General features: G+C 53.1%; 233 protein-coding genes, 11 tRNA genes, 2 pseudogenes and 2 riboswitches (2 of these 248 only partly in view). Of the genes and pseudogenes, 104 read left to right on the top strand and 142 right to left on the bottom strand.

What is annotated here, in order from left to right; all coding sequences use genetic code 11:
• Together KGP26_RS08575 and KGP26_RS08570 are read right to left on the bottom strand one after the other, a co-directional pair.
• Window positions 1-728, bottom strand: partial view of an efflux RND transporter periplasmic adaptor subunit gene (locus KGP26_RS08575; protein ID WP_223501504.1) — the 5' portion only. It extends 361 nt beyond the left edge of the window; the window shows 728 of its 1089 coding nt (coding positions 1-728); it begins with the start codon at window positions 726-728; its stop codon lies off the left edge, out of view.
• Window positions 729-887: 159 nt separating this feature from the next.
• Window positions 888-1640: an SDR family NAD(P)-dependent oxidoreductase gene (locus KGP26_RS08570; protein ID WP_223665280.1), complete on the bottom strand. Its 753-nt coding sequence runs from the start codon at window positions 1638-1640 to the stop codon at window positions 888-890.
• A 975-nt stretch (window positions 1641-2615) separates the two neighbouring features.
• Here KGP26_RS08570 and KGP26_RS08565 point away from each other — a divergent pair.
• Window positions 2616-3377 (top strand): arylamine N-acetyltransferase, encoded by a 762-nt coding sequence (locus KGP26_RS08565; protein ID WP_059201991.1) that lies wholly within the window; start codon window positions 2616-2618, stop codon window positions 3375-3377.
• On the opposite strand, the gene dusC is transcribed toward KGP26_RS08565, so the two are convergent.
• From dusC to rhlE, 4 genes are all read right to left on the bottom strand, one after another.
• Window positions 3374-4303 (bottom strand): tRNA dihydrouridine(16) synthase DusC, encoded by a 930-nt coding sequence (gene dusC, locus KGP26_RS08560; RefSeq protein WP_209523517.1) that lies wholly within the window; start codon window positions 4301-4303, stop codon window positions 3374-3376. The two genes, KGP26_RS08565 and dusC, sit on opposite strands and share 4 nt — an antisense overlap.
• Window positions 4304-4377: 74 nt before the next feature.
• Window positions 4378-5337 carry a D-2-hydroxyacid dehydrogenase family protein gene (locus KGP26_RS08555; protein ID WP_223499126.1) on the bottom strand — a complete coding sequence of 320 codons (960 nt, stop codon included), beginning with the start codon at window positions 5335-5337 and terminating at the stop codon, window positions 4378-4380.
• Between the two features lie 50 nt (window positions 5338-5387).
• Complete coding sequence (locus KGP26_RS08550) at window positions 5388-5993, bottom strand: hypothetical protein (protein WP_223665279.1); 606 nt, start codon at window positions 5991-5993, stop codon at window positions 5388-5390.
• A gap of 122 nt (window positions 5994-6115) precedes the next feature.
• Window positions 6116-7489, bottom strand: a complete 1374-nt coding sequence (rhlE, locus tag KGP26_RS08545; RefSeq protein WP_021180406.1) for an ATP-dependent RNA helicase RhlE — start codon at window positions 7487-7489, stop codon at window positions 6116-6118.
• 323 nt (window positions 7490-7812) lie between these two features.
• Between rhlE and cecR the strand changes: the two genes are divergently transcribed.
• From cecR to dinQ, 6 genes are all read left to right on the top strand, one after another.
• Window positions 7813-8511, top strand: a complete 699-nt coding sequence (gene cecR, locus KGP26_RS08540; RefSeq protein ID WP_223665278.1) for a transcriptional regulator CecR — start codon at window positions 7813-7815, stop codon at window positions 8509-8511.
• A 27-nt stretch (window positions 8512-8538) separates the two neighbouring features.
• The gene (gene hlyD / locus KGP26_RS08535; RefSeq protein WP_021805220.1) at window positions 8539-9525 is read left to right on the top strand and encodes a secretion protein HlyD; all 987 of its coding nucleotides are present in this window, start codon (window positions 8539-8541) and stop codon (window positions 9523-9525) included.
• 9 nt (window positions 9526-9534) lie between these two features.
• Window positions 9535-11271, top strand: coding sequence for an ATP-binding cassette domain-containing protein (locus KGP26_RS08530; RefSeq protein WP_021805221.1), 1737 nt, complete (start codon window positions 9535-9537; stop codon window positions 11269-11271).
• The gene (locus tag KGP26_RS08525; protein WP_223665277.1) at window positions 11268-12404 is read left to right on the top strand and encodes an ABC transporter permease; all 1137 of its coding nucleotides are present in this window, start codon (window positions 11268-11270) and stop codon (window positions 12402-12404) included. The genes KGP26_RS08530 and KGP26_RS08525 overlap by 4 nt, the downstream gene beginning before the upstream one ends.
• A 9-nt stretch (window positions 12405-12413) precedes the next feature.
• Window positions 12414-13520, top strand: a complete 1107-nt coding sequence (locus KGP26_RS08520) for an ABC transporter permease (protein ID WP_021805223.1) — start codon at window positions 12414-12416, stop codon at window positions 13518-13520.
• Window positions 13521-13907: 387 nt separating this feature from the next.
• Window positions 13908-13991 carry a damage-inducible type I toxin DinQ gene (dinQ, locus tag KGP26_RS30400; RefSeq protein WP_368458589.1) on the top strand — a complete coding sequence of 28 codons (84 nt, stop codon included), beginning with the start codon at window positions 13908-13910 and terminating at the stop codon, window positions 13989-13991.
• 238 nt (window positions 13992-14229) lie between these two features.
• On the opposite strand, the gene KGP26_RS08515 is transcribed toward dinQ, so the two are convergent.
• The 6 genes from KGP26_RS08515 to moaA form a co-directional block, all read right to left on the bottom strand.
• Window positions 14230-14937: a Bax inhibitor-1/YccA family protein gene (locus KGP26_RS08515; RefSeq protein WP_021180400.1), complete on the bottom strand. Its 708-nt coding sequence runs from the start codon at window positions 14935-14937 to the stop codon at window positions 14230-14232.
• 125 nt (window positions 14938-15062) lie between these two features.
• Window positions 15063-15515, bottom strand: a complete 453-nt coding sequence (gene moaE, locus KGP26_RS08510) for a molybdopterin synthase catalytic subunit MoaE (protein ID WP_021805225.1) — start codon at window positions 15513-15515, stop codon at window positions 15063-15065.
• 2 nt (window positions 15516-15517) lie between these two features.
• Window positions 15518-15763: a molybdopterin synthase sulfur carrier subunit gene (gene moaD, locus KGP26_RS08505; RefSeq protein ID WP_223665276.1), complete on the bottom strand. Its 246-nt coding sequence runs from the start codon at window positions 15761-15763 to the stop codon at window positions 15518-15520.
• Entirely contained in the window at window positions 15760-16239 is a 480-nt protein-coding gene (gene moaC / locus KGP26_RS08500) for a cyclic pyranopterin monophosphate synthase MoaC (protein ID WP_021180397.1), read from the bottom strand. The genes moaD and moaC overlap by 4 nt, the downstream gene beginning before the upstream one ends.
• 3 nt (window positions 16240-16242) lie before the next feature.
• Window positions 16243-16755, bottom strand: coding sequence for a molybdenum cofactor biosynthesis protein B (moaB, locus tag KGP26_RS08495; protein ID WP_115159163.1), 513 nt, complete (start codon window positions 16753-16755; stop codon window positions 16243-16245).
• A 138-nt stretch (window positions 16756-16893) separates the two neighbouring features.
• Entirely contained in the window at window positions 16894-17877 is a 984-nt protein-coding gene (gene moaA / locus KGP26_RS08490; protein ID WP_021180395.1) for a GTP 3',8-cyclase MoaA, read from the bottom strand.
• Window positions 17868-18010, bottom strand: a riboswitch (molybdenum cofactor riboswitch). It overlaps the preceding gene by 10 nt.
• Window positions 18011-18273: 263 nt before the next feature.
• Here moaA and yvcK point away from each other — a divergent pair.
• Window positions 18274-19191: a uridine diphosphate-N-acetylglucosamine-binding protein YvcK gene (yvcK, locus tag KGP26_RS08485; protein WP_024483111.1), complete on the top strand. Its 918-nt coding sequence runs from the start codon at window positions 18274-18276 to the stop codon at window positions 19189-19191.
• Here yvcK and KGP26_RS08480 read toward each other — a convergent pair.
• Both KGP26_RS08480 and uvrB read right to left on the bottom strand, forming a co-directional pair.
• Window positions 19188-19433: a VF530 family DNA-binding protein gene (locus tag KGP26_RS08480; protein WP_021180393.1), complete on the bottom strand. Its 246-nt coding sequence runs from the start codon at window positions 19431-19433 to the stop codon at window positions 19188-19190. The two genes, yvcK and KGP26_RS08480, sit on opposite strands and share 4 nt — an antisense overlap.
• A 102-nt stretch (window positions 19434-19535) precedes the next feature.
• Window positions 19536-21548: an excinuclease ABC subunit UvrB gene (gene uvrB / locus KGP26_RS08475; RefSeq protein ID WP_021805232.1), complete on the bottom strand. Its 2013-nt coding sequence runs from the start codon at window positions 21546-21548 to the stop codon at window positions 19536-19538.
• A gap of 1062 nt (window positions 21549-22610) precedes the next feature.
• On the opposite strand from uvrB, the gene KGP26_RS08470 reads away from it, so the two are divergent.
• The gene (locus KGP26_RS08470) at window positions 22611-23321 is read left to right on the top strand and encodes an ABC transporter ATP-binding protein (protein WP_094982706.1); all 711 of its coding nucleotides are present in this window, start codon (window positions 22611-22613) and stop codon (window positions 23319-23321) included.
• A gap of 25 nt (window positions 23322-23346) precedes the next feature.
• Here the strand turns inward: KGP26_RS08470 and bioD are convergent, their stop codons facing one another.
• From bioD to bioB, 4 genes are read right to left on the bottom strand one after another with little or no spacing between them, the layout of a single operon-like run.
• Window positions 23347-24027 carry a dethiobiotin synthase gene (gene bioD / locus KGP26_RS08465; protein ID WP_209523521.1) on the bottom strand — a complete coding sequence of 227 codons (681 nt, stop codon included), beginning with the start codon at window positions 24025-24027 and terminating at the stop codon, window positions 23347-23349.
• Window positions 24020-24787, bottom strand: a complete 768-nt coding sequence (bioC, locus tag KGP26_RS08460) for a malonyl-ACP O-methyltransferase BioC (protein ID WP_223665275.1) — start codon at window positions 24785-24787, stop codon at window positions 24020-24022. The genes bioD and bioC overlap by 8 nt, the downstream gene beginning before the upstream one ends.
• Window positions 24771-25922, bottom strand: coding sequence for an 8-amino-7-oxononanoate synthase (gene bioF, locus KGP26_RS08455; protein ID WP_223665274.1), 1152 nt, complete (start codon window positions 25920-25922; stop codon window positions 24771-24773). The genes bioC and bioF overlap by 17 nt, the downstream gene beginning before the upstream one ends.
• A complete protein-coding gene (gene bioB / locus KGP26_RS08450; protein ID WP_223665273.1) occupies window positions 25922-26959 on the bottom strand; it encodes a biotin synthase BioB in 1038 nt (345 codons plus the stop codon). Before bioB ends, bioF begins: the two co-directional genes overlap by 1 nt.
• A 91-nt stretch (window positions 26960-27050) precedes the next feature.
• Here bioB and bioA point away from each other — a divergent pair, with 91 nt between their 5' ends.
• Both bioA and KGP26_RS08440 read left to right on the top strand, forming a co-directional pair.
• Window positions 27051-28325 carry an adenosylmethionine--8-amino-7-oxononanoate transaminase gene (gene bioA / locus KGP26_RS08445; RefSeq protein WP_021805238.1) on the top strand — a complete coding sequence of 425 codons (1275 nt, stop codon included), beginning with the start codon at window positions 27051-27053 and terminating at the stop codon, window positions 28323-28325.
• A gap of 75 nt (window positions 28326-28400) precedes the next feature.
• Entirely contained in the window at window positions 28401-28883 is a 483-nt protein-coding gene (locus KGP26_RS08440; RefSeq protein WP_021805239.1) for a kinase inhibitor, read from the top strand.
• Window positions 28884-28925: 42 nt separating this feature from the next.
• Here KGP26_RS08440 and pgl read toward each other — a convergent pair whose 3' ends face one another.
• Window positions 28926-29921, bottom strand: a complete 996-nt coding sequence (gene pgl, locus KGP26_RS08435; RefSeq protein WP_059200183.1) for a 6-phosphogluconolactonase — start codon at window positions 29919-29921, stop codon at window positions 28926-28928.
• Between the two features lie 303 nt (window positions 29922-30224).
• Between pgl and KGP26_RS08430 the strand changes: the two genes are divergently transcribed.
• Window positions 30225-31319, top strand: a complete 1095-nt coding sequence (locus KGP26_RS08430) for a site-specific integrase (protein WP_223665272.1) — start codon at window positions 30225-30227, stop codon at window positions 31317-31319.
• 206 nt (window positions 31320-31525) lie between these two features.
• Here KGP26_RS08430 and KGP26_RS08425 read toward each other — a convergent pair whose 3' ends face one another.
• Window positions 31526-32017 (bottom strand): hypothetical protein, encoded by a 492-nt coding sequence (locus KGP26_RS08425; protein WP_223665271.1) that lies wholly within the window; start codon window positions 32015-32017, stop codon window positions 31526-31528.
• 2 nt (window positions 32018-32019) lie between these two features.
• Window positions 32020-33432, bottom strand: coding sequence for an AAA family ATPase (locus KGP26_RS08420; protein WP_094982698.1), 1413 nt, complete (start codon window positions 33430-33432; stop codon window positions 32020-32022).
• A gap of 231 nt (window positions 33433-33663) precedes the next feature.
• Between KGP26_RS08420 and KGP26_RS30260 the strand changes: the two are divergent.
• A pseudogene (locus KGP26_RS30260) lies at window positions 33664-33726 on the top strand (DNA damage-inducible protein I); the annotation flags it as partial.
• 417 nt (window positions 33727-34143) lie between these two features.
• Here KGP26_RS30260 and KGP26_RS08410 read toward each other — a convergent pair.
• From KGP26_RS08410 to KGP26_RS08400, 3 genes are all read right to left on the bottom strand, one after another.
• On the bottom strand, window positions 34144-34500 hold the full coding sequence (locus tag KGP26_RS08410; protein ID WP_094982697.1) for a hypothetical protein: 357 nt from the start codon (window positions 34498-34500) through the stop codon (window positions 34144-34146).
• Window positions 34501-34783: 283 nt separating this feature from the next.
• Window positions 34784-35140 carry a hypothetical protein gene (locus KGP26_RS08405; RefSeq protein WP_223665270.1) on the bottom strand — a complete coding sequence of 119 codons (357 nt, stop codon included), beginning with the start codon at window positions 35138-35140 and terminating at the stop codon, window positions 34784-34786.
• A gap of 294 nt (window positions 35141-35434) precedes the next feature.
• On the bottom strand, window positions 35435-35914 hold the full coding sequence (locus KGP26_RS08400) for a hypothetical protein (RefSeq protein ID WP_094982695.1): 480 nt from the start codon (window positions 35912-35914) through the stop codon (window positions 35435-35437).
• Window positions 35915-36146: 232 nt separating this feature from the next.
• On the opposite strand from KGP26_RS08400, the gene KGP26_RS08395 reads away from it, so the two are divergent.
• The 4 genes from KGP26_RS08395 (at window position 36147) to KGP26_RS08380 (ending at window position 38345) form a co-directional block, all read left to right on the top strand.
• Window positions 36147-36770, top strand: a complete 624-nt coding sequence (locus KGP26_RS08395; protein WP_223665269.1) for a 3'-5' exonuclease — start codon at window positions 36147-36149, stop codon at window positions 36768-36770.
• A complete protein-coding gene (locus tag KGP26_RS08390) occupies window positions 36763-37098 on the top strand; it encodes a hypothetical protein (protein WP_094982693.1) in 336 nt (111 codons plus the stop codon). The genes KGP26_RS08395 and KGP26_RS08390 overlap by 8 nt, the downstream gene beginning before the upstream one ends.
• A 45-nt stretch (window positions 37099-37143) precedes the next feature.
• A complete protein-coding gene (locus tag KGP26_RS08385; RefSeq protein WP_094982730.1) occupies window positions 37144-37395 on the top strand; it encodes a pyocin activator PrtN family protein in 252 nt (83 codons plus the stop codon).
• 128 nt (window positions 37396-37523) lie between these two features.
• On the top strand, window positions 37524-38345 hold the full coding sequence (locus KGP26_RS08380) for a pyridoxal phosphatase (protein WP_059200182.1): 822 nt from the start codon (window positions 37524-37526) through the stop codon (window positions 38343-38345).
• Between the two features lie 217 nt (window positions 38346-38562).
• Here KGP26_RS08380 and modC read toward each other — a convergent pair whose 3' ends face one another.
• From modC to KGP26_RS08360, 4 genes are all read right to left on the bottom strand, one after another.
• Window positions 38563-39666, bottom strand: coding sequence for a molybdenum ABC transporter ATP-binding protein ModC (gene modC, locus KGP26_RS08375; RefSeq protein WP_059200181.1), 1104 nt, complete (start codon window positions 39664-39666; stop codon window positions 38563-38565).
• A complete protein-coding gene (modB, locus tag KGP26_RS08370; RefSeq protein ID WP_021180337.1) occupies window positions 39667-40356 on the bottom strand; it encodes a molybdate ABC transporter permease subunit in 690 nt (229 codons plus the stop codon).
• Window positions 40353-41126, bottom strand: coding sequence for a molybdate ABC transporter substrate-binding protein (gene modA, locus KGP26_RS08365; protein ID WP_021805243.1), 774 nt, complete (start codon window positions 41124-41126; stop codon window positions 40353-40355). The genes modB and modA overlap by 4 nt, the downstream gene beginning before the upstream one ends.
• A 149-nt stretch (window positions 41127-41275) precedes the next feature.
• On the bottom strand, window positions 41276-41419 hold the full coding sequence (locus tag KGP26_RS08360; RefSeq protein WP_021180335.1) for an AcrZ family multidrug efflux pump-associated protein: 144 nt from the start codon (window positions 41417-41419) through the stop codon (window positions 41276-41278).
• Window positions 41420-41598: 179 nt separating this feature from the next.
• On the opposite strand from KGP26_RS08360, the gene modE reads away from it, so the two are divergent.
• The 9 genes from modE (at window position 41599) to gpmA (ending at window position 50741) form a co-directional block, all read left to right on the top strand.
• On the top strand, window positions 41599-42390 hold the full coding sequence (gene modE, locus KGP26_RS08355; protein WP_209528013.1) for a molybdenum-dependent transcriptional regulator: 792 nt from the start codon (window positions 41599-41601) through the stop codon (window positions 42388-42390).
• Between the two features lie 90 nt (window positions 42391-42480).
• Window positions 42481-43950, top strand: a complete 1470-nt coding sequence (modF, locus tag KGP26_RS08350) for a molybdate ABC transporter ATP-binding protein ModF (protein WP_021805245.1) — start codon at window positions 42481-42483, stop codon at window positions 43948-43950.
• 120 nt (window positions 43951-44070) lie between these two features.
• Window positions 44071-44643: a cysteine hydrolase family protein gene (locus KGP26_RS08345; RefSeq protein WP_094982690.1), complete on the top strand. Its 573-nt coding sequence runs from the start codon at window positions 44071-44073 to the stop codon at window positions 44641-44643.
• 216 nt (window positions 44644-44859) lie between these two features.
• Window positions 44860-45678 carry a CPBP family intramembrane glutamic endopeptidase gene (locus KGP26_RS08340; RefSeq protein WP_021180331.1) on the top strand — a complete coding sequence of 273 codons (819 nt, stop codon included), beginning with the start codon at window positions 44860-44862 and terminating at the stop codon, window positions 45676-45678.
• Window positions 45679-45942: 264 nt separating this feature from the next.
• Window positions 45943-46992 carry a galactose-1-phosphate uridylyltransferase gene (gene galT, locus KGP26_RS08335; RefSeq protein WP_021180330.1) on the top strand — a complete coding sequence of 350 codons (1050 nt, stop codon included), beginning with the start codon at window positions 45943-45945 and terminating at the stop codon, window positions 46990-46992.
• Window positions 46992-48143, top strand: coding sequence for a galactokinase (gene galK, locus KGP26_RS08330; protein WP_223665268.1), 1152 nt, complete (start codon window positions 46992-46994; stop codon window positions 48141-48143). The genes galT and galK overlap by 1 nt, the downstream gene beginning before the upstream one ends.
• Complete coding sequence (gene galM / locus KGP26_RS08325) at window positions 48137-49180, top strand: galactose-1-epimerase (RefSeq protein ID WP_223665267.1); 1044 nt, start codon at window positions 48137-48139, stop codon at window positions 49178-49180. Before galK ends, galM begins: the two co-directional genes overlap by 7 nt.
• Before the next feature lie 187 nt (window positions 49181-49367).
• Window positions 49368-49706 carry a PsiF family protein gene (locus KGP26_RS08320; protein WP_021805250.1) on the top strand — a complete coding sequence of 113 codons (339 nt, stop codon included), beginning with the start codon at window positions 49368-49370 and terminating at the stop codon, window positions 49704-49706.
• Between the two features lie 282 nt (window positions 49707-49988).
• Window positions 49989-50741: a 2,3-diphosphoglycerate-dependent phosphoglycerate mutase gene (gpmA, locus tag KGP26_RS08315; protein WP_021180326.1), complete on the top strand. Its 753-nt coding sequence runs from the start codon at window positions 49989-49991 to the stop codon at window positions 50739-50741.
• A 52-nt stretch (window positions 50742-50793) separates the two neighbouring features.
• Here gpmA and KGP26_RS08310 read toward each other — a convergent pair whose 3' ends face one another.
• The 3 genes from KGP26_RS08310 to aroG all read right to left on the bottom strand — a co-directional run bounded on the left by KGP26_RS08310 (window position 50794) and on the right by aroG (window position 54440).
• Complete coding sequence (locus tag KGP26_RS08310; protein ID WP_223665266.1) at window positions 50794-51828, bottom strand: M48 family metallopeptidase; 1035 nt, start codon at window positions 51826-51828, stop codon at window positions 50794-50796.
• Window positions 51829-51838: 10 nt separating this feature from the next.
• Entirely contained in the window at window positions 51839-53017 is a 1179-nt protein-coding gene (locus KGP26_RS08305; RefSeq protein WP_094982684.1) for a YjgN family protein, read from the bottom strand.
• Between the two features lie 367 nt (window positions 53018-53384).
• The gene (gene aroG, locus KGP26_RS08300) at window positions 53385-54440 is read right to left on the bottom strand and encodes a 3-deoxy-7-phosphoheptulonate synthase AroG (RefSeq protein WP_094982683.1); all 1056 of its coding nucleotides are present in this window, start codon (window positions 54438-54440) and stop codon (window positions 53385-53387) included.
• A 209-nt stretch (window positions 54441-54649) separates the two neighbouring features.
• Between aroG and zitB the strand changes: the two genes are divergently transcribed.
• Window positions 54650-55588, top strand: a complete 939-nt coding sequence (gene zitB / locus KGP26_RS08295; RefSeq protein ID WP_218519682.1) for a CDF family zinc transporter ZitB — start codon at window positions 54650-54652, stop codon at window positions 55586-55588.
• 32 nt (window positions 55589-55620) lie between these two features.
• Here zitB and pnuC (KGP26_RS08290) read toward each other — a convergent pair whose 3' ends face one another.
• The 26 genes from pnuC (KGP26_RS08290) to sdhC form a co-directional block, all read right to left on the bottom strand.
• On the bottom strand, window positions 55621-56346 hold the full coding sequence (gene pnuC, locus KGP26_RS08290; protein WP_115158778.1) for a nicotinamide riboside transporter PnuC: 726 nt from the start codon (window positions 56344-56346) through the stop codon (window positions 55621-55623).
• Window positions 56347-56376: 30 nt separating this feature from the next.
• Window positions 56377-57438 (bottom strand): quinolinate synthase NadA, encoded by a 1062-nt coding sequence (gene nadA / locus KGP26_RS08285; protein WP_094982682.1) that lies wholly within the window; start codon window positions 57436-57438, stop codon window positions 56377-56379.
• A gap of 495 nt (window positions 57439-57933) precedes the next feature.
• Window positions 57934-58009, bottom strand: a tRNA-Lys gene (locus KGP26_RS08280).
• A gap of 30 nt (window positions 58010-58039) precedes the next feature.
• A tRNA-Lys gene (locus KGP26_RS08275) sits at window positions 58040-58115 on the bottom strand.
• A gap of 128 nt (window positions 58116-58243) precedes the next feature.
• Window positions 58244-58319: transfer RNA gene (locus KGP26_RS08270), tRNA-Lys, on the bottom strand.
• 7 nt (window positions 58320-58326) lie between these two features.
• Window positions 58327-58402: transfer RNA gene (locus KGP26_RS08265), tRNA-Val, on the bottom strand.
• Window positions 58403-58428: 26 nt separating this feature from the next.
• Window positions 58429-58504, bottom strand: a tRNA-Lys gene (locus KGP26_RS08260).
• Between the two features lie 193 nt (window positions 58505-58697).
• A complete protein-coding gene (gene cpoB / locus KGP26_RS08255; protein WP_094982681.1) occupies window positions 58698-59501 on the bottom strand; it encodes a cell division protein CpoB in 804 nt (267 codons plus the stop codon).
• 9 nt (window positions 59502-59510) lie between these two features.
• Window positions 59511-60020 carry a peptidoglycan-associated lipoprotein Pal gene (pal, locus tag KGP26_RS08250; RefSeq protein WP_021805257.1) on the bottom strand — a complete coding sequence of 170 codons (510 nt, stop codon included), beginning with the start codon at window positions 60018-60020 and terminating at the stop codon, window positions 59511-59513.
• A 47-nt stretch (window positions 60021-60067) separates the two neighbouring features.
• A complete protein-coding gene (tolB, locus tag KGP26_RS08245; protein ID WP_021805258.1) occupies window positions 60068-61360 on the bottom strand; it encodes a Tol-Pal system beta propeller repeat protein TolB in 1293 nt (430 codons plus the stop codon).
• 133 nt (window positions 61361-61493) lie between these two features.
• A complete protein-coding gene (gene tolA / locus KGP26_RS08240) occupies window positions 61494-62699 on the bottom strand; it encodes a cell envelope integrity protein TolA (RefSeq protein WP_024483138.1) in 1206 nt (401 codons plus the stop codon).
• A gap of 78 nt (window positions 62700-62777) precedes the next feature.
• Window positions 62778-63206, bottom strand: a complete 429-nt coding sequence (gene tolR, locus KGP26_RS08235) for a colicin uptake protein TolR (protein ID WP_021805261.1) — start codon at window positions 63204-63206, stop codon at window positions 62778-62780.
• Between the two features lie 16 nt (window positions 63207-63222).
• Window positions 63223-63906, bottom strand: coding sequence for a Tol-Pal system protein TolQ (gene tolQ / locus KGP26_RS08230; protein WP_024483139.1), 684 nt, complete (start codon window positions 63904-63906; stop codon window positions 63223-63225).
• Entirely contained in the window at window positions 63903-64310 is a 408-nt protein-coding gene (gene ybgC / locus KGP26_RS08225; protein WP_021805263.1) for a tol-pal system-associated acyl-CoA thioesterase, read from the bottom strand. The genes tolQ and ybgC overlap by 4 nt, the downstream gene beginning before the upstream one ends.
• 133 nt (window positions 64311-64443) lie before the next feature.
• A complete protein-coding gene (gene ybgE, locus KGP26_RS08220) occupies window positions 64444-64740 on the bottom strand; it encodes a cyd operon protein YbgE (protein WP_021805264.1) in 297 nt (98 codons plus the stop codon).
• Window positions 64740-64853 carry a cytochrome bd-I oxidase subunit CydX gene (cydX, locus tag KGP26_RS08215; RefSeq protein WP_021805265.1) on the bottom strand — a complete coding sequence of 38 codons (114 nt, stop codon included), beginning with the start codon at window positions 64851-64853 and terminating at the stop codon, window positions 64740-64742. Before cydX ends, ybgE begins: the two co-directional genes overlap by 1 nt.
• 17 nt (window positions 64854-64870) lie before the next feature.
• Window positions 64871-66010, bottom strand: coding sequence for a cytochrome d ubiquinol oxidase subunit II (cydB, locus tag KGP26_RS08210; RefSeq protein ID WP_021805266.1), 1140 nt, complete (start codon window positions 66008-66010; stop codon window positions 64871-64873).
• A 15-nt stretch (window positions 66011-66025) separates the two neighbouring features.
• On the bottom strand, window positions 66026-67594 hold the full coding sequence (gene cydA / locus KGP26_RS08205; RefSeq protein WP_021805267.1) for a cytochrome ubiquinol oxidase subunit I: 1569 nt from the start codon (window positions 67592-67594) through the stop codon (window positions 66026-66028).
• Between the two features lie 762 nt (window positions 67595-68356).
• Entirely contained in the window at window positions 68357-69229 is an 873-nt protein-coding gene (sucD, locus tag KGP26_RS08200; protein ID WP_021805268.1) for a succinate--CoA ligase subunit alpha, read from the bottom strand.
• On the bottom strand, window positions 69229-70395 hold the full coding sequence (sucC, locus tag KGP26_RS08195; RefSeq protein ID WP_020825677.1) for an ADP-forming succinate--CoA ligase subunit beta: 1167 nt from the start codon (window positions 70393-70395) through the stop codon (window positions 69229-69231). The genes sucD and sucC overlap by 1 nt, the downstream gene beginning before the upstream one ends.
• 119 nt (window positions 70396-70514) lie before the next feature.
• The gene (gene odhB, locus KGP26_RS08190) at window positions 70515-71732 is read right to left on the bottom strand and encodes a 2-oxoglutarate dehydrogenase complex dihydrolipoyllysine-residue succinyltransferase (RefSeq protein ID WP_021805269.1); all 1218 of its coding nucleotides are present in this window, start codon (window positions 71730-71732) and stop codon (window positions 70515-70517) included.
• A 10-nt stretch (window positions 71733-71742) separates the two neighbouring features.
• Complete coding sequence (gene sucA / locus KGP26_RS08185; protein ID WP_021805270.1) at window positions 71743-74559, bottom strand: 2-oxoglutarate dehydrogenase E1 component; 2817 nt, start codon at window positions 74557-74559, stop codon at window positions 71743-71745.
• A 254-nt stretch (window positions 74560-74813) separates the two neighbouring features.
• Window positions 74814-75530 carry a succinate dehydrogenase iron-sulfur subunit gene (locus KGP26_RS08180; protein ID WP_021805271.1) on the bottom strand — a complete coding sequence of 239 codons (717 nt, stop codon included), beginning with the start codon at window positions 75528-75530 and terminating at the stop codon, window positions 74814-74816.
• A gap of 16 nt (window positions 75531-75546) precedes the next feature.
• Complete coding sequence (sdhA, locus tag KGP26_RS08175) at window positions 75547-77313, bottom strand: succinate dehydrogenase flavoprotein subunit (protein ID WP_024529344.1); 1767 nt, start codon at window positions 77311-77313, stop codon at window positions 75547-75549.
• Complete coding sequence (gene sdhD, locus KGP26_RS08170; RefSeq protein WP_021805273.1) at window positions 77314-77661, bottom strand: succinate dehydrogenase membrane anchor subunit; 348 nt, start codon at window positions 77659-77661, stop codon at window positions 77314-77316.
• Window positions 77655-78044 (bottom strand): succinate dehydrogenase cytochrome b556 subunit, encoded by a 390-nt coding sequence (gene sdhC, locus KGP26_RS08165; protein ID WP_024483149.1) that lies wholly within the window; start codon window positions 78042-78044, stop codon window positions 77655-77657. The genes sdhD and sdhC overlap by 7 nt, the downstream gene beginning before the upstream one ends.
• A 646-nt stretch (window positions 78045-78690) precedes the next feature.
• Between sdhC and KGP26_RS08160 the strand changes: the two genes are divergently transcribed.
• The gene (locus KGP26_RS08160; RefSeq protein ID WP_223665265.1) at window positions 78691-79980 is read left to right on the top strand and encodes a citrate synthase; all 1290 of its coding nucleotides are present in this window, start codon (window positions 78691-78693) and stop codon (window positions 79978-79980) included.
• Between the two features lie 85 nt (window positions 79981-80065).
• Here KGP26_RS08160 and nei read toward each other — a convergent pair whose 3' ends face one another.
• The 12 genes and pseudogenes from nei to KGP26_RS08100 form a co-directional block, all read right to left on the bottom strand.
• Window positions 80066-80857, bottom strand: coding sequence for an endonuclease VIII (nei, locus tag KGP26_RS08155; RefSeq protein ID WP_223499116.1), 792 nt, complete (start codon window positions 80855-80857; stop codon window positions 80066-80068).
• 72 nt (window positions 80858-80929) lie between these two features.
• Entirely contained in the window at window positions 80930-81574 is a 645-nt protein-coding gene (pcp, locus tag KGP26_RS08150; protein WP_021805277.1) for a pyroglutamyl-peptidase I, read from the bottom strand.
• A gap of 8 nt (window positions 81575-81582) precedes the next feature.
• A complete protein-coding gene (locus tag KGP26_RS08145) occupies window positions 81583-82590 on the bottom strand; it encodes a DUF979 domain-containing protein (RefSeq protein WP_021805278.1) in 1008 nt (335 codons plus the stop codon).
• Window positions 82587-83318, bottom strand: a complete 732-nt coding sequence (locus tag KGP26_RS08140; RefSeq protein ID WP_021805279.1) for a DUF969 domain-containing protein — start codon at window positions 83316-83318, stop codon at window positions 82587-82589. The genes KGP26_RS08145 and KGP26_RS08140 overlap by 4 nt, the downstream gene beginning before the upstream one ends.
• 66 nt (window positions 83319-83384) lie before the next feature.
• Window positions 83385-84122, bottom strand: a complete 738-nt coding sequence (pxpA, locus tag KGP26_RS08135) for a 5-oxoprolinase subunit PxpA (RefSeq protein WP_115158774.1) — start codon at window positions 84120-84122, stop codon at window positions 83385-83387.
• Window positions 84119-85045, bottom strand: a complete 927-nt coding sequence (pxpC, locus tag KGP26_RS08130) for a 5-oxoprolinase subunit PxpC (protein WP_223537990.1) — start codon at window positions 85043-85045, stop codon at window positions 84119-84121. The genes pxpA and pxpC overlap by 4 nt, the downstream gene beginning before the upstream one ends.
• The gene (gene pxpB, locus KGP26_RS08125) at window positions 85039-85695 is read right to left on the bottom strand and encodes a 5-oxoprolinase subunit PxpB (RefSeq protein ID WP_024483155.1); all 657 of its coding nucleotides are present in this window, start codon (window positions 85693-85695) and stop codon (window positions 85039-85041) included. Before pxpB ends, pxpC begins: the two co-directional genes overlap by 7 nt.
• A gap of 224 nt (window positions 85696-85919) precedes the next feature.
• Complete coding sequence (locus KGP26_RS08120; protein ID WP_059201989.1) at window positions 85920-86663, bottom strand: type 2 GTP cyclohydrolase I; 744 nt, start codon at window positions 86661-86663, stop codon at window positions 85920-85922.
• A gap of 17 nt (window positions 86664-86680) precedes the next feature.
• Window positions 86681-87661, bottom strand: a complete 981-nt coding sequence (locus KGP26_RS08115; RefSeq protein ID WP_223665264.1) for an MBL fold metallo-hydrolase — start codon at window positions 87659-87661, stop codon at window positions 86681-86683.
• Window positions 87662-87683: 22 nt separating this feature from the next.
• Entirely contained in the window at window positions 87684-89105 is a 1422-nt protein-coding gene (gene phrB, locus KGP26_RS08110) for a deoxyribodipyrimidine photo-lyase (protein ID WP_223665263.1), read from the bottom strand.
• A 15-nt stretch (window positions 89106-89120) separates the two neighbouring features.
• A pseudogene (locus tag KGP26_RS08105) lies at window positions 89121-89295 on the bottom strand (DUF1722 domain-containing protein); the annotation flags it as partial.
• Window positions 89296-89423: 128 nt separating this feature from the next.
• Window positions 89424-89630, bottom strand: a complete 207-nt coding sequence (locus KGP26_RS08100; RefSeq protein ID WP_021805287.1) for a YbfA family protein — start codon at window positions 89628-89630, stop codon at window positions 89424-89426.
• A gap of 431 nt (window positions 89631-90061) precedes the next feature.
• On the opposite strand from KGP26_RS08100, the gene KGP26_RS08095 reads away from it, so the two are divergent.
• From KGP26_RS08095 to kdpE, 6 genes are all read left to right on the top strand, one after another.
• Window positions 90062-90151 (top strand): K(+)-transporting ATPase subunit F, encoded by a 90-nt coding sequence (locus tag KGP26_RS08095; RefSeq protein ID WP_037375124.1) that lies wholly within the window; start codon window positions 90062-90064, stop codon window positions 90149-90151.
• A complete protein-coding gene (gene kdpA / locus KGP26_RS08090; RefSeq protein ID WP_024483161.1) occupies window positions 90151-91839 on the top strand; it encodes a potassium-transporting ATPase subunit KdpA in 1689 nt (562 codons plus the stop codon). The genes KGP26_RS08095 and kdpA overlap by 1 nt, the downstream gene beginning before the upstream one ends.
• 25 nt (window positions 91840-91864) lie before the next feature.
• Window positions 91865-93934, top strand: a complete 2070-nt coding sequence (kdpB, locus tag KGP26_RS08085; protein ID WP_021805289.1) for a potassium-transporting ATPase subunit KdpB — start codon at window positions 91865-91867, stop codon at window positions 93932-93934.
• An 18-nt stretch (window positions 93935-93952) separates the two neighbouring features.
• Window positions 93953-94522 carry a potassium-transporting ATPase subunit KdpC gene (kdpC, locus tag KGP26_RS08080; RefSeq protein ID WP_094982674.1) on the top strand — a complete coding sequence of 190 codons (570 nt, stop codon included), beginning with the start codon at window positions 93953-93955 and terminating at the stop codon, window positions 94520-94522.
• A gap of 76 nt (window positions 94523-94598) precedes the next feature.
• Window positions 94599-97292: a two-component system sensor histidine kinase KdpD gene (gene kdpD, locus KGP26_RS08075; RefSeq protein WP_223665262.1), complete on the top strand. Its 2694-nt coding sequence runs from the start codon at window positions 94599-94601 to the stop codon at window positions 97290-97292.
• Window positions 97293-97310: 18 nt separating this feature from the next.
• Complete coding sequence (gene kdpE / locus KGP26_RS08070; RefSeq protein ID WP_021805292.1) at window positions 97311-98000, top strand: two-component system response regulator KdpE; 690 nt, start codon at window positions 97311-97313, stop codon at window positions 97998-98000.
• Here kdpE and KGP26_RS08065 read toward each other — a convergent pair.
• The 6 genes from KGP26_RS08065 to KGP26_RS08040 all read right to left on the bottom strand — a co-directional run bounded on the left by KGP26_RS08065 (window position 97997) and on the right by KGP26_RS08040 (window position 105968).
• A complete protein-coding gene (locus tag KGP26_RS08065) occupies window positions 97997-98305 on the bottom strand; it encodes a DUF3861 domain-containing protein (RefSeq protein ID WP_021805293.1) in 309 nt (102 codons plus the stop codon). The two genes, kdpE and KGP26_RS08065, sit on opposite strands and share 4 nt — an antisense overlap.
• A complete protein-coding gene (locus KGP26_RS08060; protein ID WP_037375215.1) occupies window positions 98305-98958 on the bottom strand; it encodes a PadR family transcriptional regulator in 654 nt (217 codons plus the stop codon). The genes KGP26_RS08065 and KGP26_RS08060 overlap by 1 nt, the downstream gene beginning before the upstream one ends.
• 177 nt (window positions 98959-99135) lie before the next feature.
• A complete protein-coding gene (locus KGP26_RS08055) occupies window positions 99136-102210 on the bottom strand; it encodes an efflux RND transporter permease subunit (protein ID WP_166734451.1) in 3075 nt (1024 codons plus the stop codon).
• A 2-nt stretch (window positions 102211-102212) separates the two neighbouring features.
• On the bottom strand, window positions 102213-103352 hold the full coding sequence (locus tag KGP26_RS08050; protein WP_209530138.1) for an efflux RND transporter periplasmic adaptor subunit: 1140 nt from the start codon (window positions 103350-103352) through the stop codon (window positions 102213-102215).
• A 139-nt stretch (window positions 103353-103491) separates the two neighbouring features.
• On the bottom strand, window positions 103492-104628 hold the full coding sequence (locus KGP26_RS08045; RefSeq protein ID WP_218519690.1) for a LuxR C-terminal-related transcriptional regulator: 1137 nt from the start codon (window positions 104626-104628) through the stop codon (window positions 103492-103494).
• A gap of 122 nt (window positions 104629-104750) precedes the next feature.
• Complete coding sequence (locus KGP26_RS08040; protein WP_235784797.1) at window positions 104751-105968, bottom strand: MFS transporter; 1218 nt, start codon at window positions 105966-105968, stop codon at window positions 104751-104753.
• A 342-nt stretch (window positions 105969-106310) separates the two neighbouring features.
• Here KGP26_RS08040 and KGP26_RS08035 point away from each other — a divergent pair, with 342 nt between their 5' ends.
• The 7 genes from KGP26_RS08035 to KGP26_RS08005 all read left to right on the top strand — a co-directional run bounded on the left by KGP26_RS08035 (window position 106311) and on the right by KGP26_RS08005 (window position 111266).
• Window positions 106311-107150 (top strand): AMP-binding protein, encoded by an 840-nt coding sequence (locus tag KGP26_RS08035; RefSeq protein ID WP_223665261.1) that lies wholly within the window; start codon window positions 106311-106313, stop codon window positions 107148-107150.
• Between the two features lie 46 nt (window positions 107151-107196).
• Window positions 107197-107679 (top strand): hypothetical protein, encoded by a 483-nt coding sequence (locus tag KGP26_RS08030; protein ID WP_223665260.1) that lies wholly within the window; start codon window positions 107197-107199, stop codon window positions 107677-107679.
• Window positions 107676-108416, top strand: a complete 741-nt coding sequence (locus tag KGP26_RS08025; protein ID WP_223665259.1) for an SDR family NAD(P)-dependent oxidoreductase — start codon at window positions 107676-107678, stop codon at window positions 108414-108416. Before KGP26_RS08030 ends, KGP26_RS08025 begins: the two co-directional genes overlap by 4 nt.
• Window positions 108410-108673 (top strand): hypothetical protein, encoded by a 264-nt coding sequence (locus KGP26_RS08020; RefSeq protein WP_094982668.1) that lies wholly within the window; start codon window positions 108410-108412, stop codon window positions 108671-108673. Before KGP26_RS08025 ends, KGP26_RS08020 begins: the two co-directional genes overlap by 7 nt.
• Before the next feature lie 3 nt (window positions 108674-108676).
• Window positions 108677-109669, top strand: a complete 993-nt coding sequence (locus KGP26_RS08015; protein WP_094982667.1) for an AvrD family protein — start codon at window positions 108677-108679, stop codon at window positions 109667-109669.
• 24 nt (window positions 109670-109693) lie between these two features.
• On the top strand, window positions 109694-110392 hold the full coding sequence (locus KGP26_RS08010) for an AAA family ATPase (protein ID WP_094982666.1): 699 nt from the start codon (window positions 109694-109696) through the stop codon (window positions 110390-110392).
• A 64-nt stretch (window positions 110393-110456) separates the two neighbouring features.
• Window positions 110457-111266: a methyltransferase domain-containing protein gene (locus KGP26_RS08005; RefSeq protein ID WP_094982665.1), complete on the top strand. Its 810-nt coding sequence runs from the start codon at window positions 110457-110459 to the stop codon at window positions 111264-111266.
• An 80-nt stretch (window positions 111267-111346) separates the two neighbouring features.
• Here KGP26_RS08005 and pgm read toward each other — a convergent pair whose 3' ends face one another.
• Both pgm and seqA read right to left on the bottom strand, forming a co-directional pair.
• Window positions 111347-112990 carry a phosphoglucomutase (alpha-D-glucose-1,6-bisphosphate-dependent) gene (pgm, locus tag KGP26_RS08000; RefSeq protein ID WP_071682262.1) on the bottom strand — a complete coding sequence of 548 codons (1644 nt, stop codon included), beginning with the start codon at window positions 112988-112990 and terminating at the stop codon, window positions 111347-111349.
• 77 nt (window positions 112991-113067) lie between these two features.
• A complete protein-coding gene (seqA, locus tag KGP26_RS07995; RefSeq protein ID WP_021805296.1) occupies window positions 113068-113610 on the bottom strand; it encodes a replication initiation negative regulator SeqA in 543 nt (180 codons plus the stop codon).
• 241 nt (window positions 113611-113851) lie between these two features.
• On the opposite strand from seqA, the gene ybfF reads away from it, so the two are divergent.
• From ybfF to fur, 4 genes are all read left to right on the top strand, one after another.
• Window positions 113852-114634, top strand: a complete 783-nt coding sequence (gene ybfF, locus KGP26_RS07990; RefSeq protein WP_179248205.1) for an esterase — start codon at window positions 113852-113854, stop codon at window positions 114632-114634.
• Window positions 114635-114881: 247 nt separating this feature from the next.
• Window positions 114882-115169: a LexA regulated protein gene (ybfE, locus tag KGP26_RS07985; RefSeq protein ID WP_021805298.1), complete on the top strand. Its 288-nt coding sequence runs from the start codon at window positions 114882-114884 to the stop codon at window positions 115167-115169.
• A gap of 203 nt (window positions 115170-115372) precedes the next feature.
• On the top strand, window positions 115373-115912 hold the full coding sequence (gene fldA, locus KGP26_RS07980) for a flavodoxin FldA (protein WP_021805299.1): 540 nt from the start codon (window positions 115373-115375) through the stop codon (window positions 115910-115912).
• Window positions 115913-116237: 325 nt separating this feature from the next.
• Window positions 116238-116684: a ferric iron uptake transcriptional regulator gene (gene fur, locus KGP26_RS07975; protein WP_021805300.1), complete on the top strand. Its 447-nt coding sequence runs from the start codon at window positions 116238-116240 to the stop codon at window positions 116682-116684.
• 182 nt (window positions 116685-116866) lie between these two features.
• Here the strand turns inward: fur and KGP26_RS07970 are convergent, their stop codons facing one another.
• The 16 genes from KGP26_RS07970 to nagE all read right to left on the bottom strand — a co-directional run bounded on the left by KGP26_RS07970 (window position 116867) and on the right by nagE (window position 138049).
• Window positions 116867-119530, bottom strand: a complete 2664-nt coding sequence (locus KGP26_RS07970) for a beta-N-acetylhexosaminidase (protein WP_223665258.1) — start codon at window positions 119528-119530, stop codon at window positions 116867-116869.
• A gap of 18 nt (window positions 119531-119548) precedes the next feature.
• Window positions 119549-119875, bottom strand: a complete 327-nt coding sequence (gene chiQ / locus KGP26_RS07965; protein ID WP_021805302.1) for a ChiQ/YbfN family lipoprotein — start codon at window positions 119873-119875, stop codon at window positions 119549-119551.
• Between the two features lie 51 nt (window positions 119876-119926).
• Entirely contained in the window at window positions 119927-121315 is a 1389-nt protein-coding gene (locus tag KGP26_RS07960; protein WP_094982660.1) for an OprD family outer membrane porin, read from the bottom strand.
• Between the two features lie 597 nt (window positions 121316-121912).
• Window positions 121913-122647, bottom strand: a complete 735-nt coding sequence (locus KGP26_RS07955; protein ID WP_223665257.1) for an SDR family oxidoreductase — start codon at window positions 122645-122647, stop codon at window positions 121913-121915.
• 4 nt (window positions 122648-122651) lie between these two features.
• Window positions 122652-122900: an acyl carrier protein gene (locus KGP26_RS07950; protein WP_021805305.1), complete on the bottom strand. Its 249-nt coding sequence runs from the start codon at window positions 122898-122900 to the stop codon at window positions 122652-122654.
• Window positions 122901-122917: 17 nt separating this feature from the next.
• Window positions 122918-123709 (bottom strand): MaoC/PaaZ C-terminal domain-containing protein, encoded by a 792-nt coding sequence (locus KGP26_RS07945; RefSeq protein ID WP_223537970.1) that lies wholly within the window; start codon window positions 123707-123709, stop codon window positions 122918-122920.
• Between the two features lie 2 nt (window positions 123710-123711).
• The gene (locus KGP26_RS07940; RefSeq protein ID WP_223537968.1) at window positions 123712-124962 is read right to left on the bottom strand and encodes a beta-ketoacyl-[acyl-carrier-protein] synthase family protein; all 1251 of its coding nucleotides are present in this window, start codon (window positions 124960-124962) and stop codon (window positions 123712-123714) included.
• Window positions 124955-126358 carry an efflux transporter outer membrane subunit gene (locus tag KGP26_RS07935; protein WP_371824860.1) on the bottom strand — a complete coding sequence of 468 codons (1404 nt, stop codon included), beginning with the start codon at window positions 126356-126358 and terminating at the stop codon, window positions 124955-124957. Before KGP26_RS07935 ends, KGP26_RS07940 begins: the two co-directional genes overlap by 8 nt.
• Window positions 126358-128313 carry an ABC transporter permease gene (locus tag KGP26_RS07930; RefSeq protein ID WP_223665256.1) on the bottom strand — a complete coding sequence of 652 codons (1956 nt, stop codon included), beginning with the start codon at window positions 128311-128313 and terminating at the stop codon, window positions 126358-126360. The genes KGP26_RS07935 and KGP26_RS07930 overlap by 1 nt, the downstream gene beginning before the upstream one ends.
• The gene (locus tag KGP26_RS07925; RefSeq protein ID WP_371824939.1) at window positions 128306-129457 is read right to left on the bottom strand and encodes an efflux RND transporter periplasmic adaptor subunit; all 1152 of its coding nucleotides are present in this window, start codon (window positions 129455-129457) and stop codon (window positions 128306-128308) included. The genes KGP26_RS07930 and KGP26_RS07925 overlap by 8 nt, the downstream gene beginning before the upstream one ends.
• Before the next feature lie 8 nt (window positions 129458-129465).
• A complete protein-coding gene (locus tag KGP26_RS07920; RefSeq protein WP_223665255.1) occupies window positions 129466-131604 on the bottom strand; it encodes a peptidase domain-containing ABC transporter in 2139 nt (712 codons plus the stop codon).
• Between the two features lie 24 nt (window positions 131605-131628).
• Window positions 131629-132576, bottom strand: a complete 948-nt coding sequence (locus KGP26_RS07915; protein WP_209523547.1) for an ABC transporter — start codon at window positions 132574-132576, stop codon at window positions 131629-131631.
• Window positions 132576-133244 carry a thioredoxin domain-containing protein gene (locus KGP26_RS07910; RefSeq protein WP_094982653.1) on the bottom strand — a complete coding sequence of 223 codons (669 nt, stop codon included), beginning with the start codon at window positions 133242-133244 and terminating at the stop codon, window positions 132576-132578. Before KGP26_RS07910 ends, KGP26_RS07915 begins: the two co-directional genes overlap by 1 nt.
• Before the next feature lie 208 nt (window positions 133245-133452).
• Window positions 133453-133641 (bottom strand): DUF4762 family protein, encoded by a 189-nt coding sequence (locus tag KGP26_RS07905; RefSeq protein WP_021805314.1) that lies wholly within the window; start codon window positions 133639-133641, stop codon window positions 133453-133455.
• Between the two features lie 517 nt (window positions 133642-134158).
• Entirely contained in the window at window positions 134159-135823 is a 1665-nt protein-coding gene (gene glnS, locus KGP26_RS07900; protein ID WP_021805315.1) for a glutamine--tRNA ligase, read from the bottom strand.
• A 192-nt stretch (window positions 135824-136015) separates the two neighbouring features.
• Window positions 136016-138049 (bottom strand): N-acetylglucosamine-specific PTS transporter subunit IIBC, encoded by a 2034-nt coding sequence (gene nagE / locus KGP26_RS07895; RefSeq protein WP_037375135.1) that lies wholly within the window; start codon window positions 138047-138049, stop codon window positions 136016-136018.
• 336 nt (window positions 138050-138385) lie between these two features.
• Here nagE and nagB point away from each other — a divergent pair, with 336 nt between their 5' ends.
• The 11 genes from nagB to KGP26_RS07840 all read left to right on the top strand — a co-directional run bounded on the left by nagB (window position 138386) and on the right by KGP26_RS07840 (window position 145358).
• Window positions 138386-139186: a glucosamine-6-phosphate deaminase gene (gene nagB, locus KGP26_RS07890; RefSeq protein ID WP_021805317.1), complete on the top strand. Its 801-nt coding sequence runs from the start codon at window positions 138386-138388 to the stop codon at window positions 139184-139186.
• A gap of 18 nt (window positions 139187-139204) precedes the next feature.
• A complete protein-coding gene (nagA, locus tag KGP26_RS07885) occupies window positions 139205-140344 on the top strand; it encodes an N-acetylglucosamine-6-phosphate deacetylase (protein WP_094982651.1) in 1140 nt (379 codons plus the stop codon).
• 26 nt (window positions 140345-140370) lie between these two features.
• Window positions 140371-141591 carry an N-acetylglucosamine repressor gene (locus KGP26_RS07880; protein ID WP_059200140.1) on the top strand — a complete coding sequence of 407 codons (1221 nt, stop codon included), beginning with the start codon at window positions 140371-140373 and terminating at the stop codon, window positions 141589-141591.
• Window positions 141592-141658: 67 nt separating this feature from the next.
• Window positions 141659-142411, top strand: a complete 753-nt coding sequence (locus tag KGP26_RS07875; RefSeq protein ID WP_021805320.1) for an HAD-IIA family hydrolase — start codon at window positions 141659-141661, stop codon at window positions 142409-142411.
• A gap of 468 nt (window positions 142412-142879) precedes the next feature.
• The gene (asnB, locus tag KGP26_RS07870) at window positions 142880-144544 is read left to right on the top strand and encodes an asparagine synthase B (RefSeq protein WP_021179986.1); all 1665 of its coding nucleotides are present in this window, start codon (window positions 142880-142882) and stop codon (window positions 144542-144544) included.
• 217 nt (window positions 144545-144761) lie between these two features.
• Window positions 144762-144838, top strand: a tRNA-Met gene (locus KGP26_RS07865).
• A 9-nt stretch (window positions 144839-144847) separates the two neighbouring features.
• Window positions 144848-144932: transfer RNA gene (locus KGP26_RS07860), tRNA-Leu, on the top strand.
• 29 nt (window positions 144933-144961) lie between these two features.
• Window positions 144962-145036: transfer RNA gene (locus KGP26_RS07855), tRNA-Gln, on the top strand.
• 42 nt (window positions 145037-145078) lie between these two features.
• Window positions 145079-145153 (top strand) — tRNA-Gln (locus KGP26_RS07850).
• Between the two features lie 35 nt (window positions 145154-145188).
• Window positions 145189-145265, top strand: a tRNA-Met gene (locus tag KGP26_RS07845).
• Window positions 145266-145283: 18 nt separating this feature from the next.
• Window positions 145284-145358, top strand: a tRNA-Gln gene (locus KGP26_RS07840).
• Between the two features lie 89 nt (window positions 145359-145447).
• Here KGP26_RS07840 and ubiF read toward each other — a convergent pair.
• Window positions 145448-146629, bottom strand: coding sequence for a 3-demethoxyubiquinol 3-hydroxylase (gene ubiF, locus KGP26_RS07835; RefSeq protein ID WP_223665254.1), 1182 nt, complete (start codon window positions 146627-146629; stop codon window positions 145448-145450).
• Between the two features lie 176 nt (window positions 146630-146805).
• Here ubiF and miaB point away from each other — a divergent pair, with 176 nt between their 5' ends.
• From miaB to KGP26_RS07770, 13 genes are all read left to right on the top strand, one after another.
• Window positions 146806-148230 carry a tRNA (N6-isopentenyl adenosine(37)-C2)-methylthiotransferase MiaB gene (gene miaB / locus KGP26_RS07830; protein WP_021805323.1) on the top strand — a complete coding sequence of 475 codons (1425 nt, stop codon included), beginning with the start codon at window positions 146806-146808 and terminating at the stop codon, window positions 148228-148230.
• 94 nt (window positions 148231-148324) lie between these two features.
• The gene (locus KGP26_RS07825; RefSeq protein ID WP_021179990.1) at window positions 148325-148660 is read left to right on the top strand and encodes a zinc ribbon domain-containing protein YjdM; all 336 of its coding nucleotides are present in this window, start codon (window positions 148325-148327) and stop codon (window positions 148658-148660) included.
• Window positions 148661-148884: 224 nt separating this feature from the next.
• Window positions 148885-149940: a PhoH family protein gene (locus KGP26_RS07820; RefSeq protein WP_021805324.1), complete on the top strand. Its 1056-nt coding sequence runs from the start codon at window positions 148885-148887 to the stop codon at window positions 149938-149940.
• On the top strand, window positions 149937-150410 hold the full coding sequence (gene ybeY / locus KGP26_RS07815; RefSeq protein WP_021179992.1) for an rRNA maturation RNase YbeY: 474 nt from the start codon (window positions 149937-149939) through the stop codon (window positions 150408-150410). The genes KGP26_RS07820 and ybeY overlap by 4 nt, the downstream gene beginning before the upstream one ends.
• A gap of 81 nt (window positions 150411-150491) precedes the next feature.
• Window positions 150492-151370: a CNNM family magnesium/cobalt transport protein CorC gene (corC, locus tag KGP26_RS07810; protein ID WP_021179993.1), complete on the top strand. Its 879-nt coding sequence runs from the start codon at window positions 150492-150494 to the stop codon at window positions 151368-151370.
• A 7-nt stretch (window positions 151371-151377) separates the two neighbouring features.
• Window positions 151378-152907 carry an apolipoprotein N-acyltransferase gene (lnt, locus tag KGP26_RS07805; RefSeq protein WP_223665253.1) on the top strand — a complete coding sequence of 510 codons (1530 nt, stop codon included), beginning with the start codon at window positions 151378-151380 and terminating at the stop codon, window positions 152905-152907.
• 363 nt (window positions 152908-153270) lie between these two features.
• Window positions 153271-154167 carry an amino acid ABC transporter substrate-binding protein gene (locus KGP26_RS07800; RefSeq protein ID WP_021179995.1) on the top strand — a complete coding sequence of 299 codons (897 nt, stop codon included), beginning with the start codon at window positions 153271-153273 and terminating at the stop codon, window positions 154165-154167.
• 208 nt (window positions 154168-154375) lie between these two features.
• The gene (locus KGP26_RS07795; protein WP_021179996.1) at window positions 154376-155116 is read left to right on the top strand and encodes an amino acid ABC transporter permease; all 741 of its coding nucleotides are present in this window, start codon (window positions 154376-154378) and stop codon (window positions 155114-155116) included.
• Window positions 155116-155790 carry a glutamate/aspartate ABC transporter permease GltK gene (gene gltK, locus KGP26_RS07790; protein ID WP_059200136.1) on the top strand — a complete coding sequence of 225 codons (675 nt, stop codon included), beginning with the start codon at window positions 155116-155118 and terminating at the stop codon, window positions 155788-155790. Before KGP26_RS07795 ends, gltK begins: the two co-directional genes overlap by 1 nt.
• Window positions 155790-156515, top strand: a complete 726-nt coding sequence (locus KGP26_RS07785; protein WP_021179998.1) for an amino acid ABC transporter ATP-binding protein — start codon at window positions 155790-155792, stop codon at window positions 156513-156515. The genes gltK and KGP26_RS07785 overlap by 1 nt, the downstream gene beginning before the upstream one ends.
• Window positions 156516-156619: 104 nt before the next feature.
• Window positions 156620-157552 carry a pyrimidine-specific ribonucleoside hydrolase RihA gene (rihA, locus tag KGP26_RS07780; RefSeq protein WP_218519705.1) on the top strand — a complete coding sequence of 311 codons (933 nt, stop codon included), beginning with the start codon at window positions 156620-156622 and terminating at the stop codon, window positions 157550-157552.
• A gap of 248 nt (window positions 157553-157800) precedes the next feature.
• Entirely contained in the window at window positions 157801-158760 is a 960-nt protein-coding gene (locus KGP26_RS07775; RefSeq protein WP_059199085.1) for an IS110 family transposase, read from the top strand.
• A gap of 561 nt (window positions 158761-159321) precedes the next feature.
• The gene (locus tag KGP26_RS07770; RefSeq protein WP_094983090.1) at window positions 159322-159717 is read left to right on the top strand and encodes a hypothetical protein; all 396 of its coding nucleotides are present in this window, start codon (window positions 159322-159324) and stop codon (window positions 159715-159717) included.
• Window positions 159718-159770: 53 nt separating this feature from the next.
• Here the strand turns inward: KGP26_RS07770 and KGP26_RS07765 are convergent, their stop codons facing one another.
• The gene (locus tag KGP26_RS07765; RefSeq protein ID WP_021180000.1) at window positions 159771-160253 is read right to left on the bottom strand and encodes a zinc ribbon-containing protein; all 483 of its coding nucleotides are present in this window, start codon (window positions 160251-160253) and stop codon (window positions 159771-159773) included.
• A gap of 268 nt (window positions 160254-160521) precedes the next feature.
• Between KGP26_RS07765 and leuS the strand changes: the two genes are divergently transcribed.
• The 12 genes from leuS (at window position 160522) to lipB (ending at window position 173054) form a co-directional block, all read left to right on the top strand.
• A complete protein-coding gene (gene leuS, locus KGP26_RS07760; RefSeq protein WP_059200133.1) occupies window positions 160522-163104 on the top strand; it encodes a leucine--tRNA ligase in 2583 nt (860 codons plus the stop codon).
• Window positions 163105-163118: 14 nt separating this feature from the next.
• Complete coding sequence (lptE, locus tag KGP26_RS07755; protein WP_021805330.1) at window positions 163119-163682, top strand: LPS assembly lipoprotein LptE; 564 nt, start codon at window positions 163119-163121, stop codon at window positions 163680-163682.
• The gene (gene holA, locus KGP26_RS07750; protein WP_218519706.1) at window positions 163679-164713 is read left to right on the top strand and encodes a DNA polymerase III subunit delta; all 1035 of its coding nucleotides are present in this window, start codon (window positions 163679-163681) and stop codon (window positions 164711-164713) included. Before lptE ends, holA begins: the two co-directional genes overlap by 4 nt.
• On the top strand, window positions 164703-165365 hold the full coding sequence (gene nadD, locus KGP26_RS07745) for a nicotinate-nucleotide adenylyltransferase (RefSeq protein ID WP_223665252.1): 663 nt from the start codon (window positions 164703-164705) through the stop codon (window positions 165363-165365). The genes holA and nadD overlap by 11 nt, the downstream gene beginning before the upstream one ends.
• 183 nt (window positions 165366-165548) lie before the next feature.
• Complete coding sequence (gene rsfS / locus KGP26_RS07740; RefSeq protein WP_021180005.1) at window positions 165549-165866, top strand: ribosome silencing factor; 318 nt, start codon at window positions 165549-165551, stop codon at window positions 165864-165866.
• A gap of 3 nt (window positions 165867-165869) precedes the next feature.
• On the top strand, window positions 165870-166340 hold the full coding sequence (gene rlmH, locus KGP26_RS07735) for a 23S rRNA (pseudouridine(1915)-N(3))-methyltransferase RlmH (protein ID WP_004949595.1): 471 nt from the start codon (window positions 165870-165872) through the stop codon (window positions 166338-166340).
• Between the two features lie 38 nt (window positions 166341-166378).
• Window positions 166379-168274 carry a peptidoglycan DD-transpeptidase MrdA gene (mrdA, locus tag KGP26_RS07730; RefSeq protein ID WP_037375141.1) on the top strand — a complete coding sequence of 632 codons (1896 nt, stop codon included), beginning with the start codon at window positions 166379-166381 and terminating at the stop codon, window positions 168272-168274.
• An 8-nt stretch (window positions 168275-168282) separates the two neighbouring features.
• Window positions 168283-169395, top strand: a complete 1113-nt coding sequence (gene mrdB, locus KGP26_RS07725; RefSeq protein ID WP_021805334.1) for a peptidoglycan glycosyltransferase MrdB — start codon at window positions 168283-168285, stop codon at window positions 169393-169395.
• A 10-nt stretch (window positions 169396-169405) separates the two neighbouring features.
• The gene (gene rlpA / locus KGP26_RS07720; protein WP_223665251.1) at window positions 169406-170485 is read left to right on the top strand and encodes an endolytic peptidoglycan transglycosylase RlpA; all 1080 of its coding nucleotides are present in this window, start codon (window positions 169406-169408) and stop codon (window positions 170483-170485) included.
• Between the two features lie 184 nt (window positions 170486-170669).
• On the top strand, window positions 170670-171881 hold the full coding sequence (dacA, locus tag KGP26_RS07715; RefSeq protein WP_021805336.1) for a D-alanyl-D-alanine carboxypeptidase DacA: 1212 nt from the start codon (window positions 170670-170672) through the stop codon (window positions 171879-171881).
• Window positions 171882-171983: 102 nt separating this feature from the next.
• A complete protein-coding gene (gene ybeD, locus KGP26_RS07710) occupies window positions 171984-172250 on the top strand; it encodes a DUF493 family protein YbeD (protein ID WP_021180010.1) in 267 nt (88 codons plus the stop codon).
• Between the two features lie 135 nt (window positions 172251-172385).
• The gene (gene lipB / locus KGP26_RS07705) at window positions 172386-173054 is read left to right on the top strand and encodes a lipoyl(octanoyl) transferase LipB (protein WP_223665250.1); all 669 of its coding nucleotides are present in this window, start codon (window positions 172386-172388) and stop codon (window positions 173052-173054) included.
• 329 nt (window positions 173055-173383) lie between these two features.
• On the opposite strand, the gene KGP26_RS07700 is transcribed toward lipB, so the two are convergent.
• Both KGP26_RS07700 and KGP26_RS07695 read right to left on the bottom strand, forming a co-directional pair.
• Complete coding sequence (locus KGP26_RS07700; protein WP_223665249.1) at window positions 173384-173779, bottom strand: hypothetical protein; 396 nt, start codon at window positions 173777-173779, stop codon at window positions 173384-173386.
• A 16-nt stretch (window positions 173780-173795) separates the two neighbouring features.
• Entirely contained in the window at window positions 173796-176045 is a 2250-nt protein-coding gene (locus KGP26_RS07695) for a hypothetical protein (RefSeq protein WP_223665248.1), read from the bottom strand.
• Window positions 176046-176332: 287 nt separating this feature from the next.
• Between KGP26_RS07695 and KGP26_RS07690 the strand changes: the two genes are divergently transcribed.
• Window positions 176333-177349 carry an acyltransferase gene (locus KGP26_RS07690; protein WP_223665247.1) on the top strand — a complete coding sequence of 339 codons (1017 nt, stop codon included), beginning with the start codon at window positions 176333-176335 and terminating at the stop codon, window positions 177347-177349.
• Between the two features lie 25 nt (window positions 177350-177374).
• Here the strand turns inward: KGP26_RS07690 and KGP26_RS07685 are convergent, their stop codons facing one another.
• From KGP26_RS07685 to KGP26_RS07480, 42 genes are all read right to left on the bottom strand, one after another.
• Window positions 177375-178253, bottom strand: coding sequence for a phage tail protein (locus KGP26_RS07685; RefSeq protein ID WP_223665246.1), 879 nt, complete (start codon window positions 178251-178253; stop codon window positions 177375-177377).
• A 30-nt stretch (window positions 178254-178283) separates the two neighbouring features.
• The gene (locus KGP26_RS07680) at window positions 178284-178958 is read right to left on the bottom strand and encodes a YmfQ family protein (RefSeq protein WP_223665245.1); all 675 of its coding nucleotides are present in this window, start codon (window positions 178956-178958) and stop codon (window positions 178284-178286) included.
• On the bottom strand, window positions 178955-180103 hold the full coding sequence (locus KGP26_RS07675) for a baseplate J/gp47 family protein (protein WP_223665244.1): 1149 nt from the start codon (window positions 180101-180103) through the stop codon (window positions 178955-178957). Before KGP26_RS07675 ends, KGP26_RS07680 begins: the two co-directional genes overlap by 4 nt.
• Window positions 180104-180106: 3 nt before the next feature.
• The gene (locus tag KGP26_RS07670) at window positions 180107-180544 is read right to left on the bottom strand and encodes a phage GP46 family protein (protein ID WP_223665243.1); all 438 of its coding nucleotides are present in this window, start codon (window positions 180542-180544) and stop codon (window positions 180107-180109) included.
• Window positions 180544-181137 (bottom strand): phage baseplate assembly protein, encoded by a 594-nt coding sequence (locus tag KGP26_RS07665; protein ID WP_223665242.1) that lies wholly within the window; start codon window positions 181135-181137, stop codon window positions 180544-180546. Before KGP26_RS07665 ends, KGP26_RS07670 begins: the two co-directional genes overlap by 1 nt.
• Window positions 181137-182204, bottom strand: a complete 1068-nt coding sequence (locus tag KGP26_RS07660) for a phage baseplate assembly protein (RefSeq protein WP_223665241.1) — start codon at window positions 182202-182204, stop codon at window positions 181137-181139. Before KGP26_RS07660 ends, KGP26_RS07665 begins: the two co-directional genes overlap by 1 nt.
• Window positions 182201-183604 carry a DNA circularization protein gene (locus KGP26_RS07655; protein WP_223665240.1) on the bottom strand — a complete coding sequence of 468 codons (1404 nt, stop codon included), beginning with the start codon at window positions 183602-183604 and terminating at the stop codon, window positions 182201-182203. Before KGP26_RS07655 ends, KGP26_RS07660 begins: the two co-directional genes overlap by 4 nt.
• Before the next feature lie 54 nt (window positions 183605-183658).
• The gene (locus KGP26_RS07650; RefSeq protein ID WP_223665239.1) at window positions 183659-184411 is read right to left on the bottom strand and encodes a hypothetical protein; all 753 of its coding nucleotides are present in this window, start codon (window positions 184409-184411) and stop codon (window positions 183659-183661) included.
• Window positions 184412-184434: 23 nt separating this feature from the next.
• Window positions 184435-186354 carry a hypothetical protein gene (locus KGP26_RS07645; protein WP_223665238.1) on the bottom strand — a complete coding sequence of 640 codons (1920 nt, stop codon included), beginning with the start codon at window positions 186352-186354 and terminating at the stop codon, window positions 184435-184437.
• Window positions 186355-186474: 120 nt separating this feature from the next.
• Window positions 186475-186765, bottom strand: coding sequence for a phage tail assembly protein (locus tag KGP26_RS07640; RefSeq protein WP_223665237.1), 291 nt, complete (start codon window positions 186763-186765; stop codon window positions 186475-186477).
• A 2-nt stretch (window positions 186766-186767) separates the two neighbouring features.
• The gene (locus tag KGP26_RS07635) at window positions 186768-187136 is read right to left on the bottom strand and encodes a phage tail tube protein (RefSeq protein ID WP_223665058.1); all 369 of its coding nucleotides are present in this window, start codon (window positions 187134-187136) and stop codon (window positions 186768-186770) included.
• A 9-nt stretch (window positions 187137-187145) separates the two neighbouring features.
• Window positions 187146-188651, bottom strand: coding sequence for a phage tail sheath subtilisin-like domain-containing protein (locus tag KGP26_RS07630; protein ID WP_223665236.1), 1506 nt, complete (start codon window positions 188649-188651; stop codon window positions 187146-187148).
• Complete coding sequence (locus KGP26_RS07625) at window positions 188648-188842, bottom strand: DUF2635 domain-containing protein (protein WP_223665235.1); 195 nt, start codon at window positions 188840-188842, stop codon at window positions 188648-188650. The genes KGP26_RS07630 and KGP26_RS07625 overlap by 4 nt, the downstream gene beginning before the upstream one ends.
• Before the next feature lie 4 nt (window positions 188843-188846).
• Window positions 188847-189389: an ATP-binding protein gene (locus tag KGP26_RS07620; protein WP_223665234.1), complete on the bottom strand. Its 543-nt coding sequence runs from the start codon at window positions 189387-189389 to the stop codon at window positions 188847-188849.
• Complete coding sequence (locus tag KGP26_RS07615) at window positions 189386-189733, bottom strand: hypothetical protein (protein ID WP_209528065.1); 348 nt, start codon at window positions 189731-189733, stop codon at window positions 189386-189388. Before KGP26_RS07615 ends, KGP26_RS07620 begins: the two co-directional genes overlap by 4 nt.
• Window positions 189733-190131, bottom strand: a complete 399-nt coding sequence (locus KGP26_RS07610; RefSeq protein ID WP_223665233.1) for a hypothetical protein — start codon at window positions 190129-190131, stop codon at window positions 189733-189735. The genes KGP26_RS07615 and KGP26_RS07610 overlap by 1 nt, the downstream gene beginning before the upstream one ends.
• Before the next feature lies 1 nt (window position 190132).
• On the bottom strand, window positions 190133-191182 hold the full coding sequence (locus tag KGP26_RS07605) for a major capsid protein (RefSeq protein WP_223665232.1): 1050 nt from the start codon (window positions 191180-191182) through the stop codon (window positions 190133-190135).
• Window positions 191183-191284: 102 nt separating this feature from the next.
• Window positions 191285-191686 carry a head decoration protein gene (locus KGP26_RS07600; protein ID WP_209527019.1) on the bottom strand — a complete coding sequence of 134 codons (402 nt, stop codon included), beginning with the start codon at window positions 191684-191686 and terminating at the stop codon, window positions 191285-191287.
• Window positions 191686-192231: a hypothetical protein gene (locus KGP26_RS07595; RefSeq protein WP_223665231.1), complete on the bottom strand. Its 546-nt coding sequence runs from the start codon at window positions 192229-192231 to the stop codon at window positions 191686-191688. Before KGP26_RS07595 ends, KGP26_RS07600 begins: the two co-directional genes overlap by 1 nt.
• Before the next feature lie 3 nt (window positions 192232-192234).
• Window positions 192235-193095 (bottom strand): S49 family peptidase, encoded by an 861-nt coding sequence (locus KGP26_RS07590; RefSeq protein WP_209552353.1) that lies wholly within the window; start codon window positions 193093-193095, stop codon window positions 192235-192237.
• Window positions 193092-194738, bottom strand: a complete 1647-nt coding sequence (locus KGP26_RS07585; RefSeq protein WP_127031117.1) for a phage portal protein — start codon at window positions 194736-194738, stop codon at window positions 193092-193094. The genes KGP26_RS07590 and KGP26_RS07585 overlap by 4 nt, the downstream gene beginning before the upstream one ends.
• Window positions 194738-195001, bottom strand: a complete 264-nt coding sequence (locus KGP26_RS07580) for a gpW family protein (protein ID WP_223665230.1) — start codon at window positions 194999-195001, stop codon at window positions 194738-194740. The genes KGP26_RS07585 and KGP26_RS07580 overlap by 1 nt, the downstream gene beginning before the upstream one ends.
• 8 nt (window positions 195002-195009) lie before the next feature.
• Complete coding sequence (locus KGP26_RS07575) at window positions 195010-197118, bottom strand: phage terminase large subunit family protein (RefSeq protein WP_223665229.1); 2109 nt, start codon at window positions 197116-197118, stop codon at window positions 195010-195012.
• On the bottom strand, window positions 197060-197629 hold the full coding sequence (locus KGP26_RS07570) for a hypothetical protein (RefSeq protein WP_223665228.1): 570 nt from the start codon (window positions 197627-197629) through the stop codon (window positions 197060-197062). The genes KGP26_RS07575 and KGP26_RS07570 overlap by 59 nt, the downstream gene beginning before the upstream one ends.
• A 233-nt stretch (window positions 197630-197862) precedes the next feature.
• Window positions 197863-198177 (bottom strand): hypothetical protein, encoded by a 315-nt coding sequence (locus KGP26_RS07565; protein ID WP_223665048.1) that lies wholly within the window; start codon window positions 198175-198177, stop codon window positions 197863-197865.
• A gap of 15 nt (window positions 198178-198192) precedes the next feature.
• On the bottom strand, window positions 198193-198837 hold the full coding sequence (locus KGP26_RS07560; protein WP_223665047.1) for a hypothetical protein: 645 nt from the start codon (window positions 198835-198837) through the stop codon (window positions 198193-198195).
• 17 nt (window positions 198838-198854) lie between these two features.
• A complete protein-coding gene (locus tag KGP26_RS30395) occupies window positions 198855-199082 on the bottom strand; it encodes a hypothetical protein (RefSeq protein WP_371824946.1) in 228 nt (75 codons plus the stop codon).
• Window positions 199051-199389 carry a DUF2570 family protein gene (locus tag KGP26_RS07550; RefSeq protein WP_223665045.1) on the bottom strand — a complete coding sequence of 113 codons (339 nt, stop codon included), beginning with the start codon at window positions 199387-199389 and terminating at the stop codon, window positions 199051-199053. The genes KGP26_RS30395 and KGP26_RS07550 overlap by 32 nt, the downstream gene beginning before the upstream one ends.
• Complete coding sequence (locus KGP26_RS07545) at window positions 199386-199916, bottom strand: lysozyme (RefSeq protein ID WP_059199676.1); 531 nt, start codon at window positions 199914-199916, stop codon at window positions 199386-199388. Before KGP26_RS07545 ends, KGP26_RS07550 begins: the two co-directional genes overlap by 4 nt.
• Complete coding sequence (locus KGP26_RS07540) at window positions 199916-200170, bottom strand: phage holin (protein ID WP_059199675.1); 255 nt, start codon at window positions 200168-200170, stop codon at window positions 199916-199918. Before KGP26_RS07540 ends, KGP26_RS07545 begins: the two co-directional genes overlap by 1 nt.
• A gap of 197 nt (window positions 200171-200367) precedes the next feature.
• Window positions 200368-200886: a Rha family transcriptional regulator gene (locus tag KGP26_RS07535; protein WP_223665044.1), complete on the bottom strand. Its 519-nt coding sequence runs from the start codon at window positions 200884-200886 to the stop codon at window positions 200368-200370.
• A gap of 626 nt (window positions 200887-201512) precedes the next feature.
• Entirely contained in the window at window positions 201513-202181 is a 669-nt protein-coding gene (locus KGP26_RS07530) for a bacteriophage antitermination protein Q (protein ID WP_223665043.1), read from the bottom strand.
• Window positions 202178-203212: a DUF968 domain-containing protein gene (locus KGP26_RS07525; protein ID WP_223665042.1), complete on the bottom strand. Its 1035-nt coding sequence runs from the start codon at window positions 203210-203212 to the stop codon at window positions 202178-202180. The genes KGP26_RS07530 and KGP26_RS07525 overlap by 4 nt, the downstream gene beginning before the upstream one ends.
• A complete protein-coding gene (locus KGP26_RS07520) occupies window positions 203209-203934 on the bottom strand; it encodes a phage antirepressor KilAC domain-containing protein (RefSeq protein WP_371824933.1) in 726 nt (241 codons plus the stop codon). The genes KGP26_RS07525 and KGP26_RS07520 overlap by 4 nt, the downstream gene beginning before the upstream one ends.
• Window positions 203935-204076: 142 nt before the next feature.
• A complete protein-coding gene (locus tag KGP26_RS07515) occupies window positions 204077-204448 on the bottom strand; it encodes a RusA family crossover junction endodeoxyribonuclease (RefSeq protein ID WP_223665041.1) in 372 nt (123 codons plus the stop codon).
• Window positions 204445-205668: a site-specific DNA-methyltransferase gene (locus KGP26_RS07510; protein ID WP_223665040.1), complete on the bottom strand. Its 1224-nt coding sequence runs from the start codon at window positions 205666-205668 to the stop codon at window positions 204445-204447. The genes KGP26_RS07515 and KGP26_RS07510 overlap by 4 nt, the downstream gene beginning before the upstream one ends.
• A complete protein-coding gene (locus tag KGP26_RS07505) occupies window positions 205665-205907 on the bottom strand; it encodes a hypothetical protein (RefSeq protein ID WP_209526991.1) in 243 nt (80 codons plus the stop codon). The genes KGP26_RS07510 and KGP26_RS07505 overlap by 4 nt, the downstream gene beginning before the upstream one ends.
• Window positions 205904-207031 carry a conserved phage C-terminal domain-containing protein gene (locus KGP26_RS07500; RefSeq protein WP_223665039.1) on the bottom strand — a complete coding sequence of 376 codons (1128 nt, stop codon included), beginning with the start codon at window positions 207029-207031 and terminating at the stop codon, window positions 205904-205906. Before KGP26_RS07500 ends, KGP26_RS07505 begins: the two co-directional genes overlap by 4 nt.
• Window positions 207028-207207: a DUF4222 domain-containing protein gene (locus KGP26_RS07495; RefSeq protein ID WP_223665038.1), complete on the bottom strand. Its 180-nt coding sequence runs from the start codon at window positions 207205-207207 to the stop codon at window positions 207028-207030. The genes KGP26_RS07500 and KGP26_RS07495 overlap by 4 nt, the downstream gene beginning before the upstream one ends.
• Complete coding sequence (locus KGP26_RS07490) at window positions 207207-207395, bottom strand: hypothetical protein (protein ID WP_059199667.1); 189 nt, start codon at window positions 207393-207395, stop codon at window positions 207207-207209. Before KGP26_RS07490 ends, KGP26_RS07495 begins: the two co-directional genes overlap by 1 nt.
• A 63-nt stretch (window positions 207396-207458) precedes the next feature.
• A complete protein-coding gene (locus KGP26_RS07485) occupies window positions 207459-207932 on the bottom strand; it encodes a YmfL family putative regulatory protein (RefSeq protein WP_223665037.1) in 474 nt (157 codons plus the stop codon).
• A 37-nt stretch (window positions 207933-207969) separates the two neighbouring features.
• The gene (locus KGP26_RS07480) at window positions 207970-208215 is read right to left on the bottom strand and encodes a YdaS family helix-turn-helix protein (RefSeq protein ID WP_223665036.1); all 246 of its coding nucleotides are present in this window, start codon (window positions 208213-208215) and stop codon (window positions 207970-207972) included.
• 108 nt (window positions 208216-208323) lie between these two features.
• On the opposite strand from KGP26_RS07480, the gene KGP26_RS07475 reads away from it, so the two are divergent.
• From KGP26_RS07475 to lipA, 14 genes are all read left to right on the top strand, one after another.
• On the top strand, window positions 208324-209007 hold the full coding sequence (locus KGP26_RS07475; protein WP_223665035.1) for a S24 family peptidase: 684 nt from the start codon (window positions 208324-208326) through the stop codon (window positions 209005-209007).
• A 241-nt stretch (window positions 209008-209248) separates the two neighbouring features.
• Window positions 209249-209644, top strand: coding sequence for a hypothetical protein (locus KGP26_RS07470; protein WP_209526976.1), 396 nt, complete (start codon window positions 209249-209251; stop codon window positions 209642-209644).
• A 952-nt stretch (window positions 209645-210596) separates the two neighbouring features.
• Window positions 210597-210968 (top strand): hypothetical protein, encoded by a 372-nt coding sequence (locus tag KGP26_RS07465; protein WP_223537310.1) that lies wholly within the window; start codon window positions 210597-210599, stop codon window positions 210966-210968.
• A gap of 43 nt (window positions 210969-211011) precedes the next feature.
• On the top strand, window positions 211012-211839 hold the full coding sequence (locus tag KGP26_RS07460; protein ID WP_223665034.1) for a YfdQ family protein: 828 nt from the start codon (window positions 211012-211014) through the stop codon (window positions 211837-211839).
• Between the two features lie 84 nt (window positions 211840-211923).
• Window positions 211924-212457: an HD family hydrolase gene (locus KGP26_RS07455; RefSeq protein WP_223665033.1), complete on the top strand. Its 534-nt coding sequence runs from the start codon at window positions 211924-211926 to the stop codon at window positions 212455-212457.
• On the top strand, window positions 212457-212648 hold the full coding sequence (locus tag KGP26_RS07450) for a DUF1482 family protein (RefSeq protein WP_223665032.1): 192 nt from the start codon (window positions 212457-212459) through the stop codon (window positions 212646-212648). The genes KGP26_RS07455 and KGP26_RS07450 overlap by 1 nt, the downstream gene beginning before the upstream one ends.
• On the top strand, window positions 212645-213334 hold the full coding sequence (locus tag KGP26_RS07445) for a hypothetical protein (protein WP_223665227.1): 690 nt from the start codon (window positions 212645-212647) through the stop codon (window positions 213332-213334). Before KGP26_RS07450 ends, KGP26_RS07445 begins: the two co-directional genes overlap by 4 nt.
• Window positions 213327-213638: a hypothetical protein gene (locus tag KGP26_RS07440; RefSeq protein WP_223665226.1), complete on the top strand. Its 312-nt coding sequence runs from the start codon at window positions 213327-213329 to the stop codon at window positions 213636-213638. The genes KGP26_RS07445 and KGP26_RS07440 overlap by 8 nt, the downstream gene beginning before the upstream one ends.
• Window positions 213638-214477 (top strand): hypothetical protein, encoded by an 840-nt coding sequence (locus tag KGP26_RS07435; RefSeq protein WP_223665225.1) that lies wholly within the window; start codon window positions 213638-213640, stop codon window positions 214475-214477. Before KGP26_RS07440 ends, KGP26_RS07435 begins: the two co-directional genes overlap by 1 nt.
• A complete protein-coding gene (locus KGP26_RS07430; RefSeq protein WP_223665224.1) occupies window positions 214452-214691 on the top strand; it encodes a hypothetical protein in 240 nt (79 codons plus the stop codon). The genes KGP26_RS07435 and KGP26_RS07430 overlap by 26 nt, the downstream gene beginning before the upstream one ends.
• The gene (locus tag KGP26_RS07425) at window positions 214684-215262 is read left to right on the top strand and encodes a 3'-5' exonuclease (protein ID WP_223665223.1); all 579 of its coding nucleotides are present in this window, start codon (window positions 214684-214686) and stop codon (window positions 215260-215262) included. The genes KGP26_RS07430 and KGP26_RS07425 overlap by 8 nt, the downstream gene beginning before the upstream one ends.
• Window positions 215263-215308: 46 nt before the next feature.
• Window positions 215309-215557: an excisionase gene (locus KGP26_RS07420; RefSeq protein WP_197823224.1), complete on the top strand. Its 249-nt coding sequence runs from the start codon at window positions 215309-215311 to the stop codon at window positions 215555-215557.
• Entirely contained in the window at window positions 215535-216620 is a 1086-nt protein-coding gene (locus KGP26_RS07415; RefSeq protein WP_223665222.1) for a tyrosine-type recombinase/integrase, read from the top strand. Before KGP26_RS07420 ends, KGP26_RS07415 begins: the two co-directional genes overlap by 23 nt.
• A gap of 101 nt (window positions 216621-216721) precedes the next feature.
• Entirely contained in the window at window positions 216722-217687 is a 966-nt protein-coding gene (gene lipA, locus KGP26_RS07410) for a lipoyl synthase (RefSeq protein WP_021805338.1), read from the top strand.
• Between the two features lie 95 nt (window positions 217688-217782).
• On the opposite strand, the gene tatA is transcribed toward lipA, so the two are convergent.
• Window positions 217783-217989, bottom strand: coding sequence for a Sec-independent protein translocase subunit TatA (gene tatA / locus KGP26_RS07405; RefSeq protein ID WP_021180013.1), 207 nt, complete (start codon window positions 217987-217989; stop codon window positions 217783-217785).
• A gap of 219 nt (window positions 217990-218208) precedes the next feature.
• On the opposite strand from tatA, the gene adrA reads away from it, so the two are divergent.
• A complete protein-coding gene (gene adrA / locus KGP26_RS07400; RefSeq protein WP_021805339.1) occupies window positions 218209-219273 on the top strand; it encodes a diguanylate cyclase AdrA in 1065 nt (354 codons plus the stop codon).
• 187 nt (window positions 219274-219460) lie between these two features.
• Window positions 219461-219524: riboswitch (Fluoride riboswitch) on the top strand.
• A gap of 72 nt (window positions 219525-219596) precedes the next feature.
• Entirely contained in the window at window positions 219597-219980 is a 384-nt protein-coding gene (crcB, locus tag KGP26_RS07395; RefSeq protein ID WP_021805340.1) for a fluoride efflux transporter CrcB, read from the top strand.
• Window positions 219981-220227: 247 nt separating this feature from the next.
• Here crcB and cspE read toward each other — a convergent pair whose 3' ends face one another.
• Window positions 220228-220437: a transcription antiterminator/RNA stability regulator CspE gene (gene cspE, locus KGP26_RS07390; RefSeq protein ID WP_002210315.1), complete on the bottom strand. Its 210-nt coding sequence runs from the start codon at window positions 220435-220437 to the stop codon at window positions 220228-220230.
• 347 nt (window positions 220438-220784) lie between these two features.
• On the opposite strand from cspE, the gene KGP26_RS07385 reads away from it, so the two are divergent.
• Window positions 220785-221267 (top strand): cold-shock protein, encoded by a 483-nt coding sequence (locus KGP26_RS07385; RefSeq protein ID WP_021180015.1) that lies wholly within the window; start codon window positions 220785-220787, stop codon window positions 221265-221267.
• Between the two features lie 73 nt (window positions 221268-221340).
• The gene (locus KGP26_RS07380; RefSeq protein ID WP_021180016.1) at window positions 221341-221502 is read left to right on the top strand and encodes a YnfU family zinc-binding protein; all 162 of its coding nucleotides are present in this window, start codon (window positions 221341-221343) and stop codon (window positions 221500-221502) included.
• A 4-nt stretch (window positions 221503-221506) separates the two neighbouring features.
• Here KGP26_RS07380 and KGP26_RS07375 read toward each other — a convergent pair whose 3' ends face one another.
• Window positions 221507-222946 carry a GGDEF domain-containing protein gene (locus tag KGP26_RS07375; protein WP_021805341.1) on the bottom strand — a complete coding sequence of 480 codons (1440 nt, stop codon included), beginning with the start codon at window positions 222944-222946 and terminating at the stop codon, window positions 221507-221509.
• Window positions 222947-224052: 1106 nt separating this feature from the next.
• Between KGP26_RS07375 and KGP26_RS07370 the strand changes: the two genes are divergently transcribed.
• The 4 genes from KGP26_RS07370 to pnuC (KGP26_RS07355) all read left to right on the top strand — a co-directional run.
• Window positions 224053-224721, top strand: coding sequence for a DUF3313 domain-containing protein (locus KGP26_RS07370; protein ID WP_021805342.1), 669 nt, complete (start codon window positions 224053-224055; stop codon window positions 224719-224721).
• Between the two features lie 232 nt (window positions 224722-224953).
• A complete protein-coding gene (locus tag KGP26_RS07365; RefSeq protein WP_179248223.1) occupies window positions 224954-225655 on the top strand; it encodes a Crp/Fnr family transcriptional regulator in 702 nt (233 codons plus the stop codon).
• A gap of 44 nt (window positions 225656-225699) precedes the next feature.
• A complete protein-coding gene (locus KGP26_RS07360; RefSeq protein ID WP_021805343.1) occupies window positions 225700-226452 on the top strand; it encodes a nucleoside phosphorylase in 753 nt (250 codons plus the stop codon).
• Window positions 226452-226698: the beginning of a nicotinamide riboside transporter PnuC gene (gene pnuC / locus KGP26_RS07355; RefSeq protein WP_059200125.1), read on the top strand. The gene runs 497 nt beyond the window's last position; the window shows 247 of its 744 coding nt (coding positions 1-247); its start codon is at window positions 226452-226454; its stop codon lies beyond the right edge, outside the window. Before KGP26_RS07360 ends, pnuC (KGP26_RS07355) begins: the two co-directional genes overlap by 1 nt.

The following is a 226698-nucleotide window of genomic DNA, read 5'->3' as shown; positions in this document are numbered from 1 at the left end:
TCTACCGATTCAAAAGTGCCCGGCTCCGGGTAGGATTTGCCGTTGGCCAGTTCAAGACGGGCAGAAAACTGCCCTTCGGCAAGCTTGCCCTCCCCATTCTGACGCTGATAGGCGGCGGTAATATAGTCCCGTTCATTGATGGAGATCGCCACGCGGATCGGATCGAGCTGAATAATGTTGACCAGTGTGCCACTCGCCGCGTTGACCAGGCTGCCCACATGAAAACGGCTGTGGCCGATGCGCCCGGCAATCGGCGCATAAATTCGGGTATAGCTGAGTTGTAACTGCTGCGTATTAAGCAGTGCCCGCGCCTGGGCGACCGCCGCCCTGCTGGTATCACGCTCGGCTGCCGCGGCATCAATATCTGCTCTGCTAACCGCGCGGTTATTGCCTAACTGCTGCAAGCGCGTCAGGTTTACCTGAGCCAGGTTAGCTGTGGCCGTCGCGCTATCCAACTGAGCCTGAGCCTGTGCCACGGCAGAATGGTGTAATGCAGGCTCGATCTCGTACAGTAAATCCCCTGCCTTGACCATTTGCCCTTCGGTAAACGGCCGCTTGGCGATAAACCCTTCGGTACGGGTCTTCACCTCCACGGTTTGTATCGCCTCGATGCGGCCAAGATAGTGCAATGCGCGTTCGGGTTGGCTTTGTTCAATCAGCGCCACGGTCACCGCTGGCAGCGGTGCAGCAACGATCGGTGTGGCTATGGCCAGCAGCCACAGTGCCATAAAACGGGAGAACAGAGATTTTGTCATCGGCAGCAAGATCGCTCATCAATTAATCTAACTTGATGAAAATTATAGTTCACCCATAGCAAGTCAGAATGAGCTCTGCTGACGATTTCTTGCCAAGACGCAAGCTCGCTTACGCCTTAGCCTACCAACGGTTTACTGTGCCGTATAACCACCATCAATGCTGTAAAAGGCCCCGGTGGTGAAACTGCTGTCTATAGAAAGCAAAAAAACCACCGTTTTCGCTACCTCTTCACGCGTAGCCATTCGCCCCATTGGATGAGAGGCCGCCATTTTCTCCCGCACCAAGGCGGGTAATTTGGCCATCGATGGCGTATCGACATAGCCAGGCCCGACGGCGTTGATGCGTATCCCCCGATCGGCAAACTCCAGAGCGGCGGCCCGTGTCAAACCGATAATGCCATGCTTGGCCGCGGTATAAGGTGCAATGCCTGCAATGCCGACCATGCCATTGACGGCGGAGAGATTCACTACCGCGCCACCGCCTGCCGCTGCGATAGCGGGTAATCCGTACTTCATCCCATAGAAGGTGCCACTGAGATCGGTTTCAATCACCGCGTGCCAATCTTCGATGCGGTATTCATTCAGCGGCACATCATGCGGCCCGGTGATACCGGCATTATTGACCAGCAGATGCAATTGCCCACCAAGGGCTAGCGTTTGCGCTACCGCACTACGCACCGATTCAGGATCGCGAGCATCCATAACCAACGGAAATACCGATTTGCCTGTCGGATCTATACGTTGCGCCGTTGCTGCCAGTCTTTCGCTATTTCTGGCGGTGATCGCTACCTTCGCACCGCGATCGACCAACTCTTGAGCAATAGCCTCACCAATCCCGGTGGAAGCACCGGTCACCAGTGCCACTTTACCCGTAAAATCTTGCATAACGCCTCCCGATCGCTTTGAGTTAGGCGTTCAGGCTAAGGCTTGAGCATGACAGTTTCTGGCAGTGGCGTTCCTCCAAAAATGCTGAAGCATCACCCCATTGGCAAAAGGATAAAACGAAAAAGCCCTGACAATATTTGCCAGGGCTTTTAGGTTACTGCATATTTAAAATTCAACATTAATCAACTTACTAACTGGGTACTACTTTCGATACTATTTAAAATGTACTTGTTTATCACAGATAATATTGGGTATTAAAAAGCTAACTACATCCTCCCCTATACTGGCTGATTTACAAATTTTGACTTACCTACCTCATAATAATTAGCCGAGGCAAAGCAAGCTAAACTGGTACATTCCCCCTCGCGATATAAACTATTGACGCATGGCTTTACTTTCATTGCAACAAACTTACAGGATAAAATTAACAAGTTGCAACATTAACACTTGAGAAACAGAGCCTTACATCATCGCGTTATGGTACACACCCTGCGATCGTCGGTACTGACTACGTGGCCTTAAAACATTGTCCTTGAGTCCGAATTGGCTACTCAACGACGACTTCCCCATACAACAGAACTTCGTGGCCTTTATCGCAATATCACTAAACAACTTATTAAAAGTAATCTTTTAATCTGTTATTTAGCTAAGCAGCTAACTATCAATTTCCTGCTGCTGGATACTAATCTACGACTTTTTCAAACTATGTCAATACTGTTTTTAACAACATACGTTTATTCGCTAAATCGCTAATTTTAAACGGACTGAAATCGATACGCATTTGTCTTTCTGGTTAATTACAGACGGCGTTCACATGCTCGCAAGCCAGGTGGCCACGACCTGTCAGGAAGACGAGTGTATTGCATTGGCACAAGCGGCTTTACGCCAGCGATTTTCAGCACCGCACATATTGCTTCCCCGACTGCCGCAATTCCCGCTAATTTATGCAAAATTTCCCGTCTAGCGAGAATTCTGGTGGACATACCACGCTATCTGCAACACATCGGCTTCACAGGCACACCACAGGCCGATCTGCAAACTCTGCAACAGCTGCATCGCTGCCATATGCTGGCGGTACCCTTCGAGAATTTGAGCATTATCTATCATCAGGGAATCGATCTCAGCGAGGCCGGGCTGTTCAGCAAAATCGTCGAGCATAATCGCGGTGGGTTTTGCTATGAATTGAACCGGATATTCGCCCTGCTGTTGCAGCAGATCGGCTTTAAGGTGACGTTTATATCCGGGGAAATCCACGCCAGAGACGGCTCTTTTGGTCCGCCATTTGACCATATGGCGCTGGTGGTGACCCTGGATCAGCCGTATCTGGTCGATGTAGGGTTTGGTGATTCTTTCCTCGCCCCGCTGAAAATCACCACCACCGAACAACAACCGCAGGCCAGCGGCACCTTTCATCTTGAGCAAGACGGTGAGTGGTATCATCTCGAGCGCCGCAACGGCGATCGGACCTCCCACGCCAAGACGCTTTATCGCTTTACCCTGCAACCCCGGCAGCCGGAAGAGTTTAGCGACATGTGTCACTATCACAGCACTTCGCCACAGTCGCATTTTACCCAAAAGCTGGTGTGCTCCCGCCCCACAGAGGATGGCCGCATCACCCTCAGCGAGTTAAAGCTGATCGTGACCCAAAACCATCATCGTAAGGAGTCTACGCTGCATTCGGAGGAAGAACGGTTGGAGGCGCTGCGACACTATTTCGCCATTGAAATAAGGAGTTAGCGGCAAATCACCCGTGCAATATCCTTGGAGTTGTTTAACGTGCGGATCTCGGTAAACAGCTCCGTGGCTTCCTGATACTCTTTGCGCAGGTAGCTGAGCCACTGTTTGATGCGGGCGACGTGATATAAACCGGTATCGCCCTGCTTTTCCAGATGCACGTACTTTTGCAATAGCTGCACCACCTGCGGCCAAGGCATACGCGGTTCGTTATATTTCACCACCCGGCTCAGGTTGGGGATGTTCAACGCTCCACGCCCCAGCATTACTGCGTCGCAGCCGGTGGCCTGCATACAGGCCTGCGCACTTTGATAGTCCCAGATTTCCCCGTTGGCAATCACTGGGATGGTCAAACGCTGGCGGATCTCACCGATCGCCTGCCAGTTGATGCGATCGGCTTTATAACCGTCCTCTTTGGTACGGCCATGAATGGTGATTTCGGTCGCCCCCGCTTGCTGCACCGCATCGGCAATTTCAAAGCTGCGGGAATCCGAATCCCAACCCAAGCGCACTTTAACCGTCACCGGCAGATGCGCAGGCACCGCGGTGCGCATCGCTTTGGCACCCTGATAAATCAATTCGGGATCTTTGAGCAAGGTGGCCCCACCGCCGCTGCCGTTGACATGTTTGGACGGGCAACCGCAATTCAGATCGACACCGTAAGAACCCAGTTCAACCGCCTGAGCGGCGTTTTCCGCCAGCCATTCGGGATACTGGCCCAGCAGTTGCACCCGCACCTGGGTGCCGGATGGCGTTCTGCTGGCATGGTGCAGTTCCGGGCATAGCCGGTAGAAGGATTTGGCCGGCAGCCGCTGATCGATCACCCGCAGGAATTCGGTGATGCAGAGATCGTAATCGTTCACCTCGGTGAGCAATTCCCGCACCAGAGAGTCGAGTACCCCCTCCATTGGAGCCAATAATACGCGCATGCCTACCCCTGCTATCTAAGAGGGCGCAATGATACGGGCGAAAGAGGGAGCCAACAAGCCTCCCGCCGATAAAATTAGCCTAGCTTGCGCAGCGGCTCACCGGCAATAAAGGCCTGGATATCGGCAATCGCTTCCCGGAAATAGGTGCGGTAGTTATCATCCGCGACATAACCCACATGCGGCGTAGCCAGCACGTTGGGCAAACGGCGCAATGGATGATCGGCTGGCAGTGGCTCTACTTCAAACACGTCCAGCCCGGCACCGGCGATCTGCCCTGTTTGCAGCGCCTCAACCAACGCTTGTTGATCGACAATTGCCGCGCGTGAGGTGTTGATCAGGAATGCACTGGTTTTCATCTGCGCCAGCGCCTGGCGGTCGATCAGCCCACGGCTGCGATCGCTTAACACCAGATGGACCGAAACAAAGTCACTCGCTGCCAACAGCACCTGTTTTGACTCGGCAAGTTGCACACCGAATTCCTGTGCCCTTTCAGCCGTCAGATTTTGGCTCCAGGCCACGACGTTCATACCAAACGCCTGTGCCACCTTTGCCATCTGGCCGCCGATCTTGCCCAGCCCCAGTAAGCCTAACGTTTTCCCATGCAAAGTGATGCCAACATGTTGCTGCCAAGGCCCGTTGGCACGCAATCCGCTGCTTTCAGCCACCAGATGCTTGGCCAAGCCGAGGATCAGCGCCCAGGTCAGTTCCATCGGCGCTTCAGAACCGCTGGCGGTGCCACAAACGGTAATCCCTTGCCGGGTTGCCGCTGGCAGATCGATCGAAGCGTTGCGCATGCCTGAGGTGATCAGCAATTGCAGTTTTGGCAAACGGGCAAGCAATGCGGCGGTGAACGGCGTGCGCTCTCGCATAATCACCACGATCTCGCAGTCGTTGATGCGGCTCACCAGTTGGTCTTCATCATCAATATGCTCGCGCAGGGAGAAGACCTCAACCTGCTCGCCAAGGACGGACCAATCCGCCATCGTCAGCGCTACCCCTTGGTAATCATCAAGAATTGCACACTTCAATTTCATCGGTAACTCCTGGAAGATGAGGATTTTTTGACCTGCCAATGCCGTAATGCTTATCTGCGCGCGTATTCCTCGGCGACTTCTACAATCGCCACTGACCAACTTACGCAATAAATCGCCGGCGCTGTCATAAGAAAATTAATATACCAGAGCCAGGCTGGAATGCTGCTCGGTGCCAATAATATTGCCAGTAATACTACCAAGCCATAAAATGCGGTAAACACAGCCACCGTCGAAACGGTTATAACCTTACTATTCACATCAGCAATGTTTAACTTCCTTTTACTTAGGGCTGTATTATTTTCTTTTTGCACCACTTTTTTTAATGCTATGCAAGACAGCCAGATATTCCCAGCCGCGATCACCGCGCCCCCCAAGATAACAAAGGGTAGTACATCACCAGAGATAAACGACATATCCTTACGGATCCAGGCCACCCAAGCATAGATCAATGTGGCTAGGAGCAACCCTCCAACCTGAAGATTTACCAACCGAGAAATCGAGTTAAAAGTCTCTTTCCCCTCAGCCGTCAACCGGGACGATATTCTTTTTTGAAAATAGGGAACAAGTAAAAACACCGTGCTAAACATTACAGAAATGGTCACAGCTTTTATTTTGCTATCCGATAGGAAAACAGATAGATCAAACATAGAATTCAATTTTATCTCCTAAATATAACCGCCACCCTAAATAATATCGGCACAAGTATAGCAATACCTTAATATTTTACGAAAAAAAACCGCCAATCAATGGCGGTTCAGTATAGATCACTAATCGAGGATCACTCAGAGGGTTTATGGCTACGCGGACGGCGCGATGGAGCACCTGAACGTGGTTTGCCGTCACCCTGCGGGCGAGCACTGCCGCCGCCGCGATTTTCACGCTGACCGCCGCCATTGCCACTACGCTGGCCGCCACCGTTACCGGTACGCGGAGCGCCGCCGCCGTTGCCACGCGGAGCACCACGGCCACCACCAGCCTGACGGCCATTGATGATCGGTTCGGCTTTGATGCTTGGGTCCGGCTCATAGCCTGGCAGCGCAATACGTGGAATTTCACGCTTGAGCAGGCGCTCAATATCACGCAACAGTTTGTGTTCATCCACGCAGACCAACGAGATCGCCTCACCGGTACGTTCGGCACGGCCAGTACGGCCAATGCGGTGGACGTAATCTTCCGGTACGTTTGGCAGTTCGTAGTTCACCACGTGTGGCAACTGATCGATATCCAGGCCGCGCGCAGCGATGTCGGTAGCTACCAGCACACGGATTTTGCCGTCTTTAAAGTCGGCAAGTGCGCGGGTACGTGCGCCCTGGCTTTTATTGCCGTGGATAGCCGCAGCGGTGATGCCATCTTTATTCAGTTGTTCAGCCAAATGGTTGGCACCGTGCTTGGTACGGTTAAATACCAGCACCTGCTTCCAGTCACCTTCGCCGATCATCTGGGAAAGCAGTTCACGCTTACGCTTCTTATCGACAAAGTGAACGCTCTGTTCAATTTGCTCAGATGCGGTGTTGCGGCGAGCCACTTCTACCGAGGCCGGGTTGGTCAGCAGTTTACTGGCCAGCCCTTTGATCTCATCGGAGAAGGTCGCGGAGAACAGCAGGTTCTGACGCTTGGCAGGCAGCTTGGACAGCACACGGCGGATATCATGGATAAAGCCCATATCCAGCATGCGGTCGGCTTCGTCCAGCACCAGAATTTCAATTTTGGACAGATCAACCGCGTTCTGATGTTCCAGATCCAGCAGGCGACCCGGCGTTGCCACCAGGATGTCGACGCCGCCGCGCAGCTTCATCATCTGCGGGTTGATGCTCACACCACCAAACACCACCAGCGAACGCAGGCGCAGGTGTTTGCTGTAAGCCTCAACGTTTTCACCGATTTGTGCAGCCAGTTCACGGGTTGGCGTCAGGATCAACGCGCGCACCGGGCGGCGGCCTTTGATTGGGTGATCGTGTTTGCTCAGCAGCTGTAATAGCGGCAAGGTAAAACCAGCTGTTTTACCGGTGCCGGTCTGGGCGCTGGCCATCAGGTCACGGCCTGCCAATACCACCGGGATTGCCTGGCGTTGAATTGGCGTAGGTTCGCGATAGCCCTGTTCTTCAACAGCGCGCAGAATTTCAGCACTTAAGCCGAGGGTTTCAAATGACATAGTAGAGAAAAACTCCAGATCCCCCCTAACCTAAACAAATGTTCGGTGCAGTTTCCGGGAGGATGATCAGACGGGGCATAAGGAGGTACTCGCACTTTTTTGCGGCACATCCTCGGCATGACCTCGAGGGATTGGCACAAACTGCAGTGCACCAAGCGCGAGAGTGTAGCAGAAATCGAACAAGAAAAGGCAATTTTACGTGTTCACAGCACTTTTCGCCGAGCAAGCTCACGGAAAAGCAAAATGTTCTGGCCTGTGGTTTACATTTTAGCCCGCCCGGCCTAAAGTTAATCATATGATTGATTAACTTTTTGGGTCAACCTATGTCCTCTGCAGAAAACCCGCCGCTAAGCCCTCTCAAACGGGGTGAGCAAGCGCGCCAACAACTGCTCACCGCCGCGATTGAAGTGTTCGGCGAATATGGCCTTTCGGGTGCCACCACGCGGCAAATCGCCCAGCGTGCCGGGCAGAACATCGCCGCTATCACCTATTATTTCAACTCGAAAGAGGGGTTATACCTGGCGGTAGCCCAGTGGATTGCCGACTTTATCCAGCAAAGCTTCCGCCCACTGAGCGAAGAAATCGAACGTTTCTATCAACTACCCGCGGAGCAACGCCAGCCGGAGCGTTATCTCTACCATCTCAAAAGCGGGTTGCTGGCCTTCAGCCAACTGATGACCGAGCCCCACACGCTCAACCTGAGCAAGATTATGTCTCGCGAACAGCTTTCGCCAACCGATGCTTATCCGCTGATCCACCAGCAAGTGATAGCCCCGTTGCATCACTTACTGTGTCGCCTGTTAGCCGGCTACACCGGCATCGATGAGCGTTCCACCAAAATCGTCTTGCATACCCATGCGCTGATCGGTGAGGTTCTGGCATTCCGCGTTGGCCGGGAAACTTTGCTACGCCAGGCAAGCTGGCATCAGATCGCGGCAGAAGAAGCCGAGCAAATTAGCGAGGTGCTGGCCGAACATATCGACATTCTGGTTAACGGGCTACGCCAGCGTTACGCCGTCTAACTTTCCGTCTTGCAGTCAAGGAACATTATGAACAAGAAAAGAGTTGCCATTGTGGGTATAGCGATCGTGCTGATCGCCGCTGCGGCCTACGGTTTCTGGTCTTACCAACGCCAGCAGGACAAGCCTTTGACGCTGTATGGCAATGTAGATATCCGCACGGTCAACCTGGGTTTCCGCGTTAATGGCCGGTTGGCCTCACTGGCGGTAGACGAAGGGGACAGCGTGCAACAGGGGCAGCTGCTGGGCAAACTGGACGATGCCCCTTACCAGAACGCGTTGCTACAGGCACAGGCCAACGTTGCCAGCGCCAAAGCCAAACTGGATTTATTGCAGGCAGGCTACCGCAACGAGGAGATTGCTCAGGTACGATCCGAAGTGGCGCAACGGCAGTCGGCCTTCAGTTATGCCGACAGCTTCTTCCAACGTCAGCAGGGGCTATGGGCGAAAAAGGCCACCTCTGCCAACGCCCTGGAAGATGCCCGCACCGCGCGTAATCAGGCGCAGGCAAATTTGCAGGCGTCGAAAGACAAACTGTCGCAATACCTGACCGGTAACCGCCCACAGGAAATCGAACAGGCCAAAGCCAATCTGGCATTAGCCGAGGCAGCACTGGCGCAAGCCCAGTTGGATCTGCATGACACCACCCTGCTCTCACCGTCCGTTGGTACGGTAATGACGCGAGCCGTGGAGCCAGGCACCATGCTCAGCGCTGGCAGCACAGTGTTTACCCTATCGTTGACGCGGCCGGTATGGGTTCGTGCCTACATCAATGAAGCCAGCCTGGGTAGCGCTACGCCAGGTACCGAAGTCTTGATCGAGACCGACAGCCGCCCTGGCAAGCCTTATCACGGCAAGATCGGCTTTGTTTCCCCCACCGCGGAGTTCACTCCCAAAAGCGTAGAAACGCCAGATTTGCGTACCGATCTGGTCTACCGCCTGCGGATCATCGTCAACGATGCCGATGATGCCTTGCGTCAGGGGATGCCGGTTACCGTCCATTTCACACAACCGTAAGGAACCGTGATGGCACAGGCACATACGATTGAACTGGTGGCGTTGGAAAAACGCTTTCCATCACTCGATAAACCAGCGGTAGCCAGCCTGACGACCACGTTGCGCAGTGGCGCGGTGACCGGGCTGGTTGGCCCCGATGGCGCGGGCAAAACTACCCTGCTGCGCATGTTGGCAGGTTTGCTGCTCCCCAGCAGCGGCAAGCTGACCGTCGCCGGGTTGGATCCGATCGCACAGGATCGCCAGTTGCACGCCATTCTCGGTTACATGCCGCAAAAGTTTGGGCTGTATGAAGATCTGACGGTGATGGAAAATCTCACGCTTTATGCCGATCTGCGCGGAGTCACCGGCGATCTGCGTAAGCAAACCTTTGAGCGGTTGCTGACGTTTACCGATCTGACCCGCTTTACCGAACGTCTGGCGGGTAAGCTTTCCGGCGGGATGAAGCAAAAGCTAGGGCTGGCCTGTACGCTGCTTGGTCAACCTCAGGTGCTGCTGCTGGATGAGCCCGGCGTCGGCGTCGATCCCATTTCACGTCGTGAACTGTGGCGAATGGTGCATGAGCTGGCCAACGACGGCATGCTGATCCTGTGGAGTACCTCCTATCTAGACGAAGCTGAGCAGTGCCGCGAAGTGCTGCTGATGAACGAAGGTGAGTTGCTGTTCAGCGGCGCGCCACAGGATCTTACCCAGCGCATGGCTGGCCGTACCATTTTGATCGACACCCCAGCCGGTAGCCACCGATCGCTGTTGCAGAGGGCGATCTGCCTGCCTGCGGTTAGCGACGGTGTGATCCAGGGGAAATATCTGCGGCTGATCCTCAAGCCGGGTGAAGATCACCAGCAGGTATTGCGGGATCTGGATCTGCCACAGGCCGAATTAACCGAGGCCGATCCGCGTTTTGAGGATGCGTTTATCGATCTGCTGGGCGGCGGCCCGAACAGCAAATCCGCCCTGGCCGAGATCATGCCTACGGTAACGGGCGACAACTCGGAAACGGTGATCGAAGCACAGGGGTTGACCAAAAAATTCGGCGACTTTGCGGCCACCGATCATGTGGATTTCAAGGTGCAGCGCGGCGAGATTTTTGGCCTGCTTGGCCCCAACGGCGCGGGCAAATCCACCACCTTCAAGATGATGTGTGGCCTGCTGGTACCTAGCGATGGCAAAGCGCTGGTGCTCGGTATGGATCTAAAAACCAGCTCCGGCAAAGCGCGCCAGCATCTGGGCTATATGGCGCAGAAATTTTCGCTGTATGGCAACCTGACGGTGGCCCAGAACCTGAAGTTTTTCTCTGGCGTTTATGGGCTAAGCGGTAAGAGCCAGCGCGATAAAATCGAGGAGATGTCTCGCGCCTTCAACTTCGCCCCGATCCTCAACCAAACGCCGGATTCGCTGCCGCTCGGTTTCAAACAGCGGCTGGCGCTGGCCTGCGCGCTGATGCATGAGCCAGATATTCTGTTTCTTGATGAGCCCACCTCGGGCGTCGATCCCCTGACCCGGCGCGAGTTCTGGCTGCACATCAACGGCATGGTGGATAAAGGCGTGACGGTGATGGTCACCACCCACTTTATGGATGAAGCGGAATACTGCGATCGTATCGGCCTGGTGTATCGCGGCAAAATCATCGCCGCCGGTACGCCGGACGATCTCAAACAGCAGATAGCCAGCGAGCAAAACCCCAACCCTTCGATGGAAGAGGCGTTTATCGAACTGGTGCAGGGTTACGATCGGGAGGAGACAGCATGAGCAGCGACAACGGCTTTTCCTGGCGGCGGCTGCGGGCATTGTGCCTGAAAGAAACCCGGCAGATATTGCGCGATCCCAGCAGCGGACTGATTGCCTTCGTCATTCCGTTGATGCTGCTGTTTATCTTTGGCTACGGCATCAATCTGGATTCCAGCAAGCTACGGCTGGGGATCCTGATGGAGCAGCAAAGCGAAGAGGCTCGCGATCTGGCCAATGCTTTTATCGGCTCGCCCTATATTGAACCGACCGTCAGCGATAACCGCCAGCAGCTGATCCAGATGATGCAGGCTGGCAGCATCCGCGGCCTGGTAGTGATCCCCAGCGATTTTGCCGAGCATTTGGCAAGGCCCAACGACCGCGCTCCGTTGCAGGTCATTACTGACGGCAGCGAGCCCAATACCGCCAACTTTGTGCAAGGCTATACCCAAGGGATCTGGCAAATCTGGCAGCAACAGCGCGCCACCGATCTGGGGCGTGATGACAAGCCACTGATTGAAGTCCAGATGCGCTACTGGTTTAACCCGGCGGCCATCAGCCAGCACTTTATTATTCCGGGAGCCATCACCATTATCATGACGGTGATCGGTGCCATTCTGACCTCGTTGGTGATCGCCCGCGAATGGGAGCGTGGCACCATGGAGGCACTGCTTTCCACCCAGGTCACACGCAGCGAGCTGCTGCTGTCCAAGCTGGTGCCGTACTATTTCCTGGGCATGATCGCCATGGTGCTGTGTATGGTGGTTTCGGTATTTGTACTCGGCGTGCCCTACCGTGGCTCCCTGCTGCTGCTGTTCGTGATCAGTAGCCTGTTCCTGGCCAGCACGCTCGGCATGGGGCTGTTAATCTCGACCATCACCCGCAACCAGTTTAACGCGGCAATGGTAGCCCTGAACGCCGCCTTTTTACCTTCAATTATGCTGTCTGGATTTATCTTCCAGATCGACAGTATGCCCGCCGTGGTGCGTGCGGTGACCTATATCATTCCGGCGCGCTACTTTGTCAGTACGCTGCAAACACTGTTCCTGGCGGGCAACATCAGCACCGTGTTGGTGATTAACCTGCTGTTTTTGATCGCCTCGGCGGTGGTGTTTATCGGCCTGACGGCCTGGAAAACCCAGCGGCGGCTGGATTAAGGGGAAGCCATGTTTCACCGTCTCTGGACGTTGATCGTTAAAGAAATGCAGTCGTTGCTGCGCGATCCGCAGACCCGCGCGATCCTGATTATGCCGGTGTTGTTGCAGGTGGTGTTGTTCCCGTTCGCCGCCACGCTGGAAGTCACCAACGCCACCATCGCGGTGTACAGTGAGGACAGCGGCCAGCACTCCATTGAGCTGACTCAGCGCCTCGCCAAAGCCAAAGCCTTTTCTCACGTGCTGTTGTTACGCAGCCCGCAGGAGATTAGAACCACCATTGATAATCAGAAGGCGCTGCTGCTGGTCCGCTTCCCGGCCAACTTCTCACGGGATATCGCCAGCGGTAATACCGCGCCGTTGCAGTTGATCCTCGATGGTCGTAACTCCAATAGCGCGCAGATCGCCGCCAACTATGTGCAACAGATCGTGCAGGACTACCAGAATGAGTTGATTGGGCAGCGTACCAAGCCCAACAACAGCGAACTGGTGGTGCGTAACTGGTATAACCCGAATCTGGATTACAAATGGTTCGTGGTGCCTTCGCTGATCGCGATGATCACCACCATCGGCGTACTGATCGTTACCTCACTTTCCGTCGCGCGTGAACGTGAGCAAGGCACGTTAGAGCAGTTATTGGTTTCGCCTTTAACCACCTGGCAGATCTTTATCGGCAAGGCGGTACCGGCCCTGATCATTGCCACCTTCCAGGCTTCGATCGTGTTGTTTATCGGTATCTTTGCCTATCAGATCCCGTTTGCCGGTTCGCTGCTGCTGTTCTATGGCACCATGCTGGTTTACGGGCTGTCTTTGGTGGGCTTCGGGCTGCTGATTTCTTCGCTGTGCGCGACGCAGCAGCAGGCATTTATCGGGGTGTTTGTGTTTATGATGCCGGCGATACTGCTTTCCGGCTATGTCTCGCCAGTGGAGAATATGCCGGTTTGGCTACAGCATCTTACCTGGGCCAACCCTATCCGCCATTTCACCGATATCACCAAGCAGATCTACCTCAAGGATGCCGGTTTCGGCATTATCTGGCACAGCCTGTGGCCATTACTGGTGATCACCGCCACCACCGGCAGCGCGGCCTATGCCATGTTCAGACGGAAGATTGCCTGAATTTCGGGCGTAAAAAAACCGACGGGTGAGGTCGGTTTTTTTACTTTCCGGCACTGAGTTGGTGGCTCTAGCCGGAGTGAGGCCCTCCACATCTAACGCCTTTATGATATGCCAAATATCTCTTTGCGTCAAAAATCGATCATATTTTAGGCTGCCCATTGCTAGGGTTGTTGATATAATCAACAGGTTAGCTATGAAGACCACCTTACTCCTGCTATCTACAGCGCATTATGAACTTACAAGTCCTGGCTGAATTACGGGTGGTGCCGGGTCCAGTGCTCTGGCAGGAGTGAGGTCCTCTACATCTAACAATGAAGAGATAACCGTTGTGACAGGCAGTGTAAGGGTAAGCGGCGGTGATCTCACTCCATTTAATGGAGAAAACGGATGAAAACTTTGATTGATAAAGTTCTCATCGTTCTGAAGGCGCTGGTTGCGCTGCTGGAACTGATCCGCCGGTTCATCGATTGATGAGGGTGGAAACGTAGCTAAAGCCGGGGAGATAACCACTCTCCGGCTTTTAATATTTGCGTCTGGGGGATCTCGTTTTATTGGTTACCCAGCACGTTTTATCCCCTCACCCCATCCCTCTCCCAAAGGGCGAGGGAGCTAGTACAGCGCTAGAGTTAACTACAGGAGTAAAACTGAGGCACCTTCGGTTCCCTCTCCTGGGGGAGAGGGTTTGAGTGAGGGCGCCAACTTTCCGCTTTTAGCGGCGGTTGCCGAAGATACGCAACAGCATCAGGAACAGGTTGATAAAGTCGAGATACAGCGTCAATGCGCCAACGATAGCGTATTTGCGGAAGCTGTCTTTATCATCGGCATTCAGCTGTTCACCCATCGCTTTCAGTTTCTGGGTGTCATACGCCGTCAGGCCCACAAATACCAGCACGCCGATATAGGTGATTGCCCACATCAGCGCCGGGCTTTTCAGCCAGATGTTCACCAGTGAAGCCAGCACAATACCAATCAGCCCCATAAACAGCATACTACCGAAACCGCTCAAATCGCGTTTGGTGGTGTAGCCGTACAGGCTCATCGCGCCGAACATACCCGCAGTGACCACGAAGGTGCTGGCGATCGAGCTATAGGTGTAGGCAATGAAGATGCTCGATAGCGTTAACCCGGTCAGCGCCGAGTAAAGCATAAATAGCCCAGTGGCCATGGTGCCGCTCAGGCGGTTAACCATGCCGGAAATCACAAACACCAGGCCCAACTGCAGGATAATCAGCCCAAAGAAGGTGATCTGGCTAGAGAAAATAAAGTTGATGATCGCAGGCGTATGCGCTGCATACCAGGAAACAAATGCGGTCAACAGCAAGCCACAGGTCATCCAGCCATACACCTGCGCCATATAAGCCTGAATGCCGCTGTTGGCACGTTCAACGATCGAACCATTACGTGGATATCGGTCCATGACGGTTACCTTTTACATGTGAGCCAAGTTTCGGGGAACTTCCCCTGCCAATAGTAAGCGTATCACAGAAAACGCTACGCGAAACGGGCAAAGGTATTGATTTATTTCCGCTGTTGAGGCGCGATTTACCAACGCTTGGCGGCTTGTTTATCCGTATCGCGAGCCTCTACCCAGCGGTCTCCCTGCCCGGTCGCCTCACGTTTCCAGAAGGGAGCTCGGGTTTTCAGGTAATCCATAATAAATTGTGCCGCCTCAAAGGCCATACTGCGGTGGGCGCTGGTCACGCCGACAAACACAATTTCATCACCAGGAAAGAGATCACCGATACGGTGGATCACCGTTACCCGTTGCAATGGCCAACGGGTTCTTGCCTCTGCAACGATCTCTTCAAGGGCTTTTTCAGTCATGCCAGGGTAATGCTCCAACGACAGCGCGCTGACGTCATCCCCCAGATTGTGATTGCGTACCTTGCCGGTAAAGGTCACCACCGCGCCGTCATCATCACACTGTGCCAGCCACTGGTATTCTTCACCTACGCTAAAAGTTGCCTGGCCAACGCGGATACGAGTATTTTCCACTGTTAACCTCCGGTTACCGGTGGAAAGAAAGCCACTTCATCACCGGCTTGCAGCGGATGATCTGCGGCCACCAGCGATTGGTTGACCGCCGTCAGCAATTTACCGGGCTCCAGCGCCAGCGCCCAACGATCGCCACGCTCGCACAGCGATTTACGCAGCTCTTCAACCGTAAGATACTGCGCTGGCAGGTTCAGCGTGCTGGTGCCGACCAGTTCACGCACCTGGGCGAAAAACAGAATAGTGATCATAATTCCACCTTAAAATCACCGGACTTGCCGCCGCTTTTTGCCAGCAGCCGCACCGGGCCAATGACCATATCTTTCTGTACCGCTTTGCACATGTCGTAGATGGTGAGCGCGGCCACCGAAGCGGCAGTCAACGCCTCCATTTCAACCCCGGTTTTACCGGTCAAACGGCAGCAGGTTTCGATACGCACGCGGTTAAATTCCGGCTGCGCTTCGAGCTGTACTTCCACCTTGCTCAGCATCAACGGATGGCAAAGGGGGATCAGTTCCCAGGTACGCTTCGCGGCCTGAATACCGGCAATACGCGCCGTGGCGAATACGTCGCCTTTATGGTGGCTGCCGTCGATAATCATCGCCAGCGTTGCCGCCTGCATTTCAACAAAAGCCTCGGCACGGGCTTCACGTACCGTCTCCGCTTTGGCAGAGACATCGACCATATGGGCCTCGCCAGCGGCGTTAATGTGGGTTAGCTGCGTCATGGATTATTTCTTCAAATGGGGTAAGAAGTTGCACGGGCGATGGCGCGCGTCCAACTGTTCTTCAATAATACGTTCCCAGGCGGTACGACAGGCGCGGGTGGAACCCGGCATGGCGAAGATCACCGTCTGGTTGGCAATACCGGCCACCGCGCGGGACTGGAGGGTCGCGGTGCCGATCTCTTCGTATGACACCATGCGGAACAGTTCGCCGAACCCTTCCACTTCACGGTCAAACAGCGGCAATAGCGCTTCTGGCGTATTGTCCCCGGAGGTAAAGCCGGTGCCACCGTTAATCAACACGGCCTGCACGTCATCGCTGGCAATCCATGCGGAAACCTGCGCACGGATCTGATAAATATTGTCTTTGACCAAGGCACGTGCCACTACCTGATGGCCGGTTTCCTGCGCGGCTTCCTGTAGATATTGCCCGGAGGTGTCGTCCACTTCAGTGCGGCGATCCGAAACGGTCAGAATAGCAATCTTTGCCGCAATAAATTCACTGCTGGTTTTGCTCATTGTGTGTTGTGCTCCTGCTCATTGGATGCTCGGTTAGACTTGGCGTTGCCCCCTCACCCTAACCCTCTCCCACAGGGAGAGGGGACCGATCGAGCTCATATTAATCATCTGGCGTTCCCCGAGGCTATAGGGGACGTGTTAACCGCCGATAAACGATAAGTTCTGCGTGAGACCGCTATTGCCCTGATGCAGGAAGTGGGTCTGCTTTTTGGTTTGCAGCCCGCTTTGAATGCGCATTTTCAGCTGTTCCAACTGGCCGTCATCCGCCAGCAGATCGCGTAGGGTAATCCCTTGCTCACCAAACAGGCACAGATGCAGATTGCCAATGGCGGAAACCCGCAGGCGGTTGCAACTGGCACAGAAATCTTTTTCGTACGGCATGATCAGCCCAATCTCGCCCTGATAATCCGGGTGGCTGAATACCTGCGCCGGGCCATCGCTGCGGCCACGGACTTGGCGCTGCCAGCCCTGCTGCTCCAACTGCAGGCGGATCACCTCGCCAGACACATGGTGCTTGCGGAACAGATCGCTGCCATCGCCGGTTTCCATCAGTTCGATAAACCGCAGTTGGATTGGCCGATCCTTGATCCAGTTAAGGAAGCTGCCCAGCTGCTGGTGATTGACATCACGCATCAGCACCGCATTCACCTTCACCTTGCTGTAACCGGCGGTAAAGGCGGCATCGATGCCCTCCATCACCTGGCGGAACTTGTCCTGGCCGGTGATGGCATGAAACTGGCGTGCATCAAGGCTGTCTACGCTAACGTTAATCGCCGTGAGGCCCGCATCACGCCAACTGGCCACATCACGTGCCAGGCGATAGCCGTTGGTGGTTACAGCCAAGGTTCGGATGGCCGGGTTTTCGCGCACGGCGGCAATAATGTCGGTAAAATCGCGGCGTAAAGAAGGCTCACCGCCGGTCAGGCGTACCTTTTCAGTACCCAGTTCGGCAAAGGCACGGCTGACGCGCCGAATTTCATCCAGAGAGAGGAAGGTCTTGGGGCTGCCGCTCGGTTTATAGCCATCCGGCAGACAGTAGGTGCAACGAAAGTTACACACGTCGGTGATCGACAGGCGCAAATAGTAGAATTTGCGCTCAAAAGCATCAATAAGTTGCGGCACCTGTAACACCTTCCAAATACGGGAGATGCGAGCGTTTCCACTCTGCACCCTGGTGGCTGACATCGCCACGGCCAGGATACCCTATCGCTCTAATGAACAACGTAGGTATCAAGGCTAGGAGTTTTGATCCCATCCCCGCTACCTCAAGTAGCCGGAACGAAACCGTGGTTTTCCAGAGAATTCTAGCGCTAAACAGCCGCGATAGCCAATGTGGATTAACGCTATATACTTGTGTATACAGCGAATTTTCACCCTCTCAAGTCTGGATAACCATAATAAACAACCGTTACGCCAGCGAATTGACCAGAATCACGCAAATCGCACTCTTTATCGCGTTTTTGTGTCAAATCCGCTACTTTATGCAGGCAGTCTACCTACCCTGAGTTAAGGAATTTTATGCGCAACCGTACCCTGGCCGATCTTGATCGCGTCGTGGCATTAGGTGGTGGTCACGGTCTTGGCCGTGTGATGTCTTCGCTGTCGTCGTTGGGCTCTCGCCTGACCGGCATTGTCACCACGACCGATAACGGCGGTTCTACCGGCCGCATCCGCCGTTCTGAAGGCGGCATTGCCTGGGGTGACACCCGTAATTGCCTCAATCAGCTGATTACCGAGCCTAGCGTCGCCTCGGCGATGTTTGAATACCGTTTTAGCGGCAACGGGGAGTTGGCGGGGCATAACCTGGGGAATCTGATGCTGAAAGCCTTGGATCACCTGAGCGTGCGCCCACTGGAGGCGATCAATCTGGTTCGTAGTCTGCTAAAGATCGACGCGGCGCTGATCCCGATGTCGGAGCAACCGGTCGATCTGATGGCTCACGATCATGAGGGGCACCAGGTCTACGGTGAAGTCAATATCGATCAACTGAGGATCATGCCGCAAGAGCTGATGCTCTCCCCGCCGGTACACGCCACCCGTGAAGCGGTTGAGGCAATCGCGCAGGCCGATCTGATCCTGATCGGGCCAGGCAGTTTTCTTACCAGCCTGATGCCACTGTTGCTGCTTGAGGATCTGACTCAGGCCCTGCGCCGCAGCAGCGCTAATATGGTGTATATCGGTAACCTGGGCCGCGAGCTAAGCGTCGCCGCAGCCGCACTGACGCTGCAAGACAAACTTGCGCTGATGGAAGAGAAGATCGGCCGTAAAATGATTGACGCGGTGATCGTTGGCCCGGCGGTGGATACCAGCGCCATGCAGGATCGCATTGTGGTGCAACAACCGCTGGAAGCCAGCGATATCCCTTATCGCCACGATCGCCAACTATTACGCCAGGCGCTGGATACCGCGTTGGTGCAGCTAGCTAGCCGCGGTTAATCTTGACCCCGGAGCCAAGGATTATCGCTAACGCTGTCGATGTAGAGATCTTCCACCTGCTTGCGTGCCCACGGGGTACGGCGCAAGAACTTGAGGCTGGATTTGATGCTCGGATCGCTGCTGAAGCAGTTGATGCGAATACGCTCTGCCAGCCCGTTCCAGCCATATTGGGCTACCAGCTTGTTCAGCAGTTGCTCCAGCGTAATGCCGTGTAACGGGTCTTTGGATGGGGTTGCGGTCATGGCGGCTACTCGTCTCAATACTTGGGGCGCACACCTTAATCAGCAAACGGGCGTACGGCAAGAAAATTTACCGGGGCGTGCATACCACGCCCCTTGGGTTCATTATGATAGCGCGATAAATTGCTCGCGCAGCTGGTGAATTTCATCACGCACCGCAGCAGCCTGTTCGAACTCCAGATTCTGCGCATGAGAATACATCTGTGCCTCCAGCTCCTGGATTTTTTGCTCCAGCGCTTTGGGGGTAAGCAGTTGGTATTGCGCCGCGCTCTCTGCCGCTTTGCCCTTCCCTTTGTGCTTGCCACGGCTGCTTGGTTGCCCAAGCTGCAGAATATCCGCAACCTTCTTGTTCAGGCCCTGAGGTACGATACCGTTGGCTTCGTTATGCGCCTGCTGCTTGGCGCGGCGGCGTTCCGTTTCACCGATCGCCTTAGCCATGGAATCGGTGATCCTGTCGCCATACAGGATCGCTTTACCGTTGAGGTTACGCGCCGCTCGGCCAATGGTCTGGATCAGTGAGCGCTCAGAACGCAGGAACCCTTCCTTGTCTGCGTCCAGGATCGCTACCAGCGACACCTCTGGCATGTCCAGGCCTTCCCTTAACAGGTTGATGCCCACCAGCACGTCAAACTCGCCCAGACGCAAATCACGGATGATTTCGACACGTTCTACCGTATCGATGTCCGAATGCAGATAACGCACCCGCTCCCCGTGCTCTTCCAGGTATTCTGTCAGGTCTTCTGCCATGCGTTTGGTCAACGTGGTGACCAGTACGCGCTCGTTGATAGCCACGCGCTTGCGGATCTCGGAAAGCAGATCGTCCACCTGAGTGGTCACCGGGCGCACTTCCACGATCGGATCCAGCAGGCCGGTTGGGCGCACCACCTGATCGATAATATCGCCGCCGGATTTCTCCAGCTCATATTTGCCCGGCGTGGCGGACACGTAGATGGTCTGCGGTGCCGCAGCGGCAAACTCTTCAAAACGCATTGGCCGGTTATCCAGCGCCGAAGGCAGGCGGAAGCCGTATTCCACCAGCGTCTCTTTACGCGAGCGGTCGCCTTTGAACATGCCGCCGATCTGCGGGATGGTGACGTGGGATTCATCTACCACCAGCAACCCGTCAGCCGGCAGATAGTCGAACAAGGTTGGCGGTGGCTCGCCCTCACCGCGCCCGGAAAGATAGCGCGAGTAGTTTTCGATACCGGAGCAGTAACCCAGCTCGTTCATCATTTCCAGATCGAACTGGGTACGCTGCGTCAAGCGCTGTTCTTCCAACAGCTTGTTGTTTTCCAGCAGCACTTTGCGCCGCTGAGCCAACTCCACCTTGATCTCTTCCATCGCCTGCACGATACGTTCACGCGGGGTGACGTAGTGAGATTTGGGATAAATGGTAAAGCGTGGCACCACCTGCTCAATCTGGCCGGTTAGCGGATCGAACAGCGACAGGCGTTCGACCTCTTCGTCGAACAGTTCAACGCGCAGCGCCAGCTCATCCGATTCCGCCGGGAAAATGTCGATCACTTCGCCACGCACGCGGAAGGTGGCACGCTGGAAGGCCTGATCGTTGCGGGTATATTGCAGCTCGGCCAGACGGCGCAGGATCGAACGCTGATCGATGATCATGCCCTTGGTCAGGTGCAGCATCATTTTCAGGTACAGATCCGGATCGCCCAGGCCGTAGATCGCGGAAACCGAAGCCACCACCACTACGTCACGCCGCTCCAGCAGCGCTTTGGTGGCCGACAGGCGCATCTGCTCGATATGTTCGTTGACCGAGGCGTCTTTCTCGATAAAGGTATCGGAGCTAGGCACATAGGCTTCTGGCTGGTAGTAATCGTAGTAGGAGACAAAATATTCCACCGCATTCTCGGGAAAGAACTCTTTCATCTCGCCATACAGCTGCGCCGCCAGAGTCTTGTTGGGCGCCAGCACCATGGTGGGCCGGTTGAGATCGGCGATCACATTGGCGATGGTAAAGGTTTTACCCGAGCCGGTAACCCCCAGCAGCGTTTGGTGCGCCAGGCCGTCTTCCAGCCCCTCTTCCAACTTTTGGATGGCTTGCGGCTGATCGCCGGCCGGTTTGAATTCGGAATGCAGTTTGAAATGTTTGCTCATATCCCCATCATCTTTCAGGTTTGCGGCCAGACGGTAGCGGCCTAATTATGGAAAGACCGGAAGATTTCCGCCAGTGCCCATGATACTGGATATAAAACCAGCTTCAAGCGGATTTACGCTATTACGGCCGTTAACGGGGCGCGAACGCACCGGCAAGGTGACAATACCATGACATTTTTATTGTCAATCACCCTGTTATCCCCAGAATGCGATACAAATTAACTTTTGGCCCGGATTGCGCTAAAAAACTGCCCATCGACACATTAACGATATCCGTTGGCTTGATTTTAATTAACCTGTTGATATTAAATTACTTTAATAAAAAGACGAGAATGCGGACAACCTGCGCACAACCCGCGCCCGCTCTCTGTTCACACCGCTTTTCTAAGTATAATGCACAAGGTTATCCACAGGAATAGTGGATAACTCTCACTACCCCATGGGGGGCGGGAGTTGCGGAAAGAACGCTTTTCCCAATGAAACGTCAACTGAGTCGGTTTTTTAGTTATTTTTTTACAATAATTCTGCTTTGGTTATGCCGATTAATGCTAAAAGCCGTGATAACGAAAACGCTCTTTTCGCTATTTTGCTTTTCAGGGGTTGCAAGTTGCGGCAACAACCTTTAGGGCTTGCACCAACAGCTCGCCGTGCCGCATGGTAACGGTGCAAAAAACGCCCAAGTTAACTTTATTGCCCTGACAGCCCCCTGCATACCGGGCTTAAATCAGTTAACAAAACACTAACAAACCACCTTTTTTGTTGCGCAACACCTGATGGCCTAGGAATTGCATATCCTGGTTCAGGGGCGTTACCTTGCAGAAGAACCGGCAAACTCTGGCGAAAATCGGCCGCAGCCAGCTCGGTTATCTTCGGCGAAAAAGTTCATTGCATACCAAAACCCCCCCCTAGAGCCGCCAAACGACCGGTAGCGGCCATTTTCCAATTTTTAGCCTGAGCCGCGATTAGGGTAATCAGCACAGCATTTGCCACACCCGGGAGAGACACCGCTTGCTGCGGTCAACGTTATCCATACGTGAATATCGGTCTTGGAGGAGATGCCAAATGTTAAGCTTAAGGGCGGTAAACCAATATTATGGGCAACAGCATACGCTGTGGGATGTCAGCCTTGAGTTACCTCGTGGGCAATGCACCCTGTTGCTTGGCCGCAATGGAGTGGGCAAAACCACGCTGGTCAATTGCATCATGGGACACCTGCCGATCGTCAGCGGCAGCATGACCTGGCAGTTGGCGGATGAGCCACCGCAAAACCTGTTGCCACAGCCGGTAGAAAACCGGGCGTTACTGGGCATTGGTTACGTGCCACAAGGGCGGCAAATCTTTTCCCAACTGAGCGTTGAAGAGAACCTGCAGGTGGCCTTGCTGGCCGGGCGTGACAAGGTCCGCCGTATGCCACCCATCATTTACAATCTGTTCCCCCGGCTGCAGGCGATGCGTATGCGCCGTGCGGGCGACCTGTGCCAAAGCGAGCAACAGCAGTTGGCATTAGGCCGAGCTCTGATGCTGGAGCCGGAACTGCTGATCCTGGATGAACCCACCGCCGGGATGTCACCTTCCCTGGCGACGGAGATCGGCCAGGTACTCCGTAAGCTGAATCAGGAACTGGGCATGACCATTTTGCTGGTTGAGCACCAACTCCCCTTTGCCCGCCATCTGGCCGACCGCTTCTGCTTGATGGATAAAGGCCGTAACGTGGCCAATGGCACGCTGGGGCAGTTGGATGAGGGGCTGATTGATGCCTATCTGACGGAGTGATTTGGCCCCTCCGTGGGCCATCAGGTTAAGGGTTCAACCTGGTTAAATCGAGATACTGTCCCAATGCCTGCTGTTCTACCTGCGGTAAATGTGGGATCTCGCCCAACAGGGGAGCGGGCAATAGGCGGCAAAGAGTGGCAAGGTACTCTTGATGGCGTTTTCCTGGCGGGGTAACGTCATTGGCGATCCAGCCTGCCAGGGTCAGACCTGACTGTTGGATCGCCAACGCAGTCAACAAAGCATGATTGATGCAGCCAAGCTTGATGCCCACCACCAGGATCACCGGCAGCTGCTCCTGCTGTGCCCAGTCGGCAAAGGTCTCATGCTCAGAAAGTGGAGTGAACCAACCGCCGGCACCCTCTACCAACAGCCAGTCCGCACGTTGTTCAAGATGACGTAAACCGGCGGAAAGCCGTGCCAGCGAGATAGGCCGCCCTTCGGCCTGGCTGACAATATGCGGCGAAGTCGGTTCGGCAAAGGTGTAAGGGTTCACTACGGCGTAATCCAGCGCTACGCTGCTGTTTCTCTGCAGCGACAGCGCATCGCCGTTGCGTAACCCTTCATCGGTCATCTCACTGCCTGACGCCACCGGTTTATAGCCAGCACAGCGCCATCCCGCCGCGCTGGCGGCCTGTAACAAGGCACTGCTGGCCACGGTTTTTCCCACTTCGGTGTCGGTTCCGGTAATGAACCAGCGCTTAATCACGATAAATCACTCCATAAACCAAATGATAACTAAGAGGAAACTGCCCGTCCCGGCAAGGATAGGCAGCCTGCAATGCGGCAAGCCGCTGGCGGGAAAGCAGGCCAGCCTCGCGTCCTTGATGCAGGTGAGTCGCACCGATGCCCTTTAGCGATCGCATCAACGTCATCACGTCGGGATAACTGAGCGTTTGCCAATTTTCCGTAAACTGGTGCCGGTAGGGATGACAGGCGGCGGCGATCTGAGTTGGCGGCAGGAAGTCATTAACATGACGCTCGCCATCGACTTGCTGCCAGGCGTCGCCTAACTCGTGCAAAGCCCCTTGTGCCAAAGTAGAGAACAGGATCAGTCCACCGGGCCGCGTCACCCGATACAACTCAGCCAGCGCCAGAGGCAAATCGCTGCACCACTGCACCACCAGGCTGCTAAAACAGATATCCACCGAGGCGGTCGGCAAAGGGATATGTTCGATATCCCCCAGCAAATAGCGATCCGCCGCTTGCTGCTGACGGGCAAATGCCAGCATGCCCGGAGCCAGATCCAGCGCGCTGACCTGCTTGCCCAGCTCGCGCCAGCGACGGCTGAAATAGCCCGTGCCGCAACCGGCATCCAACACCCGTTGGCCTGGATGAGACAGCCCCATCCCCAGTAAGCGTTCACCAACCTCCCGTTGCAGCACGGCTGCGGTATCGTAGCTCGCCGCTGCCCGGCTGAAGGCCGCCGCCACCGCCTGCTTGTTCACCGTATCAATGGCAGACGTCATGCAGTACCTCCAACAAGCGATCGATATCCTGTGGCTGGTGTGCCGCAGTGAGCGTAATACGTAACCGCGCCCCCCCCGGCGGCACCGTCGGCGGACGAATGGCGCTGACCCACAATCCCTGCTCTCGCAGGCGCTGCGCCAGATCCAGCGCCTGTTGGTTATCCCCCACCAGCAACGGTTGGATAGCGGTATCCGACGCGGTTAGCGTTAACGGCAGACCTGCCACTCCGGCACGAAAATGCTGGATGTGTTTTTGCAGCCGACTACGTAGTTCATCCCCTTGCTGAATACAGCTTAACGCGGCCTGCAAGGCACAGGCTTGAGCGGGCGGCATCGCGGTGCTGTAAATCAGATGGCGGGCGAATTGCAGCAGATATTCCGCCAACGGCTCATCGCAGAGGATCGCCGCGCCGCTGACGCCAAATGCCTTGCCAAAGGTGACGACCAGCACTTCCGGGTGCACACCTTGCTGCCAGCAACTGCCTCGCCCCTGCTCGCCACGTACGCCAATCCCGTGCGCATCATCCACCATCAGCCAGGCACCTGCCTGCTGCGTCAACCGATGTAGTTCGACCAACGGTGCGCTATCCCCGTCCATGCTGAACACCCCTTCGGTGATCGCCAACTGTTGGCCCGCACAGGTTTTTTGCAGCAAGGTGGCCAATGCCTGGGGCTGGTTATGCCGAAAACGCCGCAGTTGCGCCGGTGAGTAAGTGGCCGCTTCCAATATAGAGGCGTGGCTGAGCTTATCTGCCAAAATGCGATCGTCGGCCTGCATCAGGGCAGCCAGCAATGCCTGATTGGCCGCGTAGCCGGAAATAAACAGCAGCGCACGCGGGTAGCCGAGCCACTCCGCCAGTTGCTGCTCCAGATCATGATGAGCATGGCAAAAACCGGTGACGTGGCCGGAACCGCCGCTGCCAACGCCGTAACGCTGCGCCCCCTGCTGCCAGGCGGCGATCACCTCAGGATGTTGGCTCAGGCCCAGATAGTCGTTGCCGGAAAAATTCACATAGCGCTGGCCGTCGAGTTGCAAATAGCGGCCATTACCGCCTTGATTCACCTGACGTTGCCGATAAGCAGCGGCTCCTCGCCGCGCTTCCAGCGCCTGTTCGATCCGTTGCTGCCAGCTCATTACAGCGCCGCGTTGTAGAATTCGGCGGTATCGGCGTGCAGCAACTGCTCGGTCAGCACCTGCTGCTGCTGATTGTCGCCCTGTTCGGTGGCGGTTTGCTGCGGATTCAGGCCCAGCTTGCGGAACAGTTGCAGATCCTTGTCCTCTTCCGGGTTGGGCGTGGTCAGCAGTTTGCAGCCATAGAAGATGGAGTTGGCCCCGGCCATAAAGCACATCGCCTGAGTCTGCTCGCTCATCTGTTCACGGCCTGCCGACAGGCGGACGTAGGACGTCGGCATCATGATGCGGGCAATGGCAATAGTGCGGATAAAGTCGAACGGATCGACATCGTCATTATCGGCCAATGGCGTGCCTTTCACCTTCACCAGCATATTGATCGGCACGCTTTCCGGCGGTTTGGGCAGATTGGCCAGTTGCACCAACAACCCGGCGCGGTCACGCACCGTTTCGCCCAGCCCGACAATCCCACCGGAGCAGACTTTGATCCCGGCGTTGCGCACTTTATCCAAGGTATCCAGACGTTCCTGATAGCTGCGGGTTGTGATGATGTTGCCGTAGAATTCCGGCGAGGTATCCAGGTTATGGTTGTAGTAATCCAGCCCCGCTTCGGCCAGCCGTTCGGCCTGTTCGCCATCCAGCGTGCCCAGCGTCATGCAGGTTTCCATCCCCATCGCCTTGACACCCTGCACCATCTGTTGCAGATAAGGCATATCGCGCTCATGCGGGTTTTTCCAGGCAGCCCCCATACAGAAACGGCTCGAACCGGCCGCTTTGGCCTTGCGCGCCGATTCCAGCACCTGTTCCACCTGCATCAGCCGCTCGGATTCCAGGCCGGTTTTATAACGCGAACTTTGCGGGCAGTACTTACAGTCTTCCGGGCAGGCACCGGTTTTGATCGACAGCAGCGTACTGACCTGCACCTGTTGCGGATCAAAATGTTGGCGGTGAATAGTCTGTGCTTCGAACAGCAGTTCGAGTAAGGGTTTATCAAACAGGGCCTGGGCTTGCCCCACTGTCCAGCGAATGCGGTCGGCCATTTACGGCGTCTCCAAAAGGGAAAAAAGTGTCGTCAGTGTAGAGTTTGCGATTATACTGTCAACCATTCTATTAAAATTTGGTTTACGGTTAATGTCTGTTTCTCCCTGCGATATTGAATTCGATCGACGCCACATCTGGCACCCTTACACCTCCATGACCCAGCCCTTGCCTTGCTATCCGGTGGTGTCCGCCAGCGGCGTCGAGCTGCAACTGGACGATGGCCGCCTACTGGTGGATGGCATGTCTTCCTGGTGGGCGGCGATCCACGGTTACAATCATCCACAGTTGAATCAGGCAGCCGTACAGCAGTTGGAAAAAATGTCGCATGTGATGTTCGGTGGCATCACTCATCCTGCCGCTATTGAACTGTGCCGCAAACTGGTAGCGATGACGCCGGAAGCGTTGCAGTGCGTATTCCTGGCAGATTCCGGATCGGTGGCGGTCGAAGTGGCGCTAAAGATGGCGCTGCAATATTGGCAGGCCCGTGGTGAACGGCGGCAGCGCATTCTGACCTTACGCCATGGCTATCATGGTGATACCTTTGGCGCGATGTCGGTCTGCGATCCGGACAACTCCATGCACAGTCTGTATCAGGGCTATTTGGCCACCCACCTGTTTGCCACCGCACCGCAATGCCGTTTTGACCAGCCTTGGGACGAACAGGACATTGCCCCGTTTGCCGAATTACTGGATCAGCACGCCGGGGAAATAGCCGCTGTGATCCTGGAGCCAGTGGTACAAGGTGCCGGTGGAATGCGCATCTATCATCCAAGCTATCTGCAACGCGTGCGGGAGCTGTGCGATCGCCACCAAATCCTGCTGATTGCCGACGAGATCGCCACCGGTTTTGGCCGCACCGGCAAACTGTTTGCCTGTGAACATGCCGGCGTAGTGCCGGATATTCTTTGCCTGGGCAAAGCGCTGACCGGTGGCTATATGACCCTTTCCGCCACCCTGACCACGCGCCACATAGCAGAAACGATCAGTAACGGAGCCGCAGGCTGCTTTATGCATGGGCCAACCTTTATGGGCAACCCGCTAGCCTGTGCCGTAGCCTGCGCCAGCCTGTCCTTGCTCGAGGAAAATCACTGGCAACATCAGGTCGCCGCCATTGAAACACAGCTTAAACAGCAGCTCTTACCGCTGGTGGCATCACCCAAAGTGGCCGACGTGCGGGTGCTTGGGGCGATTGGCGTGGTGGAAATGCATCAGCCGGTGGATGTGGCGTTGCTACAACGTGGCTTTGTCGAACGCGGCGTGTGGATCCGGCCCTTCGGTAAACTGATCTACCTGATGCCGCCTTATATCATTACGCCAGAGCAGCTCACCCGGCTGACGGCAGCAATCGCCGTGGCGGTGGAGTAACGGTTTTAAGGTTGTATTGTGGCGGCAAACCGATCTAGCTTAGGGGTTCGGTATTTTAGACAACTGGGAGTCATTATGGCTTTTCGTTTGTACAGCAGCGATCTGCAAGACGGCGCAAAAATGCCTGAACGGCAGGTATTTAACGGCATGGGCTACCATGGGGATAACCTCTCCCCTCATCTGGCCTGGGAAGATGCACCGGCGGGCACCAAGAGCTTTGCCATCACGGTTTACGATCCCGATGCCCCTACCGGCTCCGGCTGGTGGCACTGGGTGGTCGCCAATATCCCGGCAAACGTGCATGAACTGCCGCCAGGTGCGGGTTCCGGCAAACCGGGGCTACCCGCTGGCGCAGTGCAAACCCGTACCGATTTCGGTAAGGCCGGTTACGGTGGTGCGGCTCCACCACAGGGTGAAAGCCATCGTTATCAGTTCACCGTGCATGCGTTGGACGTGGAAAGCATTCCAGTGGACGCAGAGGCGAGCGGCGCAATGGTCGGTTTTAACATCCACTTCCATAGCCTTGGCAAAGCGACGTTGACGGTAAAATACAGCTGAGAAACGTGAGGGGCGAAGCGCTTCGCCCCGATTTTTAACCCATTATTTTGCCAGCACGCTCACCCACATTGGGCCTTTGCCCACCGGGTAACGCGCCAGATCCGTCAGCTCACCGCTGTTTTGGTCAATCTGATACACGCCGATATGACCAGATTTCTGCCCTGCCGCAATCACGAAGCGACCGCTGTGATCGATATTGAAACCGCGTGGCTGCTCTTCTGTGGCATGGTGGCCAACCACCGCAATCTTGCTGCCGTCTTCCGAGACGCTGAACACGGTTAAAATGCTGGCGGTGCGATCGCTGGTATACAGGAAACGGCCGTTTGGCGTGAGGTGGATATCCGCCGCCCAGCGGGTGCCGGTGAAATCGGCAGGCATCATGTCCAGGCTTTGCACCAGCGTATATTTACCACCGTTGGCTTCGATAGCGAACACATCTACCGTGCCATCCAGTTCATTGACGCAGTAAGCGAATTTATCGTTACCATGGAATGCCATATGGCGCGGGCCTGCACCGCTTGCCGTCGCTACGGCTTCTTGGCCGTGTGGCGTCAGTTGGCCCTGCTGGCTCAGATTAAACAGGCGGATGCGGTCCTCTTTCAGGCACGGCACCAGCAGCAATTGATTGGTAGGGTCAATATTGGCCGAATGCGGCGCGGTCAGGCCATCGATCTGCTGGGTAGGCGCAAGCACTACGCCATCATGGCCAATCGGGCTGATGCTGGCACAGTTGCCGCTGTAAGACGCGGAGAACAGATAACGGCCCTGCAAATCGGTGGAAATATGGGTTGGGCTGCCTGGCAGTGGTGCCATCCCTGCCTCATGCAGCGTGCCATCTTCCGCGATACGGTAGCTGACAATGCCAAACGCCGGACGTACCCCAACATACAGATGAGTCTTGTCCGGGTGGATCGCCATCGGCTGTACCTGCCCCGCGACCTCGACCGTTTGCAGCAGCGCCAGTGCGCCCTTGTCGTCTAACTGCCATACGTGGATCTGCTGGCTCTCCGGGCTGGCGACATAAACGATTTGCTTCATTTGCTCTCCTTAATGAGAAAGGGTAACCGGTTTCAGTTTGTTCTAGCTTACGCGACATTTGTGACATGGCAACCCTGGCAGGTTACGCAGTTTTATCGAACGGTTATCCGGTGTACCACCGGATCGCCTAACTGTTTAAAAACCCAGGCAATCCGGCCCACCCCAGCAACCACGCCACGTAAGCCCATAATAATAAATTACTATTTTAATGCATTCCTAGTGCTTTCAATGTATTTTACGACCATCAGCACCCCAAGCAGCCCCCCTGAGAACCCCTGAATTTACAGCTTAAAGGTGGGAGTAATGGCTTACTATAGCATTGAAAAAAGGCTCAAAGCAGACGGCACAGCCCGGTACCGCTGCACTGTTGGCGTCAAAGAGAAAGGCAAATACCTGTACAGAGAGAACCGCACCTTTAGCAAACAGTCACTGGCTAAAACGTGGGGAACAAATCGCGTTGCTGAGATAGAAAAAAATGGGGTGCCGAATGAAAATGGCTCGGTAAATATGACCGTGGGCGAACTCATTCAAAAATATCTAGCTGATCCAGGCACCGGCCAGCGGTCTGGAAAAGACAAGCTATTCGTTCTCAACACCCTACTCAATTGCGATATTGCGTCGATCCCTCTATCAAGCCTCCAATCTAGCGATATCATCGAACATTGCAGATACCGCGCCTCAAAGGGGTTGAGTCCGGCCACGATATCTCACGATTTAAGCTATCTCGGTACCGTTCTTTCGTCTGCAAAACCAATCTATGGGATCGAGTACACCGATAACCCAGTCAGCACCGCGCGGCCAATGCTCAACAATATGGGGTTAATCTCAAAGTCGCAACGGCGCCCCCGTAGGCCTGAGGCGGATGAAATAGAGCGCATCACTGAGGCGCTTGCTAAAAGAGAGGGGTACACGCAATCTCGGATACCGTTCACCGATATTTTTAATTTCTCCATACTGTCGTGCATGAGGGTTGGTGAGGTTTGCAAAATCCGATGGGATGACGTGGATAACGAGCAAAGGTCGGTACTCGTTCGTGACCGGAAAGATCCGCGCAAAAAGGTAGGTAACCACATGGCCGTCCCGCTACTTGGAGAGGCGTGGGAGATCGTGGCGCGACAGCCTAAAACCTCTGAATATATTTTTCCATATAACTCAAAGTCAATAAGCGTTTCATTTTATAAAGTTAGAAAGAGCTTAGGGATTGAAGACCTCCGTTATCACGATCTGCGCCGGGAGGGCGCCAGCCGACTGTTTGAGGCGGGGTTTAGTATCGAGGAAGTTGCCCAGGTTACCGGGCATAAAAATCTCAACACGTTGTGGCAGGTCTATACCGCGCTGTATCCGAAGTCGCTACACGAAAAATTTGACACTTTGCAAAAATCCAAGTTGAAAAAATAGTAATTTACCTGTACAAATAAACAGTTTTAATTTCCTACACTGATTTTATCTTTATAATAAAAACCATTAATATCAATCAATTATATCTTCAACTTCGTTTCTATGGAGCTCCTAATGATTCACTGAGAATGCTGACAATCAAGATAAAAATCGCGTTAAAGGTATAACCGAAACGCCGTCGAAAAGCGGATCAGGTATCGAAAGAGCTAATTTATTTTGTAAGTTATCACTTCAGCACGTTGCTCTGCGGGAGCTAACTCCGAGATTGGTGCTACAACAATAATATATTTCCCTTTTTCTTGCGCCATTGCCCACTCAGGAATTTCAGAGATTCTTCCATTCATACACTTCAAAATATGGATGGAATCTATATATTTTTTGCGCATTTCCTGAGGGATGATTTTATATTGTTCTTTAATGAACAATCTTTTATCTGCTTTATCCATGCCACTGGCATTCAGCTTTTCAATTTTATAACTTATTTGTGTATGTTGAGCATGAAGATCGCTGAATTCAATAAGTGAGACTTTATTTTCATCTTGATGAAAATAATCTACAGATTTCAAAGTCGAACAGGAACAATGTGTCTTTATTCCCTTTCCATCAACTTTGTACCCTATCTTCTCTATTTTTAATTCTGTACCAGTGAATTCATGATCCATTTCCTCAGCAAATGACTCAAAAGGTATAGAACTCATTCTTAAAACTCTCCATCTAAAAACATATCAAAGAAAGATTGCCCTAAATCATTTTTAATTGCTGCAATTTTTTTAAATGGGTTCTCACTATCTTCAACGGAGTATCCTTTTGATGTTAATTGATTAATACCAAAGTGACCACCTTCGACTAACTCATTGTTTTCACGCATAATATTTTCAATACACTTCATCATATCTATGCTATGACTTGCTACTACAATGCTAATACCATTAGTTGAAAGTGCAAAAAGAGTTTCAATCATTATTTTTTGCCATGAAGGATGTAAATTCACTTCAGGCTCATCTATAAAGAGATAACTTCCTTTCGAAATAACACCTCTTTCAAGTAAAAGAGATATAATACCCAGGTTCGTTATCCCTAAAGCAGTTGAATGTAAATTCACAGACCGTGGACTACCTTCTTCCACAAATGCGATTTCACCAGCATTTGAAATAATTAAATCGCCACCGATGGCTTTTTTAATCGATTGTGTGAATGGTGACTTTGACAGGCTTGATTCATCTTTAGCTTTTGTTTTCACTAAATCCAATAAATCATAAAAATGCTTAGGTATACCACTTAAAGTCTCACTTCTTCCGCGAGCACTGAAGTTGTACATTCTTCTATTATTTCTGAAATACTCAAGTGAATCTTTCAATTTCCAATATATTGGTGACTCCAAATAAACTACATTAAATAAATTTTGAAAGTCATCAATGCTTGTCGCTGTCAATCTAAATGAAACCTGTTCATCCTGTATTTTGATTGAACCTAATGAATCAAAATCAAAACAAATTGAATCTTCGGCATTAGAACTAAAATTTTTTAATTCAGACAACTTTGATACTTGAAAGTTTTCTTTTAACTCGTTTATAAAACCGCGTTCAATTTCATCAGCTAATATCTCTTGAGGTTCACTAATGAGCTTTGATAAATTCCCAACTATCATTCTAATAGCGTCAAAGTGTGATTTAACCTTTTTATATTTAGCTTTAGGTGATATTAATGCTCTTAAGTTATCATAATCGCTCTGCATGCGTTTACAATCAGCATCTAAAAGTGGCAGGCCTAGAATTTGCTGAGTATAAGTATTAACCCTAAACTCTTCATTAATAGTTAGCTCAATATTATTAATTGAAGTTAATAACTTGTGTAATAAAACATATTCCTCATTACTTGGTCTAGTTAGATCCATAAGTATATGATTTGCTAGATTTTTTATCTTTAGAATTTGACTAAAAGCTAACGAGGTTACATGGTCATTATTTATGGTATTAAAGAAACTATATAGTGCTTTACTAACAAAACTTTTTCCTGATGAGTTTGGCCCCGCTATCACAGTAAACGGGCGAATATTAACTTTCGCTTCTTTTATCTTTCCAAAATTCTTGATGTCAATATTAAAATGCATCATATACTCCACCTTACAATATCTCCAAAATAAATTTTAACGCAAAAAAAATAAAAAATCAATAAATTCATGTAATTAATAACAATTTGGTTGTGCAAAAACACAGCCATAATTGCATGATTCTCACTAGTCTTAATCCATACATGACCCTTTTGCTTTTCGTCTAAGGTATCCCCAGTAGGCTTTTGCTTTAGCAGCGTTTCGAACGTCGGCGGGTCACCGGCTGATCGGGATGCGATTGAAGAGGTGCTACAGGAAACATGGGAAAGTGCTGAAGATTGTTTCCAGTCAGAATGAACCCGATCAGCAGCACTATCATTGAAGGGGTGCGGATTTACTACCCTACGGTAGCCGAGCCAATACCAACACCGGATCCGAAACTACCATCCTTTACTGTTCGGCCTGCAGGTGATTGGTATTGGCTTTATGCTCACCGTGATGGGGGTTGGCAGTTAGCTTATGATCAGCCGATGTCTACCCCCTGCGCCGTCATAATTGCGGCTGTACGCCATCACTAAACATCTAAGCCCGGTTCGTCATCAATCCAATTTCATTCAATGCCTCTGTTTCGTTACAAGGCTACTGATATATTGAATCCTTTTTAAATACCGGCCTGCGATAATTGAAAAGGAAGCAGACACATAATTTTTATATATGTATCTGCCTTTGAAATTTACATCATGAATAATATTTTAACCCATTGACTAAACTGGACTAATTATTAACACACCCCATGCAAATAGCACACCACCCCAAGATGCCTGGTTCTTTATAAACCTCAGCCACAACACGCGCTCCTTGCCCAGATGATGGTTTATCATGAGCGTGAGGATGGACTACCCCATCTCCATCAATATAATAAATGCCTTCAATTCCTTCTGGTGCAGAAAAACCGAGAGATTGGAGGTATGCCTTAGGGTCTTTTGAGAAAAGCTCAACCTCCTTACTATCATTGTTAAGCCGATCAAGTACTTCATGTGCATACGTAAAATCACCTGCGGATAATACTTTCCCTGCTGAGTTTATCTCCGTGTTTAAAGCTTTGAAGTCTGGCCTGACTAATACTTTCATATTATTTCTCCATAGGTTCAACTAGATGTGTATTTTGATGGATTGGCAGAAATTAGAGCAGGCATCGACTCAAGTTTTTGATCGAGTTTCGCCAATAACCAATATAGAAGAAATTAGCTAATGTCGTTAAATTTTTCATATTCGGCCGGGATCCCTCCCGGCTCTGTTATAACTCCTTGGGCTCATCGAGCGGTGCGGGTGTTTCACCTGATGCTGGTTCTTCGCCGCCGCCTGCCTCTGTTACCTCTGGCTGTTCAGGTTCCAAGATGGCTTCATCTTCCGGTTATGGTTCCGGTATAAACTCCGGCTCATCGCCGCCAGGCATCTCGACACGCAGATCAATCCAACGACCGGCAGGAATGTCGATCGGCTGACCTTCCTTGTATCCGGTCTTGGCGTTCTGTGCGAACTTCGGCGCGGTAGAGTTAACACGGTGGAAAGTCTTGATCAACAGATCGCCGGTTTCATCAACTTCATAATCTACCCAGACCAGCGGCAGCTTGTTGCGGTCAATCGGTATCTCAATGCCACCATCCACCCCGCCCCACTCAGCATCAGCATTAAAGCCGAGAGTGCCAGAAATACGATAGACGCCCTCAAAACATACCACGGTACGTTTATAGAACGTGTACCACGCCATTTCACTAGGGCAGCTTACAGCATCATCCGGGTTGATGAGTTTGCAGGGGTTAAAGGCTCTGATGATCTGGGTGATACACCGTATGGTGATTACGAAGTTTCGCGCCGTGTGTCACCACTGAAATAGCATGCGCCGTGTCGGCGGCACCGTAGCGAAAGCGAGCGCGGATATCCGACGAAATTGATGTATGAAGTTTGGCTGCTGTGGCCGACTAGAGATCGGCCGCCATTCTTAATTTTGCTCTTTAAAAATAAAAAACATCTAATAGATACCAGCTATGAATTTCCACGCTGTCTATTTAGACTTAATCTCGTAAACAGTATTAATAGAAAAGTGAGCAAATAGGCTGAGCAGTAACATATAGACAAGCATCCAAGCTATGCCTTTGAAAAAATTATAAAATGCATCTAGTGTTGGTTTTTCCATAACACTATCAGGTAAGATCATAATGTCATAAGCATAGGAGCAAAAGACGCCTACGGATATAGTGAGTATAAAACTTATGAACTTTGCAATCAACTTCTTATATTTAAATGTTGATACGTTACCGTACCCCCAGTTTTTACCTCTCTTAAGTAACAAATACAACAGGCCAGAGGAAATTATGATAGCGAAAACACCGTAAATTCCTGGGTGTGAAAAGTTGGCACTACCAGTAGTGAAATTGTAGAGCAGCACGCCTAACACACCGATACATATGTTTTTAAAGTTATCAGTAGCGATAGCATAGTAATACTCATTTCCTTCATGAGGGACTCGCTTTAATTTTCCCACAGGAGATCCTTTTGATGTAATTATTTCGCGTGTGAACTATTTTTTGTTGAAGGTATTATAAAGAAATCAAGATGGATTTCAATATAAACACACATGATGTGTGAGTAATTAACCGGGAGGATCTGCGCTATGCGGGCGCCCTCCCATCTTTAAACCCGATTTTCCCTTAGCGAAAAGTTGCCAATTCTGGTGGGGTTTCGCTTTGCCGAAAATCAGTGTGGGGTAATTAGCGATGTTCAACACAATCACAATTGATACAGAAACAATGGATGTAAAGCCATCGGCAGTGATCCTTTCTATCGGGGGATTCGCTTTTAATATTCAGGATGTAAAAGGCGGTCAATCATCGATCCTTGAGATAGCCCGCAACCCCGAACTGGCGAACTATTCCCCCACTGCATCAACTGGCCTGGTTGATACTTTCGGCCAGTTGATGCAGGGCCGGACGGTCAGCGCTCAAACGCAGCAATGGTGGCAAAAGCAGGAAGAAGAAATCCATGAAGCGCTTGCTGGTCAACGTGAACCACTGAGCCAGGCGCTGGTTAATCTTACCGCGTGGATCCAAAAGCACCCGGACGCGCGCATATTCTTCCGCGGCACCGATTTTGATGGCTCGATCCTCGAAAATGCTTACCGTACCTGCGGCCTAACATGCCCTTGGCATTTTGCTGGTAAGCGCGATGTTCGTACGTATATCGACGCCATGGTGAAAGGTAACAAAGGCTACTTGCCGAAAACCCACCAGCCATGCTTTGCCATGGTTAAACACCATTCTCTGCATGATGCGATGAATGACGCAGAACAGATGGCTATCGCCTACCAGGTGAATTCTCAACAGGTAGCTAATAATGGCTAAACCATCTGCTGAACGTAAAGCAGAACAGCGCGCCCGGCAACGGGCCGCTGGTGATGTGGTTCGGGAATTGCGCCTGGATGCGCAGGAAAACCAAATGTTCGAGGAGGCTTGCGTGATCCGCCGTCCGGGCCGGGAACCGTATGACTTCAACGAGTACGTTTCCATGCTGATCCGTAAAGACCATGCGGAACTGAAAGAAAGGTTGGCGGAGTTGAATGGCAAGAAGTGCCAGCGGTGCGGCGAACAGCTGCCGGTCGGTAAATGCTGTCTCGATACCGAGGCGGCATGCTGGGTAAACCTTGGCTGGCATGATCTTAAATTAATGTGACATGTCACACCCGTATGCGGCGGGTTATGTGTGGAGGTAATGGCCATGAACACGATGTTTTTGCTGATGGCTGAGTTCGAAAAGGTTAATATCCCCCTATCCGATATAGCCGAGAAATACCTAGGTATGCGGCCCTCAACTGCGGATCAGAAAGCCGCCGAAGGTAAATTGCCAATTGCCACATTCCGGATCGGCAACACCCAGAAGGCACCGCGCCTGGTGCATGTTCAGGACTTGGCCGACCATATCGACAAACAGAGAAAGAACGCCAAAGAGGAGTTGGAGCGCTGCAAGTAAGGAAAAACCCACGGCAGCGAATCAGCACCCCAATAGCACCCCTTGATTACATAACCAATTGATTTAAAAATATCATTAATCATATGTACCATCGAGGTAATTTTCTTGCTAACTATAATGAGACCGCTATGAGCTACCGTGTTATTGCCCTCGATTTAGACGGCACTTTGCTAGACAACCAGAAACGTATCTTACCGCAGTCGCTGGCCGCGCTGGAGGAAGCCCGCGCCGCCGGGGTGAAAGTTGTGGTGGTCACCGGCCGTCATCACGTGGCTATCCACCCGTTCTATCAGGCGCTGCAAATCGATACGCCAGCCATTTGTTGTAACGGCACCTATCTGTACGACTTCCAGCAGAAAAAGGTACTGGCGTCCGATCCGTTGGCAAAAGAGCAGGCCAAGCAGGTACTGCAACTGCTCAAGCAAAACGCTATTCACGGCCTGATGTATGTGGACGACGCCATGCTGTATCAGGAAACAAGCGGTCATGTGATCCGTTCGCTGGCTTGGTCTGAGACTTTGCCGGTAGCCCAGCGCCCAACGTTGTTGCAGGTCAACAGCCTGATGCAGGCGGCGGATGACGCGCAGGCCATCTGGAAGTTTGCCACTTCACATAGCGATCTCCCAGCGCTGCGCAGCTTTGCCGAAATGGTAGAAAAAGAACTGGGCCTGGCCTGTGAATGGTCCTGGCACGATCAGGTGGACATTGCCAAAGGCGGTAACAGCAAGGGTAAACGCCTGCAGCAGTGGGTGGAGTCACAGGGGTTGAGCATGGATCAGGTGGTCGCCTTTGGTGACAACTACAACGACCTGAGCATGCTTGAGGCCGTTGGGCTGGGCGTTGCCATGGGTAATGCCGATAATGCCATCAAGGAACGTGCAGACCTGGTGATTGCCGATCACCTGCAGCCAGGTATTGCCGAAGTGATCCGTTCTCGTGTGCTGAATTAACAAAAACGACCCCTCACCCTAACCCTCTCCCACAGGGAGAGGGAACAGATCGAGCCGCTATTAATTACAGAAAACTACCCTACCACGGCCCTGTATCAACTCACTTTTCGTAGGGAAAGGGACCGATCACGTTGGGTTGAAAATTCGGTAACGCACCTTGCATGAGGGAGCGGTCGAGTTTGCTGAAGTGACCTCTTTATTTCCAAACGAGCAGGGGCTAATAGCTCCCTCTCCCTGTGGGAGAGGGTTGGGGTGAGGGGCCATCGCGGCTGATCGACACGCTCTTGACCTGTGCATACAGCCACTGACCGGGCCTGATAGCCAGATCGTCACGTGCCCATGGGGTGATGCGCGCCCAGAGGATGTTTTCCCCGACCATCAGCTTCACTTCAACCTGCCCTGCCACATCCAGACACTCCGCCACCTTGGCGGGCAAAATATTACGAATGCTGCTGTTGGCTGGCGGTTGCAGCACTAAAGAAACGTCGGCAGCGTTGATACGAATACGCATCTGGCTACCGACCGGCGCTTCAATACCGCCGACCCACAGCCGCTGATCGCCCAGTGCCAGCGCGGTCATGGCATATCGCGGGTGATGTTCAATCACGCTCACGCTCAACACGCTGCTCTGATCTTCTCGCTGTAGCCAAGGCCGCAGCGCGCTGCTGGCCCAAACCTCCTCCAACCCGCCATACGCACGCACCTGGCCGTGATCCAATACCATCACCTGCTCTGCCAGGCGCAAGATCTCGTCCATGCTGTGGCTGACATAGAGAATGGGGATATTGACGTCCTGCGCCAGCCGCTCCAGATATGGCAGCAGCTCACGCTTGCGTGGCATATCGAGCGAGGCCAGCGGTTCATCCATCAGCAACAGTTCCGGCGCGGTCAACAGCGCCCGACCAATCGCGACACGCTGTTTCTCTCCGCCGGACAGGGTCAAAGGCAAACGGTTCAGCAATGGTGCAATCCCTAACAGCTCGACAATGCTGTCAAACTGGCCGCGCATATTGGCCGCCATACCGTATTGCAGGTTGCCACGCACGCGATAATGCGGGAACAGGCGCGCATCCTGGAAAACATAGCCAACGCGGCGTTTTTCCGGCGGCAAACAGACACCACTGGCGGTATCTACCAGCGTGCGGCCATTAAGCACAATACGCCCCTGCTGCACCAGCGTCAGGCCGCCGATAGCATTGATCAAGGAAGTTTTACCGGCCCCGGAAAGCCCGAAGATCGCGGTGATCCCCTGAGCCGGCAGATTAGCCTGCACGTTGAGATTGAGATCGCCAAGCTGCTGGGAGAAATCCAGTTCTAACATCTATAAGCCCATACGCTTGCGGCCCCAGCGGGCCAGCCATTCGGAAACCATCAGGGCAGCCAGGGCCAGCACGATGGCAATCACGCACAAACGCGCTGCCGCCGCCTCGGCCCCTGGCGTTTCGATCAGGGTGTACATTGCCAGCGGGATGGTACGGGTTTCACCAGGGATATTGGAAACAAAGGTGATGGTGGCGCCAAACTCGCCCAAAGAGCGGGCAAAGGCCAGCACCACGCCAACGATCACACCGGGAAGCGAAAGCGGTAAGGTGATGGTGAAAAATACTCGCCACGGGTTGGCACCCAGGGTACGGGCCGCCTGTTCCAAGCGGATATCTACCGCTTCCAGCGACATGCGGATAGCACGTACCATCAGCGGGAATGCCACCACCGCCGAAGCCAGGGCGGCACCGCGCCAGCTGAAACTGAAGCTGAAACCAAACCAGTTATATAACCATTCGCCGATAAAGCCGCGCCGCCCCATGGCAATCAGCAGCAGATAGCCCACCACTACCGGTGGCAAGACTAACGGCAGATGAACAATGCTATCCAACAACGATTTACCGGGGAAATTGCAGCGAACCAGGATCCAGGCCATTAAAATACCCAGCGGCAAACTGCAGATCACCGCCAGGCTGGAGACTTTCAGGCTCAGTTCGACCGCCTGCCATTCATACTCACTTAATATCATTTACGCGGGGTGAATCCATAACGTTCGAAGATAGCCGCAGCGGCCGGAGTCTTCAGGTAATCGTAGAAAGCCGTCACGGCTGGCGTCTGGTGATCTTTAACGATGGCCATTGGATACTCAACCGGCTTGTGGCTGTCTTCCGGGAAGATGGCAATCACTTTGACCTTGTCGCTGGCCACGGCGTCCGAGCCGTAAACGATACCCAGCGGGGCTTCTTCGCGCTCAACCATGGCCATAGCGCTGCGCACGTTATTGGCCCGCGCCAGCTGAGGTTCCAGCGTGGTCCATGCCCCCAGGTTCTGCAACGCTTCTTTGGCGTAGATGCCCGCAGGAACATGATCCGGATCGCCTACGGACAGGCGGCCACCGTTGAGCAATTTGGCCCAGTCGGTTTGCTTGTTGATAGTGATTTTATCTTGTTTGGCCGATTTGGCGGCGATCAGCACCAGTTCGTTGCCTAGCAGGGTATAACGAGTGTCTTTCACTATCTGCTGCTTATCAATGGCATAATCCATCCATTGCTGATCGGCAGAGATAAACATATCCGCAGGCGCCCCTTGCTCAATCTGGCGTGCCAGCGTTGAGGAGGAAGCAAAAGAGGAGACGACTTCGACGTCTTTGCCTTTCTGGTATTCGGTGGCGATATCTTGTAAGGCGTTGGTCAGCGAGGCTGCGGCAAACACGGTGATTTTCTCCGCCGCAGAAACCTGTGCCACCAGCCCGCAAGCCAATGCCACACCGCCAACCCAGTTAATCCATTGCTGTTTCATTGTTTTCTCCGCAAGTTAACCATCATCACATCGCTATGTAAAAAATAATATAACGCAGCGAGAACGATTGTCATGCGGTTTATCGGCAAAGCGAGAGATAACTTGAGAAATACCCACCAAGAGAGCTCGGCGGGCATTTGGGAGGGGGATTAGCTGCGGTTTTCTTTAGGATGGCCAACTTTGGAGAAGATGTTGAACACCTCGCCCAAGCCATAAATCAAGCCTAAAATAATGGCCATCACTACCGGCACCATGACCACGGCAAACAACAGACTTTTCAATAATTCTAACATCGTAGCCTCACTTGACTGCTTTAAACCGCTGCGTAGGCTTCACTGTAAACCAAAACGCAGGCGAAAACGCGGTTATTTTACCGACTGCGGGAAATTTGTAACCGGCTAAACGTGCTCAGTTGGCGCTTTGCGGCAAATCGGCGACAATAGCCTGACTTACTGCCTTATAAGGACCCATCATGCAGGCCGAGATCCTCCTTACCTTAAAGCTGCAGCAGAAACTGTTCGCTGACCCACGCCGCATCGCGCTGCTCAAGCAAGTGGTGCATACCGGCTCGATCAGCCAGGGAGCCAAACTGGCGGGGATCAGCTACAAAAGCGCCTGGGATGCCATCAACGAGATGAATCAGCTGGCCGAGCAGACGGTGGTCGAACGCGCTACCGGCGGCAAAGGCGGCGGCGGCGCGCAGGTGACCCGTTATGGCCTGCGGCTGATCCAACTTTACGATCTGCTGGGCCAAATCCAGCAGAAGGCCTTTGACGTGTTGCAGCAGGACTCTCTGCCGTTGGACAGCCTGTTGGCCGCCATCGCCCGTTTTTCCTTGCAGACCAGCGCCCGCAACCAGTTTTTCGGCACCGTGATTGAACGCGACCATCAGCAGGTCCAACAGCATATCAGCCTGCTGCTGGCCGACGGCAACACCCGCCTGACCGCTGCCGTGACTCAGCAAAGCGCCGACCGGCTACAGTTGACGCCGGGCAAAGAGGTGTTAGCCCTGATTAAAGCGCCTTGGGTGAAACTCAGTACCGATCAGGCTTCGACCGGCCTGGCCGATAATGCGCTGCCGGGAAGCGTAGCCAGTATTCAGCCTGGTAGCGATCACAGTGAGGTTCTGGTCACGCTTAACGGCGGAGAAACGCTATGCGCCACCGTCAGCAACCAGGAACTGGCACAGTTGAAACTGAGCGTCGGCACGCCGGTACACGCCTTGTTCAATGCCGATCGGGTGATTGTCGCGACGTTGTGTTAAACGCAACGTCACGTTGCAGTATTGCCGATTGACATCTTTTCCGCTTGCGCCTATTTCTAAGGAAATTAATTGCAGAATAGGGAACATAGGATGTCGTCGTTGCACATTTCGCAAGGTTCATTTCGTCTAAGCGATACCCGCACGCTGGAGCTGGATCGGCTTGATATTCAGTCCGGCGATAGCTGGGCATTCGTCGGGGCTAACGGCAGCGGGAAATCCGCGCTGGCCCGGGCGCTGGCCGGTGAGCTGACGTTGCTGAAAGGCGAACGCCACAGTGATTTTCGTCAAGTAGTGCGGCTCTCCTTTGAGCAGTTGCAAAAGCTGGTCAGCGACGAATGGCAACGCAACAATACCGACCTGCTTAGCCAGGACGAAGACGACACCGGGCGCACGACGGCGGAAATCATTCAGGAAGAGCTCAACGATCCCGCTCGCTGCACACAGTTGGCTGAGCAGTTTGGTATCACGCCGCTGCTTACGCGCCGTTTCAAATATCTCTCTACCGGTGAGACCCGCAAAACTCTGCTGTGCCGTGCCCTGATGGCCCAGCCCGATTTATTGATCCTCGATGAGCCGTTCGACGGGCTGGACGTCAATTCACGCGCTCAGCTCGCCACTCTGCTTGGCGAACTTTCACAGCAAGGTTATACCGTGGTCCTGGTGCTCAACCGGTTTGATGAAATCCCAGACTTCATTGAGCAGGTCGGCGTACTGGCCGATTGCACCCTCACCAGCCAGGGGCCACGGCAACAGGTGATGGCCGATGCGCTAGTCGCCCAACTGGCGCACAGTGAAAATCTCAACGGCTTGACGCTGCCAGAAACCGAAGATCCCACACAGGTCATCAGGTTGCCGGACGATCGGCCACTGATCGTTCTGCGTGATGGCGTAGTCAGCTACAACGATCGCCCCATCCTCAACCAACTCAGTTGGCAGGTTAACCCCGGTGAACACTGGCAGATCGTCGGCCCGAACGGGGCGGGAAAATCCACCCTGCTCAGCCTGATCACCGGCGATCATCCGCAAGGCTACAGCAACGATCTGACGCTGTTTGGCCGCCGACGCGGTAGTGGAGAAACCATCTGGGATATCAAACGCCATATCGGCTACGTCAGCAGCAGCCTGCACCTGGACTATCGGGTCAGCTCCAGCGTGCGTAACGTGATCCTGTCCGGTTTCTTTGATTCGATCGGTATTTATCAGGCAGTTTCCGATCGTCAGCATCAGTTGACCTCACAATGGCTGGCGCTGCTCGGGCTTGGCGCTATGGGCGATGCTCCCTTCCATAGCCTGTCCTGGGGCCAGCAACGCCTGGCGCTGATCGCCCGGGCATTAGTCAAACATCCGGCGCTGCTGATCCTCGATGAGCCACTGCAAGGCCTGGATCCGCTAAACCGCCAATTGGTAAGGCGCTTCGTAGATGTGTTGATCCAACAGGGCTCAACCCAGTTGCTGTTTGTTTCACACCACGCAGAAGACGCGCCGCAATGTATCACCCACCGTTTCTCCTTCATCCCTGAAGGCGATGGCTACCGCTATCAGCAAGACGTCCTGGCGTAACATACTCGGGATGAGTGCTACAGCGCTCATCCTGAGGACATATCCGGCAACACTTCCTCCACTACGCATCACATTTGGCCTTTTATCCTTAAAGGGTACAGAAACGTTTTGGGAGAAGGTATGTCCGCCGCGCTGATTATGATTGACCTGATTGAAGATCTGGCTGGCCCTAAAGGGCGGGCGAATCACTGCCACGAACAGCTCGTAACGCGTGATGTGATCGCGCACGTCAATGCTGCTGCGGCCTACGCGCGGGTGCGTAAAATCCCGGTGATTTGGTTGCGCACCGGTTTTGCCGACAATTACCACGATATTCCCCGACACTCGCCGCTGTTCAATCAGCTCAAACATATCGGCGCACTGCGTTTAAGTAACGGGGGATGCCATTGGCTGGCCGGTCTGGAGGTAAAAACCGAGGATCTGTGCCTAGAAAAGAAAGGGCTCAGCGCGTTTGCCGGTAACAATTTGTTAGCCTGGTTACAGCAGCACCGCTGCCACCACCTGTTATTGGGCGGTATCAGCACCCCGCTTGCCATTGAGAGTACCGCCCGACAGGCGCACGATGCAGGCTTACAGGTAACGGTGCTACAAGATCTGTGCGCCGCCCCAACGGAAGAGATCCACCAGCAGAGCCTGGAGACCTTGCAGAACCTTGGGGAGGTTATGCGTTCGCAGGCGTGGATGCGCGGTTAAAACCACGACACCATAAGTTTGAGACAGGAGGGAGTCATGCAGCACAATTAGAAACAGCTAGTTAGCCGTTATAAGCACGATTAACTACTGTCCCGACCTTTATATTCATCCTGTTGTGCTACTATCCCATTTAGTGCTCATTTATATTTAACCAGACATTAACACGCCGGATTTCCGGCATTGAGCGCCGTGTATCTATTTAAAGGGATAGCTATTATGTGGGGCGTACTTTCGGCTTCGTTGTTTTTTTTGCCATTTAACCGGCTGATTGCCTCAGTAGTATTGGCGGCGGCTGCTGCAATGGGGGTTTACCATCATGTCCTGACGCCCGTCGGGCTGGGCTATCTGGCGGTTATCGCCATTGCCATCTGGCTTCATCAACACTATCGCCAGCAGCGCAGCATCGCGCTAGCGCTGGAAGTATTTTTAGTCGCCTGCTCAATCGCTCTGTTTTATCACCTGATACCGGGCTTCAATAACCAATTGATGGTCGATCAGGTCAAAGTGGGCCCGATGAGCTCGCTGTATTCCATGTATTACAACTTCGATAAGGCACTGGTCCCCTTTCTGCTGTTAGCCTGCCTGCCAACGCTATTTAACGCGGGCAAGCCTGACAAACAAGTAGGCGTCAGCGCCTGGCTGATCCTGGTGCTCTGCATACCTGCGGTGCTGCTGTTGGCGGTGGCGCTCGGTGGGCTGAAAGTTGAGCTGCATCTACCCTCCTGGATCCTGGCCTTCATTATGGCCAACCTGTTTTTTGTTTCGATGGCCGAAGAAGCGCTGTTCCGTGGCTATTTGCAGCAGCGTCTGCGCCAGTGGCTGGGTGCCTATCCGGCACTGATTATCACCGCCCTGCTGTTTGGAGCCGCTCACTTTGCCGGTGGCATGTTGATGGTGGCATTTGCCACGCTGGCAGGGGTGATTTATGGCCTGGCCTGGATGTGGAGCGGCCGTCTGTGGGTGCCCATTCTCTTCCACTTTGGGCTAAATCTGGTCCATTTGCTGTTCTTTACCTACCCGGCTTACCAATATTAGTCCCCCTCCAGGCCGGCAGAGTTCTCTGCCGGCCTGTCCAGTGTAATCGCTACCACTTAACCCACCCTGCTGCCTTGCCTACCTCAACCGAATTAAAGCCTCAATCGATGTAAGCGATTCCATTTTTCGCGCTAGATCACCTTTTTCTCACCGCGGCCGTGCTATCTTCTAGCCATTATTTTCCAAAATGCACTCGGCTATAGTCGGTCACGCAGCAGGTGAAAGCGATTACAATTAGCCCCGTCGCTAGATAAAGGAAGCGCAATGCCTGATTTCAATCCTATCGATCATCCACATCGCCGTTTTAATCCCCTTACCGGGCAATGGGTGCTGGTATCTCCGCACCGGGCCAAACGCCCGTGGCAGGGCCAACAGGAATCCCCCGCTCAGGAAACACTGCCAGCACACGATCCCGACTGCTTCCTTTGCCCCGGCAACACGCGCGTAACCGGTGATAAAAACCCTGACTATCCAGGCACCTACGTGTTCACCAATGATTTTGCCGCCCTGATGCAAGATACCCCGCAGGCGCCGGAAAGTGACGATCCGCTGATGCGTTGCCAAAGCGCCCGTGGCACCAGCCGGGTGATCTGCTTCTCCCCCGATCACAGTAAAACGCTACCGCAGCTGACGCTACCCGCACTGGAACAGGTGATCGCCACCTGGCAGGAACAGACCGCCGATCTGGGGCGCAGCTACCCCTGGGTACAGGTGTTTGAAAATAAAGGGGCCGCGATGGGCTGTTCCAATCCTCACCCGCATGGTCAGGTATGGGCCAACAGCTTCTTGCCGAATGAAGCCGAACGAGAAGATCGCCTGCAACAGGAGTATTTCAGCCAGCATCAGTCCGCCATGCTGGTGGACTATGCTCAGCGCGAGCAGGCCGACGGCAGCCGTACGGTGGTGGAAACCGAGCACTGGTTGGCGGTTGTCCCTTACTGGGCAGCCTGGCCGTTTGAAACGCTGTTGCTGCCAAAAGCGCCGGTACAGCGCCTGACCGACCTTAGTGCAGCACAAAGCCGCGATCTGGCCATTGCGCTGAAGAAACTCACCAGCCGCTATGACAACCTGTTCCAATGCTCTTTCCCTTACTCCATGGGCTGGCACGGCGCGCCCTTCAACCAGGCCGATAACCGCCACTGGCAACTGCATGCCCACTTCTACCCGCCGTTACTGCGCAGCGCCACGGTGCGTAAATTTATGGTGGGCTATGAAATGCTGGCGGAAACCCAACGCGACCTCACCGCAGAACAAGCCGCTGAACGCCTGCGTGCGGTCAGTGATATCCATTACCGCGAAGCCGGAGTGAAATAATGAGTCTGAAGCAACTTACCCAAGCCCTGTTTACCGAACACTTTGGCTACGCACCCACCCTGACGATCCAGGCTCCGGGACGAGTCAATCTGATCGGCGAACACACCGATTACAACGACGGCTTCGTCCTGCCCTGCGCCATTGATTATCAAACCGTGATCAGCGGGGCTCCACGTAACGATCGCCAGATCCGCGTATTGGCCGCCGATTACGAGAACCAGCAGGATCAGTTTTCGCTGGATGAGCCTATCTTCAGCCACGCCAATCTGCGCTGGGCCGACTATGTGCGCGGCGTGGTGAAACACCTGCAGACCCGCGATGCCAATTTTGGCGGTGCCGATCTGGTGATCAGCGGCAACGTCCCGCAGGGCGCCGGGCTCAGCTCTTCCGCCTCACTGGAAGTGGCCGTCGGGCAGGTGTTGCAGGCGCTCTATCAATTGCCGTTGGACGGCGTAGCGCTGGCGCTGAATGGCCAGGAAGCGGAAAACCAGTTTGTCGGCTGCAACTGCGGCATTATGGATCAGCTGATTTCTGCGTTGGGCAAGAAAGATCACGCCCTGCTGATCGACTGCCGCTCTTTGGAAACTCGGGCGGTGCCAATGCCAGCCGATGTCGCCGTGGTGATCATCAACTCCAACGTCAAACGCGGCCTGGTCGACAGCGAATACAACACCCGCCGGCAACAGTGCGAAGCGGCGGCTCGCTTCTTCGGCGTCAAGGCGCTGCGCGACGTCAGCCCGGATCTGTTCTTCCCGATCCTGCACGAACTGGATCCGATCGTGGCCAAACGGGCGCGCCATGTGATCACCGAAAACGATCGCACCCTGGCCGCTGCCGATGCCTTGGCCGCTGGCAACCTGAAGCTGATGGGCAAACTGATGGCTGAATCACACGCGTCGATGCGTGATGATTTTGAAATTACCGTGCCCCCTATCGATACGCTGGTCGAGATTGTGAAAGAGGTCATTGGCGATCGTGGCGGTGTGCGTATGACCGGAGGGGGCTTTGGGGGGTGCATCGTGGCCTTGATGCCGCAGGATCTGGTAGAGTCGGTACGTACGGCGGTAGCCCGCGAATATCCACTGCGAACCAACGGCCTGCAAGAAACCTTCTACGTCTGCAAAGCTTCACAAGGATCCGGTCTATGCTGAGTGATAACTCCGCCGTTGCCCCAGACGGCCAGCCCTTTATTCTCACCACCCTGAAAAATGCCGCGGGAATGACGGTCACGTTGATGGATTGGGGCGCAACCTGGCTTTCCGCCTTGCTACCGTTGAAATCAGGGGAGCAACGTGAGCTGCTGCTGGGATGCCAAACCCCGCAGGACTATCTGCACCAGGGGGCCTATCTGGGGGCCACGGTCGGGCGCTATGCCAACCGTATTGCACATGCCAGCCTAAACATCGATGGCAAGCCACACCCACTGATCGCTAATCAAGGGGAGCATCAACTGCACGGCGGGCCAAACGGCTTCCACGCTCGCCGCTGGCAGATAGTAAAGCAGGATGAGCAGCAGGTGGTTTATCAACTCCATTCGCCAGACGGTGACCAGGGCTTCCCTGGCAACCTCGACGTGACGCTGACTTATCGACTCACCGCCGATCACCGGCTGGAGATTGAGTATCAGGCACAGACCGATCGCGCCTGCCCGGTCAATCTGACCAACCATGCTTATTTCAATCTGGATGGCGCAGGCCACGACGCCCGACAACAGCGCTTACAACTGTTCGCCGACCGTTATCTGCCCGTGGACGGCGATGGCATCCCCAGTGCCGAACTGACGGCGGTTGCAGGAACCGGGATGGATTTCCGCCAGCCGAAAACCCTGCAGCAAGATTTATTACGCGACCGCGATCAGCAACGGGTTAAGGGTTACGACCATGCTTACCTGTTACACGATACCTGCCACGGGTTGGCAAGCCCGGCGGCTCACCTGTGGTCTGCCGACGGCAAGGTCGCGATGACGGTGTTCACCACCGCGCCAGCGCTCCAGCTCTACAGCGGTAATTATTTGGGTGGCACACCGGCGCGCGACGGCAGTAGCTACCAAAATTACGCCGGCATAGCGCTGGAAAGCGAGTTCCTACCGGACAGCCCGAACCACCCAGAATGGCCACAGCCGGACTGTTGGCTACAGCCTGGGCAGCGTTATCAGAGCGCAACGCACTATCAGCTTATTCCTATCTGAGCCGCCACGCCCCTTGTCATGCGGTAAGGGGCGTGATTGTTATAATTGCTTACATTGCACCCCCAGGCCGTTACCTTTCCTTATTGCCAACCCCGCACTAGAATCAGGCTACCGTGGTATACACAAGCCCGTGAGTGATATCACAATTTTCGGCCTGCTGGCCGTTCAATAGCTGAAGGAACACCTAATGCGTCTGATTACTGCACTTCCATTACTGGCAGGTTTATTGCTGAGCACCAACCTGATGGCTGCCGACACCGCAGCAAAAACGCCTTCTCCGGCGCAGGCTGCCCAGCAAAAACGCATGACCGATTGTAATCAACAGGCTACCACCCAATCGCTGAAAGGTTCTGACCGTACCACCTTCATGAGCACCTGCCTGAAGGCCGAAGGCCACCATACCGAGAAGGCCCTGACACCACAGCAGCAGAAGATGAAAGACTGTAATGCCGACGCCGCTAAAAAGAGCCTGAAAGGTGACGAGCGTAAAACCTTTATGAGTAGCTGCCTGAAAAAAACCTCCTGATACATTAACGCTGTGGCGCGGATGAATAGCTCTCGTTCGCGCCCTTCGACCAGCCTGAACGATTCAGCTTTTTCCTTTGCGCCCCTCTTACCTTGCGGCCAAAAATTGGCTATGGTTAACACTATGCCTAGTGGCAGTAAGGGTTAGACAATGTCGCACGTCGTACGAAACCCTCGACTTTTAGTGGATATATTCACGGGTATATCGATTGCCGAGTAAGTAGCAGCAGAATATAATGATATTCGTTATCATTAAACCTTCAGATTATTAAGGAGTTAAGCTATGGCTGTAACTAAGCTGGTTCTGGTGCGCCACGGCGAAAGCCAGTGGAACAACGAAAACCGCTTCACCGGTTGGTATGATGTCGATCTGTCCGACAAAGGCCGTACCGAAGCAAAAGCAGCGGGCAAGCTGTTGAAAGACGAAGGTTTCTCTTTCGATTTCGCTTACACCTCCGTACTGAAGCGTGCTATCCACACTCTGTGGAACATTCTGGATGAGTTGGACCAGGCCTGGTTGCCTACCGAAAAGTCCTGGAAGCTGAACGAACGCCATTACGGCGCGCTGCAGGGTCTGAACAAGGCTGAAACCGCAGAAAAATACGGTGACGAGCAGGTCAAACAATGGCGTCGCGGCTTCGCAGTCACGCCCCCAGAGCTGACCAAAGAAGATGAGCGCTACCCGGGCCACGATCCGCGTTACTCAGCGCTGAGCGAAAAAGAGTTGCCGCTGACCGAAAGCCTCGCGTTGACCATCGATCGCGTTATCCCTTACTGGGACGAAGAGATCCTGCCACGCATCAAGAGCGGTGAGCGCGTGATCGTCGCGGCTCACGGTAACTCCCTGCGTGCACTGGTGAAATATCTGGATAACCTGAGCGAAGACGAGATCCTCGAGCTGAATATCCCAACCGGCGTGCCGTTGGTGTATGAGTTCGATGAGAACTTCAAGCCAATCAAACGTTACTACCTGGGTAATGCCGATGAGATCGCAGCCAAAGCTGCGGCCGTCGCCAACCAGGGTAAAGCGAAGTAAGATTTCGCCTCTGAAATGCAACAAGCCCCCGGTGTTGAGCCGGGGGCTTTTTTTATTGCTCTTTGATCCTCGCTGCTTCGATAGCCTGCAAACGCGCCTGCATCTCTGGATGAGTGCTTAACCACTCCGGCACCTCCAGTGCCACGGTTGACGTGCTTGCCGCCTGCTGCAATGCGCGGTAAAGATCTTCCATCGCCAATAACGAACGCCCCTGGCGCTGCATTTCCGCGATTGCCCAGTCGTCTGCCTCACGCTCCACGCTGCGGGAGAACTGCATTTCATGCATAAATGAGGCCGATTGCAGCAAAGTATCGCCGATGCCGCTGACATCGCCGGTCATCCACATAAACGTCAGTGCCACCAGGGATGAACGCACCACCATGCGCATAGGATGACGGTACGCATGATGTCCCATTTCATGGAGCATCACCGCGACCAGGCCGTCTTCATTGGTCGCCAACTTGGCAAAATCGTCGGTGATCACCAAAGTCCCGTCAGGTAACATGAACGCATTGGCAACCTCTGGCACCGCCAGTAATTTCAATTTGAGCGGAGTGCGCTCGTGCCGCATCTGCTCCGGCATCACCTGCAAGAATAGCTTCTGTATCGCCTGCTGTTTCTCGGCAGGCAATTGCGACGGCTTGAAGCCACTGGTTTGCAGGAAATCGAGCGTATGTTTACCCAGCTTCTGTTCGGCCGCGGTAGGAATGCGCATGGCGATTTCACTGCTCGCCCAGGGGAGAACCAGGAAAACATAGGCCAGGGTCAACAGGACGGTTAGCAACAACGTCAGCAACACGCCACGCTTATAACGCTCTAAGCGGTGCACCAACCCCGGTGAACGGCGTTGATAAAACCACTGGCGGAATGACGCATCATTGGCGGGTACAAACCGGCCACCGTCTGGAAAGGTCAGCGTCAGAGGAATGCGTCCCAATGACTCGGATACGGTAATTTGCGCTAACGAAAAATAGCGATGCTCGCCATCATATTGCAGCGTTACCCCATCGCCCATATCGTTTAACAGCAGCCGGGCCGCCTGTTGGGCGGCCCGGCCAGGGCACTGATAGTGTCCTTCAAGGATCATCAGTCTTTACTCAAAAACTGGTGCCCAGATCGAGCGCCTGTACGGCTTCTTCAGCGATAGCGGTATTGGCCGTATCGTGATGAGCCTGTACCGACAACAGCGACAGATCGCCTTCAACCTGGGTTGACTCAGCAATATAGCGAGCATGACGTACGTGTGCCACCGGAGCTGCAAGGCCCAATGAGAACACGGTGATCAGGCTGTTGGTGATCAACAATCCCATATACGGCAGAGTCTGCATGGAAGAACGCAGTTTAACCTCACCTTGCAAGGTGGTTTGGTTGAACACGTAGTTACGCTGAGCGACAACCATATAACTGCTGGAAACCATCACACCTAGCAACAGCACCAACATCATCATGAACAGGCTACCAATATTATTTGCCATCTGGGCTTGCAGCATTGCATCGGACATACCGCCAAACAACGCCATTTGGAATAAGCTGACAAAGAACGAGCCAACCAGGACCAAGGCGATGACCAGGAATGGCAAGAAGATCAGCAGGCTGAACAGTGCAATCTTAATGAACTCTGCTTTCTTGAATTCGGCCACAAAAGGTGAAGTACCAAAACGCAGGTTGTTCACATACAGATCATGTTGCAGGGTAGCCAGGATACCATTGATAGCGGCCAGCATCGGTACAAACAGGATGACCGTAATAGCTGCCAGCACAAGGATCGCAGTCGGGCTGCCCAGACTGCTGCCAATCAAACCTAATACGATCATAACCGCATACAGGCCAATCACTAGCAGTATCGGGCAGAACAGTAATACCCAGTAGGCACGCCCGGTCTGGCATAAGTAATTGAAGCGAACACCACGATAGCTAGACATAATAGCGTTATAACGCCAGCTACGGATGATAATCCAAGGGATCAACGCAAGGAGTGCCAGCATGGCAATCATGCCAAGCAATGGGCTGATAAATAAAAGAATATAGAACAGGATCACGGCGCCGATCACCAGCAGACGGCCCTTGAGGATTTGCATTGGCTGCGCGTGGTAATCAAAGCGGTCGCCATTCAATTCGGTATTGCCATAAAAATAACGACGACGGCGCACCGTTGCCCAGGCTGAGTATATTCCCAACGTAATAGCCGTCAGTAATATGTTAACCAACCAGATTGCGAAATACTCCCCACCCGTACCACGAAAATAAATTTGATGCCGAGAACTATTGTTTTCCATCAGCTATTCATCCTGAAATTAAAGTCATTCACCATCATGCCCTTATTTTTAGATTGGGTATTTTGGTTGTAAAAAACGCATCATCATAATCATACCGTGCGGCAAGAGCAAATTGTGTTTGACTAGTAACAGTTACGCGAGATGAAAAACAGCGGCGGACAAATAAGATGTTTCCTGGAAATAAAAATTATGGGCGGTAATACCAACTTATTATCATCAAAAAAGGCCCAACGGAACGAGGAAAGCTCTACGAAATTAGTATAATGTCAGATTTTATTCTGGCGTTATTGTTGCAGGAGTCAATTCTTAAAATCACCCTAAGGGTTGGGCCCCGCAGCAATGCTGCAGGGCCACAAACACGGGTAGCTTATCGGCTACGGCGCGCCTTCACCGCTGCGGCCAGATCGCGCAGTACGGTTTCGGTATCTTCCCAGCCAATGCAGGCATCGGTCACGCTTTTGCCGTAAACCAGCGGCTCGCCGCTTTCCAGGCTTTGATTTCCTTCCACCAGGTGGCTTTCGATCATCACCCCGATAATGGCTTTTTCACCACCACGCAGCTGCTGGCAAACGTCCGCGTTCACCTCCAGCTGTTTTTTAAACTGCTTGCTGCTGTTGGCGTGGCTGAAGTCGATCATCACCTGTGCAGGTAAGCCCGCTTTGGCCAGCCCCTCTTTCACTTCTTTCACATGGGCCGCGCTGTAGTTTGGCTCTTTGCCGCCACGCAGAATAATGTGGCAGTCGCCATTGCCGCTGGTGTTAACAATCGCGGAATGACCCCATTTGGTGACGGACAGGAAACAGTGCGGTGCGCCAGCGGCATTGATAGCATCGATCGCGACCTTGATGGTGCCGTCGGTGCCGTTTTTGAAGCCCACCGGGCAAGACAGGCCAGAGGCCAGTTCACGATGCACCTGGGATTCCGTGGTGCGTGCGCCGATCGCTCCCCAGCTCATCAAATCTGCCAGGTATTGCGGAGTGATCATATCCAGGAACTCGCCCGCAGCAGGCAAACCGCCGTCATTGATATCCAACAGCAGCTTACGCGCCAGGCGCAGGCCTTCGTTAATCTGGAAGCTGTTATCCATTTGCGGATCGTTGATCAGCCCTTTCCAGCCAACGGTGGTACGTGGTTTTTCGAAATAGACGCGCATCACTACTTCCAGCTCACCACTGAGCTCCTGGCGCAGGGTCATCAGGCGCGCGGCATACTCTTTCGCCGCTTTGGTATCGTGAATGGAACAAGGCCCAATCACCACCAACAGGCGATCGTCATTGCCACGCAGGATGTTGTGGATCGATTGGCGAGCCAGTGACACCGTCTCTGCTGCCTGAGCCGAAGCCGGAAACTTTTCCAACAGGGCCACCGGCGGCAGGAGTTCCTTGATTTCTTTAATGCGTAAGTCGTCGTTTTGGTAATTCATCACTTTTCCATTCGGTATCGGGTGTATCGCACAGCGCGTAGAGTAGATTTCACCAATCTAGCTTGTGAGGCTTGCGCTGTAAATCACCTTTAGATCCCATAATCACCATCGGCAAATATTCAGCTCTCTACCAGGGCAGCCTATAATGAGCTAAGTAACGGCCAAGATTGGACTTTGGCACCCGACAAACTTTGCAATAAGGATAAGTAATGACTGGAGCTTCCCATGTCCATCAACCTAAAGACGGCAACAGTAAGCGCCTACTAGCCGCATTTTTAGTCACCACCCTCTTCATGGTTGTCGAGGCCGTGGGCGGGTTGCTTTCTGGCTCACTGGCGCTGCTGGCAGACGCCGGGCATATGCTGACGGATTCCGCAGCCCTGCTCGTCGCCCTGATGGCGGTGCACTTCTCACAGCGCAAACCCAACGCCCGCCATACTTTTGGCTATCTGCGCCTAACCACATTGGCCGCCTTTATCAATGCTGCCGCATTACTGCTGATCGTCGTATTCATCCTGTGGGAGGCCGTACGGCGTTTCTTCGACCCACAGCCAGTGATGGGTACCCCAATGCTGGTGATCGCCGTAGCAGGTCTGCTGGCTAACCTGTTCGCCTTCTGGCTGCTGCACCGCGGCAATGAAGAGAAAAATATCAATGTGCGTGCCGCCGCTCTACATGTTCTTGGGGACCTGCTCGGCTCAGTCGGGGCGATCGCTGCAGCCATCATCATTCTGACTACCGGCTGGACCCCCATCGATCCGATACTCTCGGTCCTGGTTTCCTGCCTGGTATTGCGCAGCGCCTGGCGCCTGCTGAAGGAGAGTTTCCATGAACTGCTGGAGGGAACACCGCAGGAGGTAGATATCAATAAGCTGCAAAAGGATCTGTGCCTGAATATTCCGGAAGTCCGTAACATCCATCACGTGCATGTCTGGCAGATTGGCGAGCAAAAGCTGATGACGCTCCACGCCCAAGTGATCCCGCCACACGATCATGACGGGCTGTTACGTCGCATCCAGGCCTATTTGCTGGAGCATTACCAGATTGGCCATGCGACGATCCAGATGGAGTACCAGCATTGTGATACCCCTGACTGTGGTATTGCGAGTGACCACTCACACTCCAGCCATCTGGGGCATCATCATTAACATCCAGGGGCGCTGGTTACGCCCCTGACGTATCAAGGTGCTGAAGAAAGAGGTTGGGAGTGATTCTTCGCGGCGCTGCGTACCCATAGCCAGGAGCCATTGAGAGCAATCAGCGTCAAAATGACGTATTCCAGCGCCATGGCGTACACGCCCTGGTAAGCAAAGATCGCCACGCTGATCACATCAATCACTACCCACAGTAGCCAGTTTTCGACGTACTTGCGCGTCATCAGGATCATGGCGACGATAGACAGTACCATCATGGCTGAATCCCAGAACGGGAAAGCATCCGGTTGCAGTTCTGGCATCTGTACGTTAAGACCCAGCCCCTGCATCACCGCCACCGCAATTTGCGTCAGATAGGCAAACACCCGGTCGATATTAAACGTCATCAACGCAATACCAACCACGCACACCGCCCCCCATGCCAATGCTTTAGGCAGCGGTAACCAACGGATCTGCAATTCGGCCTGATTATCCTGCGTCTGGCGGCTCCAGGCGTACCAGCCGTAAATATTGGCCACGAAGAAAAACAGCTGCAACAACAGGCTGGCGTACAGCTGGATCTGAAAGAAGATCACCGCAAACAGCGTGACGTTGATCAGGCCAAACAGATAGTTGATGATTTTCTCTTTGCTGGCATACCAGATACAGAGTAAACCAAACAGCGTGCCGATGGCCTCAATCCACGACAGGTCATAACCCCCTGCGCCAATCGGAATATGGACCAAAATATTGCCGGTGCTGAAAAAGCTCATGTATATTCCTTAAAAAACGTAAGCCTGGATTCAGGCGTTGCCTTTAACCTGCATTTTCAACTGCGCTGCAAAGTCCAGCATGCGGTTGAGCGGGATCAGCGCCTTGTCACGCAGTGCGCCATCAACAAAAATCTCATGCTGTGAGCCCCCTTGTTGCAGCCCTTCGGCAATAGCCTTCAGGCCGTTCATCGCCATCCACGGGCAGTGGGCACAGCTACGACAGGTGGCCCCCTCACCGGCAGTAGGAGCTTCAAACAGTTCTTTATCCGGACAAGCTTGCTGCATCTTGTAGAAAATACCGCGATCGGTGGCCACGATCAGTTGCCGGTTGGGCAAGGTTACCGCCGCCTGGATCAGTTGGCTGGTCGAACCGACGGCATCAGCCAGATCGACGATCGCCTGCGGTGACTCTGGATGCACCAGAATCGCAGCCTCCGGGTATAAGGCTTTCATACGTATCAGCGCCTGGGTTTTAAACTCGTCATGGACGATACAGGCCCCCTGCCAGCACAGCACGTCTGCCCCGGTCTGCTTCTGCACATAGTTGCCCAGATGGCGATCCGGCGCCCAGATGATTTTCTCCCCCAGGCTATCGAGATGTTCAATCAGCTCAACGGCAATGCTGGAAGTGACCACCCAATCGGCCCGCGCTTTGACGGCTGCTGAGGTATTGGCGTAAACCACCACGGTCCGATCTGGATGGCTATCGCAGAACGCGGCGAACTCCGCCTCGGGACAACCGAGGTCCAGAGAGCACTCGGCATGCAGCGTTGGCATCAACACCTGTTTTTCTGGGCTAAGGATTTTGGCCGTCTCCCCCATAAAACGCACGCCAGCAACCAGCAATGTCGACGCAGGATGTTGGCTACCGAAACGTGCCATCTCCAGTGAATCGGCGACGCAGCCACCCGTCTCTTCGGCCAGCGCCTGGATTTCGGGATCGGTATAGTAATGAGCCACCAGGACCGCATCACGCTGCTTGAGCAAGGTTTTGATCTTCTGCCGATAAAAAGCCTTCTCTGCGACGTCTAACGGCACCGGTTTCGGCGGGAATGGGTATATCGCCGCATTGACATCAAACATTTCACTCATCACTGTTATCTCTATGCTAGGCTGTGGGTCTGCTTTTAGGCCGTATCCTGCCGCTTGCTCAACCGCCTCGTTTTATATACTAAACAAAATACCTAATTTTTGACTAAAAGTCGCTTAACATTTCTTTCTATGGATAGATTTGTTTAATGGGCTGAAATTTTGGTTGAAATGAGAAGCTTTGAGCTCAAAAGATAACGGCTAGGTGCAGTGATTTATAGGAGAGTGGGTCTGGCAGGATGACCGGCCACCGCCGTTGTCTCGCAAGCGAGACTCGAACCTGAGCGCAGGATCTCACCCGCACGACTGGTGCGATATGACGTGCTGGAGTTTGGAGTTAGTGCTTTGGAATTTTTAAGATGGTGGGTCTGGCAGGATGACCGGCCGCCGCCGTTGTCTCGCAAGCGAGACTCGAACCTGAACGCAGGATCTCACCCGCACGACTGGTGCGATATGCGATTTTATTGCTGGGATTTTATTATTGAGAATTCTTGAAGATGGTGGGTCGTGCAGGATTCGAACCTGCGACCAATTGATTAAAAGTCAACTGCTCTACCAACTGAGCTAACGACCCACTGATGTGGTTTACTGCTAAATCTTAAAATGGTGGGTCGTGCAGGATTCGAACCTGCGACCAATTGATTAAAAGTCAACTGCTCTACCAACTGAGCTAACGACCCACTGACGTGGTTTACTTCTGAACTATGAATACAGAATGGAGGACTGTATTGTCGAAATAGATGATTTACATGGAACTAATTCCACTAAACATCCTTCACGATTCCAGTTTTACCAACCCATTAAGAATTGGTGGGTCGTGCAGGATTCGAACCTGCGACCAATTGATTAAAAGTCAACTGCTCTACCAACTGAGCTAACGACCCACTGTAGTGGTGGGTGATGACGGGCTCGAACCGCCGACCCCCTCCGTGTAAAGGAGATGCTCTACCAACTGAGCTAATCACCCACTGTCGTGGTTACTACTTTAGAAATTGGTGGGTCGTGCAGGATTCGAACCTGCGACCAATTGATTAAAAGTCAACTGCTCTACCAACTGAGCTAACGACCCACTGTCGTGGTTTACTACTAATTTCCTTGCTGCTTTAACATCTTGCAAGTTGTCTTGGCAACGGCGGCATATATTACTAATTTATCTCAGCAGCGCAACCTAAATTTTGGCGCAATAGGTTCAACTGCTTGTTCTTCACGCGAATGAGCCCAGAATTCGGTCAAATCGACTAACTTCTGGGCTCGATTTTTACTTATAAACTCGCTTCGCGTTTCTTGGCCTGCTTGGCCGCATCGCTGGTCGGGTACGATTTGATCACCTGCTGGTAAACGGCTTTGGCTTTATCAGCCTGCCCTTTTTCCTGCATGATCACCCCAACTTTATACATCGCGTCCGGCGCCTTGGGTGATTTTGGGTAACTCTTAACCACCACTGCATAATAGTATGCCGCGTCTTCCTTCTTACCCTTGTTGTAGTACAACTGGCCCAGCCAATAGTTGGCATTAGGCAGGTAAGTGGATTTCGGATACTGCTTTATGAAAGCCTGAAAAGCGGAGATCGCCTGGTCATACTGCTTTTTTTCCAGCGCCAGTGAAACAGCGGCGTTGTAGTCGCTGTTTTCATCGCCCGTACTAGCCGCAGCGGCTGTCGCACCCGCAGGGGAGCTGCCAGCGCCGTCAGAGGACGCCGCGGCGGCTGTACCACCTGCGGCCCCCGCTGCTGCACCAGCGGAATTCTGTGCGCCACCCTGGCTAAGGCTATCCATCTGTTGATAGATCTGTTTCTGGCGTTCAACCACCTGATTCAACTGATACTGACTTTCCTGGATCTGCCCACGGAGCGTATCGATATCGCGTTGGTTGTCAGAGAGTTGTTGCTGGAGTTGGTTTAAAAGCTGGCCCTGAGCATTACTGATACGCTCAAGTGATGTGACACGGTCTTCGACCGAGCCGGACCCGACATTACTGATTGGCGCTTGGGCAGTAGCGGCCCATGGGACCGCTACGCCAACCAGTAACGCCAGACTCAACAGGTGACGTCTGAAGTTACTGTTCATGCGATTCTCTTAGTAAACCAGAACGGCACGACGGTTTTTAGCATAGGCTGCTTCGTCGTGGCCCAGTACTGCTGGTTTTTCTTTACCGTAAGAAACGATAGAGATTTGGTCAGCAGAAACGCCTTTGCCTTGCAGGTACATTTTAACTGCGTTAGCACGACGCTCACCCAGAGCGATGTTGTATTCTGGCGTGCCGCGCTCATCCGCGTGACCTTCAACAGTCACTTTGTAGGATGGGTTGTTACGCAGGAAAGCAGCATGCGCATCCAGCATCTGAGCGAACTCAGAGCTGACGTCATATTTGTCCAGGCCGAAGTAAACAATGTTGTTACGTTGCAGTTCTTGCATCTGCAGACGTGCTTGTTCTTCAGAAGACAGGTTGCTGCTGCCGTTTTCTGTACCAGTGCCAGCGCCCATACCGGATTGATCGTTATTAGCGCTTTTGTTAGAACTACAAGCTGCTACAGCCAGAACTGGCAGTGCCAGCAGAAGCCCTTTCAGCACTTTGTTCAGTTGCATTTCTTTGATCCTTTTATAGTTTTTGCCATACATATTTTAAACATGCATCACAGATACGGCGACCAGGCAGGGAATTTGACCTGTCCATCGGTTGCCGGAAGACGCGCTTTGAAGCGCCCATCAGTCGATACCAACTGCAGCACGGAGCCCATACCTTGCGTGGAGCTATAGATCACCATGGTGCCGTTTGGTGCGATACTAGGCGTTTCATCCAGGAACGTGTCCGTTAACATTTGAACGGCTCCCGATCCAAGATCTTGTTTGGCGATATGCTGAACTCCATTGTTGGAGCTCACCATCACCAGGAATTTACCGTCGAAGCTGACATCAGAGTCCTGATTCTGGGCACCTTCCCAGGTCAGACGCTGTGGTGCGCCGCCGTTAGCGCCAACCTTATAAATCTGTGGGCGACCGCCCTGGTCAGAGGTATAAGCCAGAGATTGACCATCTGGGAACCAGCTCGGTTCAGTGTTGTTGCTACGGCCATCGGTGATCTGGCTGATTTGGCCAGAACCCAGGTTCATCACATACAGATTCAGACTGCCACTTTTGGACAGCGCGAATGCCAGGCGGCTACCGTCTGGAGAGAAGGCAGGTGCACCGTTGTGACGAGGGAACGAAGCTACCTGACGGATTGCGCCATCAGACAGGTTCTGGATCACCAGCGCTGATTTACCGCTCTCAAAGGTCACGTAGGCCAGTTTGCTGCCATCCGGCGACCAGGCCGGTGACATCAGTGGCTCTGGTGAACGATGCACTGGAACCTGGTTATAGCCGTCGTAATCCGATACGCGCAGTTCGTACGGGAATTTCCCGCCGTTGGTCTGCACCACGTAAGCGATGCGGGTACGGAATGCGCCCTTGATACCGGTCAGCTTCTCAAACACGCCATCGCTGGCGGTATGAGCCGCATAACGCAGCCACTGTTTGGTCACTTTAAACTGGTTTTGTGCCAATACGGTGCCAGGCGAACCTGAAGTATCGACCAACTGGTAGGAAACCAGATAGCTGCCGTCGGCACCAGGCTGAACCTGGCCAACCACTACGGCGTCGATGCCCAGCGCAGTCCAGGCCGCCGGCGTCACTTCAGACGCGGTGGTAGGTTGCTGCGGCATACGTGCCACATCAATCGGGTTGAATTTGCCACTGTTACGGAGATCTGCACCAACGATCTGGCCAACATCTTCCGGAGGCGTGCCTGGGCCCGCCCATTTAAATGGCACCACGCCAATCGGGCGAGCGGAGTCGACCCCTTGGGTGATTTCAATGCGAACTTCCGCATGCAGCACGGATGCCCACAGAACAATAAGACCTAACGCTACTCGAAATGCCTGCTTCATCTCATCTCCCTTATCCAGGCGGTATGCCTGCGATAATTTAGCAGAATTTTAACAAACCAACGCCAACAACACTACATATTCCCTGTTGGTTACCTTGGTACATCCATGCGTTTAACTCGGTTTAAGACAATCATTATTGAGGCTTAAATGTAAGAGGAGCATTCTTAAACGCCTCATACACCGCCTGGCTAGGTGGCTTTGGAATACGAGCCTGCTTAGCTGCCGCCAATGCGGCCTGACACAAGGCAGGATCCCCACCTTCAGCCTTAACATCAATCAACAAGCCATCCGGTGCCAATTTAATCCGTAAATCGCAGGTCCTTCCTTTGTAAAGATCGGCATCGTAAAACTTGCTCTGTATTGCGGCGGTAATCTGCCCCAGGTAACCATTAATCTCGGCACCGCTTGCCCCCGCAGTTTTGGCATTACCCTGCCCTGCCGGTTTACCGTCACCTTTAGCCTTGGCACCGCCACCTTTCGGCGCATTTTTGCCATCGGCCAAGCTACCGAATAAATCATCTACATCAGCAGACTGTTTAGCTGCTTCAGCTGCGGCCTTCTTCTTGGCATCTGCGGCTTTCTTGGCGGCAGCAGCCTTCTCGGCAGCGGCGGCTTTTTTCGCTTCTTCTGCGGCCGCTTTCTTCTCGGCGTCAGCAGCGGCTTTCTTCTCTGCGGCTTCAGCAGCCTTCTGTTCTGCGGCAGCGGCGGCTTCTTTCTTCGCCTCTTCCGCCTGCTTTTTAGCAGCGGCGGCAGCGGCAGCTTCTTTCTTGGCTTCCGCTTCGGCTTTCTTCTGTGCGTCTGCCTGCGCCTTGGCTATTTTATCCGCCTCGGCTTTGGCTTTCGCCGCAGCTTGCTCGGCTGCCTTCTGTTGTTCTTTGGCCTTCGCCGCAGCGGCTTCTGCTGCTTTCTGCTGCTCAGCGGCCTGTTGTTGCTGTTCAGCAGCTTTCTTCTGCTGTTCGGCCTGTGCCTTGGCGTCCTGCGCGGCTTTTTCCTGCGCGGCCAAACGCTCTTGTTCCAATTCTTTCAGGCGCTGCTGTTCCGCCGCCTGCTTCTGCTGCAGCTCTTCAGCCTGCTGCTCCGCCTTCTTCTGGCGCTGCTTTTCTGCACGCTGTGCATCGCTGCTCTGTTGTTGTTGGCGATTGTACTGCTCTACCACCGCCCCTGGATCGACCATCACGGCCCCGACCACGGAACCATCACCGCCGCCGCCTGCACTACTCATTTCAGTATTTTCGTACAGCGAACCCCAAATCAACAGGGCAATCAATAGAATGTGCAGAACCACCGATACAATCACGGAGCGGTTCAGCTTATCATTTTGCTCAGTTGCCTTTACCAAAATAGAATCCCAAAAACTGCTGCTTAAACGGGGTTCCTGCGCCACAGGGCAGGAACCGGGTTGCCACTGACCTTACGGTTAGATTGGCTGGGTCATCAACCCTACGGAAGCGACACCCGCCTGATGCAGAATATTCAATGCCTTGATAATCTCATCGTACGGTACTTCCTTGGCCCCACCGATCAAAAACACCGTCTTCGGATTAGCTGCCAGACGCGACTTGGCTTCGGCCGCCACCTGCTCAGGCGGCAACAGCTCCATACGGTTGTGATCCACCACCAGGGTGTACTGACCTACACCGGAAACTTCCAGGATCACCGGTGGATTATCGTCGCTGGACACCGTCTTGGAATCGGTGGCATCAGGTAAATCAACTTCAACGCTTTGGGTGATGATTGGCGCGGTTGCCATAAAGATCAGCAACAGCACCAACAAGACGTCCAGCAGCGGAACAATGTTGATTTCCGACTTCAGCTCACGCTTGTTACGACCACGAACTCTCGCCATGCTACCCTCCTACTTCTTATTTGCTGTCGCTGGAGAAGGCCTGACGATGCAGAATAGCGGTGAACTCTTCCATAAAGTTGTCGTAATTCTGCTCAAGCTTGTTAACGCGCTGATTTAGGCGGTTATAGGCCATAACGGCAGGGATCGCGGCAAACAGACCGATGGCCGTAGCGATCAACGCTTCGGCGATACCCGGTGCTACCATCTGCAAGGTGGCTTGTTTTACCGCACCCAGGGCGATAAAGGCGTGCATGATCCCCCACACGGTACCAAACAGGCCGATATACGGACTGATGGAACCCACGGTGCCGAGGAAAGGAATATGGTTCTCCAGCGTTTCCAGCTCACGATTCATCGAAATACGCATCGCACGCGTTGCCCCTTCGATCACCGACTCTGGCGCATGGCTGTTGGCACGGTGCAAACGGGCAAACTCTTTAAAACCGGAATGGAAAATCTGCTCTGAGCCAGTCAGGCTATCGCGACGTGCCTGGCTTTCCTGATACAGACGGGAAAGCTCGATACCAGACCAGAATTTGTCTTCGAAGGCTTCGGCGTCGCGAGTGGCCGCATTGAGGATGCGGGTACGCTGGATGATAATCGCCCAAGAGGCCACTGAAAAGCATATCAAAATCAGCATGATAAACTTGACCAGCAGGCTCGCCTTCAAGAATAGATCTAGGATGTTCATGTCAGTCACTGCTTAAACTCCGCGACAATAGACTTAGGAAGCGCTATCGGCTTCATTTGGTGTGGATCAATGCATGCAATCAATACATCGGCCTGACTCAAGAGAGTACCGTCAGAATTAACAATGCGTTGAGCAAACGTAAGAGAAGCCCCGCGTATTGAAGTGATTTTGCTCTGCACTTCCAGCAGATCGTCAAGACGAGCTGGTGACAGATAATCCACCGTCATACGCCGGACAGCGAAAGCGACATGTTCTTCACTGAGCAGCTGCTGTTGATGAAAGTTATGTTGACGCAGCATCTCGGTGCGCGCTCTTTCATAAAAAGCGACGTAACGGGCATGGTAGACCACACCACCGGCATCGGTGTCTTCAAAGTAAACACGAACCGGCCATCGAAACAACTTATTACTCACGAGACTTCCAAACCAAGGCAATTGAACGATTGCTACTATACGCAAGACGGATCGGGTTGGGAATGGGTTACTGAATGGGAATGAAAATAATTATGGGCCTGAACGGCCCATAACCGGGGGGATGCGTAATAGATTATAAAGAAACGTAAAGTAATCCTGCGGCCAGGATCACAATTGCAGGTAATGGCGCGAAAAATGCACGCCAAAACGTGCTCTGTGATCGGAAGCCGACACCGTGAACAATGCCTGCACATACTGCCCAGATCAGCAAGATACCCTGCCAAATCTCTAATGAGCTGGTACGTGCTGCAAAGCGGCTAGGATCCCAAAAGATACATCCCGCCAAAATCACCGCCAGCACCAATGAAAGGGCCCGAACCGGGCCCTTGTCGGTGATAGCGTACAGCTTATCCACCAGTGACGAACTCATCACTTACCGTCTTGCTGCGCTTTTGAATCTTCACTGTGCTCAAGCGCCAGCGCCGTGATGATACCGAAGGCACAGGCAAGAAGCGTTCCGAGGATCCAGGCAAAATACCACATGGTTTAGCTCCTTTTGCTTAGTACAGCGAATGCTTATTTTTTTCGATGAAGTTCTTATCCAGGCGACCAAACATTTTGTAGTACGCCCAAGCGGTGTACGCCAGAACGATTGGCACGAAGATAATGGCAACAACGGTCATCACCTGCAGTGTGAACAGGCTGGAAGTCGCATCCCACATGGTCAGGCTGACGTTAGGCACGGTGCTTGATGGCATAACGAACGGGAACATGGTTACCCCAGCCGTCAGGATCACACAGGCAATCGTCAGTGATGAACTCAGGAACGCCATCGCAGCTTTGTCCAAACGGGCAAACAGGATAGTGAACAGTGGCAGAACCACGCCCAACGCCGGCAGTGCCCACAGGGATGGATACTTGTTGAAGTTGATCAACCAGGCACCCGCCTGATGAGCGACTTCTTTACGCAGTGGGTTGGATTCCGCTGCCGTATCCAGTGCTGAGGTGATCACGAAACCGTCGATACCTTTCACCAGCCAGATACCCGCCAACAGGAAGCATACGCCCATCACCAGCGCAGAAATCTGCGCTGCAGCGCGTGAGCGCAGGTGAATCTCGGCAGTGGTACGCATCTGCAGGTAGGTGGCCCCCTGGGTCACCAGCATGGTCAGGCTGACAATACCGGCCAGCAAACCAAACGGGTTCAACAGTTGGAAGAAGTTGCCGGTATAGAACAGACGCAGATATTCATCGATATGGAACGGTACGCCCTGTAACAGGTTACCGAACGCCACGCCGAACACCACCGCAGGCACGAAGCTACCGACAAAGATGCCCCAGTCCCACATGTTACGCCAGGTGCTGTTCTCCAGCTTCGAGCGGTAGTCAAAACCGACCGGGCGGAAGAACAAGGCAGCCAGCACCAGGATCATGGCCACATAGAAACCAGAGAACGCGGCAGCATAGACCATTGGCCAGGCGGCGAACAATGCGCCACCGGCGGTGATCAGCCACACCTGGTTACCGTCCCAGTGCGGGGCAATGGCGTTGATCATGACCCGGCGCTCGGTATCGGTTTTACCGATAATGCGCATCAGTATACCAACACCCATATCGAAACCATCGGTGACGGCGAAACCGATCAGCAGGATGCCAACCAGGAGCCACCAGATAAATCGCAGTACTTCGTAATCAAACATATCTTGGACTCCTGTTTAGCGCGCTTCCTGCACGGCGGCAGTCGGTTGTTCAAAGTGGTAGCGGCCAGTTTTCAGGCTGCTTGGACCCAGACGTGCAAACTTGAACATCAGGTACATTTCAGCCACCAGGAACAGGGTGTACAAGCCGCATATCAGCCCCATCGAGAACAGAATGTCGCCTGCGGTCAGCGAAGAGGTGGCGACTGCGGTTGGCAGCACCTCACCTATCGCCCACGGCTGACGGCCATACTCCGCCACGAACCAGCCCGCTTCAACGGCAATCCATGGTAATGGCAGGCCGAACAACGCAGCGCGAAGCAGCCATTTCTTCTGACCGATACGACCACGTACCACGCTCAAGAATGACAGGCCGATAATAAACAGCATCAGCACACCACAGGCCACCATGATACGGAAGGCGAAGTACAGTGGAGCAACGCGTGGGATAGAGTCTTTGGTTGCCTGCTGGATCTGCGCTTCCGTCGCGTCGGTGACGTTTTCGGTGTAGCGCTTGAGCAGCATGCCGTAACCCAGATCCTGTTTGGTATCGTTGAATGCGGTGCGCACTGCTGGATCGGTATTACCGCCACGCAGTTCTTCCAGCAGTTGGTAAGCTTTCATACCGTTACGGATACGCACCTGGTGCTGTGCCATCAGTTCGCGCAGGCCGATAACCGGGGTGTCGATAGAACGGGTAGCAATCAGGCCGAGCGCCCAAGGAATTTGAATCGCGAAGGAGTTCTCCATTTTCTCCTGGTTCGGGATGCCGAACAGGGTAAATGCGGCCGGAGCCGGTTGAGTTTCCCATTCGGCTTCAATGGCAGCCAGTTTGGTTTTCTGCACGTCCCCCATTTCGTAACCGGATTCATCACCCAGTACGATAACAGAAAGGATCGCAGCCATACCGAAGCTGGCAGCAATGGCGAACGAACGCTTGGCAAAAGCAACGTCACGCCCTTTCAGCAGATAGTAGGAGCTGATACCCAGCACGAACATCGCACCGGTGGTGTAGCCTGAGGCCACGGTGTGAACAAACTTCACCTGAGCGACCGGGTTCAAAACCAGCTCGGAGAAGCTGAGCATCTCCATGCGCATGGTTTCAAAGTTGAAGTCGGAGGCGATTGGGTTTTGCATCCAGCCGTTGGCGACCAGGATCCACAACGCAGACAGGTTTGAGCCGAGGGCAACAAACCAGGTGACCGTCATGTGCTGGATCTTGCTCAGGCGATCCCACCCGAAGAAGAACAGACCGACCAGCGTCGATTCCAGGAAGAACGCCATCAGACCTTCGATAGCCAGCGGGGCCCCGAAGATGTCACCGACGTAATGAGAGAAGTATGACCAGTTGGTCCCGAACTGGAACTCCATGGTCAACCCGGTGGCCACACCCAGAGCAAAGTTGATTGCAAATAACTTGCCCCAGAATTTGGTCATATCTTTATAAATTTGTTTGCCGGACAGCACATATACCGTTTCCATAATTGCCAGCAAAAACGCCATACCCAGCGTTAATGGGACAAATAGGAAGTGGTACATCGCCGTTAAAGCAAACTGTAAGCGCGACAGTTCGACAATATCAAACATCTTGACTCCTTGCTCCTCGCAGGAAGACTCCGACTTGCGGTTATCGGTATTACTCCCGAAAGAGTAGCCGGTAACGCCCCGCAGTGAATGCCCTTAAACACAACAAAATTTGATCCAGCCTCTCCGCTTTCAACCGCACGTTCAGAGCCAGACCACGAGGGACGGGAGCAAAACGCACCAATGAAAACCGACAGCGGGTAACAAATGCAACAAGATCAACCATCCGTAATTACACAGTGGCATGATACTCGCCAAAGCCCATACAATAAATAGGTATTTGCGTGACACAGGTTGGACTTTTGGCTACAGGTCAAAAATCAGCCTAAATAGGTAGCCAGGCCAATATTGATCTAAAACAATTTAAGCCTATCTGCATATTATTGCTAGGCTCATTACGCAATTTGCTGTAATTTCCCAGCGCCCATGTTAAGCAATGGTTTAATTGTTTTTTATTGATATCTTTGTGTTAAATAAATGTAATTTAAAATACCCCCAATTGTATTACTTCAGCATTACCATTCGATAGATATTAACTTTTTATTTCCAATGACGATTGCAGTGAGTTAACTCACAAATCTGCTTTTTGCTAAGTAATCATAGACCATGTTGCGAGGTTGATCCCAGAACCTGCAAGCACTGAGTGGTCGGCTCGCACCTCCAGCAACAATGCCTTGCAAAACGCCCTTCTCTCTCAGTGACATACAAAAAAGGCCGCCCAAAGGCGGCCAAACATGTCGAGATATTATTATTTGCTATACGGTACTAACGATTCAGGATCGCCTTCACTGCATCACCGATATCAGCCAGGCTGCGTACGGTTTTCACCCCTGCCGCTTCCAGAGCCGCGAACTTCTCATCCGCAGTCCCTTTGCCGCCGGCAATGATGGCGCCAGCATGGCCCATACGCTTGCCTTTCGGTGCAGTAACACCGGCGATATAGCCGACTACCGGCTTGGTGACGTGCTCTTTGATATAGGCTGCCGCTTCTTCTTCCGCGCTGCCGCCAATCTCACCGATCATCACGATAGCTTCGGTCTGCGGATCTTCCTGGAACAACTTCAGAATATCGATAAAGTTGGAACCCGGGATCGGGTCACCGCCGATACCTACGCAGGTAGACTGCCCCAGACCGGCGTCAGTGGTTTGTTTTACCGCTTCATAGGTCAGAGTACCTGAACGGGAAACGATACCCACCTTGCCTGGCAGGTGAATATGGCCAGGCATGATACCGATCTTGCATTCGCCCGGGGTGATCACACCTGGGCAGTTCGGGCCGATCATGCGCACACCGGCTTCATCCAGCTTCACTTTCACGGTCAGCATATCCAGAGTTGGGATGCCTTCGGTGATGGTGATGATCAGTTTGATGCCTGCATCGATGGCTTCCAGAATGGAGTCTTTGCAGAATGGCGCTGGCACGTAGATAACAGACGCGGTAGCACCGGTCGCTTCAACAGCTTCACGCACGGTGTTGAACACTGGCAGACCCAGGTGCTCAGTACCGCCTTTGCCCGGAGTCACGCCCCCCACCATTTTGGTGCCGTAAGCGATAGCTTGTTCGGAGTGGAAGGTACCCTGGCTACCGGTGAAACCCTGGCAGATTACTTTGGTGTTTTTATCGATTAAAATGGACATTATTTACCCTCCACTGCCGCAACAACTTGCTGAGCCGCATCAGTCAGGCTGGTCGCAGCAATGATATTCAAACCGCTGTCCGCCAGTTTCTTGGCGCCCAGTTCGGCGTTGTTCCCTTCCAGGCGCACGACCACCGGGACGTTAACGCCCACTTCGGCTACCGCGCCAATGATACCGTCAGCGATCAGATCGCAACGCACGATGCCACCGAAGATGTTCACCAACACCGCTTTCACCTTGTCGTCAGACAGGATGATTTTGAAGGCTTCGGTCACGCGCTCTTTGGTTGCGCCACCGCCTACATCCAGGAAGTTGGCTGGTTCGCCACCGTGCAGTTTCACGATGTCCATGGTACCCATCGCCAGACCGGCACCGTTCACCATGCAACCGATATTACCGTCGAGGGCAACATAGTTCAGCTCCCACTGGGCCGCACGGGATTCACGCTCGTCTTCCTGAGAAAGGTCACGCATTTCACGCAGTTCAGGCTGACGGAACAGGGCATTGCCATCGGCACCCAGCTTACCGTCCAGGCAGATCAGATCGCCCTGCTTGGTCACTACCAGCGGGTTGATCTCAACCATCGCCAGATCGCGCTCCAGGAACAACGTTGCCAGGCCCATAAAGATTTTGGCAAACTGGCCGACTTGCTTACCGGTCAGGCCCAGTTTGAACGCCAGCTCACGCCCCTGGTAAGGCTGTGGGCCTGCCAGTGGGTCGATGGTCATTTTGTGGATCAGTTCCGGGGTCTCTTCCGCAACTTTCTCAATTTCAACGCCGCCTTCAGTAGAAGCCATAAACACTACGCGACGGCTGGCACGGTCAACTACCGCCCCCAGATACAGCTCTTTGTCGATATCGGTGGCCGCTTCTACCAGGATCTGGTGAACCGGCTGGCCCAGCGCATCGGTCTGGTAAGTCACCAGGCGTTTACCCAGCCAGGCTTCGGCAAAAGCACGGATATCTTCTTTGCTGTTAACGACTTTAACGCCACCAGCTTTACCACGGCCGCCAGCATGAACCTGACATTTTACCACCCACGGGCCGGAGCCGATTTTAGATGCGGCTTCTTCTGCTTCACGCGGAGTGGTACAGGCGTAACCGGTTGGTGCTGGCATGCCATACCGAGCAAACAGCTGTTTTGCCTGATATTCGTGTAAATTCATGATGTTCTATCCATTCAGGTCAGAAAGTTTTAGCCGGGTCACTTTCGCGGTATTCCGCATGACTTATCGGCCACATAGCACAGGGTGTGGGCGCGGCAAAAACCACGCCCTTGCAAGGATTAAACGTCCAGCAGCAGACGAGCCGGATCTTCCAGCATGTCTTTCACCGTTACCAGATAACTCACCGACTCTTTGCCATCGATCAGACGATGATCGTAAGACAGAGCCAGATACATCATCGGCTGGATCACGACCTGACCATTGACCGCCATCGGGCGATCCTTGATGGCGTGCATACCCAGGATGGCGCTCTGCGGTGGGTTGATGATCGGGGTGGACATCAATGAACCGAAGACGCCGCCGTTGGTAATGGTGAAGTTACCGCCGGTCAGTTCTTCCACGGTCAATTTGCCGTCACGGCCTTTGATCGCCAGCTCTTTGATTTTCTTCTCGATGTCCGCCATGCTCATGGAGTCAACGTCACGCAGTACCGGGGTTACCAGGCCGCGCGGGGTCGAAACCGCAATGCTGATATCGAAGTAGTTGTGGTAAACCACGTCGCTGCCGTCGATAGAGGCGTTCACTTCCGGGAAGCGTTTCAGCGCTTCGACTACCGCTTTGATGTAGAAGGACATAAAGCCCAGACGTACGCCGTGGCGTTTTTCGAAGGCTTCACCGTACTGCTTGCGCAGATCCATGATCGGCTGCATGTTGATTTCGTTGAAGGTGGTCAGCATCGCGGTGCTGTTCTTCGCTTCCAACAGGCGCTCGGCCACGCGTTTGCGCAGGCGGGTCATAGGGACACGTTTTTCGCTACGACCGCCCAAGGCTGGCTGAGGTGCCGCCGCTGGGGCTGCTGCAGCCGGTGCCGCTTTCTTGCTGGCAGCCAGGTGCGCTTCTACGTCTTCACGCGTGATACGGCCACCCACGCCGCTGCCTTTGATGGCGGCAGCATCGAGATCGTGTTCGGCAATCAGGCGGCGGATCGCCGGGCTGAGTGCGTCGTTGTTCTCTTCTTCCAGGCTGGCGGTTGCACGCTGTGCCGGAGTTGATTCAACGCTCTGAGCTTTCGCTTCGGTCGGCTTGCCAGAGCTGTCACCCTGACGGATACGCCCGAGAAGCTGACGTGAAGTCACGGTTGCGCCTTCGTCTTCCAGGATCGCTTCCAGTACGCCGGCTTCACTGGCAGGCACTTCCAATACGACTTTGTCGGTTTCAATTTCAACCAGCACTTCGTCACGCTGAACGGTGTCACCCGGTTTTTTATGCCAGGTGGCGACGGTCGCATCGGCAACGGATTCAGGGAGGTCAGGAACCAGAATATCTACGCTACTCATTAGCTTTCCTTTAAATTTTTTCTTCAATATTCAGCGCGTCATTCACCAGAGCCTGCTGCTGCTTCTGGTGTACGGACATATAACCCACCGCCGGAGAGGCAGAGGCTGGACGTCCTGCGTAACGTAAAGAGGCCCCAAACGGGATCACTTCACGGAAATTGTGTTGGCTGCAATACCAGGCACCCTGGTTCAACGGCTCTTCCTGACACCAGACGAAATCATGCACGTGGGCATACTGTTCCAATACCGCTTGAACGGCCTGATGCGGGAACGGATACAGCTGCTCGATACGTACGATGGCCACGTCTTTCTGGTCGTTCTTGCGGCGTTGCTCCAGCAGATCGTAATAAACCTTACCAGAACACAGCACCACGCGTTTTACCGCTTTGGCATCCAGCTCGTCAATTTCGCCGATGGCCGGTTGGAAGGTACCGTTTGCCAGCTCTTCCAGGGAAGAGACTGCCAGCGGATGACGCAGCAAGGACTTCGGTGACATCACCACCAGCGGACGGCGCATACCGCGCAACGCCTGACGGCGCAGCATATGGTAAACCTGTGCCGGAGTGGACGGGATGCACACCTGCATGTTCTGTTCTGCACACAGCTGCAGGTAACGTTCCAGACGCGCAGAGGAGTGCTCTGGGCCCTGGCCTTCGTAACCGTGCGGCAGCAGCATCACCAGGCCACACATACGGCCCCATTTCTGCTCACCGGAGCTGATGAACTGGTCGATCACGACCTGAGCACCGTTGGCAAAGTCACCAAACTGCGCTTCCCAGATGGTCAGGGTGCGCGGCTCTGCGGTGGCGTAGCCATATTCGAATGCCAGAACGGCTTCTTCAGACAGCACCGAGTCCCAGACTTTGAATTCGCCCTGGCCGCTGTGGATATTCGCCAGCGGGACATAGACAGAACCATTTTTCTGGTTGTGCACCACCGCATGGCGGTGGAAGAAGGTGCCACGGCCAGCATCTTCACCAGAAATACGGATCGGGATGCCTTCATCAGCCATGGTGGCGTAAGCCAGCGTTTCCGCTGCGCCCCAGTCGAACGGTTTGTTGCCTGCGGCCATCTCGGCACGATCGCCGTAGATTTTCGCCACGCGCGACTGCATTTCGATCGCTTCCGGTACGCTGCTGATGCGGCGAGCCAGTTCCTGCAGGCGCTTCATCTCAACCTTGCTTGGGTACTCTTCGTCCCACTCATGATTCAGGTATGGCGACCAGGTAAAGGAGTGCAGGTTCATCGGACGCCACTCTTCAACCACGCAGTCACCGCGATCGAGAGCATCGCGATACAGGTTGACCATTTCCGTGGCATCTTCCAGGCTGGCAACCTTCTGTTCGGTCAGTACGTCAGCGTAGATTTTGCGTGGCGTTGGGTGTTTCTTGATCTTCTGGTACATCACCGGCTGGGTAGCACTTGGCTCATCGGCCTCGTTATGCCCATGGCGACGGTAGCAGACCAGATCGATCATCACGTCACGTTTAAAGGTGTTACGGAAATCCAACGCCAGACGAGTGACAAAGGCCACCGCTTCCGGATCATCGGCATTCACGTGGAAGATAGGAGCCTGCACCATCTTGGCAATATCGGTACAGTATTGGGTAGAACGCGCATCCAACGGGTTGGAGGTAGTGAAGCCAACCTGGTTGTTGATGACGATACGCACCGTGCCGCCCACTTCATAACCGCGAGCCTGCGACATATTCAGGGTTTCCTGAACTACGCCCTGCCCGGTGATTGCCGCGTCACCGTGAATGGTGATTGGTAGCACCATGTTGCTGCGCGCTTCGTCCAGACGGTCGCGGCGGGCGCGTACAGACCCCATAACGACCGGGCTGACGATTTCCAGGTGCGACGGGTTAAACGCCAGCGCCAGGTGAACCATGCCGCCTTCGGTTTCCACGTCGGAAGAGAAGCCCTGGTGATATTTTACGTCACCGGTGCCCAGGTGTTCTTTATGCTTGCCGGCAAACTCGTCGAACAGGTCGGCCGGTTTTTTACCCAGCACGTTGATCAACACGTTCAGACGGCCACGGTGGGCCATGCCCAGCACCACTTCACGCGTGCCGTTTTTGCCTGCGTGACGCACCATTTCTTTCAGCATCGGCACCAGCGCATCGCCACCTTCCAGCGAGAAGCGTTTGGCCCCAGGGAATTTGGCACCCAGGTAACGCTCCAGCCCTTCGGCCGCCGTCAGTTCGCTCAGGAAACGGCGTTTCTCATCGGTGGTGAAGCTGGCACGCCCCGCTACCGATTCAATGCGCTGCTGGATCCAGCGTTTCTCTTCGGTGTTGGTGATGTGCATATACTCGGCACCGATCGAACCGCAGTAGGTCTGCTTCAGCGCCGCGTACAGATCGCTCAGCTTCATGGTTTCTTTGCCGATGGCAAAAGAACCCACGTTGAAGGTTTCCTGGAAGTCGGCTTCGGTCAGGTTGTGGTACGCCGGATCGAGATCGGGAACGCGCTCCTGCTTCCACAGGTCTAACGGGTCGAGGTTGGCGTGCTGATGCCCACGGAAGCGGAAGGCGTTGATCAGCTGCAATACCTTGACCTGCTTGGCATCGGTTTCAGGATCGTTGATGGTGGTGTTATAACGAGCAGAATCTTTCGCCAGGCGGCGGAAGTAATCTCGCGTTTGGGAGTGGAGCTGATCGGGTTTGACACCCGCAGTTGGTAGTTGCTGGAAAATCGAACGCCAACTATCTTCAACGGAACTCGGATCGGTTAAAAAGTCTTCATAGAGCTGCTCTATGTAGGACTGGTTCGCGCCCGCCAGATAGGAGGAATCCAGCCAGGCCTTCATTGCGCCGTTCTGCATTTTGATCCCTTAAGCTTTAAAGCTTCAGTTTTCGCCGTGGTTAACATAATTACCGTAATGGTACGCTTAACGGTTCACTAGACGTGCTTATACAAGTGCACGTTCTGTTTTGGACCTTGCGGCCCCATACAAGGAACCTCTAAAAACCGGCGGGACAAACCTGATTGCCTTTAACCACAATCACGGGTCAGTTTTTAGAGATACCCTCTTGGGATGTGCGCCGGTAAAGCCACCGGCGCAGCATCTCGTTCTGTTTATGCGCCGCGTTGCAGCAGCATAGACTTGATATGACCAATTGCACGGGTCGGATTCAAGCCCTTAGGACATACACTGACACAATTCATAATGCTATGGCAGCGGAAAACACTGAAAGCGTCGTTCAGATCGTCCAATCGTGCTTCAGTTTCCGTATCACGGCTGTCGATCAGGAAGCGGTACGCCGCCAACAGACCGGCCGGGCCAACAAACTTGTCAGGGTTCCACCAGAACGATGGGCAAGAGGTGGAGCAACAGGCACAGAGAATACATTCGTACAATCCATCCAGTTTTTCCCGCTGATCCGGCGTTTGCAGGTGCTCACGCGCCGGAGGATTCTTGCCATCATTAATCAAGAACGGCTTGATTTTTTCATACTGGGTATAGAACTGCCCCATATCCACCACCAGATCACGCACCACCGGTAACCCCGGCAGCGGGCGGATCACAATCTTGTTGTTGCCTTTACGCAACGACGAGACCGGGGTGATACAGGCCAGACCGTTCTTACCGTTCATATTGATGCCGTCTGAACCGCACACGCCTTCACGGCAAGAGCGGCGGAAAGATAAGGTCGGGTCCTTTTCTTTCAGCTGGATCAACGCATCCAGCAGCATCATGTCACGGCCCTCTTCCGCTTCCAGGCTGTAGTCCTGCATGTGCGGGGCGCTATCGACATCCGGATTGTAGCGATAGATAGAGAATTCAAGTTTCATCAATCGAGCTCCGCAATTAGTAAGAACGCACTTTCGGCGGGAATGCCGCGCGCAGCTTCGGTTGCATGTTCACTTCACGACGCGTCATGCTTTCCGATTGCGGCAGATACAGCGAATGGCACAGCCAGTTGGCATCGTCACGCTCCGGGAAGTCGAAGCGGCTATGCGCGCCACGGCTCTCGGTACGGAAGTTGGCCGACACGGCGGTGGAATACGCGGTCTCCATCAGGTTATCCAACTCCAGGCATTCGATGCGCTGGGTGTTGAATTCGCTGGAGGTATCATCCAGGCGTGCGTTCTTCAGACGTTCACGGATCACTTTCAGCTCTTCCAACCCTTTCGCCATCGCATCACCTTCGCGGAACACCGAGAAGTTATGCTGCATACAGGATTGCAGTGCCTTACGAATTTCCACCGGATCTTCACCAGAACGGGTGTTGTTCCAACGGTTCAGACGATCCAGCGAAGCTTCGACGTCCGATTCGCTGGCTTCGCGGCTTTCGCCCTGCTCTGCCAACGACTCTTGCAGGTGCATACCGGCAGAGCGACCAAATACCACCAGATCCAGCAACGAGTTGCCACCCAGACGGTTGGCGCCGTGTACCGATACGCAGGCAATTTCGCCTACCGCGAACAGGCCCGGGATCACCACGTCTTCGCCTTTCTCGTTCACGGTCAGCGCCTGGCCGGTCACTTTGGTCGGAATACCGCCCATCATATAGTGGCAGGTTGGAATGACCGGGATCGGCTCTTTCACCGGATCGACGTGGGCGAAGGTACGGGACAGTTCCAGAATACCCGGCAGGCGGGACTCCAGCACTTCTTTACCCAGGTGGTCCAGTTTCAGCTTGGCATGTGGGCCCCAAGGACCGTCACAGCCGCGGCCTTCACGGATCTCAATCATGATCGAACGTGCCACTACGTCACGGCCCGCCAGATCTTTGGCATTTGGCGCATAACGTTCCATGAAACGTTCGCCATGTTTGTTCAGCAGGTAACCACCTTCACCGCGACAACCTTCGGTGACCAGTACACCAGCCCCGGCAATGCCGGTTGGGTGGAACTGCCACATTTCCATATCCTGCACCGGTACACCGGCACGCAGCGCCATACCGACACCGTCACCGGTATTGATGTGGGCGTTGGTGGTGGATTGGTAAATACGACCTGCCCCACCGGTAGCCAGAATGGTTGCCTTGGCCTTGAAGTACACGACTTCACCGGTTTCGATACAGATAGCGGTGGTACCAACTACCGCACCATCCTGGTTTTTCACCAGATCCAGCGCATACCACTCGGAGAAGATGGTGGTGTGGTTTTTCAGGTTCTGTTGATAAAGGGTGTGCAACAACGCGTGACCGGTACGGTCCGCCGCCGCAGCGGTACGGGCCGCCTGCTCGCCACCAAAGTTCAGTGACTGGCCGCCAAACGGGCGTTGATAAATGCGGCCATCGTCCAGACGGGAGAACGGCAGGCCCATGTGTTCCAACTCCAGAATCGCTTCCGGGCCGGTTTTACACATATATTCAATGGCGTCCTGGTCACCGATATAGTCGGAACCCTTCACCGTGTCGTACATATGCCATTCCCAGTTGTCTTCGTGGTTATTGCCCAAGGCTACGGTAATGCCGCCTTGCGCAGACACGGTATGGGAACGGGTCGGGAATACTTTGGAAAGCAGGGCACAGGTTGAGCCCGCCTGGGAAATCTGCAGCGCCGCACGCATACCTGCGCCACCAGCACCGATAACAACTGCATCAAACTCTCTGATTGGCAGTTTCATTTATGCACCCCACACGACGATTGTTCCGTACAGTAAATAGACCAGCAACGTGACGACAATCGCCAGTTGCAGCACCAGGCGTAACGCCAGTGGCTTGATATAGTCCGTCAGCACCTGCCACATTCCCACCCAGGCGTGAACCAGGATCGACAGCAATGTCAGCAAGGTGAATACTTTCGTAATGGAGGTGGCGAAGAAGCCGCGCCAGATTTCATAGGTGATGTCCGGAGCCGTAACGACGAAGCCCAGGATATAGAGCACATACAGGGTGATGACGATGGCGGAAGCACGCAGTAACAACCAGTCGTGTACGCCGTTACGTCCTAATGCAGAAACGTTGCTTACCATACGAGGACTCCAGCCAGAATTGACAGCACGACGGTCAGACCGAACGCCACCTGGGCAGAACGGGTACCTGCGGCTAAACTCTCTTCGATATAGCCAAAATCCATTAACAAGTGACGAATGCCACCGCAAATGTGATAGGCCAACGCGGTGAGGATCCCCCAGAAAATGAATTTCACGAAGAAGCTATTCATGATGGCGGCAGCGTGCAGGAAGCCCTCTTGAGAAGAGAGAGAGATACCCAGCAGCCAGAGGAGAATGCCCACGGCAACGAAAGTAATTACGCCAGAGACTCGGTGTAAGATGGACGCTATCGCAGTTACAGGAAACCGGATCGTTTGCAGATCCAGATTGACAGGTCTTTGTTTTTTCACGGTTTTGCCCACACAGCTCTTATTATTTTCCTTCCTCCGGGCCTGGGTGGGGATCAGACAGCGTCCAAGAGCTTTCACTCTTACACCTCACGCGCTCAAACATCGACATCCTAGTGCTTAAACGGCGCGTAGTGATAACGCTGGGTGCTCCTACTTCAGGGTAATCCGGAGACCTGGCGGCAGTATAGGAGGTTCACATTCTTATTACAATTCCCATACAATCCCTTTGGTCACATTTCCCCAGAACAGTGATTTAGATCACGATTATTACATTTAGCACGAAATTAATTATCTGATTTGACAAGAGATCAACATTTCCATTACAAATAGGGCAGCAATCAACCCTATGATGCACTAGCGGTCACCGGATACACTTCCCCCTAAGCACAAGTTATGCAACAGTGTAGCGATAGTGTATGTGGTTAACATTCCAAACAGATCGTAGGTAATGATTAAAAGAAAATAACGAATCCCGATGAATCGTTAACGGCTGCTAACCCGTCTTGTTCGCCTGGTGCAAACTCTGTCCCCTACCGGCGCAAATGCGCTGTCGCTCACAGAGTTAGCGTTCGCTCGACTTTATTGCGGGCAACCTGCGGAGATTTAAGGTATTTCAGTTGTTAGAGGTTTTTAAAATAAGGCGTTAAGGAGACTGTAAATGACTGATAAGAAAGCGACGCTAAGCATCAACAACGGCGAAGCTCCGATCGAACTGGGCGTACTCACCCCTTCACTGGGCCCTGATGTTATTGACGTACGCGCCCTGGGCTCCAAAGGTTATTTCACATTTGATCCCGGCTTTACTTCTACCGCTTCCTGTGAATCCAAAATCACGTTCATCGACGGCGACAAAGGTATCCTGCTGCACCGAGGCTTCCCGATTGAGCAGTTGGCAAAAGAGTCCTCCTACCTGGAGGTGTGCTACATCCTGCTGTACGGCGAACCCCCGAGTGCTGAAGAGTTCGAAACTTTCAAAACCACGGTAACCCGCCACACCATGATCCACGACCAGATCACCCATCTGTTCCGTGGTTTCCGCCGTGACTCGCACCCAATGGCGGTGCTGTGCGGGGTAACAGGTGCCCTGGCTGCGTTCTATCACGATGCGCTGGACGTCAACAATGAACGTCACCGTGAGATCACCGCGTTCCGCCTGCTGTCCAAAATGCCTACCGTGGCAGCGATGTGTTACAAGTATTCCCTTGGCCAGCCGTTTGTTTACCCACGCAACGACCTGTCCTACGCCGGTAACTTCCTGCGCATGATGTTTGCTACACCTTGCGAAGAGTACGTGGTGAACCCGGTGCTGGAACGCGCCATGGATCGTATTCTGATCCTGCATGCCGACCATGAGCAGAACGCGTCCACCTCCACCGTACGTACCGCCGGTTCATCCGGTGCCAACCCGTTTGCCTGTATCGCGGCCGGTATCGCTTCCCTGTGGGGGCCAGCGCACGGCGGTGCCAACGAAGCGGCACTGAAGATGCTCGAAGAAATCAAAACCGTTGAGCACATCCCTGAGTTCATCAAACGTGCCAAAGACAAGAACGACTCGTTCCGTCTGATGGGCTTTGGCCACCGCGTGTACAAAAACTACGATCCGCGCGCCACCGTGATGCGTGAAACCTGTCACGAAGTGCTGAAAGAACTGAACAAGAAAGACGACAACCTGCTGCAGGTCGCGATGGAACTGGAACACATCGCGTTGAACGACCCGTACTTCATCGAGAAGAAACTGTACCCGAACGTCGATTTCTATTCAGGTATCATCCTGAAAGCGATGGGTATTCCTTCTTCCATGTTTACGGTGATCTTCGCGATTGCCCGTACCATCGGCTGGATTGCCCACTGGAACGAAATGCATGACGAAGGCATCAAGATCGCTCGTCCACGTCAGCTGTATACCGGCTATGCCGAGCGTGAGTTCAAGTCTCAGGTTAAAAAGTAAGCTTTAGCGGGGCGTCATAGTCGCCCCAACTCGGCTAATGACCCTATCGACTTAACGCTGCCTCACTGGCAGCGTTTTTTATGGCTTACTGCTGGCAAACCGGGCACCAATAGAACGGCCGCGAAGATAGCGCCGTTTTCTCGATCATCGCGCCACAGCGCGGGCAAGGCTCACCGCTGCGATGAAACACCTTGAAGCTGAACAGCGTACCGTGATGGCGATTTTCATCTACCTGACCACGGGTCTGATATGAAATGCGTGGAATATCCAACAGCGCCTGCGCCAACTGATGCAGCGCATCAGGGGTGAGATCCTGCGGCTTATGCTTGGGTGCCAGTTCTGCCTGCCACAAAATTTCGGCTCGCAGGTAATTGCCCAGGCCAGCCAGAAAAGACTGATCCAGCAGCATTCCGCCCAACTGGCGCTTACAAAACGTCGGCGATAACAGCCGCTGTTCCACCTGCTCTACGGTCAAATCCATATCCAGCACGTCAGGACCAATACGTTTTAAGAACGGGTGTTGCTCGATCTCACCGCGCGGCGCAATGGTGATATCCGAAGCGCTATACAACAAAATCGCCCACTCGGCCGTCTCCAGTCGCACGCGCAGATCGCGCTTGGTTTCTGGCGTTTCGCCCGCTCGCACCACCTTCCACACGCCGTAAAGCTGATTGTGGCTGTACATGGTCAAACCGTTGGAGAAATCGGTTAACAAGGCTTTACCACGCGGTTCGATGGCAGTGATACGTTCACCGACCAGCTCGGCCTGATAGTGTTTCAGTTGCGGGAAAGCAAACCAGACTTCGGTCAGTGGTTGCTCGATCATCACCGCCGCCAGCTTATCTGCCGCCCGGCGGATCTCCGGCCCTTCTGGCATGGACAACTCCTTGATTGAAAAGGGTCCGGCAAGCCGAACCCTAGGGTTAACATGGAGGTAGCATAAATGACCTTAGTGCGTGGCGCCACCCACCACTTTCAAGTCATGCTCCACCTGCAAGGCGATCGAAATTGCCATTTCCAAAGCAAACAGCACCGTCTGGGCTGCCATACTCGGCGCACCAGGATGCTGTGCCGCCTGCTCAGGCAGGTAAGGGATATGGATAAACCCGCCCTTCACCGCCTGCTGCCCGCTTAAGCGGTGCAACAGACCGTACATCACATGGTTGCAGACATAAGTCCCGGCGGTTTGTGATACCGAGGCCGGAATGCCAGCCTCACGCATCGCATTCACCACCGCCTTGATCGGCAAGGTACTGAAATAGGCCGCAGGGCCATCTGCCACAATGGCCTGATCGATCGGCTGCTGTCCCTGATTGTCGGGAATACGCGCGTCATCGACGTTAATAGCGACGCGTTCCAGTGTGATGTCAGTGCGCCCGCCCGCCTGGCCGATCGCCAGTACCATCGCTGGCTGAACTTCATCAATGGCCGCGTTCAGCACAGTTAATGCCTCACCGAAGACGCAAGGTAGCTGGCGCGCGATAATGTGCGCCCCGCCAAGCTCCAGATCGTTAAGCTGCTTCACCACCTCCCAGGATGGGTTGACACGCTCGCCGCCAAACGGCTCAAAGCCGGTAATCAATACTTTCTGCATGCGTTCTCCTAGAGGAACATCAGGAAATAAAGCAGGAATACGTTAACCAGCAGCAACGTGACCCCGGTCGGTATCTGCGCCTTGATGACCGCATTCTTGTCCGGTAACTCCAGTAACGCCGCCGGTACAATATTAAAGTTAGCAGCCATTGGCGTCATCAACGTGCCGCAATAGCCGGAGAACATGCCGATAGCCGCCATCACCGCGGGGTTACCGCCGTGTTGCAGTACCAGGATCGGTATACCGATACCCGCAGTGACAATCGGGAAAGCCGCAAACGCGTTCCCCATGATCATGGTTAATACGGCCATGCCGATGGCATACACCGCTACGGCGATAAAGCGGTTATCTACCGCCAGGTATTCCTGCGTTAAATGGGAGATGGCAGTGCCAACGCCCGCAACGGTGAACAGCAGGCCAAGAGTCGCCAGGATCTGCGGCAGGATGAAGGCCCAGCCGATGGAATCCAGCAGACGACGAGCTTCCTGCACTGGCTGCGACATTTTCTCACGGGTCATCTTCACCGCAATAACCAGGCCAAGCAAACAGCCGAGGGTCATGGAGAACAAGGTAATCAAGGTGGAGTGGTTACCGCTGCCAAACACCGCCTGTTGCAAGGCCGGGATGTTATTGAACAGCAGCACGCCGATCACCGTGACGACCGGGATCGCCAGCGCCGGGATAAACAGACGGTTGCCCAAGCGTTTGGCACTGGTTTCGCGCTCTTGCTGGCTGCGCTGATGATAGCTACCAAGACGCACACCGCCAAAACCGGCGATCAGAGCCATCACCACCACCAATACGCCCACGGTGATATGCAGTTGACGCTTGGCTTCAGCCCCTGAGCCAAATAGCCCATAGGTCCAATCCCCCACCAGGAAGATCAATCCGTACAAGGCCCAGAACAGGCCGGTAGAAATACGGCGTGGGTTGGCCTTATCGCGAAACGACATTGCGGCGACGATCAGTAATACCGCACCCGCCAGCCAATAGAGATATTGTTGTTGGAATATCATTGGCCTTCTCCCTTGGCCTGCAACGCAGCCTGGTTAAGTTTGCTCAGTTCAGCGTTGAGTTGTTTGTCCATGCGGTACAAACGGAACGAGTGGATCAGGAAGGCAAAGATCGCCGTTGGGATCCCCCACAGCGCAATGTGCAGCGGTTCGGTCTGAATGCCGCCGGATTCCAGCATAAAGTTATGCATAAAGATGATCGCGCCAAAGGCGACAAAAATATCTTCACCAAAGAACAGCCCGACGTTATCGGTCGCGGCAGACATTGCCCGCAGACGATAGCGCACACGTTCCGGCAGTTCCCCATAGCGGTTTTCCGTGGCCCCCTCCGCCATCGGTGCCAACAGCGGACGTACCATTTGAGGTTGGCCGCCCAGGCTGGTCAGCCCCATTGCCGCCGTTACTTCACGCACAAACAGGTAGACGATCAGTAAACGCCCGGCGGTGGCGCTTTTGATTTTGGCAATCCACGCCTGCGCACGTTCTTTCAAACCGTGGCGCTCTAACAGCCCGATAATCGGCAGCGGCAACAGCAGGATCAGCGGCAGGTTACGGGTATTGAGGAAGCCCTCGCCAAGCTTTTCCAAAATGACATCCAGCGGCATCAACGCCGCCAGCCCGGTGATAATACCGGCGGCGATCACCACCAGCACCGGGTTAAAACGTAATACAAATCCAACCACGATGGCAGCGATGCCTATCAGTGGCCAGAGGTTTACCGCTTGTTCCATATTCACTTCCCTCTTGTCGCCCTCGGTCTTGCGGGCAATGTTGTGTTTGCTGTAGTCATTATTTTTTTATGCGGCGCTGACGCCAATCTGCTGCTGAGCAAAGCTCTCTCTCAGCTTCCTGGCATAGGCCAGCGCATGTTCCCCGTCGCCGTGCAGGCAAACGGTTTCAGCCTTGACGGAGGCCCAGCCCCCCTCAACGGTTCGTACACGCTGGTGGCGAACCATTTCCAGCGTCTGTTGCAATGCCAGTTCATCACTGGCAATCAGTGCTCCTGGTTGCCCACGCGGCACCAATGTTCCATCGGCCTGATAGCCGCGATCGGCAAACACTTCCTGCCGCGTCGCCAACCCCAGCTTTTCACCTGCGCGGATCAGTTCACTGCCGGCCAACCCCACCAGACGCAACGAAGGGTCTACCGCCAACACCGCGCGGGCAATGGCTTCCGCCAATTCCGGCTCCACCGCCGCCTGGTTGTAGAGCATGCCATGCGGTTTCACATGGGCCATCACGCCGCCTTCAGCCCGGGTAATGGCGGCCAGCGCCCCCAGCTGATACACCACTTGGGCATACACCGTTTCTACCGGTAACTGCATCCGAGTGCGGCCGAAGTTTTCCCGATCCGGGAAACTGGGATGGGCACCAATCGCCACACCGTATTGCAACGCCCAGCGCACCGATTGGCGCATGGTCTGGGCATCCCCGGCATGGAAGCCGCAGGCAATATTGGCCGAGCTGACCAACTGCAACAGCGCTTCGTCATTGGCGCAACCTTCACCGAGATCGGCATTCAAATCGACGATCATTGAACCCCCCAGGCAATCTGTTGAATAAAGTGATCCTGCTCGGCCTTGGCGCGCTGCGCCTCTGCCAGGGTGCAGGGGATAAAGTGAAGCGCATCCCCCAGACGGATCTGCGCCAAGTGGAAGAGATCCGCCTCGATTACGCAGGCAATTCGCGGGTATCCCCCGGTAGTCTGAGCATCGGCCATCAAGACGATCGGCTGGCCGTTGTGTGGGACCTGGATGACGCCGGGTATCAGGCCGTGGGAGAGCATTTCCCGTTCAGTGGTGCGCGTCAGGGCGCTGCCACCGTGCAGGCGATAACCCATGCGGTTACTCTGCGGGCTAAGCTGCCAGGCGGTACGCCAGAAATCGTCCTGCGCCTGTTGGCTGAACTCGTCATATTCCGGCCCGGTCAACACCCTGATCCGGTTGCTGAACAGCGGCTGTTTCACGCCGATGACCGTGGTCGGCAGCGCCTGCGGCTTACCCGCAGGCAACACGTCGCCCTCTTTCAACTGCCGGCCTTCTAATCCACCAAAGCCCGCTTTCAGATCGGTGCTGCGTGAGCCCAGCATCTCCGGCACGTTGATGCCGCCAGACACCGCCAGATAGCTGCGCATCCCGCGTTTAGGCATCTTCAGCGTCAGTTGCTGGCCTTTTTTTACCGGATAGCGCCAGCCCGTCCATAAAGATTTGCCGTCCAACTGAGCATCGCAGCCCGCACCGGTCAGCGCAATCCACCCATTATGGGTAAATTCGGCACTGAATTGCCCCAGCGTGATCTCCAACCCAGCCGATTCGGGCGAATTGCCCACCAGCAGGTTGGCTATTTTCAGCGCGGGGATATCCAGAGCACCGCCCTGGCTGATGCCCAAACGCCGGAAACCGTTACGCCCCAGGTCCTGGACGGTGGTGTAGATACCGGCTCGCAAGATCTTCAGCATACGCCCCCCTTTTGCGGTACAAAGCGCACGTTGTCGCCTGGGCGCAGCAGCGTCGGCGGCATTTCATTCGGATTAAACAGCGCCAACGGCGTGCGGCCAATCAGTTGCCAACCGCCCGGCGTGACCAGCGGATAGATCCCCGTCTGGCCGCCACCGATCCCCACAGAACCCGCAGCAACAGACAAACGAGGTTCCGCACGGCGTGGAGTGGCCAGACGCTCCGGCATCCCCCCCAGATAGGTAAAACCAGGTTGGAAGCCCAGGAAATAAACCACATACGCGGTGGACGAATGGCATTCCACCACCTGTTGCGGCGTCATACCGGTATGGCGCGCCACCTCATCCAGGTCGGGGCCATATTCGCCGCCATAGATCACCGGGATATCGACATCGCGGGACTCTGGCACCAGGCTTTCGTTGCCCTCCCATCCTTGACGCAGCAGCTCCAGCATCGCCTCGGCATCAGCCTGCGGCGTATACAGCAACAGCGTCAGGTTATTCATTCCCGGCACCACTTCCCGTACGTCAGTGTGGTGATTCAACTTTTCTGCCAATGCCCAGATGCGCTGCTGACTTTGCAGCGTCACCGGGGGTGCCAATTCAAGCACTACAGCGCGTTCCCCTAGCAGGTAATATTGTGCTCGTTGCACCCCTATCTCCTTATACTCGTCGTGTTTCAAGCCGCAGCATGACTGACCGCTCACGAACGAATGAGCGGGTCACTGGGTAGCAACTTGAAGTTCACAGGGTATTTTATTATTTGAAAAGCGTATCAGTTATGCGGGACGTAACGTCGGCTGTCAAGAGAGCAACCTTCGGGAATATAAGGGATTAGCGGCGCTAAAGGGTTCGTTTTACCGAACCCATAGGCAAATTAGGCCGGATTGGGGATATCGATAAAGGTGACGTCAAAGCCGTGATGTTGCGCTAACCACTCGCCTAACGCCTTGATCCCACCACGTTCCGTCGCGTGATGGCCGGCGGCAAAAAAGTGCACGCCCATCTCCCGCGCCGTATGAATAGTTTGCTCAGAAACTTCTCCGCTGATAAACGCATCAACGCCAAATCGCGCCGCGCTGTCGATAAATCCCTGGCCGCCACCGGTACACCAGGCCACCCGACGGATTGCCTGCGGGGCATTATCGCCACAGTGCAACACCGCTCGGCCAAGACGGCTCTCGATACGCTGTTGCAATTCACCCGCGCTGAGCGGTTGCTCAAATTCTCCGTGCGGCACCAAAGGCTCGATCTCGCCGATCACGCGGATGCCCAACGCCTTTGCCAACTGCGCGTTATTCCCCAGTTCCGGGTGTGCATCCAGCGGCAAGTGGTAGCCATACAGGTTGATATCGTTGCTCAGCAGAGTTTTCAGCCGGTTACGCTTCATGCCGCGCACCGCGGGTGCTTCGTTTTTCCAGAAGTAACCATGATGCACCACTATGGCATCCGCCTGATGTTCCACCGCCGCATCCAGCAACGCCTGGCAGGCCGTCACTCCCGTCACGATACGCTGCACATGTGCCCGCCCTTCCACCTGCAGGCCATTTGGCGCGTAGTCCTGGAAGGCCGCACAGTTGAGTTCGCTGTTGATCAGATGTTCCAGATCGAGGTTACGCATAGTCATCTCACTCTCATTCAAAATTGTTGCCGATCGCCCTGTTCCATCAGGATAAATTTCACCCCCAGATCGTTGCCCTGATCCAGCTGTTGCTTGATGGTAGCACGCACATCTTCCCCCTGTTTCAGGCTGGGCTTGATGTGGCTGATGATCACCGGCAGATCTTTTAACGATCCCTCTCCGCCGCTGTACTGCTGGAGGTTTTTCAGCTCCTTCAGTAGCCAGGCCGGGGTCAGATGTCCATACAGATGCTTGTCATCCACCTCGTTCGGGTAAGAGGTTTCGATAATTATGCCCTTCAGCTTCTTCTGCTCAATCAGCGGCCCCAGTGCGCGCCAGGCACCATCCAGATTGCGTGACTGTTCCAGCGCATCCGGCCCGGTATCGCCAAAGTAGGCAAATGACCCTTCACGGTCGGCCACCAGCAACATCGAAGAGGGGTAGCGATCGTGGCTAAGTGGGTACATCACCCCGCTCAAACCGGTCAGGCCCAGGGTAACACGCTGCAGCGGGCGCACCGTTTGCAAGCGGTAAGTGCCTAGCCGCGAGCCATTACCGGCATCGGTAAAATTGGGCCAGGCTTTCCAGTTAAAATAATGATTGCGCAACGTCAATACGGTATCGGCCTGTGCATAAACGGTTTTTTTACTGTCTTCCGGTGAAGCAAGGATCAACCCAGCCACGTGATCCAGATGGCCATGGCTAATGAAGTAACCGCCAATCAGCTGACGGAAAATATAGCCCTGCGGAGTTAAGGGAGCGGCCAGCTCGGGCGTGACCTGCGGAAAACTGCCCTTTTCCAGCCCTTTGGCAATCCCCGGCAGCAACGTCCCGGCATCCAGTGCCAGATACTGCGTCTGGCTATCACTGCGGATCAGATAAGAAGTCAGATTGCCGTCGCTGACGCCACCGTCGACGCCTAGCGCCACTACGTCAAAACCAGCCACGGCCAACGCGGAATAGCCGCCCAGGCACAGGGCCAGTAGTTTCTTCATCATCAGGAAGCTCCTTGCTGTAACTTTAAAGTCCCCCTCGCTTGGCCGCTTCAAAAGCCGCCAACGTCTCCAGCCGAGCCTGCTGGTGTTGGACTATCGGCGGCGGATAATTCAGAACCTGCTGCTTTTCCGCCCAGCGATGGGGTTGATGGAGCTCATTGTCCGGTACATCCGCCAGTTCAGGCAACCATTTACGGATAAAAGTGCCTTTTGGATCAAAACGTTCGCCCTGAGTGGTCGGGTTAAAGATGCGGAAATAAGGTGCGGCATCGGTGCCGGTAGAGGCGGCCCACTGCCAGCCACCGTTGTTGGCGGCCAGATCGCCATCCAGCAATTGGGACATGAAATACTGTTCACCGGCGCGCCAATCGATCAGCAAATCCTTGACCAGGAAGCTGGCCACGATCATCCGCAGGCGATTATGCATCCAGCCGGTTTGATTGAGCTGACGCATGGCAGCATCGACAATCGGGTAACCGGTATTGCCCTGTTGCCAGGCCAGTAACGCCGCGTCGTTGCGTTGCCAGCATACCTTATCCGTCCAGGCGATAAAGGGACGGTGCTTGCATAACGCAGGATACGCCACCATCAGGTGACGATAAAATTCTCGCCAGATCAGCTCATTAAGCCAACTGAAAGCACCGCTTTGCGGATTTTCCAGCACATCGGGGCACTCGACGCGCAGACGGTTGACGCACTGGCGAGGAGAGATAACGCCAATAGCCAGGTAGGGTGACAGATTGCTGGTGCCGGCAATGGCGGGCAAATCGCGCTGTGTCGCATAGTCTTGCACCCGCTCTCGGCAGAAAGCGCGCAACCTGTGTAATGCAGCCTCTTCACCTGCGGGATAGCCCTCTCCCACCTCAGCCAAAGGATAATCGAATGCCACCGCTGCGGTAAAACCAACGGCTTCCCCACGCGGGCGTGGTGCTGGCAGAGAGCTCACGTCGGTCTCGGCCAACCGCTGGAGAAAGGCTTTGCGAAAAGGCGTATACACCTTGTACATCTCGCCGTTGCCGGTTTGCACGCTACCGGGAGGCAACAGCAGGCTATCATCAAAGCTGTGGAACCTCACCTGCCCGGCCAACGCCTGCTCAAGGCGGGCGTCACGTTGACGCTCATTGATTTCATACTGACGATTATAATATAGGGCCGTAACCTGCTGGCGCTGGCAGAACTCCACCAGCCAGTTAACCGAACCGGCAAAATCGTCGCCCTGATGGCAAATCAGTTCAATGCCCCGAGCCGCCAGCGCCGCTTGCACCTGCAACAGATTGGCGTGGATAAACGCCGCCTGACGTGGCGCCATATGGTGCTGGCGCCATTGCGCGGGGGTAGCGATAAATACCGCCAGCACCTTGGCTTGCGGATCGCTACAGGCGGCAGAGAGGGCTTTATTGTCGGTAATGCGTAGATCGTTACGCAACCAGACCAGATGCGTGGTCATAACACTCCTTGCAGGTTAATGGCCGTAGCGCAGGCACAACGCCTCCGGATAGGGCTCAAAATAGCGCTGTTGCGCCAGATAGCTATCAGGATATTCGGCCATGTCATGTTTTAACAGCGTAATCGGTAATCGGTGCCAGCAGCGGTTGCATCCCCTGGCGATAGTGGTCGATAAGCCTGGCCAGTTCCTGCGCTATATCTTGTCTCCCACCAACGGGTTAATGCTAGAAGTGTAGAGGATTTAGTGCGTTAGTGCGGCCTAAAACGCAAAAACCCCCGCCAAAGGGGCGAGGGTTCGTAGTAGTGCAACGGGCCAGGATTAATAAAAATCGCAGGACGCCGTTTCTGCCTGTTGCAGCCAGACCGGTTTATTGCTGGTTTTTGACCAGACGCGGTGTAAATAGCTGTAAAAACGTGCGCGATCGGCACGGAACAGCATCACCGGCAAGGCAAGAACACCGATCAGAATCACTGCGCTACGGCGCAGGAGGACCCGATGCAACGGATAGGCTTGGTAGTTAGACATACGAACCTCCTTAAAAACATCGGCGCCAGGTTGTCAGGACCCGACGCAATGCGAAACGATAAATGATGGCCAAATGGAAACTGAGCAAAATATTACCGCATAGGTTGTAATTTTACAACTCATCCGACCACTAAAATGCGCAAAAAGAGCACAAAAAAGGCCTCCGTAACGTAATTTTGTTACATCAAGGTTAATAACTAACTTAACATTAGTTACATTGTGGTTTCTTGGCGTTACTGGGATCATTTAACGGATTTTTACGCCAACAACCCATCCGCCCACGCCCTTCCTGCGTATAAAACCGCCAATTTCTGCCGTTATTTCAATCATTTTTATACTTTTTTTACACCCGGCCCCGCTATTTTTTCATCTTCTTTCTACTGCCCTCCCTACACTCAGGCTATCAAAAACAACACCTCTGGAGGTGTCCCGTGAGTTTCAGCGTTATTGGTGGTGCGCTGTTGGTTCTGCTGCTGTTGGGCTATCTGGTTTATGCCCTGTTTAATGCGGAGGACTTCTGATGGCAGCTTCAGCCTTCTTGTTGATCGCCAGCTTTGTGCTGGTGCTTCTGGTGCTGGCTCGTCCCCTGGGCAGCTTTATAGCTCGCCTGATCGAGGGAGAGCCACTACCGGTCCTGCGCCATGTGGAAGCAGCCGTCTGGCGTTGCTGCGGTAATGACACCGCCGAGATGACCTGGTGGCAATACGCACTGGCGATCCTGTGGTTCAATATCCTCGGTTTAGTGCTGCTGTTGGTACTGCTGATGGCACAGGGTTCCTTACCGCTCAACCCACAAGGGTTCCCCGGTTTATCTTGGGATCTGGCGTTCAATACCGCCGTCAGCTTCGTCACCAATACCAACTGGCAGGCCTACAGCGGGGAAAACACCCTCAGCTATCTCAGCCAGATGGCCGGGTTGACGGTACAGAACTTCCTGTCTGCCGCCACCGGTATCGCCGTTGCCTTTGCCCTGATCCGGGCCTTTGCACGCCGTTCCAGCGCCACCATTGGTAACGCCTGGATCGATATCCTGCGCATTACCCTGTATGTGCTGTTGCCACTGTCACTGCTGATCGCGCTGTTCTTCGTCAGCCAGGGGACGTTGCAGAACTTCCTGCCTTACCTGCATGTGACCACGCTGGAAGGGGCACAGCAGACCTTGCCGATGGGACCCGTAGCCTCGCAGGAAGCGATCAAGATGCTCGGCACCAACGGTGGCGGCTTCTTCGGTGCCAACTCGGCGCATCCGTTTGAAAACCCAACCGTATTGACCAACTTTGTACAGATGCTGGCGATCTTCCTGATCCCTTGCGCCCTGTGCTTCGCCTTTGGTCAGGTCGCCGGTGAAAACCGCCAGGGTCACGCGCTGATCTGGGCCATGGCACTGATCTTTATCGTTGCGGTGATCGTGGTGATGAATGCTGAGCTGGCTGGCAACCCGCATCTGAGCGCGCTTGGCAGTAGCAGCAACATCAATATGGAAGGTAAAGAGTCCCGCTTTGGCATTCTCGCCAGCAGCATGTTCTCGGTGGTGACCACTGCGGCCTCCTGCGGTGCCGTCAACGCCATGCATGACTCCTTTACCGCGCTGGGTGGCATGGTGCCGATGTGGCTGATGCAGATTGGCGAGGTCGTGTTCGGCGGCGTCGGTTCCGGCCTGTACGGTATGCTGCTGTTCGTGCTGCTGACGGTATTTATCGCCGGGCTGATGATTGGCCGCACGCCGGAATATCTCGGTAAGAAGATCGATGTTTATGACATGAAGATGACCGCGCTGGCGATCCTGGTGACGCCGACCTTGGTACTGCTGGGCACCGCGTTGGCGATTGCTACCGACGCCGGCCGTGCTGGCATCCTCAACCCAGGGGCGCATGGCTTCAGTGAAGTGCTGTACGCCTTCTCTTCGGCAGCCAACAACAACGGTAGCGCCTTTGCTGGTCTGAGCGTCAACACGCCGTTCTACAACCTGCTGCTGGCCTTGGCGATGTTTGTTGGCCGCTTCGGGGTGATCCTGCCAGTGCTGGCTATTGCGGGTTCGCTGTGTGTCAAAAAACGCCAACCGGCGGGCAACGGTACGCTGCCAACCTACGGGCCACTGTTTATCGGCCTGTTGGTCGGCACCATCCTGCTGGTCGGTGCCTTGACCTTTGTCCCTGCACTGGCGCTAGGCCCGGTAGCCGAACATTTACAACTGTGGTTGGCCAATTAACAGTCATAACAGAGAGAAGAACAAGATGACTCGCAAACAACGCGCACTGTTTGAACCGGCACTGATGCGTACCGCGCTGATCGATGCGGTGAAAAAGCTGGACCCACGCGTTCAGTGGCGTAACCCGGTGATGTTCGTGGTGTACCTCGGCAGTATCCTGACTTCGGTCATTTGGCTGGTGGTGCTTTCAGGCAACGCCGAAGGTAGTGCGACCTTTACCGGCAGCATCGCCATGTGGCTGTGGTTTACCGTGCTGTTCGCCAACTTCGCCGAGGCGCTGGCGGAAGGACGCAGCAAGGCTCAGGCAGAAAGCCTGAAGGGCACCAAGAAAACCAGTTGGGCAAAGAAACTCGCCACACCGAAGCGTGATGGCGCTACCGAGAAAGTCTCGGCCGAGAGCCTGCGTAAAGGGGATATCGTGCTGGTGGAAGCCGGTGACACCATCCCTTGCGATGGCGAAGTGCTGGAAGGCGGCGCCTCGGTCGATGAAAGCGCCATCACCGGTGAATCTGCACCGGTGATCCGTGAATCCGGCGGTGACTTCTCCTCCGTGACCGGCGGGACGCGTATTCTGTCCGACTGGCTGGTGGTGCAGTGCAGCGTCAACCCGGGGGAAACCTTCCTCGATCGCATGATCGCGATGGTCGAAGGTGCCAAACGCCGTAAAACCCCAAACGAAGTGGCACTGACTATTTTGCTGGTGGCGTTGACTATCGTGTTCGTACTGGCGACCGCAACCCTGTTCCCTTACTCGCAATACAGCGTGGAAGCCGCAGGCAGCGGCAGCATAGTCTCGATCACCGTGTTGGTGGCCTTGCTGGTCTGCCTGATCCCGACCACTATTGGTGGGCTGCTGTCCGCTATCGGCGTCGCCGGGATGAGCCGTATGCTGGGTGCCAACGTGATCGCCACCAGCGGGCGCGCCGTTGAGGCCGCCGGTGACGTTGACGTATTGCTGTTGGATAAGACCGGTACCATCACCCTAGGTAATCGTCAGGCGTCCGAATTCCTGCCGGCACCGGGGGTAAAAGAGCAAGAGCTGGCCGATGCCGCCCAACTCTCTTCGCTAGCCGATGAAACGCCGGAAGGCCGCAGTATCGTGGTGCTGGCCAAGCAGCGCTTCAACCTGCGCGAACGTGATTTGCAGGCGTTGAACGCCACCTTCGTGCCTTTCTCTGCGCAAACCCGCATGAGCGGCGTCAACGTGCAGGACCGGATGATCCGTAAAGGGGCTGTAGATGCCATTCGCCGCCACGTCGAATCCAACAATGGCCACTTCCCACGTGCGGTAGATGAGTTGGTGGAAAGCGTCGCTCGTACCGGCGGTACGCCGTTGGTGGTCGCCGAAGGACCACGCGTATTAGGGGTGGTGGCGCTGAAAGACATCGTCAAAGGCGGGATTAAAGAACGCTTTGCCGAACTGCGCAAGATGGGCATCAAGACGGTGATGATCACCGGGGATAACCGCCTGACCGCCGCCGCCATCGCAGCCGAAGCCGGTGTGGATGACTTCCTGTCGGAAGCCACGCCAGAGGCCAAACTGGCGCTGATCCGTCAGTATCAGGCGGAAGGACGCCTGGTTGCGATGACCGGCGACGGCACCAACGACGCCCCTGCACTGGCGCAGGCTGACGTGGCGGTTGCCATGAACTCGGGGACGCAGGCGGCCAAGGAAGCGGGCAACATGGTCGATCTCGACTCCAACCCGACCAAGCTGATCGAAGTGGTGCATATCGGCAAGCAGATGCTGATGACGCGCGGTTCACTGACCACCTTCAGTATCGCCAACGACGTAGCGAAGTACTTTGCCATTATCCCGGCGGCTTTCGCGGCAACCTATCCGCAGTTGAATGCGCTGAACGTGATGCAACTGCACTCCCCCGCCTCGGCGATTATGTCGGCGGTGATCTTCAACGCTCTGGTGATCGTCTTCCTGATCCCACTGGCGTTGAAAGGGGTGAGCTATAAGGCAATGAGCGCCGCTGCACTGCTGCGCCGTAACCTGTGGCTGTATGGTGTGGGTGGCCTGCTGGTGCCGTTCGTGGGCATCAAGCTAATCGACCTGCTGCTGACCGCGCTGAATATGGCCGGCTAAGATAACGAGGAATTTATGATGTCTTATTTACGTCCTTCTCTGGTTATGCTGATCCTGCTGACGGCGATCACCGGTATTGCTTACCCATTACTCACTACCGGGCTGTCACAGTTACTGTTCAGCGGTACGGCCAATGGATCGCTTCTCTATCAAGGGGATAAAGCAGTCGGCTCGGCATTGATTGGCCAGAACTTCACCCAACCGGGGTATTTCTGGGGTCGCCCTTCTGCCACCAGCGATTCGGCCTATAATACGCTGGCATCCGGCGGCAGTAATCTGGCCGCCACCAACCCGGCGCTGGATAAAGCGATCGGTGAGCGGGCAACGCAGCTGCGCCAGGCTAACCCGGCGATGAGCGGGCCGATCCCGGTCGACCTGCTGACCGCCTCCGGCAGTGGCCTGGATCCACAGATTTCACTGGCGGCCGCCAAGTACCAGTTAGCACGTGTCGCCAACGCTCGTCAGTTGCCGCAGGAACAGATTGCCAAACTGATTGATGAAAACACCGATCGCGCCACGCCTAATTTTATGGGGGAATCGGTGGTCAACGTGCTGAAGCTGAATATGGCGCTGGATGCGTTGAAATAACGGCAAACGTGATAAAACGTCGCTAAAGGGTTCGGCATTGCCGAACCCGCTTTGCATGGGTAAACAAGGAACTTTGATGGTGGATGACGAACTGCAACGCCCCGATCCAGACAGCCTGCTGGCGTTAGCCAATGAAAAGCCACGCGGCAAACTGAAGGTCTTCTTCGGGGCCTGCGCCGGGGTAGGTAAAACCTACGCCATGTTGCAGGAGGCTCAGCGGCAACGGGCGCAGGGGCTAGACGTGCTCATTGGCGTGGTGGAAACCCACGGGCGCCAGGAAACGGCGGCGTTGCTACAAGGGCTGTCGATCCTGCCAGCAAAACGCATCCAACATCGTGGCCGCCAGGTGCAGGAATTCGACCTCGATGCCGCTTTGGCACGCCATCCGGCCCTGATCCTGATGGATGAGCTGGCACACAGCAATGCCCAGGGTTCACGCCATCCCAAACGCTGGCAGGATGTGGACGAACTGCTGGATGCCGGTATTGATGTGTTGACCACGGTGAACGTCCAGCATCTGGAAAGCCTGAATGACGTCGTCGGCGGCATCACCGGGGTGCGGGTCAGGGAAACCGTGCCTGACCACGTGTTTGACGAAGCGACCGAAGTGGTGTTGGTAGACCTGCCCCCTGACGATCTACGCCAACGGCTCAACGAAGGCAAGGTCTATATCCCCGGCCAGGCCGAACGCGCCATCGAGCATTTCTTCCGAAAGGGTAACCTGATCGCCCTACGTGAGCTGGCACTACGCCGCACCGCCGACCGCGTTGACGACCAAATGCGGGCCTTCCGCGATAACCAGGGGCGTGAAAAAGTCTGGCACACCCGAGACAGCATCCTTCTGTGCGTCGGCCATAACAGCGGTAGCGAAAAGCTGGTGCGCATTGCTGCAAGGCTCGCGGCACGCCTTGGTTGCCACTGGCATGCCGTGTATGTCGAAACCCCCAAGCTGCACCGCCTGCCGGAAAACCAACGGCGATCCATCCTGCGTGCCTTGCGGCTGGCGCAAGAATTAGGGGCTGAAACCGCCACCCTTTCCGATCCTTCTGAAGAACGCGCGGTACTGCGCTATGCCCGGGAACATAACCTGGGCAAAATCATTATTGGCCGCCGTGGCGAACAGCGCTGGAAGCTGCGCGGCAGCTTTGCCGATCGTCTTGGTCAGCTTGGGCCAGATCTCGATCTGGTGATTGTTGCGCTGGAAAACGATACGCCGCTGCCGCAGGCCAAAGAGCATGATAACCGCGCCTTTAGCGAAAAATGGCGATTCCAGCTGCGGGGCTGTGCCGTTGCCGTGGCTTTGTGCGCGATCATCACGCTGCTGTCGCAATGGTTACTGCCGGGCTTTGATTCGGCCAACCTGGTGATGGTTTATCTTCTGGGCGTGGCGATTGTCGCCCTGTTCTTTGGCCGCTGGCCTTCGGTGCTGGCCGCGGTGATCAACGTCGCCAGCTTCGATTTGTTCTTCGTGCAGCCCGAATGGTCGTTCGCCGTCAGTGATATGCAATACCTGCTGACCTTTGCCGTGATGCTGACCGTCGGTATCACCATTGGTAATCTGACCGCCGGGGTACGTTATCAGGCCCGAGTTGCACGCTATCGTGAACAACGGGCGCGGCACCTGTATGAGATGTCCCGTGGGCTCAGCCAGGCGTTAAGCAGAGAAGATATTGCCAAAACCAGCCGTCACTTTATCTCCAGCAGCTTCCAGGCCAAAACCGTGCTGCTGCTGCCGCAGGAGGATGGATCCCTGCAACAGATGGTGGGTGAAGAAGGTGGCTTGCTGTCGGTCGATGAAGCCATCGCCCGCTGGAGCTATGGCAAAGGCTTACCCGCCGGGGCCGGTACCGACACCCTGCCCGGCGTGCCATACCAACTGCTGCCGCTCAGCACCTCCAAACAGACCTTTGGCCTGCTGGCGATTGAACCGAACAATCTGCGTCAGTTGATGGTGCCGGAGCAACAGCGGCTGTTACAGACCTTTGCGGTGCTGATCGCCAGCGCGCTGGAGCGCCAGCATCTGGCCCGCAGTGCCGAAGAGGCCAAGCTGGATGCCGAACGCGAACAGCTACGTAACTCGCTGCTGGCCGCCCTCTCTCACGATCTGCGTACTCCGCTTACCGTGCTGTTTGGTCAGGCAGAGATCCTGACGCTGGATCTGGCCACCGAAGGCTCCAGCCACGCTCCACAGGCCAGCCAAATCCGCCAGCAGGTGCTCAGTACCACCCGCCTGGTAAACAATCTGCTGGATATGGCGCGCATTCAGTCCGGCGGTTTTAACCTGCGCAAAGAGTGGCAATCGCTGGAAGAGATCGTCGGCGCCTCGCTGCATATGCTGGAACCCCTGCTGGTATTGCACGAGATCAAGGTGGAATTGCCGCAAGAGATGGTGTTGATCAACTGTGATGGCAGCCTGTTAGAGCGGGTGTTCACCAACCTGGTGGAAAATGCCAATAAATATGCCGGTGCCGATGCTATCATCGGGATCCGCGCCCACGCAGTTAAGGACTGGCTGGAAGTGGAGGTTTGGGATAATGGCCCCGGTATCCCGGAGGAACAGACCCAACTGATATTTGACAAGTTCTCCCGTGGTAATAAAGAGTCGGCGATCCCCGGCGTCGGTTTGGGGTTAGCGATTTGTCGTGCCATTATTGAAGTACACGGCGGCCGCATCTGGGCGGAGAACCGCGCCGAAGGCGGAGCCAGTTTCCACTTTATGCTGCCGTTGGAAAAGCCACCCGAACTGGATGGAGCAGATTTTGACTTATAACCCAAGAGTAGAGGCCCCGTGACCACATCGCCGACTAACATTCTGATTGTGGAAGACGAGAAAGAGATCCGTCGCTTCGTGCGCACCGCGCTGGAGAGCGAAGGGTTACGGGTGTTTGAAAGTGAAACCTTGCAGCGTGGGCTGATAGAGGCCGGCACGCGCAAGCCGGATCTGATTATTCTTGATTTGGGGTTACCCGATGGCGACGGGCTGGACTACATTCGCGATCTGCGCCAATGGAGCGCGGTGCCGGTGATTGTCCTTTCCGCACGCCATGCCGAAGAGGACAAGATTGCCGCGCTGGATGCGGGTGCCGATGACTATCTCAGCAAGCCGTTCGGCATTGGTGAACTGCTGGCTCGGGTGCGGGTTGCGCTACGCCGCCACGCCAATAGCCAACAGGAAAGCCCACTGTTCAGCTTCTCCGATATCACCGTCGATCTGATCAACCGCAGCGTCTTGCGTAACGGTGAAGATCTGCATCTGACGCCCATCGAATTCCGTTTACTGTCCGAGTTGCTGGCCAACTCTGGCAAGGTGATCACCCAGCGGCAGCTACTCAGCCACGTCTGGGGGCCCAATTACGTCGAACACAGCCACTATCTGCGCATCTATATGGGCCATCTGCGGCAAAAGCTGGAAGCCGATCCGGCGCGGCCCAGGCATTTGCTCACTGAGACCGGCGTCGGCTATCGGTTTATGCCTTAATCCTGCGACGATGTGGGCCCTTTCTTCAGTCCGATCATAAACGCCTTAAACGAGTCACGCAGGGGCTCAAACAGCGGATGCTTGCGGTTTTCTATCATCACTTCTGAGAACAGCTTGAGCCCGACGGCAAAGGCCGCGCTGTTCTGTTCGCCAAAGTTCAGATCCTCTCGCCCTTGAATGCGCTCAACAATGGCCAGAATATCGTCGTGATTTTCTACCTCAAACACCAACTCCGGCTTGTCGACGGGTTCACCTTTACGGTCTGTCAGGGCTTCTACGGTAATGCGGAAACGGTGGCCTGGCATCAGTTATCCTCCTGTGGCTGTTTTGGCGATACCATTTCGGCTTCGATAGCCTCCACGGCGGTCAGCAGTGCCTGATTGATACGCCCGACCTGCTCCTGAGACAAATCCGCACGCATCATGTTGCCGCGCAGCAGATAGCGCAGGCGATTCATCACTTCGGAGATCCCGTCGGCCAGATTACCCTCATGGCGATGATCGCGCCCCGCGCCAGCCAGACGAGCAAAAATCACTTCGATGGCTGCCTGATGCTTTTGCAGTTCCTGCTTGCCGAGTTCGGTAATTTGGTAGCTCTTACGGCCATTGCCAGCCACCGCGGGTTCCAGGAAGTCTTGCTCCTCCAACAGCGTGAGGGTTGGGTAAATCACGCCTGGGCTTGGCACATACAGGCCGGAAGAAGCCTCTTCGATCGCCTTGATCAGTTCGTAGCCGTGGCTAGGTTTACGCTCTACCAGCGCCAGCAGCACCAGGCGCAGATCGCCGTGCTCAAACAGGCGATGACGCCCGCGCCCGCCCCGGCCATGTTCTTCACCACCACGGCCGTGTTCCCCGCGGCCAGCAAAATGATGACGGCCGCCACGGCGGTGGTGGCAATGCCCCTCTTCCCGCTGGTCGTGGTGACCATACGAAAGGTGACGTGCAAATCGATTAAACATCATGGTTGTTACCTCTTGATTGATGATATGAGCATCGATGCATTTAGATATATCTAAACCACGTCGATGGCCATAATCTAGATCGATATATCTAAATACGCAAGAGGTAACCCCATTTTAGATATATCGGAATTATATTTGGGGATTGCAGCCTCCTTCCACAACTTTACAAAGGAGTTAATGGCCAATCTTCTTGCTAGACAGTTCTTGTGTGCGTACCGAAACAGCCTGCACGCGATGATCTCGTGCCAACAGGCTGTATATCGTCGGCAAAACAAACAGCGTAAACAAAGTACCCATAAGCATCCCGGTAACCACCACAATGCCTATAGCAAAGCGGCTAGCTGCACCCGCACCATTGGCGAACAGCAGTGGAACCAGGCCAGCCACCATCGCGGCCGTGGTCATGAGCACCGGGCGCATACGCACGACAGCGGCCTTGTAGATCGCATCAATTGGACCGACGTGCTCCGTTTTCTGGATATCGTTGGCGAAGGACACCATCAGAATTCCATGCTTGGAAATCAACCCGATCAGCGTCACCAGCCCGATCTGCGTGTAGATATTCAAGGTTTCATAGCCGAGCCATAATGGGATCAGCGCACCGCAAATCGCCAGTGGCACCGTCACCAGAATGACCAATGGATCACGCAAGCTTTCATATTGAGCCGCCAGCACCAAGAAAATCACAATCAGGGCAAAGGCAAATGAAATGGTGAGTTGGTTGCCCTCCGCCACGAACTGGCGACTGTCGGACAACCAGTCGATCTTGGCACCGGGTGGCAACGGTTGGCGCTTGAGGTAGTCCACTGCCTGCCCCATTGTCACACCAGGCATCAACACAGCAGACACTGTAATCGCGTTCATCTGGTTGAACTGTGGCAACCGGTTAGCCTCAGGATACATCTGCACGTCTGCGATGGTCGCCAACTGTACGAGTTTTCCAGACTGTGTACGCACATAGTAGCCACCGAGGTTGTCAGGCGAGAGGCGCTGGGATTGTGACACTTGAGCGATGACATCATAGGAGCGATCATGCCAGTTGAATCGGTTGATATAGTTCTCACCGACTAAGATCGCCAACGTATCGGCTACAGCGCTCATCGTGACGCCCATTTCCCCCGCCTTGGACGCATTGATTGTCATGCGTGCCTGAGGGCTGTCGAAAGCCACGTCACTGTCCACGAACGCGAACAGCCTACTGTCCCTAGCCGTACTTTTGATGCCTTCTACCGCTTGGTATAGGCTAAGGAAATCGTCAGGCGAACGCACCACCATCTGTATAGGCAACCCGCCACTTCCCGCCGGCAGCGGAGCCCCCTGAAATGCAGCCACATTGACGCCAGTGATCCCCATACCTCTAACATTAAGGGTAGCTTCCACTTCGGCAGCTGTTTGCTGACGCTTCGTCCAAGGCTTGACCAGTACGCCACCGAAACCATTGTTCTGACCATCCGTCCCATTGGTGAACCAACTCGCCTCGTAGTCTGGCAATTCACGGAACATTTTCTCAACATCATGCGAGTATCGCTCGGTGTAGCCGACGTTGGCATACTGTGGAGCCTTGGTCTGAACGAAGACATATCCTTTATCCTCAGGGGGGGCCAATTCACGCTGCACCCCTAAAAACAACACTATGATGCCAGCCATAACCACAACGCAGACTATCAACACTGCCGAACGGGCATGTAGCGTGTGACCGAGCAACTTGCGGTAGACATTAGCCAGCGATGCCATTACGTACTCGATACGTTGGGCAAGATGACTTTCTGCCATCTTGCTACTAAGCAGATAGCTACTCATCATCGGCGATAGCACCAGCGCGATAATTCCAGAGACGATGACAGCGCTGGCGAGCGTGAAGGCAAACTCCTTGAACAGCGCCCCCGTCAACCCCCCCATGAAACCAATCGGGGCGTACACGGCAGCCAGAGTAATAGTCATGCCGATCACTGGCCATACGATCTCACGTGCGCCTACCAATGCGGCAAGCGGCGGTGAGAGTCCACTCTCGATATGACGATGAATGTTCTCCACCACCACGATGGCATCGTCCACTACTAGCCCGATAGCCAGCACCATTGCCAACAACGTCAACAGGTTGAGTGAGAAGCCGAAAGCCAACATCAGTGCCGCTGTACCTATTAAAGATAACGGGATGGTGATAATGGGGATGATGACAGCCCGCATCGAACCGAGGAAAAGGAAAATAACGATCACGACGATAACCACAGCTTCAAGCAACGTACGGATGACTTCTTCGATAGAAGCATTAACAAAGCTTGCCGTGTCAAACTGACTGAACAGTTTCAATCCCGGCGGCGCAGAGCGCTGCAAGTCAGGCAGTAATGCGTTAACACCAGCAACGATCTCCAGCGGATTGCCATCGGGTGTTGGCTCGATAGCCAGTGATACCCCTTGAGTACCACTGCTGAAGAATGTACTGTCGTAATTCTGCCCCCCCAACTCGACCATCGCCACATCAGAAAGGCGCACAACGCTGTTTTCCGAGCGTTTAATGACCATGTCGCGGAAGTCTTGGATGCTACGTAGATCTGTAACGACCGTGATGGGGAACTGTGTGTCGGCTCCCATTAGCTTACCGGGGGCCGCCTGTACGTTGTTGGAGCGCAATGCATTGGCTAAATCTTCAGCAGTCAGACCACGCGCAGCAAGTTTATCTGGATTAACCCACAGGCGCATTGCCAGTGACTGACCACCGCGAATTTGAGTGGTGGCCACGCCCGGCACCGAGGTGACCATAGGCTGAGCCACACGACTGATGAAGTCAGAGATCTCAGGGATAGAATGCTTGTCACTCATAAACACCAAATATTGCACGTCCGAGGCACCATCTGTGATCTTGTTGATTATTGGATCGGAGGCTCTTTGTGGTAACAGGTACTTCACCTGCTGTACTTTGGCGAGTATTTCTGTCATGGCTCGGTCAGCGTCAGCATTGAGCACCAGCTTGGCCTTTATCTGGCTATTGCCCTGCGTAGAGGTTGAGGTTAGATACTCAATACCATTGGCAGTGGAGATAGCCTGCGCTATCGGTGTAGTTACAAAACCCTGCATTACGTTCTGCGTGGCGCCGGGGAAACTGGTTTCTACTATGATGGTCGCGCTTTCCATTTTGGGGTACTCACGCATCGGCAACGCGGATAACGCTACTATACCGGCCAGTAGAATTAACGTGCTCAACGCAACCGACAAGATGGGGCGGCGAATGAATATGTCCGTGAACTGCATGTTTACTCCTTGCCAGTCGTTGTGGCTGATTTTTGCACGACACGCAAATCGGCACCCGGCTGGATACGCAACTGACCTTCCGTAACGATCACGTCACCAGCTTTCAGCCCCTGTGTGACAATGACCTGGTCACCGATGCGTCGGCCCGTCTGGATAGGTACAACGACTGCCTTGCCGGACTTCGTGGCCTCTTTGCCTTGCACCACTATCGCTACATCCCCGGACGAAGATGTGATAACGGCCGAGCTCGGCACCAGCAAGACATCAGGTTCGTCAGGTAGGGACACAGCGACAGTGACGTACATGCCAGGTCGTAGCTTGTGCTGAGTATTTGCCAATTCTGCCTGAATGGTTGCATTACGAGTCTCATGGCCTACTTGGGGATCGAGGGCTGTGATCTTCGCTTGCAGGTGTTTGACTTCAGAGGTGTCACCATGCACCTCGACATGCTGGCCGACCCTAATACGGGACAACTCTTGCTGAGGCAGATCAAAGTTCACGTAAAGTGAATCCAGATCGGTAAGAGTGACGGCGCTATCGCCAGCATTCAGATATTGACCTAAGTTCACTTGCCGCAGCCCGAGCTCTCCGGCGAATGGGGAGAGGATGCTCTTTTGTCGGATGCGGGCTTCGAGTTGTGCTATAAGTGCTTGCGCCTGGTCACGCTCGGAGCGCCTCTGCTGAAATATTTCCTTGGCTAAGGCACCAGTTGCGGCAAGCTTTGACGCCCGTTCGAACTGTTGTTCAGCAAAGGCTGCGCTGGCCTTGGCTGCTGCGAGATCGGCACGTTCAATTGCATCGTCAAGTTTAACCAGTAGCACATCTGCGTTTACGTGCTGCCCTGGTTCGAACGCAATTACGGAGATGCGTCCGGCTACCTCACTAGACAAGGTCACCTCTCGTTCGGCTCGCAGGTTGCCTATGGCTTGCAGTTGTACTGGTGCTGGCTGTAATTTCAACTCCGTGACCACAACATCCACGGGGCCGGGCGGGGTGTAGCCGGGGCTATTGCTGCGACTGGCACGCCAAAGCCACAATAAGGAGATGACTAACACTAGGGCGATGATGACAATCATGATCGCTCGCCAGGGTTTTTCTGTCTGAATGGGGTTTTGGAGTAGTGCGCGCACAGGTTCATTCATGGTGTTTGCTCCAGGATTCAGTGGGTGGGACTATTCGCCTGGATACTCGCTATATCCAGCCATTAATCTGTAATATATTAATGGTTTATTTTTATACGGAAAAAGCGAATCCCGTAAAGAGGACAACGCCCAGAGATTATCATTGAGCATCTGTATATTTGAATATTTGAATATTTGATTCCATTAACACTCCTAGAGAACATATTATTCTAACCAATTGCATTTGGTTATTGATACCCATTTTTCCATAAATGATATTGCGTTGACTCTTTACAGTATTGATCGAAACACCATTTTTAATAGCGATATGGCCAAGCTTCTCACCATTGCCCAAATGGGTTGCGACACTTGCCTCCCGAGAGGTTAAATCGAAAAGTGCACATAGTAGGGATTCACTTCGAATATCTCTAAAGGGATCGCGTAAAATTAACACCGCTTCATTATCACGTAATTCATTGGCATTAGCTGCAACAATACGAGCCACGTAAAATCGCTCTTGATCTCGTTGTATTTTCATTAACTCTGTTGTAGGTTGGGGTGTGGAAAAAATATCCACCAATAATTTTTTTAACTGAACATCACTGTAGCTATCATGTAGTTTTAAATTATTATTATGCAGTGACATACCATCGCATCTATTGAGGATTCCATATCCTTCAGCGTTAGCCTGAATGAGTCGGCGAGTCTTTGATAAATAGAATATTGCAGTTGCCGAGTTATCGAATGCATTCAATATACTAAAATCAGTTGGAGCCTGGTCACATAATAAAAAATGTTCTTGAAGTGCCATCCGAAGAAGTGGAGATAATAGTGAGATAGAATGAGTGTCGGATTTTTTAAACTCGCCGCGATTAAGATCGCTTCGTAACACTAAAACTCCCCTATCACCTTGTTGAGAATAAAAGTTAACGAGCAAGGCATCTTTATATCCAAATGACATAAAATAAGATTTATGTATTTTACCCCATCGGGGATATTGATAGCATAAATCTGCCATAGTAAACCCCTCGTCCAATCCATATTTAATGGCTCTATCTGAGATAGGGTCTATATTGCATCGCTTATTAGCATAATAATCTGAGAAATTTTTATCGACACCAGTATGATAAGTAAAATCCATCGATTTTACTGAACTATTTATAGTCAAAGAAAGAGAACTGGATGAAACGCCAAACAAGGAGTTAATGTTATCAAGTACCCCTTGAACAGAACGTTTCGTATCTTTACCACTATAGAGTGGCCGTAAAGCCGAGAAAAACATATCACGCCAGTCCATATCAGACACCTGTTTTAGCTATTGATCCTTCGGTTTTTTTCAAAACATTATAGTTCGACAAGCATATTCCCTGATACTAACACTCAATCAATATATTTAATTTTTTTCTGCATTTGGGAAAGTCATTTGTTATTGCTCGCATCTGTAAAACCATGCTTGCGTGCGCTGAACGCAGCAACAAACGTAATGACTAATAGACCAACGACAAAGTATGGGAGTGATAACACCCCAAATTTATCAAGAAGTACTCCACCGAGCAGCCCTCCACCGCCAATCGCGATATTCCAGGTTGTTACCATCATTGATTGGGCAACATCGATAGCATCACCTGCAGTTTTAGCCAGTGCCGCCTGCAGAAGCGTGGGGGATCCCCCAAAAGCAAAACCCCAGGCAGCTATACAGATATAAACAGACCAATGCTGCCCAGTAAAAATCAGGGTAAAGATCGATAATGTAAACAGTATGATACTTGCTATCATTGACTTTCTAGGCCAGAGATCAACTGTGGCCCCGGCGCACAAGACTCCCGCCAATGCTGCCAAGCCGAAAACCAAGAGAACGAGGTCAAGACTACCAAGCCCTACGCGGGTGAAAAAAGATGCCACATAAGTGAAAAGTGTATTATGCGCCAGTATAAATGTGAGGGTTACAAACAATACAGCGGATACACCATTCATTTTAGCAACCTGGAGCAGAGAAAAACGTACCCGGTTTTTTTGACCCGGAGAATCAGGCACCGATACAATAACCCAAACAAACAGAACCGCCGTAAGTAAACTCATAATCATAAAATCTGAGCGCCAACCGATTAGTCCAGCAAAATATGAACCAGCAGGAACCCCAATAGTCAGGGCTAACGGCGTACCTAGCATCGCGATTGCAATCGCACGACCGGCGAGATTTGGGGGCGACATGCGAATGGCAAAGCCAGCAGCCAGAGACCATACTAATCCAGCGAAAACCCCACCCAAAAAGCGTGCTATTAGCGTCAGGAGGTAACTGTGAGAAAGTGCGGTGATGGTATTAACTATCGCAAATCCAACGATGGCTATTAATAATAAAGGCTTGCGTCGCATCCCCTGGGTTAAAGCAATCAACGGAATTGCGCTGACCAACGATCCTGCCGCATAGACCGTTACTAATTGCCCTGCATAACTAGCCGATACCCCAAGATCCTGACTAATCCAGAGCAATAACCCAGCTGGCATGGCCTCCGTTAGCATTGTAATGAAGCATGCCATAGACAAAGCTAATAAACCAAACAACGGTAACTGATTCTTTGAAAGCTCGCCCCCCTCAGGGAACTTTGGCACATGAGATGATGTAGAGAAATTATCCATTGTTGTAACACTCCCTATTTTAAATAGCATTAAATAAAGTAAAGGAAAATCTGATAACTCGCAATACTTTCACTCTGGTTAATACGGCCTACACATAAAATCAGTGTAATTTGATATGCTGAAATTTTTTCTTTTGATGAATGATACGTAAAGCGTCGTTTAGATATAATCAATATTGATCATTTTTTTTTCACCAACATCACCCCATGGGGTGATGTTGGTGAATAGATATTTGTATTAGCGTAACACTTAACACTAAAGAACAACTCTGGCTACTTGATAGCACTAGGCTTCCTTGCCATAACTAGGTCGCCAGGTTGATATTGATATAAGGAGGCTTCTTTGAATCAGAAATTCATTGAATTTATGCGTAAGAAAGGTGATGACAAATGCATTATTCTGGACGAACAACACTTCTCTTACCAGGATGTCGTTGAAGGTATGCAACAATGGACATCCGTATTTTCTAGCAACGGTATCATGTCTGGATCGGTCGTAGCTATAGAAGGGGCCTACTCCCTAGATATGGTAACGGCGATGCTTTCACTACTTTCTCGTGGAGCGATTGTCATTCCAATCGCCCCAACGTCTCGAGGAAAAAGATCAGACTATTATGATATTGCACAGGTTGAGTGGACAGTATTTATTGACGCAACGATGCATCCAGTAACCTGCAGTTTAGAACGTCGTAGAATGGATCAGACCGAGTTTGTCGCATCACATCCCCTCTATAAGCAAATTACAGAGAGCGAACATGCGGGTTTAGTTCTGTTTAGCTCGGGAACAACAGGCCGTCCCAAAGCATCTTTACTTGACGTGCACAAGATATTCACTCGCTATTCCAACAGCAAGAAGGCGCAAGTCATTCTAGCCTTCCTGAGTCTGGATCACATTGGCGGTATCAATACTCTATTGCACACTCTGTCAACTGGGGGCGTCCTTGTTACAGTCTCGGAGCGAAATGCACGAACGGTTTTCGAAGCGATACAAAACCATCGAGTACAGGTACTTCCTACAACTCCAACCTTCCTGAATATGATCTTGCTTTCCGACGTTTGTGAAAAATTTGATACCAGCTCCTTGGAGCTTATCACATACGGCACTGAGCCAATGCCAGACGCTAGACAGCATAAAAATGGCTTTGCCTCATGTGCGCTTAAAACAGACATATGGCCTGACTGAGTTAGGTATAGTCCCAACTAAGTCAAGGGAGAACGGATCGCTATGGATGAAACTTGGCGGAAGTGGTTTCGATTATAAGATCATAGACAATATTCTATGGATAAAATCTAATATGGCGATGCTAGGATACCTCAATGCTGACTCACCTATCGATTCAAATGGCTATTTCAATACACAAGACGTGGTTCGCATTGATGGGGACTATGTTCAGATACTTGGTCGTGACTCAGAGATTATCAATGTTGGGGGTGAAAAAGTATATCCAAATGAAGTTGAGAATATTCTTCTGACGATGCCAAATGTCGCAGCTGTTCGTGTTAGTGGATATCCAAGCCATATCACTGGAAATGTCATACTTGCCACTTTTAAACTGGTAGAAGATGAAGATATTGAGTCACTTAAAGATCGCGTAAGCAAGTATTGCAGAACACGGTTGGATCCTTTTAAAATTCCAATTGTGATCGAAATCACACAATCAACCCTTCATTCGGAACGCTTCAAAATGATCCGTTCAGGAGAGATTTTATGAGCGAGGTTCCGGCACAAGTTGCGATTGTAAGCGGTGGCAGCCGCGGTCTTGGCAGAGCTATCGTAGAAAATTTGATTTCGGAAGGATGGACAGTAGCGACATTCAGTCGACACCATAACGAGTTCATTGAAAAATACCAGAAAACATATCCTGGGCAATTTTATTGGCATGAACTTGATATAATTAATCATGGAAAATTGTCCCTGTTTGTCGAATCCGTGGTCGTTCATTTTGGTGCAATACATCTTCTTATCAACAATGGAGCGATACTCCACCAAGGACTTTTTTTAAGTATCCCCATTGAAATAATTGATGAAATAGTCAACATCAATTTGCTAGGCCCAATTAAACTCACCAGGGCTTGTGTTCGTATAATGGCCCAACAGAAGGTGTGCGGCAATATTATCAATATATCTTCCGTTGGAGCGATCAGGGGTTATCGAGGAACCGCAGTTTATTCCGCGACCAAGGCTGGTCTGGATGGGTTCATGCGGAGTTTGGCACGAGAGTTAGGCCCTCTAAATATCCGTGTTAACTCTATTGTACCTGGTCTTTTCGACTCTGTACTTTCTGCTAATGTCTCAGATATCAATCGCAATAAGATTACGAAGCGTACACCTCTAGGAAAATATGCAGATCTTGTCGATATACTAGGCACAGTGTCCTTTCTCATATCGCCTCTTAGCAAGTTTATTACTGGTCAGTCAATCATCGTAGATGGAGGTCTCACATGTTAACGCAAAATGAAATAAATGAAATAATTCTCAATAAAATATCATGTTTAATGTCACTCGATGTAGATAATATAGATGTTTTCTCCGCATTTGATCAGATTGGACTTGATTCATTAAGCTTGGCAATGCTGTTAATAGAACTAGAGAAAATTTTTAAACACGACCCTTTCAGTGAAGGTAAAACCTTATTATCTGACATAAAAAATATAAAAGATATCATTAATATTTATGTAAAAAATCAAACTTTGCTATCGAGGTAGGTTATGTCATCAATTCAAACGTTCTCATCGATCGACGAAATTCTTGGCCCTTCGGAGAATAGGTTTTTTTCCTCTGGATATAGACGTTCCGAACATCATATTTCCAATCTGGTTTTACGTGCAAATACAGAAGAAAAACAGCACTGCCTTGAAGCAGTTGTTTCACTTTCCTACCCTCGCGATTGGTCAGTCAAAAATATTGGGATGGATGTGACACCACATCTAAGCACTATAGATATGCTAGTTATCGCAATACAGATGATTGAGACTCACCTAACATGCTGTTTCGATCTCAGCCAGACTGAACTACAAAAAATTCATATTGGCGAGATTGCTATCCATGCAGGGACGAAGCCACAGGAGAATTTGAATGATATACCTATTACTGCCACGCTGCGGCGCAGTGAACCAAAACATAATGATCCTTATCGATTCATATCGACCTATGAATGTCGAGTTGGACTTATGCGAGCGGTATGTCAGGTTGAGCATCCGCCATCAGGGAGTAAAAAGCCAAAAGAACTGAGATATCGCAGTATTGATGATGCTGTTGAAAACATGCAGAACCGCTATTATACCACTGGGTATAAAAAGCAAAAACATATCCTTTCAAATATTATTTTAGATCTTACTAATTTAACCGCAAATGCCGATGTAGAAGTTCTAGCCAATGGTGATGATGCTTATATCACATTACCTCAGGCAGCTAGTTACATTGATGTATTTGTAACATGCGCACAATTAGCCCAGACGCTTTTATATTCCCTTGATGGGCTTACACGCAATGAAACTTCGACGCTTTGGATGATCAGGTCGCACTTTTCCGAAGGGTCCGAAAGTGTTAATCATGAAATGAAATCGAAAGCGTTTATTTCAGAAAGTAAAATAATAGAGTTAAATGGAAGAAAATGGCGTAACGCAAATATCATAGGGACGCTTGGCAATAAAGACGTTCGGATAACATTCGCACATGCTTTACCTTCAGCATTTTACTGAGCGGAAATTAAAATGGATAGAACTATGAAAATTGGAATATCAGGCACTTACTCATCTGGAAAAACTTTAACTGCGATGGTTCTGGCCTATTATACAGGTATACCTCGTCTTCTTTCAAAAGCAATCAGGGAAATAATGCCTAGGCTGATGCCGGGGAAACGCCTTGCAGATGTATCACCTGAAGAATTTCTGCATTTAATGATTGCTCGTCATATTGGTCGAGTGGAATATGAACTTAGGCAAGGTTCCAGCTACATTTCGGATGGTTCTTCATTACAGGAATTTATTTATGGCGAAGCCCGGCTAGTGTATGGAATTAATCCATCGATTGGTGCTGAAGATAATAACCAATACGCGGCCGATATTCCATTTTTTGCGCGGACCCTGACGGAGGTTGGCCGTTCTCTAAAATCTCATGTCGCCAAGACATATGACATATTTTTTCATCTCAAACATGAACTGCCTCTTACTAATGATGGTCATCGCCCGATGAATACCGACTTCCGAGATTTAGTTGATAGACGTTTGTTGGAAATACTGAATGAAATTAAAGTTCCATATTTAGTAGTAAGTGGGAGTGTCGAACAAAGGGTTACACAGATCTGCGAGCATATGAATCTGATGCCTGTGATGTCTATATCCGAAGCGATTGAACGTGCCAGACTAGACTACACAGGACAGGACCTTCGCCTTGAAGATGAGCGCTCCAAGATACGAGTATGATAGATAATGGTTTACGTTATCTGCCTTATAGAAATTCGGTATTTGATTATAAAAGGACTCAGGAATGACCCCCTCCAAAATGGCGAGAAGATCTATAGATTCAGTAGGCCAATTTTCATCCGTTGATGTGACCCGTGATCCGCAATGGTTTATCGACTTTATGGATAACGCTAATTGCCTACCTGAGCACGAATTAATAAATCGGCGGCTTGCTGAAGTGATGGAACCTTTGGACTGTAAGCGTATCCTTGAATTAGGATGTGGTACTGGTAATGATGTTCGCCGCTTAATGACGCTTTACCCAGAAATAACCGAGGTTGTGGGTGTCGATTTAAGCGAAGCAATGATTGCAGAGGCGAATAATAGAATAGGAGATGACTCTCGCATTCGCTATGAGCAAGGAGATGGAAAACGGCTTGCTTTTGCCGATAACACCTTCGACTGTGCCAGAGCAAAGTTAGTGTTAATGCATTGCGAAAACATTGATGCGACGTTAACTGAACTTATTCGTGTTGTAAAACCAAATGGAAAGATTGCGGTTTTCGATCACGACTTCGATGGACTTTTGATCGACCATTATAATCAGCCACTTACTCGACTTATAGTGGAGAGATTTTCAAATAAAGCCAAGAACAATTGGAGTGGCCGCCAGTTGTTCCGCAGATTCTTGCAACATAGGCTTGTTAATGTGGCTGTTGAAGCCATCAGTGTCAACCTCACATTCGAGTTACTTCGATCCATGTTTTTAGGACAGGATGATATAAGTGAACTTGCTAGTGAGGAACAAGTGTGGTGGGAAGAGTTGGCGTGCAGCCAAGAAAGAGGCCATTTTTTTGCATCATTTCCTGGTTTTCTAGCCGTTGGAACAAAGTGAGGTTCTGCTGTTTTAACCAACTAGCCCAGTCAGTTACTTATGTAAATGACTGGGCTGAAACTGGAAACGACAGGTAGATATTATTTTGCTGAAGCTAACACTTCGCTGACGATCTCGACCGCTTCATGCTCGATCTTTTCACGGTGCTCGGCACCCAGGAAGCTTTCGCAGTAGATCTTGTAAGCCTCTTCGGTACCCGAAGGACGAGCGGCAAACCAGCCGTTGTCGGTCATCACTTTCAGGCCGCCGATAGATGCGCCGTTACCCGGAGCTGCAGTCAGACGCGCGGTGATAGGATCGCCCGCCAGAGTGCTGGCCTTGACCATTTCCGGAGACAGCTTGGACAACGCCGCTTTCTGTGCGGAGGTTGCCGGAGCCTGGATACGGTTGTAGCTTGGCGCACCGAAGCGTTTGGCCAGATCGTTATAGTGATGCTGCGGGTTTTCACCGGTGACCGCGGTGATCTCGGCCGCCAGCAGGCACATGATGATGCCGTCTTTATCGGTAGACCAAGGCGTACCGTCAAAGCGCAGGAACGAAGCCCCGGCGCTCTCTTCGCCGCCGAAGCCGAAGCTACCGTCGAACAGGCCATCAACAAACCATTTGAAACCGACCGGCACTTCCACCAGCTTGCGGCCCAAATCGGCCACTACGCGGTCAATCATCGCGCTGGAAACCAGCGTCTTACCGACGGCAACGTTGGCACCCCATTGCGGGCGATGCTGGAACAGGTAATTGATGGCAACGGCCAGGTAGTGGTTCGGGTTCATCAGGCCCGCAGGCGTGACGATACCGTGGCGGTCATAGTCCGGATCGTTGGCAAACGCCAGATCGAACTTGTCGCGCAGGGCCAGCAGGCCAGCCATTGCCGATTCGGACGAACAGTCCATGCGGATGATGCCGTCATGGTCGAGGTGCATAAAGCGGAAGGTCTGATCGATGGAGTCATTCACCAACGTCAGATCCAGCTTATAGTGCTCGGCAATGCGCTGCCAGTAGGCAATGCCGGAACCGCCAAGCGGGTCGACGCCCAGCTTCAGGCCCGCACGCTGAATGGCTGGCATATCGACAATGTCCACCAGCCCTGCCACGTAAGGCTGCACCAGATCCTGCGCATGCAGATGGCCGCCAGTCCAGGCTTTATCCAGCGATTGACGCTGCACGCCCTGCAGCTTGAGGCTCAGCAGTTCGTTGGCACGCTTTTCAATCACGGAGGTCAGGTTGGTATCGGCTGGGCCACCGTTTGGCGGGTTATATTTGATGCCGCCGTCTTCAGGTGGGTTATGCGAAGGCGTAATCACGATGCCGTCTGCCTGCGCGCCCCCTTTACGGTTGAAGCACAAGATAGCATGTGACACGGCAGGGGTTGGCGTAAAGCCGTTGTTTTCCTGCACCACCACGTCAACGCCGTTGGCGGTCAGCACTTCCAGCACGGAAATAAAGGCGGGTTCGGACAGCGCATGGGTGTCTTTGCCCACGTAGCAAGGGCCAGTGGTGCCCTGTTGACGACGCACTTCGGCAATGGCCTGAGCGATCGCCAGGATATGCGCTTCGTTAAAACTCTGACGAAGCGCGCTGCCGCGGTGCCCTGAGGTACCAAATTTCACCGCGTGTGCAGCATTACCGGCCTCGGGTTGCAGTACATAATACTGCGACGTCAGCTGGGCTACGTTGATCAAATCACTTTGCTGAGCGGGTTGCCCGGCACGTGGGTCATTAGCCATCGACTACTCCCTAAAATGCCAGTACTGTGGCCGGGCAATGAGTCGCTTACGGCCACCGTAACGGGCTGTTCGCTAAATTAGACGGTGCCGCAAACTTTCTCGATCAGTTCCGCAGGGAACTGCATGGCCTGCATGATGTGTTCGATCATGCTGCGTTTGCGGCCGGTGTTGGTATTGGTGATCACCCAGTAAGGCGTACCTGGCACATGCTTGGGCTTGGTATGCGTTCCGTTGGCCAGCAGCGTTTGCTGATCGCCAGCAAAATAGGTACGGGTACGGCCATGCAACGAATCCGTTGCCGCGGCAAAGCCCGCCGCATCGAGGGTGTACAAGGTGGAAAGTACCAGCATAAAACGATTTACAGCTTTGCTCTGTTCGGCATATTCGTCCGACAGCAGCAGCTCGCGCACCGCACGCACGCGATCGCGCGGACGCTGTGCTGCAACAGCAGCCGCTGACGGCTCTGCCTGGCCACTGGCAACCACAGGGGCCGTGCGCACAGGCTGGCCTGCGGTAAACTTCAACATACGCCGTAAAATATCAGACGCACTTTCACCGATATGTTGCGTGTGGCTGGCAATATAGCGGTAAAGTTCTTCGTCGACTTCAATAGTTTTCATCTTTATCCAGTACGTTTTTTCTACTTATGAACCTGAAGCCAATTGGTGCATTCAAGCCATGGGATTATAAGGTTAAAAGCGCGGGCGCGAACACTACAATGTTCTCCCAAACGGCAAAAGCAGACTTTAGCCAATCGCCTTGGCCGCCAACCCCTCACCATACCATGAAATATCGGCAAAATTCTGCGAACCAACCAATAATCTCTCTGGTCATGTTAACCTAACTCATTATCTCAAGATCATGAACTTCACCATGAAATTACATTATCAATTACTGGCCGCAGAGGCTGCCACGCCAGCGAACCTACCGATCGTGCTGATCCACGGCCTGTTTGGCAATCTGGATAACCTGGGCGTACTGGCGCGCGACCTGAACCAACAGCATACGGTGATCAAGGTTGATCTGCGCAATCACGGGCTGTCACCACGCGCAGCGGAGATGACCTACCCGGCGATGGCGCAGGATCTGTTGACGTTGTTAGACGACTTGCAAATCGAGCGAGCCATCGTGATCGGCCACTCAATGGGCGGCAAAGCAGCAATGGCATTGACCGCGCTAGCCCCGGAGCGAATTGAACGGCTGGTGGCGATCGATATCGCCCCGGTGGATTACGACACTCGCCGCCATGACCAGATCTTTACCGCACTGCAGGCCGTCACCGATGCGGGTATCACCCAGCGTCAGCAGGCTGCACAGCTCATGCGAGCCACGCTGCATGAAGAAGGCGTGATCCAGTTTCTGCTGAAATCTTTCCATGCTGGCAGTTGGCGGTTCAACCTGCCGGTGCTGATCGAGCAATATGAGAACATTATCGGCTGGCAAGAGGTTCCACCCTGGCCGCACCCGACGCTGTTTATCCGTGGTGGCCTCTCGCCTTACGTGCAGGATAGCTACCGCGATGACATCGCCCGCCAGTTCCCGCAGGCACGCGCCTATGTGGTTGCAGGTTCCGGCCACTGGGTCCATGCGGAGAAGCCGGACGCTGTATTACGGGCAATCCACCGCTTTATTGACCAGCCCTGAGCCCAAGTGGCGAAAAAACGCGCTAGAGAGAATAGCTTAGCGCGTTTGTAGCTAAGTTAGGCATTGTCGTCGCTCCATCTGCTGGGGTAATATGGCGCGCTATAATTTTGCCACCCTGTCCAGGTGTGAAGCTGCGCTTGGCTGGGGGTGAATTTGGGTTAGGGTTTATTGGCCCGAATTGTGTAAATCGAACCGTCTGGAAGCGTAAACCGCTTTTTGATGCAAACTCCCTTGCAGTAGCGCAACAATGGCAAAAGAACAAACGGATCGCACGACGCTGGATCTGTTCGCAGATGAACGCCGTCCAGGGCGCCCGAAAACCAACCCGCTTTCCCGTGATGAACAGCTTAGAATTAATAAGCGTAATCAGCTACGACGGGACAAAGTGCGTGGATTACGGCGTGTAGAGCTGAAAATCAACGCAGACGCGGTAGATGCTCTCAACAAACTGGCCGACCAGCGCAATATCAGCCGCAGCGAATTGATCGAACAAATGCTGTTGGCCCAACTGGCAGAAGAACAGCCAGAACACTGATCTCTGCCGCCGCACGCGCGGCACGGCGTTAAGGATGACGCCAGATCGGTTCCACCTCCGCAGAGGCATCGCATAAACGCGATAAAACCTCAGGGCAAATTTCTGGCATGATACGCATTTACGGCTGAGCAAGCCTGCCCTTGGCAGCGCCTCAGGCCGCGTTTACGCAACACATTCATTTGAATTAAAAGGTTATCTTTACTATGGCTCATGTAGGCATTTTCTTTGGCAGCGACACTGGCAATACCGAAAACATTGCCAAGATGATCCAAAAGACGCTTCAGCAAAAATTCGGCAACGACGTGGCAGAAATCCACGACATCGCCAAAAGCAGCAAAGAAGATCTGGCAGCGTTTGATATCCTGCTGCTCGGTATCCCAACCTGGTACTATGGCGAAGCCCAGTGCGACTGGGATGATTTCTTCCCGACGCTGGAAGACATCGACTTTAACGGCAAGCTGGTGGCGCTGTTTGGCTGTGGCGATCAGGAAGACTACGCGGAATATTTCTGCGATGCGATGGGCACCATCCGCGACATCATTGAACCACGCGGTGCGGCCATCGTCGGCCACTGGCCAACCAAAGGCTACCATTTTGAAGCCTCCAAGGGTCTGGCTGATGATGATCACTTTGTCGGGCTGGCCATTGACGAAGATCGTCAACCTGAGCTGACCAACGAACGTGTAGACGCCTGGGTCAAGCAAATCAGTGAAGAGCTGAGCCTGGCCGAGATCGTCGGCTAAACCTCTGCCTCGGCGGATACGTAGCACATAGTAAGGGCGCCGTAGAGCGCGCCCTTCTGTTATCGGCATCACGGATTAGAGCAATAGAAGCTACAAGTTTGTAACTTCCTACCTCGCCACGGTAGACTGAGATATCGGTTTATCCCATCCATCAAAGCTTTGCATGATTACCCTGTAAACGTGCAAAGATAGGTTTGTTAACAACCGGCGGTTTCTATTTGCAGCAACCGGTTCTATAATGAGACGCAATTAACGCTTTGTGCCAACCGATGCCATAGGCGAGAACGCCTCAACTTGATTAGCATAGTAACAGGACTGAATCCGCATGACTGATAACAACTCCGCATTGAAGAAGGCTGGCTTAAAAGTCACTCTTCCGCGACTCAAAATCCTGGAAGTCTTGCAGGATCCGGCATGCCATCACGTCAGTGCGGAAGATCTGTACAAAAAACTGATAGATATGGGTGAAGAAATTGGCCTGGCCACGGTATACCGTGTGCTGAACCAGTTTGACGACGCAGGTATTGTGACCCGCCACAATTTTGAAGGTGGCAAGTCGGTTTTCGAACTGACTCAGCAGCACCACCACGATCACCTGATTTGCCTGGACTGCGGCAAAGTGATCGAGTTCAGCGACGAATCCATCGAAGTGCGTCAGCGCGATATCGCCAAGCAACACGGTATCAAGCTCACCAACCACAGCCTGTACCTGTACGGCCACTGTGAAACCGGTGATTGCCGCGAGAACGAAACGCTGCACAACAAGAACTGATCCTGGCCCGCCAGAACGCGAAAACCGCCTACACGGCGGTTTTTTTATGCCTAAATGACAGATAAAAAAATCCCCGGACAGGCCCGGGGAAAAATATCCACTCAATTATCACAATTGCAGTTTTCTCTCACCTCGCACTATCTCAGCCCACCTACCGACACGTAGGCGGGCGGAGTTCTCACTTACGCTTTTACTGGCTCGGCACGGCTGAAGCGTTTGCCATCCGGGCTAATCGCGCGGATTTGCACATCTCCCGCTACCGCAGGGCGCGCTTTATCGTCATAACGCTGCCACTGTTTGCCGCCGTCGGTGGAATATTCAATTCCCAGGCCAGGCAGAGCAATATTCGCCTCCAACTTGCCACCGATGATGCGTGCACCAGGGACCGGCAGGCGATAACTCACCCCCGCTTTATCCATCTTGGCCAGCTCACGTTGGCCAATCAGGTTGGCAAAGCGCAGCCAGTCCTGATCCAGGGTTTTGGTATCGACCTGATGGGTTTCGCCACCTTTGTACTCACGGCCAGCTTTGTAATCCTGTTCCCAGCTTGCACGGTGCCATGCACGTTCTGCAAGCGACACGGCACGTGGGTAAATCATGTATTCCATCTGCTGGTCGGTACGTACCACTTCGCTCCACAGCTGGGCGGAAAGACCGTATGCGCCCGGCCATGGTTTATCGCTCTTGGCGGTGAAGTGGTTACCGTCACGGTCCACCGAAGTTTCGGCGTTCTGCGGCAGGTTATTCGGTGCAAAGCTGAAGATCTTCTGCTCGTCGCTGAAACGGGTGCCCCAATAGTAACCGTGCTCGTCCGGGCTGACTTCATACGGGAAGTCCATGTAGACGTAGTCCGGGTTAGAGATCACCACGTCATAACCCTTGTTCGCCCAGTCGTTAGCCGAGTCGAAACCACCCCAGTACAGGGTATCCCAGAAGTTCACCGCCACATGGTTGGTCGCGAAGGCCTTCGAGTCTTTGGCATCTTTCAGGCCGTCCTGCCACGCCTGCATTCTGTCAATGCCGTGTGCTTTCACCAACTGGCTGACTTCCAGACCGAAGTAGCTTGGCAAGTGTTCCATATCTTCCACTTTGCCGTCTTTGATGATGGCCTGGCAAACCTGCGACTTGGCCCACGGCTTGTCTTCTTTGCTCAGATCGAGGATGCCCTTGCCCGCTTCCGGGTTTTTCACGTCGGTATAGCCAGCGCCCAGACGGATGTTCTTCGCTTCGTCCCCACCAAAGTGCCAGGTTTTCAGCGGCTGACCGGCCTCTTTGTGCATCTGGGCCACTTCACCAATCACTTTGTCCACGAAGTTTTTGGACGAATCCAGGCATGGGTTCAGGTAGCTCTGGCGGTTGAAGTATTGCACCGAGGTGGTGTTGGAGGTATCGGTCGGATCCACCAGGCGGAACTCGTTGGCTTCTTTCTCTTTCCCTTCGGCAAGCAGTTTCTTGTAGCGAGCTTCCATGGAAATAATCGCCGCACGGGCGTGCGCCGGCATGTCGATCTCAGGGATCACTTCAATCTGGCGTGCCTGAGCATATTTAACGATGTCGATATAGTCCTGACGGGAGAAGAAGCCACCGTGCGGTGCCGGGCCAGAGCCATATTGTGGCATCAGGCAGGTGGTCTCGCTCAGGTCATGACAACGCTGGCCTCCCACTTCGGTCAACTCAGGCAGGCCAGGGATCTCAATGCGCCAACCTTCGTCATCGGTCAGGTGGAAGTGGAATTTGTTCAGCTTGTAGGCTGCCATTTGATCCAGCAGGCGTAATACGGCGTCTTTTTGGTGGAAGTTACGCGCCACGTCCAGGAAGATGCCGCGGTATTGGAAGCGCGGTGCATCTTTGGCATCCAGCGTCGCGATCTTCTTGCTGCCATCCGAAGGGATTAACGACAGGATGGATTGCAGACCATAGAACACCCCAGTCTGATCGAAACCGACGATCTCGGCACCTTTCTCGCCGATCTTCAGCTGGTAGGCACCAGGCACGGCCTGATCGCCTTTGAATGCCGCTGGCTTGATATCCGTCTTGATTGGATAACCGTTCGCCTGGCTCTCAATGCCCAGCAGTGCAAAACGCTCGGCTGCGGCATCTGCCGCTGGCTTGGTCAAGGCGCTCAGTTCCAGCGCCACGCCTTTGCTCAGGTCAATATCCTTAGCATGGACTTTAACTTCCATCGGGGTTGGGATGATTTGCCCACGCAGCGATGCCATCGGCAACACTTTCAGATCCTGGTTCTTGGTGAAGCGGCTTTCCGGCACCATCAGAATGTTGTTGTCATCCTTGGTACGCTTCCACTGGTCGCCGGTGAACGGGGCAACAAACTGGTGAACATCTTCCGTATCGGTATTCGACAGGATCTTCGGCTGAGCATCGCCGGAAGTGGCATACCAGCGCGGCAGGAAGTCGGTGCGGAACAGCTGCCAGTATTCAGCGATAATCGGGATTTCCACCGCCTGATTGGCCGGGAAGCTGGTGAATTTGTCCGTCGGTTCCAGCTTATACAGATCGCCGGTGATGTGGGTGATTTTGAACTGGTCGTTATCGACCTTCAGCGTCTGGCGCGGGCTGTGGAAATAGATCGCCCAGTCTTTATCTTTGATTTCCTGATTGCCGTTGGTCAAGGTGATCAGCACCTTGTGGCAGGACGCCCAGTCGGCACCCAGCTTGGCACAGTCTACGCCGTTCTCGGCGGCACGGTTGTCCAACATCTTCAGATTGACCTGCAACTGGCTGAGTTGATCAACCACCTGCTGGTTGGCCATGGCAGAACCCACGCTACCCAATAACCCAACGGTAGCCGTCAGGGCGGCGAGAGCACTCATCTTAAACTTGTTCATCTGCAACCTCTTGCGTAATCAGTTGTTGTTAGCGCGAATTTCTTTCCACAGCTTGCCGCATTTGGCGTCATACGCCTGGCCATTGCCGGTATGGGCGGCCTGGATGCAGCTTTGGTAATCCAGCACCCGCACGGTTTCCTGCTCAGCGAACTGTTGGTGCTGTTTCTCTTGCTTCAACACGTTCAGCACCGCCTGGCAGGCCTGCAATTTCTCTGGTGAACCTTCCGCGGTATTGATACAGGCGCTGTAAGCCTGGCGCAGCTTGACATCTTCCGGTGGCGCGGCCGACTGCGAGCAGGCGCTAAGCCCGGCAACCGCGACCATAATCAGCATCAGTTTTTTCATGGTTAAAGTCCTGTGGCATTTCCCCGGCAGCCTGGCCACCGGGGAGGCGCATTAGAAGATGGTGAACGGTGCGATAACGATGAATTTGACGTCTTTCTCGTCCTGGAAGATGTTGCCGTAACCTCCGCCCCAGCTTGGGATATCGGAATGGTTGTCATACTGCGTGAAGTGCAGTTTGAACAGGGTGCCTTTGGCGCGCCCGTCCTGCATGGTGTACATCGCATCCAGGCTGTAAGCGCTCTCTCTCAGACGCTGGCTCTGATCGTATATCGGGTTGGTGCTTGGCTTGGCGTCCCAGGCGTAAACGTAGGAAGCGCCGACGGCCATGCCAGGCAGGTTCCAGTTGCTGAGGTCATACATCACGCCACCGAACACGGCTTTTTCGCCGTTGGCGTTAAAGTCGGAGCGGTTATCCCACCAGATATCGAGGCGGCCGTTTGAGGAAGCGTAGGTCGGGGTCATACGCTGCAGGAAGAAGCCTTGGTTACCTTCCGCCTTGACCATGGTGCCTTCCAGACGCCAGTTGAACTGGCCGGTGGTATAACCGAAGGTCAGCGCCTGTAACCATGCCAGACCATCATAGATGCTGTTCGGATCGCGATTATCACCGATGCGGTCTTCTGCGCCGTAGAACTGGTAGCTGGTGGTCATTGGGTTGCCAGCCAGGTCAAACTTGTAAGACGCCTTGGTGAAATACTGATTCACGTAGCCTTGCGCCTGGCCAAACGCGGCTTCCAGCACCAGGTCGTTTTTGAAATCGTATTTGGCACCCAGCGAGTGCAGGTAGGACACGTTGGTCTTGCGATCGTTCTGACGGAAATCGTCCATCTCGATGTGCCAAGGCGCTTTGTATTTGTTGGTCCACATGTAGGAGAAACTCAACGCACCTGAATCGCCATAGTCAAAATTGGCCCCGGCTTCAGCACCCTGGTAGGTACCCGGCATAAAGCTCCAGTGCGGGGCCAGCAACGTTTGCCCGGTTGGCTGGATATAACCGGCACGTGCCCAGACCGGGCCATACTTGAATTTACCGGCTGCTTTATACAGGCTGATACCGCTTTTATCGCCGGAGTAATCTTCGTCATAGGTACGGTTACGGCTTGAGAACGCGATTTCGTTCGGGTGGCCACTCTCGCTGGATTCGGCCATTTCAATGGCGGTGAACGCCGCCACATCGAGACCAAACATGTCCGCCGCATAGCCGGAGGTGAAATCCAGGTTGGCGTTCCAGGTAGAGTGAGAGAGGTTGGTTTTAAAATCACCGGTTTCAACGTCTTTACGATCGCGTTGACGTTGCCAGTAATACACCCCACCGGTCAACGTAGAATCATCGATAAACCCTTCCGCTTGCGCTTCTGGGGCCATGACGAATCCGCTTCCTAATAGTGCACCCGCGACTGCGAGCGCCAGCGTTTTACGCTGAGCACCGTGCGTACCCATAAGAAAATTCCTCTTTGACTTTGACTTTAAAGTGCGCCCGCCTGCGTTCACCACTGCCCTGCACGGTCGCTAATATAAAAACCCTAATCGGGTAAAATTGTGCCGGGTGATAAAATTCACCTCGGCCTTGATACTGTAGCTAGACTATTTTTCGCGACGCGAATTATCAAATGAAAAGTGAGAGAGATTTGTCAAAGTATGACAAGGTGCACACATTGATGATAATTCGTTACAATAATGAGCAAGGTCACTATTTATAAATAATTCCCAATAAAATCAGATAATAAAATCTTAAAAAAGCTAATTCCCTGTGGATTGAAAGGTTTCAGCAAGCGAAAAACGCCGATTGGCGCTAAAAATGAGAGCGCTCTATAAATGATATTAATTCGCATCGCGAATATATAAGTCGAGATGATGAAAAATGACATGCAGTGATAACCAAGTTAATTCTTAGAAAAAAACAAGCGTGATCACCGCTAACAACAGCGCAAGGGAGGGTTGGTTTTAGGGATAAAGAAAGCCGAAAAGGGTGCAGCTTGTGTGCACGGGACTAGGTGCGGAAATTTGTAGGGGACGAACATGTTCGTCCCAAGTGGGTCAGGCAGTTAACCCTCCGTCGAGGATCAGGCTCTGTCCTGTCATATAACGACTGTCATCGCCGATCAGAAATACAGCCGCCCTGGCGACCTCGCTAGCCTTGCCCAAACGCCGCAGCGGGATTTGTTTGCGCAGCGCCTTCAGCGCCTCCGGTGGGATCGCGTCTGTCATCTCGCTGTGAATGATCCCCGGCAGCAGGCAATTCACCCGGATGTTAAAGCGCGCCACCTCCAACGCCAGCGACTTGGCCAGGCCTATCATCGCCGATTTACTGGCAGCGTATGCCGTCTGCCCCACATTGCCCTTGATCCCCGTTACCGAAGACATCAGTACGATAGCTCCTTCCCCCTGCCCCATCATGGCTGGCAGCAGGTGCCGGTTCCAGTAGAATACGGCATTGAGGTTAGTGTCGATCACTTGCCGCCAGCGCTCGCTAGTTTGTTGGATATGCAAACTGTCTTGGGTGATCCCTGCATTATGGATCACCGCCACAGGCGCTCCGAGGCGGATCAACAGTTCTGGTGCTACAAGGTTCACCGCCTGATCATCACTGCCATCGCAAACAACGCTTTCCACCCAGCCAGGCAAGCCGGCACAGGCCTCAATCACCTCGGCTGAGGGCGATCGATCGCTACGGCAGGTCAGCACCACGTTCCACCGTTTGGCCAACTCTTCCACCAGCGCGCGGCCAATCCCCCGGCTACCGCCGGTCACTAAAACCCATTGTCTGGTCATAGGCTTATTTATGCTGTTCGGCCAGAGATTGGCACAGTTCACCCAGTGTCATATTGGGTTTATCGATAAACATTTCGGCACTCAACGTGGCGCCAAATTCACGCTTGGCCAGCACCATCAGTTCGACGTAATCCAGGCTATCGAGTTTTAGCTGATGCAAGGGCATCTCTGGCGAGAGGTCGTCCATCTCGAGATCTTTGGCGTCACAGATCATTTCGCTGACGGTGAGGTAAATTTGTTGATACTTTTCCATGGTATATCCTTATGTTTTTAACTGGCCAACGGCCAGGTTTTCAAGGTGACTGCCGTTGTTATCAGCGGTTGCGACAGCGTGTTAGCCTGGATCTCCGCCCGTAACACCCAGCCGCTGTGTTTATCCCCCATGATCAACATTGGCGAAATCTGGTAGTACAGCCGCTCTGCAAGGTGAAAATGGGGATCGGGAGTAAAAAGCTGGGCGCTAAAGTGGGTCTCATGGTGTGTCTGCACCACCGGGATCTGCGCGAACACGTCGAGCAGCGTCTCGGCAGCCAGTTCGGGAAACGCTGCGCTCAGCGTTGCCGGCGATTGCACCAACAGCTGAAATAACAGCGCATCAAAGAACCCCCAAGTCTGAGTGATATCCGAGACCTCTCCGGGAAATCGGCGGGCTAATGCCATCACTTCAGCCATCGTCAGCGAGTGTTCCTTCACGCCAACACTCAATGGCAAGAGTGGTGCCGAAGTCAGCGTGCTGCTAAAACAGCGTTCCTGCGTGGTACTGTCCAGCAGCGTACCGGTCACCGAGCTTCCCTTGCTGGCTATCTGCAACTGATAGGACGTCTGGCACAACACTGGCTGGCGCAAACGTGCGCGGAAGGTATAGCCATCCTGATCCGGCGCTGCAGCCAGCAGGGCTGTGCTCAGGTGGCGTTTCATATCCAGCATCGCACGCATCCCATGTACGCTCAGCTGCGCCACACCGATTTTGCGCGCCTGTTGCAGATCAAAATGGATCGGATTGTAATCGCCAGAAAATGCGGCCCAGGCTTCAGCATCTTGCACGGTATAAGTGAGGTCCATACTCATGCCTGCCCGATGACCAAGGCCGCATTAGCACCGCCAAAACCAAAGCTCAGATTCAGCGTATTTTGTAACGCTGCAGAGCGATGCCCCTCACCGATGTAATCCAGATCGCATTGTGGATCGGCATTCGTCAGGTGACAGGTCGCGGGCATCACCTGATGCTGCATGGCTTGCAGGCAAATAATGGATTCAAAACTGCCCGCCGCCGCAATCAGATGCCCGGAGTAAGATTTGGTGCTGGAAAGCGGTGTGCTAAAAGCGGCTTCACCGAAGGCCAGTTTGATGGCCTGTGTTTCGTTCAGATCGTTGAGCGGCGTAGAAGTGCCATGCGCATTGATATAGTCGATATCCGCCGCCGCCAATCCCGCCTGATCTAATGCTCGCGCGATAGTCTTGACCCGGGCAAGCTTGTCTTCGGCTGGGGCAGTAAAATCGACGGCATCGGAATAATTACCGTAACCTTTGATTTCGCCAAGGATAGTTGCCCCGCGAGCCAGCGCGGCTTCCCGCTCCTCCAGGCACAAAACGGCCGCCCCTTCGGATAGCACAAAACCGTTGCGATCCAGGCTGAACGGGCAGCAGGCCTTGCGGATATCTTCCTGCTCGCTCGCCAACGCACGAAGGATGTCGATGTTCCACACTGCGGCATCGGTACGCAGCGACTCCCCGGCCCCGGCAAGCATCATGGAGGCGCGACCACTGCGGATCACCTCAAAAGCATCACCGATGGCGATCGTCCCGGTCGCACAGGCCGCAATCGGGCTGTTTTGATAACCGCGCAGGCCCCAGAACAGGCTGCACGCCGCCGTAGCCGCATTCGGCATCGACAGGAAACAGCCAAACGGTGACCCCAAACCCGTGCGCAGATAGCCTTCATAATTCATATGGGTTTCATCCTGCCCCGCCCAGCCGCTGCCCATAATCGTGCCGCACTCCAGCAGATCGTAATGGGCCGCCGGGCTGTCGCCCTGAAACGCCATAGCCATCGCCTCACGGGCTGCGGCCAACACCAGCCGGGCAAAACGTGGCAGGCGACGACGGATCGCCGCAGGAACCCCTTTCAAGCTAGGCTCCTCGTCGATCAGCCCCAGAAAACGCGACTGGATCCCGACGCTGGATTTATCGCAATAACGGTAACCTAGCTGATAATCCATGATCGCTGCCCAGCTTTGCGCTGCGCTCATTCCCAGCGGCGTCACCGCCCCGTAACCGGTGACCACCACTCGGCGCGGCATTAAACCTTTATTCATGATTTCCCCTTTCCCTGTCATTGTCTTTTGTCACACCGCCGCCCAGTGCCAGCCAGAGTTTCATGGTGGCATTGAGGTAACCGTACTGCAGATCCGCCAGATTATTTTCAATGGTCAGCAGGGCATCTTCTGCATCCAGCAGAGTCTGGAAAGAAACGGCTCCCGCCTGGTATTGGCTAGTCACCAGCGCTAAACGCTGCTGGCCTAGCTGCAGATTCTGCTGCTGGTTTTTTCTTTGCTGCTGATAGCCAAGCCGCTGCGTCATGGCGTTATCCACATCGGATAAGGCGCTGTAGACCGTGCTGCGAAACACAATCGCCGCCTGCCTGACATCCAGATCCGACTTTTCGATGGTCAGTTGTACGGTGTTCCATTCCACAAACGGTAAGGCAGCGTTAGCGCCCAGTGTTCTGGCCGGGTTACTGAACCACTGCTGGAAAACATGACTGGCAGCCCCGAGTGAGGCACTCAGCGAAAGCGTCGGATAAAAGCCCAGGCGGGCCACATCCGAACCTGCCAACGCCGCGCGCAGCTGGCTTTCCGCCGCTTTCACATCCGGGCGGCGGGCGATAACCTCAACCGGCAGCATCTTGGCTATCGGTACATCCTGGTGGGTGTCCAGAGAAGATCGCTCTACCTGACGATCGGTGGGCGAACGGTTGAACAGGATGGCCAACGCGTTGCGGGCCTCCTCGCGCTGTTGTTGCAACAGGCGCAGACGGTTTTCACGCTCGATCACCGATTGCTGCGCCTGCAATACATCAAGTTGCCCAGCCGCGCCTGCTGCGTAACGGGACTGCACCATGTCGAGCGTCTGCTTACTGATTTCCAGCCCGGTTTGCTGTTGCGTGATCTGCTGATTGAGGCTGGCGATCTGCCAGTAATAGCGCGCGGTATCACCAATCAATATCAACGCGGTGTTTTCCCGATCCTGCTCCGAGGCCTCAACCTGCCACTGTGCCTGTTCTCTGGCCCGCGCCAGCTTGCCCCACAAATCCAGTTCATAGCTCAGATCCAGCGAGGTGCGGTAAGACTCCGTCGGGGTGGTATTGCTGCGCAGGTTTTTTTCATTGCTGGCGCCGCCGCTAACCGCCACGTCCGGCGTCAGGTTGGTATTCGTTAACCCCGCAGCCAGCCGCGCCTGCTGTAGCTGCAATCCGGCAATCGCCAGATCGTTGTTACTGGTCAGCACCCGACCAATCAGTGTCGAGAGCTGTGGATCGTCAAAGCTGTCCCACCAGCGTTGGCTGTGCTGTAAATAACCTGCCCCGCTCTCCTGCTGCCGCCATTCGGAGGGCACAGAAAGCATGGGTTGCTGATAGTCGCTTTTGACTAATGAGCCACACCCCGTCAGCAACAAGGGGAATAGCAGTGTCCAGGAAAGTTTGCCCATCATCATTCGCGTGCCAGCGCCTCCGTAGGGTGAAGGCGCGCTGCATTACGCGCTGGGAAAAAGCCAAACCCCAGGCCGATCAGCGCCGAAAATCCGCAGGCCAGCACCATCGGTGGCCAGGTAAAGATCATGGAAAACTCCTGCGTTACCCAGGAGAAAATCACCCCGGCCAGCCCGGCACCGATAATGCCAATCAGCCCACCTAGCGAGCAGATCACCATCGCTTCGATCAGGAACTGGCGCATAATATCCGCAGGACGCGCCCCAACCGACAGGCGGATGCCGATCTCATGGGTTCGTTCCGTCACGGAGACCAGCATGATATTCATCACGCCAACGCCCCCCACCAGCAGGGAAATTCCGGCGATGGCGGTAATTAGCAGCGTCATGGAATCCGACGCCTTGCGGATGGCCTGCGTCATCTGGTCATTGGTCTGGGTGAAAAAGTCACGCTGGCCATGCGCCTGCTCCAGTAATGCTTCTACCCGGCCTTGCACCTCACGTAATGAAATGCCGTCATTGACCCGCAGGGTTATTGATTCGATCGGCATATTGCCGGACATCCGCTCCAGTAACGCGGTGTATGGCATCCACGCCCCAAGCATCATGCCGCTGAACTTGCCGCCTTTACGCTCGGCAATACCGATCACCCGATAAGGCGTCCCCGCCAACTGGATGATCTCCCCCTCGGGCAACTCATCTGGCTCAAACAGCGTGGCGCGCAGTTCTGGATCGATGATCACCACCGGCTCACGCTCGTCCAGATCACGCCCGGTAAAGCCGTTGCCGGAGAGGAAATGCAGGCCCTGCACGCGAAAATACGCGTTGCTGATGCCGGAAATCGACACCATGGCCTGCTTGCCTCCACGTACCGCTTTTACCGTATTGCTGACCAACGGCGACACGCTATCGACATAAGGTTGCTCCGCCAGCAGTTCGACATCGGACACCGTGAGCGCCCGCGCAAAATCGGGGCGGAGATTATCCCAGCCCAGCCCCGGCCGGATCTCCAGCGTGCTGGTGCCCAGCTGGCTGATTTCATTGAGAATACTTTGCCTAGCCCCTTCCCCGACCGCCATGGATGACACCACCGAAGAGATACCGATGATGATACCCAGCATCGACAGAAAGGCCCGGGCGCGGTGCCCCAACAAGGCCCGCCAGGCCATCTTGACGGCCTCTTTCACGCTTTGCCAAAACCTTGTACGGCCAGTAGCCACCGCAACCGGCAGCGCTGGCGGGGCCTCCAACGGCGCGACGGCATGATTGGCCTTGTCGGAAATAATCTCACCGTCGCTGATTTCAATGATGCGCTGTGCCTGGTTGGCGATATCACGATCATGGGTCACGATAATCAGAGTGTGTCCTGCCTGGTGCAGCGCGTGCAGGATCCCCATTAACTCCTGGCCGCTGGCACGATCGAGCGCCCCCGTCGGTTCGTCAGCCAGAATGATTTCCGCCCCGTTCATCAGTGCCCGGGCAATACTGACCCGCTGTTGCTGGCCACCGGAAAGCTGGGCCGGTTTGTAATGGATACGCTGCTGCAACCCAAGCCGGGTCAGTAAATACTCGGCCCGTTGCTGACGTTCAGCCGTCGGCATCGCCGTATACAGAGCCGGGATGGCGACGTTTTCAGCGGCGCTGAGGTACGGCATCAGATGATAGCGCTGGAAAATAAATCCTATGTACTGGCTGCGTAATTGAGCCAACTGTTCGCTACTGGCCTGGGGGGTGGAAATACCCTTGATGGACATCTCCCCCTGCGTCGGCTTATCCAGGCAGCCGATAATATTCATCAGCGTGGATTTACCCGATCCGGAAGCGCCAATGATCGCCACCATTTCACCCCGCTGAATGGTGAGTGAGATAGCTTTCAACACCGCCACCGTCTGCAATCCGGACACAAAATGGCGGGATACGCCGCGCAGGGCGATCAAAGGCTCATTATGTTCAGCCATGATGATCGCTTCCCGTCACCGAGGAGCTCAACACCACGCGATCTCCCTCGTTGAGCCCTTCTTTGACTTCGGCAAACTGCCGGTCATTAAGCCCAATACGGACCCAACGTAGCTCAAGCTGCTTGCCATTCATCACCTGCACCTGATAGCGGTCTGCATCCCGCTGTGCACCAAAGGCGGCAACCGGCACTCGCAGGATATTCCTGGCCTGTTCGGTGATGATAAACACCTGGGCAGTCATTGAGGTTCGTAGCAAACGCTGGGCGTTGGCGATCACAAATACGCCGTTGTAATACACCGCAGAGGCTTGTTGGCTCGAGGACGTCGCGAGGCTGTCGTCCAGCAAGGCCTCGCCAGGCGCTTCCTGGATCGATCCCATCACACTCTCATAGCGCTTTTTCGGATCGGCAACCACGTAAAACCACAGGGGCTGCCCAACGCGAACCTTGAGGATGTCCGTTTCTGAAATACGGGTATGCACTGACATGGTATCGACATCCGCCAACACCAAAATGGTGGGTACGGTTTGAGAAGAGACAATGGTTTGCCCCTCTTTGGTGACAATCCCCAACACTTCACCATCAATCGGCGCGACAATGCGGGTAAAGCCCAGGTTGGCGCGGGCCGTTTCCAGCTCCATCTGCGCCTGAACGATTTGGGCATCATTCACCTTTAGCTGGGCGACCTGCGTCTGGAGCTGGGCCTGGGCTTTCTGCAACTCACTTTTTATGCCGGAGCCTTCGCGATCCATTCTGCGCTGCCGGGTCAGTTCCTGCTGATACTGTTTAAGCATCGCCTGAGTGACCTGTTTCTGCGCCTGCGCGCTTTGTAATGCCGCTTCTGATTTACGCAGCGCATTCTGCTGCAACGTAGGATCAATCTCCGCCAACAGTTGCCCGCGAGTGACGCGATCCCCCTGTTTCACATACAGCTTTTGCAGTTGCCCGTTGACCTGCGCCCCGACGCTGACTTGCAGCAACGGTTTAAGTACCCCGGTAGCCAGCACCGTTTTCTCAATGTCACCGCGGGTAATTTCGGCAGTATTGAGGGTGCCATCTGATGTTGGCGTCATGGCATACCAGACAATCGCACCGCTCAATGCGGCCAATGCCAGCACAACCATCAGCAGCTTCGTTCCTGTCATTTTAATCTTCATGAGTATGCTGCCGCTGTCAGGTCTGGTTGCGATGCGAACAGGGTATCAACCTGCGCCATCCCCCCATTGTCCATGCGATAAACCCGATCAAACATCGACAGCACGCTTTCGCTGTGTGTCACGGTGATCAGCGTTTTGTGCTGTTCACGGCAATGGGCAAGCAAGGTCGTCATCACCTGATGCGCCGTATTTTCATCCAGGTTGGCTGTGGGTTCATCCAGCACCAGCACCGGGCAGTTGCTGTACATTGCCCGTGCCAGCAACAGGCGTTGGCGCTGCCCCAGGGATAACCCGGCATGGCTTTCACGGATCAGGGCGTTGAGGCCACCCGGCAGTTTTTCTACTACCGAGTGCAGATTCAGCCCCTCGAGGGAACGTTTAATCCGCTGGTGTTGATGCTCATCCACGTTCTCATCAAACAGCGTGATGTTCTCTAGCACCGAGGCATTGAACAAAATATCTTCCTGACTTTGCAGGAAGAACAAGGTGTGTAGCTGCCGATAATCGACCGGTTGACCATCGACCACCACCTCACCTTGCTGCGGAGCCATCAGGCCGGTCATCACTTTCAGCAGCGTGCTTTTGCCCGTCCCCGACTCACCGACAATGGCAATCCGTTGGCCGGGTTGCAGCGATATCGACAAATCATGCAGCACCGGCAACTGGGCATCGTAGGCAAAGACAATATGGCGAAAACTCAACCGAGAGCTGAACTGCGGGAGCGTTTTAGGTGCCGCTTCATGCTCAGAACTGGAAGGAAACAGATCCCGCGCACGGGTATCAATGACGTGCAGCTGGTTCTTTTGCAAAATGGCGTAGAATATTTTGGTGATATACGAAGTGAAAATCTCCCGCACAAAACTGTAGGCAAAAAACTCCCCCAGCGTCAGAACCCCCTTTTTCAACAATGGCAACGCCAGCAGCATGAAAAACACCATCTCCAGGCTGCCGATCAGCTGATACAGGCTGCTTTTTACCTGCTCATAGATCCTCTGCTGCTGCTGGCAGGTAAACAGAGACAGCGCGTAGCGGGCAAACACGCTTTTGCGCTGGCTGTCCAGCCCAGCGGATTTGATGGTGGAAAAACCCTGAATGCTTTCCAGAATAAAATCGCTTTGCTCCGCCGTTTTTACCTGCAACTGCTGGGTGTAATAGCGATCGCGATAGATGGCCCAGATGCTGATCAATCCCATTAGCGTCACGCCAACGCCAGAGACCATCGCCAGCAGCGGGCTCATGTAACACATAACGCCTAACGCGATAGCACCGATAATCCAATCGGTACGCAGGCCGTTATCCAGCTCAATCTTGATGCCGGACGCAAGCTGCCAGTTGGAAAAGCGGCTGAACACGTCGCCCGGTGCGCGTTTGGCAAAGAAGTTGAGCGAATTACCGAGTAACCGCGAGAAACCGGCAACGCTGTTGACCACCACAAAGCGTTTGATAAACCGCTCCGTAACCCAACGCACGGCGAAAGCCAGCAGGGTAGAAACAAAAAACGCCAGCAGGAAATAGAAATACGGGAAGTCGGCGTCACCCGCCGAGGAGTAAACCTGATTGATGGCGCTGCCTACCATCGTCGGCATGATGAACAGGGTTAAGGAGATCAGAAAGGCCAGCACCATCAGCCGATAGATACCCGGCATTCTGGCGGTCTCTTTCAGGCTCATGCACTCCAGGGCTTTAAAACTCGTACTGCGCTTTTTATCAGCCTGTGCCTTTGGGTCGGGTTGTCTTTCACTGTCCAGCACCAGCGCGTAGCCGCTGATTTCCAGTTTTAATGCATCGATGGGCAACAGCTGCTGGCCTATCGCCGGGTTCATCACACAAACATAGTTGCCTTGGCGGTACGCCAACAGCACATAGTGGCTGGCACCGTAGTGTAAAATGGCAGGCAACGGCAGCTCCGCCAGCTCACCATGATCGAAAATCACCGGGTAAGCGGGTATGGCCAGCTCAGAGAGAATGGTACATAACGTGGTCAACGAGGTGCCATGCTGCGACGCTGGATAGCGTTCACGCAAGTTCTCCAGCGGGGCATCGATGCCCTGCGTCTGCGCCAGCATGGCGATGCAGGCCAACCCACACTCATTGGTTTCACCTTGAAAAACCTGCGTCGGGATTATCTTTTCCATGATCTGACTTCTTCAATTTCCAGATTATTCATTGATAAAAAATAACGAATGCGAGTGCCATAACAGCCAGTCTTCAGGATGCCGAGCTATCGACGCTTCAATGATTTCCGGCAGCCTGGCCTTCAGGCTGCGAGCCTGCACCGGTGGCTCAATATGGATTTTGAGTTCCTGGTCGTAATACAGGTAATAAAAAACCACCTGCGCCGATAACGCCCGGGCAATGCGTATCACTCCGCTGTGCAGATTGGCAGGGCGATCAAAAAGCCGACAAGGTAGTTTTGCCGTTGCCGCCGTATTGGCATTGACGGTGTAATCAGGGGTGATATCAGGGAAGATCATGATGTTGCGCCGATGATCCGCTGCCTCCATGATCGCCGCCATCAGGTTGCCGGCAATTTCCCGGCTATCGTCATGGATCGAACAATAAGCAAGATTGACCTTTCCTAGCTGGCGGACTTGTTCCTGATAGATTTCCACACTACTGGAAACGATCACCGTTGCCTGACCAGGGAAAGCCGCCCCCCCAACCATCCCGGCCAACACATCGGAAACCATATGCAACGGAGCTAGCACCACCGGCGAACCGGCTTGATGCAAAGGCTCCACCACGGCATTCAACTGCGCTTTACAACGCTCCATCTGAGCCTGTATCTGTGGGCTTTGCCCATAGGTAGCGGCCAGATCCAATAGCCGCCGACGATAGCTCATCCCGGCAAAATCCAATTTACGGCCATCGCCAAGCAAGCACTGCTTATTGGCGGCGGCCACAAAAGCACGCCTACGCTCCCCTCGGTCTCCCAGCCGCAACCTTCTGCCCCACGCCGCCAGCACAAGAAACCAACGATAATCACCGTGCTGCAATAACCAACAGACGGCACCTCTCTGTGCTTTGCGCAAGGGCGCCAGACTACGCATCAGCGTTGCCAGGCTATTTCGCCATGCCAGATAGGCCCACACAGCAAAGAAACGCATTAGGGCTCCAGCGGCTTGTCATGCTGTAACAACGACAACAAGTGGTCAGCAAACTCGGGGAACTCACGATCCTGCAGTGCCAACCATTTCCTGTTGACGATAAAGCTCGGCGTTGCATCTATGTTGTAATAGCGGGAGACTTCGGTCATATAGCTCAGCAAGGCTTTCACCTGCGGGGTCTGGCTAACACGGGCGTACTCCTCGAGATCGATATTTTGCTCCTGCAGCCAGATATCACGATTTTTAGGGTTACTCAGATCGACCTTGTCCCGGATAATTGCGTCATAGGCGCTTTGACGGTGCTGCGGTTCAATGCCCATTACCGTTAACGTCGCAAACAACGAGGAAAAACTGGCCAAACCATTCATCTGCTCGTTATTGATATGCAAACGGACCAACTTGCTCCCGGCAGGCATCCGCGCTTCCAGCTTATCCAGGTTTTCTTCATTCAGGGCGCAGTAGTGGCAGCCATAAGAGAAGAGTTCGATAAGGGTATTGCCTTCTTTGATCGGACTATTGTTAACCTTATTATTATCGAAAGCGATCAGGCTTTGCTGATCGTCATTAGTATTCAATACAAAATAGTGAAAATAGGCTGTCGTCATAAGTGATGAAACAATAATAACCACTAACGTATACAGGGTAATAAACAGAGGGGTTCTGAACATAAAAACTCGTCCTAAAAAGGCCTGCTAATTAGCTTTATCGTTGCGAAACAGGCTGACACGAAAAAGTCGCATCAGCACTGAAGTAAACGCTGAATAAGGGTCCACGTTATCCGCCCTTACTGGACACAGGCTTGAGCGTAACTCGGACTCAACACCCCTCTATTCAAAGGTAGTAAGGACGGTGGCAGCAGGAAACCTTTACTCAGTATTACTGCTCAATAATACCGCAATTGGCCAGCGCAGTAGGTTTAGAGTCCTGGCTGATGACTTTACCGGTTTTGTCGGTACAGGTTGTTACCATATTGCACTTAAAACCAGAGGCGACATATTTGGTAGTACAGGTTTTACAGGTACCGCCGACGATTGAGTTGGCTTGAGAAACAGTAAGCTTTTTCACAACATAATCCTTATATAGTGAGTATAAATCAGCCTTGGCATTATCTATCTTGATAGAAAATAACCATGCTTAGTATAAAGACACAATAAAATATGCCTTTATTAAAGCATGCTGATTATTATTTACCACCCTGTATTTCGGGCAAGAATAGCCGATCAACAAACGCAGATCAATGAATTTATGGCTAATACGCAGAGCGCCAAAATATAAGTATAAGTGGTCGCAACCTTTCGTTATTTCGATATTTAGTAATAGGAATAAGCCAAGGTGAGCGACTCAAAATTTACGCAAAATAAAATGCAGGCCAGATAAATCCCGCGAGTTTATTACCCTGATTTTATTATGGGCGTAGAGTGACAGTTAACAGCACGCAGGCCAAATGACCAAAATCAGGGACAGTCAGCGGGAAGGGAAACGACATGAGGGTAGCATTCAAAGCAAAACAGAAGATGTCTCTTGACCAGAAGATCCGATCAAGAGACAAACAGGCAAGGAAACACGCTAGGCTTGGCTAAGCTTAAGCGCCAATCTTGGCCCAGGTGTCACGCAGGCCTACGGTGCGGTTAAACACCAAACGATCGGCCGTAGAATGGCGGCTGTCGGCGCAGAAATAGCCTTCACGCTCGAACTGGTAGGCTTTCTCCGGCTGGGCAGTTGCCAGGCTTGGCTCAACAAAGCCTTGCTTGATAATCAGCGATTCCGGGTTGATGGTGGCGAGGAAGTCCTCTGCCGCCGCCGGGTTAGCCACGCTGAACAGACGATCGTACAGGCGAATTTCTGCCGGTAAGGCGTGTGCAGCAGACACCCAGTGGATCACGCCTTTCACCTTGCGGCCATCGGCAGGATCTTTGCTCAGCGTATCGGGATCGTAGGTGCAGAAAATGGTGGTGATTTCACCCTCTGCATCCTTCTCTACGCGTTCAGCCTTGATCACATACGCATTGCGCAGGCGCACTTCTTTGCCCAGCACCAGACGTTTGTACTGCTTGTTGGCTTCTTCACGGAAGTCTGCACGATCGATATACACTTCGCGGCTGAACGGCACTTCACGGCTGCCCATTTCCGGCTGGTTCGGGTGATTAGGCATGGTCACCATTTCCACGTCTTGCGACATGTTCTCGATGATCACCTTCACCGGATCCAGCACGGCCATGGCGCGCGGTGCGTGCTCATTCAGATCGTCACGAATACAGGACTCCAGCGCCATCATCTCGACGTTATTATCCTGTTTGGTGACGCCGATACGCTGGCAGAACTCGCGAATAGAGGCGGCCGTATAGCCACGACGACGCAGGCCGGACACGGTTGGCATACGTGGGTCATCCCAGCCTTCAACGATCTTCTCGGTCACCAGTTGGCTCAGCTTACGCTTGGACATGATGGCGTATTCGAGATTCAGGCGTGAGAACTCGTACTGACGCGGATGGCAAGGGATGGTGATGTTATCCAGCACCCAGTCGTACAGACGGCGGTTATCCTGGAACTCCAGGGTACACAGCGAATGGGTGATCCCTTCCAGCGCATCGGAAATGCAGTGGGTGAAATCGTACATCGGGTAGATGCACCATTTGTTCCCGGTCTGGTGGTGTTCCGCAAACTTGATGCGGTAGATCACCGGATCGCGCATCACGATAAACGGCGAGGCCATATCGATCTTGGCGCGCAGGCAAGCGGTACCCTCGGCAAACTCGCCGTTACGCATCTTCTCAAACAGCGCCAGGTTCTCTTCAACCGTGCGGGTACGGTACGGGCTGTCTTTGCCCGGAGCCGTCAGCGAGCCACGGTATTCACGGATTTGCTCGGGAGAAAGCTCGTCAACATAGGCCAGGCCTTTGTTGATCAGCTCAACCGCATACTGGTGCAGTTGATCGAAATAGTCCGAGGAATAACGAACGTCGCCGCTCCAGGTAAAGCCTAACCACTCCACATCGTGCTTGATGGAGTCGACAAATTCGATGTCTTCTTTTACCGGGTTGGTGTCATCGAAACGCAGGTTACATTGGCCCTGATAATCCTTGGCGATGCCAAAGTTCAGGCAAATGGACTTGGCATGGCCGATATGCAGATAGCCATTAGGCTCCGGTGGGAAACGTGTATGAACCGACGTATGCTTCCCTGATGCCAGATCTTCATCAATGATCTGACGGATAAAATTGGTTGGGCGGGCTTCTGCCTCACTCATGTCACTATTCCTCAAATGCAAAGCGCTACACATATAACCTTCTATGTTCCAATAAGCCGCGCCCAGAAACAACCGTTATTCGTCAAGTTCCCGTGCTGCAAAAACAAAAAAAGCGGGAAAAGATCGCTCTTTTCCCGCTGATACTGCTTACCGCCCGTTTAACGCCCGGGCGGAGCCAGGGTTAAACCCAACTTATTTCTGGATCTCAAACAACTTGGTTTGACCAGCAACCACATTGCCGGTTGCCAGCGCCGTCAGGCCAGCATAGTCGTCAGCATTGCTGACCACTACCGGGCTGATCATCGAGCGCGCGTTGGCGTTCAGGTATTCCAGATCCATTTCCAGGATAGGTTGGCCTGCTTTCACCTCAGCACCCTCTTCCACCAGGCGTTTGAAGCCCTGACCGTTCAGCGCCACGGTGTCGATACCCATGTGCACGACGATCTCCGCGCCCTTGTCTGTTTCCAGGCAGAAAGCGTGGTTGGTGTTGAAGATCTTCACCACGGTGCCATCAGCTGGCGCCACGACGGTTTTATCGGTTGGGCGAATAGCCACACCGTCACCGACCGCTTTGCTGGCGAAGGCTTCGTCCGGCACCTGATCCAGAGCCACCACTTCACCGGTTACCGGCGCCACCAGCGCTTCCAACACGGTTTTAGCAACGTTAGGAACAGCCTGCGGTTTAACTTCTGCCGCAGCGGCTGCGGCGGCTGGAGCAGAGGCTGCCGCTACCGGGCCTGCTGCAATCACTTTAGTCATCGCACTGGCAATCAGTTCGGCACGAGTCCCGACAATCACCTGCACGCTTTGCTTGTTCAGACGGATCACGCCAGAAGCACCCAGGCGTTTAGCAAGAGCATCGTTCACCAACGCAGAATCTTTGACGTTCAAACGCAGACGGGTGATACAGGCATCAATCCCGGTCAGGTTGTCAGAACCCCCGATGGCGCTCACATAGCGACGAGCCAGGGTAGTGGTTTCATCCTCGTTCTTACCCGCAGCGGTATCCACGTCATAACCGTCGGTTTCGTCACCGGCAACCGCCAGTTCACGGCCTGGGGTCATCAGGTTGAATTTTTTGATGGTGAAGCGGAACACCACGTAGTAAATAGCGAAGAACACCAGGCCTTGCGGGATCAGCATGTACCAGTGAGTCGCCAGTGGGTTACGCGTTGACAACGCCATATCCACCAGACCGGCACTGAAGCCAAAACCGGCAATCCACTGCATGCTGGCCGCGATGAACACGGAGATACCGGTCAGAATGGCGTGGATCACATACAGCACAGGCGCAACGAACATGAAGGAGAATTCCAGCGGCTCGGTGATCCCGGTGAAGAAGGCAGCAAACGCCCCCGCCATCATGATACCCAACACTTTCGCTTTGTTCTCAGGACGCGCGCAGTGGTAGATGGCCAGTGCTGCACCAGGCAGACCGAACATCATGATTGGGAAGAAGCCTGCCTGGTAACGGCCGGTGATACCGACAGTCGCTTTACCCGCTTCGATAGACTGCGAGCCACCCAGGAAGTTAGGAATATCGTTAATACCAGCAACGTCAAACCAGAATACCGAGTTCAGCGCATGGTGCAGACCGACCGGAATCAACAGACGGTTGAAGAAGGCGTAGATACCGGCACCGGCAGAGCCGAGCTTTTGGATCTGCTCACCGAAGCTGACCAGACCGTTGAACACCACCGGCCAGATGTACATCAGGATGAAGGCAACCAGGATCATCAGGAAGGAGATCAGGATTGGCACCAGACGGCGGCCGCTGAAGAATGACAGCGCTTTCGGCAGTTCAACACCGCTGAAACGATTGTAGACTTCGGCAGAAATGATACCCACCAGGATACCCACGAACTGGTTCTCGATTTTGCCAAAGGCGGCTGGAACCTGATCGAGAGGGATCTTCTGAATCATTGACACGGCGGCAGGTGAACACAGCGTGGTCACTACCAGGAAGCCGACAAAACCGGTCAGTGCAGCAGCACCGTCTTTGTCTTTGGACATACCGTAAGCCACACCAATGGCGAACAGGACCGACATATGATCGATAATGGCCGCACCAGATTTGATGAACAAGGCTGCCAGAGCATTGTCCCCACCCCAGCTAACCGGGTCAATCCAGTAGCCGACACCCATCAGGATGGCCGCGGCAGGCAGTGTGGCTACCGGAACCATCAAGGCCCGACCCACCTTTTGTAAATAACTAAGAATGTTCACCTTTTCCCCCTATTCGTCCGATGCCGGACCCTATTGGCAGTTTATTGAGATAACTCACTACCTTTTTAGAAATAACGTTTGGCACGTATCACTCATGCGGAGTGTAAAAAAATTATTTCGTATCGCAAATTAAAACCTCCTTTTTTGTGACAAATGTCACCAAAAAGTAGTGTTAAACTGCCACATTGCTAGCCATCGCACAAAACTTATTTTATCATTCAAAAAATCAACGGGCAGTAATCCCGAATACCCGCTTCACAAAGCTGAGTTACGCTTTAAGCTACGGTTGTTGCCCGTACCAGTATAGACACAGTTTATTCTACCTAGAGGTGTACGATGAGACTTATCCCACTACAAGACACTACTCAAGTCGGCAAATGGGCCGCACGCCATATCGTTCAGCGTATCAACGCCTTCAAACCGACCGCAGATCGCCCGTTCGTCCTTGGCCTGCCAACCGGCGGCACCCCGCTGGAAGCCTACAAACACCTGATCGCGATGCACAAAGCCGGTGAAGTCAGCTTCAAGCACGTCGTGACCTTCAACATGGACGAGTATGTTGGCCTGCCGCAGGAACACCCGGAAAGCTACCACACCTTCATGTACCGTAACTTCTTCGACCACGTTGATATCCCACGTGAAAATATCAACCTGCTGAACGGCAACGCACCAGACGTTGACGAAGAGTGCCGTCAGTACGAAGCCAAGATGAAATCCTACGGTAAAGTTAACCTGTTCATGGGCGGCGTGGGCTTCGATGGCCACATTGCGTTCAACGAACCAGCGTCTTCTCTGGCTTCACGCACCCGTATCAAAACGCTGACCGAAGAAACCCGCATCGCCAACTCCCGCTTCTTCGACGGTGACGTAAGCCAGGTGCCAAAATATGCCCTGACCGTCGGCGTGGGTACCCTGCTGGATGCGGAAGAAGTGATGATCCTGGTCACTGGCCGTGGCAAGGCACAAGCGCTGGAAGCCGCAGTGGAAGGCAGCATCAACCACCTGTGGACCATCAGCTGCCTGCAGCTGCATGCCAAAGCCGTGGTAGTTTGTGACGAACCGTCCACCATGGAACTGAAGGTGAAAACCGTTAAGTATTTCCGCGAGTTGGAAGCGGAAAGCGTTAATAGTCTTTAATTTTTTGCAGGGGGCTACATGTTCGCTTTAACCCAATGCCGGATTTTTACCGGCCACGACGTGCTTGATGACCATGCGGTAGTGATTGCTGATGGCCTGATTGAACGAGTCTGCCCACTGGCCGAGCTGCCAGCAGGCATCGAAACGCGCGATCTGGGTGGCGCCATCCTAGCCCCCGGTTTTATCGACGTGCAGCTTAACGGCTGCGGCGGCGTGCAATTTAACGACTCACTGGAAGCCATCTCGGAAACCACGCTGGAAATCATGCAGCATGCCAACGAGAAATCCGGCTGTACCAGCTATCTGCCAACGCTGATCACCTGCAGCGACGATTATATGAAGCACGGCATCAACGTGATGCGCGCTTATCTGAAGAACCATCCCAATCAGGCCCTTGGCCTGCATCTGGAAGGGCCGTACCTGAGCCTGGAGAAGAAAGGTACCCACAACCCGGCGTTTATCCGCAAGCCTACCAGCGAGATGATTGACTACCTGTGTGCCAATGCCGACGTGATCAGCAAAGTGACCCTGGCGCCAGAAATGGTGGAACCACACTTTATCAAACAGCTGAGCGACGCCGGGATCGTGGTATCCGCAGGCCACTCCAACGCCACTTACGATCAGGCACGCGTGGGTTTCGCCGCAGGCATTACCTTCGCCACCCATCTGTATAATGCCATGCCGTACATCAGTGGCCGCGAGCCGGGCCTGATGGGCGCGATCTTCGACACGCCAGAAGTGTATACCGGCATCATTGCCGATGGGCACCACGTGGCCTGGGCGAGTATCCGTAACGCCAAGCGGGTAAAAGGTGATAAATTGGTGCTGGTCACCGATGCTACTGCACCAGCAGGCGCGGATATCGATCAGTTTATTTTCGCGGGTAAAACCATTTATTATCGTGACGGCCTGTGCGTTGACGAAAACGGCACGCTGAGCGGCTCCGCACTGACCATGATCGAAGCGGTGCAGAACAGCGTAGAGCATGTCGGTATCGCACTGGACGAAGCGCTGCGTATGGCAACGCTCTATCCGGCTCGCGCTATCGGTGTCGAACAACGTTTAGGCACCATCGAAGCTGGCAAGGTCGCTAACCTGACCGCCTTTACCCGTGATTACCAAATCACCAAGACCCTCGTTAACGGCAACGAGGTTTAATCCATGAACAGCGAGTAGAATTATTGATGAGCACTGGCGGACAAGCACAAATAGGGAATGTTGACTTAGTTAAGCAACTTAACGGCGCAGCAGTGTATCGCCTGATCGACCAGCAAGGCCCGATCTCGCGCATTCAGATTGCCGAACTCAGCCAGCTAGCCCCCGCCAGCGTCACTAAAATTACTCGCCAACTGTTGGAGCGCGGGCTGATCAAAGAGGTCGATCAGCAAGCCTCCACCGGTGGCCGCCGTGCCATTTCCATTGTCAGCGAAACCCGCAATTTCCACACCGTTGCTGTCCGCCTTGGGCGCCATGATGCCACTATCACTCTGTACGATATGAGCGGTAAGTCGCTCGGAGAGGAGCACTACCCTCTGCCGGAACGCACCCAGGAGACACTGGAAAACGCACTGCTCAACGCCATTGCGCAGTTTATCGAAAGCTACCAGCGCAAACTGCGCGAACTGATCGCCATTGCCGTGATCCTGCCTGGCCTGGTCGATCCGGCTTTAGGTGTAGTGCGCTATATGCCGCACATCAGCGTCGATAACTGGGCGTTGGTCGAAAGTCTGCAGCAACGCTTCAACGTCACCAGTTTTGTCGGCCACGATATCCGCAGCCTGGCCCTGGCGGAGCACTACTTCGGGGCTACCCGGGATTGTGAAGACTCCATTCTGGTGCGGCTGCACCGGGGCACCGGCGCCGGGATCATCGTCAACGGCAAAATCTTCCTCGGCAATAACGGCAACGTGGGGGAGATTGGTCATATTCAAATCGATCCCCTCGGCGAGCGCTGCCACTGCGGTAACTTCGGCTGTCTGGAAACCGTGGCAGCCAACGCTGCTATCGAACAACGCGTACGCCACCTGCTGAGTCAGGGCTACCCAAGCAAAATGACGCTGGAAGACTGTAGCATTGCCGCCATCTGCAAAGCCGCCAATCGCGGAGATTTGCTGGCCAGCGAAGTGATCGAACACGTTGGCCGCTATCTGGGCAAGGCGGTAGCCATCGCCATCAACCTGTTCAACCCGCAAAAAGTGGTGATCGCCGGTGAAATCACCGAAGCGGACAAAGTGCTGTTACCCGCCATCCAAAGCTGCATCAACACCCAGGTGCTGAAGGATTTCCGCAGAAACCTGCCGGTGGTCACTTCCGAACTCAATCATCGTTCAGCGATCGGTGCTTTTGCCCTGGCAAAACGGGCAATGCTCAACGGTGTACTTCTCCAACGGCTGCTAGAAAGTTAAACTGCCTGTTTGGCAGGGATGCACTTCTGGCTTTTTTGCCCTGCCGTTCATCATGAGACCAGCAACAATGACTATCAAAAACGTGATATGTGACATCGACGGCGTGCTGCTGCATGACAATACCCCGATCCCTGGAGCCGATCTGTTCCTGGCTCGTATTCAGGAACAAGGGATGCCGTTGGTGGTGCTAACCAACTACCCTTCACAAACCGCCCAGGACCTGGCCAACCGCTTTGCCGCCGCTGGCCTGGACGTGCCAGAAAGCGCTTTTTATACCTCAGCGATGGCGACGGCCGATTTCCTGCGCCGCCAGGAAGGTAAAAAAGCCTATGTGGTGGGCGAAGGCGCACTGATCCACGAACTCTACAAAGCCGGCTTTACCATCACCGATATCAACCCGGATTTCGTGATCGTGGGTGAGACCCGTTCCTACAACTGGGACATGATGCATAAAGCGGCCTTCTTCGTGAACAACGGGGCACGCTTTATTGCCACCAACCCGGATACCCATGGCCATGGTTTCACACCGGCCTGTGGGGCTCTGTGCGCGCCGATCGAGAAGATCACCGGCCGTAAGCCGTTTTATGTCGGCAAGCCTAGCCCGTGGATTATCCGCGCCGCGCTGAACAAGATGCAGGCACATTCGGAAGAGACGGTGATTGTCGGGGACAACCTGCGCACCGATATCCTGGCTGGCTTCCAGGCCGGGTTGGAAACCGTGCTGGTGCTGTCTGGCGTCTCAAACCTGGACGATGTTGAATCCATGCCGTTCCGCCCGAGCCATATCTTCCCTTCCGTGGCGGATATCACCATTTTTTAAGCCGCAAGCAATGGCCCCTCACCCTAACCCTCTCCCACAGGGAGAGGGGACCGATCCAGTTCGCTGATGTTTTGGCGTTCTTCCCTCAGTAGCAAAGGTTCGCCTTAAACATCCCCCTTATTGCAGATCAAACTTCTGCACGTGACAACGACTCTGCGCTGGCTCCCTCTCCCTGTGGGAGAGGGTTGGGGTGAGGGGAAACATCGATCATCAAAACGCCTGAAAATTTATCTCACCCTCGCCTCATTCGGCAATAAATTAGACATTCGACAATTTTTACCGCTAAAAAATGCATATCCGCTAATTTTAGCACCCCACCCCAAGACTATTTTTCAGCGTAACGTTAAATCGCTTGCATCTACCTCAGCTTTTAACGCATTTTCATTATCAGAAGCCGCGCCGCTGACTTTACTTGTAGGCGCGCTGTACATCACATCACCGCCATAAAATGTCGTTAGGAGAGTTTGTATGTGTTCTATTTTCGGTGTGCTCGATCTGAAGTCCGATCCGGTTGAATTGCGTAAAAGAGCGTTGGAACTGTCGCGCCTGATGCGCCATCGCGGCCCAGACTGGTCCGGCGTTTACGCCAGCGATAAAGCCATTCTGGTTCACGAGCGCCTGTCGATTGTTGATGTGAATAACGGTGCTCAACCGCTTTACAACGCCGCGCACACCCACGTATTGGCGGTTAACGGTGAAATTTATAACCATCAGGCCCTGCGTCAGCAACTGGGTGAGCATTATCAGTTCCAGACCGGCTCCGACTGCGAAGTGATCCTGGCGCTGTATCAGGAAAAAGGCCCGAACTTCCTGGACGATCTGCAAGGTATGTTTGCCTTTGCCCTATACGACACTGAAAAAGACGCCTACCTGATTGGCCGCGACCACCTCGGCATCATCCCGCTGTATATGGGGCATGATGAGCACGGCAACCTGTATGTCGCTTCTGAGATGAAGGCGCTGGTGCCGGTCTGCCGCAGCATTAAAGAGTTCCCGGCGGGCAGCTACCTGTGGAGCCAGGACGGTGAAATCCGCGAATACTACCAGCGTGACTGGTTCGACTATGACAACGTCAAAGACAACGTCACCGATGCCAACGCCCTGCGCAACGCGCTGGAAGAGTCGGTCAAAAGCCACCTGATGTCCGACGTGCCTTATGGCGTGCTGCTCTCCGGCGGGCTGGATTCCTCGGTGATCTCTGCCATCACCAAAAAATATGCCGCACGCCGGGTAGAAGATGATGAGCGCAGTGAAGCCTGGTGGCCACAGCTGCACTCCTTCGCCGTCGGGCTGGAAGGTTCCCCGGATCTGCGTGCGGCTCAAGAGGTCGCTAACCACCTTGGTACCGTCCACCATGAAATCCACTTCACGGTACAGGAAGGTCTGGATGCCATTCGCGATGTGATCTACCACATCGAAACTTACGACGTCACCACCATCCGCGCCTCCACGCCGATGTACCTGATGTCACGCAAGATTAAAGCGATGGGCATCAAGATGGTGCTGTCCGGCGAAGGGGCTGATGAGGTGTTCGGCGGCTACCTGTACTTCCATAAGGCGCCAAATGCCAAAGAATTCCACGAGGAAACCGTGCGTAAGCTGCTGGCGCTGCATATGTACGACTGCGCTCGCGCCAACAAAGCGATGTCTGCCTGGGGTGTAGAAGCCCGCGTGCCATTCCTGGATAAAAACTTCCTGGACGTGGCGATGCGCATCAACCCGCAGGATAAAATGTGCGGCAACGGCAAGATGGAGAAGCACATTATTCGCCAATGCTTCGAGTCTTACCTGCCAGCTAGCGTGGCCTGGCGCCAGAAAGAACAGTTCTCCGACGGTGTCGGTTACAGCTGGATCGATACGCTTAAAGAAGTCGCTGCCAAGCAGATTAGCGATCAACAGCTTGAAACCGCACGTTTCCGCTTCCCGTACAACACGCCAAACAGCAAAGAAGGCTACCTGTACCGCGAAATTTTCGAAGAACTGTTCCCACTGCCAAGCGCAGCGGAATGTGTCCCTGGCGGCCCTTCCGTAGCCTGCTCGTCGGCAAAAGCCATTGAATGGGACGAATCCTTCAAAAAGATGGACGACCCATCAGGCCGCGCCGTAGGCGTACACCAATCCGCTTATAAGTAAACCGTCAGCGCTTTACCTTCGGCGGGCCTGATGGCCCGCTTTTTTGTGGATGTTTTCAACCGTTAATGGCCTAATCTGCCGAATTTATCACCATAATGTTCACAACCCAGTCAAACAACCCGTTCAGTCGCTTTTTCGGGAAAAAACTTGTTGACGCAAATCGGCCATATACGCATAATGCGCCCCGCAACGCCGATGAAGGTTGAGCGAAAAAGATGGCTACGTAGCTCAGTTGGTTAGAGCACATCACTCATAATGATGGGGTCACAGGTTCGAATCCCGTCGTAGCCACCAATCTTTTTTGCGGGAGTGGCGAAATTGGTAGACGCACTAGATTTAGGTTCTAGCGCCGCAAGGTGTGCGAGTTCAAGTCTCGCCTCCCGCACCATTTTCTTTCATCGTCGTGCATGCAGCAGGTGGGGTATCGCCAAGCGGTAAGGCACCGGTTTTTGATACCGGCATTCCCTGGTTCGAATCCAGGTACCCCAGCCATCTTTTTCAGGATGGGGCGCTGTAACAATTTGATTGTGTTATTGGGGTATCGCCAAGCGGTAAGGCACTGGTTTTTGATACCAGCATTCCCTGGTTCGAATCCAGGTACCCCAGCCATACAACGCAATTGAAAGTCACAAAGATTAGTAAATGGCTACGTAGCTCAGCTGGTTAGAGCACATCACTCATAATGATGGGGTCACAGGTTCAAATCCCGTCGTAGCCACCATGCTGTCTGTTTTACATTTGGGGTGTCGCCAAGCGGTAAGGCTCTGGTTTCTGATACCAGCATACCCAGGTTCGAATCCTGGCACCCCAGCCAAATTTAGAAAAGCTCGCTTCGGCGGGCTTTTTGCTTTTCTGCGTTTCTACGTTTGGATAAATGGGCGCAACATTCGGCGCCCCATGTCATCACAGACCTAATGCATACTTCAGCGCCCGCTCTTTCAACTTGCCCGCCCTTTCCGCCACCATCAACGCCAGATTGCGCGCCACGCCCAGCGGAGCCAGGTTATTGCTGAACGCGGTATAAAACAGATCCATGCCGCTTTGCATCAGCAGGTTATCGGTACGACGACGGCGCTGATAGCGCATCAGCACCTCTTCACTCGCCCAATCCTCTCCATGCTCACGGGCGTCGGCCACGATCTCCAGTAACGCATCCACATCGCGATAGCCAAGGTTCACCCCCTGCCCGGCCAGCGGGTTGATGGTATGCGCAGCATCGCCGAGCAGCACCAGCCCGGATTGCACATAGCGTTGCGCGTGACGGCGCACCAGCGGGAATGATCCGGCGGCATGAGCCTTTACCGTGCCCAAGCGGGAGGGGAAAGCCGCCGCAATCTCTTGTTCGAGTTGCGCCATAGGTAACGCCTGCAACTGGCGAATACGCTGCGGACTGTCATACCACACCAGCGTTGCCCACTGGTCGTACAACGGCAGAAACGCGCGTGGACCAGAGGGGAGGAATTGCTGCCAGGTCACATCCTGCTGCGGTTGATCGGTTTCCACGGTGATCAACATGCAAGACTGACGGTATTGCCAACCGCTGGTGCCAATCGCCGCCAACTTGCGCACCTGTGAGTGAGCACCGTCGGCACCCACCACCAAACGCGCCTGTATGGCCTCTGACGAGCTTAATGTCACCTGCCATTGGTCATCGGCTCGATGCATCGCCTGCAGCCTGGCAGGGCAGTACAGCGTTAAATTCTCGCACTGTACCAACTGCTGCCATAGCGCGAGCTGCAAAATACGGTTCTCGACCATAAAACCCAGTTCTGGCAGTCCTAGCGTTGCAGCATCAAACGCCACCCGTGATGACTCCCATTCCCAGGTTTCCAGCCTGCGGTAGGGTGCCGATCTCATCTGCAACACCGCAGGCCAGGCATCAAGCTGCTGCAACAAGCCAACGGAGGTGCAGCCAATAGCGGAGATCCGCAGGTCCGGCGGGCTTTGGGGATCGAACGTATCGGGAGCCTCATGCTCTAACAAAGCGACCGATAACCCGGCGCGAGCCAGCCCCAGTGCGGCAGCGGCTCCCACCATCCCACCGCCAACCACCACGGCATCAAAGCATTTTTGTGAAGTGTTCATTTTGGCTATACTTTTGGTTAAAAGGGCATCTTGGTTCAGTGTACCGGATTTTTAATCTGGCTTCAGGTCGCATGCTACTGCCACTCCGCTGGTCACCAGCGCGCCAAATGATTACAATGGCCTTCCTGCATGGCGCGTAACGCAACTTTCTCTCCGCACTGAGTAATGGCAAGTCAATGACGAAAAAACTACATATCAAAACCTGGGGCTGCCAGATGAACGAGTACGACTCATCGAAAATGGCAGATTTACTGGGAAGCACACACGGCTTCGAGTGGACTGAAAACGCTGAAGAAGCGGATGTGTTGCTGCTCAATACCTGCTCGATCCGCGAGAAGGCGCAGGAAAAGGTTTTCGCGTTGTTGGGCCGTTGGAAGCAACTGAAAAAGAACAACCCCGATCTGATCATTGGCGTCGGCGGCTGCGTTGCTTCACAGGAAGGGGAACATCTGCGCCAGCGCGCGCCCTGCGTTGACATCGTTTTTGGCCCGCAGACATTGCACCGCCTGCCGGAGATGATCAACCACGTGCGCGGTTCGCATAGCCCGATCGTGGACATCAGCTTCCCGGAAATCGAAAAGTTCGACCGCCTGCCGGAACCCCGTGCCGACGGGCCAACCGCCTTTGTCTCGATCATGGAAGGCTGCAACAAATACTGTACTTTCTGCGTGGTGCCTTACACCCGCGGTGAGGAAGTCAGCCGCCCAAGCGATGATGTGCTGTTCGAAGTTGCCCAGCTTGCCGCCCAAGGCGTACGTGAAGTGAACCTGCTGGGCCAGAACGTCAACGCCTATCGTGGCGCAACCTTTGATGGCGGCATCTGCTCATTTGCCGAACTGCTGCGCCTGGTGGCCTCCATCGACGGGATCGATCGCATCCGCTTTACCACCAGCCACCCGATTGAGTTCAGCGATGACATTATCGCGGTGTATGAAGATACGCCCGAGCTGGTCAGCTTCCTGCATCTGCCGGTACAAAGCGGTTCAGATCGCATTCTGACCATGATGAAACGCGCCCACACGGCGCTGGAATACAAAGCGATTATCCGCAAGCTGCGTCAGGCTCGGCCCAATATCCAGTTCAGCTCCGATTTCATTGTCGGTTTCCCAGGGGAAACCCAGGCCGACTTTGAACAGACCATGAACCTGATTGCCCAGGTGAATTTCGACACCAGCTTCAGCTTTATCTACTCTTCGCGCCCCGGCACTCCGGCGGCAGACATGGTTGACGACGTCAGTGAGGAAGAGAAAAAACAGCGACTGTATCTGCTGCAAGAACGGATCAACCAGCAGGTGATGCAATTCAGCCGCCGTATGCTGGGCACCGTGCAGCGTATTCTGGTCGAGGGCACCTCACGCAAGAGCGTGATGGAACTCTCTGGCCGCACCGAATGCAACCGGACGGTCAACTTTGAGGGCACCCCAGATTTGATCGGCCAGTTCGTCGACGTCGAAATTACTGAAGTGTTAACCAACTCTCTGCGCGGTACCCTGGTCCGCACCGAACAGCAGATGGAACTGCGCGTGCACCAATCCCCTCAAGCGGTGATTGCACGTACCCGTAAGGAAGATGAGCTGGGCGTCGGTAGCTACCAACCCTGATCGCCCCGCCACCTTGGCATTTTCCTTTTTCTCTGCCGGGCAGTCATTGTCCGGTAATTTTGTTTTTTTATTTTGATTATGAGGCGACACAATAATGCAACTCCCACACTGCCCGAAGTGCAATTCCGAATACACCTACCAGGATAACGCCCTGTTCATCTGCCCTGAGTGCGCCCATGAGTGGAGCGACAGCGCGGCCGTTGAAGATGCCGATACCCTGATTGTCAAAGATGCCAACGGTAACCTGCTGGCCGATGGCGATGCGGTGACCGTGGTCAAGGATCTGAAGGTCAAAGGCAGCTCTTCCATGTTGAAGATCGGCACCAAGGTGAAGAACATCCGCCTGGTCGAAGGCGATCACAACATCGATTGCAAAATCGACGGCTTTGGCCCGATGAAGCTGAAATCCGAATTTGTGAAGAAGAGCTGATTTCCGCTGTTAACCTGCTGTTGGGCCAAACTATTTGGCCCAATTCTGCCCCCTCCCCCCTTGAATTCCCTTCGCTGCGCACAGATAGATCAGAGGTAAACTTGCGCCAGTGCGGTACACCATGAATAATTCAGGGTAGAGCTGTTCGGGGGTTGCCCTGAATGCCCGCGCTGAAATCGCGTTACGTGACATCAACCAGGCCCTGTTGAGCCTTGAGGAATCGTTTGAACGTCGCAACACAAGAAATCCTGTTGGAGCCCGCAGACAACCAACGCCTGTTGAGCCTGTGCGGCCCGTTTGATGACAACATCAAACAACTCGAACGTCGGCTGGGGATTGAAATCAACCGCCGTGACAACCGTTTCAAGCTGGTCGGTAAAAACCTGTGCGTGGTTGCCGCCGCCGATATTCTGCGCCATCTGTATGTGGATACCGCGCCGATCCGTGGCGTGACCCCAGATATCGATCCGGAACAGATCCACCTGGCCATCAAAGAGAGCCGGGTGCTGGAGCAGGTGGCAGAGAGCGTGCCGGATTACGGCAAATCGGTCACCATCAAGACCAAGCGCGGCATGGTGAAGCCCCGCACGCCGAACCAGGCGCAATACATCGCCAATATTTTCGCCCATGACATCACCTTTGGCGTTGGCCCGGCGGGTACCGGTAAAACCTATCTGGCGGTTGCGGCTGCGGTAGATGCACTGGAGCGCCAGGAAATCCGGCGTATCCTGCTGACCCGCCCGGCGGTTGAAGCTGGCGAGAAACTGGGCTTCCTGCCGGGGGATCTGAGCCAGAAAGTCGATCCGTATCTGCGCCCGCTGTATGACGCCCTGTTTGAAATGCTGGGCTTCGAGCGCGTGGAAAAGCTGATCGAGCGTAACGTGATCGAAGTTGCGCCGCTGGCCTACATGCGTGGCCGTACGCTGAATGACGCCTTTATCATTCTCGATGAAAGCCAGAACACCACCATCGAACAGATGAAGATGTTCCTGACGCGTATCGGTTTCAACTCGAAAGCGGTGATCACCGGCGACGTGACCCAGATCGACCTGCCACGTAATCAGAAATCCGGCCTGCGCCATGCGGTGGAAGTGCTGTCTGAGGTGGAAGAGATCAGCTTTAACTTCTTCCACAGCGAAGACGTGGTGCGCCACCCGGTAGTGGCCCGTGTGGTGGTCGCCTATGAAGCCTGGGAAGCCGCCGAACAAAAACGCAAAGACGCCATCGCCGAACAACGTAGACGTGAGGCACCGGTTGCCTCCGAACAGGAAACACCATGAGCCAGGTTATTCTGGATTTACAAATTGCCTGCGCCAGCAGTGAAGGATTGCCGGATGAAGCCACCTTCCAGCGCTGGCTGGAAGGGGTATTGCCACAGTTTCAGGAAGAGGCCGAAGTCACCATCCGCCTGGTGGATGAGGCGGAAAGCAATGAGCTGAATCTGACCTATCGTGGTAAAGACAAGCCGACCAACGTGTTATCATTCCCGTTCGAGGCACCGCCGGAAGTCGAACTGCCGCTGTTGGGTGATTTGATTATTTGCCGTCAAGTGGTTGAACAGGAAGCGGTTGAGCAACAGAAAGCGCTGGAAGCACACTGGGCGCATATGGTTGTTCACGGTAGCCTTCATCTGCTAGGGTATGACCACATCGAAGACGATGAAGCCGAAGAAATGGAATCTTTGGAAACCGAGATAATGCAGGAGATGGGTTACCCAGACCCTTACCTCGCGGAAAAAGATCCCACCTGATGTTAGCTGAGCACCCCGCAGCCCCGATTGGGGCTGTCGCTAATTTTGATAACTCAATAGAGTGATATTAACTAAAACGCCATGAGCGACGACCATTCACAAAGCAATGACAGCCCCAGTCCCAAGAAGGGGTTCTTTACTCTTATCCTTAACCAGCTGTTCCACGGTGAACCCAAAAACCGTGGCGATCTGGTAGAGCTGATCCGTGATTCCGAGCAAAACGACCTGATCGATCCCGATACCCGTGACATGCTGGAAGGCGTGATGGATATCGCCGAACAGCGCGTGCGCGACATCATGATCCCGCGCTCCCAGATGGTGACGCTCAAGCGTAACCAAACGCTGGAAGAGTGCCTGGACGTGATTATCGAATCCGCCCACTCGCGCTTCCCGGTGATCAGCGAAGATAAAGATCACATCGAAGGCATTCTGATGGCCAAGGACCTGCTGCCGTTTATGCGCGCGGACTCTGAGCCGTTCAGCATCGACAAGGTGCTGCGTACCGCCGTGGTGGTACCGGAAAGCAAGCGGGTTGACCGGATGCTCAAGGAGTTCCGCTCCCAGCGTTATCACATGGCGATTGTCATTGATGAATTTGGCGGTGTCTCTGGCCTAGTAACCATCGAAGATATTCTGGAGCTGATTGTCGGAGAAATTGAGGACGAATATGACGATGAGGAAGATCGTGACGTTCGCCAACTGAGCCGCCACATGTTCACCGTGCGGGCGCTGGCGCCGATCGAAGACTTCAACGACACCTTCGGCACCCATTTCAGCGACGATGAGGTGGACACCATCGGCGGTCTGGTGATGCAAGCCTTCGGCCACCTGCCTGCGCGCGGGGAAACCATTGAAATCGAAGGTTACCTATTTAAAGTTGCGATGGCCGACAGTCGACGTATTATCCAGGTCCATGTCAAAATTCCGGACGACGCCCCGCAACCGAAACTGGAAGAATAACTTATCCATGGCTAAAGCCTCATTACTTGATCGCCAGCGGGTTCGCGCCCTGCTGGCGCTGTTGACCGGTGCCTGTGGCACGCTGGCCTTCTCCCCTTACGATATCTGGCCTGCAGCGATTGTTTCGCTGTGCGGCCTGCTGGCCGTAACCCTCAACCGCACGACCAAACAATCCGCCCTGCTCGGTTTCTGCTGGGGTATGGGGCTGTTCGGTAGCGGCGTGAACTGGGTTTACGTCAGCATTGCCGACTTCGGCGGTATGCCGTTTGCCATCAATATCTTCCTGGTCGTGCTGCTGGCCGCCTATCTTTCGCTGTATACCGGGTTGTTCGCCGGTTTACTGACGCGGATCTGGCCACGTACCACCTGGTGGCGGCTGGCCATTGCCGCCCCGGCGCTATGGCAACTGACCGAGTTCCTGCGCGGTTGGGTGCTGACCGGTTTCCCCTGGTTGCAATTTGGTTATACCCAGATCGACGGTCCGCTAAAAGGCATTGCGCCATTGCTCGGCGTGGATGCGATCACGCTGATCCTGATGTCCCTCAGCGGCCTGCTGGTGTTTGCCCTCAATCAGCGGCGCATCATCCCGGCGGTCATTGCTATCGCCATGCTGTTGCTGCCGTGGCCGCTGCGCCAGATCCACTGGTTTACGCCGCAGCCGGATAAAGCGGTGAACGTCGCCATGGTGCAGGGCAATATCGAGCAGTCGATGAAGTGGGATCCGAAGGCGTTGCTCAGTACGCTGCAAACCTATCTGGATGAGAGCCGTCCGTTGATGGGCAAAGTGCCTATCATCATCTGGCCGGAGTCCGCCATTCCCGATGTTGAGAGCAATCAGAACGGTTTCCTGACCATGATGGACGATCTGATGCGCGCCAAGAACAGCAGCCTGATCACCGGTATCGTGGACGCTCGCGCTACCCAGCAAGGCACGCAGTTCTTCAACAGCGTGATCGTGCTTGGCGAGGAACAGCCTTACAGCTACCCGGCAGCCAATCGCTATGACAAACATCACCTGGTGCCCTTTGGTGAGTTTGTGCCGTTGGAAACGCTGCTGCGCCCGTTGGCTCCGTTATTCGACCTGCCGATGTCCTCGTTCAGCCGTGGTAACTATGTGCAGCCACAGCTCAGCGTACGCGGTTATAACCTGACGGCAGCCATCTGCTATGAAATCGTGCTGGGCCAGCAGGTGCGCGATAACTTCCGCCCGGATACCAACTTCCTGCTGACCGTGTCCAACGATGCCTGGTTCGGCCACTCCATCGGCCCATGGCAGCACTTCCAAATGGCGCGTATGCGTTCATTGGAACTGGGCAGGCCGTTGCTGCGTAGCACCAATAACGGTATCACCGCCGTCGTTGGCCCAACCGGCGAAGTGTTGGCATCCATCCCACAGTTCACCCGCAAAGTGCTGGAAGTGAAGGTGACACCCACTACCGGCATCACGCCATATGCCCGCTTTGGCTCTGCGCCAGTGTGGATCATCACCGTGCTGCTGGGTGGCATCGCGCTGCTCATTAGCTGGCGCCGCAGATAAGTTCTCGTTGGGCACGGTGCCTTACCGTGCCCTCTTCATTTCTTGTTGCCCCCTCCCTTCTGATGTTTCTGGCATGCTCCTTGCTTTAATTACCCTGTAGAACGTTGCTGATTTACTTTAACTGACATCTTGTCGCATCCGTGCACAACTCCAGCGCAAGTCTCGCACCTCGGTGGTGCATCAGGGGTTTATTGCATTCATTTGGTGCGCGTGATGTCTCAAAAAATGAAACAACTTAGTTTCATCTTGTTCACAATCGGTTATTTTCTATCGTAAATCGGCATTAGGACTATCTTTATAGCTCAGCCGTATTAACCCGCCCTCCCTGAGTGCGGGCAATCACAACAGCACAGGAGTTGGACCATGCAAATGCGCAAATTGGCGTTATCGTTACTGCTGATCGGGATGGCGAGTAGCGTAGCCCATGCGGAAGAACTGACCGGTACGCTGAAGAAAATCAAAGATAACGGCGTGATTGTTGTTGGCCACCGTGAATCCTCAGTTCCGTTCTCCTACTACGATAATCAGCAGAAAGTTGTGGGTTACTCCCAGGACTATTCCAACCAAATCGTTGATGCCATCAAGAAGAAATTGAACGAGCCCAATCTGCAGGTGAAAATGCTGCCGATCACCTCGCAAAACCGCATTCCACTGTTGCAAAACGGCACCTTCGATTTTGAGTGTGGCTCGACCACCAACAACCTCGAGCGCCAGAAACAGGCTGCCTTCTCTGATACCATCTTCGTCGTCGGTACCCGTCTGCTGGTCAAGAAAGGCTCCGACATCAAAGACTTTAAAGATCTGGCCGGTAAAGCCGTGGTCGTCACTTCAGGCACCACTTCCGAAGTGTTGCTCAACAAGCTGAACGACAAAGATCAGATGAAAATGCGCATCATCAGTGCCAAAGACCACGGCGATTCCTTCCGCACCCTGGAAAGTGGCCGTGCAGTGGCGTTTATGATGGATGATGCCCTGCTGGCGGGCGAGCGCGCCAAGGCCAAACAGCCGGATCAGTGGGAAATCGTTGCCACTCCACAGTCCAAAGAAGCCTACGGCTGTATGATGCGTAAAGACGATCCACAGTTCAAAAAGCTGGTGGATGACACTATCGCTCAAGCTCAGACCTCTGGCCAGGCAGCCAAATGGTTTGAGGTTTGGTTCAAACAGCCAATCCCACCAAAAAACCTCAACATGAACTTCGATCTGTCCGACGACATGAAGCAGTTGTTTAAAGAGCCGAACGACAAAGCACTGAACTAATAAAAAAATCAAGCCAGCCAAGCTGGCTGCTGTAGATGACCGTAATAGGACAGACAGGTATGCGGGAGGCCGTTCCCCTCCCGCATTCTTTCCTAGACACGATTCAAGGCACACCAAAAAGCCAGCCTGACTGGCATGCGCCACGATTGCACGGTCATCAAGTTGTAAGGTTTGTAAGGTGTTTTGCACCTGTTTGCCGGAGTTAGTTATGTCAATAGATTGGAACTGGGGTATCTTTCTGCAGCAGGCCCCGTTTGGGAATACCACCTACCTAGGCTGGATCTGGTCCGGCTTTCAGGTTACGGTCGCCCTCTCCGTCTGTGCGTGGATTATTGCCTTCTTTGTCGGTTCACTGTTCGGTATCTTGCGTACCGTGCCCAACCGTTTTCTCTCCTCACTAGGTACCTGTTACGTCGAACTGTTCCGTAACGTGCCGCTAATCGTGCAATTCTTTACCTGGTATCTGGTGATGCCGGAGCTGCTGCCAGCCGATATCGGCATGTGGTTCAAGAGCGAGCTCGATCCCAACGTGCAATTCTTTGTTTCTTCCATGCTGTGCCTTGGGTTGTTTACCGCTGCGCGCGTTTGCGAGCAGGTGCGTGCCGCAATCCAATCCCTGCCCCGCGGCCAGCAGGCTGCCGGGCTGGCCATGGGCCTGACGCTGCCACAAACCTATCGCTATGTGCTGCTGCCCAACGCCTATCGAGTGATCGTGCCACCGATGACCTCGGAAATGCTCAACCTGGTCAAAAACTCCGCCATTGCCTCAACCATCGGGCTGGTGGATATGGCCGCTCAGGCCGGGAAGCTGCTGGATTACTCCGCACACGCCTATGAATCCTTTACTGCCATCACCCTCGCCTATGTCGCTATCAACGCGGTCATCATGCTGTTTATGCGTATTGTCGAGAAGAAAGTGCAGTTACCTGGCCATATGGGGAGTAAATAATGTACCAATTTGATTGGGGATCGATTGTCCCAAGCTTCCCGTATCTGCTGCAGGGGCTGGTCGTCACGCTGAAAATTACCGTGACGGCTATTGTGTTCGGTATCCTCTGGGGCACCGTTCTGGCGGTGATGCGCCTGTCGTCGATCAAGCCGATCAGCTGGTTTGCGGCGCTGTACGTCAACCTGTTCCGCTCCGTACCGCTGGTGATGGTGCTGCTCTGGTTCTATCTGGTGGTTCCAAGCTTATTACAACAAGTTCTTGGGCTGTCACCGAAAACCGATATTCGCCTTATCTCGGCTATGGTAGCCTTTTCGCTGTTTGAAGCCGCGTACTACTCGGAAATTATCCGGGCAGGCATTGAAAGCGTCTCGCGCGGTCAGTCCTCTGCCTCACTGGCGTTGGGCATGACCCAGTGGCAATCGATGCGGCTGGTGATCTTGCCGCAGGCGTTCCGCGCCATGGTGCCGCTGCTGCTGACCCAAGGGATCGTGTTGTTCCAGGATACCTCGCTGGTGTACGTACTTAGCCTGGCCGACTTCTTCCGCACCGCGTCAACCATTGGTGAGCGTGACGGTACACAGGTGGAAATGATCCTGTTCGCCGGTTTGGTCTATTTTGTTATCAGTCTCGCCGCCTCGGCGCTGGTAAGCTATTTGAAGAAAAGGACTGTTTGATGATATCCCTGAAAAATGTTTCTAAGTGGTACGGTCACTTTCAGGTTCTGACCGACTGCACCACCGAAGTCAAAAAAGGCGAAGTGGTGGTGGTCTGCGGTCCTTCCGGCTCAGGCAAATCGACCCTGATTAAAACCGTCAACGGGCTGGAGCCGATCCAGAAAGGCGATATCGAGGTTAACGGTATTCAGGTCAACAACAAGAGCACCAACCTGGCGCAACTACGCTCCAAAGTGGGGATGGTGTTCCAACATTTTGAACTGTTCCCTCACCTGTCGATCATTGAAAACCTGACGCTGGCGCAGGTCAAAGTCCTCAAGCGCGACAAGGCCGCCTCACGCGATAAAGCCTTGAAGCTGCTGGAGCGCGTGGGCCTGTCGGCACATGCCGAAAAGTTCCCAGGGCAGCTCTCTGGTGGCCAGCAGCAGCGCGTGGCGATTGCCCGTGCGCTGTGTATGGATCCGATCGCCATGCTGTTTGATGAGCCCACCTCCGCGCTCGATCCAGAAATGATCAACGAAGTGTTGGACGTAATGGTCAAGCTGGCGCAGGAAGGGATGACCATGATGGTGGTGACCCACGAAATGGGCTTTGCCCGTAAGGTAGCCCATCGGGTGATCTTTATGGATGAAGGGAAGATTGTGGAAGACACTAATAAGGATGACTTCTTCAACAACCCGCAGTCAGAACGTGCCAAAGACTTTTTGGCCAAAATCCTGCATTGATTTACCAGATGCGCCCTGCCCCCCAGGGCGCATCAATAGTGCTTGTTTCTTTCGCACTTTCCCCCGATCCTCAAAGCATAATGATAACGCTGAAGGAGAAAGTGATGTCCCGCCCTATTATTATCGATTGTGATCCAGGCCTTGATGACGCTATTGCCCTTGCCATGGCGCTACGTGCCCCTACGTTGGATGTTAAAGCCGTCACCACTTCCGCCGGTAACCAGACACCGCAAAAAACCCTGCATAACGCACTCGGCCTGCTGACGCTGATGCAACGGCAAGATGTCCTGGTCGCTGGCGGTGCCGCCAAGCCCTTGATGCGCGATCTGGTCATTGCCGACTACGTGCACGGTGATACCGGGATGGGCAACACCCATTTGCCAGCACCGGATTTTCAGCCAGTCAAGCAAACTGCGGTCGAGTTAATTGCCGATCTGCTACGTACCAGCCCAGAGCCGATTACGCTGGTGGTCACCGGCCCGATGACCAATATTGCCTTGCTGCTGTCACAGCACGCAGAGTTGAAAAGCAAGATTGAACGCATCGTGTTTATGGGCGGTGGGCTGAATGCTGGCAACACCACGCCGGTGGCCGAATTCAATATCTACGTCGATCCGGAAGCGGCCGAAATTGTGCTGCAATCCGGCGTACCCCTAACCATGGCCGGGTTGAACGTCACCCATCAGGCATTGGTGTTACCACAGGATATCGAGCGCATCCGTAGCATTAATAATCCGGTAGCGGCAGCGGTAGCCAGCATGCTCGATTTCTACCTGCCGTTGTATCTCAGCCACCCGCGCGGCCTGCCGGGTGCCGCCATGCACGATCCTTGCACCATCGCCTGGCTGCTGGCCCCGGAGTTGTTTGAAAGCCGTGAGCTGTGGGTGGGTGTGGAGACCCAAGGTCACTACACCGTGGGCATGACGGTAGTGGATGAGTTTGGCCAAAACGGTAAACCGGCGAACGTCGAGGTGTTGACCCATATCAACCGCCAGGCCTTTATCGATCTGATGGTCGAGTGTGTTTCACGTTATTAAATGACCCCTCACCCTAACCCTTATGTCTTGATCTTCTCCGCCTTAGCGGAGAAGATCCCCGACTGATCATCGGGAGATAGCCGGTGAGCTCCCCCTAACCCTAGTGCCTATGAGCCCGTGGGAGAGATTGTGCCCCGGCTGTCTATTTCCCTGTCGCCTTGTAGACCGAACGGTATCCTGTGCCTATGAGCACCTACATATAAGGATGGTCCGGCGATAAATTTCAGACATGGTTATGGAGTGCCATAATGCGTAGAACCCCTGTCGGCGTTGATATCGCTAAACACAAATTTGATGTCGCCGTACTGCTGGACAATCAGAAGTATAAAACCAAAAAGTTTGCCAATACCCCTTCTGGATGCCGCGAGTTCGCAGCCTGGTTGAGCCGCTTTGGCGACTGTCATGTCTGTATGGAAGCCACCGGGAGCTACAGCACGGAACTGGCCACTTATCTGGCAGACAACAACTACCACGTCAGTCTGATGAACCCGGCGTGTATCCATTCCTTCGGCAATACAGAACTGGCCCGGAACAAAACGGACAAAAGCGATGCAGCGATGATAGCCCGCTACTGCGCACTGCATCAGCCTGCCCCGTGGTTCCCAGCCCCGTTGAGCGAGCGCCAGTTGACCGCGTTGGTCAGGCATCTTAAGAACCTGGAAGAGATGCGTCAGATGGAAGAAAATCGCCTGGAGGTGGCCGAAGCAGTCATCGTCCCTTCACTCAATGAGCACATCGCCACGTTGGATGAACTGATACGAGAAACGAAAAAGAAAATCAGTCAGCACATCGATGATAACCCTGACCTGAAACGGGACAGCGAGTTGCTAAAAAGTATCCCTGGAGTGGGAGAGATGCTGAGCTCCAGCCTGCTGGCCTTCGCAGGAAACCTGCGTCGGTTCACCAGCAGCAAGGCCCTGGTAGCGTACGCAGGACTGAATCCACAGCGATGTGAGTCGGGGATGTTTAAAGGGAAAAGCCGGTTATCGAAAGTGGGGCACGGTGAGCTGCGAAGTGCGTTATACATGCCCGCGGTAGTGGCAGGCCAATACAATGTTGTGGTTAAAGACTTAACAGAAAGGCTAAAGTTGCGTGGGAAGTCGGGCAAAGAAAGAGTGTGTGCGGCGATGCGAAAGTTGCTGCAACTGGCCTATGGTGTGGTGAAATCAGGAAAGACATTTAATGCGGAAATACCGCTTGCCGGATAGCCGACAAGACGGTATCTCTCCCACAGGGAGAGGGAACCGATCGAGTGTGCTGATTGCCCTGTGTAATACCTTGGATTTCTTGTGCTTATGCCCTACTTTCCGAAGCTGCACAGCCTTATCAAAGATGCCGGGCAGCTCCCTCGCCCTGTGGGAGAGGGTTGGGGTGAGGGGACAGAACGTGCCACATCCTCATCTACGTTATCTACATCAGTCCTGTAACAAACTAACACCTGCAACTGAGCACAACTCCGAACCCGCTTTTTACCGCTACGCCGAGGCCTCTGGCAGGTGGGGCTCATGCAGGTTAGCCAACCGCTGAGCGCATGGAGGCGCGATTGCGAGCCCCCATGAACGGGTTTACGGCGTGTCGGCGTTCTGCATAATCCCCAGCTGAAGTACCGTCACAATCAGCTACTCACCGTAGACATCATACCGACGTCAAGGTGCTAGCCCATATCAACCGATTGGGCTTTATCTCGACATAGAGCAATAACTCCGGACTGGTTTACTTTCGTCCGATAAAACAAGACAATGCAGCCACAATGATACAGGGAGAGACGAATGAAAGGATATTTTCGCAAGTTACTGATCGGTTTGCTAGCCGTCGTTATTGTGGCCGCGGCACTGTTTTTTTGGGTCCGGTATGAACTTAAGCAGGATGCCACACTAGCTTTTAACCAAAACAGCATCGTCAAAGAACATCTAGGTGAAGTGACCATAGAAGAACTCGGTCTGAGTCAGTTTGCACCGATGAGTAACTGCCAGGATGATTGCGACCACTATCTGGTAAAGTTGAAAGGTGAAAAAGCTAGCGCTGCCGCCGTTATGGACTTTGCAAAAGGGGATACTGAACTCTCCTATGCGATATTGTGCCTGGCTGACGGCACCAATATCGCCCTGACGGAAGATGCGCAGATTCTGGTGCAAAATAACAGAGGGGACTCCCCCTGCCAGTGATGCTTTCTCAATAAGCTGTAAATTCCCCTCACGCAACATGAGGGGAAATCGCCTTAAGGCTCAAACGGCCGGCGTTGGAACTGATCGTGGCCACACTTCGGGCACAGTGGCAGCACCTCCGGGGTATAGAAAGCCAGATGGTGATGGCATTTCTCACACACCAGATTACCCAGCCCGACCACCTCGCCGCTGTGGTAGACGCCGTGATGGCTGACATCCTTAAACACCTCACGCCACTCCAACTGGGTTTTATCGGTGATATCCGCCAGTTCCTGCCACAGGCTTTCTTTAATCACGCGCATAAACACGCTGTCGGTGAATTCCTCCCGGCTCTCTTGATAGCTGCGGGCGAACTCTTCCAAATCGCGGCGCACCGCCCGGGTCAACTGCTCCACTTCCGTACGGCTGAGTTCCTCCACCTCGTTCAAACGTTTCTCGGCGCTGGCGACCAATTGGTCAATGTCACGCTCACCGTTCTTTAAACGTTCCGTCAGTGATGTCACCAACTCGCGGTAATACTGAGCAACCTTGTTCATAGCTTCTCCTCGATGAACTACTGCGACAGGACTTCTCCCCTAAAACTACTCGTTATTATTTTAGTCGTAAATCACTGATGTGGCTTGGCTAGGTGAGGTTTTGGCAGATTGTGAGTCACATCATGGCACAGATATTTTTTTAATACGTCGAGTCAGACCGCTTGGTGTTGTTGCTGGCAGGTCTTATCAGCTATGCTATGCAGATCTAAAGATACTCACAGAATGCTACGGATGTAGCTGTTACACACCTACAGGACCATCGGCCGCCATGCAAGAGCAATACCGCCCAGAAGAGATAGAATCGAACGTACAGCTTCACTGGCAAGAGAAGCAAACTTTCAAGGTTACCGAAGACGCCAGCAAGGAAAAGTATTACTGCCTATCCATGCTGCCATACCCTTCTGGTCGTCTGCACATGGGTCATGTTCGGAACTACACCATTGGCGACGTGATCTCCCGCTACCAGCGTATGCTGGGCAAAAACGTGCTACAGCCAATTGGCTGGGATGCGTTTGGCCTGCCAGCCGAAGGCGCGGCGGTAAAAAACAAAACCGCACCGGCCCCTTGGACCTACGACAACATCGACTATATGAAGAACCAGCTGAAACTGCTGGGCTTCGGCTATGACTGGGATCGCGAGATCGCCACCTGCGATCCTGACTACTACCGTTGGGAGCAGTGGTTCTTCACCAAGCTGTACGAAAAAGGCATGGTCTACAAGAAGACTTCGGCGGTGAACTGGTGCCCACACGATCTGACCGTACTGGCCAACGAACAGGTTATCGACGGCTGCTGCTGGCGCTGTGATACCAAGGTTGAGCGTAAAGAGATCCCACAGTGGTTTATCAAAATCACCGATTACGCCGATCAACTGCTCAACGATCTGGACACGCTGGAAAGCTGGCCAGAGCAGGTGAAAACCATGCAGCGCAACTGGATTGGCCGTTCCGAAGGGGTAGAAATCACCTTCGACGTTGCCGACAGCGCTGAGAAAGTCACCGTTTACACCACCCGCCCAGACACCTTTATGGGGGCTACCTATGTCGCCGTTGCCGCAGGTCACCCGCTGGCACAGCAGGGCGCGGTCAACAACCCGGCGCTGACAGACTTCATCGACGAATGCCGCAACACCAAGGTTGCCGAAGCCGAAATGGCCACCATGGAGAAGAAAGGCATGGCCACCGGCCTGTTTGCCATCCATCCGTTGAGCGGTGAGAAGCTGCCAATCTGGGTCGCCAACTTCGTCCTGATGGAATACGGCACTGGCGCGGTAATGGCCGTCCCTGGCCACGATCAGCGTGACTGGGAATTCGCCACCAAATACGATCTGCAGATCAAACCGGTCATTTTGAACCTGGATGGCAGCAAGCCAGACGTCAGCGCCGAAGCGATGACCGAAAAAGGCACCCTGTTCAACTCCGGTGAATTCGACGGCCTGGATCACCTGGCAGGCTTTAACGCCATCGCCGACAAGCTGGTGGCCAAAGGCGTCGGCCAGCGCAAGGTGAACTACCGTCTGCGCGATTGGGGCGTGTCCCGTCAGCGCTACTGGGGGGCTCCAATCCCAATGGTCACTCTGGAAGACGGCACCGTAATGCCAACGCCAGAAGACCAGCTGCCGGTCATCTTGCCGGAAGATGTCGTGATGGACGGCATCACCAGCCCGATCAAAGCCGATCCCGAGTGGGCAAAAACCACCGTTAACGGCCAGCCGGCGCTGCGTGAAACCGACACCTTCGACACCTTTATGGAATCTTCCTGGTACTACGCGCGCTACACTTGCCCGCAGTACGATAAAGGCATGCTGGATCCGGCTGCGGCCAACTACTGGCTGCCGGTCGATCAATATGTTGGCGGGATCGAACACGCCATCATGCACCTGATGTATTTCCGCTTCTTCCACAAGCTGATGCGTGATGCTGGCCTGGTCGATTCAGACGAGCCTGCCAAACGCCTGCTGTGCCAAGGCATGGTGTTGGCCGATGCCTTCTACTACACCGGCACCAGCGGCGAACGCGTCTGGGTATCTCCGGTTGATGCCACCGTCGAACGCGACGAGAAAGGCCGCATTGTCAAAGCAACCGATCCTGAAGGCCGCGAACTGGTCTATGCTGGCATGAGCAAAATGTCGAAGTCGAAGAACAACGGCATCGACCCGCAGGTGATGGTAGAAAAATACGGCGCGGATACCGTGCGTCTGTTCATGATGTTTGCTTCCCCAGCCGAAATGACGCTGGAATGGCAAGAATCTGGCGTTGAAGGGGCAAACCGCTTCCTCAAGCGCGTCTGGAAACTGGCTTACGACCACGTTGAGCAAGGGGCGGTTCAGCCACTGAACGTCAGCGAGCTCAATGAAGATCAGAAAGCCCTGCGCCGCGACGTGCATAAAACCATCGCCAAAGTAACCGACGATATCGGCCGCCGCCAGACCTTCAACACCGCCATCGCCGCCGTGATGGAGCTGATGAACAAACTGGGCCGTGCGCCGCAGGAAAGTGAACAGGATCGCGCGCTGCTGCAAGAAGCCTTGCTGGCCGTGGTACGTATGCTGTATCCGTTCACACCGCACGTCTGCTTCACCCTGTGGCAGGCGTTGAACGCCGAAGGCGACGTAGACACGGCACCATGGCCGGTAGCAGACGAAGCCGCCATGGTGGAAGATTCCAAACTGGTGGTGGTACAGGTTAACGGCAAAGTGCGGGCAAAAGTCACCGTGCCAGCCGATGCTACCGAAGAACAAGTGCGTGAGCGCGCCGCCCAGGAACATCTGGTGGCCAAATATCTGGAAGGGGTCACGGTACGTAAAGTGATCTATGTTCCAGGCAAATTGCTTAACCTGGTTGTGGGTTAACTCAAGGAGGCTTTGTGCGACATCGTATTCTGACGTTGTTGCTGGGGTTGGCGGTGCTTGTCACCGCCGGCTGCGGTTTTCATCTGCGCGGCACCGCGCAGGTGCCCACAGAATTGCATACGCTGATCCTGGATAGCTATGATCCCTTTGGCCCACTAACCCGTGCCGTGCGCGAGCAATTGCGTCTAAGCGGGGCAACCGTGGTCAAATACGATCCAGCCCACAAGGAAGTCCCGTCACTGCGCATCGTCAATTCGACGCAGAGTCAGGATACGGTTTCGATCTTCCAGGACGGTAAAACGGCCGAATTTCAATTGGTGATGACGGTTCAGGCCCAGGTATTGATCCCAGGGCATGATATCTATCCGATCAACGTCAAAGTCTTCCGCTCTTTCTTTGATAACCCGTTAACCGCCTTGGCCAAAGACGCCGAGCAGGACATCATTATGCAGGAAATGCGTGAGCAGGCTGCCCAGCAAATTCTGCGTAAGATGCTGGCGGTGCACGCGGCAGTGCAAGAAACGCAAGAAAAAGCCGCTATCGCTGCTGAAAAAGCGGCCAGTACCCCAGCACAATGATCCGTCTTTATCCTGAACAACTTGCCGCGCAGCTCCGAGAGGGGCTGCGCGCTTGTTATTTATTGAGCGGTAACGAACCCTTGTTGCTGCAGGAAAGCCAGGATCTGATCCGCCAGGCTGCCCAACAGCAACAGTTCACCGAGCACTACAGCATTTCCCTGGATGTTCATACCGACTGGGATGCCATCTTCAGTATCTGCCAAGCCATGAGCCTGTTTGCCAGCCGGCAAACCCTGTTGCTGATTTTCCCCGAGAACGGCCCAACGGCCCCGATCGGCGAGCAACTGGTCAAGCTGTCCGCTTTGCTGCATGACGATATCCTGTTGGTACTGCGCGGCCCACGCCTGACCAAAGCCCAGGAGAACAGCGCCTGGTTCAAGGCTCTCAGCGCCAATGGCGTCATGGTCAGTTGCCAAACGCCGGAACAGGCACAGCTGCCGCGTTGGGTTGCCCAGCGAGCCAAATCCATGCAGCTGGATCTCGATGACGCAGCCAATCAACTGCTGTGTTACTGCTATGAAGGCAACCTGCTAGCACTTTCGCAGGCGTTGGAACGACTTTCGCTGCTGCACCCCGATGGTAAACTGACGTTGCCCCGCGTAGAGCAGGCGGTAAACGATGCAGCCCACTTCAGCCCGTTCCACTGGCTGGATGCCCTGCTGGCAGGCAAGAGCAAACGTGCCTGGCATATCCTGCGGCAGCTCCAGCAAGAGGATGTCGAGCCGGTGATCTTGCTGCGTACCCTGCAACGGGAACTGCTGATGCTGCTGAACCTGCAACGCCGCATGGCACACATCCCGCTGCGTACGCTATTCGATCAGCTCAAGGTCTGGCAGAACCGCCGCAGCCTGATCACTCAGGCTCTACAACGCCTTTCGGGTGAACAATTGCGGCAGGCAGTGCACCTGTTGGCGCAAATTGAGCTCACCCTCAAGAAAGACTACGGCCAGTCGGTTTGGCCGGAGCTGGAAACCCTGTCGATGCTGCTCTGCGGCAAACCTCTGGCCACGAGTGTCACCGATGCCTACTAGCCCGCAACAGCCACATACCCTGCACGCCTTTTTCGGTGGCACCTTTGACCCAATCCACTACGGCCATCTGCGCCCGGTGGCGGCCTTGGCTGAAGAAGTCGGCCTTGATAAGGTCACGTTGTTGCCCAACCATGTGCCTCCTCATCGGCCACAGCCGGAGGCCAACGCGCAGCAGCGGCTAACCATGGTTGAGCTGGCCATCGCAGGTACCCCGTTATTTGCCGTGGACGATCGTGAATTGCACCGCACCACCGCGTCCTACACCATCGAGACTTTCGAAACGATTCGTAAAGAACGTGGCGCCGCAGCGCCTCTGGCGTTTATTATTGGCCAGGACTCGCTGCTGAGCCTGCACAAATGGCATCGCTGGCAAGACCTGTTGCACTTCTGCCACCTGTTGGTGCTGGCGCGCCCGGGTTATAACCAGCAGATGGATACGCCAGAACTGCAACGCTGGCTGGAACAGCACCAAATCACCGATGCCACCCTGCTCAGCCGCCAGCCGCACGGGTTTATCTACCTGGCAGATACCCCTTTACTGGAGATATCCGCCACCGAGATACGCCAGCGCCGTCACCAAGGCATCAGCTGTGACGATTTGCTGCCGCGCCCAGTGCAGCGTTATATCGAGTTACAGGGTTTATATCGATAGGCCGCATGCTATACTGCGCCGCTATTTTTCAGGTATCCGCTGAAAACCCCAAGGAACTTGGCTAGCTGGGCAAAACCAGCAGGCTTTCAGCGGCATCCTGCCGAAACCATCACGATTCAGGCCAGTGACTTTGGGCAGTTGCCCTCAGCTTCCTGATGAACAGAACAACCCGAGGGGGAACCTTTGCAAGGTAAAGCGCTCCAAGATTTCGTTATCGATAAAATTGATGACATGAAAGGCCAGGATATTGTCGCTCTAGATGTTCAGGGCAAATCCAGCATCACCGACTGCATGATCATCTGTACCGGCACTTCAAGCCGCCATGTGATGTCGATTGCCGAACACGTCGTGCAAGAAGCCCGCGATGCCGGTATGGAACTGTATGGCATGAAAGGCCAGGCCGTTTCCGATTGGGTAGTGGTCGATCTGGGCGAAGTGATTGTGCACGTGATGCAGGAAGAAAGTCGCCAATTGTACGAACTGGAAAAGCTCTGGGGTTAAGCGGTGAAACTGCAATTGGTTGCAGTCGGCACCAAAATGCCCGACTGGGTGCAGACCGGCTTTATGGATTACCTGCATCGCTTTCCGAAAGATATGCCGTTTGAACTGACCGAGATCCCGGCGGGCAAACGCGGCAAGAATGCGGATATCAAACGCATTCTGGAAAAAGAAGGCGAGCAGATGCTGGCAGCGGTGGGCAAAGGTAACCGCATCGTTACGTTGGATATCCCAGGCACCCCGTGGGAAACGCCCCAGTTGGCACAACAGCTCGAGCGCTGGAAACAGGATGGCCGCAACGTCAGCCTGTTGATTGGCGGCCCTGAGGGGCTGGCTCCGGCCTGTAAAGCCGCAGCTGAGCAAAGCTGGTCGCTTTCCCCGTTAACGTTACCGCATCCTTTAGTGCGTGTTTTGGTGGCAGAGAGCCTCTACCGCGCCTGGAGTATTACTACAAATCATCCTTACCACCGGGAGTAACCGGTGGTGACAGTAACAGAGTGAAAAAAAGCAGCGGGATGAAAATAGAACGTAACCCTTTTCGCGACTATACGGCCGAGTCCGCCCTGTTTGTACGCCGCGCCGTGGTGGCGTTTTTTATCATTCTGGTGCTGACAGGCATCCTGATTGCCAATCTGTATAATCTGCAAATCGTGCGTTTTGAAGATTACCGCACCCGCTCCAATGAAAACCGCATCAAGCTGCTGCCTATCGCCCCCAGCCGCGGCATAATTTACGATCGTAACGGAACCCCGCTGGCGCTTAACCGCACCATTTACCAGTTGGAACTGATGCCGGAGAAGGTGGACGATCTAAAAGCCACGCTGGAGGCCTTACGCCCGGTAGTCGATCTCACCGACGACGATATCGCCAACTTTGAAAAAGAACGCAAGCGCTCGCGCCGTTTCGTCTCGATCCCGGTGAAAACCCCACTGACCGAAGTGCAGGTGGCCCGTTTTGCCGTCAATCAATTCCGCTTCCCCGGCGCGGAAGTCAAAGGCTATCAACGCCGCTATTATCCTTATGGGTCTGCCCTCACCCACGTGATCGGTTACGTGTCGAAAATTAATGACCGCGACCTCGAGCGCCTGGACAAAGACGGCCAGCTACGCAACTATGCCGCCACCCATGATATCGGCAAGCTGGGTATCGAACGCTATTATGAAGATGTCCTGCATGGCAAAACCGGCTATGAGGAGGTTGAAGTCAACAACCGTGGCCGGGTGATCCGCCAATTGCATGAGCAACCCCCTTCCGCCGGTAAAGACGTTTATCTGACGCTGGATCTCAACCTGCAACGCTATATCGAGCAGTTGCTGGTGGGTAGCCGTGCCGCCGTCGTGGTCAGCGATCCGCGCACCGGGGGAATTTTGGCGATGGTTTCCAACCCTAGCTACGATCCCAACCTGTTTGTTGATGGTATCTCCAACAAGGATTATCAGGGGCTGCTCAACGATCCGAACCGCCCGCTGATCAACCGTGCCACCCAAGGGGTGTACCCTCCGGCCTCCACGGTTAAACCCTATATTGCCGTTTCCGCCCTAAGTGCCGGGGTGATCACCAAAAATACCGTCGTGTTCGATCCGGGCTGGTGGCAATTGCCAGGGTCAGAGAAACGCTTCCGCGACTGGAAAAAATGGGGCCATGGCCGCCTCAACGTCACCAAAGCGCTGGAGGAATCTGCGGATACCTATTTCTATCAGGTAGCGTACGACATGGGGATCGATCGCCTATCCACCTGGCTGACCAAATTCGGCTACGGCGAATATACCGGTATCGATCTTTCCGAAGAGCGTTCCGGCCTGATGCCAACCCGCGACTGGAAATTCAAACGTTACAAGAAACCGTGGTATCAGGGCGACACCATTCCGGTGGGCATCGGCCAGGGCTACTGGACCGCTACGCCAATCCAGATGGCCAAGGCGCTGAACACCCTGATTAACGACGGCAACGTCAAAGATCCGCATCTGCTGCAAAGTACCAAGATCAACGGCGTATTGGTGCCGTTCAAGCAAAAAGAGAGCAAGCAGATCGGCGATATCCATTCAGGCTTCTGGGAAATAGCCAAAGACGGCATGTACGGCGTTGCCAACCGGCCTAACGGCACGGCGCGCAAGTTCTTTGACAAGACACCGTATAAAGCCGCGGCAAAATCGGGTACCGCGCAGGTATTCGGCTATGAAACCTATAACGCCCACAAACTCGCTGAACACCTGCGGGACCATAAATTGATGACCGCCTTTGCGCCCTACGATAACCCAACGGTTTCGGTGGCCATCATTTTGGAGAACGGCGGTTCAGGCCCGGCGGTAGGTACCATTACCCGCCAAATCCTCGACCACATCCTGTTGGGCGACAACAATACGCAATTACCGGATGCAGTACCGCTGCCGCCAGGTATAGAAGGTGATTAAGGTAGAACATGACTGAAAGCCAACAAAAGGGCTCTATCTGGACCAAAATCCATATCGACCCGACATTTCTGCTGTTTATTCTGGCCTTGCTGATCTACAGCGCCGTGGTGATGTGGAGCGCCAGCGGCCAGGATATGGGCATGATGGAGCGCAAAATCGGCCAGATCCTGATGGGGCTGATCGTGATGGGCGTGATGGCGCAAATCCCACCGCGGGTTTATGAAAGCTGGGCACCCTACCTGTATATTTTCTGCGTGATATTGCTGATCCTGGTGGATGCCTTTGGCCAAATCAGTAAAGGGGCGCAGCGCTGGCTGGATCTGGGCTTTGTGCGCTTCCAGCCTTCGGAAATCGCCAAGATCGCCGTGCCGCTGATGGTGGCACGCTTTATGAACCGTGACGTGTGCCCGCCTTCGCTGAAGAATACCGGCATCGCGCTAGTGCTGATCTTCCTGCCCACTTTGCTGGTTGCCGCACAGCCCGATCTGGGCACCTCGATCCTGATCGCCGCCTCTGGCCTGTTTGTGCTGTTCCTGTCGGGAATGAGCTGGAAGCTGATCGCTGTGGCTGCCGTAGCGCTGGCCGCCTTTATCCCGGTGTTGTGGTTCTTCCTGATGCACGGCTATCAGCGTGACCGCGTGATGATGCTGCTCGATCCGGAAAGCGATCCGTTAGGGGCCGGTTACCATATTATTCAGTCGAAAATCGCCATCGGCTCTGGTGGCCTATCGGGTAAAGGCTGGCTGCACGGCACTCAGTCTCAGCTGGAATTCCTGCCGGAACGCCATACCGACTTTATCTTCGCGGTGTTGGCGGAAGAACTTGGCCTGATCGGCGTACTGGTGCTGCTGGTGCTGTATCTGCTGGTGATTATCCGCGGGTTGATGATTGCCGCCCGGGCACAGACCACCTTTGGCCGCGTCATGGTCGGTGGGCTGATGCTGATCCTGTTTGTCTATGTGTTTGTTAACATTGGTATGGTCAGTGGCATTTTACCGGTAGTTGGCGTACCTTTGCCTTTGGTCAGTTACGGGGGGTCGGCGCTGATCGTACTCATGGCTGGGTTCGGCATCGTGATGTCGATCCACACGCATCGGAAAATGTTGTCTAAAAATCTATAAGAGGTGTGCAATGCGTAAGGAATGGCTTTGGGTCGGCGCGGTTGCTGCTGCGGTATTACTTTCCGCCTGTACCACGACGGAAGAAACACAGGCTCCGGTGCAACAAGCCTACAACGGGCCGGTGACCGAAATCAGCGGCGTGGAGCCTCACTATGAACCCTATAACCCTGGTACCCTGCAGGATTATAAGGTTAATGGCGACACTTATCGTATCGTGCAAGATCCGCAGAACTTCTCGCAAACCGGCCTGGCGGCCTGGTACGGTGAAGAGGCCAACGGCAACACTACCGCCATTGGTGAGCGGTTCGATCCCAATGCGCTGACCGCTGCACATCCCACCTTGCCTATTCCTAGCTATGTACGCGTCACTAACCTGGCCAATGGTCGTCAACTGGTGGTACGCGTGAACGATCGCGGCCCTTATACTTCTGGCCGGATTATCGATCTGTCCAAAGCTGCCGCCGATCGCCTCAACCTGTCCAGCAACACCAAGGTGAAGGTCGACTTTATCAAGGTTGCTCCAGACGGCACGTTGAGCGGCCCTGGTACCGTGGGTACCGTCGTCGCCAAACAGAGTTACGCCCTGCCTCCACGCCCGGATCTCAGTTCCGGCAGCGGTATGGATGCACCGATGCAGCAATCAGCACCGATTGCCGCCCCTGCCGCTCAAACGATTGACAACGGCAGCATGAACTACAACGACAACAGCACTACCCCTGCCGCCTCCACTGGTCGTAGCGGTGGTTTCCTTGGTGCGCCGCAGCCGTTAGCCCCTGGCGTATTGGAAGGGACAGAACCCCAACCGGTCATCAGCGCGCCAACTGCAACCCCGGTTGTGGCCACCGCAGCCGCAGCCAGTACCAGCGGTAGCTATGTCGTACAAGTAGGTGCCCTGAGTAATGCCGAGCGTGCGCAAAGCTGGCAACAACAGCTGAGCCAGCAGTTTGGCGTTCCTGGTAAGGTCGCCGCCAACGGCGCCGTCTACCGCGTGCAGCTTGGCCCGTTCAGCAATCGTCAACAGGCCGCACAGCTGCAACAGCGTCTGGCCAGTGAGGCACAACAACAGTCCTTTATCACTGCCGCACCCTAGTCGTGAAACTCGGCTGGCCGATGCCGCCGACAGCAGGTCGTTGACTTATCTGAAACATTTTCTTTCAGGTAAATCTGTGTAAACCCCCTACTGTCGGCCGAATGGCTAATGCCTGCCGGGGCCCCGTCTGCTATAGTGTGACTCGTTTTTTAACTTAACTTTTACGGATGTTGTAGTCCCGATCATGAAACAGGTAACCTCTTTTCGCTTAATCAAAAGCCTCACGCTTGGCACTGCCATCGCGCTCAGCGCAGCGTCAGTTGCCCACGCAGACGACGTTAATATTAAAACCATGATCCCAGGTGTGCCGCAGATTGATGCCGAGGCCTACATCCTGATTGATTACAACTCCGGTAAAGTGTTGGCGGAATCGAACGCCGACGCACGCCGCGACCCTGCCAGCCTGACCAAAATGATGACCAGCTACGTCATCGGCCAGGCGCTGAAATCCGGCAAGATTGGCCAGGACGATCTGGTCACCGTGGGTCAGGATGCCTGGGCTACCGGCAACCCGGTGTTCAAAGGTTCCTCACTGATGTTCCTCAAGCCGGGGGACCGCGTACCGGTCTCCAAGCTGACTCGTGGTATCAACCTGCAATCCGGTAACGATGCCTGTGTCGCCATGGCGGACTACGTCGCAGGTAGCCAGGATGCGTTCGTGAACCTGATGAATACCTACGTCAAACAGCTCGGCCTGCAAAACACCCACTTCCAAACCGTGCACGGCCTGGATGCGGAAGGTCAGTTCAGCTCGGCGCGTGATATGGCGTTGATCGGCCAGGCGCTGATCCGCGATGTGCCAGACGAATACGCTATCTATAAAGAAAAAGAGTTCACCTTCAACAATATCCGTCAGATGAACCGTAACGGTCTGCTGTGGGATACCAGCCTGAACGTCGATGGGATTAAAACCGGCCACACCAATTCGGCGGGTTATAACCTGGTAGCTTCAGCGACGGAAGGCCAGATGCGTCTGATCTCCGCCGTGCTGGGTGGCCGTACCTATAAAGGCCGCGAAACCGAGAGCAAAAAACTGCTGACCTGGGGCTTCCGCTTCTTTGAAACCGTCGCACCACTGAAAGCAGGCAAAGAGTTCGCTTCTGAACCCGTTTGGTTCGGCGATGCCGATCGCGTTGAGCTGGGCGTAGACAAAGATGCCTACCTGACCATCCCACGCGGCCGGATGAAAGATTTGAAAGCCAGCTATGTGCTGAACACCCCGGAAATTCATGCTCCGCTGGCCAAAAACCAGGTCGTTGGCACCATCAATTTCCAGCTGGATGGCAAAACCATCGATCAGCGCCCGCTGGTGGTGCTGAACGAAGTGAAAGAAGGTGGCTTCTTTGGCCGCATCGTGGATTATATCCGCCTGATGTTCCATCACTGGTTCGGTTAACCCTTGAATCGGCTGAGTTCGGCCCCATATAACAATTAACACTAACTCCCGCCCCGGCGGGAGTTATAATTTAGAGATCCGCCACAGCTGGAGCGCACCTACATGCAAAAGACTAAACTGAACGAACTGCTCGAATTCCCTTGTACCTTTACCTACAAGGTAATGGGTCTGGCACACCCCGAGCTGGTAGACCAGGTGGTTGAAGTGGTGCAACGCCATGCTCCAGGGGATTACAATCCTCAGGTCAAACCGAGCAGCAAAGGCAACTACCACTCCGTTTCCATCACCATCACCGCCACCCATATCGATCAGGTGGAAACGTTATATGAAGAGTTGGGCAATATTGAAATTGTCCGTATGGTGCTGTAATTACAGCATAACTCCCTGCCAGCCAACCTGGTTCAGCGCCACCGCTGTCCGGGTTGCTCTGGTTCGCCAGGGATAAATGCTGGTCGCGGGCCAGAGCGCCCGGTATAATGTTTTTACCACTTCTGTAACCTGACGATGCCCCGCTTGCAACACAATAAGATCATTCTCCGTCAGCTAGGGTTGCAGCCCTATGAGCCTGTATCCCAAGCCATGCACAGCTTCACCAATCACCGCGACGAATCCACGCTCGATGAATTGTGGCTGGTGCAGCATCAAGCCGTGTTCACCCAAGGGCAGGCCGGTAAGGCAGAACATCTGCTGATGCCAGGCGATATCCCGGTGATCCAGAGCGATCGCGGCGGCCAGGTCACCTATCATGGCCCCGGCCAGCAGGTGATGTACGTGATGGTGGATCTGAAGCGCAACAAGGTGGGTGTTCGCCAACTCGTCACGGCCTTGGAAGAGACCGTTATCAATACCCTCGCCCATTTCAAGATCGAATCACGCGCGCGCCCGGATGCGCCCGGCGTGTACGTGGGTGAACAAAAGATTTGTTCATTAGGCTTGCGGATCCGCAAAGGTAGCTCATTTCATGGCCTGGCCCTGAATGTCGCTATGGATCTCACCCCTTTCCAACGCATCAACCCCTGCGGTTATGCCGGAATGCAGATGACACAAGTCAGCGCGCTGGCACCAGGTGTCGGGATCGCCGATGTGCATCCCATTCTGGTACAGGAATTTGTACATTTACTCGGCTACCAGACGGTCGAGCTTCGTAACTGGAATGTACACGAATACCCATAAAAACCTATTTATTTCATTAACTTAAGTTATTTTTTGCCATTTCTAATCACATCAAAAACCGGCAGTTGTGACCTAACAAAATCAAATAGTTGCATGCTGGTTTTTTATTAACCTGATGTAAACCAAGGGAGATCAGGCTCAATACGTCTATACAGTACTGAGCCTCTTTTTACCAAGTCTGCTTAAGCCTGCTTATCCTATGTTTTAACTGAATTTTTCTACCTTTCCGTTTCAACCTCGCCCGCTCAACTCTACCCATATTTGCAAAGTTTTTGCCCCATTTATGCCCCATAGCAACGTAGAGGCCGGGATTTCTCCCGGCGCTGCTATCACTCCTTAGGTTCTTCGACCGGTGCAGGTGTTTCACCTGGTGCCGGTTCTTCGCCGACTTCCGGTGCCGACTCATATTCCGGTTCATCACTGGCGGGCATCTCGATAAGGGGTTCGATCCTACCATCTGAGAACTGAGGCAACTCATCGATAATTTTTTCCACCTCAACAAAAATAGATGTGCTTTGAATTAAAAACGGAAATGACTGTGTAATCCCCTCGCTAACGCCATTAATACACAGAGAGAACTTTGCCATCCCATTGCCATCTGCTGAGATTGTCACATCTGTTAATGTGTACAGCGCATTGACCTCCATATCCTTGCCGGGAATGGATAGATTGAAATCTGACGTGACTATAGCTGTAGATGTAGTTTTAATTACCCTGATTGGCATTTTAAACCTCTTATAATTAAGGTAGCTGACTAAATACTTGGAATCCTGTTGATGTGTAAACTCTGCCCACCACTTTTGAAGTGGAAGCGTTAGTGTCGAAAACTATATCACCGTCACCCCAGATATCAGTTCCGGAAATTGGGGTTCCTGGATAAGGGGTTACACCATCTATGTTTGTTTTAACAATATCTTTGGTCCCCTGCATACGGTTTTTCCCACTTGCAGGATTGTGCAGAACATTCGTCAAATCACTATCAATAATGTAATTTGTCCCTTTGTATATTGCAGGGGTTTGAGATGGATTTACTCGAATACCATAATCCAATCTCTCCAAAAAGCCCTCATAACCAGAAGTGCGAACAGATACTTTCGTGCGGCGGATCGGGGTGCTTTCTCCAGGGTTAGCAATATATTGCAAATGCCCCATGTCTCCAGTCCCCATCTGGGTCGGGTTAATACCAATGAAATCAACAGTGAAACCATCAGCCCAGCCGATGCTAACCCCGTCATGGTAGCGATCGGCATTAATTATAAATCGCGATGAGTACGTGTTGCGTAAGCCAAGCACAGGAGTGTAACCGAGCCAGGCAGCATGCTTACACCGACGTGTAGTTATATTGGCATCTACCCCAGTAGCGCCAACAACGTGCAACCCAACATAGTCGCCCGTGTATAGCGCAGTAGTCTTCGCGAAGCCTCTAACAAATACATCATTCACACCGTTAATGAGGACTACATCAGCGCGATTTCTTCCGATATCTGTCATTTCCACATCAACATTATCGAAGTGAACGTTTTTAACGCAGAACTCGCCAAAATCGCCGGTAGCTTGCTTACCTGCTATCGTAAGCCCTTGACTGCCCGCGCAAAGCGCACGATAGGATTTTACGGTGATGTTGTAGCACTTCTGGAAATAGTAGTTAGGCTCAATATCTAGGCCTCCAGGCTGGTAGACGCCGCCAACGATCCCACCATGCCGCAATGAAACCATGGTCGTAATGTTCAGGCCATTTACTGAAATGACGGATATTGCGTTACGTCCGTCGAACGTTTCGTTAATCGACTCGATAAAATCAATGTTCACATTTTCAGGGATCGCCGATTCAACGTTACCGTTGGACTGAGTAATGTAAAGCCCATCGCCGCGAGTGTTTTTGAACCGCAATTTTGACATGCTGATGTTTTTACCGCCAAACATACCTATCGAGTGGATTTGCTCGTTATCAAGCTTTGAAGCTGAGTTTCCATCAACTTGGAGAGATAATTCAGCATTGGATACGCCATTTACATAAATACAATAGTCAGCCCCAGTTACAATGTTACTTGGTTTGTTTTGCTGAGTTCCGCCGTTGCCGTAGAATTTAATCCACCCATCGCCATCAATGCGTATTCCATTATGCCTAGAGTCAATAACGATGCCGTGCGCTGAAAACGAAAAGCCAGAATCTATGACTAACTTGATTTTATTCAGTGCAACTGAATTTATAGCGCGCTGAATGATAGCTGTTTCATCAGAGTCATTACCGCGCCCTCCGAAATGTGTGACAAGAACAGAGTTCTCTACAACGCGACGCCACCCAGTTGATGAGTTAACACGGATAAAAATTCCGCCGTCATCAGAAGTTGTTGCATCATTTACCGATGTAAAAAAACCACCGCCAACTGCACCATTCTGTGTTGCTGCCCACCCTTCATAGTATGAAATCACATCGATCTTCTGGCTGGTAAACTCAGGGACTATAGTACGTAGGGTTGCGATATCAGGACACCGTCCGATGTATTTAAGGCCATCCCCCTTAGCCAGATCGCAGCGAACGCTTGCATCACCAATATTTACCCATAACCCAGATGGGTTATCTTTAGACCATATGCCTCCATCCTCTCCTGGTGAACCACCTGTTATGGTATGGGGTAATGCTCCGATAAATTTGTACCAAGCATTATCATGCCAAACTACTTGTTGACGGTTGATCAACGTTATGTTTACGACCCAATTACCAAGCTCCTGCCATCCAATCGCCGATATTGCATCATAAGCTTTACCTTTGAAATAGATAATAAGTGCATCGAAAACGGAGTTAAACCCATTCATCAACCTATCAAAATGACGCTCCATTCCAACCCATGTTCTCCTAACTCGATCAAATCGGTCTAAGGCATGGTCAGCGTCACTATTTATAAAATCATCATAAGCCAAGGCGTTATCGTTTAAGTCCTTCATGCTGTTTGAAGGACGCGGGTTTCCGGTTTTGTATCTCTGGGGCATAAAATTTCCTAATGGTAATTTTATTGTTGATATTTATAGGGTTTTTCATACCATCATCCGCAATTAACTACTCATCGTATCGTAGAAGAAGGTAACGTGAAGCTTGAGCGATTAACGCTCAATCATGGAACCGATCACACTTCCCCCCCCCCAAATGCATAAGGCTCTCAATGGAAACATATCCCAACCAATAAAATTTGATGATAGTATCTAAGCATTAAGATGTGTGCGGGGCGACTCAGGTCAGCATCCAGGACAAGAAGTGATTAGACAGATATTGGGTAATTATGGGCTACTTTAGGTTTGTACTGTCGGTGTTAGTCTGCGCCAATCATCTGTGGGTTATTGGCGGTGTTGGCCGATATGCAGTTTTTTCGTTTTATATACTCAGCGGATTTCTTATGACCACAATTATTTGTGAGCGTTATGGTACAAGTCTTGCTGGTGTCAGAAAATACGCAGCGAACAGATTACTGAGAATATACCCTACGTATCTAGTGGTGTTTACTTTTACAATATTAGCTCTAACTATTATTGGGAGTGATGCCGCTAGGGCGGTTGATCCAAATTTATCCATCCCAGAAACAGTTAAAAGCTGGCTTATGAATACAACATTGATCGGGCTTGATTTTAGCATTCAAGATAGAACAATTCCTCCAAGTTGGACTCTATTTGTAGAGCTATTTTTTTATGCGGTAATTCCTTTATTGGTTAGACTCGGAGCTAAATCAATTATTATATGGGTAATTATGTCAATCGCATACCATGCATATTTCATGCTTACTGCAACTGACGCCGGCCTTGATTGGAATTCTAGGTATGGCGATATCTTGGCAGGGTCACTCGGATTCGCTCTCGGTTGTGCTGCTAGATTCTTCCCTTACAAAGTGCTGCGATTTAATGGCGCGATCGCTATATCTGTTTTAGGCCTGACTACCTGTTACTCAATAACAGCATATTTTATGCTTATTGGTTACAACAACTCGGATTGGCGATACATATCAACCTTTGGGTTTTATTTTACAATGGCTTTTTCTATTTTATTTATTGTTAATTCAATAAACATCCCCCAATCAAAATTTGGGAAATTTCTCGGTGACCTCTCGTATCCTCTTTACTTATCTCATATACCCATTGGATTTGTTGTAATAAGCGCATTTGAAATGCAGCCAAGGACGCCTTTAACTTTCGTCGTATGCTTTTCATTCTCAATCATTGGTTCTATCGCGCTTTATATTTTCGACAAAAGAGTAAATAAAATCAGAGACAGAATAAGACCAAGGTCAACTAAATCGCCCGCGTAAGGACGATTTAGTTTAGAGTGGTTTCTTACGTATACTCCCACACAATCACAACTCCAGGGGCGCCTGCCCCCCCATTTTTTCCGCTTGCCAGAGATCCGGCGAAAGCTCCGCTCCCTCCAGAGCCAAACCCTGAGCCGTTATTACCTACGACAGAGGATCCTCCTGTAGCACCAGCAGGCGCACCACCGGAACCAAGTGGATTTCCCCCCCCTTTTCCTGATATGCCAGTTGTCATCGCAAGACCATTACCACCTGGTTCTCCATCAATTGATGATATATTTGCCCCTACCGTAGGGTTGCTTTTCGGGGGGATTGACTGACAGATATTTGGGATGGTGAATGAGTTTGCCGCCAATCCAGACAGCCCGCCCGGACATATCATAAATGTGCCGAATTCAGTGTCTCCACCAGGCTTTCCAACGGTAGCCCCAGTAGGTGTTGTTGATGAGATTCCACCTTCGCCACCACTACCAATCGTCACAGGCACGCTTCCTGAGATAGCGAACATTCCCCGACCATAAGACCCCGCGTTACCGCCTGCGGCGGCTGACACCATTCCTGTTCCGGGAGTTGAACAACCTCCACCTCCGCCACCGCCCCCAACCGCTTCAACAATAACAAGTTTTGTCCCCGGCGTAGGTGTATATGTACCGGACACCGTAAACGTTTTTACATTTAGAAGACGTCCACCGCCAACTATTTTATTTATTGCCTTAACAACTTGATTGTCGTCTGTAGGATCTAATGGAATACCAGCGCTCTCAACAACCCCAATTAACTCGCGCTGGAAAGTGTTCAACATCTCGGCATTGATAATAGTCGGCGGGATGCCCTGCGCCACATTGCCATTCGTATATTCACCATTTGCATCTGCTGTATCAGTTGTGCTTCCTACTTTTCTCATGATAACTCCTGAAATTTAATATAGATATGATTAGAGATAGTCCGATGCGGTGTCGAACATATCGGCAAACTCTGGAGTAACGTCGTAAACGCCCTCGTCGTTGAATCCAAAATTGATATAGCCAAATTTCACGATCGTATGCGAAGGCGAGAGCGCATTCATTCGGCACTCAAGCTGCCGGTTTCCCCATGAACGCAACGGATCGCCGCAGTAACTCATCCCAGCTCGAGCATAGGAGATGGTTGTTTCTTCTGCCTCAACCAGCCACACAAATGGCCAGTCGTCGCCATTTAACCCGTCGCCACAGACAGACAGCCCTGCACGCGCTTGCCGAAATTCTTTGATCGTAATGTTGTAACCTAGCGCTCTGGCTATACCGATAAAATAGGATTTAGACTGGCCACCGGTACTGATAAGTTTCGAAACCACTGCTGCCTGGCGCTTAGCGATCGTATCAACCTCGCCGATAGAACAATCATCTGGCAAGCCAAGCGACTTTTCCCACTCAGGTAGTAAAATGGTTGCGGTTGATGGGAACCCGCCGTTTAAGAGAGAGATTGCGTCGCTATCACTACGCTGAAAACTGGTTGCCAGCGCGCGGATCACAGCAGCTTGAACGGCACCAGGCTCACGCGGCCAGGCTAACCCCAAGGGGATTAATGATTGCAGTGCCTGGCTGTAGCTTTCTGCAGGATACTGGCTCATGTATAGATCACCTCGCCGCGGACAGGAAGTTCTCCAACACCCAGGATAATGTTCACACTAGGCGACTCCAGGATAAACCCTGCGGTTCCTTCTATATCACCAATGGCCCGGTTCAGGTCAGATATAAAAATCTTCCCTGTTCCATCCGGGTTTCCGTCCTCAAAGAAAACGTTATCGATCGCGGCATTGATGGCCGTTGTTACATCGCTACCAACATGACTGATCCCGCTGATTTCAAAATCGATGACCTTTCCAACTGGTGAGCAGAGGTACACAAGCGCCGTTACGGGTTGCAGCGGGTAGATATAGTCGGCTACTCGCCCCTGATCCCCTGTTGCTTTGTCTGCCCCCCAATCATCAAGTTGGCTGATCCCGTCAGTACCCACAGGAAAACCGTGGTTTGTTTCATCACTGCCATCGCACATGATGTATACGCCAACAGTCCCTACCCCCATTAGCCGACGCTTTACCCAGCAGCGGGTAACCCCTGGGACAGAAAGTGCCCATTGCTTATAGTCAGTATCGCTGCCGCCCTGGGGAGGATTTTGATAGGCCAGCAGCATGCGAGCCCGGAAATTCTCTTGCGGCTCAATATCCGCCCCGCCGAGAGCAGGATCCACCATCACGCCACTGGACTCGATACCCGGTAACGCAACGTCAAGTGTAAGGATTGTGCCAGCATCAGCATTACCGGAGACGCCCCCGCCAGTCGAGTCCGACACAATATCTGGCAATATGGCTGTCAATGCGCCTACACCGGTCCCACCCGGGCCGATCGTTATCCCGGCATCCAGTCGATACTGGTACCCATCACCGCGATTAAGAACAACCCCCTTATCGACCGTTGCACCTGGTATGCCACTAAATTGGTATGACGCTGTTTGTGCAGCTTCAGCCGCATTCTGATAGACCGATTTCATCGCTGCCCACCCAGACAGCCATTCATCAGTAGCGGTGTAAGGTGTGGATTGTTGCGCTATATAATCGAGGTAGGCGTAATGCAGATGAGACAAGCCCGCGTCGGCATCCGCAAGGATGCGCATATTGGAGAAGCGGAGCAGGGAACCAGTCTTTCTTAACTCAGATTCGAGCTGCACACGGTTTCTATCGCGTAGCTCGGTTAATGTGGGCCTTTTGAATGGCATAAATCATTGCTCCCATACCCAAAAAAAACGCATGTCCGTGCTGTTGCTGTTACCTGGCCTGTAATAGCGGATCACGATATTTAGGCGGCGCGGGTGAACGATCTGGGTCGCCGTTTCGATTGACCCCACAACGCCGTCAGAGATCAGCCAACTCACAGCATCACGGCAATGGTCTTCAGCTTTGAGCGCAACTGCAGGAGTCAACTTTTGCCGACGAAGCAGCCAGAGACGTGAACCAATCTCCGTTTCCGCCCCTGAGTCGCCCCACCAGCCGCGGCTATCATCACCATCAATATCGTCATCAGAACGAGCCACGCGATCCGTGAAAAGGCTAATAATAATGGCGGTCTGAAGATCATCACCTTCCAACAAGTCGCCGGGGCCCTCTCGCCAATCAGCCCTGAGCTGATCAACGTCCCACCAAGAGCTGATATCACTCATCACACTTGCTCCCCTGGTTTTTCGCTGGTTTTATCTTCATCCCCGCCCTGAACATTCCGCACTACATGATCATGGTCGTTATGGGCATCTCGAAGTTGTTTCAAGGTCGCGGTATTGCTTTCGCAGTTGTCGATGATGTCACCCGTAACCTTTACTGTCGGCGTATTCATCAACACCCCCTCGGTAGCATTGATGGTTACCTGCGTTGCATTGCTGACCGTCACGGGCTTGCTGTTGGCCTCTATTTCGATACCGGCCTCCGTCAACTTGATGAACATGCCCCACTGGTTATAAATCACCGTTTCACCGGAAAGCAGATCAGAGTGGCGGAACTGCTGATTGTTGCTGGCAATAATGACAGCACTGGAGCGATCACCACCGAGGAAACCGATCACGACATCCGTACCCACCGGCAAACCAGAGGAAAACCCAAATTCGGCCATGCGCGGCGTGCTGTCGCGTACCTCCAAGGGGGTTTGGTACTGTACTTTTTGCACCCCACCTGCATCACCATGCGCCGTAATTCGCCCGATCCCGAGCATCATTGAAACCCGGCGCCCTAATTGCCTCAGTTGCCCTGTAAAATCAGACATCAATTGACCTCCTGAAGCTGGCGGTAGAATGCGTAAGGCTGAACAGCAAACGCCGCCGGTGGCATCAAAACCATTCTGGCAGTTGTCCCCTGTTCGCCACGCATGAAGGTCACTTCCGCCAGGATCCAGAGCTCATCCTTCAGGCCAAATATTGGCAAACTGATAGGGATGAGTGTATTGGGTTCCCACAGCTTGCCGCTCTTATCGCGCCAGCTGTCAACGGTCACCTGCAATTGCCTCGATCGGCCAAAGCGCCGGTTCATTTCCCAATCAATGCAGTTCTGCGCCTGCTGGGTAGCGATCATAGTGCTTTCCACGATGATGACGCGGTTGCGATACCGCATCTTTGCAGCTTCTGGATCTCGTGCCCGGGCCAGCGTCACCGCGTCATAACCCGCATTAGGGGAGAACTCAGCAACCGGGGTAGTGGACATCGAAACACCGATATAATCGGAAAAGCGTTCATCCATCGAGTCTGTGAATGAGGCATATTCGATGTTTTCCCCCTGCGCAACGCCGCTGGCCGCCTTCCGGGTGCCCACACGAGTTAGCAGAAGATTGCCATCTGGCGTGTCAAAATAGAGAAGCGCGGCCCACCGGCTGATCCTGTCGATCACTTCCTGCGAAGACTCCCCCCAGTTCAGGGTAAACTGCGGCACCGTCGCCATATCCTCGACATCCGAGGAAACATTGATGCCATAGGGCGCGGCCAGGCGCTGTGCAATTTGTAGCGCGTTGGCCTGGCTGATCACGTTGTTGGGCCATTCAGCCGAACAGTCCACCAGGTCCTGACATTTACCTCGCCCCGTTGCCCTTATCTCATGCCGTGATTTCGACAATGCCGGGTTCCAGCGGTCGATATAACCGGTCATGACCAGGTCATCGCCCAACATGACCTGACACGGGTCCCCTTTTCTTACTAGTTCCTCCCCGTTAGAGCCGGGATAATGGTCCATCAGAGACAGATCAAAATCAGAAGGTAACCGCTCAATACCACGGGTAACCCGGATCTCACCCCATCCCTGAATGAGCTTATTGCCCACCTTCAACGTAAGTTCGTCGGTCATTTTCTCAACGCTCTAAAAGTTAGAGGCATAAAAGCGGGATGCCGCGGCTGCACAGTTTGGATCAGCTCATCACCACGGGCCCCGTCCTGATAAAGTCGGTTGGCCAATGCCAATGCAGGCATCGATGTACTCATTGAAATTTGTGTCAATGCGCTCAGCTTTGCCCCCTTTAGTGTGAAGGAATCGACGAGAGAATTTCGCGTGGCCAGCAGATTGGTGTAGTCATCATCATTGCCAGCATCAGCGGCCAGTAGCAGAACGGTATCTATCGTGTCGCAGACGCGGTTTAACATAGCGATCGCATCGTCATAACTGGAAGGAGAATAGTCTGCAGCAACTGCTGCCATGGCTCCGGCTGAAAGCACGCACAACAATATGTTGGCACTAAGAGAAATAGCAGCGTCACTACTGGTGGCATAGAATGTGCTGCTCCGGTAGCCGGCCAATGTCTCCAGCATTCTGATTTTTTCCTCCACGCTGCCGCTCACTGATACCACCGTCATGACGATCGCTGTGGCGCTTTGTGAAAAGCCCTCGATGGAGGTGGCGTTTTGCAATGCGGTTGTTTCAGACAGAAGCTGTGCGCGGCCCGTTACTGCCTCCGCCATTTTTTGTTTTACCAGCCCAGGGTAATCATCGGTGTCTGCCTCTCGGGTAATGGCGCCGGTGGCCCCCGATACACTTCCGCCCACGGTCCCGTTGTTGTAACGCCCATAGCGAGAGCTGCCAAAAGTAGATCGCAACACATTACTTAGGTTGGTCACTTCATTCGTGGCGCTTTTGACCATATTCCCCCAGAACGCGGCGGTATTTTTCAGTGTCTTTATTGCCTGGGTAACGGTCCGCAACTCTCCTTTCACGGTGCCGATGAACTTTGCAGCTGCTGTAGATGCTGTACGCAACCAGTTGGCCTGAACAACTGAATTGGCTGGTGTGCTACTAGTGATCGCAAAAACTTTCAAACCGGACTCAATAACCGTCAGGGTAAATTCAAATGATCGCCCCGATTCCATCCCTTCCATCAAGCGCAGACCGCCATCAGGAATGCTAACTGTCAACTCACCTAGTGTTGGATGTACCAGCGTCCCTGGCCCATCCATTTCACAGGCCGCAACGAGAGAATTACGCTGCGTCATCACATCAGGGGCGTCATATACCAGGCTGCCCTGAACGATAAAACCCCGAAGGGTAAACTTACGCGTTCCACGTCCGAGATCTTCTACCCAAGCGGTATTTCGGTAAGGGTACTCATGCACGGCCTGGCGGCGGCCATACACACCTTCACCGCTGACAATGGCAAACGGAACGCCACGAAAAGAGGCTGGGTAAATATGCCCACGCCAGTCCCAATCCTCGCCACGACCAAGAAGAGAAGATAATGAGTCACTTATTATTGCCATAAATCCCCATAAAAAAACCCGCACTAGGCGGGCTAACAATAGTTTGGAGTGCAACTAGCGTTTAATGCATTTTTGGAACAAAGCCCAACCAGTTTCATTGGCATCAAGGTCACATATTCTCTTGCCGTCAGAGCCGAATAGAGCCCCGAACAACTGACGTCCTTTACCCTCTATAATTTCCGTTGACGATACTGAAACTAGCCCGGAGCTACCTACATACTCACCATAACCATCACTGAAGTGCTCCAGTTTTGCAGGTAAATCAGCTTTACCAGGTATATCCCTAAATCTATATATACTTGAACTTGTCGGCTCTATGATATTGAAATAAACATTATGAAATGCAGGTAACTTATTAACACCAAATATTCTAAACTCAGCATCTGGGGATGCACTTGACATGTCTCTTTTTTTCAAGACAAGTCCTTCAGTCGATATCAGCCTACCTTGATGATTGGATAAAACTCTTTCTATGCTGGCTACCCCAGTTGAATCATTGTAGAAAGCGATATAAAACTCTTCATACTCATCGACTTTAATTCCAGATGTGACTCTTAATCCCTCACCAGCTAAGCCACTTACACCTGTTTTACTTGCTATCTTTTGAGATATATCCAAACCTTTAAAACAAACAACTAAATTATCAGACGTTGATAACTCCCCTCCATTTAACGCCCCTAATGTTATAACGTCTCTGTAACCGCCATCCCTGGCTGACCTACATATATCGGCAGCATCAGATGCTAATGAATAAATTGGTAAAATAGAAAGAATTATTGCAAACACAACCTTATTAAAACTTTTCATAATAGCCCACACAATACTTTTTTTTATACTGGCGACTGCATAGAAAATGAAACGCGTCCTCCACCAGTAGCATCTACCTTCCTACGCTCACCAGTTTGGCTATTAATTAACGTCACTTCAAGTTGAAATTTGTTCTCCTCGATCGCTTTTGACATCGCATCACTGATCCGCGCTATATCCTCTCCACTTTGCTCCTGAGGGGCAAAAAGCGAGGTGCCCGCACCTGTGCTTTCCTGCTGTTTCGCCAGTGGTACCGCACTATCTTGCTTTTCCACAGGATCGAATAAACCAGACTGCCGCTGATCAAGCAGATTGTTGCGGTCCCTTAGCCCGCGCCATCGATCATCGGTCACTGACTCATTGATACCCTGCAAGATATCGTCTCGGCTAAATGGCTGCGTGCCGTTCTCATGTTTGATAATCGCTGGGATTATCTTCTCAAGGACCTCGGGTGAATGAAGATTTAGCCGATCACCAGGTCCAAACCCGGTCTGCTTAGCAACAGCATCAATATACAACTGCGTTTTATTTTCCGAACGCGGGGCGTAAGTATGAAGAATGCCATTAAGTGTATTGTTCCCACGATCCCCGTAAAGCTGGAGCTGCCGCGATAACGCAGATAGTCCATCCTGCGGCGTCGCAAAAGTAGAAAACCCACCATTCATACCTGTCGCATTTGGCGCAGCACGCAGGTTACCAGGGTTATTATTTCGCAAACCAAGCGCATTGTTTCCTGGTTGCGCATAAGCTGAGCCCGTAGGTGCTGCAACCGGCGCACTTGCCGCGGCCAAATCAAGTTGTAGTTGGTTTACAGCTTCATTCGGCTTTTGCCAGGCTTGGTATTTTTCGCGATACCCGTCTGTCATATAGCCGTAATCAAGACCAACCTTATCCAACTCACCGAGTGTTTCGTAAAACTTGGGATTATTGTACCCCCAACGTAACTGATCAGCCTCATTACCCCGATTTAAACCAATCGCATGGCCGAGAGAAATACTGTCCAGCCCGTTAGAAAATACGTCCGTTATCCCTTTCAGCCCATCTTTAACGGAACCATCAGATAGCAACCATGAAAAAATATTATTTTTTGTGCGTTGCTTTAATCCTTCGTATGACACGCCGAGCTCATTAATAGTCCGATCCAGTGCGGTCAACTCGCTGTTTAATTGCGGGTCAACCGTTAGACCAAACTTGTCTGATTTCGCCAAGAGAGCTTTTAGCCTGAGTCCCTCTCTCAACAAAGCCAGTCCTGCGGCATCCAAACCTATAGCGTCGGCCACCGTCTTTTGCTTTTCTGGAGAAAGCTTAGGAATGACCTGTGCAAGCCTTTCCATGGTTTTCAAGACATCGGCCGTACCGTCTTTATTTCTGACGATCTGAACACCAATCTGTGTCAGAACAGCTAGAGTCTCGTTATTTCTCCCCTGAAGTGCATCATTGAACGTTGCATATAGCCCTTCAACTGACTGATTGGCAGACGCAGCATCTACCCCCAAAATCTGCATGGCACCAGAAAGGCGGGTAAAATCATCAACCCGCATACCTGCATTTTTTGCCGCCACATCTAACTCGTAGGCGCTATGGCTGGCATCTTGCAAACTGCCAGCCATGTAGGCAATACTCTTGCCGACGCCATAAGCTGCTGCGCCTGCCGCCCCAAACTTCAGCGCCCCGCCTAGTTTCCCCCCGAGCTCACCAACCATCTTCAGCGGAGGCACCATATCGCCGATAAATTGAACGTTATCCCGAGCAAATGTTGATATTTTTGACAATCGATCGCTCAGAGAGTCCAGCCCATCCAGCGATTCCTGGCCTCCAAGCCTAAGATTATCAGTGGTTGTCTCCAATAATGGGTTTAGTCGAGTAACAACATCATCAATTCGCTGTATGGCAGCAGAAACCTGATCGTTGGCATGTATTTCAAAATCAAACGAGTTAGCCATTCTTACCCGCCTTTATATTATTTATTCGCTTAGCTTGTTCAACAAAAAAATCAAGGCGGGTTTGCGTAAGGGACCACGCATCATGCGGGCCCCACCCGTAATATTTCGTGACCTCTGCCGCTAACTGTTGCCACCATTTGAGGTTTTGTAGGTTAAAAAACCCAATAAATAATCCTCGCACTCTTTGTAATCAGTAAAATCCATATTACCAAGAGCTGATTCCGGTACGGTTGAAACCAGTGAAATCAACAATTTCATTGCAGCCATTGAATTTTTATTACGCTGGCATTCATAAAATTGCTCAACTTGAATAAGAACGGGCTCTTTTAAATCCAGTGATTCATAGACCACTGTTCCGTTAGCCAGTTCCAGTTTCTTAGAAAGCTTAATAGTTTTACTTTTTTCCAACATTATTAATACTCCTTGACCGAACCGCCTTCCCAGCGCATGTCGAAAGTGGCTTCTTCACTGTCAACATCTTGCGTGTTAACAGACCACATATTTTCACCGATAATTGTTTTGCCGTTTGCCAGCTCAACAACCACAGTAACGTTTGTGGCGTCATTCAATCCCTCGAGAGAGGTTCCGCCACTGTCGCGTCCTTGATAGCTAATAAACGGCGCCCTGGGCTTTTCCTTATACCCATGAACCCAATCCATCCCAGTCAATGTCGTGCGCTCAACCTTTGAAACGCTGTATTTAAACTGGCCCGCAACCATCACCGTAATACCGTCAACAGTTACATAAGCGGTACCGGCCAAGCGGTTAGTTGTATCACCCATAAAACCTCCTTAGGCTGCGGTTTCCGCTCTGCGCCATTGATTGAGAAGTGCAAAAATTTCCAACTGGTCGATCAGCGTGCCAGTCCAGAGCACATCCACGCGTTTTGTATTGCTGCTGTTGCGCTCCACCAGCAGCGTCTTCGAAAACGCTGCGGCATCCTGCACATAACCGTTGTATTCCAGCGTGCGGTATTGCGCGATCAATTCCGCACGGATCACATTCGGCGTCACGATAGCCGAGCCTGGCGCAAATCGCGTACCGTCGTTAGCCAACTTCATGCGCCCGAACTTCGAAGTGATCTGGGTACGCAGGAAACGGGTGACGAACATCAGCAGGAACAAGGTTTCAATGTTCAGGTAGCTGTCGTCAGCGTCGCCGAACTTGTTCTTCTGGTAGGTTGTGATCGTCTTTTCAACCTGCACCGAGCCATCATCAGCCACCGTGAAGGTGGAAATGCCGCTGTACAACAGGTTATTGCGCTCGATAAGCATGAAGCGACTTTCCAGTCGTGGCGCCAAGACACCGCTGATGGTCAGCGTTTGCGTTGGTCGGCCAGGATCGTTGCGTAGGCTCGGCGCAATGGCACCAGTTAACGCAGCTGCCCACAGGTAGGCAGGGGTCGGTGAACCGTTGATGCCCAACAGCGTTTCATGCTGGTTATTGCGCGCTGAACCTGCCGCTGACAACGAACCATAAGTGCCCGCCAGCGCCCCGAACGAATGCCCGTACAGCTGCTGAGCATAGGACCATCGCCCGGTTGCATCAGACAGGAAGTCTTTCACGGTATCCAGTGAAGTGGTGTCCGTGTATGGGTTAACGATGAAGTCAAACGCCCGATCCTGCAGGTTGCCCAGCGCATCCGTCAAAACCGGAGCGCCAGAACCACCAGTCATCGAGGTGATCTTCAACGTCATTCCTTGAGGCGTTTCTTCCCCTACGGCCACCCCTTGATAATTGAGGCGGATATCGATGGTGTTACCGTGAGCACCTTTGTTTTTCGCCGTCAGATTTACGGTATCAGTAGCGGCGCCATCTACAGCAGCTGTTACAGGTAACCGGCTTTGACCGTTGATCACCGCTGCGACCGCAGCAGCCACAGCAACTTTGTCGTCTGTGCTGACAACGGTCAGTTGTACACGCATCCCGGCAATATACAGGGACAGTACACCGGTCGCGGCGGCCGCACTCAAAATCTGAATTTTCCCGGTGGCCGCAACAGTGCCCGTGGCGCCATCAGACAGTGGGAGGATCCAGATTTCCGCCGAAATGTCATTAGCCAGGTACGCCGTCATCATGTTGTGCAGCATTGAGCCGCTGCCACAAATGCCTGCAACAGCAGAGTCAGAGGATACTTTCTGTGCGAGGCCTGGCGTTGCCGTGCCGGTTGACAGCATTTGCCCGATCAACAGCGTGCGCTGAATTGCAGTGGCCGTGTTGGCCATTGAGTTATCAAATTCAGCATAGAAAAATGGCGCGCGCTGGTTTGACGGGATGACTTTAAATGGAACGGTCATTGATCATTCTCCTGGCCTTTCTTCCCAGCCGCCGGTTTTACCGCCGCGTTCGGGTCGAATGCTTCTACATCGCCGTCCTTTATGCGGCGCCCCCAAAAGATATTGTCAGGAACCTGTTCGCCGGATTCAGGCAAAAAAGTGCCCTTGACCGGATCGCGCACAACGCGCCCCGGTGCGGGTTTCACAAACATAGGGTTACTCCAGATCGATTTTTACGAGTGGTTCAGGGGTGCCCTCCGGCATGGAGATCACTACGTCTATCCCCTCGAGGGGTTCAGCGTCGATTTCATAGAATTCTTCCGGGCCCTGGTAATATTCAATATCCAGTTCCATCAGCAACTGCGCGGTATGCCCCTCCCCTCCAGCATCCACACCAATTGTCGATCTCACCTGCAGAAACTGCTGAATTTTTCGGGTCATCTCATAGCTGTTGATCACTGCACGCTCTATCTGCTCGCGCAGTTGCTCCAGTGCCTCTTCTGCTTTTTCCGCCCCGTTGTCCTCTGCTTCATCGTCCAGCTCCTGCAAACGGCCGGTAATGCGCACAGTGGTCACAGTGGTGAACTGGGGAACATTGCGGCCCAGTGAGTTCTTCACATCGATCGGGGTCTGTACCAGGATCACCGGATACATATCCGCTGTAGTTGGCCAGTCCCGCGGAGAATAAACCCGATCACTGGCATCGGTTTTGTTCTTCAACGCATCGATGACCAGCAGCCTTACCCCTTTGGCGTTCATACTTTCACCTTGTTGAGAATAAGCTTGGTCCCACCGTGGCTGTCCGGCTGTATATCGGCGATGGCAAACAGAGTGTTTACCGGCACACCACCGACAATGCCAATCAGCACGCGATCACCGCGTTTCGGTGGTGCCTGGAACTGACTATCGCGCACACCAAGCACCGGCGATGTGGTGTTGATAGTGCTACCGTCATCCAGCGGCTCCACATCCTGCGTATAGGCGCGATCAAAGATGCCGCTGATGATGTAAGGCGTACCGCCACCACCAGGTCGGTACTCAACCGGGTCACCGAAAACACCATGCAGGGGTTCCAGTAAGTGCTGATCCCAGTTGATACCCATCATTCCCCCGACTGAACTGATACTGCAGGCGCAGCGCGGTTCAATGCCTGTTTGCGGAGTTGTTCAACATCTGCCACAACACCCAACCCGATCAGCCGCTGTGCGTCCTCAGTTGAAAGCGTCAACGTCCGGTTTTCGGTAAAGTCTCGCCCGTCATGCCGTATCGTATTGCCCTTGATGACAACCACAGAAACTAGACCATCACCCAGCGTTTCTTTATCCGGCCCCTGATCCGAATCATCACCATCGGTGTCGGTGTCGGTGTCGGTGTCGGTGTCGCCAAGATTATCCAGAGGCTGATCGTCAACCTTCAACGATTTCCCTGCTTCCTGGCCATCAACCAGTAACTCGGGCGGCAAGCCTCCCAGTTCACTCTCCTGCCGTTTGGGTTGCTTCATATCACACCACCGTAGCGCAAAGTGCAGCGTTTACTCGGCTTGGGATGACCAGTGGTGCAGACTGAGTCATCAGCAGGCGCTGGGCAGGGTCTTCTTTCACCCAGGTTTTAGGGGCATAGGCTAAAGGCCCATAATTGAAAGCAGGGTCCAGAATCACGCCAAACGCGCGAGTACCCATCAGATCGGCACCCGACATAATTACTGCACCGTCTGGGATCATCGGCTTTTCAACGTTGTCCAGAGGGTCAATAAACCAGTCGTTGTACAGCCACAGGTCAAAGTTACCCCAACGCCCTTTATAGACAGCCCCTTTTTGAGCCTGTGGACCAGCATTGACCTGGTTACCAAACGGGCTCAGCGCCGGGAAGGTAATGGCGTTATCCTTGATGGTAGTGTCCAGTCGGAACGCTCTCCACGCCTTGCTGGTAAACACCAGGTCGGTCGGCACAGCACCGGAATTCTTAAGGATCAGCGTCTGCCACACCTCAATATCATCCGATGGCTGGGTGTTTGTTGCCCCCGCAGCCACAGTAAGCGGCCATTTGTCACTGCCGCTCAGAGTGATAGTCAAATCAGATGAACGCCCAAAATCAACCACTTTGGTTTCGTAGCCTTCGCCACTAACCGTGACCTTGCCGGATACCATCGCGCTACTCGCCATCCATTCGAGACGGCGATTGATCATGTCAATCTGATCGGCCATCTCAAACTGCAGGTTCAGCATTTCACGCTCGGCCGCAGTAAACTCACCACCAATGCGTTCACCGATCTGCCGGCGGATGGGTTTGCGTAGGTCTGGAGCACGCTTGTCTTTGATATAAGCAGGCTTGAAGGTGTTGGTCTGGTATTTACGGCTTTCGAGCAATTTACCTTCCACCAGCGGCGATACGAATGGCGCCATTCGACGCAGACCCACGTCTACATCGATAGCCACTTCTTCCGTCTCGTAAGTCACCACGTTCGGGAAGAAGCGATCCAGAAGCCAGTTCTGGCTGGTCTTCAGGTTAGGGACGACCTGCACCAGCACGCTGGTATCAAAAATGTTTTCCATATTCAGTCTCTTTATGATGCCAGCGACGTGGCTGGCCAGAATTCAGGACGAGTGAAACCCTGCCAAAGAATTGGCATCAGTTACGCTTTCGAAAAGGTTAAATCAGGAGATTGGCGCTTGGATGCCGTCGCGCAGGAAGATGGCCAATGGTCGTAAGGCAGCCTTCAAGCCAGCAATTGTCCAGGTAGCATCGAAAATGAGACGATTTTGATTAAACTCGCCCATCAGATAAACGCCGCCCGTTTGTGCTGTTGTGGTGGTATCCACATTGTCGACCAAGATAGCCACCGGATTTTCGCTGCCGTCGGTCGCATCTTTTTTGCTCGGAATATACGAGCCGGACGCAGTGATCATACCGAGCACCGTGCCACGCTTAAGCACACCAGAAACCCCGATCGTTACCGAGTCGGTGACAAGCTGCAATGGCCCCGATACAAGCTGATCAGGCACAAACACCGAGCTCTTCATGCCGGGTGCAAATTGGTTTTGTCCAAACTGGTCCATTACTTAATACCTCGTGCAGTGTCATAGAGGCTGGTCATCTTGGCCACCAGCGCATTTTTACCCGTTGCCGCTGTACCGCCAGCATCGGGCCCCAGTCGAACCTGTTCCGCCTGCATGCGCTCATCAAGAGACGATCGTTTAGTCGGTAAAGCGGTGGCCGGTCCCATAGCAGCTAACGTGCTGATCGCCTCACGTGCGCTCATGCGGGTGTTGAACGCCAGGTGTGCAGCCATATCCGGACGACCTGCAGCATGCTTGCTGCCAAAAATAGCGGCACAACGCTTGCGCTCTGCCCGGCTGCCTTTCTTCACGTCAGTGCTATCGTCTTCTTCGGCGCCAGCATCGTCGTCGTCTTCAGCATCAGGATCGCTATCATCGTCGTCTTCCATGTCCTTTTCGTCATCGTCCTCTTCAGCGTCTTCCTCATCACGCTCTTCTTCCGCGTGGCGGGATTTCGCCTTTTTACCTTTTTCTTTGTCGTCGTCCTCATCTTCAGAGGCTTTTTTCTTAAAACCCATCAGGTGGGCAAACTTTGAGTAAGACATACGTTAAGCTCCTGCTTCATTGTGTAATTTTCGGAATGCGGCGTCAGGGGTCATGACTGCATCAGCCAGCCCCAGTTGTACGCCATCAGCCGCCAGGAAACAGGCAGCCTGGGTATTGCGGATAGTTTTCTCAGTGATACCCCGATTGCGGGCTACCGTGCTGACGAAAAGCTTACCCATCGTATCCACATCATCCTGGATCGCGGCACGGGCCTGATCGGTCAGTTTGACGTAAGGATTGCTTTCGGCTTTGCGGTCGCCATAGGTGATGATGGTTACCGCCAGGCCATCTTCTTTAATTCGCTGTGACCAGTCACAGTGAATAACGATGACGCCAACAGACCCCACACCGCCAGTGCGCGGGACGTGTATGCGATCGGCAGCGCTGGCAATAGCATAAGCCGCTGAATAGGCATTTTCGGTCAGGATGGCGTGGATCGGTTTAGAACCCCGGGCGTAATAAATCTCGTCCACCAGGTCAAAGCACCCGGCAACCTCACCACCAGGTGAATCAATATCCAGGCAAATACCATTCACCTCCTGATCATTCATGGCTGTGAGGAATGATTGCCGGATACCGTCATACCCTGTCATGCCGCTATATGGGCGCAAAGAACCCAGTTTTTGTACCAGAGTTCCCTGCACAGGAATGATCGCCACGCCATCCACCACGTCATAACCAGTATCCTGCTTTCGGGCCTTTCGTGTGAAGGTGTCATCATCGCCCATCCAATCCGATGCCAGGGTGTTGATGCGGGTTATGCCGAAACGGTCCATCATGGCAGCCATAACCACTTCGGCTTTTTGCGGGTGAAGCGCCAGCGGCGTATTAAACAGTCGCTGCGCCAGATGTGGTAAATTCACTCTGCCTCCGGATCTTTTATTGTTTCTGGGGCTAGCATTTCGGCCTGCGCCCAGCTTGGAAGTGGAAGCCCACGCTCTTTAAATGCGGCTATTTCGCGCTGCCGCTGATCCAACATTTCCTCCCAGTCTTCGCCTGCGTTTTCCGCTGCTTCCATTTCCAGCGTTGAAAGACCGGCATCCATCCCGAGGATCGCACCTTTCTTCTCTGCAACAGGATCCACCCAGCCACGCCCCGGCCCCATCCAGCGCGCACGACAATAAGCCGCCCTGGCGTCCAGAAAATGCGGCGCGCCGGCTGGCAGCGGTAAATCTTCCGTATCATGGATTTCTTCGATAAACGCGGATAGGATCGGTTGGGCAAACCCCGCAGAAAAGTCATCACGCCGACGAGTCAGCGTTTTCCATGCTTCCAGCATCGCCGAACGGGCTGAACTGTAGTTAACATCTGACCAGTCCTGCGTTACCTGCTGGGTAGAAAGCCCCGTTGCAGCTGCAATATTGCGTAAAGCAGCGCTTTCGAAAACTTCAAAGTTACTGTGTGGGCGTGCAGCGTTGACGGCTTTGACATCCTCACCGGGGTATAAAATCGGCATTCTTGCGCCGTTTTGCAGTGATATACGCCGATCTTTATGGAAATCAACACGACCATCTTGATAAGCACCAATACTGGTGTCGTCGAAGGCGTCCCCCATCGCTGCTTCAACCATCTGCGGATCGTACGGCGAGGTAATGTAGGCACCGAATACCGCGTTCAATATCGCTGCCTCCAGCTCCGTCTGGTCATACTTGATGAGCATTTTCAGACGCTGAACGACCGGTGTTAGCATGCCGTTACCCCGATGCTGAGCACCACGCTCATGATCATAATCGTGCACCACATGTGGCCGCCCCCAGTCAGTTTCCCTCGGGATACGCCGCCAGGTCATCGTTTTGGCTCCGCTCCACCAGTCACCGATATGTGCCTCACGGATGTGGTATGCCACCGGTGCACCATCACCATCAATTTCAACACCACCGCGGATGTTGGGCATATCAAAGTTTTGTTGCGGGTTGCTTAGGCGATCAGGGTCAACGATCTGCACTGTTGTTGCGTAGCGGCCTCGCCCGCGGCCAAGCCGATCGGGACGGTATTGCAGGATCGCCAACGCATCACCATCAATAAGCTTGTGACGGAAACCCAGCCGCAGCATTTGCGACACCGTTTGTTTGCGCTCAACATCACAAAAACGGCCTGGGTCATCCTGCGCCCATGACCGCCAGTGTGCCTCGATCACTTTGCCGTATTCATCCGCCCACGTGGCGTCGAATGCACTGTTTCCAGTCATCAACGCCAGCATGCGGTAATCAGGTTTCAGGATAGGGCGAAAGTTCGCGCCAACAGCGTTATCCAGCACACGGGTGATACTGCCACTGGCCCACCCATCATTGCGCGCCAAATCCCGCACGCGGGAGACAATGCGATCGCGGTAGATATTGATCTCATTATCCGGCGACCACAGCGCTGGTTGCCAGTTTGCCAACTGGTCACTAAATGAATCTGCGGCATCGTAAGGTACTCGACTGCCGCCCACCAGCATGGACGCTTTTGAACGTGACGGTGCGAGTGGCTGCCCATTTGGGCCTAAAATCTTGATGTCACTCATCAGAATTTAAACCTCATAGGCCGACGTGGGCGGGGAACAATACCCAATTGAGCCTGAAGCAACTGGATCAGCGCCATCAAGTCAGCTATTGAGGATTGCTGGTAGGAAACAGAACGTGTGCCATCACCCTGCGTATACGAAAACGACACACCGCGGGATCCGGCAGCCAGATCGATATAGGCCTGCTGTGCCTTCGCCAATGCGGCCTGCAATTGCTCAGTCGTCATCGCACCGGCCAGCAGGCTAGTGTTACGGTTAAACATAGGGATCCTTAAGATGGCAAAATTTGAGACAGGCGTTTGCGTTTTGGCTTATCAGGCTCTTCAATAATGACACCAGGCAACCGTAAATCTGGCTTACTTTCAGGTTCCTCTGGCGGCGGCAATAAACGATCTGGGTTGGTAGATATTAGGTTTGCCAATGCGTTCAATTTAAAACCCATATGCAACAAGCCGCACAGTGCACCATAGCCATAAACGCGACAGTCCAGCGCTTCGTTAGCCCTGCCTGCTGGCAATTCCCAAACGCTATACCGTTGGCCGGCTGCCTCTTTCATCACCAAACGCTCGGCAGTCAACTGTGTGAAGTAACCGATGTCACGATCGGTGGAGTAGTGCATGTAGCCCGGGCCAGGGTTTTCTATATGTAGTCGCGACCGAACCGAGTCCTTTGCCGAGTTAACACCTAGGATTATCGGCCTGTACTGGCTCTTGCTCCGCGCCGTTGGCCGCTTGTTAGGCCAGATCGGTGAACGTTTACCTCCTGTCGCAGATTCCCCCTTGATAGCCCAAACACGGCGCCCTAGGCGCGCCTTGGCAAATTCATACACCTTTTGGGTATGGTTGCCGCCGGAGTCATGGCATGCGGCCATAATCTTGAAACCCCGGCCATCGGCCCGGCGCCATATTTGCTGCAGGTAGGCATCTAAACGTGTCCAGGGTTCTGCAGTTTCCAGATCCCCCTCTATGACGTCATAGGCGACTGACCAACTTTCCTCGTCCTTACCCCATCCGATCACTTCAATTTCAAGGCGATCTGCCTGTGTATCAATGCCAGCCGTGAGAACCGCGACACCATCAGGAACCTCGGCTTCAAAAACCTCGCGCCTGGCAAGCAGGACATCAACCGGAAGAAGCTTTCCATAGTTTGGACGGTGTGGCAGCCCCATCTGGGTATTCCACCAAGCCAGCTCTTTATCAGGGTCGCCTTTGGCGCGCAGGTACTTTTCCGCTATATCGGAGGGTTTATCTTTTTGCCATGGGCTGAATAGCTTTGATGCCTGGTACCCGGCGTGGATATTGTCCACCCCTAAAGCGCCACAAGTAGGGCAAACAGCACGATGCACCGCGTGGCGATCGGATGCCGACCACTGCCATACCCGCCCCACGGCGGTCTGATCGTCGGTATGCCAAGCTTGCTCATAAATATTTAGTGGGACATGGCGCTGACCGCAGCATTCGAACGGCTTGGTTTGATGCCACTGAATTGTTCGCAGCGCCCGGAGACGTTCGCCTTCAGACCAGCCAGCACCACAGCTTTCACAATGAAGCATCGCCGCTTTTGTATTGTGCTTATCCCCTTCAGATGGCCAATGGACATGTTTAAAGAAATCAGGGAACTGGCGATGCCCGCAGTGAGGACAGGCAATCGAGGCTCGACGTTGATCGGAGTCTGCATAGCTGGCCGCAATTCGGCTTTCGTCCTCTACCGTCGGCGAACACGCACGAACAGATAGCCAATTAAGGCCAAAAGTAGCGGTGCGTTCTTCAGCCAAGGTAATAGGATCACCCTCACGGGTAATCGGATATTTATCAACCTCATCAGCAAGCAGAACGCGGATTGGTCGCCGCGCCAGGTTATCTGGACTACCAGCACCAGCCAGGGCAAGAAAGCCACCCGTGAATGATTTATACAGCAATGTCTCTTTCGAGTTTTTCTGCTTATTACCGCCGACCAACCGCCTTAACGCTGGGGTAACCCTTATCAGCGGGGTGATACGCTCTTTGGAAAATTGCTCCGCCGCATCCTCTTTGGGTTGGAGCAACAGCATCGGGCAAGGGTCAAGATGAGCAAAATAGCCAAAGAGGTTTTCCAGTAATGCTGTTTTCATGAGCTGGGTACAACACATCACCGTGATGATGTGTACCCCTGATTCTGTGGCGGCCAACATGGGGCCACGAGCGATCTCTACGGTCGATGTTTCCCAGTCCCCAGACGTACTACCTGCCTCTTTCGCCAACTTACGAAATTCGTCAGCCCAGTCAGGCACACTGATCCGGGGTGGAGGGGTCCAGGCCTTGCGAATGCTTAGGGTTAATCGATCATGTTTCGTCTGCGTTAAATTCAGGTTCGCCGAGGCCGGAGATGTGTTTATGGACATGCTCTATTAACACCTCGGTCATTCTATCGGCGGGAACATCCAGATCAGCCGCCATCAAGGGAGCCACCCGTGAAGGCCAGTTCATCCAGGCGTCTCGCTGTTCCCTAAAAGCGGCAAATAGAACCGCCTCAGCTACAGACAGCTCCACCAGTTGCCCATCCTCTTTTTCGAACTCCAGCTTTGTTAATAACGCCAAATAGTTCTCTTTTACTCTGCTGGCTTCTTCCCGAGACATCTTTGCGCCGGATGCCAACATGATCTGTTTTACAGTTGCTTCCGTGCTGTCATCGTCAGTTGAAGCAGCCGAAGCGATAACTGGCTTTTTCTTTGCAGCATTTTTCGCCCGCGGATCTTTGCTATCACGCAAAGCCACCAAGGCTTTATCGCTCGCCTCAACGTCAATCAATTCACCATCGAGAACAATATATTTGCCCGCTTTAATCCAGCGACCGACGGTCTTGCGATCAACACCGGCATGCTTGGCATAGTCAACTTGCGTCATCGTGGTCATGGGACATTCCGCATCAGTGGGACATTGGGACATCGGTGTGGGACATTTTTTTGTGTCCCACGTAAATGTCCCACCCGGAAAATCAGGAAAACTCCGCTGGGATGCGGGTTAGCGAGAAATCCACTTGTGGGACATGGGACACAAAATGAAAAATATTTAGCTGGTGAAACTGCACGGCGCGCAATGCCCGTGCTTTACAAAAGTGCTAGGAAGGACCCATTTTTTTCTGTGGCTTACGGTATCGACGTGACCGCATTGAACCCCTGAGTGATGATGGCATGTACCGCATCGTTGATAGCTTGAACGTTAAGATCTCGCGCAGAGCGACATTGATATAGCAATCTGGAAAATGGCGTTGTTGGAACCGGATGAATATCGCGCCTTCTAATCGGATCATTCAAGCTGATCATGTGACCAACCTTAAGGATATTTTTTCGCTCATCAACCGCTTCTGGCACAACACGAGATGAGATGACGCATACGCAGCCATTTTCTCCGCGCCTAACTGTAGTTTTAATCGGCTGTTCCGAAAGAAAAATTTCGAGCATGACTATTCCCCTTGTTTATTTTGCTGTTCGCATCGCCTCAGCCATTGCCCTGCTCAGCTCTGTCGGCATCAGTGCACTAGCCATAGCCTGCGCCCGATCGAAGTAACCAAGTGTCGGTTTGACCGGCAGCGTATCACCAAACTGGATCAGCAGCTTTGGCGCTGGCATCTTCATGCGTGGCTGCCTTGTGCCGTTGGCAGAGCGCTTGCGCCGCTTCTTACCCTTCTTGCCTTTCTTGACCTTGGTACGTTGCCACACGCCGTTTGCACCACCAACTGCCCCAACAAATACATCAGGCTTGGCTTTAAGCTGTGTCATCTTATTGCGCGTCAAATTGCCGTATTTGTTCAACTTAATGTTCTTGGGGTTTAGCAGCGCCTGGCTGTTCAGTTTGTGCTGGCCACCGAACTCGAATGGCTCCAAGTAGCTGGCAGCGGTATCCATCACGAACACCTTGGCCGTGAGGCTACTCTTTCGGGCGCCAAACGATCGAACAGAATTGACTGTGAAAGGCGTGGGATTATCAAGCTGTCGCTGAAATGCGGTTTTCTGGGCATCCGCTATCTTTCTAGCAACAGCAGTCAACGCCTGCGCAGTAGCAAAAGGCACCTGTTTTTTAATCTTCTGCAGTTGTGCAGACAGCTCTTTTAAACCTGCCATGAACCCTTCCTGTAATGCTACTTACTGGAGTTATCCCTCTGCCACTTAATCAGCCCATCCACACGGGATGCGCACACGTCCAACTCGTTCTGCGCCACCTGTAACGCAATGACAGCATCCCCAAACGTGGTGCCGGTGAACGGCGTTTTCTCGCAGACCTGCGTATATACAGCTGGTGGGTACACGTAAATCAACCGTGGGGCCGGTGCTGGCTTACCCCTCTCTGCGCAGGATACGGAGAGCATCATCAGGCAAGCGCTGGTTATTGCAGCCGCTATGCCCCAGCGCCTCGCGCAACGTTCCGTTTTCAGCATCGGCCTTGGCCCTCTTCTGCTGTTCAAGCTTTAACTGTTCTTCGGTAGCCCGCCGGTCAGCGCCAGCGGCATCCTTGAGCGCAGTGATTGTCCCGTCACGGTCATTCACCGTATCAGTTAGCGCTTTGTTGTCCTTCTGCGCAGCCTTCAAGTCGTCTGATAGCGAAGAGGCATACCAGCCAAGGGAGATCACTACCACAATGAACGCGGCCAGCATTGCCAAGATTGACTTTGTCACTTGTCTATCCCCCAACATGCTAGCTCGGCTTCCTGATCGCGCCGCAATACCTGACCGAAGCAGTTATTCGAACGGATCCGGCAATCCCGCCCACGGTCATATATCCAACGCCGGATTTCGCGGCAGGCGCCGATCCGGTCACCAGCATTCAATTTTTTATAGAACGTCGAGGTAAAACATTTGGCGGGGCCGATATTCCAGGGGCAAAAAGAGGCGATGCCCACTTTCTGCGGTTCGGTCAGCGTTATCTTGATGTTGCGATCTACCCAGTCGAGCGCTTTTTTCTGCTCTGCTGCGTCTATCTGCTTGCACTGTTCTGCCACGAGGCGCATGCCTTGAACAACTTTTTTACCGTTGACCGTCGTCACACCACCGCAGATCGTCCAGATGCCGACGCCGTCCTGGTAGGCAACCAGCCGCTGCCCTTCTTTCTCGTCTTGGAATTGCGCCATCATTACCGGGGCGGATACCCCACCGGCGATAAGCAGCAGCATGGCGGCACTGAGTTTGCTTTTTGTAGAAGGCATCAGTCACCCTCGATCAGATTTACATCGTGAGCAGAAATCCCCTTTGCGGAGCGGTCGATCAGGTACATTTTTAACAATTTCTCTCGGCGGCACTTAAACCAAACGCTTGTTATGCAGCCAATGACTGAGCAAAGGATGCCGACGATGATGCCGATCACCATCCACTCAGCGGGCGAGAAATGGTTAACAACTCCAAGTACGGCGCCGATGAGCCAACCAACATGCGTAGCGTTATCAGCTGTTTTTTCCAGCATGTTTCTCATCCTTCTCCCCTTGCCGGGGCTGGCCCGATCGGCGGGTGATAGATATGGATTAGCCGCCCGCCGTAGTCACTCAGGGAAAGTAATGTGTTTGCAATGGTTGACTGTTTTGGCGGGTTGCTAAATGGAAAAGCCCTGGATGCACCAGGGCCGATTTGGGGACATAAAAAAACCCGCTCATCGGCGGGCCTCTATTCGATTATTAATCGCGGTTGTGTAAGCGATAGAATTTGCTCGTATTCCAGATTAAGCACTCGTTTCTCCTTCTTCCGCTCATGCATCAGGCGGCTGCCAAAACGGCCTTTAACTTCAGAACGAGCTGCCTTGATAGCGTGGCGTTGCTGGGCCTCCTCTCCCATTGACTGCCAACGAGTAAGCTGCTCGGCCATCCAGTTGAAAGCGTTGATATAGCTTTCTTTCACCGCCGCAGCCGCTTCACCTGTAAATCCCATGATCAAGAAGATGCACCCATCCTTGGTCATATTGTACATTGGTTGGATTTCGCCATTTTTATCAATAAAATCAGCAGGCTCAAAATTGAGCCGCTTAAATTGTTCCGAACACTTCAACTCACGAATGGCACGAATCACGTTCTTGTGCCGCTTATTAAAGTGCTTTGCAACTAATACGGAGGTGGTGACCACCTTTCCATGGATTGCCATCACCATTTGCTTAAAGTCGAACTTGGGGATCACTGTTACTTGTTTCATGCGTGTTTCCTTTCAGAAATGAACCCTTGTCGCCCAGGAAACCAGCCCAAGAGGGTACGCCTACCACTACTGGCATCCTCAAAGGCTCATTTCTGAACAGGTTCTTGGCGGGGTTTAGCACCGGCGCGGTGCTGGATACAAAAAAGCCCCGACAGAAGTCGAGGCCTAAAATGCAAAAACCCGCACAATGGCGGGTTCGATTTGTAATGACCTATACAACTCAGGCCATTATGGAGAATTTACGTGCAATTATTAATTTTTTCAAGAGGCAATAAAAAACCTGCGCTTTGGCAGGTCATCAGATTGAAACTTCTCTACAGCATAAAGCCTTTTACTACTTTCATTTCCCATTTTCAAGATTTTTTTCAAAACTGCCTGTGGGGATCAAAAGTAAGCACTAATATCACACTACAACACTTTTTGCGGACGCACTAACGATTTAAGCACGTTACTACACTTATTTCGGGCCGAGGTAGCAATTTCGCACACATGGAATACACCACCACTATGTGTACATCCCTATAAGCAAAAAGACCTGCCGAAGCGAGGTCTTTGCACCAATTGCAATATTGGCAAAATATCAAAATCACACTAAATATGACCTGTTTTGTTCGGTTTTGCAAGTATCACGATGCTAAATGTTTTGATCGTGATTTGATCCTCTTGTCTGCCGTCCACTTTAACGATCCCGCATCCAATGCTTCTACAAGGGATAGCAAGGTATTCCAGTGCGCGCCGTAGGTTTCCGACCATGTTGATTTGCTCACCCCTGATAGCTCCGCCAACTTGGTATGGCTATATTCCTTTGGATATCCTTTTATCTCACTGGCCACGACCTGCACGGCCAATAGCGTCAGGCTCTGCAACCGCAGCTTTACCTTCTTGCTGACCTTGGCCGGGCATTGGGCTGAAAATTGCGCCCAAATGTAGGGCACCACCAATAGCTGATTATGGTGATAGCTATAGTCGCCATAGCAATAGCGGATCCATGCTTCCTGGTGCGTTTCAAGAACGGAAATCGCCCGGCGCCATGAGCTGGTGCAATATGTCAGCTCTTCAATCGGCGGGAAGGGTTTCGCCCGGGTGCGGGTCTCCGGGCAATGAATAGGATCGGTCTCCGGGCACACCTTGCGGTTGCCAACTACCACAGTACGGTGGCGCTGGCGTTTGAACCGCGTGGTGTGCGCCAGTGCCGCACCCTCGAATGCTGCCAGTTGTCCTTTGGTCATCCCATGGATATCGGCCAGGGCCAACGATACAGCGCCGCGAACATACTCCAGATATTGCTGATTCATTTTTTTGCCCCGCGCTTGTTTGCTGTGACGATTGCCCCGATGCCGTACGCCCGATCTAGCGTTCTGGCCAAGTGATAGAGTTGGCTGCCGTGTTCTGCTTCCCATGCGGCCACATTGTCATGCAACTTGTTGTGACACTCCCTGGTGAGAGGGATGGCGAATATGTCGTGTGGCTTGGTGCCCGTGCCGCCGAAGCCATGATCGATGATGTGGTGCGGGTCATCTGCCGGACGCCCGCAGCCGCAACAGCACACTTGCGATTTAACCCACTGGGTGTACTTCTCGCACTCCCAGCGCTTCATCTTCGGTCGCAGCATAAATCCCGCTGGTGGCTCGGGATCGACATCTACCGCCAACACCGGCTTAATCTGCTCGACGTAGTCATTGATGATTTCCGTGGGTGCCCGTTCCCAGACAATATCAGCCTCTTTTCGGGTGCCGGTAGGTACCTCCGCAGGTGGCAGGCGCAAAGAGAGCCTGGCCACGGATTCCGGCAACAGATCGGAGACTTGCACCATCACAGCCCACCAGCACAACTCCGGAAGACTTAGCTGGTGGTTTTCGTCAAAACGGAAGTGCGTTCTGGCTCGGTAAAGGACAAAATCCGCTACGTTCCTGGCCGCCAACGCATCAAGGGTCGGTAGCGTCTGATCTGCAATGGTGTGCTCATGATGCCAACACAGGCGAACAGCGCCGACGCAGTAGCGCAACGTGCTCATGTTCCGATCGTGATAATCGTCAGCGTCAGCATGCCACTGGCACTCATTCGACCGGTCTAGCCAATCCACCAGCGCATTAATGCCACCAGCAGCAGAAAGCACCCGCTCATTGGAGAAGAAAGAAGAAAGGCGCGGATCAGTAGCCAGGTGTTGGTTATCCACTGGCAGCGCGCCAGATGGCAGCGCCTTGAATTCGTGCGGCTCGGTCGATATCAGGATTCGCCCGCCGAACATAGGCAGCAGATCCTTGCCTGGGCGCAATATCACCTGGTTTAGCTCACGAACAACAACCGGCTTTAGTAGCACCCTCATGCAGCACTTGCCTTAGCCAAATGTTCGGCCCATAACCCGGCGATCCACTTAATGCCTTTCGCAGTAAACCGTGATTGAGTAAAGGCATGGTTATTGATCTGATTGGTGCCGGTTTTCACCTCAAACCGGCCTGCGTCTATGTGCTGCTGGTAAGGGGTAAATGTTCCGGAGAGGCGGTACATGATATGTTTTTCATACAGGAACAAGCGGAAGTCCGGCTCTTTGGCTTTCAGCAGCTTGCACACTTGGCGGAATGTCTGTGAACCAGTAGCCTCAACATACCGATCAACAAACTCTACCTTTGGGGCTGCTACAGCAAGCTGACTTTTGAGCCTTTGCTTTTCATCCTCCAGATCAGCGGCAAGGCGCAATGCCTCGGAGAATGTTTGGGGGGTACGCCCCCTCCCTTCCAGCTCCCGCCAGCGATCGACCAGGCGGGCGGTAAATTCAGGGGAAAGTTGGGCAACAACGATAATGCTGTCACGCTTGCCCTTCTCACCTTGGAAAACGTAGTAGCTTACAGGGCGGCCAGCGGTAGGCTTTTCCTCAGTCTGAGGGAAAGCAATTACCCCCTTACTGACAAGGCTCTCTATGGTCCGCTTTACATTATCGTGACGAGACTCTACCAACTCGGCGATCTCCAAGCTGGTCATGGCTAATTCGAGGGTAATAACGGTAGATTGGTATGCGCAAGCGCCACCAATCAGATTAGACTGATTCATGTTCTTTTCTCCACACAAGCTGTTGTACGGTCCCGCCCCGCTATCTGCAAATAGACGGGACCAACCAGCGCATCTCTTACCCCTGCAAGGGTGGATGCGCACGGATCACTATATTGCTTATTTTTCATGATGTCACCTGCCCTCACGTAGCCACCTCGCAGATGCTCAGCTCAACCTTGCCGCCCTTGGTTACCGGCCCCCACTCAGCAGCGATCCGCTTCACCTGCTTGTCATCTACCCATACACCAGCGTGGGTCATCGCATCGAACAGAGCCTTGAAGTAGTTATCCAGATCCCGAGGCGCCTTGTTCGGAGGGCAGAACACCACAGTAACGGCAATATCAGCGGTGATCGGCTTAGGCTGACGGCGCAGTTGCTCCAGCACGCGGGCAATAGCCTCTGTCCGGAACTTGCGGCCTTTTTCGCTGATCAGGTGACGCCCCTTGAGCGCCCCTTTGTTCGGTGATCGCCAGTAGCTGTTCATGCTTGGCGGGAATGGGAGGGTTAAGATCATGCGTCCACCTCCCCAGTAGAAATAATTTCTGGAATATTTTGGGGTTCTGGTTGTTGTTCTTCTGGCTGGAAGTCCTCATAAGTATCTGAATCGGTCTCACCGAGAACTTTAAGCGAGTGGCCAATACGTGCTGCTGCAGTAGTTAAGTGGTCGGGATCCAGCTCAATTCCAATGAAACCAAGCCCCTCTAGCAGCGCTGCTTTGCCGGTACTGCCGGAACCCATGAACGGATCCAGCACTACACCACCAGCAGGGGTGACCAGGCGGCATAGGTAGCGCATGAGATCGACAGGTTTAACCGTTGGGTGGTTGTTTCTAGCGCCACCGGTGCGCCCGGCGCCAGCTCGGGGGTTGTTAATCCCTGCGCTGTCTTCTTTGCGGCCTCCGGTCATTTCGCTTGCTGAGAACGGCACGAACCTTTCCATGCCCTCGTCACGCTCGGATTTGCTGACCTTGGCGCAGTAGAAGAAACGAGCCGCGCTGCCTTGATCACCATGGTGGTAACCCTGCACGCGGTTAATCATGCCGCCGAACTTAACCGGACCGCTGAAACCGTTTTTGGTTGGCTCGGTCCCTTTTACTGGTGCTCTGGCTCCGGCGTTCTTCGGGAACTCGGCGATCACCTCTTCACTTCCATCGTGCAGGACATTCGCAGGCCAGCGGCCAAGCTGATCGGCTTTCCACTCTTCAGCATCTGGGGCTTTTTCATCCCGTACATGCGACAGAAGGCCACCGGCGCCACCGGTTAATGCTTCTTCAGTCGGCACACGGCACAGATCGATATTCAGGGCGCCTGTACCGTATTGGTCAACGTTACCCTCCACTGTCCCTGCCAGCGGCTTACGCGCCATTACGATCGGCTCATGGGCTGGTTTCAGCGCTGTACCCTTCCCTGCATGCTCATCGGTGAGGTTTTTCGACTTTGGGAACCCGCTGCCGTAGATCCACATAAGCTGATCACGGATTTCGAAACCAGCGTCCTCGATGTTCACCACCAGGCGGTGATAGGTGCGTGATCCGCCGAAGGCCAGCAGATGGCCACCAGGCTTCAGAACGCGCAGGCACTCTACCCATTGGGCTACGGTCGGAACCTGGTAATCCCACTTGTTACCCATGAACTTCAGGCCATATGGTGGATCGGTGACGATAGAGTCAACAGAGTTATCAGCCATACCGCGCAACACTTCTTCACAGCGGCCTGCATTGAGTTGATAGATCACAGATGCCCCCTTTCTTTCCCTGCACGGGCATACAGCTTGATTAACCGATACCGGCTTTCGGTGTTCATCCATTCGAGATTGCTAACCCATCCACGTTTCTTGCAGATTTTTCGATAGCTCATGTCCTCCCACCACAACCGCTTCAACTCGCGGATCTTCCACCAACGGCGGGCCTGTTGCAGCATGGCGATCAGCGGGTAAACGTTAACGCCTAAAATCTTCTGTGTTGCTGGTTTCATGCTGCTTTTCCTCCGTTGATCCGCTGCTCACAGTCAGCCCAGATACGGTTCCACGCATTCACGGAGTAACTAGGTTGCATGCCTCGCACTCCCGCATTGCTGGCCTCTGTCCGTACCAGTTGTTCAAGCTCACCAGGGTTCTGTAGGGGCAGACTGCTGCCGATAAACCGGCGATAGGCTGCATCGCGATCGGTGTTGTTTGCCGGGGTGCGGCCCTGTTCTGGCTTTCGGCCCCCGTCATGCCATGCAGTGGCTGCAAGCAAATTACCGGGGAATTTACTTGGCCTGAACATAGTTTCAGGATTCAAGTATTTAGCCCACTCGGTACCCAACCAACGATCAACCAGGTACTCAACCACCAGTTTCAGTTCATCCAGTGAATGGCCATCAACCAGCCGGGCCCGCATGTTCTCCAAGGTGGACTTGGCGGTGGTGTACTTGGCACCGGTCAGAAGGTTCAGATGCTTCAAGACCAAAATGGCTTGGTCAGTGATGTGAATCTCTTCAGAAATACCCTCATCCTGGGCTGCCGCCGCAGGCGGTTGCCCAATAGTGTTTTTATCCTGTGTACTCTCCTGGGTATTCTCTGTGTAATCTCCTGTAGGAAAGTTTGCGGGATCACCTCCGGCTTGTTCGTTGGAGTCGCCCATTCTTGTTTGCTGGCTTTCAGCATTCTTGTTTGCGGCATCACCGCATTCTTGTTTGCGGGATTGCACCAATCCAGATTGCGGGGTTTCCACATTCTGGCAATTCCGCGATCTGGTTTTTTCCTTCGACGTTTTTTTCTGAGGCTTCGTTGTTTCTGTCAGCAGAACCTCTAGGCGGGCAGTATTGATGCGGTAATGCATAGTGGCAGGCACGCCGCGCAGTTCCTCATCCATCACACCTAACGCTACCAGACGTTTACGGGCGGTTTCCTGCTCATCACGAGTTAGCGATGTCTCGGAAGCTATGTCAGCCTGGGTTTTGTACATCCAGCCACCATCCATACGGTTATGCCAGTAAACCAATTGAGAAAGAAAAATGGCTGCGACCGGGCCAGATCTTATCTTCCCTGTCCGCAACTTGGCGAAGGCCGGGTTATAGGCTATTGGCCTGTCAAGCAGCTGTATTAGTGCACTCATAATGAAAACCCGATAAAGCGTGAACGGAAGATGATCATTGCGGTGGTGATCTCCCACGAGTAACCGACCGGGCTGTAGGTAACGGTCTGGTTTTCCTGATCAACCTCGTGGACAAAGACCACAACGTGGTTATTGTCTCGGTAATATGATTCGGCCTGAATGGCTAAAGTCGTCATCAACCGCCCTCCCGCTCACGAGCCAGCCACTTGCCGCTATCTACCACCCAGCGCGCAAACTGGTAGTTGCTGGCGATCCACTGACCAAGTACATTGACCTCATACCGGAACGGCATCGCAGAATTACCGCCAGTCATTGCCCGACAGCGCATTTGCGGTACTGTTGAATTTCTGGTTACAATGCTCATGCGATTATTTCTCCACACACGATTTATTCGCACCCGACGCCCAGAGGCTGCAACCTTTGGGCGTCAACCTTTCTGGCCCTTGGCTTTTTTGCCAAACAGCTCCAAAATCGCTCTAACCTCGGCGTCACGCGCTTGCAGATGCTTGCGGTGATAGCGCATGATTTCATCTGCTTCTTTCTCATCAATAACCCCATCAGAAAGCGACTCCTGGATAATTTGATCCACATGGCCGCGACGTGCCGCCGTGCGAATGCTTTTGCTGAACAGTTCCACCTGGTCCAGTTCTTCGAACACAGGGATCTCGACCACCAGCAACCCACGGCGCCGGGCAAAATATTCCGTAAGCAGGTTAGTGCCCGAAATATCTTCCATGGCTTCCAGCTCGCTGATCTCGAAGAAGCGGCAACCGTTCTTCTCATACAGGTTGTTGGTGAAGGTGGTGTCCGTCATGCCCAACGCACCGGCCATAGCCGAACGGCCACCAGCTACTGCCTTGCACATGCCCTTCACTACGTCTTTCAAGTTTTGCTCTACCATGTTGTTTTCCTTTTGGTAGTTACTATTTTTCGACTGCTCAACTAACCTTTTTGGATGGCAGCCCATCTTTAGGATTGGGGTAAATGTCGGGCCTCAACTGATGAGGCGTAAAACGCCATCCCCCCAATGAGCAAAGATGAATAACTCGCTCAGAGGGAACCTGCTGGTTGATGATCCAATTCGCTACGGACTGCGGTGATTTGAAGCCAAACTGCCGCGCCACCTCCGAAAGAGATGGTCCCGCAGCCTTAACAGCTTGTTCAGTGATATTGAGGGTTGTCATTTGGGGCTCCTGTAATTGACTCACAGGAATAATGCTACTTTAAGTAGAGTAAATCAACTACTCAAAATAGAAATGACTACTGAGTGTATGAGTTGTAATCTTCTACCTATGGTAGAAAATCAGAAATACAAAGGTTTCTCTGAGCGCTTGTCTTCCTTGATGAAGGGGAAGAACATCGGCGTAACTGAGCTATCCAAAAAGGCTGGCGTGACATATGAAATGGCGCGACGGTACACAATGGGCACGGCAAAGCCGCGTACCGCTGTTATGGATAAGTTAGCCAAGGCTCTTGATAGCACAGCCCCCTATCTGGAGTACGGTGCATCAGAACAAATGCCTGATCAATCATCGAGGAACCAGGTGAGATTGACCCAATTAGAAGTATTCGCTTCAGCTGGAACTGGCTACATCAACAATGAATTTCCAGCAATAGTTAGCTCGATTGAATTTCCAGAGGATAGGGTTTACGAAATCTTTGGTAGAAAGTCCCTTGAAGGCGTACAGCTCATAAACGTTGATGGTGATAGCATGATGCCCACCCTTTGCCCTAAGGATCTGTTGTTCATCGACACCAAGATCGACCATTTTAATGGTGATGGGGTGTACGTTTTTAACTTTGAGGATTCGACTTTTGTTAAGCGATTACAAAAGGTTAAAGGGCGAAAGCTTGCGGTTTTGTCCGATAATGACAAATATCCGCCGTTTTATATTGAGCACAACGAAATGAACGAACTTTATATTTTTGGTAAATTAATCAAACATCTACCACTTAAGTTTAACGATTTCGCTTAGCCTACCTTCACTTCAGAAACCGACTTTTGTCGGTTTTTTTTCGCCTAAAATTCAGCAACATACCTCCATTGCTACTATTCACATTAATTATTTCTACTTTTGGTAGTTGATTTATTCTACTTAAAGTAGCATAGTTTATCCCATCAACAACGAACAGGCAGGACGCCCACGAAGTAGCCGCCCGAGGCATAGAAGGTCGGGATGATTCGCTAAATGGTGGTACTCAGTAAGGAGCTTGGGGATGGATAAGATCGACGCAATTATTGATGGCTTGGCAGCAGAACGCGATAAGCACCTCGCTGATTTGCAGTACCTGGTAATGACCAGCGCAGCATGGGGCATTAAGAAGGTTGATGTGGATGTTATTGCTGCCTCTGGGATGGTTAAGCTGTCTGAAAAATTACTTCGCAGCCAAATCGCATTGCAGGACGCTATGACACAACGTGCCGTTATCCTCTCAGTTCTTGATCCAAGCGTGCAGGGTTACCGGATGCCGGAGAAAAGCGAAACCGCCGAAGCGATCTCGCTACAGCTGAAAGATAAATTTATTTCAGCGTTTGCTCCCGAGCAGCAGAAAGAATCTCCTGTGCTATTTCCAGGGATGAGCGTCGGTTGTCAGGAGAAAGCCGAGCCTTAACTTCATTTTCGATTTCCCAGATAAATTTATTTGGGCTTTCAGCTTGCCGGGCTAGAACGGTGATCAGGGAAATCAGTACAGCTTCAGCGGCAACGTCGTAATTTGCTGAAGGGGTACCCAGGGCAGTTTTAGTTTCAAATGATGACATTAGATTTCCTTCTTGGTTGATTAAGCACCACCAAGATACCACCGCCGCCTGAGGTGGAGAAGTATCCAGGCCCATAACGGCCTGCTCACTCGCCCTTTTCATTAATTTTGGAAGCGGTGGGGGTAGCACTCATGAGTGAGCAGACCGTTGTGGTGAAGCGTTGGAGAGTCGTTTGTATGCGGATTCAAGCGGGAGGCCGTTCGCAGTCGGAAGACTCGACCCCCGTTCGGCAATAGGACGTAGGTACCAGCCACTACGGTGAGCCCAGCACCACAAATCTCCTTGCCGGGGAGTTCAACCGGCATGACAGCTCGGAAGAGACGAGCACACAACGATAAGAGCTCTGCACCGGATATGTGGCAAGCACCTGTGTAACTCCCGCTGGCGGCGTGGTAGTGAGGTCGCAGAGCCGACGTTACGGGAAACGCGGCGCAAGGTGGTCAAAGGCAGTGCTCTTTTCGTTGTGATGTGTACAAGCGTAATGCAGCGCCGGCCGACGCAAAGACCCGAGAATCGGCTGGGCCACAGCAACTGGTGGCCAATACCAAAACTGAGCGGCGGGAAGTAAGCAGGGGTAGCGCCCTGGTGTCACAACTCAATGCTGTGTGTAGCTTTGGCGGTCAGTCGAACTTCTTCTAACAGAGAGGTGACGACAATGTTCATAGGCTGGCCGCCCTTTTTACACATCAGGTGGCGTACTGTCCGGACCCTTAAACCTGGATAGTCTAAGAAAAACCGGAACGGTGCGCCACCTGGTGTGTGGAGATGACCGCGGCGATCGCCGCATCGTATGAGGGTATTTCAATGAGTGAAGACCGCAAAACTAACGTCCCTGATTTTCTCGGGGAACTGGATGCCGGTGTATTTGAAAACAAAATCTCAGCAGCTTTAAACGCTACCGCGCTGGGCGTTCTCAATAATGGTGGAAAGGGGAAAGTCGTTCTTGAATTTGATCTTGACCGCCTCAGTAATTCGGTTGAGGAAAAACGCGTCAGCATTAAGCATAAACTGAAATTTGTCACCCCTACCCCTCGAGGGAAAGTTTCAGAAGAAGATACTACTGAAACGCCTATGTATGTCGGCAAGGGTGGCAAGCTGACTATTCTTCAAGAAGATCAAGGCCAATTATTTACGGTTGCTGGTCACCCTGACGGAAAATTAAAAGTCGCGCAGTAATAAAGCGCATTTATCAATCTAGTATTAATAAGGATTATTTATTATGTCTCAATTAGATGGAACCGCAATTCAGCAAGTTAAAGACTTGGTTATTTCTGGATATCATCTTCGCGATATTGATAGCCTTGCTTGCCCTACTGCAATTCTTCCTGAAGGTGTTGGCATTGAAAGTCTGGAGCGCTTTAAGCTTGAGCGTTTCCGCTTCCGTGGCTGCATGGAAACAACCAGCATTGATGACTTCGTGCGTTACTCAGCTGGCTACGCCAATGCTGATGAGCCTGCCCGCTGTTTTATCGACGCGGATAACATGAGCGCCCGCGCTGTGTTCAACATCGGCACCCTTGAAGCCCCAGGGCACGCAGATAACGCTGCTGAGATCCAACTCAAAAAAACTGCACCATTCCGCGCGCTGCTGGCGATCGATGGCAAGCGCCTTAACCAGAAGCAGATTGCAGAGTGGTTGGAAGACTGGAGCGAGTTCCTTACCGCGTTTAGTGCTGACGGCCAGACTTTGACGATGGCGCAGGCCGCTAGCGCAGTTCGTCGCGTCAGTATTAAACAGATGCAGGAAGCGGATCATGAAGATGGTGATTTCAGCGGTAAAAAATCACTGATGCAAAGTGTTGAGGCTACCAGCAAAGAGGTCATGCCGGTTGCATTTGAATTTAAATGCGTCCCCTATGAAGGTCTGAGTGAGCGCCCGTTCAGCCTTCGCAATAGCCTTCTTAAAAGTGATGAGCCGTGCTTCACCCTTCGCATCGTTCAACTTGAAGCACAGGAAGAAGCTATCGCCAATGAATTCCGCAATCTGCTGATCGGTAAATTCGAAGGTAAACCAGTTGATACCTTTATTGGTAATTTTAAAGCCTGATTTTTAATTAAGTAATGCAGCCTCAAATACCCCAGTAATGGGGTATTTGGTGAAGTGTTGCCTAAACCGTGTGGAGAAGTATATATGTCATGGATTCAAACATTCACCGGGAAGCATTTTAATTATGCCAACCCAAAAGTTGATAGTATCTGCATTGAAGATATTGCGCAGGCTTTATCGCATGAATGCCGCTTTGCCGGTCACCTGCCTGAATTCTATAGCGTGGCACAGCATTGCATTTTAGTCAGCCAGATCGTACCTGCTGAATTCGCACTGGAAGCCTTATTGCATGATGCCCATGAAGCCTATTGCAAAGATATTCCATCACCACTGAAAAAGCTTATTCCAGATTACCGCGGGATTGAAAACAGTATTGATTTCGTGATCCGCCATAAGTTCGGGCTACCTCCGACCCAGAGCGCAGCAGTTAAGCATGCCGATCTGGTCCTGCTGGCGACCGAGCGCCGGGATCTTGATATCGATGACGCCGAGCCATGGCCGATGCTTGCAGGCATCGCACCTTCGGACGTGATCCTGGTATGCCCTGTTAATCCGCTACAGGCCCGTACCATGTTTATGCAGCGGTTCCTGCAGCTCTCCGGCGTAAGGGGGTCCTGATGTTCGGTCTATTCCTCCTCGTCTGCTACACCTACCAGCCTTGCGATTATGTCCCCCAGGGCTGGGTGTACCCGGACCGCTCCAACTGCCTGGCGGATATCCACCAGCAGCAGTTGCCACCCCAGTATGAATGCCTGCCGGTTGATGCCGTAATTCCAGTCGCCAAGCAGGATCAGGGAGAAAGGGAATGAAAGAAGAAAAAGTTCTGGAGCGCTTCAAGCGTGATACCCGTAACCACTCAATGAGCATTGAGAAAGATAACGGCGTTTTCCGCCACTTGCACTTCTCTCATGGCGGTAGCAGTTGTTACCACTTCACGCTGACCACTTGGCCTGGCCATCTGTGTATTGGCGGTGACATGGGTACCTACGTTTTCCGCCGCCTGCATGACATGTTCGATTTCTTCCGCATGGATCACCGCGATTACGAGCGCCACGGTGATGATCCTGCCATCAACGCAGGCTACTGGGCCGAAAAGCTCCAGATGGGTTCCGGTCACTGCCGTGAAGTTTACACCGAATGGTCTTCTACAGCCTTTGAGGCTCGTGCCCAGGAGTTTTACGACGATTGGCTGGATGGTATAGAAGACAGTGACGGCATAACCGACAAAATTAAGGCAGATGTCCTTGCAGATATCAACGAATTGAAACGCGGTTCGTACAGCGAATGGGAGGCTTGCACTGCTTACCAAGAGTTCACCTCTGATTATATCGACCTTAGCGACTTTTGGGAGGACAGCTGCCGAAGGGTTACCAGCGGGTTTATTTGGTGTCTGTTCGCGATTGTCTGGGGCATCCAACAGTATGACCGTCGCAACCTGGTCAACGGTGCTATGGGTAAATTCTTTGTCTATCAACTGGAGGCTGCCCGTGAGTAAAACACTGAGATTTTTCGGCGCCAGTGATGACTTGTTCGAGTGCGAAGGCGCTATCCGTGAAGAGATTGGCTGCTTCAATAGCCTCGGCGTTTACCACCTGCGGTCGAACGAGGGAGAGTTGCTGGTCACTGCATCCTACACCGATGAAGGGTGCTGGGCGATCGGTATAGGGCCAGTAGAAGATGGTGTAACTATCCCGGCTTGGCCTGCTTCGTTCTCTACCGCACATACCTATAGCGCCATGCTGACGCTTGAGGTACCTGATGACACGTATCTAGCACTGGCAGATAGGGATAACGACTGATGAACGTAAAAGAGGCAGGGGATACTTTCACCTGTGATTGTGGTTTCTCATGGCAACGTGGCTGCAGTGGCAAGCATGAATGTGCCGACGGCCTGCGGGCTAAATTAGCTGCCGCAGTACGTCGAGAAGAGGGAATGAAGGCCATCGTTGATGTTATGGGGCTGCGTATTACAGAGCTTGAGCAGCGACTACAGCAGCCAGCACCAACAGTTTCGTTTTATCGTGATGGCATTATGGCCGCTGCAAAATGGGTAGATCAACAGCGCGAGGCTTACGATAACGAGCACGGACGTCACGATCCAGATACAGGTTCGTTTGAGTTTGGAAATTCAGCACAGGAGGAACACTCAAGCACTTTGCAAGACATTGCTGATGGTATTCGTTCTCTGCATCACTACGCTAAGAACACCGCGCCAGCGGTGATCGATGAAAGGTTGGAGTTCGAGACTTTAATTGAAAATGAGTTCGGGAATTTGATAGACCGGAGTCATGTAAAAAACGGCGGTGGGGGCTACTTTGCATGGGATATGCAAGTCGCGTGGCGAGTGTGGCAAGGTCGCGCCAAGCTCCAATCTGTTAGCCAGGGTTACATGTTGAACTCTCCGGTAATTCCGGATGGTTGGAAACTGGTGCCGATTGTTGAGTTGACTGAAAAAATGGTCATACACGGTTTTGAGTCTGAAGCTTTTGAAGCGCTCGCTGATGCAGTGCTGGATAAAAAGGGCTGGCCATACAGCTGCAGAGAAAGCGCTGAATGCGTTACTGGCATATTCAAAGCGATGGTGGAAGTTGCACCGTCCCCTGGAGGCCCAGATGACAGCAACGCCACTGCTACCTGATTCCGCCATTGTTGACGACGTGATTGGCACACTGGCCAGGTATGGTTGGAATGTCGACCGCAGATCACTCAGTCCTGTACTAACGTTGATTATGAACCGGCAGAAGGCCCATGAAGATGTTGCCAGGCTGTGCTGTCGGTATTTGGAAGAACCTGAGCGCCTACTGATCGACATGGCCATTGAAAACCAGCGGGAGAAAAAATCTGATGAATGACTTGATGGTAGATCTGGAAACTATGGGCAATAAGCCCAACGCGCCAATAGTGGCGATCGGTGCCGTGTTCTTTGATCCGGCTACTGGCGAACTGGGACAGCAGTTCTATACCGCAGTGAATCTTGCCAGCGACATGGCGGCCGGTGCCGTTCCGGACGGTGATACCATTAACTGGTGGCTGATGCAGAGCAGTGAGGCCCGGGCGGCGATCACCACCGATGCAGCAGTAACCATTAATGTGGCAATCTGCGCACTCAGTGCTTTCGTTCGCCAGCACGGTGAAGATCCAAAATATCTCAAAGTGTGGGGGAATGGGGCCTCTTTCGATAACGTAATCCTTCGCAGTGCATACGAGCGCTGTGGCTTGCAGCCATGCTGGAACTGGTTCAACGACCTGGACGTTCGTACCATGGTGAACCTCGGCCGGCAGATTGGTTTTGACCCAAAGCGTGATCTACCTTTCGACGGTGATCGACATAGTGCATTGGCTGACGCAATTCACCAGGTACGGTATGTTTCGGCAATCCACCAGCGACTACTTGAACCCCACCAGCAAGCGACCGAACTGTAATTTTTACCTGCCCGTTGCAGCGGGCCTCTATCGTGTGGAGAAAGCCATGAAGATCACTTTGGTGGAATGGGCTGCAGATGAATTCAGCCAGCCTTATAAAAAGGGCACTCTTTGGATGTGGGCCCGCACGGGTCGCATATACCCTCCGGCAGAAAAGATAGGCCGTAATTGGTGGGTTTATCGGGGTGCGAAATATGTGAACCCACATAACCCAAAGGATGTAGCCAAAAAAGCCAAACCCATCAACAAATATAAATTAGCGGAGCGTATTCATGGCCGCCAGACCGAGAAGTAAGAAACACAAAGACCTGCCGCCCAACCTGTACGAAAGTAACGGCAACTATCAGTGGCGTGATCCCCGCGATGGGAAACGCTACGGCCTCGGTCCCGATAAAACTGATGCCATAAACGAGGCTGTAGAAGCTAATCTGCTGATATACAACCTGCAGAACAAAGTGCGCCTGGCGGACAGACTGCAGGGTGCAGATATTCTGACTCTTGGTAACCATCTGGATAACTTCTTGGAGATACTCAAAAAGCGCGAGTTGGCTGATGGCACTCTTCGCCAGCGTGGGCTTCAGATTGGCTATATCAAAGACCAGATCGGTGATTTGTTGCTTTCACGTGTCACGACAAAAGACGTGGCAGGCATGATGGATAGTTATGTGCAGCAGGGAAAAAAGGCAACAGCAGTCAAACTGCGACAGATTTTGAATGACGCGTTCAACGAGGCAATCGCCGCTGGGCACCTCAAAGAGAACCCGGTAACGCCTACGAAAGCCCCCGCAAATAAGGTGTTGAGAAGCCGTCTGACAGTAACTGAGTACAACCAAATATTGGGCGCTACCGGGGATCAGGAACAATGGGTGAAAAATATGTTCGATCTAGCACTTGTAACTGGGCAGCGGCGCGAGGATCTGGCCGAGATGAAATTTAAAGACGTCCGTGATGGTTTCTTGTGGGTGGTGCAGATCAAGACTGGCGCCAGAGTTTCTTTGCCACTGAGCCTTTCAATTCCGGAGGAAGGGTTAGTATTGGAAGAGGTAATTTCAAGATGCCGCACATCTGGTGTCGTAAGCAAATATTTACTTCACACCATTAGGGGCACTAAAAAAGGGTCTGGATTAAAACCCGGCACTCTATCAAAGGGATTCAGCACCGCTAGGGATAAAACTGATTTAAGATGGCCAGGAACCGAACCAAGCCTCCATGAAATACGCAGCCTAGCAGCGCGTCTGTATACAGAACTTTACGGCAAAGAAGTGGCACAGGCTATCATGGGGCACAAAACAGCAGCAATGACAGACCTCTATCGTGATACAAGAGGGGCTGAATGGATCACCGTAAAGGTGGTATAGTATTACCAGAATTTTACTACTATTTTACATCGACACCATAACCTGTTGATTTTAAATCACTAAAATAGGAGTCGAGCTTCGTAACTGGAACCTGCACGATTATGAGTAAACCGATTCAGATGGAACGCGGCGTCAAATACCGCGATGCAGACAAAATGGCGTTGATCCCGGTAAAAACGGTCATCACCGAGCGCCAGGAATTGTTACGCAAACCCGAGTGGATGAAGATCAAGCTCCCTGCCGACTCTACGCGCATTCAAGGCATCAAGGCCGCGATGCGCAAAAATGGCCTGCATTCGGTCTGCGAAGAGGCGTCATGCCCCAACCTGTCTGAGTGCTTTAACCACGGTACCGCCACCTTCATGATCCTGGGGGCTATCTGTACCCGCCGTTGCCCATTCTGCGACGTGGCCCATGGCCGCCCGGTGGCTCCCGATGCCAACGAGCCGGAAAAGCTGGGGCAAACCATTGCCGACATGGCACTGCGCTATGTGGTGATCACCTCGGTTGACCGTGACGATTTACGTGACGGTGGCGCGCAGCACTTTGCCGACTGCATTACCGCCATCAGAGCCAAAAGCCCGAACATCAAGATCGAAACCCTGGTGCCAGACTTCCGTGGCCGTATGGATCGTGCGCTGGAAATCCTTACCGCCACGCCACCAGACGTGTTTAACCACAACCTGGAAAACGTGCCGCGTGTTTATCGCCAGGTACGTCCCGGGGCTAATTACGAGTGGTCATTGAAGTTGCTGGAGCGCTTTAAGGAAGCTCACCCCTCGATCCCGACCAAATCCGGCCTGATGGTGGGTTTGGGTGAAACCAACGCGGAAATCGTGGAAGTGATGCGCGATCTGCGCCGTCATGGCGTAACCATGCTGACGCTGGGGCAGTATCTGCAACCAAGCCGTCACCATCTGCCAGTGCAGCGCTATGTCAGCCCGGCGGAGTTTGACGAAATGAAAGAAGAAGCGATGGCAATGGGCTTTACCCATGCTGCCTGCGGCCCGTTTGTGCGCTCGTCCTATCATGCGGACTTGCAGGCCAAAGGGCTGGAAGTGAAGTAACCGCGGTAATCTTTTGTTACGCTTCACCTGCGATTAACGCCAAAAAACGGATGTCCTTGCGGCATCCGTTTTTTATGGCTCAACAGCAGAAACGTTTAAACGTCTTTCTTTTCGACGCTCTGCTGCGCGGTAGGCGTTTCAGCCGTATTCTGTGCAGGAGGGGTGTCATCGCCCACCGCTTTTTTAAAGCCTTTCAGCGCAGCACCCAGATCCGCGCCCAGAGTACGCAGTTTGCTGGTGCCGAACAGCAAGACGATCAACACCGCAATGACCAGCAGCTTGGTAATACTGATACCTTCCATATTCACCTTCTTTATTCATTTATGGCTGCAGGACGCAGCGCTGGAACAAACTTTGTCTATGGGTATTTAGCGACTTTATTTCGGCTATAACAACAACCAGTTGTAACAAGGTGAGATCTACCCAAGATGTTCTATGCTTAGATTATAGGGCATATTCTTAGCTATTCGCTTTTTTCCGGCTCCAGGCCGGCTGCATAATTCATCACAGGGATACATGGGATGCCAACAGCTCTATCGGCTATTAACACCCGGCGTGCGGGCCTCAACTTCGCCAGGCGTCTCTACCTGCCACGTATTGTCGGCCTGGGGATTGGTTTCTTGTGCGTACTGACGGCGCTCTATCCAGTTCATCAGCCGGTTGGCGTGTGGATCTTGCTGGCAGTGAATGGCTTTATCTGGCCACATGTCGCTTATCAATGGTCTATCCGCAGCGAAGCCCCCTACGCCACCGAGATCCGCAACCTGCTCATCGATGCACTGCTAGGTGGGATGTGGGTTGCCATCATGGGGTTCAATGCGCTCCCCGCCGTGGTGATCCTGTCGATGATGGGGATGAATAATATCGCTTCCGGTGGGCCGTCTCTGTATTTCAAAGGCCTGATAGCGCAAATTATCGGGGCGCTGGTGACCAGTGCGATACTGGGCTTCCCCTTTACGCCACAATCCACACCGCTGCAGGTTTATCTGTGTCTGCCGATGATCTTCATCTACCCAGTCTTCCTGGGTTATGTGACCTACCAAACCGCCAAGCGGCTGGCAGAAAAGCAACAGGAGTTATTGCGCATCAGCACGCGTGATGGCTTGACCGGCGTGTTTAACCGCCGCCATTGGGAACACCTGCTGCACAATGAGTTTGATAGCTGCCGGCGCTATAATCATCCGGCTACGCTGATCCTGATGGATATTGACCATTTCAAAGCCATCAACGACACCTTCGGCCATGGGCTGGGGGATGAGGCGCTGATCGTTCTGGCGGAAGAATTGGTGTTAGGGCTTCGGGCGATGGATATCGTGGGGCGCTACGGCGGTGATGAGTTTGGCGCGGTGTTGCCAAATACCAGTGCCGAACAGGCCAGCCTGGCGCTCCACCGCATTCAGGAGCGCCTGAACGAGGTCGTCTTCCGTGAAGCCCCTGGGTTAAAGCTGAATATCAGCGCCGGGGTCGCCGATTACCAGCCCGAAATGCCCGGCTACCAGGAATGGTTGAAGGCCGCCGATACCGCACTGTATCGGGCAAAAAATAATGGCCGCAACCGGCAGGAACTCGCCGTACATCAATGCTAGCCCACTAGTTTATTAAGTTGATAGCTTAATGACTTGATAAATTGGTTGGAGAAATGGCGTCGAGAAATAGCGTAACAGGTGTGCGGCGTTAACTGCGGTTATTGAAGTGAGTAATTCCTGTCTGGCTGAAGCTACTACAAAACCACAGCGACAAGGTGTAAAATCTGCCCCGCGCGATTGTTTCGCGCCAACAAACGGAGATGACATTCCTCCATAACCGCCTTTCACAGGCTGATGATGTCTACGTAACCTCTCAGAGAGGTGCGTAGGCGCTTGCCTGAACCTTTCTGAGCATCTTCCATCTTTAGATAGGGTTTATCACCATGTGGAGTTCTTTACTGGCTGTATTTATTGGCGGTGGTTTGGGTAGCGTCTTGCGCTGGGCAGTGAGCCTTAAGCTCAACCCTGTACATCCTCATATTCCCTTGGGCACTTTGACCGTAAACCTGGTGGGGGGGTTTATCATCGGGCTGGCCTTGGCGTTGTTTATCCGTATGACACACATTGACCCAGTTTGGAAACTGCTGATCACTACCGGCTTTTGCGGCGGGTTGACTACCTTCTCTACCTTCTCGCTTGAAGTGGTTTATCTGTTGCAGGACGGGCGCGTTGTCTGGGCCATCACCAATATGCTGCTCAACCTGGCGGGTTCGCTGGCGATGACGCTGTTGGCCTTTATGCTGGTCAGAGCGTTCTACGGCCAATGAAAACTCGGGGCTTAATGTTTTCTTAATCTGCCATCGGGATAATCCTCGCTCAGTAACCTGTGCTGAGTGAGGAATTGAATGTTTACCCTGCCAAAAACCACTACTGAATGGATTGTCACCCTGACGTGCGTGCTGATCGTCCTGGCCTTCATCAAGGTTTACCTGTTCTCTTAACCTCCCTGGCCTGAAAAAAAAGCATAAAAAACCCGCTCATGGAGCGGGTTTTAACAATTTTGGCTACTGTAGCTTAGATAGCGATAACGTTAGCAGCAGATGGCCCTTTGGCACCGTTCGTGATTTCAAATTCTACACGCTGGCCTTCAGCAAGAGTTTTGAAACCATTGCTAGCGATGGCAGAGAAGTGAACGAAAACGTCCTTGCTACCATCTTCAGGAGTAATGAAACCGAAACCTTTAGATTCATTAAACCACTTAACGCTACCTTTAATCTTAGACATCAAACTTACCTTTAACGTGAATGTAAGACACAAAATGTGTGTCCAATACAGTACAGCAATTAGACGGGATTTTGTCCACAACACAGATCACATAAAATCGATAAAAAGTGAAAAAGTCGGTTATTTACCCTGTAAATTGATGTCCGCGGTTACCAGAGACGGCCAAGGCAGCCCAATCAGCCAAAAAACCGTTGAGAGACCGATTAAACACCTATGTGGCCCATTGTTGCCCCTGAACCCGCCGTTTTTAGGTTTTCGTCTTGCTGATGAAACACCGTCCCCCCTGTCACTGCAAGGCATTACGCGTTATCATTAGCGCTGTTACGAACGACCTGATGAGAATGACCATGAACGGCAAGATAACGACTTTTTTTGAAGACAAAGGCTTCGGTTTTATCACCGACGAGAACGGGGAAAATCGTTATTTTCACGTGATTAAAGTGCAAAACCCAGAGCTGATTAAGAAAAACGCGCTGGTAACCTTTGAGCCAACCAACAATACCAAAGGGCCATCGGCCTATGCGGTAAAGGTACAAGCACCAAGCAAGTACATCACCATCGCCAACGAGAGAATCAAAATCTCCAGCATCAAGTCCTTCGATACCTTCACCAAAGAAGTGCCGGTCAAGGTGGAGGTCGATAAAGAGAACACCGTGTTGTCCGTTGGGTTGCTGATGAACCGTATCCGTCCGCAAGTCGCCGAAGCGCCACAAACCGCCACGGAAACGCTGCGTATGCTCTCAATCACCACCTTCCAGAACGCGACTCACGTCTTCTCTGAGCATGAAATCGATATCGATGAAACCGTGCAGGCGTTGAAGACCCTATAGCCCCTGAAAACATTGGAAGCTATTTAATAGCACCTGTGTTAGCGTGGGTTTTCACCTGACACAGGTACGCGATATGTCTGAATCCACCAGCGTTAAAGGTTACAATAACCGCACCACTCAAATTGCCTGCCCAAAGTGTGCTTATGTTACCGAACAGCAATGTTCAAAACTGCGTAAACTCAGCACCTTGATTTGCCCTAACTGCGGCACGCAATTCGCACCAAAGCAGGGCTGAAACGCTATTTGAATATGACATGGTTGAGGCTGTTGCCGCTGACCATGTTAAACGATTCGACGCAGTTACGGCCCTGGGACTTGGCACGATAAAGCGCAATGTCGGCCATATTCATCAGCTGTTCCAGTGATTTATCCTCATTCATTGCCAAACTCGCCACACCCACACTAATCGTGATCCGCAATGGCGCCTTGCCGTTGGGGTTCAGTTCGGCGCTTTCTATCCGCCGACGCAAATGTTCCCCTAAGGCCACGGCCTGCGTCCCCAGCGCCCGCGGCAGCATAATGGCAAACTCTTCGCCCCCCAGACGGCCAAATAACTGGTCGTGGCGCAGTTCACGCCGCAAAATATGAGCGAATGCCGCCAGAACGTGGTCACCGATGGCATGACCATGGGTATCATTGATCAGTTTGAAGTGATCGATATCGATTAACAGCAACGACACCGCCTCTTTCGTACGCTGCTTCTGTTCCAGCATTTCCTTGCCTTTGCGCGTTAAAGCACTACGCGCCAGAGTCCCGGTAAGGAAGTCGTGATTCGCACTGTGTTCCAGCCGGCGCAGCAGTTTACGGCTAACGGCAATCGAGCTGGACAAAATCAGCGGCCCCATCACCAGCATGGCGATGCCCAAACGGGCTGACATCAGGCTGTCCATCACCGCCCCTCGCGCTCCCGGCGTTTCATACAGCATCAGATTGGCAGAAATGCTGACAATCTCCGTCACGCCGGTAAGAAACGTCAGCAAGGTGACGGTAAATAAATGATAACGCACGGCGCACCATAACAGTGCAGGGATGGGGAAGGCTATGGCGCCCGGTCCACCGATATACACGCTAAGCGCCAATGAAAGCAACAACGCCAGCAAAGGCAGGCTGGAGCGCAATTGCCAGCCAAATTGCAGGCTCAGCAATTGTTTTAAGCGTGGGGCGGCAAGCACGACCGGCAGGATTAACAGGTTGGTCGAGAACTGTTCGCTAAACCAGGACATCCAGGCAATGATCAGCGTATTGTTGTATTGACTGTCAGTGCGTAACACCGACAGCGTTGCCGACAGCGCGGCCCCAAGCAGACAGGCAGTAAACATATACAAAATTGCCTGGGGCTTGCCCATACGCCGTTGAGACTTGGGCAGCATCGACATCACGGCATAGCCGGTGGCAATCAGCGCCATATTGCAGGCATTTAGCCAAAGTGCCAATGGCCAGTTTTCACCGGTGCTGAGATCGGCAGCGATCATGCCAAGATAGGTACCTATCCACCCCAACATCGTCGCATAGCCAGGCTTACGCAGCATCAAGCCAAGCAAAATAGCATTCACCGGCCAAAACAGGGAGAGTGACCCTAACGGACGGGTGAAAATACCAAACAAGGAAAGCAGGTAAGCCAATAAAAATACATTGACCAGCAGAACCGTCGCTGGCAAACGCTGTCTTTCTGCGCTCATGAAATAACCTGCGAGGCAATAATAACAACACTGACTATAAGCATGCTTTCTTTCCCCAAAAAAGTCACAACGAACCACAACGCCCATTAAAATGGTCAATTAAATCAATCAAAAACCTTATCTTGTCTTATTAGCTTAATTCGCCGCTGAAAATTTAAAATCCTGTTCGCCAGACTCATCCCTTTAACGAAAGCGGTTGTTAACAGCATAGTCTAAATTGTTAACGCTATTGAAATAACAAACTATGAGAAATTATAAGGGTATAAGGTTAAGACTCTTCTTACTTATGGGTTATTTTCCTGCAACGCCAGCAGAAGCGCAATGAGAAAAGCCCGTAAAGCGCTGCGGGCTGGCTGGAGATCGACAACTAAATTGACAGTTACGGCGCAGGCCCACAGGCCAGTACGGGTAGTGATGGTAAAACAGCAAGCTTAAGCAGACCCTAGGGGGAAAAAAGCCCGGCTAGGAACCGGGCATAAAGTAACGAAATGCAGTGTTAGCCCAAACGGGCTAATAACTGGCTTATCATAACCCTCAATTGTGCAGAAAAAGTGGATCACTCTAAGCTCCCCCCCTCTCTTGAACAGCAAGTCACCTCGCTATCTAACCGCTGCCAGCCGGGGTAATACCTTGAGCACACTGGACGCGCAAAAAAAATCCCGCACAAGGCGGGATAAAATCAAAGGGATGGTAATACACTACAGGACTAACACAACATCATCGGGCTGGAATAACCTTACCAGCGCGAGTGTATAGAAATGTCATGCTTGGGTAAGGATGATGTGCCAGATGTAACGCCTGATAGAAGGCACTGACAAACCAGTAGTTTTACTCTGACAGAACATTAATTGTAACCAATGGCAACATGGTTTTTTATGGTGTGTGCAGCATACCAATCGCCGCTTAACGGGTAAATTGCAGACCTTGCATTACAAACCCCTTGGAAACGCCATTGCGTCAAGGTTTATTAATGAGCTATCTCTGCCGTAATAAAAACCAATCTGTAACAACGCTATTTTTCTGTAAGAGCTCTCCCATGTCCTATTTTGCAAGTTAGTGCTATATTTTTTAGGCACACCCCCCCCCTACTTCATGATGAGAAGTATATGAAAAAAAATCGTTTTGGCGTTGCCGCGGCCGCTTTGGCTGCGGGTATGTTGCTGGCGGGATGTACCTCCAAGGTTGCAGAAACTACGCAGTATTCCGGATTCCTGCAGGACTATAGCAAGCTGCAAAAAACAGAAACCGCCAGCGGGCATCAGGTATTGCGCTGGGTAGCTCCCGGTTTTAAAGAGTCTGACTATCGTGGCATCTATATTACCCCGTTGGTCTTCTACCCACCGGCAAAACCCACTGCTCGGGTGAGTCAGCAAACGCTGGATCAGATCAGAGAATACGCCAGCACCTCACTAAGAAACGCCGTTGCACAACGTACAACATTGTTGCCTACCCCATCAGGCTCACGCGTCCTGGTCGCTAAAGTCGCCATTACTGCGGTAACGGCTGAAAACGAAGGGGTGCAATTCTATGAAGTTGTTCCTATTGGAGCCGTCATTGCCACCACCATGGCCGCCAGCGGACACAGAACGCAAGACACCGCGTTATTCATGGAGATCAAACTGATCGATCAAGATACCGGTAAAACGGTCCTGGCCGTAGTACGTAAAGGCTTGGGTAAAACGGTCAATAATGAAAATGCCCCAATCACCTTGGCCGACGTGAAGAAAGCCATTGATGATATGGTGACGGATATTGTGAACTTTCCGAAACTATAATTAGTGCTGCAAAAGAGGGGGAAATAGTTTTCCCCCTCTTTTCCCCAGCTCCCTCTTTCCCATTTAATATGTGAGCACCATCACATTCCCCCGTTATCGATAAACAAGCTGGGACAAATGTCCCGAGCAATATTCTAATATCAGAGCCAGCTTCCAGTTTTACGCCCTTTTTGACATTGCCGTCGGACCGGCGTCCTGTCCTTACCTGCCGAGGAACTTTATAGTTAACGCTATGCAGAACGACAAAAAAAACAGTGAATGGTTGAGCGTTGTCGAGCTGGTTACCGGTGATGCCATACTTTACGACCTGCTGAAATATTGCCCGTTGGCTATTTTACGCCGTTGGCAGTTGCAGCAAGTCAGGCCAGGTACGCTGATATGTCAACAACATGAAATTTGTCATGAATTTCACCTGATAGCGCAGGGTAATGTGGACGTATTTATTCACGCCGACGATGGGCGTAAATATTTACAGGCACGCTACCACGCCGGAGACATGCTGGGTGAGCTCGAGATCTTTGAGCAACGGCCGTATATCTGCTCGGTAGAAGCGACCAGTGAAGTGACGTTACTGACGCTTTCACGCAGCGATTTTTGCCACTGGCTGACGGTCGACAATTACTTCAACCAGAAAATCATTCAGTCGTTCAGCAGCCAGTACTATCAGCTGTCGAAAAAAGCGGGCGAAGACACTCTCTATTCATTGCACCAGCGCGTCTGCCATGCGCTGTGGCAAAGCTACCAACACCAGGGGGCCAAAAATGAAGGAGAAATCACCATTAATAAACAACAGCTCAGCGAACAGTTTGCCGTGGCCCCACGCAGTATCAACCGCATCCTGTTTGAACTGCGCGAGCAGCAAATTATTACGGTCAACGGTGAACGGATTGCAGTAATCGATCCAGTCCGGTTACACCAACAGGCCGAGTTTTAATTTTTGGCCTTAGTGCCAACCAGTATAAAACGCAGGTAAGTTCCATGACTCAACTACAACCGCATATCCGGCTTAGCCGGCAGATGACACACGCCCATTACGCGCTGTTACCGGGCGATCCACAACGCGTCGAACACGTTGCCCGCTTTCTGGATCAGGTGGAGGATTTTGGCCAAAATCGCGAATACCGGGCGCTGCGCGGTTGGTTTCGTGGTGTGGAAGTCCTGGTGATTTCCACCGGCATGGGTGGCCCTTCTACCGCCATCGCCGCCGAAGAGCTACATCAGATCGGCGTCGACTGCCTGGTGCGTATTGGCAGCTGCGGCGCGATGCAAAGTTCAATGAAGCTGGGCGATCTGGTGATTGCCAGCGCGGCAGTGCGCGATGAAGGCACCGGCAATGCCTATATCCCCGCAGCCTACCCGGCCAGTGCCGACTGCGGCCTGGTTTATCTGCTGCGCCAACAGGCACAAAAACTGGGATACAGTACGCACTGTGGCTATGTGCGTAGCCATGACAGTTTCTACACCGACCGCGAACAGGAGATCACCGATTTTTGGTCGGCCAAAGGTATTCTCGCCGCCGATATGGAAACCGCCCCGCTGATGGTCGTTGGCGCACTGCGTAATATGCGCATTGCCTCTATCCTGAACGTGGTGGTGGAACACCAGGGCTGCCTGGAACAGAGCATCAACGACTATCAACAGCAGGAGCATTCCTGCCAACGTGGCGAGGAACGCGAAATTGTGCTCGCGCTCGAAACGCTGTATCAGGATCATCTTGAGAGGACGCAATAATGGATTTTTTCAGCATCAATAACGTCATGGTCAACATTCCTCTGGGGGAAGGTGGCTATGCGCTGTCATGGATCGAAGCCATAGGTACGGTGTTTGGCCTGCTGTGCATCTGGTTTGCCAGCAAAGAGAAGATTATCAACTACCTGTTTGGTTTGATTAACGTCACGCTGTTTGCCGCTATCTTCTTCCAGATCCAGCTGTATGCCAGCTTGCTGTTACAGGTGTTTTTCTTCGCCGCCAACCTGT

Origin of the sequence: Serratia sp. JSRIV002, from assembly GCF_019968725.1 — a bacterium.
GTDB lineage: Bacteria > Pseudomonadota > Gammaproteobacteria > Enterobacterales > Enterobacteriaceae > Chania > Chania fonticola_B.
This window is presented reverse-complemented; position numbering and strand designations above follow the sequence as displayed.

What these genes read in the sequence shown, in the direction of transcription:
- KGP26_RS07825 (WP_021179990.1), top strand. Translation starts at nt 148,325, where the DNA reads ATGCAACTCCCACACTGCCCGAAGTGCAATTCCGAATACACCTACCAG.
- tolR (WP_021805261.1), bottom strand. Translation starts at nt 63,206, where the DNA reads ATGGCGAGAGTTCGTGGTCGTAACAAGCGTGAGCTGAAGTCGGAAATC.
- asnB (WP_021179986.1), top strand. Translation starts at nt 142,880, where the DNA reads ATGTGTTCTATTTTCGGTGTGCTCGATCTGAAGTCCGATCCGGTTGAA.
- KGP26_RS07530 (WP_223665043.1), bottom strand. Translation starts at nt 202,181, where the DNA reads ATGAATCAGCAATATCTGGAGTATGTTCGCGGCGCTGTATCGTTGGCC.
- moaD (WP_223665276.1), bottom strand. Translation starts at nt 15,763, where the DNA reads ATGATCACTATTCTGTTTTTCGCCCAGGTGCGTGAACTGGTCGGCACC.
- sdhA (WP_024529344.1), bottom strand. Translation starts at nt 77,313, where the DNA reads ATGAAACTGCCAATCAGAGAGTTTGATGCAGTTGTTATCGGTGCTGGT.
- KGP26_RS08145 (WP_021805278.1), bottom strand. Translation starts at nt 82,590, where the DNA reads ATGATATTCCAACAACAATATCTCTATTGGCTGGCGGGTGCGGTATTA.
- chiQ (WP_021805302.1), bottom strand. Translation starts at nt 119,875, where the DNA reads ATGAAAAAACTGATGCTGATTATGGTCGCGGTTGCCGGGCTTAGCGCC.
- KGP26_RS08115 (WP_223665264.1), bottom strand. Translation starts at nt 87,661, where the DNA reads ATGATGAAGAAACTACTGGCCCTGTGCCTGGGCGGCTATTCCGCGTTG.
- KGP26_RS07775 (WP_059199085.1), top strand. Translation starts at nt 157,801, where the DNA reads ATGCGTAGAACCCCTGTCGGCGTTGATATCGCTAAACACAAATTTGAT.
- KGP26_RS07495 (WP_223665038.1), bottom strand. Translation starts at nt 207,207, where the DNA reads ATGACGACTTTAGCCATTCAGGCCGAATCATATTACCGAGACAATAAC.
- KGP26_RS08345 (WP_094982690.1), top strand. Translation starts at nt 44,071, where the DNA reads ATGTCCGCCGCGCTGATTATGATTGACCTGATTGAAGATCTGGCTGGC.
- KGP26_RS07625 (WP_223665235.1), bottom strand. Translation starts at nt 188,842, where the DNA reads ATGTTTGTGAAACCCGCACCGGGGCGCGTTGTGCGCGATCCGGTCAAG.
- nadD (WP_223665252.1), top strand. Translation starts at nt 164,703, where the DNA reads ATGCCTACTAGCCCGCAACAGCCACATACCCTGCACGCCTTTTTCGGT.
- KGP26_RS07490 (WP_059199667.1), bottom strand. Translation starts at nt 207,395, where the DNA reads ATGAGCATTGTAACCAGAAATTCAACAGTACCGCAAATGCGCTGTCGG.
- sucD (WP_021805268.1), bottom strand. Translation starts at nt 69,229, where the DNA reads ATGTCCATTTTAATCGATAAAAACACCAAAGTAATCTGCCAGGGTTTC.
- KGP26_RS07655 (WP_223665240.1), bottom strand. Translation starts at nt 183,604, where the DNA reads ATGGCAATAATAAGTGACTCATTATCTTCTCTTCTTGGTCGTGGCGAG.
- KGP26_RS07690 (WP_223665247.1), top strand. Translation starts at nt 176,333, where the DNA reads ATGGGCTACTTTAGGTTTGTACTGTCGGTGTTAGTCTGCGCCAATCAT.
- KGP26_RS07455 (WP_223665033.1), top strand. Translation starts at nt 211,924, where the DNA reads ATGTCATGGATTCAAACATTCACCGGGAAGCATTTTAATTATGCCAAC.
- KGP26_RS08140 (WP_021805279.1), bottom strand. Translation starts at nt 83,318, where the DNA reads ATGGAACAAGCGGTAAACCTCTGGCCACTGATAGGCATCGCTGCCATC.
- KGP26_RS07765 (WP_021180000.1), bottom strand. Translation starts at nt 160,253, where the DNA reads ATGAACAAGGTTGCTCAGTATTACCGCGAGTTGGTGACATCACTGACG.
- KGP26_RS07660 (WP_223665241.1), bottom strand. Translation starts at nt 182,204, where the DNA reads ATGACCGACGAACTTACGTTGAAGGTGGGCAATAAGCTCATTCAGGGA.
- KGP26_RS07520 (WP_371824933.1), bottom strand. Translation starts at nt 203,934, where the DNA reads ATGAATCAGTCTAATCTGATTGGTGGCGCTTGCGCATACCAATCTACC.
- ybgE (WP_021805264.1), bottom strand. Translation starts at nt 64,740, where the DNA reads ATGAGTTCGTCACTGGTGGATAAGCTGTACGCTATCACCGACAAGGGC.
- KGP26_RS07970 (WP_223665258.1), bottom strand. Translation starts at nt 119,530, where the DNA reads ATGAACAAGTTTAAGATGAGTGCTCTCGCCGCCCTGACGGCTACCGTT.
- cydA (WP_021805267.1), bottom strand. Translation starts at nt 67,594, where the DNA reads ATGTTTGATATTGTCGAACTGTCGCGCTTACAGTTTGCTTTAACGGCG.
- pxpC (WP_223537990.1), bottom strand. Translation starts at nt 85,045, where the DNA reads ATGCTGAAGATCTTGCGAGCCGGTATCTACACCACCGTCCAGGACCTG.
- zitB (WP_218519682.1), top strand. Translation starts at nt 54,650, where the DNA reads ATGACTGGAGCTTCCCATGTCCATCAACCTAAAGACGGCAACAGTAAG.
- KGP26_RS08440 (WP_021805239.1), top strand. Translation starts at nt 28,401, where the DNA reads ATGGCTTTTCGTTTGTACAGCAGCGATCTGCAAGACGGCGCAAAAATG.
- KGP26_RS07525 (WP_223665042.1), bottom strand. Translation starts at nt 203,212, where the DNA reads ATGAGGGTGCTACTAAAGCCGGTTGTTGTTCGTGAGCTAAACCAGGTG.
- KGP26_RS07420 (WP_197823224.1), top strand. Translation starts at nt 215,309, where the DNA reads ATGAAGATCACTTTGGTGGAATGGGCTGCAGATGAATTCAGCCAGCCT.
- KGP26_RS08480 (WP_021180393.1), bottom strand. Translation starts at nt 19,433, where the DNA reads ATGACCGCAACCCCATCCAAAGACCCGTTACACGGCATTACGCTGGAG.
- KGP26_RS07605 (WP_223665232.1), bottom strand. Translation starts at nt 191,182, where the DNA reads ATGGAAAACATTTTTGATACCAGCGTGCTGGTGCAGGTCGTCCCTAAC.
- KGP26_RS07375 (WP_021805341.1), bottom strand. Translation starts at nt 222,946, where the DNA reads ATGAGCGCAGAAAGACAGCGTTTGCCAGCGACGGTTCTGCTGGTCAAT.
- nadA (WP_094982682.1), bottom strand. Translation starts at nt 57,438, where the DNA reads ATGAGTGAAATGTTTGATGTCAATGCGGCGATATACCCATTCCCGCCG.
- KGP26_RS07695 (WP_223665248.1), bottom strand. Translation starts at nt 176,045, where the DNA reads ATGCCCCAGAGATACAAAACCGGAAACCCGCGTCCTTCAAACAGCATG.
- sucC (WP_020825677.1), bottom strand. Translation starts at nt 70,395, where the DNA reads ATGAATTTACACGAATATCAGGCAAAACAGCTGTTTGCTCGGTATGGC.
- KGP26_RS07945 (WP_223537970.1), bottom strand. Translation starts at nt 123,709, where the DNA reads ATGGACCTCACTTATACCGTGCAAGATGCTGAAGCCTGGGCCGCATTT.
- moaB (WP_115159163.1), bottom strand. Translation starts at nt 16,755, where the DNA reads ATGAGCAAAACCAGCAGTGAATTTATTGCGGCAAAGATTGCTATTCTG.
- KGP26_RS07380 (WP_021180016.1), top strand. Translation starts at nt 221,341, where the DNA reads ATGTCTGAATCCACCAGCGTTAAAGGTTACAATAACCGCACCACTCAA.
- pnuC (WP_115158778.1), bottom strand. Translation starts at nt 56,346, where the DNA reads ATGAGCTTTTTCAGCACCGGCAATATTTTGGTCCATATTCCGATTGGC.
- cydB (WP_021805266.1), bottom strand. Translation starts at nt 66,010, where the DNA reads ATGTTTGATTACGAAGTACTGCGATTTATCTGGTGGCTCCTGGTTGGC.
- KGP26_RS07920 (WP_223665255.1), bottom strand. Translation starts at nt 131,604, where the DNA reads ATGGAAAAGATAATCCCGACGCAGGTTTTTCAAGGTGAAACCAATGAG.
- KGP26_RS08420 (WP_094982698.1), bottom strand. Translation starts at nt 33,432, where the DNA reads ATGATGCATTTTAATATTGACATCAAGAATTTTGGAAAGATAAAAGAA.
- KGP26_RS08390 (WP_094982693.1), top strand. Translation starts at nt 36,763, where the DNA reads ATGGCTAAACCATCTGCTGAACGTAAAGCAGAACAGCGCGCCCGGCAA.
- KGP26_RS08530 (WP_021805221.1), top strand. Translation starts at nt 9,535, where the DNA reads ATGGCACAGGCACATACGATTGAACTGGTGGCGTTGGAAAAACGCTTT.
- KGP26_RS07435 (WP_223665225.1), top strand. Translation starts at nt 213,638, where the DNA reads ATGAACGTAAAAGAGGCAGGGGATACTTTCACCTGTGATTGTGGTTTC.
- KGP26_RS07960 (WP_094982660.1), bottom strand. Translation starts at nt 121,315, where the DNA reads ATGGGTACGCACGGTGCTCAGCGTAAAACGCTGGCGCTCGCAGTCGCG.
- cecR (WP_223665278.1), top strand. Translation starts at nt 7,813, where the DNA reads ATGTCCTCTGCAGAAAACCCGCCGCTAAGCCCTCTCAAACGGGGTGAG.
- KGP26_RS07415 (WP_223665222.1), top strand. Translation starts at nt 215,535, where the DNA reads ATGGCCGCCAGACCGAGAAGTAAGAAACACAAAGACCTGCCGCCCAAC.
- KGP26_RS08570 (WP_223665280.1), bottom strand. Translation starts at nt 1,640, where the DNA reads ATGCAAGATTTTACGGGTAAAGTGGCACTGGTGACCGGTGCTTCCACC.
- bioB (WP_223665273.1), bottom strand. Translation starts at nt 26,959, where the DNA reads ATGGCCGACCGCATTCGCTGGACAGTGGGGCAAGCCCAGGCCCTGTTT.
- KGP26_RS07565 (WP_223665048.1), bottom strand. Translation starts at nt 198,177, where the DNA reads ATGCTCGAAATTTTTCTTTCGGAACAGCCGATTAAAACTACAGTTAGG.
- corC (WP_021179993.1), top strand. Translation starts at nt 150,492, where the DNA reads ATGAGCGACGACCATTCACAAAGCAATGACAGCCCCAGTCCCAAGAAG.
- KGP26_RS07650 (WP_223665239.1), bottom strand. Translation starts at nt 184,411, where the DNA reads ATGAAAAGTTTTAATAAGGTTGTGTTTGCAATAATTCTTTCTATTTTA.
- seqA (WP_021805296.1), bottom strand. Translation starts at nt 113,610, where the DNA reads ATGAAAACTATTGAAGTCGACGAAGAACTTTACCGCTATATTGCCAGC.
- KGP26_RS07665 (WP_223665242.1), bottom strand. Translation starts at nt 181,137, where the DNA reads ATGTCTGATTTTACAGGGCAACTGAGGCAATTAGGGCGCCGGGTTTCA.
- KGP26_RS07600 (WP_209527019.1), bottom strand. Translation starts at nt 191,686, where the DNA reads ATGGACCAGTTTGGACAAAACCAATTTGCACCCGGCATGAAGAGCTCG.
- kdpB (WP_021805289.1), top strand. Translation starts at nt 91,865, where the DNA reads ATGACTCGCAAACAACGCGCACTGTTTGAACCGGCACTGATGCGTACC.
- modB (WP_021180337.1), bottom strand. Translation starts at nt 40,356, where the DNA reads ATGATATTAAGTGAGTATGAATGGCAGGCGGTCGAACTGAGCCTGAAA.
- KGP26_RS08100 (WP_021805287.1), bottom strand. Translation starts at nt 89,630, where the DNA reads ATGTCTAACTACCAAGCCTATCCGTTGCATCGGGTCCTCCTGCGCCGT.
- pcp (WP_021805277.1), bottom strand. Translation starts at nt 81,574, where the DNA reads ATGCAGAAAGTATTGATTACCGGCTTTGAGCCGTTTGGCGGCGAGCGT.
- cydX (WP_021805265.1), bottom strand. Translation starts at nt 64,853, where the DNA reads ATGTGGTATTTTGCCTGGATCCTCGGAACGCTTCTTGCCTGTGCCTTC.
- KGP26_RS07430 (WP_223665224.1), top strand. Translation starts at nt 214,452, where the DNA reads ATGACAGCAACGCCACTGCTACCTGATTCCGCCATTGTTGACGACGTG.
- KGP26_RS07645 (WP_223665238.1), bottom strand. Translation starts at nt 186,354, where the DNA reads ATGGCTAACTCGTTTGATTTTGAAATACATGCCAACGATCAGGTTTCT.
- KGP26_RS07800 (WP_021179995.1), top strand. Translation starts at nt 153,271, where the DNA reads ATGCAAATGCGCAAATTGGCGTTATCGTTACTGCTGATCGGGATGGCG.
- gltK (WP_059200136.1), top strand. Translation starts at nt 155,116, where the DNA reads ATGTACCAATTTGATTGGGGATCGATTGTCCCAAGCTTCCCGTATCTG.
- KGP26_RS07630 (WP_223665236.1), bottom strand. Translation starts at nt 188,651, where the DNA reads ATGACCGTTCCATTTAAAGTCATCCCGTCAAACCAGCGCGCGCCATTT.
- fur (WP_021805300.1), top strand. Translation starts at nt 116,238, where the DNA reads ATGACTGATAACAACTCCGCATTGAAGAAGGCTGGCTTAAAAGTCACT.
- KGP26_RS07570 (WP_223665228.1), bottom strand. Translation starts at nt 197,629, where the DNA reads ATGACCACGATGACGCAAGTTGACTATGCCAAGCATGCCGGTGTTGAT.
- nagB (WP_021805317.1), top strand. Translation starts at nt 138,386, where the DNA reads ATGAGACTTATCCCACTACAAGACACTACTCAAGTCGGCAAATGGGCC.
- KGP26_RS07930 (WP_223665256.1), bottom strand. Translation starts at nt 128,313, where the DNA reads ATGGCTGAACATAATGAGCCTTTGATCGCCCTGCGCGGCGTATCCCGC.
- KGP26_RS07365 (WP_179248223.1), top strand. Translation starts at nt 224,954, where the DNA reads ATGCAGAACGACAAAAAAAACAGTGAATGGTTGAGCGTTGTCGAGCTG.
- adrA (WP_021805339.1), top strand. Translation starts at nt 218,209, where the DNA reads ATGCCAACAGCTCTATCGGCTATTAACACCCGGCGTGCGGGCCTCAAC.
- sucA (WP_021805270.1), bottom strand. Translation starts at nt 74,559, where the DNA reads ATGCAGAACGGCGCAATGAAGGCCTGGCTGGATTCCTCCTATCTGGCG.
- KGP26_RS08405 (WP_223665270.1), bottom strand. Translation starts at nt 35,140, where the DNA reads ATGGCGTGGTACACGTTCTATAAACGTACCGTGGTATGTTTTGAGGGC.
- KGP26_RS08555 (WP_223499126.1), bottom strand. Translation starts at nt 5,337, where the DNA reads ATGAAATTGAAGTGTGCAATTCTTGATGATTACCAAGGGGTAGCGCTG.
- KGP26_RS08525 (WP_223665277.1), top strand. Translation starts at nt 11,268, where the DNA reads ATGAGCAGCGACAACGGCTTTTCCTGGCGGCGGCTGCGGGCATTGTGC.
- KGP26_RS07925 (WP_371824939.1), bottom strand. Translation starts at nt 129,457, where the DNA reads ATGACAGGAACGAAGCTGCTGATGGTTGTGCTGGCATTGGCCGCATTG.
- KGP26_RS07595 (WP_223665231.1), bottom strand. Translation starts at nt 192,231, where the DNA reads ATGTCTTACTCAAAGTTTGCCCACCTGATGGGTTTTAAGAAAAAAGCC.
- crcB (WP_021805340.1), top strand. Translation starts at nt 219,597, where the DNA reads ATGTGGAGTTCTTTACTGGCTGTATTTATTGGCGGTGGTTTGGGTAGC.
- KGP26_RS07795 (WP_021179996.1), top strand. Translation starts at nt 154,376, where the DNA reads ATGTCAATAGATTGGAACTGGGGTATCTTTCTGCAGCAGGCCCCGTTT.
- KGP26_RS08050 (WP_209530138.1), bottom strand. Translation starts at nt 103,352, where the DNA reads ATGAATGAACCTGTGCGCGCACTACTCCAAAACCCCATTCAGACAGAA.
- KGP26_RS07460 (WP_223665034.1), top strand. Translation starts at nt 211,012, where the DNA reads ATGTCTCAATTAGATGGAACCGCAATTCAGCAAGTTAAAGACTTGGTT.
- lipB (WP_223665250.1), top strand. Translation starts at nt 172,386, where the DNA reads ATGCCCCGCTTGCAACACAATAAGATCATTCTCCGTCAGCTAGGGTTG.
- KGP26_RS08030 (WP_223665260.1), top strand. Translation starts at nt 107,197, where the DNA reads ATGAAACTTGGCGGAAGTGGTTTCGATTATAAGATCATAGACAATATT.
- KGP26_RS07915 (WP_209523547.1), bottom strand. Translation starts at nt 132,576, where the DNA reads ATGCGTTTCTTTGCTGTGTGGGCCTATCTGGCATGGCGAAATAGCCTG.
- KGP26_RS07940 (WP_223537968.1), bottom strand. Translation starts at nt 124,962, where the DNA reads ATGAATAAAGGTTTAATGCCGCGCCGAGTGGTGGTCACCGGTTACGGG.
- ybeD (WP_021180010.1), top strand. Translation starts at nt 171,984, where the DNA reads ATGCAAAAGACTAAACTGAACGAACTGCTCGAATTCCCTTGTACCTTT.
- KGP26_RS07465 (WP_223537310.1), top strand. Translation starts at nt 210,597, where the DNA reads ATGAGTGAAGACCGCAAAACTAACGTCCCTGATTTTCTCGGGGAACTG.
- KGP26_RS07770 (WP_094983090.1), top strand. Translation starts at nt 159,322, where the DNA reads ATGAAAGGATATTTTCGCAAGTTACTGATCGGTTTGCTAGCCGTCGTT.
- mrdA (WP_037375141.1), top strand. Translation starts at nt 166,379, where the DNA reads ATGAAAATAGAACGTAACCCTTTTCGCGACTATACGGCCGAGTCCGCC.
- KGP26_RS08470 (WP_094982706.1), top strand. Translation starts at nt 22,611, where the DNA reads ATGTTAAGCTTAAGGGCGGTAAACCAATATTATGGGCAACAGCATACG.
- KGP26_RS07505 (WP_209526991.1), bottom strand. Translation starts at nt 205,907, where the DNA reads ATGAAACCAGCAACACAGAAGATTTTAGGCGTTAACGTTTACCCGCTG.
- KGP26_RS07680 (WP_223665245.1), bottom strand. Translation starts at nt 178,958, where the DNA reads ATGAGCCAGTATCCTGCAGAAAGCTACAGCCAGGCACTGCAATCATTA.
- cspE (WP_002210315.1), bottom strand. Translation starts at nt 220,437, where the DNA reads ATGTCTAAGATTAAAGGTAGCGTTAAGTGGTTTAATGAATCTAAAGGT.
- rhlE (WP_021180406.1), bottom strand. Translation starts at nt 7,489, where the DNA reads ATGTCATTTGAAACCCTCGGCTTAAGTGCTGAAATTCTGCGCGCTGTT.
- KGP26_RS07425 (WP_223665223.1), top strand. Translation starts at nt 214,684, where the DNA reads ATGAATGACTTGATGGTAGATCTGGAAACTATGGGCAATAAGCCCAAC.
- KGP26_RS07500 (WP_223665039.1), bottom strand. Translation starts at nt 207,031, where the DNA reads ATGAGTGCACTAATACAGCTGCTTGACAGGCCAATAGCCTATAACCCG.
- KGP26_RS08180 (WP_021805271.1), bottom strand. Translation starts at nt 75,530, where the DNA reads ATGAAACTTGAATTCTCTATCTATCGCTACAATCCGGATGTCGATAGC.
- KGP26_RS08395 (WP_223665269.1), top strand. Translation starts at nt 36,147, where the DNA reads ATGTTCAACACAATCACAATTGATACAGAAACAATGGATGTAAAGCCA.
- cpoB (WP_094982681.1), bottom strand. Translation starts at nt 59,501, where the DNA reads ATGAACAGTAACTTCAGACGTCACCTGTTGAGTCTGGCGTTACTGGTT.
- pgm (WP_071682262.1), bottom strand. Translation starts at nt 112,990, where the DNA reads ATGGCTAATGACCCACGTGCCGGGCAACCCGCTCAGCAAAGTGATTTG.
- KGP26_RS08065 (WP_021805293.1), bottom strand. Translation starts at nt 98,305, where the DNA reads ATGCCAGGCCACCGTTTCCGCATTACCGTAGAAGCCCTGACAGACCGT.
- KGP26_RS07620 (WP_223665234.1), bottom strand. Translation starts at nt 189,389, where the DNA reads ATGAACGCCAAAGGGGTAAGGCTGCTGGTCATCGATGCGTTGAAGAAC.
- galT (WP_021180330.1), top strand. Translation starts at nt 45,943, where the DNA reads ATGCCTGATTTCAATCCTATCGATCATCCACATCGCCGTTTTAATCCC.
- galM (WP_223665267.1), top strand. Translation starts at nt 48,137, where the DNA reads ATGCTGAGTGATAACTCCGCCGTTGCCCCAGACGGCCAGCCCTTTATT.
- moaC (WP_021180397.1), bottom strand. Translation starts at nt 16,239, where the DNA reads ATGACGCAGCTAACCCACATTAACGCCGCTGGCGAGGCCCATATGGTC.
- KGP26_RS07585 (WP_127031117.1), bottom strand. Translation starts at nt 194,738, where the DNA reads ATGAGTGACATCAAGATTTTAGGCCCAAATGGGCAGCCACTCGCACCG.
- pxpA (WP_115158774.1), bottom strand. Translation starts at nt 84,122, where the DNA reads ATGATCGTCGATTTGAATGCCGATCTCGGTGAAGGTTGCGCCAATGAC.
- odhB (WP_021805269.1), bottom strand. Translation starts at nt 71,732, where the DNA reads ATGAGTAGCGTAGATATTCTGGTTCCTGACCTCCCTGAATCCGTTGCC.
- lipA (WP_021805338.1), top strand. Translation starts at nt 216,722, where the DNA reads ATGAGTAAACCGATTCAGATGGAACGCGGCGTCAAATACCGCGATGCA.
- nagA (WP_094982651.1), top strand. Translation starts at nt 139,205, where the DNA reads ATGTTCGCTTTAACCCAATGCCGGATTTTTACCGGCCACGACGTGCTT.
- KGP26_RS07480 (WP_223665036.1), bottom strand. Translation starts at nt 208,215, where the DNA reads ATGACAACCCTCAATATCACTGAACAAGCTGTTAAGGCTGCGGGACCA.
- bioF (WP_223665274.1), bottom strand. Translation starts at nt 25,922, where the DNA reads ATGAGCTGGCAGCAACGGATCGAACAGGCGCTGGAAGCGCGGCGAGGA.
- KGP26_RS07560 (WP_223665047.1), bottom strand. Translation starts at nt 198,837, where the DNA reads ATGGCAGGTTTAAAAGAGCTGTCTGCACAACTGCAGAAGATTAAAAAA.
- KGP26_RS07445 (WP_223665227.1), top strand. Translation starts at nt 212,645, where the DNA reads ATGAAAGAAGAAAAAGTTCTGGAGCGCTTCAAGCGTGATACCCGTAAC.
- kdpA (WP_024483161.1), top strand. Translation starts at nt 90,151, where the DNA reads ATGGCAGCTTCAGCCTTCTTGTTGATCGCCAGCTTTGTGCTGGTGCTT.
- KGP26_RS07675 (WP_223665244.1), bottom strand. Translation starts at nt 180,103, where the DNA reads ATGCCATTCAAAAGGCCCACATTAACCGAGCTACGCGATAGAAACCGT.
- yvcK (WP_024483111.1), top strand. Translation starts at nt 18,274, where the DNA reads ATGCGCAACCGTACCCTGGCCGATCTTGATCGCGTCGTGGCATTAGGT.
- bioA (WP_021805238.1), top strand. Translation starts at nt 27,051, where the DNA reads ATGTCTGTTTCTCCCTGCGATATTGAATTCGATCGACGCCACATCTGG.
- KGP26_RS08310 (WP_223665266.1), bottom strand. Translation starts at nt 51,828, where the DNA reads ATGATCCTTGAAGGACACTATCAGTGCCCTGGCCGGGCCGCCCAACAG.
- KGP26_RS08515 (WP_021180400.1), bottom strand. Translation starts at nt 14,937, where the DNA reads ATGGACCGATATCCACGTAATGGTTCGATCGTTGAACGTGCCAACAGC.
- KGP26_RS08360 (WP_021180335.1), bottom strand. Translation starts at nt 41,419, where the DNA reads ATGTTAGAATTATTGAAAAGTCTGTTGTTTGCCGTGGTCATGGTGCCG.
- KGP26_RS07935 (WP_371824860.1), bottom strand. Translation starts at nt 126,358, where the DNA reads ATGATGGGCAAACTTTCCTGGACACTGCTATTCCCCTTGTTGCTGACG.
- KGP26_RS07610 (WP_223665233.1), bottom strand. Translation starts at nt 190,131, where the DNA reads ATGAAGCAACCCAAACGGCAGGAGAGTGAACTGGGAGGCTTGCCGCCC.
- KGP26_RS08380 (WP_059200182.1), top strand. Translation starts at nt 37,524, where the DNA reads ATGAGCTACCGTGTTATTGCCCTCGATTTAGACGGCACTTTGCTAGAC.
- ybfF (WP_179248205.1), top strand. Translation starts at nt 113,852, where the DNA reads ATGAACTTCACCATGAAATTACATTATCAATTACTGGCCGCAGAGGCT.
- mrdB (WP_021805334.1), top strand. Translation starts at nt 168,283, where the DNA reads ATGACTGAAAGCCAACAAAAGGGCTCTATCTGGACCAAAATCCATATC.
- gpmA (WP_021180326.1), top strand. Translation starts at nt 49,989, where the DNA reads ATGGCTGTAACTAAGCTGGTTCTGGTGCGCCACGGCGAAAGCCAGTGG.
- KGP26_RS08040 (WP_235784797.1), bottom strand. Translation starts at nt 105,968, where the DNA reads ATGGATAATTTCTCTACATCATCTCATGTGCCAAAGTTCCCTGAGGGG.
- KGP26_RS07545 (WP_059199676.1), bottom strand. Translation starts at nt 199,916, where the DNA reads ATGCCTTCTACAAAAAGCAAACTCAGTGCCGCCATGCTGCTGCTTATC.
- miaB (WP_021805323.1), top strand. Translation starts at nt 146,806, where the DNA reads ATGACGAAAAAACTACATATCAAAACCTGGGGCTGCCAGATGAACGAG.
- KGP26_RS08055 (WP_166734451.1), bottom strand. Translation starts at nt 102,210, where the DNA reads ATGCAGTTCACGGACATATTCATTCGCCGCCCCATCTTGTCGGTTGCG.
- uvrB (WP_021805232.1), bottom strand. Translation starts at nt 21,548, where the DNA reads ATGAGCAAACATTTCAAACTGCATTCCGAATTCAAACCGGCCGGCGAT.
- KGP26_RS07875 (WP_021805320.1), top strand. Translation starts at nt 141,659, where the DNA reads ATGACTATCAAAAACGTGATATGTGACATCGACGGCGTGCTGCTGCAT.
- KGP26_RS07640 (WP_223665237.1), bottom strand. Translation starts at nt 186,765, where the DNA reads ATGTTGGAAAAAAGTAAAACTATTAAGCTTTCTAAGAAACTGGAACTG.
- modC (WP_059200181.1), bottom strand. Translation starts at nt 39,666, where the DNA reads ATGTTAGAACTGGATTTCTCCCAGCAGCTTGGCGATCTCAATCTCAAC.
- hlyD (WP_021805220.1), top strand. Translation starts at nt 8,539, where the DNA reads ATGAACAAGAAAAGAGTTGCCATTGTGGGTATAGCGATCGTGCTGATC.
- KGP26_RS08010 (WP_094982666.1), top strand. Translation starts at nt 109,694, where the DNA reads ATGAAAATTGGAATATCAGGCACTTACTCATCTGGAAAAACTTTAACT.
- KGP26_RS08385 (WP_094982730.1), top strand. Translation starts at nt 37,144, where the DNA reads ATGAACACGATGTTTTTGCTGATGGCTGAGTTCGAAAAGGTTAATATC.
- KGP26_RS07360 (WP_021805343.1), top strand. Translation starts at nt 225,700, where the DNA reads ATGACTCAACTACAACCGCATATCCGGCTTAGCCGGCAGATGACACAC.
- KGP26_RS07485 (WP_223665037.1), bottom strand. Translation starts at nt 207,932, where the DNA reads ATGGTAGAGCAAAACTTGAAAGACGTAGTGAAGGGCATGTGCAAGGCA.
- KGP26_RS07580 (WP_223665230.1), bottom strand. Translation starts at nt 195,001, where the DNA reads ATGTTTAACCGTAACACTAGCCTGCTGGCCGGTGCGATGACGACTGAG.
- KGP26_RS07370 (WP_021805342.1), top strand. Translation starts at nt 224,053, where the DNA reads ATGAAAAAAAATCGTTTTGGCGTTGCCGCGGCCGCTTTGGCTGCGGGT.
- rlpA (WP_223665251.1), top strand. Translation starts at nt 169,406, where the DNA reads ATGCGTAAGGAATGGCTTTGGGTCGGCGCGGTTGCTGCTGCGGTATTA.
- KGP26_RS07540 (WP_059199675.1), bottom strand. Translation starts at nt 200,170, where the DNA reads ATGCTGGAAAAAACAGCTGATAACGCTACGCATGTTGGTTGGCTCATC.
- KGP26_RS07475 (WP_223665035.1), top strand. Translation starts at nt 208,324, where the DNA reads ATGGTAGAAAATCAGAAATACAAAGGTTTCTCTGAGCGCTTGTCTTCC.
- KGP26_RS07575 (WP_223665229.1), bottom strand. Translation starts at nt 197,118, where the DNA reads ATGTCCATAAACACATCTCCGGCCTCGGCGAACCTGAATTTAACGCAG.
- tatA (WP_021180013.1), bottom strand. Translation starts at nt 217,989, where the DNA reads ATGGAAGGTATCAGTATTACCAAGCTGCTGGTCATTGCGGTGTTGATC.
- phrB (WP_223665263.1), bottom strand. Translation starts at nt 89,105, where the DNA reads ATGACCACGCATCTGGTCTGGTTGCGTAACGATCTACGCATTACCGAC.
- modE (WP_209528013.1), top strand. Translation starts at nt 41,599, where the DNA reads ATGCAGGCCGAGATCCTCCTTACCTTAAAGCTGCAGCAGAAACTGTTC.
- KGP26_RS07950 (WP_021805305.1), bottom strand. Translation starts at nt 122,900, where the DNA reads ATGGAAAAGTATCAACAAATTTACCTCACCGTCAGCGAAATGATCTGT.
- KGP26_RS08320 (WP_021805250.1), top strand. Translation starts at nt 49,368, where the DNA reads ATGCGTCTGATTACTGCACTTCCATTACTGGCAGGTTTATTGCTGAGC.
- KGP26_RS08160 (WP_223665265.1), top strand. Translation starts at nt 78,691, where the DNA reads ATGACTGATAAGAAAGCGACGCTAAGCATCAACAACGGCGAAGCTCCG.
- galK (WP_223665268.1), top strand. Translation starts at nt 46,992, where the DNA reads ATGAGTCTGAAGCAACTTACCCAAGCCCTGTTTACCGAACACTTTGGC.
- KGP26_RS07385 (WP_021180015.1), top strand. Translation starts at nt 220,785, where the DNA reads ATGAACGGCAAGATAACGACTTTTTTTGAAGACAAAGGCTTCGGTTTT.
- modA (WP_021805243.1), bottom strand. Translation starts at nt 41,126, where the DNA reads ATGAAACAGCAATGGATTAACTGGGTTGGCGGTGTGGCATTGGCTTGC.
- KGP26_RS07450 (WP_223665032.1), top strand. Translation starts at nt 212,457, where the DNA reads ATGTTCGGTCTATTCCTCCTCGTCTGCTACACCTACCAGCCTTGCGAT.
- KGP26_RS08520 (WP_021805223.1), top strand. Translation starts at nt 12,414, where the DNA reads ATGTTTCACCGTCTCTGGACGTTGATCGTTAAAGAAATGCAGTCGTTG.
- KGP26_RS08025 (WP_223665259.1), top strand. Translation starts at nt 107,676, where the DNA reads ATGAGCGAGGTTCCGGCACAAGTTGCGATTGTAAGCGGTGGCAGCCGC.
- pal (WP_021805257.1), bottom strand. Translation starts at nt 60,020, where the DNA reads ATGCAACTGAACAAAGTGCTGAAAGGGCTTCTGCTGGCACTGCCAGTT.
- dusC (WP_209523517.1), bottom strand. Translation starts at nt 4,303, where the DNA reads ATGCGCGTATTATTGGCTCCAATGGAGGGGGTACTCGACTCTCTGGTG.
- KGP26_RS07955 (WP_223665257.1), bottom strand. Translation starts at nt 122,647, where the DNA reads ATGACCAGACAATGGGTTTTAGTGACCGGCGGTAGCCGGGGGATTGGC.
- bioC (WP_223665275.1), bottom strand. Translation starts at nt 24,787, where the DNA reads ATGACGTCTGCCATTGATACGGTGAACAAGCAGGCGGTGGCGGCGGCC.
- KGP26_RS07700 (WP_223665249.1), bottom strand. Translation starts at nt 173,779, where the DNA reads ATGCCAATCAGGGTAATTAAAACTACATCTACAGCTATAGTCACGTCA.
- kdpD (WP_223665262.1), top strand. Translation starts at nt 94,599, where the DNA reads ATGGTGGATGACGAACTGCAACGCCCCGATCCAGACAGCCTGCTGGCG.
- dinQ (WP_368458589.1), top strand. Translation starts at nt 13,908, where the DNA reads ATGAAAACTTTGATTGATAAAGTTCTCATCGTTCTGAAGGCGCTGGTT.
- KGP26_RS08015 (WP_094982667.1), top strand. Translation starts at nt 108,677, where the DNA reads ATGTCATCAATTCAAACGTTCTCATCGATCGACGAAATTCTTGGCCCT.
- nei (WP_223499116.1), bottom strand. Translation starts at nt 80,857, where the DNA reads ATGCCAGAAGGGCCGGAGATCCGCCGGGCGGCAGATAAGCTGGCGGCG.
- KGP26_RS08020 (WP_094982668.1), top strand. Translation starts at nt 108,410, where the DNA reads ATGTTAACGCAAAATGAAATAAATGAAATAATTCTCAATAAAATATCA.
- KGP26_RS07470 (WP_209526976.1), top strand. Translation starts at nt 209,249, where the DNA reads ATGGATAAGATCGACGCAATTATTGATGGCTTGGCAGCAGAACGCGAT.
- lnt (WP_223665253.1), top strand. Translation starts at nt 151,378, where the DNA reads ATGGCTAAAGCCTCATTACTTGATCGCCAGCGGGTTCGCGCCCTGCTG.
- sdhD (WP_021805273.1), bottom strand. Translation starts at nt 77,661, where the DNA reads ATGGTAAGCAACGTTTCTGCATTAGGACGTAACGGCGTACACGACTGG.
- KGP26_RS08430 (WP_223665272.1), top strand. Translation starts at nt 30,225, where the DNA reads ATGGCTTACTATAGCATTGAAAAAAGGCTCAAAGCAGACGGCACAGCC.
- fldA (WP_021805299.1), top strand. Translation starts at nt 115,373, where the DNA reads ATGGCTCATGTAGGCATTTTCTTTGGCAGCGACACTGGCAATACCGAA.
- kdpC (WP_094982674.1), top strand. Translation starts at nt 93,953, where the DNA reads ATGTCTTATTTACGTCCTTCTCTGGTTATGCTGATCCTGCTGACGGCG.
- KGP26_RS07880 (WP_059200140.1), top strand. Translation starts at nt 140,371, where the DNA reads ATGAGCACTGGCGGACAAGCACAAATAGGGAATGTTGACTTAGTTAAG.
- KGP26_RS07785 (WP_021179998.1), top strand. Translation starts at nt 155,790, where the DNA reads ATGATATCCCTGAAAAATGTTTCTAAGTGGTACGGTCACTTTCAGGTT.
- ybeY (WP_021179992.1), top strand. Translation starts at nt 149,937, where the DNA reads ATGAGCCAGGTTATTCTGGATTTACAAATTGCCTGCGCCAGCAGTGAA.
- KGP26_RS08425 (WP_223665271.1), bottom strand. Translation starts at nt 32,017, where the DNA reads ATGAGTTCTATACCTTTTGAGTCATTTGCTGAGGAAATGGATCATGAA.
- KGP26_RS08305 (WP_094982684.1), bottom strand. Translation starts at nt 53,017, where the DNA reads ATGGAAAACAATAGTTCTCGGCATCAAATTTATTTTCGTGGTACGGGT.
- KGP26_RS08005 (WP_094982665.1), top strand. Translation starts at nt 110,457, where the DNA reads ATGACCCCCTCCAAAATGGCGAGAAGATCTATAGATTCAGTAGGCCAA.
- aroG (WP_094982683.1), bottom strand. Translation starts at nt 54,440, where the DNA reads ATGAATTACCAAAACGACGACTTACGCATTAAAGAAATCAAGGAACTC.
- rihA (WP_218519705.1), top strand. Translation starts at nt 156,620, where the DNA reads ATGTCCCGCCCTATTATTATCGATTGTGATCCAGGCCTTGATGACGCT.
- glnS (WP_021805315.1), bottom strand. Translation starts at nt 135,823, where the DNA reads ATGAGTGAGGCAGAAGCCCGCCCAACCAATTTTATCCGTCAGATCATT.
- KGP26_RS07685 (WP_223665246.1), bottom strand. Translation starts at nt 178,253, where the DNA reads ATGAGAAAAGTAGGAAGCACAACTGATACAGCAGATGCAAATGGTGAA.
- leuS (WP_059200133.1), top strand. Translation starts at nt 160,522, where the DNA reads ATGCAAGAGCAATACCGCCCAGAAGAGATAGAATCGAACGTACAGCTT.
- KGP26_RS08410 (WP_094982697.1), bottom strand. Translation starts at nt 34,500, where the DNA reads ATGAAAGTATTAGTCAGGCCAGACTTCAAAGCTTTAAACACGGAGATA.
- ybfE (WP_021805298.1), top strand. Translation starts at nt 114,882, where the DNA reads ATGGCAAAAGAACAAACGGATCGCACGACGCTGGATCTGTTCGCAGAT.
- modF (WP_021805245.1), top strand. Translation starts at nt 42,481, where the DNA reads ATGTCGTCGTTGCACATTTCGCAAGGTTCATTTCGTCTAAGCGATACC.
- pgl (WP_059200183.1), bottom strand. Translation starts at nt 29,921, where the DNA reads ATGAAGCAAATCGTTTATGTCGCCAGCCCGGAGAGCCAGCAGATCCAC.
- ubiF (WP_223665254.1), bottom strand. Translation starts at nt 146,629, where the DNA reads ATGAACACTTCACAAAAATGCTTTGATGCCGTGGTGGTTGGCGGTGGG.
- KGP26_RS07615 (WP_209528065.1), bottom strand. Translation starts at nt 189,733, where the DNA reads ATGGGTATCAACTGGGATCAGCACTTACTGGAACCCCTGCATGGTGTT.
- KGP26_RS08340 (WP_021180331.1), top strand. Translation starts at nt 44,860, where the DNA reads ATGTGGGGCGTACTTTCGGCTTCGTTGTTTTTTTTGCCATTTAACCGG.
- tolB (WP_021805258.1), bottom strand. Translation starts at nt 61,360, where the DNA reads ATGAAGCAGGCATTTCGAGTAGCGTTAGGTCTTATTGTTCTGTGGGCA.
- KGP26_RS08045 (WP_218519690.1), bottom strand. Translation starts at nt 104,628, where the DNA reads ATGGACTGGCGTGATATGTTTTTCTCGGCTTTACGGCCACTCTATAGT.
- KGP26_RS07515 (WP_223665041.1), bottom strand. Translation starts at nt 204,448, where the DNA reads ATGATCTTAACCCTCCCATTCCCGCCAAGCATGAACAGCTACTGGCGA.
- holA (WP_218519706.1), top strand. Translation starts at nt 163,679, where the DNA reads ATGATCCGTCTTTATCCTGAACAACTTGCCGCGCAGCTCCGAGAGGGG.
- KGP26_RS07910 (WP_094982653.1), bottom strand. Translation starts at nt 133,244, where the DNA reads ATGTTCAGAACCCCTCTGTTTATTACCCTGTATACGTTAGTGGTTATT.
- KGP26_RS30395 (WP_371824946.1), bottom strand. Translation starts at nt 199,082, where the DNA reads ATGCTCTCCGTATCCTGCGCAGAGAGGGGTAAGCCAGCACCGGCCCCA.
- KGP26_RS08120 (WP_059201989.1), bottom strand. Translation starts at nt 86,663, where the DNA reads ATGCGTAACCTCGATCTGGAACATCTGATCAACAGCGAACTCAACTGT.
- KGP26_RS07670 (WP_223665243.1), bottom strand. Translation starts at nt 180,544, where the DNA reads ATGAGTGATATCAGCTCTTGGTGGGACGTTGATCAGCTCAGGGCTGAT.
- KGP26_RS07535 (WP_223665044.1), bottom strand. Translation starts at nt 200,886, where the DNA reads ATGAAACAAGTAACAGTGATCCCCAAGTTCGACTTTAAGCAAATGGTG.
- KGP26_RS08060 (WP_037375215.1), bottom strand. Translation starts at nt 98,958, where the DNA reads ATGTTTAATCGATTTGCACGTCACCTTTCGTATGGTCACCACGACCAG.
- dacA (WP_021805336.1), top strand. Translation starts at nt 170,670, where the DNA reads ATGAAACAGGTAACCTCTTTTCGCTTAATCAAAAGCCTCACGCTTGGC.
- KGP26_RS07635 (WP_223665058.1), bottom strand. Translation starts at nt 187,136, where the DNA reads ATGGGTGATACAACTAACCGCTTGGCCGGTACCGCTTATGTAACTGTT.